This is a genomic window from Lactobacillus sp. ESL0261, assembly GCF_003693025.1.
In the GTDB taxonomy this organism is placed as follows: Bacteria; Bacillota; Bacilli; order Lactobacillales; family Lactobacillaceae; genus Lactobacillus; species Lactobacillus kullabergensis.
On record NZ_REHN01000002.1, the window covers coordinates 115,343 to 290,395 of the forward strand.

Consider the following 175,053-nt stretch of genomic DNA (forward strand, 5'->3'; position numbering starts at 1 on the left):
ATGCGCGTTGGACTGATAGAACTTTGTGCGACACTCATTATTGGCGGTTTGATGATAATCGCTGGCATTATTTTAGGGTTGGATTTAGCTTCCTTAATTATTAAGTTATTTAGCGGTTTAATAAAACCAAATGTGCCGAATTTTAACGTCATTAACAGTTTTCTGCGGATAAATTCAGGCATGCAAGTGGCTATGTTACTGGCGGTTCTAATAATTGTTGGTGGTATAATAGTAACTTATAATTTAACCAGAACAATTTTAAAAAGTGTAGCTGCAAAAGAAGTTGAACCTGCAATTTTTCAAAAACATTCAGGACTAAGAATAATTGAAATGATTTTAGGGTTGATACTAGTAGTATCCGGCTATTTCATATTGAACTTGCCCATCCAAAGTCTGTTTAATCCTTTATTACCGGCATTTGTCACAATCGTGGCGGGTACTTATTTAATTTGTTACTCGTTATTAAGCTTGCTGCCTGCAACTTGGTTTAACAAAATTAAGTTAACTAAAGGAAAAACGCTGTTGGGACTTCATCATTATGCTGGCGTTTTTACTATCATTTCCTTACTTTTTGCCTTAACTATGGGCGCTCTTGCTTTAGGTCATGACGTTAATGCTTTTCCCCAAGATATTAAAAGGGGAACTTATTATGATGGGGTAATTGTCAGCAACACCGCCAATATTAAAAACGATGTGGCGCAACTAAAAATTAAAAAGCAACAAACTTATCATTATAAAGAAACAAAAGGGCACTTTTATTTTGTTCGTAATGAATTGGCAAATAATCCAATTAAGTATGTCAAAAGCACCGGTAGACGCAACTTTCAAGTCAAATCAATCAAATTAGATCAATTGAATAAAAATTCTCTAGCAGATGACAGTTTTCGTGAACTCGTTCCCAATGGTTTTAAAAATAAAAAAATTGCACTTCGTTCAACTGCAGAATTAAATAAGATTAAAGGTAAAACTAAATATCTGACTGTGGTGCAGCTAAACAGTTTTGATAGGGATTGGCCATTTCTACTAAAAATTGAACATAAACGGGCTCAAAGTAGTGCCGTCTATAGTCGTCTCTATAGCAGCTCGAAGGCTGCTTCTTATCAGCTGGCACTGGGGATGAGTAAAGAAATGAAAATCTTGGGCTACTCACTGGCATTTGTATTTGGTGCAAGCCTGATTGCAATCTTGATAATAGCAGTCAAAGCTGCTAAACGAGATCAGAAATTTACGAATGAAAGACTGGCTCAAAGAACATGGCAGAGCAAAACAGGGCTTTTATTCTTTATTCCCGCAATATTTGGCGTCTTTGATGTTTTGTTTGGCTTGAGATTTTTTGATCAGGTTTTGCCAACAGCATATTATGAAGTTTGGCTGCCAATAGTGCTCATGATTATAAGTTATTTCGTTTTATACGTCATTGTTGCATTTTGGCGAAAAAAAGCTGTATTTTAAAAAAGTCTGGTAAGTAAAACGCACGCTTTAACAGCGTGCGTTTGTTTTCACAGGCAAAGCAACAAAATTAATAAAAAATACTGAGAACTTAGATAAAAAAATTGCAAAATTTTCTTGACATGCTAATGTTCTTTTTTTATAATTCTAAGTATTAAATTAAATTTTGGGAGGCGATTTTAATGAAAGCTAAATATTTAAGTAAACGAACTAACATTAAAAATATTATTGCCCAGAGTTTAATTGCCTTGTTGTTGTCGTCTAGGACTTAGCATGATTAAATTACTTTTAGTGATTTTACATGAAAAGCCCTTGTTTGCGTCTTAATGAATGGGGCTTATCTAATAACTGATCTAAGCCTCATTCATTAAATGAATGAGGTTTTTAGTTACCAGACTATTGAAAAGGAGAAAATGATGGGTAAATTTTCAAAAAGATTGTTGCGTGTTCTGACAGTGGGAATGGCTGGCTTGGCACTAGCTGGCTGCTCAGTTGCAAAAAGTGGGGGGAGCAAGGGTACACACCAAGATAAAGATGTTGTCAAGGTTGGTATTAACATTGAGCTGTCTGGTACTGCTGCTGGATATGGCAGTGCTGAAAAGCAAGGTATAGTATTAGCAGCTTCTGAAATTAATAAAGCCGGTGGAATTAACGTCAACGGGCATAAAAAGAAGCTTAAATTGCTTATCCGTGATAATAAATCCGCAATAGCTACTTCGGCTTCGGTTGCTGCACAACTGGCAACTAAGGATAAAGTGGCAGCAGTTATAGGGCCAGCTACTACTAATTGTGGTACTGCTGAAATTCCTAATATTACCAAGGCTTCTGTTCCCGGCATTAGTCCATCTGCAACAGATCCAAACTATACCAGACAGAAAAATGGCAAGGTTCAGCCTTACGTCTTTAGAGCTTGTTTCCAGGATACTTTCCAAGGAAAGAGCGCTGCTAAATTTGTCACCGACAAATTGAAAGCCAAACGAGTAGCAGTTTATGCTGATAACTCCAGTGACTATGGTACTGGTTTAGCAAAAGCCTTTAAAGATACTTATAAAGGCAAGATAGTTGATAGTCAAACCTATTCTGCAGGTGATAAAGATTTCAATGCTGTTTTAACTTCATTTAAATCTAAGAAAATCGATGCTATTTATGTACCGGGCTACTACACAGAGTTGGGTTTGATCATCAAACAAGCACGGCAAATGGGTATTAAAGCTCCAATCGTTGGTGGTGACGGTATGTGTGACCCTAAACTTGTTCAAATATCAGGTGCTAAAAATGCAACCAATATTTACTACACTACACCATTTTCAACTAATGTAGCTGCCAAGAATCCAGATTCAAAAGCTGCTAAGTTTATCAAAGCATATAAAGCTCGCTACCATGCAGATGCACCTACATTTTCAGCATTAGCATACGATGCAGTTTACTTAGTAAAAACTGCTATTGAAGAACAAAAATCAGATGATTCGGTTAAAATTACTGAAGGTCTAGCTAAGATTAAAGACTTTGACGGTGTTACTGGCAGAATTACCATGGACAAATTCCACAATCCAGAAATGCCAATTGCTATTGAAAAATTGACTAACGGTAAAGTAAGCGACTCATTCCGTGTTGAGTAAATAAGAAAATGAAAGGAGTGCTTAAATTTGCAAACAGTTTTACAGCAAATCATTAACGCCTTGTCACTGGGTTCGATTTATGCCTTGTTGGCTTTAGGCTACAGCATGGTTTATGGCATTATTAATTTAATTAACTTTGCTCACGGCGATATTTATATGCTAGGTGCATTCTTTGCCTACTATGTGATTAATGCTTGGCATTTTAACTTTATTACAGCACTGCTTTCTGCAATGATTATTGGTGCAGTTTCAGGCGTAGTGATTGAGTATTTTGCTTACCGGCCACTACGTAAGTCGCCTCGTATAGCTGTACTGATTACGGCTATCGGCGTATCGTTTTTACTGGAAAATGGCATGTCATACTTTGTAGGATCAAATGCTCGCAGCTTCCCCCAAGTAATTGAACAGGTTAATTACAATATCGGTGGAGTGCAAATTTCAAATGTTCAGATTTTGATTTTGGCCACTGCTTTAATCTTGATGGTTTCATTGCAGGTCATTATTCAAAAGACCAAAATGGGTCGGGCAATGCGTGCAGTATCCGTAGATCCTGCTGCCGCTGAATTAGTTGGTGTTAATGTTAATCATACGATTTCATTTACCTTTGCTTTAGGTTCGGCTTTAGCCGGTGCCGCAGGTATATTAATTGGAATGTACTACAACCAAATCGATCCTTTAATGGGGATGACACCAGGAATTAAAGCCTTTGTGGCTGCTGTGCTTGGTGGAATCGGCTCAGTGCCAGGAGCTTCTATTGGTGGCTTCTTAATCGGTATCTTGGAAACATTTTTCCAGTCTATCGGTTTGTCGGCATATAAAGACTCAGTTGTTTATCTAGTATTAATAGTCATTTTGCTTTTCTTACCTGCTGGTATTTTTGGCAAAAATGCTAAAGAGAAGGTGTAGGTGGCAAAATGAAATCTAATTGGAAATACATTTTGTCGTGGCTGTTATTAATGGTAGGCGGCTTTTACTTAATCAATGCGTTGATTATGGTTGGCGTGATAGATGATTTTATTGAAAATATGCTGGTCACGATTGGAATAAATATTATCTTAGCTACCGGCTTAAACCTGATTATCGGTTTTAGTGGTCAATTTTCTCTGGGTCATGCCGGTTTCATGGCCATTGGAGCATACGCTACGGCGATTATTACTCAACGCATGAGTAGCGAAGCTGGCTTTTTAATCTCAATGCTTGTAGGAGTGCTGATAGCTGTTGTGATTGCTGCAGTTATTGGTACGGCAACTTTCATTCGCTTAAAGGGTGACTATTTAGCAATCGCAACTCTAGGAGCAGCTGAAATTATCCGCAATGTCATTAATAATTTGAAAATTACTGGTGGAGCGGCAGGGTTATACAATATTCCTCAGTTATGCTCATGGCCAACTGTTTATATCTTGGTTTGTGTGACCACAATCATTTTGACTAACTTCATTCGTTCAAAAAATGGTCGGGCAATTAAAGCCGTTCGTGAAGACGAAATTGCTGCTGAAGCAATGGGAATTAATACTACTAAATGGAAGCTGGCAGCTTTCGTTCTAGGTGGCGCAACTGCTGCAATAGCTGGCAGTCTTCATGCCTCATTCTTGCAGACAATATCACCTTCAAACTTTGGTATCATGGAATCTATCTCTATCTTAGTTATTGTTGTTTTGGGTGGTGTTGGCAGTATGACTGGCACGTTTGTTGCGGCGATTGTTTTAGGCGTTTTAGATACCGTTTTACAAAGTTTCGGTGCGTTAAGAATGGTGATCTATGCTATAGTCCTGATACTAATCATGATTTTCAAACCATCAGGACTTTTAGGTAACTGGGAATTCTCACTTAAAAATTTGACACGCCATTTCGGCAAAAAGGAAAGGAGCTAGTATATGCCACACTTATTAGATGTTGACCACGTAGTGCGCAAGTTTGGTGGGTTAACTGCAGTTAATGATGTCTCACTTCATCTGGATAAGCACGAACTAGTTGCCTTGATTGGTCCTAATGGTGCAGGTAAAACCACTTTGTTCAACTTGCTAACTGGAATGGTCCAAGTCACTAGTGGAAAGATCAACTTGCAAGTTGATAATCAAAATTATGATTTAACGCATAAAAGTGCTGTGCAAATTGCAGACTTAGGTTTATCCCGTACATTTCAAAATATTCGCTTATTTAAAGACTTAACTGTTATGGATAATGTCCTAACTGCAATGACAAATGAATATAAAGAAAACTTTTTAACAACAGTTTTTCGTTTACCCAGTTTTTATAAAACGGAAAAGGAAATGAAGGAAGCTGCGCAAAAGCTATTAGCAATCTTTGATTTAACGGATAATGAACAAACTTTGGCTAAGAACTTGCCCTACGGAACACAAAGACGCTTGGAAATAGTACGTGCTTTGGCTACTCACCCGCAGATTCTTTTCCTTGATGAACCTGCTGCTGGTATGAACCCAGAAGAAACAGCGGATTTGACTAATCTTATTAAGTATATTCAGAAGGAATTTCAGATCACAGTTTTGTTAATTGAGCATGACATGTCTTTAGTTATGAACCTGGCTGAAAGAATTTATGTACTTGATCAAGGCGAGATATTGGCTACCGGGTCTCCTGAAGAAATTAAGGCAAATCCTAAAGTTGTTGAAGCATATCTAGGAGAGGGTGATGACTAGATGGCAATGTTAGAAGTTCGTGACCTGTCTGTAAATTATGGTGTTATTCAAGCTGTTAAGAATGTCAGTTTTGAAATTAACCAAGGTGAAATCGTAACGCTAATCGGAGCTAATGGAGCTGGTAAGTCAACTATTGTCAAGACAATTTCTGGCTTGTTGAAACCCAAAAGTGGTCAAATTTTCTACCTTGGTGAAGAAATAGATCACAAAAGTGCTCCGCAAATTGTCAGCGCGGGTATCTCCCAAGTAGCAGAAGGTCGGCATATTTTTGCCGGAATGACCGTAATGGAGAATCTGCAGATGGGTGCGTTTTTGCAAAAGAATCATGATGAAGTTTCAAAAACCTACAAAGATATTTTTGAACGCTTTCCAATTTTGCAAAAAAGACGTAATCAGGATGCAGCTACCTTGTCAGGTGGTGAGCAGCAAATGTTGGCCATGGGTCGTGCCTTAATGGCAAAGCCAAAATTATTGCTGCTTGATGAACCATCAATGGGTTTGTCTCCCTTGTATATTCAAGAAATATTTAAAATTATTAAAGAACTAAACGAAAAAGGTACAACTATTTTGTTGATAGAACAAAATGCTAAACAAGCTCTATCTATTGCCGATCGTGGTTATGTATTGGCAACAGGAGTAGTGCAATTAAGTGGTACTGGTCAAGAATTGTTGGCTAACCCAGAAGTACAGAAAGTGTATTTTGGTGGTTAGTGGTGATCAAGTTGTTGTAATGACAATGATGTTAATTCATTGTTAAGTCAGATAGTGAAAACTATAGGGTTTACATAAAATTCTGAGGAGGTAATTACGATGGAAACGAAATATGTTAATCAAAAAAATAATATGAATATTTTTCAAACTCAGGATTTAGTTGCCTTGTTGTTGGAGCGCAGGACTTAACATACATGAATTACGTGATGTAATTTAAAGTAGTTAAGCCCTAGTTTGCGTGCCAATGATTGGGGTTTAACTAATTGATAATTTAAGCCTCATTCATTGATTTGAATGAGGCTTTTTTGTGGTCAATTTTAGTTAAAGAATAGAAAGAATAGTTAGAAGGAACAAGATGATGGATAATATTAGCGGTATTAAAAAGGTAATGAATGTTGTAATCACTGGCATGGCAGCTTTTATGCTGGCAGGCTGTACTGTTGCTAAAAGCAGTAGTGGGGATGGAACTAAGCAAGATAAAGATTCAGTCAAAATTGGCGTCAACATGGAGTTGTCTGGAGCTGCAGCTGGTTATGGCAACGCTCAAAAGCAAGGTATTCAATTAGCAGTTAGTGAAATTAATAAAAAAGGCGGCATTGATGTTAATGGTCGTAAGAAAAAAATCAAACTGATCATGCGTGATAATAAAACTGCTATTTCTACTTCTGCTTCAGTTGCCGCCCAATTAGCTACAAAAGAAAAGGTAGCAGCAATTGTAGGACCAGCAACTACTAATGCCGGCACAGCTGAAATTCCTAATATTACTAAAGCTAAGGTACCAAGTGTCAGCCCTTCAGCGACAGATCCAAATTACACTTTACAAAAGAATGGTAAAGTTCAGCCATTTGTTTTTAGAGCATGTTACCAAAATAATTTTCAGGGCGGTAGTGCAGCCAAGTTCGTAATGAATAACATTAAGGCAAAGAGAGTGGCTGTCTATACTGACAATTCAAGTGACTATGGTAACGGTCTTGCTAAAGCATTTAAGAAAACTTATAAAGGCAAGATAGTTGATAGTCAAACATTTTCAGAGGGTGACAAAGATTTTAACGCTGTATTAACTTCGTTTAAAGCTAAGAAAGTCGATGCTATTTACGTTCCTGGCTACTACACGGAAGTTGGCTTAATAATTAAGCAAGCGCGTCAAATTGGAATTAAGGCACCAATTGTCGGTAGTGATGGTATGGCTGATCCGAAGCTAGTACAGATTGCTGGTGCTAAAAATGCAAGTAAAATCTACTATACCACGCCCTTTTCAACACAGGTAGCTGCCAAGGATCCAACTGCTTCTAAATTTATGCGTGATTTCAAGAACCGCTACCATGAAGAAGCACCAACTTTTTCTGCTTTAGCGTATGATGCGGTATATATGATTAAAGAAGCAATTGAAAATGAAAAATCTGATGATTCTGCAAAAATCACGAAGGGTCTGGAACAAATTAAAGATTTTACTGGCGTAACTGGAAAAATCACTGTAGATAAAGATCATAATCCTGAAAAACCAATTGCTGTAGAAGAATTAATTAATGGTAAAGTGGGTAAAACTTTTAAAATTGAATAAGACTTATTTTTAGGTAATAAAAAGGTTAGCTTTTCTAGCAAAGCTAACCTTTTTGATTGTATTAATACTGATTTTACAATTTTTGTGCAACTACTGAAAAAGTCAATGGAATCTGTGGTGAATCAGCTGGAAGTACCCAACCTTCTTGGCTTTTATCATAGATTAGTGATGGCAAGGACTTCCAATCACTAATTTTATGCTCCCCTATGTTTTTAATGGTTAAACCAGCAGCAATTAATGAATTAATAATTTCTGCAAAATCATGAGCCCAATTATGGTTTGTCTGATGCTTTATTTTGCCATTAGAATTTGGTGTATATGAAGCATCTGATTCATAAGTGATTTCAGTGCCGCTAAAGTAATCCAACTTAATTTCTAACCCGGCATTATCGAGTGCAAACAACAAAGGGTGATTGTCACGAATCATGAATATTCCACCAGGAGCCAGGAGTTGAGCAATCGATTCTGCCCATGATTTTAATTCTGGCAGCCAAGTAATTGTACCTGCACTAGTCACAATTATGTCAAATTGTCCTAATTTTTCCGGGATAGCTTCTGCGGCATAGCGAGCATCACCTTCAACGTAGGTAATTGATGTATTAGCTTCTTGAGCCAACTTGCGTGCATACTTTAAGGCAGCAGGTGAAAAGTCCAGACCGTAAACGTCTTTAGCTCCTAAGCGCGCCCAACTGAGCGTATCATCTCCAATATGGCATTGCAAATGAAGTAGTCGCTTATTTTCAACTGAATTATGAGTCAAAAATGGTCTGAGTACGTCCAAATCACGTTTAACAGTTGTAGTGATAGCATTTTTGTCTTTAGCAAACTGAGTAAGATCGCCATAACCACCATTTGCATGTACATCAGCGCGATCATTCCAGTTATTCAAGTTGTCAGCAACATCAGACATATCATTTTTTGATTTCATAAAATATTCTCCTGTTAATTGAGGCATCAGAGCTTTAATTTGTCATATGAAACAACTTTTTTCTCTTGCTCTGTCATATTCATCACTGTAATTGAAGCATTACGAGGTCGCTCTTTAATATCAAAATCGCTGTAACGATCGGCAATACTATGGATGGTAAAACCATGAGTTACGAGCAAAATATTTTCAGCCCCATCTAATTGACCGATTAATTTAAATCCCTTATTTATTCTATCCCAATACTCTTTTGCATTTTCTGCGTCATGAAAAGGATCAGCTTCTTTAATCCAGTCTTTCACTGTGTCTAATGATTCATTTTTGAGCATTTCAGCATGGCTTTTATAACCGTGAGGACCACTGATCATTTGCCAAGCAGCATCTGAATCCATACCCTCAAAATAGCCGTAAAAATGTTCACGGAAAAAAGGAGTTGCGATATGTTGAATTTCATCACGGTTAACATTGTGTTTAATGATGATGTCACAAGTGTCGCTGGCTCTTTTCATATCACTTGATAATGCAATATCAAAAGGCACATTTTTTAAAGCTTCACCAACTTGGTCAGCACCTGCTATTCCTTTTTCTGTTAGTGGCGTATCACACCAGCCTTGCATCTTGTTATAGCGGTTAATAAAGGTTTCACCGTGACGCACTATATATATTCTTTTCATTTTACTCCTCACAAATCTAATATTTTATTCTTTGTATAATTTTTGAACATTTTCAACGTCGACAGGCTCAATTGGATATAAAGAACCGGTAGGGTACATTACAGACACTCCATTATTATGTTTTAAACCGATTGCATGTCCCAATTCATGTTCGACAGTATTTAAAATACGTTGGTAAGTATAACTATACGGTGAAAAATTCTGTAAGTAATAAATATTTAACCTGGTAACTGCGGAATACATGATTCCGGTTTTCACGTAATAATGAAAAGTAGTATAACCCGCATAATTGGTATTGGGGCTGTAAACCTGTTCAATCACGATATTAGCTTTTTTCTTGTTTTTGGTTTCAGTAAAAGTAAAGGCTTTGGTATCATTCCATGCATCAATTGCATCTTTAGTAGCTGAAATTAATTCTTCATTATCATTAAGATCAATGTAAACAGTGGCTTTAGGCTTTTTCCAGTGCCAAGAAGAAGCTATAGCAGCTGTATTCTTTTTCTTGGTCTTTTTAGTTTTCTTTGTTTTCTTTTTAGCTTTTTTTGCCTTTTTAGCAGTTTTCTTGGCATAAACAGTCTGAGAAGGCCAACTGAATACAGAATTATCAGCAATCGGAGCAATTGTACTTTCAATTGTAAAAGTTACAACCAGCGCACATGCTAATTTTGATAAAAAATGACAAAATCTTTTCATACCTTAATCAACTCCATTACCTTACATTATATAGGAAAAGTAGAAAAAGTTTCATAATTTACTGACTTTAACACATAAAATTATAATCGTTATCTGGAAATTTTGACATATTTCACTGTTTAGCAAAAAACGAATCCAAGGTTTTAATATAAACCGATTTCATGGTAAAATAGAATGCAAGTTTTGGAAAATTAGGTGAGTTTATGACAAAAGCGATGGATGATAGAGAATTTGAGCAAAAGCATCTTGATAAGATTTTAAAAATGATACGGGCTAAAAAAGCCGAGTTGTCCTCGTCAATTAAGTCCGCTGAAGGCGAGGCCCAAGATCTTAATTCACACTTTTTTGATGATGTAAAATTAGATTATGACGGCTATTCAACATCTATGGAGACTGCGTTGTCTATTCACCAGCAACAGCAACTGCTTGATGAACGTCAAAATGCTTGGCAGCATGCCGCAAAGCAACTAAGCACTGTTCAAAAATTAGAGCAAAAGCCATATTTTGCCAGAGTAGATTTTAAAGAAACCAATGAAAAACCAGAAACTATATATATTGGTCTGGGTTCTTTTGCGGACAAAAATAATCACTTTTTGATTTATGATTGGCGTGCACCAATTTCATCAATTTATTATGATGGTAAGATTGGTAAGGTTTCTTATATGTCGCCTGAAGGTGAAATTACCGTTGATATGACCAAAAAGCGGCAGTTCATGATTGAAAACGGCAAGATTATTAACATGTTTGACACCAATGAGTCTATTGGTGATCAGATGCTGCTGGAAGTTTTAGGTGAAAAATCCGGCACGCAAATGAAATCAATTGTGACAACGATTCAGCGTGAGCAGAACAAAATCATTAGGAACACCAGTGCAGAATTATTGTTTGTTCAAGGAGCGGCAGGCTCTGGTAAAACTTCTGCAATATTACAGAGGATTGCCTATCTGCTGTATCGCTATCGCGGCAACCTTACCAGTAGTGACGTCATCATGTTTAGTCCTAATCAATTGTTTAATGATTATATCAAAAATGTTTTGCCCGAGATGGGTGAACAAAATATGGTACAAATGACATACTGGCAGTTTGTAGCTAGAAGACTACCGGGAATGACAGTTGAAAATTTATTTGACCAATTTGAAGACAGCAAAGCTGATTCTGCAATTAGTCAATTTAAAGATTCTACAAATTTCTTTAATTTGCTGCACCATTATGCTAAACACCTCAATAATCGAGGTGTAATTTTTAAGAATATTTACTTCCGTAATAAAAAGAAACCATTTTTTACGAAAGAAAAAATCAGTGAACTCTATTATTCATTTAATTCCAATTATAATTTGAGCAATAGAATTGATGCTACGCGAGAAGGATTAATAAAATCACTCAATCGCAAGATTAACAGCGAAACTAAAAAGGCCTGGGTGTCTGATGCCATCCAAAATCTTAGTCAAGAGCAGCTGAATGCTTTATATGATCGTCCAGACCAGGAGTTTGAATCAGAGGAAAAAGAAGAAAAATTCCTCAGCCGTAAAATTGTCGTGAAGGCACTTGATAAAGTTTTCCAGCAAATTAGACGGAATAATTTTATTAATATGCGTGCACAATATTTGAACTTTTTACGTGCTGTTCCTAAAATGACTGACCTAAGTAAATGGCGAATTGAAGAAGCAGATTGGCAAAAACATATCGAAGAAGTTAAGCAAAGTTTTATGAAGCATTATATTCATATGAATGATGTTTCAGCCTACTTGTATCTTTATGATCTAATCACAGGCCGTCATGTAGATTATGAAATGCGTTACGCTTTTATCGATGAGATTCAGGATTATACGCCGTTTCAGCTGTGCTATCTGAAATATAATTTTCCTCGCGCTAAATTCACGATGTTGGGCGATTTAAATCAGGCTATTTTCACTAAAGATGAAAGTAGAAGTCTACTTAAACAGATCAGTGGCTTATTTGATCCTGAAAAAACTGATGTGGTCCAGCTAACTAAATCGTATCGTTCAACAAAACAGTTGACTGAATTTACCAAACAAATCCTGCGACAAGGTGAAAAAATTGAGGCATTTAACCGTCAAGGGCCAAAGCCAGCTCTGTGGCAACGTTCTGATGATACTGCTACAATCAAGGTTTTGGAACAAATATTAAATGAAAATACTCAGGCTAACATGACAACTGCAATTATTACCAAGGACTTGGCTAGTGCCAAAATTGTGGCAGAAAAGCTCAAAGAAGACAAAGTGAAAGCAACGTTAATTGCTACTGCCAATCAGCGCTTAGTTGATGGCACGTTGGTCATTCCATCTTATTTAGCTAAGGGCTTGGAGTTTGATGCCGTCATTATGTGGGCTGCCTCAAAAGAAAATTATCATCGCATTGATGAAACGCAACTTGTGTATACAATAACTTCGCGGGCGATGTACAAGCTTGATATTGTTTATACTAACGAAAAGAGTCCACTTCTGGAAGTAGACCCGAAAACTTATATAGAAAAGTAGGAAGATTTTATGACTGACAGTGAAAAATTTACTTTCAAACGGGTTGCGCAAATGACAGGACGCGAAATGTTTTGTGTAGCTCGTTTACGAATAGATACGTTTGTAACCGAGCAGGAAATAACAGTACCAGAGCTTGACGATCAAGATTTAGACTCAATTCAGGTCTATTTGCTCAATGCAGAAAAAACAAATGCATTGGCCGTTTGTCGTATTTTTCAAGAAAATGGTAAGTGGATGTTAGGCAGAGTAGCAGTAGCTGCAGCAGCCCGCGGGCAAAAGCTGGGAACCAAAATGATGAAACAGGTTCATGAATTCCTGCATGATCAGGGTGCCGACCGGCTTTATTGTCATGCCCAATGGCAGGCAAAGCCATTCTATGATTTTTTAGGCTATCACACTGAAGGCGAGCCATTTGTAGAGGCTGACATTAAGCATGTTATGATGTATAAAGATTTATAAAAATGATAACTTGCACTATATTTGTGCAAGTTTTTCTTTAATTGCCGTCACTACCAGATTTATTAAAATTTGATTTCCGATAGTAGTGAGATGCTGTCCATCTTCTTGATAATACGAAGATAAATTTTTCAACGGACAAAAGTTGGCGATTAAGTTAATAAAGGGGATATTATACTTGCGAGCACAATCTGCAGCAATTTGATTGTATACTTTCATATCTTCAAGATTATAGTATTGCATGATGTACTTGTTATTAGGATCTTCATAAGATGGACCTGCAATAATCATTTTAGCGCTACCGATATTTTCAACCATGTAATTCAGGTTCTTAGCATAATCAATGCTGCTAATGCCCCAATCACTTGACATGTCGTTTGTACCGTATTCGAGTACCACTATGTCGGCATCTTGCGGAATTAAATTTAGACGCTTCTTGCCTTCAGCAGTAGTGGCGCCACTTAAAGATAAGTTTATGATTTGCACATTTGCGCCTAATTCTTTTTGCACGCCTGCAGTTATGACATTAGTATCACGGCCAGCATGGTAGCCATTAAATAAAGAATCGCCAAATAAAATTATCTTTTTCATAGTTTTGCCTTTCTTTTTGATTAGAAGAATTAATTAGGAGACTTTATACTTTTATTTTACTATATTAAAGAACATAGAAATTTAAGGATATTAGAATGAAAAATTATTTACAATTTAACAGGGAAAAATGGCAGTCTTTTTCTGCCACTGAATCAGTTAAGATTACTAAAGAAGAACTGGCAAAGATAAAATCTTTAGGAGATATTATTAATTTAACTGATGTTCAAGAAGTTTACAGCAGTTTAATTAAGTATCTTTATTTAGTTTATCAGGGGAAACGGTCATTGCAGCAAAAGCAAAGCGAGTTTTTGCAGCAGAAAGTTGCCAGCGCGCCTTTTATTATTGGTATTTCCGGTTCAGTAGCAGTGGGTAAATCTACCACAGCCAGACTTTTACAATTATTGCTTAGCCGGACATATCCTGATTTGAAAGTACACCTGATGACCACAGACGGTTTTATTTATTCTAATCAGGAATTGGAAAGACGTAATCTGACTGACCGTAAGGGCTTTCCTGAAAGTTATAATATGAAATTGCTTACCGACTTTCTGCAAGATGTATTGAGTGGCAAAAAAGATATTGTTTACCCACTTTATTCTCAGGAATTAAGTGACATTGTGCCTGGGGAATATGGCCATGTTTGTGAACCCGATATTTTAATTATTGAGGGCATTAATACGTTGCAGTTGCCAACCAATGGTCAAATTGTGACAAGTGACTTTTTTGATTTTTCAATTTATATTGATGCTCCTGAGGATCTGATTGAAAAGTGGTTTATGCAGCGTTTCGTCAGGGTAATGGAACTAAATAAAAATAATCCGCATAATTTTTATTATGAGATGGCTAATGGTCCTAGGGATGAAGCCTTAAAGTTTGCAGAGGAAACTTGGCAAATGGTGAACTTGGTCAACTTACGTGAATATATTGCTCCAACAAAGCAACGCGCCAATTTAATTTTGCATAAAACTGCAGGTCATGTTATCGATCAGATTTATCTTAAACAAATCTAATGTGTACCTTTACAAAGAGTAACTTATAATGGGCTTTGAAAATGTGAAGTTAAAAGTAAATACAGGAGGAACAAATGTTACTGTTAAACAGAAGTGATATTGAAAAATGTTATTCCTTAAAAGACTGCATTGATGCAGTGGCCGATGCTTTTAAATATTTTTCTGCCGGTAAAGTAGACGTGCCGTTAAGAACTCAGATTCTTAAGCAAAATGGTAAAGATACCTTTTTGTGTATGCCGGCTTTTTGTGAAGAGTATGATGCGGCATGTGTGAAAGTGTTGAACATGTTTCCTGAAAATATTAATCAAGGCTTGCCTTCAATTAATGCTCAGGTGTTAAATATTGATACCAAAACTGGAGTAGTTAATGCTATTTTGGATGGTAATTATGTTACCCAATTGCGCACAGGTTCTGCTTCTGGCGTGGCGCTGAAATATTTGGCAAAAAAGAAATGCAGAAAAGGTGCATTAATTGGTACGGGAGGTCAAGCTGCTACACAGCTTGAAGCAATGCTGATCGTACGTGACTTAGATGAAGTAGCTGTCAGTGACCTTGATTTTGACCGAGCTCAAAAGTTTGCTGGGAAAATGCAAGAACAATTAGCGCAATACCATACCAAAATTACTGCAGTTAAGACAGGAAATGAAGCCGTGAAGGATGCAGATGTGATTATTACTGTTACGCCGTCAACTAAACCGGTTTATGATGCTCAATTTATTAAAAAAGGAGCAACTATCTGCGGCGTTGGTGCTTATCAGCCACAAATGGAAGAAACCCCAGCTGAATTAGTCGCTAAAGCAAATAAAATTTACTTTGACTCTAAAGATGCCGTTTTAGCAGAATCTGGCGACATAATTATTCCGTTAAATAAGGGCATGGTTTCAAATACTAGCTTTACTGGTGAGATCGGTCAAGTGATTAGTGGTGACTTAATTGGGCGTGAAAACGATAACGAAATAATTTTCTTTGAAACTGTTGGCATTGCTGCTCAAGACCTGATGGCAACGAAGTCTATTTATGATAAAGCCGCAAAGCAAAAAGTAGGCACACAAGTTAATATGTAATTTTACCATCAAACAACCCTGTGGTTTATATTAAAATCATAAATCACCGATTTAGTGGTGTTGATAAAGTCCAAACTTTGTTATACTAATCATTATGAATGAGATTTTTTTACTATTAATTAAAAAATTTGCTTTACCTCCAGCGTGGTTTTCTTAAAATCAGTAATTAATTCAGAAAAAGATTTAAAGGAGTAAAAAATGGTACAAGCAATTAACTTAAAAAAAGGTATGGTCTTTAGTCAAGATGGCAAACTAATTCGTGTTTTAAAGGCTAACCATCATAAGCCCGGAAAGGGCAACACTGTTATGCAGATGGATTTGCGTAATGTTGAAAGTGGTGCTGTGGTTCATAAAACTATGCGTCCAACCGAGAAAGTAGATTTAGTCGAAATCACCAAAAAAAATGCGCAGTATCTTTATAATGAAGGTGATATTTATACTTTTATGGATACTGAAACTTATGAACAATATGAGGTTTCAGCAGAACAATTAGGTGATGATAAACTTTACCTGATGCCTAATATTGAGGTGCAGTTGGAGTTTGCTAATGACAGCAAGCTGCTTGGTGTAGAATTACCATCAACTGTCACAATGAAAGTAGCTCATACTGAACCGGGCATTAAAGGCGCTACTGTTACCGGTTCCGGCAAACCAGCTACTATGGAAACAGGTTTGGTAGTCCAAGTTCCCGACTTCATTAAGGAAGGTGAAGAACTGGTTATCAATACTGCAGAGGGTGCCTACAAGTCAAGAGCCGAAGGTGGCAAGTAATTTTTAAAATATAATATAAGCTAACAAAGCACTTCACAAAATTAATAGTGGAGTGCTTATTTTTTTGTTTAAGTTAAAAATTAGTAATACTTTTTTCTGAACTGCCCAGGTGACATTCCTGTTGCTTCCCTTATTTTCTTATATAAATGGGATGCATCTGTGAAGCCACAAGATATTGCTATTTTTTCCAAAGGAATAGTTGTATCTTTCACAAGTAAACTTTCAGCCTGCTTTATGCGTATTTTTAATAAATAACTATGAATACTCAAACCGGTATATTTTTTAAAGTCACGTGCTAATTGTGAGGGACTCATTGAACACTTTAAAGCAATGTCGTTGACAGTGATTTTCTTATAATAATTCTGATCCATATATTTAATAGCAATTTTAATATAATTAGGAGCAGAATGAAATTCACTGGAATGATTAGTAAGTTCGTGCTCTTGAGTAGCAAATAGGTCACAAACTAAACTGTAGGTTAGATTGGATAAAAAGGGATCATTTGTACCATCATAGTTTGTGGAAATTAGCCGAAAAATGCGACTAAATAAGTTTTCAGTATTTTTGTAGGGTGTAAAGACCGGAAGAGTGTTTTCAATAACTTCATTGAAAATCTTTTGCATAAAAGGACTGTTAAAGTGTAGAAAATAAAAATCACTGTCCGTTACAGCCTTATAATAATTGAATTCTTTACAATCTAACAAAACTATTTGCTGTTTCGCAATAAACACCTGGTTACGAAAAAAAATTCCATTTCTCCTTTTTTGATATATATTATTAAAAAAGAATCCATAAAATCTCTTTTTACTTTATAGGGGTAAGTCACTAGATATTCTGCCCCAAACATAGGGTAAAAGAATATTTCATGTGCTAAATCGCTGGGATTATTAAAATAAATTCCCTTTTCAATAGTAACGCCACACTCATTTTGGGGAATAAAATCCGAGTATTTATTCATTTTGTTCCCTCTTATTTATCTGAACTTTGATTTACATGACGATTCTGAAAACAAGATTGAAGCTCTTCAAGAGATTTTCCTCTTGTTTCAGGGATAAATTTAATCGCATAAAATAGCGAAAAGATGTTTAGTACAGTAAATACAATAAAGGTATTACTAAAGCCAATATTAGTCAATAATATTGGGAATATATAACCTACTAAAAAATTTGATAGCCATAAAAAGAAAGTCGCAATGCCCATAGCCATTCCGCGAATACTTTGAGGGAAAATTTCTGACAGAAGGACCCAAACAATGGGCGAAACTCCTCCTTGGAAAAACATCAGAAAAATAGCCATCAGTAAAAGCATAACATATGGGAAAATTGGACTTTTAATTAATACCACCGAAAGTATGCTGATTGCCAACATCGTTATAGTAGTTCCACAAATAGCAGTTATTACCATTTTCCGTCTATCTATTTTGCCCATTAAATGAATGCTGGCAATGGTTGCAAGAGTTGAAATGATACCATTGCTAATATTTGCAATTAAAGCAGCAGAATGGCTAAACCCGGCATTGCTTAAAACAGTTGTGCCATAAAACATAATTATGTTTATACCAATAGCCTGTTGCATTACCCCCAATCCGATACCAATCAATATTAGACGACGAATCCAAGGAATTTTTAAATCCTTAAAGGTTGCCTTTTTCTGTTTGCTGCTTAAAGCTAAAGATTGCTTAATTCTGACAATTTCGGCTTTAGCATCTTCTTTACTGTTACGAATTTTCTCTAAGACTGAAAGTGCCTGATTGTTTTGGTGTTTAGTTACTAACCACCTTGGCGATTCAGGTACTTTATGTATGCCAAATAAAAGCAAAATTTCCGGTATAAGACCCACAGCCAGCATGTATCTCCAAATGCCGCGATAACTTCCCAGCATTACACCGAATAATGCATTAATTACATATGAAAGTAATTGTCCACTTACTATCATCAATTCATGATGATTGACAAATTTGCCTCTTATTTCTGGTGTGGACAATTCTGCTAGAAAAACAGGACTAATAACAGACTCTGCGCCAACAGCCAGGCCTAATATAAAACGACATAAAATCATTACCAGAGCATTAGGAGCAAAAGTGCAGCCTAGGGTGCCTAGAATAAAGACCCAGGCAGAATACATTAATACACGTTTTCTGCCAAAATAATCTGAAAGCTTACCTCCGATGATTGCACCAAAAGCAGCGCCTAAAGTGATACCGCTGGTTACCAAACCTTCATCTGAAGCGTTTAAATTAAGCTGATCAGGTTTACTCATGAAAGAGAGAGACCCATTCGTAGCTCCAGTATCTATACCAAAAAGCAAGCCACCTAGTGTAATTATCCAACCATAAAGTTGTAACCTTTTCTGCTTATTTTTATTTATATGTACATCAGCTTGATTAGGGGATGTATCTTGTTCATTGTTCATTGAATCACCATATTCCTAATTTTAAAAAATCAAGTTATAAGTGATGCAATAACCAAAAATAGGCTCGTGAGTAATTTTTATCATTTTTTACAGGCTATTTCAAGGGTATTCATTTTTTAAAAGAATAATAAATGTAATAAAAACCGCCACATATAAGAGATAAAAGAAGTTTTTTTGTTTTCAAAATATTTGTTAATGAAAGAGCAAACTTGATTAAAATATATTTTTCAGCCTCATAAAAAGATTAAAAATACATTTTTTAAGCATAAAAGTACATTCTTTTAACTTGAAATTACTTTTCTAGAAGTATAAAAAAGGCTTTTTTAAAAATATTTTATATGTATTTTATTTATTAATATTAACAATAAATGAGTAACAAAGGCATTTATATGTACTTTTAAAAATGTCACTTTTATAAATTATGTTTATTAATAAATAAAAGCGTTTGCAAAATAAATAACGAACTTTACAGTAGGTTCCAGTGATTGCAATCACTGAAAATAGAAAAATATCTCTATATTTCTTAGATTTTTATTATTTGCTCGTAATAAGAAATAGTCATATTAAAGTTTTAATGTGCTTTAGTTGTTAAAGCATGTCACATAAAAAATGGAGATTGTAAATGCAAGAAGATAGTTATGAAAATAATCATCATGGTTATTTAGTTTTAGTTGCATGGATTGCATGTATGGGTTCCCTATGCTTTGGCTTTGATACTGGAGTTGTAAATGGCTCTTTGGATTTCTTAGCTAAACCAAGTCAGTTAAACTTGTCATCCTTTGAACAAGGTGTCGTTTCCAGTGGATTAACCTTTGGTGCCGCTTTTGGTGCTGTTTTCGGTAGCCCGTTAAGCGACAAAATGGGTCGTAAGAAATTAATGATCTGGTTAGGCGTGTTGTTTACGCTTACAGGTTTAGGTTGTGGTTTTGCACCTAATACTGGTATCTTGTTGATTTTAAGAATAATCATGGGCTTAGCAGTTGGTGCAACTTCTGCTTTAGTTCCAGTTTATCTGGCAGAAATTTCACCTGCTAAAGAGCGTGGTAAGTTTGTTAGCATGAATCAGCTGCTAATTGTTGGCGGTCAAGGCTTATCTTTTCTTATAAATGCCATTTTGGGTAATACGATTGGTATTTATAATGCTGGTGTTTGGAGATTGATGTTGGGAATTACAGCAATTCCAGGTATTTTACTTTGGTTTGGGATGTACTTAGTGCCTGAAAGTCCGCAATGGTATGCCAATAAGGGAATGTTTGGCAAAGCCCTACAGGCTTTGTATCGTGTTAGAACCAAGGCTCAAGCTGAGGCAGAGATTGATGAACTAAAAGAAAATGCTGCTGAACTAGAGCGGGAAAATGCTGAAAAAGCATCGTTTAAGGATTTTAAAAAATCGTGGATTTTTCAAATTGTTATTACTGGTTCCTTATTGGGAATTTTTCAACAATTCGCCGGTATTAACTCTGTAATGTATTACGGCACAAAGATTCTAACCTCTGCAGGTTTTGGTAGTAATACCTCGCTATATATGAATATTGCTAACGGCGTATTTTCAGTCATTGGTGCCATAGTTGGCATGTATACAGTTGATAGGTTGGGCAGAAAGCCATTATTGTTAATTGGTTATACTTTCTGTGCCCTTGCCTTGATAGTTGTAGCGCTGATTGGCAGCTTCGCACTCCATACTTCTTGGGCTCCTTATGCAGTTCTAATTATTTTACTGGTTTATATAGTTATTGACCAGGGTACTCTTGGTCCTGTTACTTGGCTACTTAACTCTGAAATTTTCCCAGCCCGTTATCGCGGATTAGGAACAGGAATTACCATCTTTGTTTTGTGGATGGCTAATTTCATCGTAGGTTTGTTATTCCCAGTCATTCTGTCGGCTTTGGGAATTTCATCATTCTACATTTTTGCTGCATTTTGTTTGCTTGGTGCATGGTTTGTCAAAGTCAGAGTACCTGAAACAAAAGGGGCCTCTTTAGATAGTATAGAGAAGTTCTTCCATAGCAGATATGACAAATAGGAAATTGTGATTAATAAAGAAATATGAAGGAGAAAAATTATGTCTGAATATGATGTAAATAAAAATATAAAGTTAGGCATTTGTCCTATTGGCTGGCGTAATGATGATATTCCATCAATTGGTGCAGAAAATACTTTTCCCCAACTTTTAAGTGATGCCGCTTTGGCTGGCTTTAAAGGAGTAGAGATGGGAGGATTTTTCCCAGGACCAGATGAAATTAATTATGAGCGTAAATTACGCCACATTGAAATTGCTGGTCAATGGTTTAGTAGCTTTATCATTAGAGACGGACTTGAAAAAGCAACAGCGGACTTTGAAGAACACTGTAAAAAACTGCAGGCTCTTGGTGCACATATTGCAACTGTTTCAGAGCAAACTTATTCCATTCAACAAACCGGTAAGAACATTTTTGAAGATAAACCATATTTCACAGATGAAGAATGGGAAAAAGTATGTGCTGGTTTGAATAAGTATGGTGAAATTGCTAAAAAGTATGATGTTAAAGTCGCATATCACCACCATTTAGGAACAGGTATTCAAACTTTGGCTGAGACTAAGAGATTGATGGATAATACTGATCCTGATAAGGTCGGCCTGGTTTTTGACACAGGTCATGCCTATGTTTCAGAAGGAGAGGTCATGCCTATGCTCAATGAATTTGTCGATCGCGTTGTTCATGTTCACTTTAAAGATGTCCGTAAAAATAAAGAAGATGATTCAAGAAAGAAAGGTTTGTCCTTCCAAGATTCTTTCATGAATGACATGTTTACCATTCCTGGTGATGGCAGCATTGACTTTAGGCCGGTATTTAAAACTTTAGCAGACCATAAGTATACTGGTTGGATTATGGTTGAGGCTGAGCAAGACCCTAAGAAGCATAATCCATTTGAAATGGCGTTAAAAGCTCATAAATATATGGAAGATGAGTTATTTGCGCCATACCAAAAGTAAAAGAAAAATATAGATGAATTAAAAGGCATGCTTATATTACTTGTACACTTAATTAATAACAGAGCACACTTGTTTAATTTAATTTTATTAAGTTAGTTTTCGCCTAAATTGCCTTTTTATAAAAAATAGTGAGGTTTTTAATATATATGATTATTGATAAGTCCATTAAATGGGATAAAGTCTACGATGTAGTAGTTTTAGGATTCGGTGGCGCAGGTGCCAGTGCAGCTAGGTTTGCTGCTGATAATGGGGCAAAAGTCCTCCTTGTTGACAAAGCACCTGAAGGCCATGAGGGAGGCAATACTAGGTATTCGGGTCAAAATGTTGGTTATACACCAGACCCGCAAAAATTCAGAACCTATTATAAAGCCTTGGCCCAGGGCTTTCACATTGATGAAGATGTGGAAGATACTGTCATTAATGGTTTGGCCAATATGAAAGAGTATTTTTCTAAATACTTGGAAGTTGAGCCTTTTGTGTTTGGTGAGCATCCGGATGACAACCCGTTGTCTCATACTGCAGATAACCAAACCACTGCCACTCACCCAGAATTTCCTGATTCTTCGGCTTCAGAGTTAATGACAGTTCATAATGGCATGTTTGATTCCGCTTTATGGACTGTACTTAGAGAAAGAGTTTTGGACAGGATGGATGATATTGATGTTTGGTACGATTCACCAGCAGTTCATATTATTCAAACGCTGGATAAGACAGTAGTTGGTGTCCAAATTAAAAGAAAAGACAAAGTTAGAAATATCGGTGCCCGTAATGGTGTGGTTTTGTCAACTGGTGGCTTTTCAAACAGTAAGATTAAGATTCAAGACTTTATTGGTGAACATCATTTGGCTCCTGTTGGTACGCTCTATAATACTGGTGATGGCATTGATCTTGCGCTTGAAGCTGGTGCCAGATTATGGCATATGACAACTTATAATTCCGCTGGCATTGTGGGAGATTTAACTTTGCCGGTTAAAGAAGGAGAACGCAGTGTTTTCCAGCCAGCAGATATTGATGCTAAGGAAATGTACACTGGCAGTATTTTTGCAGTTGGTGATGATGGTACAAGATATTGTCGTGAAGATATTTTCAGTATTGAAGGCTGGTTTTATAATCATGGTCAATGGCGTACACCTCAGGCACCGATCAAGCCATATGTTGTCTTTGACCAAAAACAATACGAAAGATTAGCAAAGATTGATCATGTTCCATATCAGCGTGCGCTAAAGAACTTCTTAATTAGTGCAAATAGTGTTGCGGAACTGGCTGCAAAAATTGATGTCAAACCAGAAACGTTAACTTCAACAATTGATACTTTCAATTCTTATGCAGAATCTGGAAACGACTTAGACTTTCACAGAGCAGCTGCGACTTTGGAAAGATTTGATACATCTGATACCATTTATGCTTTGCCAATGGTTCAATCTGTTGCTCAAACTCATGGTGGTCCTAAGAGAAATGGCAAAGCTGAGATCATGGATCCGTTTAACAATGCCATACCGCATTTATACGGAGCAGGAGAATTAGGTAGCAATATTGTCAGAATTTATCAAGGTGGAGAAAACCTGGCTGACTGCTTGATATTCGGTAAAGTCGCTGGTGAAAATGCAGCTAAGGCTAAGCACGATAAAGATGCTCTGTTTGAAAACGGCAACGATGCTGCTACAGGTGCTTCTGTTAAAGCAGATCCTGATTTAGCAAGTGATTTAAAGAAGAAATACACTTTTGAACTTGGCAAGAATCAGTATCTTGGCGTAAGTTCTGCCGGCATGGGTAATGATATTGTGGTTCGCGTTACTGTAGATGACAATCAAAACCTTAAAAATATTGAAGTTTTACAAGAAAGCGAAAGTGAAGACTACGGTAAGAGAGCAATCAAAGCTTTACCAAAAATTATGGTAGAGAAAAATACTTATGATGTTGATGCTATTTCCGGTGCCTCATCATCCAGCAGAGCTATGAAAGAGGCTGTTAAACAGGCTTTAGACTCGGCTAAAGAAAAAAATAAATAAAATACAGTCTTATTGCAAAATGTAATTTATAGAACTCGCAGTTGACTTTTCGGAATGATCAAATATACATTCAGAAATTAACCTCTGCGAGTTTTTTTAATAATTGGAGAAAAATAATGTTAAAAGGAATAATACCTGTAACTATCTCTGCCAACTTAATTAAAAACTTGGAAAGTGACCAACCGCTTTTTGTCAGTGGTAGATTGCTAGCCATAATGACTTTAGGAAAAGATAATGAAGGTTTGATCACAAGGCGTGAGTATTTGCAATATTTTAGTACGCTTAGTATAGAAACAGAAGCAACCTTAATTGCTGATGGCCAGTCCGGTTTTGGCAATGAACTTAGTGCCTGGACTACCGCAAAGGAATTGGGAAATGCAGGGGCACGCTATTTAGTTCTTAATGATCAAAAGTGGCCAGCCACCTCTACTGAAATAGCAGGTACATTAGCTAAAAAGATTTTTATGAATATGGTTAAAGCAGCAGTAGCAGGGGGTAAGGACTACGATTTACAAATTATTCCAAAATTAGAAGGAATAACAAAATATGGTTATGCAGAATTAATAAGCAGAATCGAATTACTTTTAAAGATGGGGATTAAGCAAATTATTGTTGATAGATTAACCCGAAAAGAATTGGTGCAATTAAAAGCTGAAAAATTTTTCTCAAAAATTGGAATTGAATTGGACAATACGGACTTAGATCTAAAAGAGGTCCAAAAATTTAAGCCGACATTTATAGTGCCTGTAGAATCTGTTATCGCAAATACTTTAAGCTCAGAACAACAGCTGTACGAATTTTATAGTAAGGAGAAGAATTATGAAGAATAAAGGCAAAACGATGCGCTTAATGTTTAAAAAGCTTGTTCATAACAGAACGGAAATCCTTAAAATGCCTGTAGTTGGGGACGGCTTATCAGCTAAAATAAGTGCAAAAGCAGGCTTTAAAGCAATCAATGTAACCGGATCTGCTACTAATTTCGCATATGGTAAACCTGATATGGGTTTTGCTGATTTTTATATATTATTCGATCAGGCCCGCAAAATTATTGAAAATGTTTCTATTCCAGTTTTATGTGATGTTGGCACTGGCCATGGTGCAAAGGAAAATATAGCACGAACAGCTCGTAGCTATGAAGCGATTAACGCGGCTGGAATTTACCTTGATGATGGTGTCTGGCCTAAGAGTTGTGGTCAAATGTCTGTGACACAAATAGCGTCAGTTTCCGAAATGGATAAAAGAATACATGATGCAGTTGAAGCTCGAAAAGACCCTGACTTTATCATTATGGCTCATTCTTCGTCTAGAGCAGTTTGTGATATTAATGAAACTATTGCTAAACTGCGTTCTTATTGCATTGCAGGCGCTGACATGTTATACGTCGACAGCGTTTCATCAGAAAAGGAATTACTGCAAATAACAAAAGAATTTTCAAAAATACCACTATTAATCAATTCTGCCAATTTAGCAAAAACTTTTAGCTGGAATGATTTGCTTAAAATGGGTTATAGCATGGCAACTTTCAAAGAAGAAGCAATTTATGCGAGAGTAAGTGGTGAGCAAGAAGTTTTAAAACAAGAAGAAAGTAATACCGCTACTGTTTCACTAAAAAAGAAAATTATTAGTGCACCGGCATTCGCAGAATTAGTTGATACTGAGCAGATGAACAGGCTTGAAAAAGAATTAATTTTATAAACTGGGATAGTAATATGAAAAATAAACATCAGATAATCAAGTTTATCATTATTATTATTCTGTTTTGGTTTGCACAATATGTTTATGTACCTTACCAAACACCATTTCTAGCTGCTATTAATGTTGCTTCCAGCTTTATCGGAATTGTGGTTGGGGCCTATGGCTTCTCGCAAATGCTATTGAGAATTCCTTTGGGAATGCTGGCAGATTGGCATTTAAACCATAAGTTGCTAATTACGTTAGGAACGTTATTAGCTGGACTGGCTTCAATTATGAGGGTACTTTTTCCTAGCGGTATTGGTTTTTTATTAGGTAACATCTTTTCAGGAATAGCTAGTTCAACCTGGCTCTCTTTTATGGTTTACTTTTTAAAACTACGTTCAGATGTGAGCAAAGTAGAAAACATGGGTATTCTGGTAATGGCCAATAATTTAGGAATGCTGCTCGGCTTTGTGGTTTCTAGTTTATTTTATGAAAAAATAGCCATGAAAGGCCTATGTATTTTAGGCGTACTAGCCGGTATATTAGCCTGCATTATGACCATAACGTTACCAACTTTTCAGTTCAGCTATAGTTCTGGAAAGAATTCTTTTATCAACTTAATCAATGTCTTTAAAAATAAAACTTTGCTAATCTGTGGCGTATTAGCTTTTATTCAACAAGGAATACAGATGGCTACTACCATGTCCTTTACCAGCCAGGTGATTAAAGAAATCAATGCACCGTCTTATGCTGAAGGATTATCCTCGATCATTTATATGTGTTCGGCTGTTTTATTTGCCCGCATAACGTCTTCAAAGTATATTGCCAAATTTAGTGACCGAAGTATTTTAATAGTTAGTTATATTTTACTGGCGCTTTACTGCTTTGCTATTCCTTTGGCTAGGCAAATCTATTTAATATATTTGTTACAGGTTATACCTGGAGTTGGCACGGGAATATTGTTTGCCATTCTTAATGCAGCAGCGATTTCTAACGTGCCACAGAAGGCACTTTCGACAGCAACAGGTGTTTTTCAGTCTATCTATGCTTTGGGAATGACACTCTTTCCCATTTTTGCGGGACAATTACGTGCACAATATTCAATGACTATTTCTTTTATAGTTATGGGTATTTTGGCTTTAATGGGTAACTGCATTGTGATCATTTTTTGGCAAAAAAAAAGTAATAATAATTAGCTGTTTTTTACATTTTATGAATATTTATATACATTGAGGCTCCAACTGAAAGCTCTATAATGAAATTTGTAACAAGTGAGCGAAAGCGCTTACTAATACTAAAATATATAGGAGGAATATTATGACACTTAGAATTGGTATTATTGGCTGTGGTTATAAAGGCTCAGACCATATTGACCGTGTCGCTAATAGAATTAATGGCGCCACTCTAGCAGGTGTTGCTGATATTAAACAAGAACTTGCTGAAAAATATGCTCAAAAATATAACTGCAAGCATTTTGAAACGGGTGAGGAATTAATCGAGTCACCTGATATTGACGCTATCATGGTAGTTACTCGTCCACACGATACTCATGTACCCTTTGTCTTGAAAGCTCTTGAAGAAGGAAAGTATGTCTTTAGTGAAAAGCCACTTTCAACTTCAGCAGATGATTGTAAACGCGTTGTTGAAGCAGAAACCAAAATTGGTAAAAGATTGGTTCAAGTAGGCTTCATGCGTCGTTATGACAATGGTTATCGTCAAATTAAGAAAGCTATTGACGAAGGCACTTATGGCAAGCCTTTACTCCTGCACATGACTCACAGAAATGAAACAACTGTTTCTGATTACTACGATAATGATGCCATTGTTGAAACTGCTATTCACGAATGTGACATTATGCACTGGTTAGTTGGTAGTGACTATGACAAAGTTTCATGCTTTATTCCTGGAGCACAAACCAAATACACTCACGAAGGTTTGCATGATCCCCAAGTGATGACATTTGATACTAAGAATGGTATCCATGCTGATCTAGAAGTATTTGTTAATAACCATAATAGTTACGATATTAATTGTGAAGTTGTCTGTGAAGAAGGAACTATTGCATTAACCAGCCCAATTTTCACTCAAGTAAAAACTCAAGAAAGAGCACAAACTGCAATTCCACAAAATGATAGTTTCCGTTTCCGTCAAGCCTTTGATTCAGAAATCCAAGATTGGGTAAATGGTGTACTAGCTGATCACCTTAACCCGACAGCTCCAACAACTTGGGATGGTTTAATGGCATGTGTAGCTGCCGATGCTTTAGAGAAATCACGTGACAATGGTTTTGTCAAAGAACCAGTAGTTTTGCCTGAAAGACCAGATCTTTACAAGAATTAATAATTAAAAAGGAAAAAGAGATTTTTATGAAATTAGCATATGATGCTTCAATGTTTCGCGATAGTACGCCACTTCACGAAACGATTGACAAAGTAGCAGAGCTAGGATACAAATATTTGGAATTAGCTCCTAGAACTGATTTCTTCTGGTTTTATCAATATCCTAAAGCAAATTCCGCTATGATTACAAATGTTCGCAAATGGTGTAAGGATGCTGGAGTTGAAATTTCATCTTTGGTTCCTGTCCAGCAATGGTCCTCACCTAACGAACAAGAAAGACAAGCAGCTGTACGCAATATGAAGAGGACAATTTGGCTTGCCTCTGAACTTGGGGTTAATACCATTAATACTGAATTTTCTGGGGATAAATATAATTCTGTTGCTTCAGAAGGTCAGTGGTATAAATCCATGGAGGAATTGCTTCCTATTTTTGAAAAGGAAGGAATTAGACTTGAAATTCAAGCCCACCCAAATGACTTTATTGAATCCAGTTATGCTGCTGCACAGCTTATTCGCTCACTCAACTCTGATAATGTTGGCCAAGTATTGTGTTCGGCACATGCCTTTTATTCTGATGGTGGTAAAGGTGATGTCAGAAAGCAAATTTTAGATTCAAAAGATGTACTGAGCCACGTCCTAATTGCAGATACGTTTAATTTTGCTGGTTCTTATGGATTGAGATATACTATCAACCCGCCTGGTGCTCCTGTAACTATTCATCAACACTTAAATCCTGGTGAAGGCGAAGTTGATATGGATGCCTTTTATTCTACGCTTCGTGAAATTAACTTTGATGGAATTGTGACCAATAATGTGTTTATGTGGCCTGATCGCATAGAATGGTCAAATGAAAAAACTTTGAAGTCTATTAAAGATGGACTCCACATTTAATGAAAGGAGGAATACCTGGATGCTTACATACAATGACTTTTGTATCAATAGAAAATCTGCCCCTGGATTAGACTTAATAGATTTTATTAACATGGTGGCTGATCTGAACATAAAATATATTGAGTTGCGTAATGATATAACAGGTGAAGTCGATAATTCTACCATTTTAGATGGTTATCAACCTGAAGAAATTAAGCAGTTGCTTGATGAAAAAAATATTCAAGTAGTAGATATTAATGCTCAGGGAAATATGGATCTGGTAGAGAGCTTAGAAGAAAACCTGAAAAGTCTTAACGAAATGATTGATATTGGCAAAGTTTTGCACGTGAAAAATATTCTGTTCTGTCCAGTTAGAGATGCAAATGACAAGAGAACGAGTGCAGAATGTCGTCAAGGCGCTATTAATAATATGAAGGCTTATTCTAAACTCTTAAAAGAAAATGGCATGAGTGGTTTGCTCGAGCCTTTGGGATTCATGGATTCATCCTTAAGAACACCATGGCTTGCACAAGATATTATTAAAGCTGCCAAAGTCGATAACTTCAAGTTAGTAGCTGATAATTTCCACTATTATTTAGCCGAGGTTACTAAAGAAGACTTTGAGACTAAAGTAGATCCTAAAATGGTTGGTTTAGTTCATTTAAGCTCAGTTGTTAATCAAAAGCCACGTGAAGAATTAGGTGATGCTGACCGAATCTTGGTAACTAAGAATGACATTATGAATGCCTTAAATCACGTAAAAATGTTTGAAGAAAGTACTTATAATGGCTTATATTCTTTTGAACCATTTTCTCCAGACTTGTATAAATGGGATGCAGAAAAAGCCAAGAAAGAAATTGTTCGTAGCATAGATTTAATTAATGCCCAGTAATAAAATTAATATATATCTCTCAAACAAATTCAATTCGTTTATCTAAAAATAACTTTCAAAAAGAATATTGAACATTTAAAAATAGATGTTCAATATTTTTATTTTTGACTAATTTGCTTTTTAGAAGAGCATGGCGCAAGCAGTTTGGTGGACCGTTTCAAGTAATGAAAGTATAACCAGTGATTACGTATATTATAAAAAGTCTGGATACCTAGACCTATTTGGAATAGTAATTTTAAAATCTAATATGTCTTTAGTATATAAAAAACTGTTGACAGCTTCTTAAGCGAATCTTTCAACAGTTTTTAGGATTTAAGCGATTTTAGATCTGGTTTTCTAACCGGCAATTATTTTTTCAATACTGTCTGCAATTTGTTGTTTGCATTTATCATAACTCCAATTATTAATTTCAGGTGCACAAGGCTCAAATGAATAAAGACCGAAATAGTTGCTCTCCTTAAACCAATTTGCTTGTTCAATAGATTTCATCACGTCTTCTTCATTAGCAGAGATAAAGTAACGATCGGCATCATCAGCTTCTTCTGGAGATTTTGCAGAAGTAATAGAACTTAAATGAATTAAGCCAACACGGCTGACATCGACCTTTTCGTCAAAATCATCTTTAGTAACCTCGGCTTTATAATAATGGAAGGTATCTGCAATTAACTTAAAGTTTTTAGCATCCGCCTCTTGTAAAACCTTTTGTGCAACCCACGGGAAACGCAATGATGAGTCACCAAATCCTAAAGGTTCTACCAAGCCATTAACGCCCACAGTTCCAAGAATATCTGAATAAATTCTAATATTATGAACTAGATCATCAAATTTTTGTTCATCAGTACGGATATCATCTGCATTCCTGATAGGAGTAAACAAAATATGATCAGCACCAATTTTTTGTGCAATTTCAGCTAATTCGGAAACTCCCTTTAATTTTGTATTCAAGTCACTGCGATCATCAAGATTAAATTCGGCTGAAATATTTGCTACATGAACATCATAATTGCGCTGCAAATTATTAAACTCTGCAATGCTCAAATCATCCAAAAAATTGCTCCCGTGGTGTATGTCTGTTCTTAATTCTATATTATGAACTCCGACATCATTAGCTAATTTTACAAAGTCGGGCAGAGATAAGCCTCCTGCACAGCAGCGATTAATACAAAAGTCATTTAGTTCCAACATAATAAATCCTCCTAAATATTTTTAATCAGGTTAATGCTCTTGATAAGATTTTTCTTTGCAGTTTCATAATCCCACTTGCAAAGTTCGTCTGAGAATGGCTCAAATGAAAATAGACCATCAAATTTGCTATTTGAAAACCAATTAATAGTGTCAAATGCATTGATATTATCATGATTTGGATCACTTAAAAGCACACGATTTTGATCAGTCAATTTAGATTTTGGCATCTGAGTTTCAATTGTACTCATATGGATGAGACCAACTTTATTAACATCAAGCTTATTATCTAAATCATCACGTGTGACACCGCCCATAAACCAGTGAAATAAATCGGCTACTACTTTAAAATTGGTTGCACCAGCTTCTTCGATAATATCAATGGCTCTAAATGGGGTTCTGATTGAACTTTCAAGGAAACCTAATGTTTCAAATAAACCAGACATTCCTTTATCTTGAAGTCTTTTTGCAAATTCTTTAATGGTTTTAACACCTTCATTAAATTTTTGGCTGTCACTTCTATCGTCGTGCTTGTCCATTACCGGACAGAAAAGAATTTTTTGGGTCCCAATTCCCTGAGCGATTGTAATCATCTCATCGAGATCATTTAAATTGCTGTCTTTCTGGCTCAATAAATCCGTATTACCAAGTGAATTTATATCTTCAACCTGAACGTCGTATTTTTGTAATAGATCATTAAAATCTGAAATACTCATTCCATCCAAAATATTTTTGTTGTCAGGTTCTTTACCTAGATCATTTCGCAATTCCACATGTTTGATTCCTAATTCACTTGCTAGTTTAATAAAATCAGCAAGTGGTAAACCAGGTGCTGATTTACGATTAAGACATAAATTTGAATTATTAATCATATTAAATACCTCCATTTATAAAAGCGTTTTCCATCTTTAATGGTAGATAATAAAAAATAGAAGGTAAATGTAAAAAAGACGCAGGTATGTGTACGAATCTAAAAGGAAAGATAAGAGGTCTAGAAAAATTTTGATGGAAGAATTTAGTTTTTACTAGCTACACTTTTATTTAATCTGAGCAAATGAAGACAAACTTTACTGGCACAAAAATCAAGCAAACATACGAACTCAATAAAACTTTGTCTAATTTTTATTTGAAAGAGTTTACAAGAAATGATATACTTATATCCATTAAGGACGTTACTTTTTACAAGGCGTTACTTACAGTTTTTTTGATGAGCTGTGGGTAACGCTTTTTTTATAACGTTTTTTGGAAAAGAGGTGGAAAAATTGTGGATTTTGAAGAATAACTTGAACAATAACGCTATTTTAGTTGAAGATCAGTCAAAAAATGAACGAATAATTTTAGGTAAAGCAATTGGCTATGGCAAAAAAATTGGTTGTGTTATCGACCTTGAAAAAGCTCAAATAGAAAAGAATTACGTTATATTTGACCATGATTCCGTTAAGGCCTTTCAAGAATTAATAAAAAGGATTGACGATGCCAGTATTGAATATGCACGTCAAATTATTCAAAAAGGTGAACAAGAGCTAAATCTTAAGTTTAATGACATGCTACTATTGACTCTTTCTGATCATATTAGTTTTATGCTAAAAAGGGTCAAGCAAAATTTGAATTTTAAAGCTCCATTAGAATGGGATGTTAAAGTTATTTATCCTGAAATTTTTAAATTTTCTGAAAATGCTGTTGAATTTTTACGCGAACAGACAAAACTTGAGATTCCACACTCAGAGGCAACTTATATAGCTTTGCATTTGATTAATGCCAATTTTTCGATTAATGACATGGATACAACTATTTCCAGTACTAAAATTATTGATCAGGTTTTGGCAATCGTTTCTGATTATTACCAGAAGGACTTGAAAGAAGATTCATATAGTTATAAGCGCTTTATCAATCACTTAAGATATTTTATTTTGCGTGAACTAAATCATGAAACGTCCAATTCAAAAAATTCAATTTTAAAAGTTATAGAGGCCAAATATGCCCGTGATTTTCAGTGTGCAGAAAAAATTAAAGCTTTTTTGCATGACAAATATAACTGGCAGATTGGGGAGGATGAAATGCTTTATCTAACCTTACATCTTAACCAATTAACACTTGTTGATAATAAAAAATAATATGGAGTAAAAATGAAAAAAATAGATAAAGAAGCAAAAACGATCTTGAAATATGTCGGTGGCTCGGAAAATGTTAATAGTTTGGTCCATTGTGCTACAAGACTTCGTTTTGTACTAAAAGATAACAGTAAAATTAAGAAAGAAGATTTAAATAAATTACCGAGTGTTTTAAGCGTTGTTTTGAGTGGTGGACAATGCCAGGTCGTAATTGGTCCCAATGTAACTGAGTTTTATGATGTTATCAAAAAAATGATTGGTTCAGAAAATAATTCTGAAACAGAAGATAATAAGAATGAAAAGTTTTCACTAACAAAAGTTATTTCTGGTGCATTTTTGCCTTTAATATCCATTATGGCAGGGGCAGGAATGGTCAAAGCTTTATTAACAGTGCTAACGACAGTTCACTGGCTATCACCTACTAGTACACTATATTTAGTTTGTTCAGCTGCGGGTAATTCTATTTTTTATTTTTTACCGATATTTCTAGGTATTACACTGTCTAAGCAATTTAAGGCTGATCCCTTCGTAGGTGGTGCATTAGGCGCAGCGTTACTCGAGCCAAATTTTACAGGACTAATAGGAAAACATGGACTGCATTTATTTGGATTAGGCTTAGATCCAATTGATTATTCAATGACAGTTTTTCCGATTTTTGTAATTATTGCTGTCTATGCTTTACTTAATAAATTACTGAAAAAATACATCCCACAACAATTACAATTATTTTTAAACCCAATGATTTGTTTGCTTTTATTGGTTCCGGCAACTGTTTTAGTGTTTGGACCATTTGGGACCAATGTAGGTAATTGGATTTCAGCAGCAATTATGTGGTTATTTGGTAAAAGTAGGTTAATGGCCGGATTAGTATTAGGCGCTTCTTATCCATTCTTAACTGTTTTAGGACTACATTGGGGTTTTACGCCAATTACTCTGCAAAATTTAAAAGCCGTTGGTGGAGATGTAGTAGAAGGAGTTAATGTTTGTGCTGTCTGGGGACAAATAGGAATAGCTCTGGGTACTTTTCTTTATAGTGTTTATAAGCAAAAAAACACGAAACTGCGTGGCGTCTCAGGTTCGACGGCTATTACAGGAATTTTTGCTGGTGTCACTGAACCAATTTTATATGGTTTGATTATGCAGTCAAAGCGTTTAATGATAATTACTGCCATAGCTGGTGGCGTTGGTGGAGCAGTCAGTGCATTATTTCATGTTATGATGACCTCCTATGTCTTTCATAATATCTTTTCTATATTTATGCTGTCATATAAACCAATTGGCTTTATGGTTTTAGGTTCAGGTGTTTCACTTGTATTGGGTGTTCTTTTAACCTTCTTTTGGGGATTTAAAGACCAAAATACGGATTCAGATGAAATGGCAGCTGACCTCACTCAAGCAGTAAATAAAGATCAAACAGCAGAAAAAAATGATCATCAGGCTTTAGTAATCACTTCTCCTTTTACGGGTAAAGTGCTTAATCTTGCTGATGTTCAAGATGAAGTTTTTGCAAATGAGAGTATAGGCAAGGGAATAGCTGTTATTCCTAATTCGAATAAAGTAATAGCACCATTTAATGGTCAGGTAATTACTGTTATGCCTACTAAGCATGCCATTGGCTTACGCAGTGATACAGGCGTTGAGCTTCTTATTCATATTGGACTTGATACTGTTAATTTAAATGGTAAATATTTTAACGCTTTAGTAAAAAATGGCGATAGAGTCGAACAGGGACAGGAAATTTTAGAAGCAGATATGGAAATGATAAAAAAAGCTGGTTATACGCTCGAATCACCAATTATTATTACAAATCCTGAAAAATACCAAATTGATGTTAGCGTTAAGGAAGATGATATTATTCATACTCAGGATCAAATTATGTTTGTACAGTAGGAGATAAACTGCGAATGGAAAATAATTTTTTATGGGGCGGAGCTCTATCTGCTAATCAAGTTGAGGGCGCATATCTAGAAGACGGAAAAGGATTGGATATTTCAGATTTACTAACTGCAGGAACTGCAACAACTAAGCGGGAAATTACAACATCTATTAACAAGAAAGAGTATTATCCTAATCATAAGGCCATAGATTTCTATCATAGCTATAAAAGTGATATTAAATTAATGGCGAAAATGGGCTTTAAGTGCTTGCGTGTCAGCATTAATTGGTCAAGAATCTTTCCACATGGCGATGAAAATGAGCCTAATGAGCAAGGATTAAAATTTTACCATAACTTGTTTGAGACGATGAAGCAATATAACATTAAGCCCATCATAACATTGTCACACTTTGAAATGCCTTATTATCTGGTAGAAAAATTTGGCGGGTGGCGTAATCGCAAGTGCATCGCATATTTTGTAAAATTTGCTAAAGTTTGTTTAGATAATTTTATGCAATACACAAATTATTGGCTGACGTTTAATGAAATAAATAATCAATATTTAGTAGAAAATCCTCTTTTTCCATACACCAATTCCGGCTTAATTTTTAATGCAAATGATGATAAGCGTGAAATCATGTTCCAAGCCGTTCATAATGAGTTTGTTGCGGGAAGTCAGGTTGTGAAATATGCTCATTCTTTAAATGCCAACCTTAAGGTAGGCTGCATGGTGGCTGCTTCACCCTATTATCCCAACACTCCCAACCCAAAAGATATTCTGAAAGCGCAAAAGTTAAACCAATATCAAATGTTCTTCTCTGATGTACAAGTGCGAGGCAAATATCCTAATTTTATTTTAAAAGAATGGCAGGAAAAGGGTTATCATATTGAAATCACTGATAAGGATTTAGACGATTTAAACCATGGATGTGTCGATTACATAGGTTTCAGTTATTATTTATCAAGTACTGTGAGTGCAGACCCGAATAGAAAAATAATTGGTTCTGGCAATGCTGCCAGTGAAGATACAGTTGTCAATCCGTATTTACAAAAAAACAAGTGGGGCTGGACTGTTGATCCAATTGGGCTACGTATATGGCTAAATCAAGTTTATGACCGATACCAATTACCGTTATTTTTAGTTGAAAATGGTTTAGGTGCCGAGGATAAACTAACGTCAGATTATAAAATACATGATCCATACCGTATAAATTATTTAAAAGATCATATTATAGAAATGAAAAAAGCAATCGAACTTGATGGAGTCCCAGTAATTGGGTACTTGGTTTGGGGATGTATTGATTGTATTTCATTTACAACAGGCCAAATGTCTAAGCGATATGGATTAATCTATGTTGATTTAGATGATAGAGGCAAGGGTACACTGAAGCGTTATAAAAAGGATTCATTTGATTGGTTTAAAACCGTTATTAAAACAAACGGCAAGAAGCTTTAAAATTTTTGCTAAATCGTAAGAATTAAATGGAATATTATTTTTAAAAACATAATTCTGATTTGTAATCTGAATTATGTTTTTTTTATACAGATTAGAGTATATGAAAGTGTATCATTTTTCAGTTTTAAATGTGCAACAAGTTTCATTGCACCCCATTTATTATTTATTTGAGAGTTAGAAAGCAGGTGAAATATATCTTGTTGTATCACGAATACTTGTTACTAAAAATGTTAACAAATTCGAACTCTTTATTAAGTATTAGCCAAATAACTAATAAACTTCAAATAACTAAGAGAACTGCCTATTCAGCTATTAACGGGTTAAACGAATGGCTTGAGCTGCATGACTTGAATAAGATTATGACAGTTAGAAATCATGGCTATTTTGTTCAACCATACGAAATTTCTGAGATTGAGAAGAACCTTAAACATGATTTGCAGCAAGGAAAAGTTAAGCTGCCGCAATCGGTTAGAGTAATAGCAATTGAGTTTGCTATTCTTTGCAGAAAAAATAGGGTTACTATTGAATATTTAAACTCTCTAAACGGAGTAACGAGAAGAACCACTCAGAGTGACTTGGCGAAAGTAAAAAAAGACACTGAAAGCAGAAACTTGAAGTTAGAGTTAGAAGAAAGTGGCTATTTAATCACAGGTTTAGAGGAGGAAATTCGCAAATTTGCTTTACAAAAACTAGCTAATATTCAAGGAACAATGATTTTTGATAAGATTGCTCCATTTTTGAGTTTAGAAACTAAGGAAAAAGTAGAAATTGAGCAAGTACTTTTAACAGTTGAACAAAATATTGGTTGCTTATTAACAGATGAGTCAGTTTTTCAAGTTAAAGAGTACATCTGTTTTTCAGTTATAAGATACAGAAATGGACATTTTTTAAAAAATAACAGGAATAAAAAAATTAAAGGTAGCGGTAAGTTCGATCCTTTAATTCGTAATTTGCTGAGTTATTTGGGAATTTCTGCAGAACATTTAAACGCTGAAAGTCAGCTTCTCTGTAAAATAATTGATTCAAGACAAATAAGCAAAATAAGCAAAAATTTTGAATCACAAGAAATGTCTAATATTGCGGCACAAATTATCAAACGCTTTTCTGTAATTTCTGGAATTGATTTGGTAAACAATAAGAGCTTGCAAAATGCACTGACAACACATTTGGTAGCTGCTCAAAGAAGAGTTTTATACAATGTTCAGTTCTTAAATTCAAGCTTGTTAAGTATCAGAAAAAAGTATCCAGAAATTTATCTTTTAACTAAAGAAGCCATTCAGCCCTTTGAACAATATCTGAAAAAGTCTTTAACTGCTGATGAAATAGAACTGATTGCAGTGTACTTTGGCGGAGAAATTGAACTGCTCAAAAATGCAAAAAGTCAAAGTCTTAAAGAAAAAATTACTTTGGTATGCGGCAGTGGAATTGGGACGTCCCGTCTTTTAAAAATTCAACTCGAAAAAATGTTTCCTGATCAGTTAAAGATAAAGGTTATTACAAAGCAAGATTATGAAAAGCAAGCCAAAGTTCATGCAGATTTGGTCATAGCCACTTTACCAGTAACAAATAAAGGTGCTCCAATTGTAAATATCAATCACATTTTAACTGACTATGATTTACAAACAATCAGACAGCATTTGGCTTCTAAAGTTCAAACTTCATCTTCTGTTCATAATTCTCCGGCTGTTAAAACAACGCAAATTTTAGACATAGTTAGTGAATATGCTCATGTTAAGGACTTTACAGGTTTGACAGCCGCTCTGCAGAGTTATTTTTCTCAAAAAAATGTTCCTTTTAAAAAAGAGCAGAGCCATTTACCTTGCTTAAGCGAAATCTTGCCAGAAAGAAGAATTGCTTTTGAAAATGGCACTTATTCCTGGCAGGAGTCAGTAAAAGTTACTGGAAAGCTACTTGAAAAGGATCATATTGCTGATGAGAAATACACTTGCAAAATGTGTATGCAAATAGAAAAATACGGACCATACATGAAAATTATGGATAATGTCATGCTGCTTCACGCAAAGCCGGATAACCCCACAAAGTATTCTGTGCCTGGTATGAGCCTGGTTTGTTTTACCCCGCCTGTTAAATTTAGCAACAATATCAAAGCAAAATATGTTTTTAGCCTTTATGCACCAAATTCTAATTCTCAATTAAAGGCGCTAACACAATTAACTGAAATTTTTTCCAATAGAAGTCTATTAGAAAAATTTGAACATGCTGAAAACGCACCTACTTTTATTAAACTCTTTGATTCCGTAGAGAAAGGAGATGAAAAATTAAGTGACACCACTAATAGATCCGAAATTGATTCAATTGAATGTTAGCGCAAAAAATTGGCGTGATGCCATTTTAAAAGCAGGTCATCCCCTTGTTAAAAATAGTTTAGTGACAGATAACTATTTGAAAAGCGTCATTAAAATAGCAGAAGAAATGGGACCTTATATCGTATTTATGCCTCATGTTGCTTTATCGCACGCCAAGATAGAAGACGGGGCATTAAAAGATGGGATAGGATTGACTGTTTTAAAAAATCCGGTCCCTTTTCATAACAAAGATAACGATCCGGTTAAATATATTTTTACCTTAAGTTCTACAAAAGCAAACGGGCATCTGGATCAAATGGCACAGCTGGTTAACTTACTTTCAAAAAATGACTTTTTCGAAATAGTTAGTCATGCAAATAATGTGCAGGAAATAATTAATTATATAAATGAATTTGAAGGAGAAGAAAAATGAAGAAAGCAATAATTACATGTCGGGCTGGTATGGGTACTAGCACAATGCTAACGGTGCAAGTTAGAAATGTTGCTAAAAAGAAGAAATGGGACCTTGATGTTAGTCATACCAGTATAGACGGAATAGGCAGCTTTAATGGTGACTTTATCATTGCTTTGAGTGATGTAGCTGATGATTTAAGAGCCAAAGAGAAAAAAATTCCCATAGTAGGTATTAAAAATATGATGGATCAAAATGAAATTGAAGCTAAATTAGCTCCTCTTATGAATGAATAAAGCAGGTGAATGAAATGTTAAATTTTATTATTAGTTTTCTAAGTCAACCTGCAGTGCTGCTTGGTTTTGTGGCATTTATAGGATTGGTTGCTCAAAAAGATAAAGATTGGACAGATGTCACAAAAGGTACAGCAAAAACTGTTATCGGTTTTTTAATATTCGGTATTGGTTCAAGTACTTTAACTGGGGTTTTACAAAACTTCAATGTTTTATTTCAATCAGCCTTTCATATTCACGGCTTGATCGCTTCTCCTGAAGCGGCCACAGCTGCTGCCCAAACAAAGTATGGCTTCGTTGTTGCTCTGATTTTAATTCTGGGCTTTGTAATGAACATCGTTTTTGCCCGAATTACACCGTTTAAAAATATCTTCTTTACAGGTCAACACAGTCTCTATTTTGCCTGTGTTTTAGGCCTAGTTCTTAAATTTAGCGGACTAAGCAATTTATGGTCCATTATTATTGGAGGAGTTATTTTAGGTCTCTGTGCCAGTGCTTTACCTGAACTTTGTCAGCCATTTATGCGTCGAATTACCGGTAACGATAATCAGGCGATTGGTCACTATAACATGTTTGGTTATGCATTGTCTGGTGCGATCGGCCTGCTGTTTAAGAAACACAAAGATGAAACCACAGAAAACTTTAACTTGCCGAAATCACTTTCGATTTTCAAAGACTTCTTGATGGGTCTTGCAATTATCATGTTGATTTTATTCTATGTGTCAGCGCTGGTTGCAGGTCCGGTAGTAACTGGTAAACTTTCTGGCTCAGTCAATTGGTTAGTTTATCCGTTTATTCAGGCTATGACATTTACTGCTGGAATGGGTGTTTTGATGTATGGTGTTGGAATGTTCCTAGAAGAGATTACTAATGCCTTTGTTGCAATTTCAACCAAGTTTATCCCAGGCTCACGCCCAGCTTTAGATGTTCCAACAGTCTTTCCTTTTGCACCGACTGCAGTCTTGGTAGGTTTTGTTAGTTCTTACACAGCAGGACTTGTAGCCATCGGAATAATGATTTTATTCCACAGTCCAATTGTGATTATTCCAGCAGCTCATATTTGCTTTTTCTCAGGCGGAACTGCTGCAATTTTTGGCAACTCAACAGGAGGCTGGCGTGGAGCTATTGCAGGTTCTTTTGTCGTGGGACTGTTGTTAGCCTTCTTACCACTAATCTTAGTACCCGTCTTCCAACAAATGGGTATCAATAGTTCAACTTTCCCGAACATTGATTACAACATTGTTGGTTCATTGCTTCATGGCGTTTTGCAACTGTTTCATTAGGAGTAATTAAATGTTACAAAAAAATTTTTATGTAAGACAAATTAGTGATTTAAACATATTGACAGTGGTGCGAGATACGCCTGCAGAAACTTTGCGTATTGCAAAAGCCTGCTTTAAAGGCGGCGTTAAAGCGATTGAAATAAGTTTTACCGTTCCTACAGCCTTAGAGGCTATGAAGCTGGTTAAAAAAGAAATACCTGAAATGGTAATATGTGCTGGCACTGTTTTAGATACTGCTACTGCCAGACTAGCCATAATGGGTGGTGCTGAACTGATACTTTCTCCTGCTTTTGATTTGGAAGTAGCCCAAATTTGTAATTTGTATCAAGTGCCTTATGCACCAGGTTGCAATAGCGTATCTGAAATAACTACTGCTTTAAAAAATGGTGCTTCTTTTATTAAAGTATTTCCAGGATCCAGTATGGGTGGAGTAAAAGAAATTAAAACAATAAGCACGCCTATACCTTATATGCCAATTTTGATTTCTGGCGGTGCTTCTGTAAAAAATTACCGTGACTTTCTCTTTGCTGGTGCTGATTGTGTCTGTTTTGGGTCAGCACTAACTGGTGATTCTGAAAAAATAACTGATAATGCTGTTCAGTTAACTAAAACTTTAGCTGATTTTCGGTCAGAGAAGAGGTAGTAATATGGATATTATTTCAAATATACAAGATGTCATTGAAAAAGAAATTTCGGCAATTGAACAGGTAGAAAAAGATCTACCTCTTAATGATCAAGATTACGAAAAAGTAGTTAATAAAATTATTTCTTTAAAAGAAAATGGCAGATTAATTTTCACTGGAGTAGGTAAGTCAGGCCATATAGGTAAAAAACTTGCTGCTACATTTGCAAGTACTGGTACACCTTCATTTTTTGTGCATGCTACAGAAGCTATGCATGGTGACCTAGGGATGATCACTGCTTCTGATTTGGTTATTGATATATCAAATTCCGGAGAAACTAAAGAAGCTGTCGCGGTAGTTGCACCAATTCAACGATTAGGTGCAAAAGTAGTCGCATTAACTGGCAATCAGGACTCAACTTTGGCCAAAGACTGTGATTACTTATTATTAGTCCATGTAGATGGTGAAGCAGACGAACACAACTTGGCTCCCACTAATAGTTCAACTTCCGCGTTAGTAGTCGGAGATGCAATTGCATTGACAGTCTCCAAAGCTAAGGGATTTTCTGAAAAAGACTTTGGCAAATTTCATCCGGGAGGAGCACTAGGCAAGAGGCTCGTTAAAGAAGGAGTTATTAAATAAAAAAAGAAGGAGTTATTAAATAAAAACATTTATGAAGGAGATGGCAAAATGTTCAATGGTATTATTACTCCGATTGTGACGCCTTTTAATCGTGACAAAGCACAATCGATTAATTACCAGGCAGCTCATGTGTTAATTGACAAATTAATTAGTGCTGGTGTAAGTGGTATTTTTGCTCTTGGGAGTAATGGTGAATTTCACGTATTAACTCACGCTGAAAAAATTGCTTTTGTGAAAGCCGTGGTTCAGTACGTTGATCATCGCGTGCCGGTTTTTGCAGGAGCTGGGGCTTGCTCAACGAGTGAAACTATTGCTTTATCCCATGAGATGGAGGCTGCAGGAGCTGATGCCTTGTCAATAATAAATCCATATTTTATTAGACCACAAGATGATGAGCTATTTGACTTTTATCGTGATGTGGCAGCAAGTGTTGATTTGCCAGTAATTATGTACAATATTCCTAAAAATACCGGTTATAATATTCCGGTTAATGTTGTACGTAAACTTGCTGAAATTGATAACATTGTCGGGATTAAAGACAGTAGTGGTGATGTGGATTTAATTCGTAAATATCAAGAAGTTGCCACTGACAATAAGTTTCAAGTACTAATTGGTTCAGACTCAAAGATTTCTGTCGCTTATAAAATGGGTGTAAAAGCTGCTATTGCTGGAACAAGCAATCTAATTCCAAATGTTTTAGTTAACCTTAATCGTGCTCTAAAAGATGGCAATGATCAAGAAGCAGAAAAGTTACAAAAAAGCATAGATGTTTTACGTTCAGCCCTAAAGTTAGGGACGGTACCTGCAGTTTTAAAGCGATCTGTAGAATTAGCCAATATTGCAAATGTAGGCCCAGCACGTAAACCTGTGAGAGAAACCACGACTCAGGTTGACCAGGAAATTATTAAGATGCTCAAGTATTATGATCTGCATTCATAGTTAAAGCTAACTGATTAATTTGAAGCCACTATTTCATGATTATTCACTGCAATAGAAGAGACAGCATCTCCTGGTGAAAAGCAATGATAAAAATGACGCATTGATTGTGGCAATAGTGGATTTAGAAACTTTAATATTAAAAAAAGACTGATAAATTTCGTTTGTGAAACGTTGATTTATCAGTCTTTTTTGTATAACAATTTTAGCTAATGTGTAGACACTATTTTTCTAGTCTTTTTTATTCACTTCAGAGACACTGCTGTTAACTTTTTTGGGATTTACTGGCTCTCCAAATACTTATTTATTTTTTCTAGAACTGTTATGAATAAATAATTTACGAGTATCAAAGGTAGTCTTATGGTAAATTGTATTATATATCTTTCTTTTTGGATGGGCCCAACCCATACCACGTTTACCATAGTTGGGAATAATAGCTCTTTTTATAGCTCTTGTTGCTCTTCCCTTTGTTCTGGCAGAGATGGACTTTCTTAAACTAGGCTTTCTAAAACCGATTTTAATCATTACTTATTCTTCTCCTTAATCTTCCCATTTACATAAGGTGTAGCCTTGGTTACTAGCCCTTTTTAATGATATTTTGGTTATATTTCCATGTGCTCTTCGAAGACCACGGCAATTCGGATTAAAATGGTATCTTCTCCCCGAATTAGGAGCTATGTAGACTTTACGTACATTACGTTTGGCGATAGCTTTCCGCTTTTTTTGCTTTCTTTTACGAGTAGCTTTTCTTCTTTTGACAGTTACTTTTTTCGCATTACTTTTTACTACTTTTGTTGATTTTGCAATAACCGTTTGTTGTACACCTTGTATACCTGTATTGCCAGAAACAAAAGTAGTGAAAAAAGTTATAAAGACCACTACAAAATAAAACCAAATCTTTTTATAAAAAGGTTTTTTATACTGCATATTTTACCTCTCAAATAAACTAATTAGTTCTTTAATATAATCATATCGCATATAGAGATAAAATGTGTAAGATTTTATATAAATGTATATAATATAAATCACATATCTTAAGTTAAAAACTTGCTTGGAAATAAAATTCTGATTTACATTTAAGCAATACTTATATAATATTGGCTGAGGCGAGATTATGAGTATAGGACCTTTATCAGAGTGGGTTACTGCGGCCGCTGAAATTGCTGCTGTATGTGTTGCTTTATTTTTACCTGTTTACGATAAAAAACAGGAAAAATGTAAAAAGACACGTAATATGAAGGCAATTTTTAGATTTTTAATGAGAAAAGCACTGGACGAAAAAGATACGTCAAATTTAGAATCTTACTTTAAAATAAGTTATCTGGTGATTGATAGTAATGACGATAAGCAGATTTATTCAATAGTGCAACGTGCAATTGAAATTTTAAATGATAAAGATATTACGCAGGATAAAAAAGAAACAGATATTGAGCAACTGCTGGAATATCTCAAATAAGCAAATTTTATTTCTGAACGAATTAAAGCAGGGGTGAAAAGTAATAAAGTTTTCGCCCCTGCTTTTTTGCTTATAACTGTATTTGAATAACTTGCACACCAGCTTTTATAAGCCCTTCAACCGTATCTCTTGGCGTAAAAGAATCCGTAATCAGTAAGTCTATATCACTGGCCTGACCGATTACAAAATTAGAAAATTGGTTAAATTTGCTGTAATCAGCAACCACTATTAATTTACGAGATTGTTTAATAATAGCTTTGTTAACCTTCGCCTCTTCCATAAAGGGAGTTGAAATACCCCGTTCAAGACTTAAACCAGCACAACCAATAATTGCCCAGTCGGCAAAGATTTTTAAAAAGGGTTCAACTGCTAAGTCACCACTCATAATCATTTTTCGGGTAACGGTACCTCCACTTAAAATAATTTGACTGTTGCTGGCACGTATATCTATATTCCCAGCATAGCCATTGTTGGTTAAAATGTTGACATCTTTTTTTAATAAGTAAGGAATTGCTTCAAAAGCAGTAGTGCTTGAATTGATAAAGACCCAGTTATGTTTCTCAATATGAGTAGCGGCTTCTTCACCCAGCCTTTGCTTAATGTAGCTGACGGAATCAGTAAAAGGAACTTCCTCAGGCTTGACCAAAGAAATTACGCCTTTTTCTTGTAATATTTTACCTTGATTAGCCAGATTACTGCAGTCTCTACGAACAGTCATAATTGAAACATTCAGCTTTTGACTCAATTCATCCAAGCTGATGTTTTTTTGATGATTAAGCAAATTAATAATTTTTTGACGTCTATTCTTGATTTCCTGATATGAATTTTTCATTTTTAAGTCCACCGTTTAACATAATACATTTTTCTTATCCAAAAAATTAACATAAAATATGATATTTATCAATAAAATAACTTATTATTTGTAAAAATATCATAAAAATAAAATATTATCATTAAATATGGTTGAAAGCGATATCACACTACAATATAATTTAACATGAAAACAAGATAAAATTTTGTAGGAGGAAAAGATGACAAAACCAACAAATATTAATGATGTTACACCAGCAGTTTTTGCAGAAAATAATTTCCCAGAATGGGGAACCTTTTTGAATGAACAAATTGCTACGAAAAAAGTACCAGAAAAATCGTTTGCAATCTGGTGGTTAGGCTGTATGGGTACCTGGCTCAAAACACATGAGGGTACAAATATTGCAATTGACATGTGGAACGGTACTGGTAAACATACCCATGGCGATGGGAAGATGCGTCAAGGACACCAAATGATGAGAATGACTGGTGGAGAAGCTTTACAACCTAATTTACGTAATAAACCTTACGTAATTGATCCATTTGCCATTAAAGATTTAGATGCTCTGTGTGTTACTCATACTCACCACGACCATTTGGACATTTATACAGCAGCTTGTGTTAATAAGTTTTGCCCTAATGCAAAATTTATCGGGCCTCAAGGCGTAGCTGATGAATGGGAAGAATGGGGCGTTCCCGCAGAAAAAATCACTGTAGTTAAACCAGGAGATGAAGTAAAGGTTGGTTCAGTAACAATCAAGGCTTTAGAAGCTTTTGATCGGACTGAACTTGTTACAGAAGATGATCCGAACATTAAATTGGCTGGTACTAAGCCGATAGAAATGGCCAAAGTAGCAGTTAACTATCTCGTTGAAACTTCAGGTGGAAACTTATACCATTCAGGCGATTCACACTATTCTAACACTTTTGTGAAACATGGTAACGAAAATGAAGTTGATGTAGCCCTTTGTGCATATGGTGAAAATCCACGTGGAATTACGGATAAACTTGATGATTCACAAGTTTTACGCATGGCAGAAGCTTTAAAGACAAAAGTTATTATCCCAATGCATTATGACATTTGGACTAACTTCTACAGCGATCCTAAAGATATCTTGGCCCTGTGGAACAGAAAAAAGAATCGCTTACAATATCAGTTTAAACCATACATTTGGCAAGTCGGTGGAGAATTTAACTTCCCTCAAGATAAAGATAAATTTGAATATATGTACGATCGCGGCTTTCATGATGCATTTAAAAATGATCCTGACTTACCATTCCCAGAATTACTATAATTCTCTTTTTCATTAAAAATTTGGTAGGAGGAAATCATGCTCAGATATTTTTTAGAAAATCACTTGATTAATATCAGTCAGAAACACCCAAAAGATTGGCAGGAAGCCATCAGGATATCGGGTGAAATAATGAAGAAAAATAATCTTGTCACGGATAAATATATTGATCAGGTAATTGCAGACGTCAAACAATATGGACCGTATATTGTGATTGTTCCCGGTGTGGCAATGCCCCATTCGCAAGCAAATAGTTCGGAGGTTTTAGGCACTGGTATTGGTCTGACAATATTCCCAAAGGCAGTTTCCTTTGACCCAAATGATCCAGAAAAAGATGCGCAACTATTCTTTATGCTGGCTGCTAAAGATAACCCTACTCATATGAAAAATATTGCTAACCTCTCCAACTTGCTGATGGAAGATGGCATGATTGAAGACCTACGTAAAGTGAAGAATTTACAAGATTACCAAAAAGTCATGCAAAAACATGATAAGAGTAAAGAAAAAAGCAGGTAAGAAAAATGCAAAATATTTTAAATGCTTTATTAGCTATTTGGAGCTACTTTGCCACTAATGTTTTGAATCAACCAGCATTTATGATTGGTTTTATCGTTCTCATTGGCTATATATTGGAACATAAAAAGTGGTATGAAGTTCTGTCAGGTTTTTTAAAGGCTACAGTTGGTTACTTTATATTAGCTGCCGGTTCCGGTGGTTTGGTTAACACATTTAGGCCAATTCTGGTAGGTTTAAAAGATCGTTTTCATCTTAGTGCGATGATTATTGACCCGTACTTTGGTCAAAATGCGGTTAATGCAGGCATTATGCAACGGTTTGGTCGTTCCTTTGCAGATACAATGCTTTTATTGCTATTCGCTTATATTATCAACATTTTATTGGTCAGATTTTCAAAATATACTAAACTGCGGGCTGTTTTTACAACTGGCAATGTGCAAGTACAACAGGCTGCAACTGCCTTTTGGTTAATATTGTTCTGTTTTCCTAAATTAAATCGCTTTTCAATTTTAGCAATCATGAGTTTGATTTTGGGGCTTTACTGGGCTGTAGGTTCAAACCTAACAGTTGGCATTACTCAAGAATTAACTGATGGTGCAGGTTTTGCTGTTGCTCACCAGCAGATGTTTGGTATTTACTTTTTTGCCAAACTTTCTGAAATGATCGAAAAACATTCGGTGAAAAAGAGCAAAGGTAAAAACAAACGACTTGAAGACATTAAACTGCCAAGTTTTATGTCAATCTTTAATGACAATATGGTATCGACTTCAATCTTAATGTTGATTTTCATAGGTGCAATTTTAGTAGTTCTGGGGCCAGATTACTTAATCAAGGCTCACTTTATGCAAAAAGGACAAAGTTTTATTTTCTACATTTTGCAGACTGCCCTGCAATTTTCAGTTTACCTGGCAATTCTTCAGCTTGGGGTAAGAACTTTCGTTAATGAATTAACTGAATCATTTACGGGAATTTCAGATCGCTGGCTGCCAGGAGCTGTACCGGGGATTGACGTTGCTGCCACCTTAGGTTTTGGTTCACAAAATGCACAAACTATTGGTTTTATGTTTGGTGCATTAGGCCAATTTACCATGATTATCTTGTTGCTTGTTTTCCACTCACCAACTTTAGTCATAGCCGGATTTATTCCGCTGTTCTTTGACAATGCCGCTATAGGCCTGTATTCAAATGACCGTGGAGGCTATAAGTGTGCGATGATTATGCCGTTCATTTCCGGCTTAATCCAAGTTGCAGGTTCAGCTTTAATCGCTACCTGGGTAGGTATGGCAAGATACGGTGGCTACCTCGGCATGTTTGACTGGGCTACTGTTTGGCCATTCTTCACGGTAGTCATGAAATATCTCGGCTATATCGGTGTAGCAGTAATCATTATTATGCTTTTAGCTATTCCACAATTACAGTACCGTGCCGATCCTGAAGGTTACTTCATGATCACTGAAGATTACCCAGCATGGAAGAAATTAAATAATAAAGAAGAATAACTAGAGAAAGGACGATTCTATATGAAGATTTTGACTGCGTGTGCTAATGGTTCTGGAACAAGCCTGATGTTGCTGCGGACCGTCAAGAAGACATTGGAAAAGATGGGCTACCAAGTAACTCAAGCTGATCATACTTCTATTTCAGAAGCAAAAGGCATTGCGCGTAACTATGACGTAGTTTTTACCTCAATTCCATTTATCAGTATGTTTGATGAAGTTAAAAAGCGTGGCGGTGAGGTCATTGGCATAAAAAATGTTATTTCAGCTAAAGAAGTTGAAGACAAAGTAAATGATTCTGACATTCCCACAAAGTTTAAAAAGTAATAGGAGAAAATAATGGATTTACCAAAATTACAAGTAGCTTTAGACAGTGATAATACAGCGCAGGCAATAGAAGTTTTACGTAAAGTTGAAGACGTAATTGATGTTGTTGAAGCAGGAACTATTCTGGTTTATAGAGACGGCTTAAGTGCGGTAAGAAATTTGCGTGCAATGGCACCAGATAAAATCTTGCTGGCTGATATTAAATGTGCTGATGCTGGTACTAAGTGTGGTCAATCATGCAAAGCTGCCGGTGCTGATTGGATGACATGTATTAATGCAGCTACCGTTCCTACTATGAGCAATGCTCAAAAGGAAATTGAAGTTCAAGTTGAACTTTATGAAGGCTGGGATAATAAAGAAAGAATGCAGGAATGGCTTGATCACGGCATTCATCAGGTAGTTTACCATCAAAGTCGTGACGCAAAGTTTGCTGGCCAAAAATGGTCGGAGCAGGACGTTGAAAATGTCAGAAATCTGATCAATATGGGCTTTGAGGTTTCAGTTACCGGTGGCGTTCATCCTGAAATTTTAAAGCTGTTTAAGGGAGTTCCAGTTTATACCTTTATCGCTGGTCGTGCTATCAGAGAAGCAGATGACCCACACGCTGTTGCCAAACAGTTTAAAGACGAAATCAACAGAATTTGGGGTTAATTAAATACTAAAAAAGGGGATAAGTGAGCAATCGTTCATTTTCCCTTTTTTAATAAATATGAGGAGAGAATAATGACAGTTAATGCTTTAGGAATCTATGAAAAAGCTTTGCCCCAGAACTTGTCGTGGCGGGAAACTTTTGAATTAACACATGACTTGGGCTTTAATTTTTTAGAATTTTCCGTTGACGAAAGCGATGAACGTTTAGCGCGCTTAGATTGGACACGAGACCAGAGAAGTGAAATCCGTAATCTAATGTGGGAGACAAATACCAGGATAAATAACCTAATGCTATCGGGTCACCGACGCTTTCCCTTAGGTTCAGCTGATCCGGCAATTCGCGAGAAATCCTTGGTAATGATGCAAAAAGCAATTGATCTCTGTGTCGATTTGGGCATCCACAATATTCAAATGGCCGGCTATGATGTTTTTTATGAAAAAAAGACTATGACTTCCAGAGAATATTACGTTGAAAATCTGATTAAATGCGTCCATATGGCAGCCAGAAAAAATATTATGCTGTCAATTGAAACGATGGATGATCTCTTTATTAACAGCCTGCCTAAGATTGCCCATTATCATGATTTAGCTAAAAGCCCGTGGCTGCAAGCATATCCTGACTTAGGCAATTTGAGTGCATGGCCGGAAAACGATGTGCCAGCGCAACTTGAAAAATATATTGATACTATCTGTGCAATTCATTTAAAAGACAGTAAAAAAGTTACCCCAACTTTTAAGGGTCAGTTTAAAAACGTACCTTTTGGTCAGGGTTGCGTTGATTTTACCGGCTTGCTCCGTACTTTAGTCAGATTAGATTACAATGGCAGTTTTACTATTGAAATGTGGTCTGGAGATAACGGTGATGAAAATGCACTTGATGAGGTAAAAAGTGCCAAGGTATTTTTTGATGATATTTTTAAACAGGTAGGCATTACTCAAGAAAAGGTAAATTAAAGGAGAATAAGATGCTGGAAAAATTGAAAGAAGAAGTATATGAGGCTAACATGTCACTACCCAAGTTAAATTTGGTGACCTTTACTTGGGGCAATGTTTCAGGAATAGATAGAGAGCAAGGTTTATTTGTAATTAAACCCTCTGGGATCCCTTATGAGGAGCTGAAGCCAGAAGATCTGGTGGTTATTAATTTAAAAGGAGAGGTAGTTGAAGGAGACAAAAATCCGTCATCAGACACACCAACCCATACTTATTTGTATAATCATTTTCCTAAAGTTGGTGGGATTGTGCACACCCATTCACCATGGGCAGTTTCATTTGCGGCTGCTAAAATGGATATTCCTGCACTAAACACAACTCATGCAGATACCTTTTATACTGCTGTGCCGGCTGCTGATGCCTTGACTAAGGCAGAGATAGAAGAAGATTATGAAGGCAATACCGGTAAGACAATTGTGCGTACCTTTAAAGAGCGTAATCTTGATTACGAAGCTACACCAGCAGCTTTAGTCAGTCAACACGGCCCGTTTGCTTGGGGTGAAAATGCGGCTAAGGCAGTTTATAATGCCAAAGTATTGGAAGTAGTGGCGGAAGAAGACTTTCATACTTTAGAGTTAACCCATCAGAATTCCGAATTACCGCAGTATTTGCTGGATAAACATTACTACCGTAAACATGGTCCGAATGCTTATTATGGTCAACGGTAAAAATTAAAAACTGAATCATTAAAAAACTGATAAATCTTTGTTTCATGATATAACCTGAATTTTTATTCAAGTGACATAAATTTAACAAGATTTATCAGTTTTTAAGTTGAAATTGTTATTGAGTGCTAATATTTAGTTTCTTTAATATCGTCTTCTGGCCGGTGCTCTTGAATCCGAATTAGCTGCCAGGTAAAATCACTTGCAGGCACATCCTTTAAGCTGATGCTCAATTCGTCATCAGTAAAAGTGAAATCCAGCTCAGTCCTATTCTCAATCATTTCGATACGATTAGGATTGTCGGACAGACCCAGAATTTTTAGCGTTTCTGGCAGTGGCTGCTTGATAAAAATATATTTTTGATAAGGCATGTGCCTATTCTGGAGTACGAAACCGTTATTGTCTTCTACATTGCTAATTTTAAGCGCGCAGGGTTCGCTTTCATTAAAAGCATGGCCAAAAAGATGCATCCAGTTGTTGATTTGCTTAAGCATTTCTTCAGTTTCAGAAGGCAACTTACCATTATCTGTGACCGGAATATTAATTATCGTATTTTGCCCATCTTTACGATTGGCTACAAGCTTTGCAATTGGATCTGCTGGGACTAAATCACAACTTTCTTGGATAGTTTCTGCATCGACCAAAGCAATAGTATATTTTGCACAAGCTTTTTCAAAGTCTGTTTGATGAGCGTCAACGCTGACAGCCCGGGCTCCAATATTGCGAGCAGTTTTAACTAAAAAATCAGCGTCTACATCTTTTGCGCTTTTTAGTTTAAAATTTAATACGATGGCAAAATCAGGATTCATTGATTTCTCTCCTTCAGTAAATATTATTAATAAGTTTAACCCAAAAGGTGGTAAAGATGAAAATTATTATTTCACCGGCAATGAAAATGACAGTTGATAATGACTCTTTTTCTGCAAGGACACACCCACAATTTTTAGCTCAAGCTCAAGAATTAGCCACTTTTCTAAAAAAATGCAGTTTTAACGAATTACAAAAAATTTGGCAATCTAGTGAGCGTACAACTAAAGAAGGTCAAAGACAAATTCAAACTCTAAACTTGAGTCAAAAAGATGGCTTAACTCCTGCGATTATTTCCTATTTTGGCATTCAGTATCAATATATGGCTCCCGACCTGTTCACTAAGCCCGCCTTGTCTTATTTGCAAGAGAATGTCCGTATATTATCAGGTCTGTACGGTGTTTTACGACCTTTTGATGGTGTATGGCCATACAGATTGGAAATGAAAAACAAGGTAAAGGGGTTTAAACAGCCCAATTTATACCGATTTTGGGGCACGACAATTGCAGACAATCTTTTTGATGAAGATCAGATACTCATTAATTTGGCTTCTAAAGAATATTCGCGCAATGTTACTCCATACGTTAAGAATGGCAGGCAGATGATTACTGTTGATTTTCAAGAAAGGAAAAATGGTCAGTGGAAAACAGTTGGGGTGCATGCCAAGATGGCTCGCGGAGAAATGGTGCGCTATATTGCTGAAAACCAATTAACTGAACCTGAGCAACTACAGGACTTTCATGATTTTGGTTTTGTGTTTGAGCCGAAAGTTAGTACTGATGACACTTATGTTTTCAGGACAAAGTTCGATTTTAAACGGCGCTAAAAATTAAGATATAGAAATGTGAGGTTATTATGGAAATTGTTTTTGTTCGCCACGGTCAGACGGATTTAAATAAAACTGGTCGTATTCAAGGCTCGGTTTTTGATCATGATTTAGATAAGACTGGTCGTGCATGTGCTGAAAGAGCTGCTGCGAATTTTGATCCTGCGGGATTTGATGTGGTTTTTTCAAGTCCTTTAAAGAGATCTTTGACAACCGCTGAAATTTTTACTAAAGGACAAAAAGAAATAAAAATTGATCAAAGGCTAACGGAAATTAATTTTGGCGAATGGGACGGTCATTTTCTTTCAGAGCTGGGGCAAAAATATCCTGATGCCATTGATCCGTGGGGCAAGGCTGCAGCTGACTATATTAAATATGCTCCAAGTGGCGAATCTTTTGCAGCATTGGATCAAAGGTGTGGCAGTTTTTTAGATGATATGAAAAAGAATTATTTGACTAAAAAAGTGCTTGTATTTTGCCATGGTACTTTAATTAGAATGATGTTTGCCCACTATTTTACGCATGGTGACATGAAGTATTTTGAAACCATGGATAATTGTGCTTTAGCAAAAGTTTCTTATCTTAATGGTATTCCCCGGGTAAATTATTATAACCGTATTTTAACTTTTGAATAGCGTACTAAGCCTCATTGAGAGGCTTTTTTTATAAAAAATTATGCGAGCATTATAATTGACCACTAAAAATAAATGAACTATTATTTTTACAAAGTGACACTGTGTCACTTACGAAAAAAGGAGATGATTTGGAAAATGGCTAAGTCAACTTTTATTAACTTGCCTGCTGGTAAAAAGAAAAAAATTGAAAGTGCGTTGTTAAAAGAATTCAGCAGCTATCCTTTGGCAAAAGCACAAGTAGCGCGAATAGTGAAAGAAACAGGCATCGCACGCGGGACTTTTTACAAATATTTTATTGATTTAGAAGATGCATACCATTATATGTATGAATTAGCTCTAAAAAGTATTCATTTACCCATAAAAATAAAAGCGCAGTTTGATGCACAACAATATTATGTCAATGTTGTGCATTTTATTGAAGAAATGCAGACAAGTACATATGCGGGATTAATAAAAATGCATATCTTGTATAACGAAAGTTCACCTGGTCATCCTTTTACACCAAAAATACTAGCTGGATTAGATCCGCAGAATTGGAGTGCAATGGTGCTCAGTCATGCCACCATTCGTTTAGTATTAGCAAATCCAATTCAAAAAAAGGCAATTATGACTCGTTTTAAGGCGAGCTTGGAACTGTTAAACAAAGGAAAGAACTAATGTTTTTAGCAATTAAAGAAATAAAAAGAGAGAAACTACGTTATGGGTTAATAATCTTAATGATTTTTTTGATTAGTTATCTGATATTTGTCTTATCAGCACTGGCAACTGGCTTGGCCAGTGAAAATACGCAGGCACTTGAATCTTGGGATGCTCAAAAAGTAGTCTTAAATAAAAATGCTAACGTAAGCATGAGTCAGTCATTTCTAACAAAAACTGATTTAAAAAAAGCAACACTATCTAAAGATGAAGCTTTATTGGGCCAAATTCCAGTGGTAGTTAAGAAAGCCGGACGTCCCCAAATTTCAGCACAATTTATTGGAGTTAAAAAGAAGCAGTTTATTTATCATGATGAGGAACTTATTGCGGGTAGAAAAGCAAAAAAGAATTATGAGGTGGCTGTTGACCAGGCGTTTGAAACCAAAGGGTACAAATTGGGCGACAAGCTTGCACTTAACGGCTCAAGCAGAAAGTACAAGATTGTGGGTTTTGTTAAAAATGCGAAAATTAATATTGCTCCAATTATTTACGGGACATTGGAGTCTTGGAAAAAATTGCGGCAAGGGATGCCAACTTTAGAGGCTTCAGCTCTAATTTCTCGTAATCATAACTACAAGTATAATTATAAAGATAGCAAAACTTATCCCATTGACCAATTTATTAAAAAACTTCCAGGATATACAGCGCAAAATATGACTTTTGAATTGATGATTGGATTTTTATACATTATTTCGTTAATTATAATCGCAGTTTTCCTATACATTTTAACAATGCAAAAAATGCATAACTATGCGGTCATGCGTGCTCAGGGGATTCCCAGCAGCACTTTAGTAAAAGCAACCGTTACCCAGGCAATTATATTGGTCCTTGCTGGATTAGTCATTGGCTTGGCAGCAATGTTTGTGACGGTTAAGGTTTTACCGGCCGCAGTTCCCATCAGCTTCACGCCAAGAATCATTCTGACCGGTACAGTAGGTTTGCTGTTAACGGCAATTATCGGCAGTTTAATTCCAATCAGATCAATTTTAAAAGTAGATCCGGCACAGGCAATAGGTGAATAATATGGCAATTATTGAATTAAAAAATGTTCAAAAAGTATATGGTACGGGAGCTGCACAAGTTGTTGCCCTTAAAAATATTAATTTTAAAGCCAATCTAGGTGAAGTGGTTTTGATTATGGGGCCTTCAGGAGCTGGTAAAAGCACCTTTTTAACAATAGCTGGTTCTCTGCAAAAGCCAACTGCCGGAGAAGTAATTGTTGACGGTCAGAATATTGCACACATTTCCGCAAGAGCAAGTGATCATTTGCGGTTAACGCAGCTGGGCTTTGTACTGCAGGCTTATAACTTAGTGCCATTTTTAAAAATTAAGGAGCAATTTGAACTGGTTAGCAAGGTAAAGAAAGCGGGAAATATCAGTCAAGAAAAATTGCAGGAATTATTAAAGCAGCTTGGTATCAATTCTTTACTTGATAAATATCCGAGTGAATTATCAGGCGGTCAGCAGCAACGGGCAGCAATTGCTCGTGCTCTTTACGCTAATCCGCAAATTTTGCTGGCTGATGAGCCTACTGCTTCACTTGATAGTGAAAATGTGGCAGAAGTAGGGCAATTGTTTAAAAACCTGGCGAAAAATTATAATAAGTCAGTTTTGTTGGTAACGCATGATCCAAGATTAAAGCAATATGCAGATCATATTTATGAGATGATGGATGGCAATATAAAGCAAGAAATTTAGTTATTAAATTTAATAAATAAAAATAACAATATAAAAAATAACCATGAAAATCATTTTGATTAAAAGCTAGAAATCAACTAATCTTTTTTTGTTGTTAGTAATTTTATTATTTGTAATAATTTTAGTTTAACATTAATAGTGTTATTAATTGAAAGCATTTTTTAGCTGGTTAAATTTTACAGAAAAAACCTTAATTCTTTTGTGTTAGAAAAAAGTACTTTGCCCTTGACAAAGTACTTTTAAATTTACTATTCTTATTAGTGAAAGATAATGTTATTTTTTGAGGTAAAATAACTATTGTGATTAAAAAATAGAATTATTAATGTGTTTTTTAACTGCTTGAGTAAATTACTAAGAAATAATGATTTCTTTGCTAAAATAACAAAAAAGTTTTTTTGAGTATATGTTTTAATTTGGTATAATTTTTATTTTATTTATTAGCGATACGAGTATAATATATTATTAAGTAAAGCTATTCATGTAGAGGTACAGTAATGAATGATATCCCTGAAGATAAATCGATTGAGTTATCAACCGATTATCAAAACCATAGTATTAATATGACATTTTCAGACAATCTAACAGATGATTCTGAACGAGGCTATATTCTTTCCGCTGCTTTCTTCTCCTATTGTGCTGCACAAGGTCTAAGCAAAGAAGAAGTAAGTGATATGGTTTCAACTTATTATGATGAGTTTTTAAATAATGAGGAATAAATAATTGACTCATTTCAATTAGTTGTCTAAATGAAGTTTCGATAGTAGTAATACTGTCTCTGTAAAACTGGTTTATAAAATAGTACGTTTAAAGTTAATCAAGGAAAACCAAAATGGCTAGAAAAAAAGAAATAGGAAGAAATAAGATTTTAAGTATTGCCTACAAAATGGTTGTTAAAGATGGTATTGAGAGTTTGACTGCTCGCAATATTGCCAAAGCTGGTCATTTTTCCACTCAACCTTTGTATCTTGAGTTTAATAGTATGGAAGACTTACGCAAAGAAGTTTTGCGTAAAATTGCCGACAACTTAAAGAATAATATTTTGCAAAAAAATTATACTGGTAAGCCATTGATTGATATGGACTTATCATACATTGATTTTGCCAGGGAACAAGAAAATCTTTTTAGAGCGATGTTTGTTGACGGTAAATTTGGCAGTAAAATTATCGCCGATACATTAATTGATTTTGGTATTGAAAAATTTAGGGAGCAGTATCCGGATAGTAATTATTCCGAAGATAAAATTAGAAGTGTTGTCATTGCTAACTGGATTACTACCAGTGGTATTGCTTCATTACTAGTTAATAAAATTGCGACTTTTTCACAAACACAAATTATAAATGTTTTAACGGCACAGATTAATGATGCAATCTTAAATGACTGGCTAAGCAAGACAAATAATGTTTCATTATTTGATACTAATGAAGGCAAGAACAAAAAATAAACCTTAATGCATTATTAGTAAAGGATTTATTGGTTCGAAGCGGGTATTAAATTATTAAAACCATCTGAAAGCAGAAACATGTTAAAAAGGTACAGATATGCTATAATTAGTACAGAAATTAGTTTCCTGAAAGGTGGTTTTTATGAAAATCCTTGCATTATCTGGCTCAAATGCCAATAATTCATTTAATGAGGCATTGCTTAAATTTATTTCTAAGCATTTTGCCGACAAGTATGATTTTAAGTTTGCAACTGTTAAAGGGTTGCCAATGTTCAAAGAGGGTGAAGATGCTCCTGAAGCAATCCAAACCTTGAGTAAACAAATTGAAGACGCTGATTTGGTTTTAATCGGCTCTCCTGAGCAACAACACTCTGTTACTAGTGCCTTGAGTAGTGCACTTGAGTGGTTATCCTGTGTAACTCACCCATTTAAGGGCAAGCCTGTTGCTATTGTTTCAACTTCACCAATGCCACAAGGTGGTTCTCGTTCACAAAGTCGTTTGAAGAGTTTGTTGACTGCACCAGGCTTTGGCGCTAAGGTCTTTAACGGTGATGAATTCATGATGGGTGTTGCACCAACACAGTTTGATGATAATGGTGACTTGAAAGATGAGTCAACCGTTAAATTCTTAGGTCAATTTTTCGATGAAGTTGATAGTTGGTACGCACAAGTAACTAAGTAGGAGGGCCGAGAATGAAAATATTAGCAATTGTTGGTACAAATGCATCTTTTTCATATAATCGTTTTTTAGCACAATTTATTGCTAAGCGTTATAGTGATAAAGCAGATATTGAAGTAAAAGAAGTTGATAAATTGACTCCTTTCTGCAGAACAGAAATGGCTGATGACTCTATTAAGGCCTGGATTGAAGACATTAAGAGTGCTGATGGCATAGTAATCACTACCCCTGAATATGATCATACTATTCCTGCTGCTTTAAAGAGCAGTCTTGAATGGTTAGGCTCACATGCAGGTCCTAATGTTATGAAGATGAAGCCAGTTGCTGTTGCCGGTGCATCTTATGGTTCACAAGGTACTGGTCGTGCTCAAGAAGATATGCGTGAAATTTTGCTTTCACCTGATATGAGTGCAAATGTTTTGCCAGGAAACGAAGTTTTGATTGGTCAAGCTCCAGATAAGTTTAACAAAGAAACTGGTGAATTGACTGATGAAGCAACTATTAAGCAGTTAGATGGCATGATGGATAACTTCTTCAAGTTTGTTGAGCAAGCACATAAATAAACTTTTGCCAGTTTAACTGGCAGAGAGTAAAATAACCGGATAGGAGCATCCTATCCGGTTATTTTTGATGTGAAAGGAAGTTGGCATGACTGAACCTGTCGTTTTACCTGTAAAATCTGTGCGAAATCCCCGAGACCTAGGTGGCTATATTGGCTTTGGTGGCCACAAAATTAAAAGTCATCGCTTATTGCGTACAGGCAACATTAGTAAAATAATTCCAAAAGATGAAAAATTTTTGCTTGATTATGGCCTGACTAAAATTATCGATTTACGTTCCCCGGCTGAGTGCAAGGCTAATCCCGACCAAAATATACCAGGTGTTGATCATTATGAATTTCCATTGTCAGTCGATGATAATACTGGTGGCAATGGTCTGGATATGAGTATAGAATTTGAGCAATATCGCCATAATCAATATGCTGGTTTCTATACGATGTGTCAGAGATATCATGATCATGTAAGCAATAAATTTGCTCAGAATAGTATTCACCAAATTGTCAGTTTAATTGCTAAAACGACTCACGGCTCAGTTTTATACCATTGTTCGGAAGGTAAAGACAGAACAGGATTAGTAACTGTAATATTGCTTTACATTTTAGGAGTAGATTTAGAGACGATTCGACAGGATTATCTTTATTCGAATTTGATGCTCAACGATTACCGCAAGGTTCGTGATGAACAATTTAAAAGAGCCGGAGAAAATGATAAGTTTCGTGCTAACATGCGTATTTTAGGTTCAGTAGCAAATGCGTATATTGATACGAGCTTGATTACAATCAATGAAAACTATGGCGATATTGATTCTTATATTGATAAACAATTAGGAATTGATGAACAGATGCAGGAAAAAATAAGAGAAAACTATTTGGAGAAGTAGGGATAAAATCAATGATAAAAAATTTAGCTTTAGAACAACAAGTGGGACAACATCATGCTTTAGGCACATCAATAACTTTACAAATCTTTGGAGCACTGGATAAAAGCGTCATTAATGATTCTTTTACTTTGATTGATCATTATGAAGATCTGTTGACAGTTAATCGTGATGAATCTGAAGTTATGGATGTAAACCATGCGGCTGGTAAACATCCCGTGCAAGTTTCCAGTGGTACCTATGATTTGATCAAATTGGCAGTAGAAGAGAGCCGAAAAAATTTTGGCTTTAATGCTTTAATTGGTCCAGTCGTTAAACTATGGGCGATTGGTTTTAAAGATGCCCATGTTCCAACTGATGATCAGATTAAAGAAAGGATGAAACTGATTGACCCGTTTAGCGTTGACTTAAATGATGTTGATCAAACCGTCTTTTTGAAAAAGTCAGGAATGGAATTAGATCTTGGCGGTATTGCTAAAGGTTGGATTGCTGATCGCATTAAGGATTACTGGATGGCTTATGGCGTTCATGCTGGAATTATTAATCTTGGCGGCAATATTTTACTTGTTGGTGATTCTCCTAAACGGACTAGTGGTCAGTGGTCAGTGGGAGTGCAGGATCCTAAAGAGCCTCGTGGCAATAATATAGCTTCGGTAATGGTGCCACAATGTTCAGCCGTTACCAGTGGTACTTATGAACGGTACCTGGAAGTTGACGGGCATAAATATCACCATTTAATTGACCCTCGGACTGGCTATCCGGTTGAAACAAATTTAGCTGGAGTCACTACCTTTACTAAGTATTCAGTTGAAGCAGAAATTGAATGCAAGAGGCTGTTTTTTGCAGGTAAGCCGGTAGCTGGTTGGCATGATAATCCTGATCGCATCGGAGCTGTTTTTGTTTATAATGATGAGCACGTTGAGTATGACAATTTTCAAAAATAATAAATTAAAAAGTGCCTCGGAAGGCACTTTTTTGTTACAGTAAGTTTTTATCTTAAAAGGGAAATGAAAAAGGCGTCATTTTTATTTTTTAAAATAAAAACGGAGTTCTAATTTTAATTATTTTAAGCAGCTGTTCGACTAATGCTAAAAATGCTGTTAAACAGACCATTGGATAAACCTGGCGTACTGTAAATAATGAAACGGATAAATGATGAATCAAGAGTTTGCTGGATAAACCACGGATTTTGTAAAGCATTTAGCATAGACAAAATAATATAAACAAAAAAATAACTGGCAAAAAAAGACGCAACAGCACCTAATACGCTATCTAGTAAATTGCCAAAATTAGTTGCATGAGGATTTTTATTTGGCACCCATCCTTTAAAAATCTTAACCACCATTTTGCCGATAAAGACAATAACGAAAAAGGCTAAAAAACGGAAAAGCATCAAATTGGTTCCGGGAGTTAATGTGGTTTGAATATTTTGTCCCGTGATCTGACTATAAAGCCAATTGCCGACAGGATTTTGAAAAAGTATTGCTGCAATGAAGACAATGGCAGAAAATACCAAATTGATTATTAGTCTGGTAAAGCCTGTTTGAAATCCTTTATAAGTTTTTAGTGCCAAATAAGCCAGAACAATTAAAGTAACAATCATATTAATCTCCTTTGACGATATTATAGCTTAATTTATGCGTTTAGACTTTGACGATAGTCAAAAAATATTCCATAATTAAAGGGATGCATTGACTTTACAATAAGCCATTTTTAGCGTTAAATTTAAAGGGTGTGAAACAAGGTTTCACGGGTGAAAAATGAATCCTGAACAGTTTGTCCAAGAATTATCAAAACGTAATTTTAAATTAAATGAAAATCAAATCAACCAATTTAACCAATACTTTACCAGTCTGATTGAGACTAATAAAAAAGTTAATCTAACACGAATAACAGAAAAAGATGATGTTTACTTAAAACATTTTTTTGACAGTATTACTCCTCTTTTTGCGTTTGGCGAAATATTTACGAAATCTCAGACTTTATGTGATGTCGGTGCAGGAGCAGGCTTTCCTTCAATTCCTTTAAAAATTATGGTGCCTGAATTACGAGTAACAATAGTTGATTCTCTGGGCAAAAGACTGAACTTTTTGCAGGAATTAGTCACTCAACTGGACTTGAAGAATGTTGCTTTAGTTCATGGGCGTGCAGAAGATGTTGGACAGAATAAGCAGTATCGTGAGCAGTTTGATATTGTAACTGCCCGTGCTGTTGCTAATATGGCTGTGTTGAGTGAATATTGTTTGCCACTAGTTAAGAAAAATGGCAATTTTATCGCTCTCAAAGGACCAAAAGCCGAAGATGAATTAAATTCCAGTCAAAAAGCCTTAAAAACTTTAGGTGGCAAGACAACTGCTGTAAAAGAATTGCAATTGCCTCATAGCAGTGAAGACCGCACGCTGATTTTGGTGAAAAAAGTGCAGGCCACACCTAAAAAGTACCCGCGGCAGGCGGGCACACCACACCGTAAACCAATTCAATAAACAGGGGGACTCAAAATGTCATTATTTTCTTCTTTGCGTCATCATGAAGAAATACCTAAAAATAAACAAGTTCAAGATATTGAACTAAGTAAAATTAAACCTAATTCATATCAGCCACGGCATGAGTTTTCTGAAGAATCAATTCGTGAATTAGCAACGACTTTAGATAAAGATGGCTTGCTTCAGCCTATTATTGTGCGTGAAAAGGGCGATGAATATGAAATTGTTGCTGGTGAACGCAGATTGCGGGCCGCAAAACATCTAGCTTGGGAAAAAATTCCGGCTATCGTAAACAATATGGATGATAGTCAAGCTGCTTCATTAGCTTTAATAGAAAACCTGCAAAGAGAAGATTTAAATCCGATTGATGAAGCACAAGCCTATAATAACCTCATGAAGTTAAATAATTTAACACAAACAACTTTGGCTCAAAATATTGGCAAGTCACAATCTTATGTAGCGAACAAGTTGCGCCTTTTAAAGTTAACGCCTAAGGTGCAGAGCTATTTAGCCAGTGGAGAAATTTCTCCTCGTCATGGACGCTGTCTAGTTGGACTTAGTGAAAAAGATCAAAGCCGCGTTCTCGATGAAATTTTGGCTCATAACCTTAATGTGAGCGACACCGAAAAAATAGTTAAAAATGTAGAACAATATTTTGCCGGTAAAAATGCTAAGGATAAAGAAAAAGAACAGGCTGAAAGAACAAGACGAGCAGCCAATCGAATTCCCAAAGACCTAAAAGTGCAGATTAATACGATTAAAAAGGCAATAAAGCTTGCACAGCAGTCAGGTATTAAGGTTAAGTTTAAGGAAAATAACGATCCTGATGATTATATGATTACTATAGAATTAAAAAGAAAGTAGGAAGGCATGGAAAATATGGTGAGTGTAATTTCGGTTGCTAACCAAAAAGGTGGCGTTGGCAAGACGACCACAACTATTAATTTAGCGGCTTCGATTGCGGAACGCGGATATCAAGTCTTAATTGTGGACATTGATCCGCAAGGTAATGCAACCTCTGGCTTGGGAATAGAAAAATCCGAGATTGATCAAGATATTTATAGTGTTTTGATTAATGATGTTCCGCTTAAAGATACGATTTTCCATACCTCAACTAATCGCTTGGATTTAGTTCCGGCAACTATTAATTTATCAGGTGCTGAAACAGAATTGATTAGTATGATGGCACGTGAAACTCGCTTAAAATCTGCTTTAGATTCAATTAGTGGCAATTATGATTTTATCTTTATTGATTGTCCACCTTCTTTAGGGCAATTGTCGATAAATGCATTTACAGCATCGGATTCAATTTTAATTCCGGTTCAAAGTGAGTATTATGCTATGGAAGGTCTGAGTCAGTTGCTTAATACGATTCGTTTAGTACAAAAACACTTTAACAAAGACCTTGGAGTTGAGGGAGTTTTACTGACAATGCTGGATGCCCGGACTAATCTGGGCGCTGAAGTTGTTAAAGAAGTACGTTCCTATTTTTCTGATAAAGTTTATAAAACTATTATCCCGAGAATTACCAAACTAGCGGAGGCACCTAGTTATGGGGAAGCAATTACTGAATATGCGCCAAATTCTCGTGGTGCCGAAGTTTATGATGATTTAGCTAAGGAGGTGTTGAAGAATCATGGCAAGAAACTCAAGAAGTAAAGATACAAAAAAACATGGTGGCCTGGGTCGCGGAATTGAAGCCTTGTTTGAAGATGAGCCACAGATTGAAGACAATGAGGAAGAAATTCAGGATCTTAATTTAAGCGATATCAGACCGAACCCCTACCAACCACGCAAAAATTTTGATGATAAGTCTCTTAAAGAGCTGGCTGATTCAATTAAAGAAAACGGGGTTTTTCAACCGATAATCGTCCGTCAGTCAGTTAAGGGCTATGAAATCATCGCTGGTGAACGTCGCTTTCGTGCCTCAAAACTAGCCAAAAAGACTACAATACCTGCCATTGTGCGTGACTTTAGTGAAAGCCAAATGATGGAAGTTGCGGTTCTGGAAAACTTGCAGCGTGAGGATTTAACACCGCTTGAAGAAGCCCAGGCATATGAAATGCTGCAAAAAAACTTAGGCTTAACTCAAGAAGAAGTTTCAAAAAGAATGGGCAAATCCCGTCCTTATATTGCAAATTACTTGCGTTTGCTTACTTTACCGAACAAGACAAAGCATTTGCTTCAGCATGGTGATCTTTCAATGGGTCAGGCCAGAACGCTTTTAGGTTTAAAAAACAAAGACAAGATTGATGAAGTAGCAAAACAAGTGGTTAAAGAAGGAATGCCAGTGCGCAAAGTTGAGGCACTGGTCGCCAATCTTAATGCTAAAAAGCCACGCAAAAAGACAGTGCAGAAGTCACCTTTTATCCGTGCTACTGAACATCAGCTGGCTAATAGATTGGGTTCAACTGTCAATATTTCTGAAAGTAAAAAAGGCAGTGGGCATTTATCTATTGGCTTTTCTTCAACTGCTGAATTAAATAGAATACTTGATGTACTAGGAGTCGATCTTGATGAATAAAGAAATTTCCTATAGTTTAGCGGACACGGTACTGATGAAAAAGCCTCACGCCTGTAAAACTAATGACTGGGAAATTCTACGCTTAGGAGCAGATATCAGGTTAAAATGTATGGGCTGCGGCCACATCGTAATGATGCCGCGTTCAAAATTTACACATAACTTTAAAAAAGTTTTAACTAAGGCGAATGATCCGGTCAACACCAAAAATGAGCTTTATGTGCCTAAAAATGAAATAGCACAACCACACTTTAATCAAGATAATAACTGATTTTGTTTTAGAAAGAGGATAAAAAATGTCACTAACTGCTGGGATTGTTGGGCTGCCTAATGTTGGTAAGTCGACCTTGTTTAACGCAATTACTAAAGCGGGGGCGGAAATGGCCAACTATCCGTTTGCTACGATTGAACCGAATGTTGGTATGGTTGAAGTTCCAGACAAGAGACTTGCTAGAATTCAGGAATTGATTCCTGCTAAAAAAATAGTTCATACTACTTTTGAATTTACTGATATTGCCGGCTTAGTTAAGGGAGCTTCAAAAGGAGAAGGTTTGGGTAATAAATTTCTGGAAAATATTCGCCAAACTGATGCCATTATTCATGTTGTCCGTGCTTTTGAAGATGACAATATCACTTCAGTTACTGGCAAAGTAGATCCGGAAGAAGATATCAATACTATTAATCTGGAATTAGCAATTGCTGATTTAGATGCCGTTAATCGTCGGATTAGCAAGGTGAAAAAGATTGCCCAGCAAAATGACAAGGAAGCTAAAGCTGAATATAACGTTTTGCAAAAGATTAAACCGGTTTTGGAAGAGGGTCGCGCCGTTCGCTCTATCAAGTTCAATGAAGATGAACAAAAAATTGTTAAGGGCTTGTTCTTGCTAACTGATAAACCAGTTATTTATGTTGCTAATATTGCTGAAAATTCAATGGCCGATCCCGAAAAAGATCAATATTATCAAATTGTTAAAAAGCACGCTGAAAGTGAAAATGCTGAATGTCTAGGAATTTCTGCAGCTACTGAAGAAGAGATTGCTGGTTTGGATGATGATGAAAAAGCCGAGTTTTTAGAAGCTGAAGGGGTAACTGAGTCGGGTCTTGACCGTTTAATCCGGGCAGCCTACCATATTTTGGGACTAAGAACTTTCTTTACAGCTGGTGGTCCTGAGACTCGTGCCTGGACTTTCCATAAGGGGATGAAAGCACCACAAGTGGCTGGAGTTATTCACTCTGATTTTGAACGCGGATTTATTCGCGCGGAAGTAGTTTCATACACGGATTTAGACAAATATGAAACCATGCAGAAAGTTAAAGAAGCTGGTAGGTTGCGTCTTGAAGGGAAAGATTATGAAGTTCAAGATGGCGACATTATTGAATTTAGATTTAACGTTTAGGAAATAATAATGGCAGAAAAGAAAACTGAAGCACAAGCTAAAATAGATACTAACAAGCAGGAAAAACTAAAGGAAAAAGTAATCAATCAAAATATAGATGATGAGGTCAAACAAATGCAGCCTGCCGAGTTGCGTAAACAACTTAGCAATAAAAATTCTGACTATGTTTTTCGCTTGCAGAAAGAACTTGAAACACAAGGCAAGATGAGTCATGAAGAGGCTCAAAAAAGAGTAGATGCGCTCTTGAATGATTTAATAATTGCACAGCGTCATGGTCAACCTGCCAGTACATATTACGGCATGTCACCTAAATTAAAAGCTGCTGACATGTTAAAGCCCAAAAAGAAGAAAGCTTCAGATATTCCGTTTTGGCAATATGCCACGGATAATGCACTGTTTTATGTAGCTTTGCTATTTGGTCTTTTTGGCTTAATTGGTTTATTCCAAAAGAACAACAAATATAATTCAGAGATGGGTGCCTTAACTTTGTTGATTGTTGGTGCTGCACTGGGCGTTTTTATGACGAAGTATAATGAATGGGTCTTACCTAATGGCAGTAAAAATCGCAAGATCCCCTGGTCAAAATTAATTTGGGGTTTTATTTCAATGATGGCATTGCTCTTTATCTGCTTTGGCGTTTTATCTCTGAGAGCATTACAAATTATAAATCCTGTTTTGCCTGGAATATATAATTTAATAATTGCTGCAGTGGTATTTGGTATTCGCTGGCTTTTCCGTCGTCATTATCAAATTATCGGCTCTGCTTTTTCACCAGCTGATAGGAGCAAATAGGTGCTTTTTGTCAAGAAAAGGGCTATACTTAGATAACTATATGTTTTAAAGGATAAATAGATTTATCATGAATCTATTTATCCTTTTTAAACTGAATACACGTTTAAAAATAACGCATTAATAAATTAGAAAGAGGTATTTAATGATTAACACGCTGAGTAAGTCAATCAGGCAGTATAAAAAACTGTCTTTGCTGTCACCACTCTTTGTCACTGGTGAAGTTATCATTGAAATGTTAATACCATATTTGGTTGGTATTTTAATTGATAATGGCATTATGAAAGGGAACATGCCCTACATTACTAAAAGCGGTATTGTTTTATTGGTGTTTACGGTTCTTTCACTTGTTTTAGGTGCTGGTGCCAGTTATGCCTCTGCTCATGCTGCAGCTGGGTTTGCAGCCAATTTGCGTAAAGACATGTTTTATCATGTGCAAGATTATTCTTTTGAAAATATTGACAATTTTTCTAGTGCCAGTTTGGTGACGAGAATGACGACTGACGTTAATAACGTTCAGATGTCTTATCAAATATTAATTAGAATTGCTGTCAGAGCGCCAATGATGTTATTGGTGTCAATAATCATGTCTGTTATTGTCAGTCCCCAATTATCACTGGTATTTGTAGTGATTGCACCAGTTTTTGTCATTCTGCTCGGTATCATTATTAAAAGTGCCAGCAAGTATTTTCCTAAGATTTTTAGGGGCTATGACCGCATGAACCAAGTAGTGCGGGAAAACATTCGCGGCATTCGTGAAGTTAAAACCTATGTTCAAGAAGAAGCACAAACAGTTAAATTTAAAAAATCTGCCGGCTTTATCTACAGACTATTTGCAACTGCACAAAAAATCATGTCGCTGAACTCACTTGTTGTTATGGCAGTGTTAAATATTTCTAACTTGGCTATTTGCTGGTTTGGAGCCAAAGAAATTGTTGGTGGCAGTTTACAAACCGGTCAGCTTATCTCAATGTTTTCATATTCAAACTCTGTCTTAGGCAGTTTGAATATGTTGGCTATGATCTTTACACAGCTGGTTGTCTCTGCTGCTAGTGGTCACAGAATTGCTGACGTTATCAATGAAAAGCCATCAATTGAAAATCCACGCAAACCTTTAAAGCATGTAAACAATGGTGAAGTAATTTTTGATCACGTTAATTTTAAATATGATCCAGATGATAAGAACCTAGCTTTAAACAATATCAATCTAACCATTAAACCGGGTGAGACAATTGGTATTATTGGGAAAACCGGGTCATCTAAATCAACCTTAGTATCCATGATTCCACGGCTTTATGATACAGACTCAGGAGCCGTTCGGGTATCTGGACACAATGTAAAATCATATGATTTAAAAACACTGCGCGACAACGTGGCAATGGTTTTGCAAAATAATGTTCTGTTTTCAGGAACCATTAAGGAGAACCTGAAATGGGGTAACGAAAATGCCACTGATGAAGAAATTGTTGCTGCTGCCAAAATTGCTCATGCAGATGATTTTATTCGTGAAATGCCTGACCAATATGAAACTATGGTTGAACAAGGGGGGACTAACGTTTCCGGTGGCCAAAAGCAAAGAATTACAATTGCGCGGGCATTGCTGAAGAGGCCTAAGATTTTAATTTTGGATGATTCTACTTCAGCGGTTGATACACAAACTGAGCGTCAAATCCGCGAAGCACTGGTAGAAAATATGCCAGATACCACTAAAATAATTATTTCGCAGAGAATCGTATCCATTAAGGATGCAGACAGAATAATTGTCATGGATGATGGTAAAATTCAAGATATTGGTACACATGAAGAGTTAATGAAACGCAATGATCTGTACAGCTCAATTGCCAAGTTTCAAGAAGAACAAAAGAAGTAGGTGATTAATTTGAATAAAGCAGTGGAAAAACAAAATAGCCAAATCTCTGGTAAACGTTCTGCAATACTGTGGCGTCTGCTTAAATTAGTTGCTAGTACCAGTCCTTGGATGCTTATCAGTTCTACGGTTGCCATAATTCTCACGGCTGCTGCGAATGTTTTAGGATCCTTGTTTATCGAGCGCTTGATAAATACTTACATTATTCCGCTAACTAAAGAGGCCAGACCAGACTTCGGTCCACTTTTGCACGCAATTGCAGTAATGTTTGGCTGTTACGCTATTGGATTCATTTCTAATTATCTTTTTGCAATGTTAATGGCAGTTTTGGCTCAAAAAGTCCAATTCAGAGTGCGGATGGAAATGTTTGAGCACATGGAAAAATTGCCAATTTCTTATTTCGATGAGAATGATTATGGCGACATCATGAGCTGTTATACAAACGACATTGATACTTTGCAACAAATGATTTCACAATCGATTCCACAGTTTATGAACTCAACTTTAAACCTTATTTTCGTTTTAGGTGCGATGTTGGTTTTAAGCTGGCAGCTAACTATTTTTACTTTAATAGTCTTTGCTCTTTCTATTATCGTTGTACGCTTTTTAACGATACGTTCAGCTCATTACTTTAAGCTGCAGCAAAAAGAATTAGGACAAGTTAACGGTTATAATGAAGAAATGCTTAATGGCCTTAAGGTAATTAAAGTCTTTAGCCATGAGCCTGAAGTTGAGCAAGATTTTAATGCTTATAACGATTCATTGCAGGTAGCATCTGGCAAGGCTCATACTTATGCCACGATTTTATTCCCAATTATGGGTAACTTGGGCAACTTGCTTTATGTGTTAATTGCTGTTTTAGGTGGTGCGGTGGCCATCAATCATATTGCACCTCTTTCATTAGGTGTTATTGGTGCCTTTCTGCAGTTATCAAAACAATTTGCAATGCCGATAGCTCAGATTTCGCAACAGTTAAATTCTATCGTAATGGCATTAGCCGGTGCGGAAAGAATTTTTAAATTAGAAGATCAGATAGTTGAAGTTGATGATGGTGATGTAACCATCACTAAAGACGAAGATGTAAAGGGTGCATGGCACTGGAATGTACCGCAAAAAGATGGGTCAGTGAAGAAAGTTACTGTCAATGGTCATATTGTTTTTGATCATGTTAACTTTGGTTATTCGCCAAATAAACAAATTTTGTATGATATTTCGATTGATGCCAAACCTGGTATGAAAGTAGCGCTGGTTGGTGAAACTGGAGCGGGCAAAACCACTATTTCTAATATGATTAATCGTTTCTACGAAATTAATTCTGGTACTATAACTTATGACGGTATTCCGATTAATAGAATTAAAAAAGATGATTTAAGGCGGTCGTTATCAATAGTATTGCAGGACACACACATGTTTACCGGTACAGTTATGGATAATATCCGTTTTGGTAATGCTGAAGCAAGTGATGATGATGTGTACCAGGCAGCGCACTTATCGCATGCCGATGAATTCATTCATCACTTGGACGAAGGCTATAAAACTATTATTGATGGTAATGGCGGAGACCTGTCTCAGGGTCAAATGCAGCTGCTCAGTATTGCGCGGGCGATGATTGCGGATGAGCCAGTCATGATTTTAGATGAGGCAACTTCCAGCATTGATACGCAAACAGAAAAGCTTGTCCAGTCTGGTATGGATAATCTGCTTGCAGGACGTACTAGCTTTGTCATAGCGCACCGCTTATCTACAATTGTTAACTCGGACTTGATTTTAGTACTTGATCATGGTCATATTATTGAAGCCGGTAACCATGAGCAGCTTCTAAAGCAAAAGGGTTACTACTACGAGTTATATACTGGTAAAAAAGAAATACAGTAATTTTTGATAAAATTTTCTCAGCATTATGGTGCTGGGAATTTTTTTGCTTAAAAAGACTTGCAAGCAATAATTGCTTGCAGAACTCAGGTTTGTGTTATGGTAAGGTTTAAGAAATTAGCTAGGTCTAAAGCTATTAGCATAGTGCTTTATGTAATTTAGGATAATTAAAAAATTGGCCTAGACAAAAGGAATTAAACGATGAATCAAATTTTCCAAATCTTAAGTGAGCGCAGGGGCGATTTGGGCGTAGCCCTATTGCAGCACCTGCAAATCTCATTAGTTTCGCTACTAATTGCAATGGTAATTGCAATGCCTCTGGCTTTTTGGGCAGTAAAACACACAAGGGCTGCGGAATTTTTATTACAAATTGCCAGTATATTGCAGACAATCCCTTCATTGGCACTGTTGGGTTTGCTAATTCCACTTGTAGGAATAGGAACAGTACCTGCTGTGATTGCCTTAGTTGTATACGCCTTATTACCAATTTTTCAGAATACTTATCTGGGTTTAACTGAAATTGACCCTGCTCTTGAAGAAGCTGCAGACGCATTTGGCATGTCTCGTTTGCAAAAGTTGCTTAAAGTAGAATTGCCTTTAGCTATGCCAACAATTATTTCCGGTATTAGGACAGCACTGGTTTTAATTATTGGAACTGCCACTATGGCGGCTTTAATTGGTGCTGGTGGTCTTGGTAGTTTTATTCTATTGGGAATTGACCGTAATAATACCGCATTAATTGTTATAGGAGCAGTATGTTCAGGTATTTTAGCAATCACGTTAAGTGCTTTGATTAAGTGGCTGGAGCATGCGTCGGTTAAAACTGCTTTAGGAATTTTAAGTGTCAGCATTATATTTTTGGCTGGAAGCGGCATTTACCAAGCAGTTACCAGTCAAAAGGAGACTATTATTATTGCCGGCAAGTTGGGTTCTGAACCAGAGATTTTGATCAATATGTATAAAGATTTAATCGAGCAAGACGATTCACATGTGCAGGTGACTCTGAAACCCAATTTTGGTAAAACGACCTTTTTATACAGTGCTTTGAAAAATGGCAAGATTGATATTTACCCTGAATTTACAGGGACCGTTTTGGAAACTTTTGCCAAATCTCCAGTAAAAACAGCAGGACTAAGCGAAAAAGAGACTTATGAAAAAGCTAAAAAATTAATGTATGAGCAAGATAAACTAACTTTGCTTAAACCCATGGCGTATGATAATACTTATGCTTTGGCTGTCAAAACCTCTTTTAAAAATAAAAATCATTTAAAGAAAATCAGTGATTTGGCTAATATTACTAATCAGTTAAAGGGCGGCATGACTTTAGAGTTCATTGACCGTGGGGATGGTTTTAAAGGGATCAAGAAACTATACAAAATCGATTTTCCTGTTAAATCAATGGAGCCGGCTCTGCGCTACCAAGCAATAAACCAGAATAAAGTTAACATCGTTGATGCCTATTCAACTGACAGTGAGTTGCGTCAGTATCATTTAAGTATTTTAAAAGATGATAAACATAACTTCCCTATTTATCAGGGTGCTCCTTTAATGAGTAATGACTTTGCAAATAAGCATCCCCATATTGTGCATAGTTTGAATAAATTAGCAGGCAGAATTACTGAAAAGCAAATGCAGGAAATGAACTATGAAGTAAACGTTAAAAATATGGATCCGGGACAAGTTGCACATAATTTTTTAGTAAAACAGCATTTGCTTAAGGAGAAGTAAGATGACTTCAGCGATAAAATTTGATCACGTAAAAAAATCGTTTGCTGATAAAGTAGTAGTAAATAACCTTAATCTCGATGTTCAGCAAGGTGAATTATTTGTTTTAGTTGGCAACTCCGGTAGTGGGAAAACAACATCTGTTAAAATGATTAATCGTTTGGAAGACCCAAATTCTGGCCTGGTTTTAGTTAATGAACGGCCCACTACAGAATACAATGTGCAAAAATTGCGCTGGCAAATTGGCTATGTTTTGCAGCAAATTGCACTTTTTCCCAACATGACAGTTGCTCAAAACATTACTCTGATTCCGGCGATCCAGGGTAAGAGCAAGAACCTTGATGAAATAGCTGCACGATTATTAGAAAAAGTGGGGTTAAATCCGCAAGAATATGCCTCAAGATATCCGCATGAATTATCTGGTGGGGAGCAACAGAGGATTGGAATACTACGGGCAATTGCTTCTAAGCCGCCTATTGTCTTAATGGATGAACCGTTTAGTGCCCTTGATCCACTCTCACGGGCAAATTTGCAAAAACTGGTTGTTGACTTGCATCAACAGCTTCATAACACCATTATATTTGTCACTCATGATATGAATGAGGCGCTGCTTTTGGCGGACAGAATTGGTATTATGAAAGATGGGCAATTATTGCAGGTGGACAAACCGGAAGAAGTTTTAAGACACCCGGCAAATGACTTTGTGAGAGACTTTTTTAAAGGCAGTTGGGGCAATAACTTATACGAAACGCCTTTGAGGCAGGCGGCTTTATTTAATAAATATAAAAAAGATGCTTTAAGGTCACTGCCTGATATGATGGTAATTGGTGAAGAAGAAACTATCGCCAGGCTGCTGCAACTGTTGTGCGATCATGAAGCAGTGGCAGTGCAAAACCAAAATAAGGAACTTTTAGGATATATTGATCGACAGTGGATAGTGGAATATTTAAATGGTATTAGTAATTTAAACTAAGAAAGCAAGCTGGAAAAACCCAGCTTTTTTAATAAAATAATAAAGTTATGCTTGAATATTAGTAGTTTGTTACAAAATTGTCTAAAATATTAGACATAGATTCTGCTACACTATATTTAGTAGAATATAAAAATAAAACGAATATAATCAATAAGTAAAAAGAAGGGAAATTAGCCCTATGAAAATTTTAGTTGTTGACGACGATAAAGAAATCGTCGAATTGTTAAGTATTTATCTTAAAAATGAAGGGTATACCCCAGTTGTTGCCTACAGCGGCAAAGAAGCAATTACGAAATTAACTACCACGCCTGATATTGCATTAATGATTTTGGACGTCATGATGCCTAACATGAGTGGAATTGATGTTATTAAGGAAGTTCGTAAGGATTCAGACATTCCTATTATTATTGTGTCTGCCAAAACTGGTGATATGGATAAAATTCAGGGATTAATCACTGGTGCAGATGATTATGTTTCTAAGCCGTTTAATCCCCTAGAGGTAATGGCGCGGGTTCGTTCACTTTTGCGTCGCAGTCAAAAGCAGGTCAAAGATGATGAACCTGACATTCTTGAGGTTGGACCGCTGATTATTAACCGTGATTCACATGAAGTGAAAACGATTGATGGCAAAGATATTCAACTGACTGCATTGGAATTTGGTATTCTGTATCTTCTTGCCAGTCACCCTAACCGCGTGTTCTCTGCTGATGAAATTTTTGAACGGGTTTGGCAACAAGAATCGATAGTTTCTGCCAAAACAGTCATGGTGCATGTTTCCCACTTGCGCGACAAGATCCAAACAGCCACAGGCGGCGAAGATGTTATTCAAACAGTTTGGGGTGTAGGCTATAAAGTTGAGGCTTAGCTAGATGAAAAAAGAAAGAGTCAAGCTGACAGCTGCTGAAAAAAGCGAGTTGTTTGCTGAAGGCGTTATAACGGTGATCTTGCTGTTATTGTTAAACCTATCGGTGATTATTTTAATCAACTTGACAATTTTACAAAATAAAAACCTGGTTAATGGTATTTATTTTTTAAAAAGGACCATTACTTTTGCTGGTGGACGCCATTTATGGTCTTGGCAAAATACCTTTATCATTTTTATGGGTGTTGGTGATTTGATCGTGCTCTATTGGCGCTTAATTCGGCGTTATCATCAAATGCAGTTAAGGCACGTTATTTCTGAATTGCATTATATTGCCAAAGGACATTTTGATCACACAATTTCTTTTAAAGTTAAAACAGACTTGCAGAAAGTAATTGATTCGATTAACTCATTAGTGGATAGTACAGTCAACGCCATTAATGAAGAAAAGGCGATTGAAAAGTCTAAAGATGAACTAATCAGTAATGTTTCTCACGATATCAGAACGCCTTTAACTTCTATAATCGGTTATTTAGGTTTGCTTAAATCGGGGGTGTCGGATCCAGCAGATCAGCAAAAATATCTTAATATCGCATATATGAAGGCAGAACAAATGAAGTCATTGGCTCATGATCTGCTTGAGTATACAACGTTAAAATCAACCAGTACCAAACTAAACTTGTCCTCTTTACATATTTTTTCTATGTTAGAGCAGGTGGCAGCAGGTTTTGAATTTGAGGGTCAAGAAAAAGGGATAGTATTTAACATAGAAGCAAGACCCAAGAATTTAACGATTGAAGCCGATGCGGAAAAGTTAGTACGTGTTTACAATAATCTCATCACTAACGCTTTGAAATATGGTACAGGGGCAACCCAAATTAATTTGATTGCTAATTTGGTCAACAACAATGAAGTGGAATTACGGGTAGAAAACAATGGTGCCCAAATTCCTGAAGAGTCGTTAAAAAAAATATTTGAACGGTTCTATAGAGTAGAAGGATCTCGGAATACTAAAACAGGTGGTACAGGCCTGGGTCTATCAATTACCAAAAGCATTGTTGATCTTCATCACGGCAAAATTCGTTGTGAATCTGATAAAGATTGGACACGTTTCATTATTTGTCTGCCTTTGAACCTAAAGAGTGAAAAAACTCCAGCATAGCTGTGGTATAATTTTGACTGAGATATTAAATAGAGGAGTATAGCATGAGTATTTCTTTAAATACCTGTATTTTAATTTTAAAAGAGCACCATCTGCTTAAATCAAGTGCTGTTCAGGACACCGTCCCATCTAAAATGGAATATGTGTCATATGATTCACGGGATGTTCAAACCAATACACTGTTCTTTTGTAAAGGTGCTGGTTTTCGTCCTACATTTTTGTCAATGGCAAAAGCAAATGGTGCCAACTGTTATGTAGCAGAGCAGCCATATCCAGAAGGCAAGGGAATGCATGCACTGGTTGTGCGCAATGTTTCTAAGGCAATGGCTCTATTGTCTGCAGCCTTTTTCCGCTTTCCTCAAGATGATTTATATTTAATTGCTATTACTGGTACTAAAGGTAAAACCACTTCTGCTTATTTTCTAAAAGGAATGCTGGATCAAGTCAATGGTGGCAAAACAGCACTGATTTCTTCGGTCAACACAGTTGTAGGTCAGGGAAAAGATGATACTTTTAAATCCAGCTTAACCACTCCTGAATCACTTGATTTGTTCCGTGATATGCGAACGGCTGTGGACAATGGTATGACGCATATGGTTATGGAAGTTTCAAGTCAGGCATATAAGAAAAACAGGGTGTTTGGACTAACTTATGACTTAGGCTTTTTCTTAAACATTTCACCCGATCATATTGGACCTAATGAGCATCCTAACTTTGCTGATTATTTACACTGCAAACTGCAGTTATTGGTTAATGCGCGCAAGTGTATTATTAACGCTCAGACTGACCATTTTGACGAAGTTTATGCTGCTGCCACGACTACTACTGATCCAGACAGTATCTACTTGTTTGCTGACGAAAAATTTAGCAATCCGAACCTAAAACAGACAATTGATTTTCGGTTTGCAACCGAAAAACTTGATATGGCTCAGACTAAATTTCAGGTATTATGTGTCAGTGACAAAGCAAAGCAGCTTAAAATAGCTGGTGATTACCAGTTAAAGATGCTGGGTGACTTTAATGAATCAAACGGTACGGCTGCAGTAATTGGAGCCGGACTGGCCGGAATGGATCATGACGATGCTGCTAAAGGAATTAGTCAAGTAACAGTTCCTGGACGGATGCAGACAGAAGTGACCAAAGACCATGGTGTAGTGGTTGTAGATTATGCACATAACGAAGCTTCCATGATGGCACTTATGGGCTTTATGCAACGTGAATTTAATAATCCAAAAATCATTGTTGTTGTAGGTGCGCCTGGTGATAAAGGAGTGTCCCGTCGACCTGGCTTTAGTCACAGTTTAAATGTATATGCGGATAAAGCTTTTTTAACTACTGATGACCCTGGATTTGAAGATCCAAAAGAAATTGCACAGGAAATTGATGCCGGCATTGATCATTCTAAAGTTGATGTGACAATAGAACTTGACCGTAAAAAGGCCATATATGATGCTATCAGTATGTCAAATAAAGGAGATATTGTTCTAATCTGTGGTAAAGGTGAGGACGGTTTTCAAAAAGTGCGCGGTGTGGATACTCCTTATCCCTCTGATATTACAGTTGCACAAGAAGCAATTGATGAACTTGAAGGACAAAAAGAGCACTTTAGAAGTTAGAAAAGCAGGTATAATGAAACATTTTTTTAGTATTATTGGCGGTATGGGTACGATCGCAACGGAGAGCTTTGTTCGCATGATTAATCACCGCATCAAAATTACTAATGATCAGGACTATTTAAATTATATTTTGGTTAACGATGCCCAAGTTCCTGATCGCACGGCTTATATCAAAGATCACAACCAACCCAATTTTTTCACTGCTTTGCGTGAGGATGTGCTCCAGCAAGCACAACTAAAGCCTGATTTTTTTGTAATGCCATGTAACACAGCTCATTATTGTTATGATGACTTGGCCAAACTGACAGACATACCTTTTTTGCATATGATGCGCATTGCTGTTCATAAGTTTATAACCGATTATCCACGAGAGAAAAAAATTGGTTTAATTGCCACCGAAGGATCAATTTACGATCATTTGTATGAAGATGAGATTAAAGAAGTAGGGCGTGAGGTTGAAATTGGAGGATCTGAGATCCAGCCAATGGTTACTGAACTGATTTATTCAAATATCAAGGAAAAAGGTGTGGTTAATGGCGAACTTTACCACCACATATTGCAAACAATGCATGATCAATATGGGTGCAATGTGATTTTACTTGGCTGTACTGAATTGTCGCTGGCTCAGGAAAAAGCTCCAGATCATCCTTATAATGTTATCGATCCACAGGTAATCTTGGCTGACGTAGCAATTGAACTGGAACTGAAAATACGTGCGGGAATGGATCCAAGAACAGCTATAGAGAAATATATGTATTAATAAAACGTAAGTTTTACATATTAAATTAAAATAGACTAGTAATCAATTTGATTGTTAGTCTATTTATTTTGCCAAAAAAAGTTGACAATGTTATCACTAAGTAGTAGTGTATTATAAAAGTAATACAGTTAAAAATAGGAGGGCTAAGATGCTATATCTTTTGTATATATTTATTAGCATACTGATAATTGTCACTACTAATTTAGCAGTGACAACAATTTTGAGTATCAGAGACGCTTATTGCAATCATCTTAAAGATCATTCGTCATTTGGCACTGCCTTTAAAAAATATTTTGGTAAAAACAATAATATTCCTCTCCATTTGTCTGATTGGAAGTTTTAAGGAATAATTTATTTAAGTTTGAGCTTATCATGTATTTAATTATATAAAACAATAAATTGCTATTGCCGATAGGGCATAACTATATTATACTAAAAACAGTTGAATACGGTTTCTTCGGGGCAGGGTGTAATTCCTTACCGACGGTGACAATTAATGATTGAAGTCCGTGACCCGCGTTTTGCGGTGGAACTAGTGCAAGTCTAGTACCGACAGTTAAAGTCTGGATGGGAGAAGAACAAACAAGATTAAGCAGAAAACTCGCGTCGTTATTAAACTTCGCTGAAATCTTATTTGATGAATAAAAAAATAAGCCTCGTTGATTTTATCAACGAGGTTTTTTAATGCTTAGGAAGTGAAATAGTGCAGGATAGAGATTATATGCAAATGGCAGTCCAAGAAGCTTTAAAAGCCCAGGGAATGACTTGGACAAACCCATTAGTTGGTGCAGTTTTGGTTAAAGATGATCAGGTTTTAGCAACTGGCTACCACCATCAATTTGGTAAAGAACATGCGGAAGTAAATACACTGTCGCACTTAGCCGATCCTAAACAAGCGCAAGGAGCAACTCTATATGTTACCTTGGAGCCTTGCAGTCATTATGGTAAACAACCACCTTGTTGCAAAAAAGTAGCCGAAGCCGGAATCAAAAAAGTGGTTATCGGTCAGGTTGATCCTCATCAAATTGTAGCAGGCAAAGGCATTAAATATCTTAAAAATCATGGGGTGCAGACTGAGGTTATTGGTGGCACTGAAAGTTTAAATGTTGCGTATAACTTTTTTTATCAGCAAAAAAGACCGTTTGTAACGCTTAAATATGCAATGTCCATTGATGGCAAAATTAATGCTGCAGACAAAAGAAGAACAATGTTGACTGGGGATGCGGCTCAAGTAGATGTACAAAAATTGCGGTTGCAAAATCAAGCTATTTTAATTGGCGCAAACACATTACGCATCGACAATCCGCTGTTAACTGTCAGAATAAAAAACTTACCACATCCTCCTATTAGGATTGTGTTAACTAAGGATGCCAATCAGCTGGATTTTACTAGCCAATTATTTAAAGCTCGCGGTCAAATTTGGCTACTGAGTGAAACAAACTTAACTCAAAATGTTGGAGAAAATGTGTGCTGTTATACTGCTAGCAAATGGACACCCCAAAAGGTAATCCGGCTTTTGGCTGAACATGAAATTCAATCGTTGTTAGTTGAAGGTGGAAGCAATGTACAGGCTCAATTTGTGGCAGCAGGTTTGGCGGACGAGATAGTAACGTACGTAGCCCCAATAGTTTTAGGCGGCACCGGTTTACCAGCTGTGTTTGGTCAGCCTGCAGCAACCAAAAGTGACTATCAACTTTTGGATGTTAAGAGATTCAATCAAGATATCAGAATACGCGTGAGGAGAAAAGAATGTTTACAGGAATAATTCAGGCAACAGGCACCATTACTCGTTTAGAAATTAACGCGCAACATGCCAGATTGGGCATCTGTGCTTCTGCATTAACGCCAGCAGATTTGCCATTAGGAGCAAGTATTGCCGTGAACGGCATTTGTTTAACCATTACTGACTGGAGCGAAGAAGACTTTGCAGTTGATGTAATGCCAGAAACAATGAGAAGAACTAATCTAGGCAAGTTGCAAAAAGGAAGCTTGGTAAATTTGGAGCCCTCACTAGAGCTAAACGGCAAACTTGATGGACATATTGTTGCAGGACACATTGATACAACAGCCGAGCTGGTAAAACGAGTTGAAAACGAAAATTCTATTGAATTGGAATTTCAAGTACCACATAATTATGATCCCTTTATTGTTGAAAAAGGATCAATTGCTATTGATGGTATTAGTCTAACAGTCACGATGGCAGAGAATAATCATTTTGGAGTAAGTTTAATTCCTTATACTATCCAAAATACTACGCTTGCACATTATCAGGTCGGTGATAAAGCAAATATTGAAGTGGATATGATTGGTCGCTACGCAGTTAAGCAGATTCAGGCTTGGGAAAAAGAATTTTGATGGAGAAAAAAATGACAGAACAATTGAATGAAAAAATGCAAAAAGTATTACAGCATATGTTAAAAGGTGGATTAGTTATTGTCGCTGATTCGCCTCAACGTGAGTCTGAAGGGGATATGATTGGCTTAGCAGAGAAGGTTACACCGCAAGCGGTTAATATGATGATTACTAAGGCTCGTGGATTATTATGCGTACCAATGAGCAAAGCGTATGCCGACCGTCTGCAATTGAAACCAATTGAAACTGGCTCGAACGATACTTTTGGCACGGCTTTTACTCTTAGTGTTGACTCCACTGAAACTACTACGGGAATTTCAGCTTTTGACCGTGCGAAAACAATTAAAAAGTTAGCTGATCCTAATAGTCAATGGGCCGATTTTTATCATCCTGGACATGTTTTTCCGCTGGTAGCTAAAGAAGGTGGCGTGCTGGAGAGGACTGGTCATACGGAAGCAGCCTTAGATTTGGCAAGACTAGCTGGCGTTGCTCCTGTTGGCTTTATCTGCGAATGCATTAAAAAAGACGGAACGATGGCTAGACGTAAAGACTTGAAAGCTTTAGCGGAAGGACTAGGCATTCCTTATTTGACCATTGAAGAGTTAATTGAATACCGTAAAAACCAGGAAAGCAAAGATTTGGGGATTGAATCTTTTACTAAGGTTGATTTTCCTACCAAGTACGGTCACTTCCAGCTTGAAGGGTTTAGAGATACCAAGCACCCTGAAAAGCAACCGACTTTGTTAATCAGTAAGGGTGAAGTTAAAAAAGGTGAGCCGCTTTTGTTGCGGCTTCACAGTGAATGTTTGACTGGGGATGTTTTTGGCTCTAAACGCTGTGATTGCGGCGCTCAATTGGCTGAAGCATTAACTAAAATTGAAGAAAATGGTTCAGGAGCGGTTTTATACTTGCGTCAAGAAGGTCGGGGAATTGGCCTTGAGAATAAATTACGTGCTTATAAGCTGCAAGATGAGGGTATGAATACAGTAGAAGCTAATCAACATCTTGGCTTGCCGGTTGATGCTCGCCGCTACAATGTTGCTGCTGAAATTTTAAGACAAAAAGGCGTTAGTGAGGTTAATTTGATGACCAATAATCCTGACAAAGTGGCACAATTAGAAAACTATGGTATTAAAGTTGCGAAACGAATACCAGTTGAAGTGGGCATGACTGAAGAAAATAAAAAATATTTAGCGACTAAAAAACATGAAATGAATCATATTTTAAATGAGGTGGATTAATTATGAAAGAAATTAACGGAAACATTGCTCAAGGACAAAATAAAAAGATTGGGATTGTTGTTGCTCAGTTTAATGGTGTGGTAACCGATCGACTCCTTTCTGGAGCTGTATCACAATTAAAAAAATCGGGCGTGAAAGATGAAAATATTGTGATTGTGAGAGTACCTGGAGCATTCGAAATTGCCCGCACAGTCAACTGCTTGGCAAAGAGTGGCAAAGTCGATGGCATCATTGCATTAGGAGCAGTAATTCGTGGCGAAACAGCTCACTTTACCTACGTTTGTGAAGGCACTACCTCACAGTTAGCAGCAGCATCAGCAAATGGCACAGTGCCAGTGATGTTTGGCGTGCTAATGACTGATACGGTTGCACAAGCAACTGATCGTGCCGGTGGTAAATCGGGCAATAAAGGTGCAGAATGCGCCACGGATGTGCTAGAGGTTTTAAATATAGAAGAGCAAATTAAACAATTATAATTGCTACATTTAACCACTGTTCATAATGACTAGAAAACAAGTCGCTTCTACTATCAGAAACGACTTGTTTTATTTTTTAATTAATGATTATGTTATTATCAATTATATATTATATAAAAACTATTAATGTTATTTTATATCTTGAATTTTATTGCGATATTTTAATTTATTTATCATTATTTTAGTAAAAATAATTTAAAATAATCTTGCTTTGTTATTATTTAATATATATAATAAAGATGTAATAATATACATACTTTTTTCGGATAGACAAAATAGTTGAATTTATGTTAGGAGGTAAGAATGAATAAAGGATTAGATCACAATAAGCGGACTGGAGCACTGCTTTTTAGCAGTTTAACGGCAGCTGCACTAGGTTTGATGAGTTTGAATACTAATGTGGTAAAGGCTGATAGCAATTCAGGAACACAAGACACTGCACAAAGCTTTAATAAGAATGATAATGATAGTCGTGTTGAAACTCGAGTAGCAAACAATACTGTATCTCAAGCAAATAATCAGGTCGTTACTACTAATAATGCGAATACCACAGCACCAGAAGGAAATGCTAATGGTACTACAGATGATGCAGATGAAAATCAAAATGGAACTGTAAACTCACCGCAAGGTACAAATACAGAATCAGATTCTCAAACTTCTGCTGGTAATGATCAACCAGAAACAGACATTACTAAGAATGAAAATAAAATTAGTACAAAAACTACAAAAGAAGGTAAGTGGGGTAATGCTAAGTTAAGTTACGATAGTGATACTAACGTATTAACTGTGAGTGGTAGTACAGATAAGGAAAACCCAACCATTATAGATAAAAATGCTGGTATGTTAGCTCTATTTTTCAGTCCAACTGGACGAGGCCCTGAGGTGGCGAAGGTTAAAAAGGTAATCTTTGTCGGTCATTTTAAAATTGTTGGCGAGGTCAGGTCAATTTTTATGAGGCTTAGTGGCCTAACTGCTATTGAAGGCTTACAAAACGTTGATACTTCGGAAGCGACCACCATGTATTGCTGGTTTTACCAATGTAATAGTCTTGAAAGCGTAGATCTATCTCAGTTTGATACTTCGCAAGTTACAAGCATGGAATCTATGTTTGATGGCTGTAAAAATCTTAAAGAATTAGATTTGCAGAATTTTAATACTGCGAAAGTTACAAATATGACATGTATGTTTGCAGGGTGTGAGAGTCTTAAAAAATTAAATGTTACCAAGTTTGACACCTCTAATGTCACAGATATGTCATATATGTTTAATCACTGTGCAAGTTTGACTACCATTGATGTACATAATTTTGACACTAAAAATGTTGAAAATATGAAAGCAATGTTTAGTATGTATTATTATGGCGCCAGTGATACGAGTATAGTATTCGGTTGGGATTCCAGCCTTGTCTCACTTGATCTTTCTAACTTTAATACTAGTAAAGTTACGGATATGTCATTTATGTTCATGAAATGTACAAAGCTAAAAGATTTAAACATTTCTAGCTTTGACACCTCTCAAGTTACAACTATGAATAGTATGTTTCAAGGATGTAATAAGTTAACATCTTTAGATCTTAGCAACTTTAAAACCGCAAATGTTACGGACATGTACGGCATGTTTCGAGATACGAATAGTTTAATCAGTTTGAACGTGTCAAGTTTTGATACAACAAATGTAACTAACATGGGGGAAATGTTCTATCTCTACGCTGATACTTACCATGGCGAGAAGTATCCTGAACTTTCGAACTTACGGACTCTAGATATCAGCAATTTTAGAATTAGCGAAAAAACTAAATGTGGCTATATGTTAAATGGTCAAGTAGGATTGCTAGTTTTGAAATTAGGAGACAATGTCAAAAACTTTTCACAAATGGGTCTTAATACGCCAGGAATTTGGCTAAATGTCGGTCCTGGAAGAGAAATACAGCATCCTGAGGGCAAAGATCAATGGCCATCAGATGAATTGATGAAAAATTGGAATGGTAAAAAAGAAACATATGTGCGCCAAGCTACAATAACAGCACACTATCAAGATGAAGAGGGCAAGACGCTTGCGCCTGATGAGTCTTTCACTGGTACATATGGCACTAATTACGATTTTAAAAAAGATATTCCAGGATATACTTTAATAGCCACGCGGGGAAAGGTGTCAGGAACCATTGGAAAAGAACTGGATGACGTTATATTTGTCTACAAAAAGAAGGATTCAGACAATTCAGGCTCAAACGGTCATGGAACAAACTCAGGGATAAATGATAATAATACTATAGCAAGGGTTGAAGTTCATTATGAAGATGAAAACGGTAATCAAATCGCTCCTAATGTTATTTTAAGCGGTAATGTTGGTGACGGCTATCAAACTGAAACAAAAGCTATTTCCGGTTATACGTTAAAGACTAGACCTAATAACGCCACAGGTTTCTTTACCAGCCAGCCTCAGGACGTGGTTTACGTTTACACGAAGAATGATCAAAGTGCTAAGGAACCAGGAAAAGAACCAGGACAGGAACCAAGCGACAATGACAATAGTCATAATTCTAGCGGTAATGCAAAGCCGAATAAGAATAAGAAGGGAACACATAAGACTAATAAAAAGGCAACTAAAGAAAAGAAGTCTACCAGTAAACCAAATGAAGGTCGTAGACAACCAGGTAAGTCCACTGGAGCAAGTAAAAAGACCAGAACTCTGGCTCAGACAGGTTCAGATTGGAAATCTCAAGTAGGTATGCTTCTCTCAGGTGCTTCAGCATTAGTTTTGAGTCTTTTAGGTGTGGGGATTAAACGCAAAAGAAAAGAATAATAACTTTTTAAAGCATACTAATTTAAAAAGTTAACTTAAATCAATCACTTCTATTATGAGAAATGGTTGATTTTTTTGACCAATTTTTAATTGATCATTTCTAAGCGGTATCGTTGCACATTATTGCCTAAAAGGCTAAAAACCAGTAAAAGGGAAATTCCAGCAGCAAGTAAAGTAAGAGCTGGCTGGTGGCAAGCATTGGCAATTGCGGATACTGCGACAGTAAAAAAGATATTCAATAGAGCACTCCCCAACTGCAAGAAACTTGATTGGGAAGACTGGACCTCTTTACCGGTTCTTTTAATTCTGGTTTTATTGCACCAATTAGCGATTGGTAAAGTTTCGCCATATATCAGTACAGTAATAACGCTCATAGTAACGATTGTTTGCTTTAAAAAGAAAATTCCTAAAGCCAGCGTGGTAATAAATACTAAAGTACTGAGCAGCCAAAATGTATTATCAAAGCGAATAAGAATAGCACCTAAGAAAAGACCGCTGACTACTGCAACTAGTAGCCAGTAAACGTGACTGTAGTTAGGATCAATTGCTTTCCAGAAATAGATCATCAACCCGTTAAATACTGATTGGAGGGCACTGGTAAAGATGGCAACAATAATTGAGGCGCGTAAGCCTTTGCTAGCAGTTATGTTGTGCCAAACTGTCATGAGGTGGGTTAAGGTTTTAAAACTATTTTGGTTTTTAGTAAAGTGACTTTGGCGTAAAGCAATAGAGAGAAAGATATTTATAAAAAAACCGTAGCTTGCTACTAAGAGAAAATACAAATAGTTGCGGGTAGTAAAAATTAAAACTGCCATCGCTGCCACACTGGCAATATTACCAATAAGTCCGGCAATGGAATTAAGGTTAATAGTTGACTCCAGTGCATTATCAGTCAGAAGTGACTTTAAATTCCCAGTGAAAGATAACCCTTCTACTAAGCTAAACATTGTTATACAAAGGTCAACCAGAATGTATAAGGGTACAAAGTATTTTTGCGGGAAAGTAAAAGGGAGTAATAAAAATAAACTCAGTAAAATATACATCCAGATAAGCATGCGTCGCTTATCAGTGTTGTCAAGCTTGGAACCAATAAATAAAACGCTCAAAATAAGTGCTAACGAACTGATACTCGAAATTAAGCCGTTAATAACGATATTATCTGAATATTCACGGATAATTAGTGAACCACCAATTCCAACTAAGATGCTGCTAAAATTAGTCAAAAAATTGATTAGTGGTAATAATATTTGGTTACGGCTGAGAAAGTTATTATTGTCCAATTTTGCCACGCTTTCGTTTTGTATAATGAGAAGCGTAACATATAGGAACTTAGCTGACAGCAAAAGTAACATAAAAGGCCGTTTCTTTTACTTGAAACGGCCTTTTTCAATATGCAAAATTAAATTGTATTTAAAATTGACTTTCAAAAGGGATAAAAAGACCATTTCCGTTAAGGAAATGGCTTTTTTATATATTTTTTAATGTTTGAATTTGTTTTTTAAAATCTCCTTTAAAAATGTAAGAACCTGAAACTGCAATATCAAGTCCTGCTTTTTTTAGTTCGTTAATATTTTGCCTGCTAATGCTGCCATCAGCTTCAATTTGATAATGATAATGATTAATTTGTCTCAAATCATCCAATTCTTTAACCTTGTTAACAGTGTTGGGAATAAATTTAGCACCACTTGTTCCAGGATCAACTGACATGACCATCACTTGATCAACAAAATCGAGAACAGGAGTTATGGCATTGACAGGGGTACCAGGATTAATAATAACTTCGCTTTTTTTGCCTGCATGTTTAATTAATGATAGAGCACGATGAATATGCTGTGTTGATTCTACATGTATGCCAATTACTTTTGTAGTTTTACAACAATAGTGGTTAATTAATTTCTCTGGGTTATTTACCATCATATGAATATCGAGTGGGACTGAAGAGTAATCACTTATTTCCTTAACCAGATTTTCGCCAAAATCAATTTCAGAAACAAAAGTACCATCCATTACATCAATATGAAAATAATCAGCTCCTCCTTTTTCTAATAAAGTTAATGTTTTTGCTAAATTGATTTTTGGGCCACTATGTAAAGATACGGCTATTTCGACCATTTTATCTCCTCCTTAATATAATTTATAACTAGCGTTTTCTTTTATTGCAAAATGGTTTTTGCCCAGTGAGAGTGAAAGTTATGCTTTTTTATTTTCACCTTAAGGTGCAAAATTGCTTTTTCCTTTCTTAAATAAAGCGCTTAATATTGTGACGTAAAGAAAGGCGGATGAAGGAATGTTCTTCGATAAAAGAATAATCAAGCTAGATGTTGATGCACGTGATAGCACAGAAATAATTACCAAAATGGCTAAGGCACTGAGAGAAAGGGATGTAATTAAAGATAGTTATTTGGAACATGTTTTAAAACGGGAAACCGACTTTCCAACTGGGTTAGAACTTGAAGAGGGATTTGGAGTGGCAATTCCGCACACGGATTCGGCATATGTCAATACTTCACAGATAGCTCTAGCAACTTTAAAAACCCCCGTTCAATTTAAAAGCATGGTAAATAAATCTGTCAATGTCAAAGTAAACATTGTCTTTATGATTGCAATGAGCAAGCCGCATGAACAGGCACAGTTATTAAGCAATTTAATGACTTTTTGCCAAAATAAAACGGCTATTAAAGAGCTAATGTCAGCATCTGATATTGATCAAGCAGATCAAATATTGAAGAAATACGGATTGAATTAAAGGAGTGGTAAAAATGTTTGTACAAGCCATACATTGGTTCTTAGACTTAGGCTCAACAGTTGGTATACCAATTATTATCATTATTTTGGGTCTCATTGTGGGTTTAAAACCATCTAAAGCACTGATATCTGGGTTGACCTTAAGTGCTGGTTTTATTGGAATGAATATGGTAGTCAACATGATGGCTACTAACTTGCAGCCTGCAATTAAATTGATGGTTGCAAGATATCATTTATCATTAAGTATTATGGATGTTGGTTGTGGAGTTGGAGGACCACTTGCCTTTTCCAGTTCCTTAGGTGTTTTAGCAATTCCGCTAACTATTTTAATAAATCTGGTTTTAGTATGGATTGGTTTAACGAGAACACTGAATGTTGATATTTGGAATTTGTGGCAACCAACATTTATTGGTTTGCTGGTATGGGCAGTTTCAGGTAATTATATATATGGCATAATTGCTTTAGCTGGTGGTTTTCTACTGGAACTATTGTTAGCAGACTTGATGCAGCCAATTACGGAAAAGTTTTTCAACTTGCCTGGTATTGCTGTAACTCATACAATGGCTCTTTCAGCCACGATTTTAGCTGTACCATTAAACTGGTTATTTGATAAAATTCCAGGATTTAATAAGTTAGACGCAAGTCCAGAAAGAATTCAAAAACGATTTGGTGTTTTAGGTGATCCATTAGTTATTGGCTTTATTGTAGGAGTTGGTATCGGTTTACTAGCAGGCTTTGATGTTTCAGGTATTTTGCAACTTGGAGTTGAAATGGGTGCAACATTGAAGATCATGCCAAAGATGATTTCAATGTTTATGGAAAGCTTAACCCCAATTTCTTCAGCAACCCAAGAGTTTACTAAGAAGCATTTACACGGCAAAAAAGTAAACATTGGTATGGATGCGGCTTTAACTGTTGGTCATCCAGCTGTGATTGCTACTAGTGTTTTAATGATTCCAATCTCACTGTTCTTAGCGACAATTTTACCTGGTAATAAAGTTTTGCCTCTAGGAGATTTAACACTTTATGTTTATGTATTTACTCTATTAGTTGGTGCTTTTAAAGGCAATATTATCAGAAGTTTGATAGGAGCAGTTATCTATTCGGTACCAATGCTGTATTTGTCTACTTGGCTTTCACCATTAGTAATGAAGAGTTTCAAGTTGGCCAATTACAGTATTAATACGAAAGGAGCGTTTTCATTTGAACTGTCTGGATTATGGACAAATTCAATTTTCGTTTGGATGACGCAAAACTTCGGTGTTATCGGTTTGGGTGTTTTGATAGTTGTTTTACTTGGTCTTCTATACTATTTAAATGTAATTAAGAAATTTAATGCTGGTCCAAGTGCAGAGAAAGGTGAATAATCATGAAAAAAATGCTAATTATGTGTGGTGCTGGACATGCTACTTCAACCATTGTCCACGCAAAAGTTAATGACTGGCTAAAAGAGAACGGCTTCGAAAATGACGTTGAAATTAAGCAATCTGCTGTCAGTCAAGAAGTTGAGAACATTCAAAATGGCAATTATGATATTGTTATTTCAACTACAATAGTTCCTGATGAAATTAAGGACAAGGTAATTAATGGCGTAGCGCTTTTGACAGGCGTTGGTACAGATCAAGTATGGGACAAAGTAAAGGCAGCTATTGAATCATGAGTTTCTATTTTGATGAATTAGAGCTAGAAACAGTTCAAGGCAGACCGTCTTATCATATGATTACGGAGCAAGTAAAAGAAGCTGTTAACAAAAGTAATATTGCTAATGGTATTTGCTTAGTACAAACAACGCATACAACATGTTCTGTCTATTTTGACGAGTATATGCATGACAAAAATTACTATGATGATGATTTCCTGCAAGTTGATCTAACTAATGTGTTGGACAAGATAATTCCTCGTCAGCAGTCAGAGAATTATCCCTATCTTAGTCCTGGTCCTGAACATATTGCCTATGGCATGAAAAAGACTGATCCTAATTATCCTGCGGTTAAATGGACAATGTTAAATACAGATGGCCATTTGAGATCAGATTTCCTTGGGTCAAGCGTTACCTTGGGAGTTAAGCAGCATAAACTACTTTTAGGTTCAGTTGGTCAGATCTTTTTTGCTGATTTTGATCAAACTAGAGCAAGAAAAAGGAAAGTTGAAATCATAATTCTAGGTGAAACAGATGAATAATTATTCCGCACTTTTCCAAGCTGAGGGCGAAGAAATTATTAAGCTTGGCCAAAGCATTACTGAAGAGGATTTTACTCATTTACTAAAAACCATAGAAAAAAATACTAATAATGTTTTTCTCACTGGTTGTGGTACTTCAGCAATGGCAGCTCGCAAAGTAACCCACACATTAAATGTTGTAGGCATCTCAGCTTTTTATCTTAATCCGTCAGACGCTGTTCATGGCGGTTTAGGACAAGTGAAAAAAGGCGATACTGTTATCTTCATATCAAAAGGTGGTTCTACTAAAGAATTAACCAGCTTTGACCAAAATGTTAAAGAGAAACAAGCAAAAATTGTCGCTATAACTGAAAATGTTGATTCTGTTTTGGCCAAAAATGCAGATTTGGTTGTAAAAGTTAAAGTTGAAAAAGAACTGGATGAGTTTAATATGTTGGCTACCACCAGTACATTGGCAGTAATTTCTCTATTTGATGTTATAGCTACAATACTAATGAAAGATGAAAATTTTACCAAAAAGGCCTTTTTATTAAATCATCCTTCTGGTAAAGTGGGGCAGCGACTAGCAAAGGATGTCAGAAATGATTGACGAATTTGATCAAATTATTAATGAACTTGGCAATATACATTGTGATCTCACAAATGAAAAAGCTGACCAAATTTTAAGAATGTTTTTGAATGCCAAAAGTATTTTTCTTTCGGGTGAAGGCAGAAGTGGCTTAATGATAAATGCTCTTGCAAATCGGTTAACGCAGTTTGGCCTTAGAGTGCATTTAGTCACTGAGATAACAGCACCAGCAATTGGTAAAGACGATTTATTAATTTTTAATTCTGCAAGTGGTAAATCATCAACTCTTATTTCGCAAGAGGAAAGTGCTAAAAGAGCAAAAGCAAAAATTATAGTTTTTACAGCCAATAAAAAGGCACCGCTTAATCAAAAATGTGATGTTGCTGTATTAATTGAAGCTCAAGACAAGGATACAACTGGTTCTTCAATTCAGCCTATGGGAAGTTTGTATGAACAATCTTCTTTACTATTGTTTGACAGCTTGGTATTAAGAGCTCTTCATACTAATTTGATTACAGTAAGTCAATTACGTTCAGTACACTCTAATCTTGAATAGGTGAGGAGATATATGATGGGTGGCAACAGAGATTTATTAGATTTTTTACGACAAAATAATGAATCTTGGATCACTGCGAAAACTCTTGCAATGAAACTGGCAATATCAGAAAGAACGGTGAAAAATAGAATAGCTCAGTTACGCCAAAACAATATTGAAATTGAAAGTGGACCAAAAGGTTATAAATTTAAAGGTAGCAATGAAATCCAGATAAAGAATAGCAACTTACCTATGACCGTCAATCAAAGAAGCTCGTGGCTAATAAGAAAATTGATTATGGCGGAAGAACCAATCAATATTTATGATTTATCTGGTCAACTTTACATTAATGATGTGGAGCTAAGAAAAGAAATAAAAAATTTAAGCAATGAGTTTTCCAACTTTGATCTGAAATTAGTTCGTTCTGGTGATTTTTATCATGTTGAAGGAAAAGAAGAAAATAAAAGGAAAATATTGTCGTCAATCATATACCATGAATTGAATGGAACGCTGTTGAATGAAAAAGCAATTAAAGAATATTTTCCTGATGTCAAAGTTCATACAATCAGTAAAGTTTTAAGTCAAAGCATTACTGAAACTAAGACAAAATTAGATTCTTTTAATTTTAGCAACTTCTTATTACACCTGGTAATTATGATTGATCGTTCTGATAAAACAATTGAAAAGCCCGATGTTAATAGAATTGATAATGTTTTAGTACATCGGCTTGTAGAAGAGATTAATAATAAAACTAATTATTGTTTGTCCGAAGATGATGTTAAGCAATTGGTAAATATGTCGGAACTATTAATAGGCAATCATAAGATTGAAGTACCCGAAAAGTCACAAATTAATAAGTTATTTAAGAGAATTGTTTTGTTTGTGAGAAAGACGTATGACTTAGATCTTGACGAAGAATTATTTAAAAAAAGATTTTTGCCACATTTATTACGTTTAATAGATCGTTTTAAGAATAATAATATAATTCATAATCCTTTAGCAAAAAATATTAAAAATTCTTCACCTACAATATATGAATGTGCTACTTTAATAGCATATGAAATAAATAATGTGTTAGGTATTTCAGTTAGTGAAGAAGAAATTGCTTTTATTGCTTTGCATGTAGGTAATATCGTTACCGAGCAAATCAGAAATGAAAATAAAGTTATCGGTCAATTGTTCATGCCAGAATATCATGGTAATGCTAAAGACACTGTAGACATTATTGATCAAAAATTTAATAATGATATGGCTTTACTTAATACTATTACCGATGAATCTGATATTTTGGATGAAACGCAACTGGTAATTGTGGCAGATTCGAAACAAATTATAAAAAATCATAATTTTGTGCAAATTTCTAGTTTTTTGTTACCTAACGACATTAATAAAATTCAAAAAGCAATTAAGCAGATTAAGGATGCAAATTTATCTCAAGGATTAAAACGTGGTCTGGCAAAATTTACATCTAAAAATAATTTTGTTAGAGAAAGTGGCAGTAGGAGCGCTTCAGAAATCATTCACTATATATCTAGGCAATTTATTAAAGAAAAAATTGTTGGTCAGGACTTTGAAAAAAAGATCTTAGAAAGAGAAAAGCTTTCTAGTACAGCTTTTGGATCAGTTGCAATTCCGCACCCTATTGATTATGATGCCGAGAAGAGTCAGTGGTTTATTTATATTAACCCTAAGGGAATAAAATGGGGAAATCAGTTAGTTTATTTAATTATTACGTTGGCTTCGAGCAAGAAGGATGAGAAGAGATTCCGTAAAGTTTTTGATGAACTATCTGAGGTTATCATTAATGATAATAAAGTTTCCAAGTTAACTGCCAGTAAAACGTATGATGAATTTGTGAATGAAATTGTGAAAGTTGAATAATTAATCAGTAATATAAAAATGTATTGTTATTTCGGATAGCAGTACATTTTTTTGTTGACAATTTTAAAAATTTACTTTCGCACTGTATAACTAAACCTTTATAATTAAGATACTACTTTTTTAATCAATCTAATAAGTTGGGAGAACCTATGACTACAATTAGTAGCTTGCATGGCGTACCCGTAATTTCTAAAGTTTGTGACTCGCTAGTAGCAGCTACGGGATTAGTAATGGGACAACGGGGTGTCAATATGCCTCTAGCCTGCATTCGCGGTCTTGAATATGAAAAAGTTAGGCTTTTGGTATTGTCGATACCGTGAATTAGAATCAATCCGATTTTTCCAACTAGAAAGCTAAGATTACCAATTTTTTAAGAAAAGAATAGGAGAGATAAAAAGTGAAAATTATTTGTTATGGTGTAATTAAAATGGAAGAAAAAATTATTGAAAACTGGGCTCAAAAAAACCAAGTTGAAATAAAAATCGTCCACGATGACTTGTCTGCAGATAATGCTGATTTAGCACAAGGTTTTGACGGAGTGAGTTCTGAAGGAAATCTTCCAGTCGGTGCCAGTGTCTACGAAAAATTTAAGCAATATGGTATTAAGCAATTATCCGTGCGGCAGGTTGGAGTTGATAACCAAGATTTAGCAGCCGCAAAAAAGAATGGTATTAAAATTACAAACGTTGCAGCTTATTCACCAAGAGCCATTGCCGAACTCGGTGTAACCGATGCAATGTATTTACTGCGTAAAATTGGGATTTACCAAGACAGAATGGCTCATGGGGATTTTACTTATGATAAAAGTACAATTAGTACTGAAATTTTTAATTGCACTGTCGGTATAATTGGTGCCGGTCATATTGGTGGAGCTAGTGCACACCTATACAGCGCACTAGGGGCTAAAGTTTTGGCTTATGACCCTGTTTATGACGCGTCTCTAGAACCCTACCTCACTTATACTGACTTTGACACGATTCTTGCTAAATCCGATATTATTTCTTTGCATACGCCATTACTAGCAAGTACCGAAAACATGATTGACAAAACTGCTTTTGATAAAATGAAGAAAAAGCCCATTTTGATTAACGTAGCTCGTGGGGGCTTAGTTGACACACAAGCTTTAATTGCGGCCCTTAAAAATGGGCAAATTTCTGCTGCCGCCTTGGATACTTTAGCTGATGAAACAGATTTTTATGATAAAAAGAATATGCTGAATTCACTACCGGAAGATTATAAAGAACTACAAGCAATGCCTCAGGTATTAATTACTCCGCATATTGCTTTCTTCACAAAACTAGCTGTTAAAAACAGTATTGAAATTGCTTTGAACGATGCTAAAACAATTATTTCCGGAGGAGAAGTAAATAGCGTAGTTAACTTGTAAATAGATAGTGAAAATATTTTGGCCGCAAATGGTCGTTATAACAATAAAATGAAACAGCATCTTTAAACAAAAATAGCTAAGTTTTTACTTAGCTATTTTGTGGTTTCTCTGATTATTAATTTAGTTGGAATTAGAAATTGACTTCCTTTTTCATTTTGCTTATTGATGGCATGCATCATGCTGGTAACAGCTGTTTGTGCAATTTCTCTGGTATTTTGCTGAATGGTTGTTAACTTTGGTGTAACTATGTTAGCTGCAGGTACATCGTCGAAACCAATTACTTGAATTTGTTGAGGAACTTGATAACCAAGATTTTTAAGATATTTGAGTAATTCCATTGCAATCCCGTCATCGACCGCAAATAAACTGTCAGTTTTGGGATTTTTTTGCAAAAATTTGGCGAATGAAGATTGACTTTGCAACTTCAGTTCGTGGCGTGACTTAACGAATTTAAGAGAATGATTTTTCAAACTTTCTTTAAAACCATCAATTCTAGATTTAACTGAGCTACTAACCTTTTTGACTACGACCACAGGAGATTCTGCTCCTTTTTGAAATAAATAATTAGTTGCATCCAGGGCGCCCTGATAGTGATTAGAGGAAATAAAAACTGTATTATGAAAATTTTCTGGTTCGCGGTCAATACAAATGTAGGGAATTTCTTTTAGAGAACTTTGAAATTTAAAACCGTGTTGATAAGATCCGGAAATTACAATAATGCCATCAACCTTTTTGTTTTCAAGCATACGTAAGTATGCTTTTTCTTTTTGTTCATTTTTATCAGTATTACAAATAATGGTGGAATAGTTTTTGTTAAACAGCAACTCTTCAATTTTTTGAACCAAATCGGCAAAGAATGGATTTTTAATGTCTGGAACAAGGATTCCAATGGTGAATGTAATATTCGTACGCAAACTACGGGCATTGTTATCGATTTTATAGCCAGTTTGCTTAATAACGTCTAAAACCCTTTGCCTGGTTTTTTCAGAAAACCTGCCATTATTATTAATTACCCGTGAAACTGTTGCAGTTGAAACATTACATAATTTTGCAATGTCTTTAATTGAATATTGCTTCATTACCTACTCCTTCATTTATTGCCTAATTATATCATTAAAATAAAAATTTAAGTTCTTTTATAGTTAAACGATTGCTCTATTTATCATGTACTATTTAGAAAAACGTTTACAAAATAAAAATTAAGTGTAATAATATCAGTGTGTTGTGTGAGTAAACGATTACTCAAAAAGGAGGAGAAAATGTCTTTAATACTAAGTCCGTCAATGATGTGCGCAGATTTTAGTAATTTAAAACAAGAAGTTGAAAAGCTGAATAACGCTGGAGTCGATATGTATCACATGGATGTAATGGATGGTAGATATGTTCCGAATTTTGCATTAGGACCAGAAGATTATCAAACAATCCGTTCCTTGACGAAAAAACCTATGGATGCTCATTTGATGATTGAAAATCCCCGTTCTTACATTAAATTCTTTAGTGATTTGGGAGCAGACATTATTTATTTTTGTCCAGATGCTGAAAAACAACCTGCGAGGACGATTGATGATATTCACGCTTTGGGTAAAAAAGCTGGAATTGCAGTAAATACGGGAACGTCTTTCACTACAGTTCAAGAACTTTTACCTAACGCAGACTATGTTTTAGTAATGACTGTTCATCCAGGATTTGCTGGACAGCCATTTCAAGATTTTGTAATGCCAAAGCTGCAGCAGTTTGTCGCGGCAAAAGAAAAGTATAAATATGTTTTAGGAATTGACGGAGCAGTTTCACGAGAAAAAATTAATCAACTGCATAGAAAAGGCGTTGATAATTTTATTCTCGGAACTTCAGCACTATTTAACAAGTCAGTTTCTTATCAGGAAACAATTGCTCAAATCAGAAAGGAAAATCAGTAAAAATGGTTGCAAAGAAAATAAAAATAGCTTTTGGATCAGATCATGTCGGCTTGGAACTGAAACCGACAATTATGGAATATGTTAAAAGTTTAGGTTATGAAGTTTATGATTTTGGGACAAAGAGTAATGAGCGAACTGATTACCCTATTTACGGTCAAAAGGTTGGTAAAGCCGTTGCTAATGGGGATTATGATCTGGGAATCGTAATTTGTGGCACTGGTGTAGGCATTTCATTAGCAGCAAACAAGGTAAAAGGTATTCGTGCCTGCGTATGCAGTGACTGCTATTCAGCTAAGCTCTCGCGAATGCATAACAATACAAATGTATTAGCTTTCGGCTCTCGCGTAGTTGGTCCAGAGTTAGCCAAGATGATCGTCAAAAATTGGTTAGAAGCCAAATATATTGGCGGTCGTCATGAAAGAAGGGTAGAAGAATTAGCAGCAATTGAAAGTGATAATGAACAAAAGTTTGATGAATTGGAGCACTCTAAAGAATTTGATGGCAAAGAACAATTTGAGGACCAATCATTGTAAGGGATAGGTGAAAAAAATGTCCGAAAATCTTGGCAAAAAAATCTTATCGTTAGTTGGGGGACAGGATAATATTACAAATATTACCCACTGTGCTACACGACTTAGGATGCGCTTAGCAAATAGTGAAATAGCTCATAAAAATAAAGCAAAAATTGAATCTTTAGATGGAGTCATTAGCGTTGTAGAAAAAGCTGGCCAGTTTCAAGTTGTTATTGGGCCAGCGGTACCTCAGATTTATGATCAGTTAATTGAAAACACGGATTTAACAAGCAGCGAAAATGAGCATACAGCTAAAGAAGAGAATACCAACTGGTTTCTAAAATTAATGGATGTTATTGGAGGGATTTTTACCCCATTGCTACCGTTATTTGCTGGGTCAGGTGTTTTTAGAGGGTTAGTTTTACTTGCAACACAATTAAACTGGTTATCTACATCTTCTTCTACTTATCATATTTTGACAGTGGCTTCAACGGCTGTCTTTTATTTCTTACCGATAATGCTTGCAGTTACCGCTGCTGAAAAGTTTAAGTGTGATAAATTTGTGGCTGCAGCCATTATGGGTGCTTTAATAATGCCTGAGTTTATGAAACTAATGGGTAGTACAGGCAATGGTACAGTTGTCCATTTCTTTGGTATACCTTTAGTGTTAATGACCTATACTTCAACAGTTGTGCCAGCTATCTTGGCAACTTGGTGTCTATCATACTTGGAAAAATGGCTAAGAAGTTGGATACCAACTAATTTACAGTTATTATTTGTTCCACTAATATCTTTATTTGTTATGGTGCCGTTAACTGCAGGAGTTTTTGGACCGTTTGGCGTATACGTAGGAGAAGGGATTTCAAATGTTATTAATTGGTTAATGAACCTTAACGGTTGGGTTGCAGGAGCCATGATAGGTGGCGTGTGGAATATTTTTGTTATATTCGGCTTACAGTGGGCAGTTAACCCAGTAATGATTAATAATATTAGCAGCTTAGGTTATGACTATATTGTGCCATTAACATGTGCGGCCAACTTTGGTATGGCAGGAGCAACACTTGGTACTTTTGTCAGAACAAAAGACAAAAAAATGAAGGCTTATTCTATCTCAGCGCTTTTATCAATTTTCTTTGCCGGCATTACAGAACCAGCGATATACGGTATTGGAATCCGTTATAAAAAGCCTTTAGTTGGAGCTGTTGCAGGAGGAGCAGTTGGCGGTGCGATTATTGGTGGAATGAAAGCTAAAGCATTTGCGTTTGTGTTTGGTGGTTTAACAACCTTACCAGCTTTCGTAGGTAAAACTTTTATTCCTTATTGTGTAGGATTACTAGCCTGCTTTGTTGTCGGCTGTGTTGTCACAATGGTTTTAGGTATTGACGAGAATAATACCGAACAAGCAGCAGATAAATCTGATTCAGTACAACCTGTTTCAGATGAAAGTATTTTGAGTCCAATTTCGGGAGAGATTGAGGACTTAACTCAAGCTCATGATCCAGCATTTGCTGATGGTTCAATGGGTGACGGCTTTGTTATTGAGCCTAGTTCAGGAGATGTTTATGCACCATTTGATGGTGAAGTTACTATGCTATTTAATACTAAACATGCAATTGGCTTAACTTCAGACAATGGCGTACAAGTAATGATCCATATTGGAATTGATACAGTTAAACTAAATGGCGAATATTTTGAAAGTTTTGTCAAACAAGGAGATAAGATTAAGCAAGGTCAAAAGCTATTACATTTTGACTTAAATGAAATTAAAAAAGCAGGTTATGATTGCTCTACTGTTGTCATCGTTATGAATACTAAAGATTATCAAAGCGTTGAACTACTGAATGCAGGGAAAAATGATCATGGCAGTGCCACTTTGAAAGTTCAAGTTTAGCTTTTATAATTTCTATTATAAGAAAAATATTAATTAATAGACTAATAAATTACAGTTTTGTTAACTTAATTTATTAGTCTTTTTTCTGAAATAAAAAGTTTTTTCACAAAGTAAATTATTTTGATAGAATGTAAAATAAAAATAACCATTTTTATTTTATGTCACTGCTCTATATGAAATGTTTTTGCTAAATGCTAGTATATTATTAAAGTAACAAACATAGTATTTACTTAAGCAAATCTTGGAGGATATCATGATTATCAGAAATTCAGCATACGGTGAAGAATGGGGGTTATTAGACCCTAAAGTCTTGGAAAGAACTAAAAATAAGCCTCTTCTTTCTGACGAAGAAGCCATGGCTCCTATAGATTTAAGCACTATTGATTTCCAAAATGCGAGAGATGGCATGGGTTCGCCAAATAAAGATTTAACTAGTTCATCAATTATTGATAAAAGTATTTTAGTTCAATGTGAAAATAGATATATACCTGCTATAGTTTGCAGGCCTGCTAGTAAAATTCCCACACGCAATGCCTGTCTATATTTGCATGGTGGTGGCTTTATCGGTGGTAATAGTTCAACTTTGCTAAATCAATGCCGTTTAATTGCGGAGAAAGCAAATTGCACTGTTATTTCTCTTGATTATCGTTTAGCTCCAGAAACTCCCTTTCCAGGGGCTTTGCATGATTCTTATGAAACAGTGCAATGGATTTGTTAATCATCAAAAATATTTAGGTTTAAAAATTGACAATGTAAAGTAAATAATAAGAACTAAGCCTTTAAAAAGCAGGTCATTGACCTTACAAAAAAAGAAGATGAATCATAAAAATGTGATTCATCTTCTTTTTTCTTTGCTAAGTTGACGGATAGAATAAACCAGATGTTTTTGCAAAATAGTAAAGTCTAAAATGAAAACCTAAGATTTTTTAAACTATGGCATAACTTTGGCACATAATGATTGGTTTCTGATCGATTTGAGTTAGTTAATACTATCAAGACTGAGGAAAAATGTATGTATAAAGGACACTGACCGATAACCTCAGTGCACTTTTGTTGATCTGTTAAAAGATCTTTTTCAGAATTATTTATTTAGGTTTTTAACATTTAATTCTACCAGCTAAAATTTAGCAGGAACAATAAGGGGTTCATAATTTTTGCTATTATCTTCTCCACTTAAACTCTTAAGTAAAATTTCTGCAGCACTTGCTCCCATTAGATATGGGTTTTGGGAAATTAATCTTGCTTCGGGTAAAATGGTTTGTACTAATTTGGTATCTGAAAATCCAGTGATCAAGACTTGGTCGCTATTTAAAAAGCCATCGGCAAAAAGCATAGGTAAAAATGCAAGTAGCCAACGTTCTTTGAAACTAAAAATCAAAGTTTTTTTATTTCGAACTTTTTGTTTTAACAGGAAAGATTCAATCTTATTTTTAATCGTCACATAATTATACGACTCTTCGTCAAGCTCAATTAAATGAATTTGATCAGGATTTGCAATAGCACAAACACCACTGTATCTGTCTCTTCTTGTGGAAGCAATTTTGACTTCAGAAGATAAAATTAAGATGTCATCGCAACCTTGTTTTAAAAAATATTTCGTGGCATCCTTTGAAGCCGTAACATTATTGGAAATAACCTGAGGCCAGCGTTTGGTGGCTAGCCGTCTGTCTAAGATTACTGTGGGAATGTTATGGATAAATTCAGATTGAATGGTTTTTATATTACTACCCAAGGGTTGAAACAGTAGTCCATCAAAGAAACTGCTGCTGACGGTTTTAATTAATTCTCGTTCTCGTTGCTGTTCTGCATTGGTATCTAACAAAAAAGCCTCATAACCTTTAACTCTGAGGATGTTAGATGCTCCTTTAAACAATTCAGTTGAAAAATAATCGTCTATATTGGAAACAACTACCGCAATAGTCTTGCTTTGATTAGTAGCCATTTGACGAGCTGCAAGATTAGGAATGTAATTTAAGTCTTTAATTGCTTGTTCTATTGCCTTAGCTTTTTCTTCGGAAAGTCTACCTTTAGCCTTATTATTTAAATACCTTGATACAGACGCAACGGAAACATGTGCTAATTCAGCTACGTTACGGATTGTTGCTTTTTTCATAATCACTATTCTTTTTGTTAAATGTTTTTAAAACTAGTATATCATTTTAATGCTCTTAAAATGATATATTGCAAAAATCAGTATTAATTTGAAAAGCGCTTGCAAAGACAAACTAAATGTTTTATATTAAGAAGGTAACCGGTTACCTTAAAAAGAAATATGCTGATATTCATTAGATGAAATAATGAGTTAGTAAAGAGGTAAGTGTAATGAGTTCTACAATAATAGCAATTTTGCTATTAATAACTTTTGCTTTATTTATATGGTACATTTTAAAAGGTGGAAACTTGATGATTGGCTTCTTCGTGATGGCAATCTTATGGTGCGTCATTGGTTTAGTACCATTTAATGAAGCAATTAATAAAGTTTTTGCGCAGCCAGCGCTCAGCTATGGTCCAACTATTATTTATATTGTATTTGGTTCATGGTTTGGTCGAGTACTGGTAGATAGTGGGATTGCACCTGCAATATCAGAAGCTACTAAGTCAATTGGTAAAAAGAAGCCACTATTAGCAGCAATTTTAGTTGTTTTAGTTACAGCTTTTATTTTTGTAAGTGCATACGGTGTTGGTTCAGTAATAGCAATTGGAGTTATTTTATTACCAATTCTATTATCATTGGGATTGCCTCGAGATGTTGCTTTGGCAGCATTTTCTATGGCTATTGGTGCCCCAATGTATATTAACGTTGTGCTTTATAACCAGATGAAGGCCTTTGTGCCAAAAGCTGCTTATGACAGTAAGTACCTTACTTTTGGTATATGTGCTGCAATAGTACAGCTGCTGGCAATTATTATCTTTTTATTCTTTAATCGTAAAAAGATTGATCCGGCGATGGCAGATAATAATCTTAAATTAATTGGAGCCGAAAATAATGAAAATAGTGTTACTAAAGTTCCTAAAATAGCGTACATTGTTCCTGTTATTCCAGTTGCAATGAATATGGCATTTAAATGGGATGCGGTACCTGCATTAACTTTAGCAAGTATTATTGCTATTTTCTTAACTGGTCAATTTAAAGATTACAAGAAGGGACTTAAGTTTTTAAATGATTCAATTTCTCATGCAATCAGTGATATTGCAGGATTGATCATGTTTTTAATGGCTCTGGAAAGTTTTACTGGCGCTGCAACTATTAATGCTGAAAGATTTCGTCCGATATTGGCAGCTGTTTTGCCTCATGAACACTTAATCCTTTGTCTTGCTTTGGGTATTTTGGCTCCACTCGCTTTATTCCGTGGTCCTTTACACGTTTGGGGTGCCGGAGCAGCCACCGCTGCAGTTTTGTATAGTACTGGATTATTCAGTGATGCCTTCTTATTACCACTCTTATATGTTCCAACTTTGATGGCTGTATCTGTAGATATTACCCAATCTTGGAATGTCTGGGGTTTAGACTATATGAAGGTAAAGTCAAAGGACTTCTTAAAATATGGTGTACCTGTAATGTGGGTAGTTTCAATTATAAATGAAATACTTGTTTATCACTTTTTTGAGTGAGTATGAAAGACAAAGAGAGGAAAGATTATGTCTGAAGTAATTACTATTGGTGAACCACTTGTTATATTGTGTTCAAAAGATCCAGATGTTTCTTTAGTAGACGCTGAAGAATTTCACAAGGTGATGGGTGGTGCTGAACTAAATGTTGCTATTGGCGTGAGAAGGCTGGGACACTCTGTTGAGTATGTTACACGAGTTGGCGAAGATCCTTTTGGCAAGTATGTTCAAAAAACTATTGCTTCTCACAATGTAGGTACTAAGTATGTTAGTTATGATGATAAGTATTTTACAGGTCATCAATTAAAGCAGTTAGTAACACATGGTGATCCTGCGACTTTTAACTACCGGCGTGATTCTGCTGCTTGTCACCTAGAAGCCAGTCAGATTGATAATATTGATTTAAGCGATGTTAAAATTGCCCATATGTCTGGAATTTTTCCTGCAATTTCTGATACTGCAGAAAAAACTTTCCGTGCTTTTTACAAAAAGCTAATTGCTGCAAAAAAACTAATCACGTTTGATCCTAATTTGCGGCCACCTTTATGGAAGAGTAAAGATTATATGATTAAGACAATCAATGAACTGGCGGGCATGGCTGATATTGTCTTGCCGGGTATCAGTGAAGGCAAGACATTAATGGGTTCGGAAGATCCAGAAGAAATAGCTGACTTTTACTTGAAAGGTGAAAGAACTACAACAGTAATGGTTAAACTAGGAGATAAAGGAGTTTTCGTCAAAAATGCTAAAGGTGAAGAATACACTGTTCCTAGTTTTAAACCAGATAAGGTTCTTGATACTGTCGGTGCTGGAGATGGATTTGCTTTAGGTCTGATTACTGCTTTGCTTGAAGGAAAAAGTTTGAAGGCCGGAGCTATTCGCGGTAATGCTGTAGGTTGTCTGCAGGTGCAAACCTTAGGTGATAATGACGGGTATCCTACAAAAGAAGAATTAAAAGAATTTTATCAAAAACAGGGTGTTTCTGAAGATGAAGCTGCAAGTCGCAATTGATCGGGTCTCTTTAGCCGATGCAGTTCAACTGGCACGAAAACTTGATGGTATTGCTGATATTGTAGAATTTGGTACTTCAATAATAAAAGATTATGGCTTTTATGAAATTCAAGCTGCAAATGTCAATTTAAAACACAGTTTGCTTTTATTGGATACTAAAACTAATGATGAGGGCCAATACGAATTTGAACAAGGATTTAAAACCGGTGCAGATATTCTAACAGTAATGGGAACGGCTGGTCAGGAAACTCTTGCCGGCGTTTATCAAATTGCAGAGCAAAAAAACAAGAAAGTACTTATTGACTTAATGGGAATGAGCAATAAAGCCATTTTAGAGATTGCCAAATTTCCGAATGCAATTTATAACTTGCATAATTCTCATGATGCTGGCAAAAACACGGATTTGACTAATCTAGTCTCTGATTTCAGGAAGAATTTTCCCGCAATTAAAAATATAGCAGTTGCTGGTAGTATTGATTTAGAGCAGGCAAAAAAATTAGCTGTGCAAAACGAGGTACAAGAGGTTATTGTAGGAAGTAAAATTGTTCATTCTAATGACCCTGTTAATGAGGCCAGCAAGTTTAAGGAGATTATTAATTTATGTTAGATTCTAAACATTTAATTAAACCTGTTTTAGCAGAAATAAATACAGTTTTAGATAAAGTAAGCGAAGCAGAAATTGATCAGGCTGCAACGTTAATTACTAAGGATAAAAGGATATTTGTTTTAGGCTCAGGCCGCTCTGGGTTTATGGCTAAAAGTTTTGCTATGAGGTTAATGCATATTGGCTACCAGGTTTATGTTATTGGAGAGACAATTACACCTTCAATTCAGCCAAACGATGTTTTAGTTTCTGTGTCAGGTTCTGGTAAAACCAGCAGTGTGCTGGAATTGACAGAAAAAGCTGCTGAATCTGGAGTTGAAGTAATTGCAGTATCGAGCAACTCCAATTCACCTTTGGTCAAATTGGCGGACCGCGTGATAATAGTACCTGGGGCAACGAAAAATGGGGATGGAGTTAAATCTATTCAACTTTTAAGTTCTCTGTTTGATCAAAGTGTGCACATTGTGCTAGATATTCTTTGTCTCAAGTTGAGCATCAGGGATGAAGTTTCTAATGGTGCTGCTAAAAAGCAGCACAGTAATATGGAATGATAGGAGAGTTAATATGCTTTTAAAATATGAATCGATAAAGAGAATTCAGAAAGCTGGAGTTGTAGCAGTAGTTAGAGGGAATAATGAAGAAAATTCCTACCAAACTGCCAAAGCATGTATAAAAGGACATGTCACTGCTATCGAATTAGCATTTACTTCACCCAGTGCAGATATAACTATCAAAAGATTAACAGAAGAATACGGCAGTGACAAAGATGTGATTATTGGTGCAGGTACGGTGCTGGATCCAGCAACAGCAAGGCTGGCTATTATAGCGGGAGCTAAATTTGTAGTTAGTCCATCTTTTAATAAAGATACGGCCAAGCTTTGTAATTTATACCAGATTCCTTATATTCCAGGGTGTTTTACTTCGACTGAAATTCAAGATGCGCTAACGTATGGTGCCGATGTAATTAAAGTTTTCCCTGGTTCAGTTGCTGGCAAAACAATGATCAATGAAATTCATGGACCGTTTCCAAACGTAAATGTTATGCCAACAGGTGGTGTTTCATTAGAAAACATGAACGAATGGTTTGAAAATGGAGCTTTCGTTATTGGAGTAGGCGGTAGTTTAGTCGGACCGGGTAAAAAGAATGATTACGAAGCTGTTACTGAAAATGCTAGAAAATTTAATGAGAAATATATCAATTTTAGAACAAATAGGAGCAAATCATGACTTTAATAATAAATACATTGGTTTATGAAAAAGAAATTCAAAGTGGTATTAGCCAACTGGATTTAGTGGATAGAATTGCTGATTTAGCTGCAGATGGAATTGAAATTAGACGTGAGTATTTCAAAGATGTAGATGCAGAAATCAAAGAGCTGGCACCAGCTGTTAGAGAAAAGGGTTTATTGCTAAACTATAGTGTGCCTGATAATATTTTTGATGAAAACGGTAATTTTAATCAGAATTTAAATAAGTATTATAAAGAAGCCCAAGAGCTTGGTGCACAGAAAATCAAGTTTAGTACCGGTAATTTCTATAAATACCATGGTGATTTAGCAGAAGATCTTTCAAATTTACCTTTAGCAACTATTCAAACAACTATTGAGAACGATCAAACTCCAATAAGTGGTAACCCAGATACAGTATTTGATTTTCTGACTGCCGTCAGAAAAGCTGGGTTCAATTCAATTTTTGCTACATTTGACTTAGGAAATCTTGCTTTTACAGGTTTTGATCCAAATTTAGCCGCAAAGAAGCTTGCACCTTTTGTAGCGTACATTCACTTGAAGAATCCTATGCTTAATGCAAAGGGCAAAATGCAAAACACTGAGTCATTAGACCTTGGGATGTTCAATTGGAAAGCAGTAGTAAGATACCTGCCTAAAGATGCACAATTTGCATTTGAATTTGCAATGCCAGATGATGAAGTTATTGGCAAGGAAATGGAAAAGTTTCATGACTATTTCAATGGTAAAAGATAACTTTTAAGAATTTTGGATATTAATTTAGCTGATTTCCTCACAAAAAACTTATACAGACTTTAAGCGCTTAAATAATCGTTAGTTAGAAACTTGAAAAAAACAAAAAAATTTAATTGGTAAATCGTCGTTTTAATGTGAAACAAGATTTACCCTTTTTATTTGGCTAATAAAAAAAGGTAAATTAGTTTTATATGCATCTTTACAGGTTTAAATAAAAAACCTAATAATCTTTATATTTTTAATGATGCTCAAAGAATAAAATTCTATGAGCATTTTTGTTGTTCAATTCTTTGCACCAACAGTGTTGAATTAATTTGGAGTTCTTTTTATAATACCGCTTTCATATAATTTAAATATAGAAAGGAGCAAGCAAAATGACTCTAATTTCTAGGCAAATTAACATTGCAACAAACTTATTAAATAACCCGCAGACTTATAAAGTTAAGGATTTATCTGCTAGATATAAAGTTTCAATTAGAACTTTAAGAAGTGATCTCAAAAAAATAGCAGAATGGATAAATAAGCAACCTGGTTGTAAGTATAATTCAAAGCCTGGTATGGGAATATGGATAAGTTTTGCTAGTGATTTTGATCGAAAAAATGCAATTAACTCATTACAATCTTTTTCAAGCGAAGAAGTAATTTCGCAGTATTTAAGTCCAACTCAAAGAAAATGGAAAATTTTGACCAGTTTGATTTTTGCTGATGGATTTATAACCGGCAAAAAAATGACTAAAATGCTTGACGTTTCTGCAAATACTTTTTTAGCAGACATAAATAATGCCAAGTCAGAAGCTAAAAGATTCAATTTGCTTTTAGAAGGGAAAAATTATTATGGCTACTACTTAACTGGAGATGAAATTAATATTCGTGCGCTAATGGAATATATCTTGCAAAAGCAAATAGATAGATATTCATTTGGTGCCAACAATTTGATTGATTTGATTTCTAAAATAAGTACAAGTTCAGCTGGTAACACGAATTTACCTAAAAACATAAATAAGTTAATCAATTATGTTTCTTTAATATTATGTGACATTTTAAATCTAAAAAAGGCCTTTAATACTGGCATGGATTTGAGCATTGCTAAGTCAATGATTAATCGGTTAACGATAATTATTTTAGAAAATCATCGTCATCGATTTTTAAATCTTTCTGGTTATGGTAAAAGACTTAATCAGACTCAAAAGCATTATGCCCAGATCTACAAATTTGTAAGTGAAATTTTTGATATTAGACCAACAAAAGATGAAGAAAAGTACTTTATTTTTGGAGTAAAAGTGTTGGAAAAAGATGTGGAAACTAATAAGGCTGTCAAGGAGATTATTTCCTATGTTTCACAAAAAATGGTTTTGCCTTTGGAGAATGATTTACAGTTACAAGACTCATTAACTCAGCATTTGATAAGTGAATTGAATAGTAATTTTCAGCATTTTAATGACTATACTCCTTTTACAGCAGAGGTTAAAAGTCGGTTTGGCACTTTGTTTGAAACTGTTAAAGCTGCATTGGACAAATATATTTCTAAAAGCCCACTCATTAACAGTGATACTTTTGTGACTTTAGTTTCTCTTCATTTCTTGGTTTCAATTAGTGATTTGCAAAAAGTACCACAAGTCAGTGCACTTTACGTTTGTTCAACCGGTTTAGGTGCAACGAAACTTTTAAAAAAAGTAATTCAAAGCAGAATTCCGTACATTACAAGTGCCGGCTTTGCTTCAGCGATTAATTACCGCACAAAAATATATGAAACAAAGCCTGATCTCGTAATTAGTATTTTCCCTTTGAAAAAAATAGCGTCAACTAAAATCATACAGGTTAATCCGATCCCTAATGAGCAGGATATGTTGAAAGTTGAACGGGAAGTTTCTTTCTTACTCAAACAAAATGCTGTTAAAAATGACAATGATTTGAGGAATGTTATTAAGGAAGAACAAAGTATTAATAATGTAGAGAAAATACTTTCTTTAAGTATAGAAGCCTATATCAATGTCAGTGAATATTTAGGAGATCGCATCAGTAAAAAATATGAAAAAGCATTTATGATTCATGTGCAATTAGCAACGGAGCGAATCTACTTTGATAAGCAATATGACTCTAAGCCAACTGATAAACAATTAAATAAATTTTCCAAAACTGACATCAGTCGACTGCGCACAATTTACTTAGATTTGGGCTTACACATTAATATTAATGAAATAATAGCAATTTTACGTTATACGTTGTTGAGATAAAGAAACGGTAATTTAGATGAAAGTAGAGTTATATAAAGAATTCCAAAAATATATTGCAAAAAGTAATTATAAAGATGAATTAAGGCGGGTAATGGTATATGTAGTTTCTTTAATACATCAAAATAAGCTGCATCCGAGCGACATAGAAACTCAAATTTTAGGTAATCATTTATTTGAAATGGTTAATAGAGCAAAGAATGGAAAAAAATTAGAAAAAGTAGATCAGAAAATTTTTGCTAAGGTTTCACAGCAATCGTTAGAAATGTCTCAGCAAGTTGTGGATTTTATTGATAATAACATCGGCAAAATAGCTGAATCAGAAAAGTATGTTTTGTCAATTCATTTTGAAAATATGAAGTTAGATTAAAGGAGAAATTAATATGTTGAAAATTGTAGTTGCTGACCGAATGGGAAAAGGAAGTAATGTTGCTAAAGGTATTGAAAAAGCGGGCGCCAAGGCTATTTTAATTCCTGGGATTGGTGCAGACATGAAATTAGGGGATGTAATGAATAAAGAAAAAGCTGATTTCGGTATTTCTTTTTGTGGTAGTGGTGGAGCTGGCGCTTTGATTGCCAATAATAAATACGGCTATCCAGAAAGACATGGCATGAGATCAATTACTCAAGGGGTTACTGCTATTAATGATGGTAAAAAAGTTCTGGGTTTTGGCTTTATGGATAAAGAAGAGTTAGGAGAAAAACTTGTTGAAGCAATCAATAAAAAGTATCCCAACAAGTTTTAGGTGTTCAGATGAAAAATGTAATTCAAGCAGAAGATAGAAACATTGTAGTGAAAGGAAAAGCAAAGAATAAGAAAGAGGCATTTGCCAATGCAATAAACCAAGTAGCAAGAAATTTAGGCGCAAAAGAAGATAATTTGATTTTTAAGATAGAACCAAAATCTTTTGAAGTGGAAGAACTTAAGGAAATAGATGAAAAAGAACATTTTTTATTTTTCTTTTTCCCAAGAATACGCAAGTCTTATGAGGTTCAACTTAGAGTTTTGGTTCATGTAGAGTACGTTTGCGTTAATGAAATAGATTGTCAGAAACTAGCAACTACTGACAACCCACTTTTTAACAGAGCAACTAAAGGAGTATAAAAATGCATATTTTGATAATTTTAATTGAATCCTTAATTATTGGTACTCTTGTTGGTTTAGCGGTTGGAATAGGAGCAGCCAGAATGTTTAATGCTCCAACTGTCCAGGCTTTAGGAGCATTCAGAACATTAGGCGAAATGAATGCAAGTGAAGGAGATCCTGCATCACACTTTTCGTTTGGATTGGGTTTCTTCTTTAATGCCTGGGCTTCCACTGTGGCAGCAGGATCTTTTACACAGGATGTTACTCACAGGGTAATACCAAATTGGGCCGCTGCACTTTTAATGTTGAAAAACCACGATGAAAAACAGATGCATGATGCCAAAAAAATGGGTATAGCCGGTGCAATAGTGGGAGCTTTAATTGTTGCTTTTCTTAACTTAACGAGTTCAGCTTTGCCCCAATCACTTCAAATTACGGCGGTAAAAGTCCTCGTTCCAGCTGCAACATTATTAATTAATACTGTTATGCCTGTTATCTTTTGGCTGGCAGCAATTGATGGCGGAAAAAGATCTGGAATTTTCGGAACGGTCTTTGGTGGCATTGCTCAGCTGATTATGGGCAATGCTGTTCCAGGAGTAGTTTTGGGAATTTTAGTCGGTAAAGGAGTAGATGAAAGTGGTTGGAATAAGATTACTAAAATTATTCTAATTACTACAATTGTCTTATTTATTTTGAGTGCATTTTTCAGAGGAATAGATCTGACACTGATTAAGCAACTGAATATGGGAGTTCCTGCTTGGTTAAAACAAATTCACTCAGTTTTTGGTGGCTAAAACCTAGTTGAAAAGAGGCAAAGACATGGATAAAAGTGATGAAACTTTAGAAGAAAAAGAATTAGATTTAAAGAATACTAAAAGTTTTTGGTATGCCGATTGGAGTTTCCCAATTATTGTTGGCTTGATGTCGGCTGGGGTATTTGCTGGAACTTCAATGTATTTTAACTATGGTACTGGTGCATTTAATGAAGTTGCATTTGTTGCCATGTTGAAGGCAGGTATGACTGGTGGCTCGTATGGTGCTTGTGCAGCGTTTGGAGCTAGCTTTCTTTTTGCCAGAGTTTTAGAAGGATCGTTAGATGGAATCTTAGATTTAGGTGGCTCAATTTTAACTGGTGTTGGTTTAGGTATTCCTGCTATATTACTCAGCATGAACATTAAAGAACCAATTAAGAGCTTTCCGCTGGCTCTATTGACCGGTGCTATCATCGGAATTTTGATCGGTCTTGTTATTTATGCTATTAGACATTTTACTTTAAAACAATCTAACTCAACTTTTGGTGCTGATATTATGATGGGCGCAGGTAACGATACAGGCAGATTTTTAGGCCCATTAATCATAATTTCTGCCTGTCAAGCATCAATTCCTATTGGCTTAGGTGCAATTATTGGTGCGGTAATATTTTATGCTTGGAAGAAACCGATCACTGGTGGCGCAATTATTGGAGCTATGATTGCTGGTTTGTTCTTCCCTGTGAAAGTTTAGTTGAGGTAAAAGATGATAGATTTATATTTGAAAAATGGTAAAAGGGTTACAGACGGTTCTCCAATCGAAATTGGCGTTTTAGGTAAAAAAATTGTTGCTGTCGGTCATTGTCTGGATGGAATCGAAGCTGGTAAAGTAATTGATCTTCAAGGAAAGTATGTTTCGGCTGGATGGATTGATGATCATGTTCATTGTTACGAAAAATTGACCCTTTATTATGATGATCCTGATGAAGACGGTTATAAATCTGGTGTCACTACCGTAATTGATGCCGGTTCTACCGGAGCAGAGAACATTGGTGATTTTTATGATATAACCAGAAATAAAATTACCAATGTTTATGCAATGATTAACGTTGGTCAAACGGGCATACTGGCACAAAATGAGTTGGGCGACATTAATACTGTTCAAAAAGATCCTCTGATGGAATCTATTCAAAAATATCGTGATTTCATTGTCGGTATCAAAGTTAGAGAAAGTCATTCTGTAGTTATCGATAATGGTGTAGTGCCTTTGCAGAAAGCTAAAGCATTTCAAAAAAGCTTAGGTGGCAATTTTCCGATTATGGTACATGTTGGCGCAAACCCACCACAATTAAAAGATGTTTTAGACTTAATGGATGATAACGATATTTTGACTCATGGCTATAACGGTAAACCAAATGGCATGCTTGATGAATCAGACAACATTTGTCAATTTCTCTGGGAAGCCTATCGCAGAGGTGTAACTTTTGATGTTGGACATGGTACAGACAGCTTTAACTTCCATACTTTTGATATTGCAAATGCTGCCGGTTTAATTCCATATTCTATTAGTACTGATATATATAACCGCAATCGTGTAAATGGTCCTGTGTATAACATGGCTACAACTTTGGACAAGTTTTTAATGTATGGCTATTCGCTTAGCGATGTGATTAGTAAGGTAACTGCAGCTCCGGCAGATAATTTTAACTTGATTAACAAAGGTCATTTGAAGCCGGGATATGACGCTGATCTGACTATTTTTGAATTAGAAGAAAATAAAGAGGTTACACTTACAGATTCAAATCATAATCAGCGTCAATTTAATGAACATATTTGTCCTAAAATGGTTGTCGTTATGGGTAAAGCTTATCAGATTGGAGAATAAAATGGATTATTATCAGAAATTGAACTTAAAGCATGTAATAAATGCCAGCGGTAAGATGACAATTTTGGGTGTTTCAAAAACAAGTAATGCAGGAATTGAAGCCCAAGAATTTGGCGACAAACATTTTTTTGAAATGTCAGATTTAGTCAAAAAAAGCGGGAAGTATGTGGCTGAATTAATAGGAGCTGAAGATGCAGTCATTGTGAACTCAGCGTCTGCCGGGATTGCTTTAGCAGTTGCAGGAGTTATTGGTCAGGGAAGCCAGTACCATGTTTATCATCCGTATTCAACTAGGTTTAAAGCCAGGAATATTGTCATACCCAAAGGACAAAATGTAGATTATGGTGCTCCAGAAGAAGAAATGATTACTTTGGGTGGAGGTAATGTAGTTGAAGCAGGCTATGCTAATATGTGCTCACCAGAACATGTGGAAATGATGATTGATGAAGATACTGCAGCTGTTTTCTACGTTAAAAGTCACCATGCAGTACAAAAAAGCATGCTTACAGTTAAACAGGCAGTTGAAATTGCTCATAAACATAACTTGCCTTTAATTTTAGACGCTGCAGCAGAAGAAGATCTAAAAAAATATCTGGCTTTAAACGTAGATATTATTCTTTTTAGTGGTGCAAAAGCAATTGAAGGTCCAGCTTCAGGCTTGGTATTTGGTAAAGCAAAATACATCGATTGGATTCGTATGCAAAGTTCAGGAATCGGTAGAGCGATGAAAATTGGTAAAGATAATCTTTTGGGTTTGGTAGGAGCAATTGAAGAATATGTCAGCGCAGGTCCAGAGGATGGCACACACATGCGTAAGCGACTCGCACCATTTTTACAAAATCTGAACACAATTCCTGGGCTTACAGTCAAAGAAGCACAAGATCAAGCAGGACGAGAAATCTATCGTGCCGATATTAAAATGAATGCTGATGCATCGAAGAGTGCATTTCAAGTAATTAAGGAATTAAAAAACAATGATCCGGCTATCTATACTCGAGAATATCGTGCTAATGAAGGAATAATTGAGTTTGATATCAGAGCACTCGATGCAGAAGAAATGAATTTAATAGTTGAAAGATTAAAGGAGATTATGAAATAAATGGAATTAGTACCAAATTATTATAAGGCTAGAGTAGCGTTAAATGTTTTAGCCGGAAGTGTTGCCAATGCTAAGGAGATATATGAAGCTGCTGATGGTCATGTTGTTTGCGGCGTCTTAACTAAAAACTATCCTGATAATGACAGCTGTATTGCTGATTTGAAAAAGTATCAAAGTGCCGTCAATAATGCTATTTCGGTTGGATTAGGTGCAGGCGATCCTAATCAAAGTAAGATGGTTAGTGAAGTATCGCAAGTAATCCAACCGCAACATGTCAATCAAGTTTTTACAGGGGTTGGCTATTCTCGGGCCTTATTAGGACAAGACCAAACTATTATTAATGGTTTAGTTTCACCAACAGGTAAGGTTGGTTATGTCAATATTGCAACAGGTCCTCTAAGCTCTAAAGAAATGGCAACAGAAGTTCCTGTTACTACTGCTATTGCATTACTGAAGGATATGGGTGGCAGTTCATTTAAGTTCTTTCCAATGAAAGGTTTAGCACACAAGGCGGAATACAAATATATTGCTAAAGCTTGTGCTGCAAATGATTTTAGCCTTGAGCCAACAGGTGGCATAGATTTGGAAAACTTTGAGGCTATTTTAGATATTGCTTTAGAAGCCGGAGTAACTAGAATATTGCCACATGTATACTCATCAATTATTGACAAAGATACCGGACTTACCAAGCCAGATGATGTAGCAAAATTGTTTGAAATTGTTAAAAGAAAACTTGCATAAAAGTAGGCACTAAGATGAAGCGAAAACTAGGAATATCGATATACCCAGATCATAGCGATTTCGCCAGTGATAAGGCCTATATCAAAAAAGCAAGTGAATTTGGATTTTCCAGAATTTTTATGAGTTTGCTTGAAATTACCGGCGAGAAGAAAGAAGTAATTGCTAAATATCAAAAGTTAACTAAGTTGGCAAAGGAACTTAATTATGAAGTGATTTTGGATGTTTCGCCAACAATATTTAACCTTTTGGGAATCTCATATGATGACCTTTCATTTTTTGCTGAACTTGGTGTAGATGGTTTACGTCTAGATGACGGATTTGATGGCAAAAAAGAGGCATTACTTAGTTATAATCCGCAAGGTTTAATCATTGAATTAAACATGAGTAATGATGTTGCTTATGTGGATAATATTCTGACTTATCAAGCTAATAAACCTTTTATTTATGGCTGTCACAATTTTTATCCTCAAAAAGGAACAGGTCTACCTTATGATTTCTTTGTGAAATGTAGTCAGCGTTTTAAAAGAAATAATCTGCATACAGCTGCTTTTATCAGTTCTCAATCAGGAAAAATTGGCCCCTGGAGCGTAAATGATGGTTTGCCAACTTTGGAAGAAGATCGTAATTTGCCTGTTGAAGTGCAAGCTAAAAAAATGTTTGCGACTGGGCTCATCGATGATGTAATTATCGGTAATTCCTATGCTAGTGATGGAGAATTAAAAAGACTTAGTTTAATTGATCGTTATCAAACTGAGTTAAAAATTGATTTCGTTTCAGATATAAATGAAGTTGAACATGACATTGCTCTTAATAATCAACATGTTAGACGGGGAGATATAAATGAGCAGGTAATCAGATCAACAGAAGTTAGAAAAAAGTATCATAGTTTTTCCAATTCGCCACATGACAATGAAATAGAGTTTCAAAAAGGGGATGTAGTCATAGGCAATAATGGGTTTGGAAAGTATAAGAATGAGCTACAGATTGTATTAAAGCCACATAAAGATAATCGTAAAAATCTCGTTGGACATATCAATACCGATGAACTTTTACTATTACCATTTATTAAGTCTTGGTCAAAATTTAAGTTTGTCTGTTAAAAATTCTATAACTAAAAAATAAATATGAGGTGAAAATAAATGAATAATTTTGTCAATTTTTTGGAAGCAAAAATTCTACCTGTAGCTAATAAAATGGGTCAGCAAAGACATATGACAGCTATTCGTAAAGGTATTATTGCTACCTTACCACTAACTATTGTTGGCTCTTTCTTTACCATTCTGAGTAATATGCCCATACCAGCAGTCGCTATTTTCTTAGCACCTTATCAGGCAATTCTAGATATTCCTTTTCGCTTTACGGTAGGAATTCTGTCGTTATATGCAACATTTGGTATTGCTTCTGCTCTTGCTGAAAGCTATAAGATGGATACTTTGTCTAGTGGCATATTAGCTGTGCTTGCCTTTTTAGTGGCGACAGTGCAGCCGGTTAAAGTGAATGCAGATGTTAAAAACGTGATTACGGCAGGACGCTACATTAATATAGCCAATTTAAGTGCATCTTCGTTATTTGCAGCGATTGCAACTGCTTTGATCTCTGTCGAAATTTATCACTTTTTAGAAAAGAAAAACATCACAATTAAAATGCCCGAAGGTGTTCCTCCTGAGGTTTCCAATTCTTTTGTAGCTCTTTTTCCAGCAGCGATTATTTTAATATTATTTTGGGTTGTAAGAGATATATTTAATTTCAATATCGCTACTTTTATTTCCAATATTTTAATGCCGTTAAAAGGATTTTTAGTTGGCAACAGCTTGGCCGGTGGCCTGACTACTGTATTCTTTATATGTGGCTTCTGGACACTTGGTATTCATGGCGCTGCTATTATGGATCCAATTGTCAGACCATTTTGGGAAATGTCAATTGCTACTAATATGAATCAATTTCATGCTGGTGTAGCAGCAACTCACTTATCCACAATTTTTACTGAGCAATTTTTGCAATGGTTTGTTTGGATTGGTGGAGCTGGTGGGACACTTGCCTTAGTAGTACTTTTTATGTTTTCTAAATCGAAGTACTTAAAAGATTTAGGTAAGTTATCTATTTTACCTGGTTTATTCAATATTAACGAGCCAATTATATTTGGTGCCCCAATTGTGTTAAATCCGATTCTTGGTATTCCATTTATTTTGGCTCCACTCGTAACAACTACCATTTCTTATTTTGCAACTACTTCTCACTTGGTACCAATGATGATGGTCAGATTACCATTTACTATTCCCGCACCAATTGCAGCAATCATGAGTACAAATTGGAGTTGGAATGCTTTGATACTGTCAGTGGTTAACTTTATTATCTACATCATCATCTACTATCCATTTTTCAAAGTGTTTGAAAAACAGCAATTGGAAAAAGAGAATGATGCTTTGCAAAGCTAATTAACTAAGGTTAAGTGAAATAATAATGATATATATAATTTTATTAGCTGTATATTTTATAGCTTGTCAGGTAGTAGTTTTTAAGGTTGATCGCGTCAGAAAATTCATTAACGAATATAGCGCAGGAAAGATAGTTTTATATGGCATAATTGCTATCGGCCTGGGGACAATTTTATGCATGACTTTAAAAGTAAGCTGGATATTAATTGCTTTAATTACTGTTTTTGAATGTTCAATTATTTCAGAAAAATATCGACTTGTTTTCAAAGACATGGAAAAGGGGAGAAAAATATAGAATAATAAAACTATACATTATATCAAAATAAATAATTTAAGGACTAATATCTAATGCTTTAGATAATTAGTCCTTTTTATTAAATTAATAATGTTACCTTATGTTAATAAAGTAGCGACATTTAAGGTTATAAATTACAGCTTCTTACAAAAATTTTGTCACAGTCAGTTTTTTCCCAACATTTCAATATAAATTGTTGGTTGTTTATCTTTTCTACATCAATATAATTAAAACAACTTAAATTGAAAGAAGAGAAATTCATGACTGGAAAAAAAGCCAATTTAATTTTTGGAACTCTTTTGACTGGAACAATTGTTACATCGTTTCTTCAAACTTCTTTAACAACGGCCTTACCACAAATTATGCATGAGTTATCATTGACCGCACTAACTGCCCAGTGGTTAACCAGCGCTTTTAGTTTAGCTATGGCAGTAATGATTCCTATATCAGCATATTTGATTAAACGCTTTACTACTAGGCAAATATTTTTATCGTCAATGCTATTATTTGCTTTCGGCACATTGCTTTGTTGTTGGGGAAGCAATTTTCTAATTATACTAATAGGTCGTATATTTCAAGCCTTTGGTAGCGGCATTATTTTACCATTAACTCAAGTAGTAATTATGATTCTTTATCCGGTTAACAAGCAGGGAACAGTCATGGGGATATTGGGATTGGCATCAGGAGCAGCACCTGTGATAGCACCAACTTTAACAGGCTTCCTTATTGAAATATGGGGTTGGCGTAGTGTTTTCTTTATTTCAGCAGCTATATCACTTTTTATTATAATTTTAGCAATCTTTAGCGTTGAAAATGTTTCACCAGTTGCAAAAAATCAGCTAGATTACTTTTCTCTATTATTAAGTACTGGTGGCTTGAGCAGTATGTTGATAGGACTAAGCAATATTACTACTAGATTATTTACAAGCTTAATCTTGATGGTTATTGGAACAGTATTAATAATTATTTTTTGTAAAAGACAGTTACAAGATGATGAACCATTACTAAATATAAGAATTTTTAAGAATTCAAAATTTCGTTTGGCTGTATTAATCAGTATGCTTCTTTATGCAATAATGATGGGTAGTTCAACTATTTATCCTATTTTAATTCAAACTGTAATGAAAAAATCAGCCCTTATTTCAGCATTTATAATGTTGCCCGGATCATTAGCTATGGCTCTAATTAATCCTTTTACCGGAATGTTTTATGATAGATTTGGAATAACTAAATTGGCAATTTCAGGAAGCTTGTTATTAGTAATTAGTTGTTTGGGAGTAACATTTATTAGTTCTCCAAAAGAAATAATTTTGTTAGGAGTTTTTTATCTTCTCCGTTTATTAGGGGTTGGCTGTTTGATGATGCCAATTGTAACTTGGGGAATGCAAAGTTTGCCTAAAAATGAAGCAGCAAATGGTACAGCTCTTCTAACTTGTTTAAGAACATTAAGCGGTGCTATAGGAACTTCTTTATTTATGGAAGCCATGACTAGCGCAACCCACTTTATTGATACCAAAGTGACGGCAAATTATATAGGAATTCAATTCACATTCGGTATGATGTCATTTTTGGCTTTAGTTCAATTATTTATTAGCATATATAAATTCAAAAAGCTTTAACAAAAAGATTTTTATATGTCATAATCATTTCTATGAATAAAAAAAGAAATCGCACTGTATCACGTAAAAAAATTCAAAATGCCGTCGTAGAACTTTTAAAGAATAGTAACTTAGAAAATTTAAAAGTCACTGAAATTTGTCAAAAGGCACATATTAACAGGTCAACTTTTTATGCTAATTACACAGATATTTATGATATGGCAGACAAATTAAGAAAATATCTTGTTGATGAATACGCACTAACACAAAAGAATTTAAAAAATCCAAGTTTTTCAAAATTATTGCAACATGTTAAAGACAACCAAGATTTGTATCGTTTATTTTTTAAACTTAATTTACAAAATGGTGTTGCTGAAAAGTTTATAGATAATCATGAAGAAAAAGATCATTATGATGAGGTGTTTTTTCGCAATGGCATAGTAGCTATAATTACCGAGTGGCTAAAAAATAATTGTTCTGAGTCAATAGATAACATTGTCAAAGTAATTGATGCTCATCAAAATTGTTTGAAGAATAAAAAAACAATCTGAAATTCAGATTGTTTTTCTGTTTTAAGCCAGTAAAATAGCATCGTCTTCAAGCCTCGAACCAACGTGCTTTTGGAATAGTTCCATCAGTTTAGGCACCGTCAAGTTTTGTTTATCTTCACCGGCCAAATCAATTGCCACACGACCTTGATGCAACATAATCAATCGATTACCGTATCGTATAGCATCTTCCATGTTGTGGGTAACCATAAAAGCCGTTAAATGCTGTTCGGATATTAACTTTTCAGTTAATTGCATGACTGTAATCGAGGTTTGCGGATCAAGAGCAGCAGTATGCTCATCCAGTAAAATCAAATCTGGTCTTTGCAAAGTAGCCATTAAGAGTGTAATTGCTTGTCTTTGACCTCCGGAAAGAAGTCCAATTTCAGTTTCCAAACGGTTTTCCAAATTTAAGTTAAGTTGTGCCAGCTGCTTTTTGAAAAATTTTCTATCCTGTTTTTTAACGCCGGGACGAAAACCGCGTCGTTGGCCTCGTTTCATCGCTAAAGCCAAATTTTCTTCAACTGTTAATCTGACCGCTGTTCCCATTTTAGGATCTTGAAATACGCGACTAATATTTTTTGCTCGTTTAGTAACAGGCATTTTTGTAATATCGGTACCTTTTAAAATAATTTGACCCTCTTGAATAGGCAGCGTACCAGCAATACTATTGAGCAGGGTAGACTTACCGGCTCCGTTACTACCAATGATAGTCACAAAATCCCCGGCTTCTAAATTAAGGTCAATTCCGCGTAAAACCCGGTTTTCATTGACAGTTCCTTGTTCAAAAGTTTGATGTAAATTTTTAATCTTTAGTACTTCTGGCATTTTGCTTTCCTCCTTTAAGATTGCGTGGCAAGTGGAAATTCGGCAAAGTTAAGCACACAACTAAAACTAAAGCTGAAGCTAATTTTGCATCAGATGGTTCTACATTCATCTGGAAAACCAGAGCTAAAATCAGCCTATAAATGATGGCACCTACGACTAAAGTAAGTAAACGACCACCAATTGACAGATTCCTGATAAGTACTTCTGCAATAATAATTGAAGCTAATCCAATAACCAGAGTACCAACACCAGAGTTAAGATCGGCAAAGCCGTTATTTTGTGCTAAAAGTCCACCTGACAGGGCAATGCATCCGTTAGAAATCATATAGCCTAAAATTTTCATTCCTTGAGTTTTGATACCATTTGCGGCACTCATTTGAGGATTGTCGCCTGTAGCTCTCATAGCTAGGCCAATTTCAGTTTTGAAAAAAACAACTAATAATAGTATAACCAAAAGTGCAATTATCAATCCCATCGCAATTACTGCATTGTTACGACTTAATCCCCAATTTTGCGCAATTGTAAAAACTGTATCTTTGCCCAACAATGAAACATTAGCAGCGTTTTGCATTACTCTGGAAGTAATGGAGTACAGTCCAGTCATTGTAATAATTCCTGCTAGTAAGGAAGGAATACGCAATTTGGTGTTCAAAATACCAGTAACTAAGCCAGCAATCAAACCGCCAACAAATGCGGCAATAGTTGCTAAAACAGGATTAATTCCCTTAATAATACACATCGTTGCAACGGCTCCCCCTAACGGAAAGCTGCCTTCAGCTGTCATGTCGGCTAGATCTAATATCCGAAAAGTTAAGTAAACACCAATTGCCATTAATGACCAAAGTAATCCTTGAGAAGTAGATGAAAGTAATAACTCCCAAAATGTATTCAACATAACTATTGATTCACGCTGCCTTTCTTTAATTTACTTAGGTGCTTTAATTGAAGCAGGATCAATTCCAAGTGCCTTTGCCATTTTCTTGTTAACCACCAATTTCAAATCAGTTGCCCTTTCAACAGGCATGTCTTTAGGTTTAGCTTTACCATCTAAAATCTTAGCGGCCATTTTACCGGTTTGTTTACCAAGTGCCTCATAATCTATTCCAATAGAAGCCAAGCCGCCAGTTTTAACTTGGTCAGTTGAACCAGCTACTAGTGGGATCTTCTTTTCCTTAACAACCTTACCAATAATTGAAGAAGCAGAAGCAAATGTATTGTCTGTTGGTACGTAAATTCCTTGTACTTTACCAGCTAAGGTTTCTGTTACTTGTTGAACGTCGTTAGTGGTATTAGCTGTTTTAACTAAAACTTTAACGCCAGCTTTTTTCAATGCCTTGATGGCTAGATCAGCTTGAATTTTAGAATTGGCTTCGCCCGCATTGTACATAATGCCAATTGTTTTAGCCTTAGGCACTATTGATAATAACAATTTTATTTGTTTATCAATTGAAACCATGTCAGTAGTTCCAGTAACATTTCTGCCAGGTTTTGCATCTGAATTTACTAATTTAGCAGCTTTTAGATCAGTCACTGCAGTTACTACAATAGGAATATCTTGGGTTGCATTAGCTACGCTTTGCGCTGCCGGTGTGGCAATTCCTAAAATTAAATCTGATTTTTCATTGACTAGTTTTTCACTCATACTTTTCAGATTGTCTTGGCTATTTTGGGCATTTTGATAATCAATTTTTAGATTCTTGCCTTCAACGTAGCCATTCTCTTTCAAGCCTTCTTTGAAACCTTTGTTAGCCTCATCTAATGAGGGATGCTGTACTACCTGCAGTATACCCACATGTTTGACAGTTGCTGTACTGCCTGATTTCTTGTTACTGCAGCCACTAAGCAGCAACAGACTAGTTAAAGCCATTCCCATAATAATTTTCTTGATTCGCATTTTCGTTCCTCCGTAATACTGCTGACCGTAAAAAAATATCCACTTATTTCTAAGTGGATATACAAGAATTATTAGTAATAATCATTTGTGATTAGCCACTTAGAAAGTTATGTGGCTAACCGCAATTAAAGGACTTTAGCCATCATAGATAAATTCAAAACTTGAGTCTGGTTTGAATTCATCTAGATGAACCCAAACCTTATCTAAAATAGCTAAAGTAATAACGGTTATTCAGTTGTGAGACTCGTATTAAATTATATTTCATAAAACTTTACCTCCAACCTTAATGAGAAGATTATAAAAAATAAAGAAGAAAAAGTCAAGAAATAATAAATTTAGCTTGTAAAAATAATAATAATTATGATCACTTAAAGCAAAGGCTAAATAAAAAGGTCACCCATTTGAAATAAGCAACAAAGCTTTTCACTTTTGCTTTTTATTTCACTGTTCAGTGGCCTTTTTATATCAATTTAAAATTATTTGGGTGCTTTAATTGATTTAGGATCAATTCCCAGTGCTTTAGCCATACTCTTGTTAACAACTAATTTCATATCATGTGCTCTTTCAACCGGCATGTTAGCTGGCTTGGCTTTACCAGATAAAATCTTGGCCGCCATTTTACCAGTTTGTTCTCCTAATAATTCGTAATCAATTCCGATTGAGGCCAAACCACCTGTTCTAACTTGATCAACGGAACTTGCTACCAGGGGAACTTTCTTTTCTTTGACTACTTTTCCAACTACAGAAGCAGCTGAATCGAAAGTATTGTCAGTAGGAACGAATATACCGTCAACTTTAGAGGCAAGCGTTTCAGTTACTTGCTGAACATCATTAGTTGTGTTTGCAGTTTTAATCAAAACTTTCACTCCTGCTTTTTTCAGTGCCGCCGTAGCTAAATCGGCCTGTATTTTAGAGTTTGACTCACCGGCATTGTACATAATGCCTACAGTTTTTGCCTTGGGTACGATTGATAGCAATAATTTAATTTGTCTTTTAATTGAAACCATGTCTGTTGTTCCCGTAATGTTTCTGCCAGGTTTAGCATCTGAATCAACTAACTTGGCTGCTTTCAAGTCAGTTACAGCAGTAACAACAGTTGGTATTTTTTGGGTCGCATTAGCAACGCTCTGTGCAGCTGGAGTGGCAATGCCCAAAATCAAATCTGATTTTTCATTAACCAGTTTTTCACTCATACTTTTCAGATTGTCTTGATTGTTTTGCGCATTCTGGTAGTCAATTTTAAGATTTTTACCTTCAACAAAACCACTTTCTTTTAGTCCCTTTTTAAAACCTTTGTATGCCTTATCTAAAGAGGGGTGCTGCACTACTTGTAAGACACCAACATGTTTAACATCAGGCGCCTTGCTGGCTTTTTTGCTGCTGCACCCTCCCAGTGCCATTAATCCGACAATACTAATTCCTGTGATCAATTTCTTGAAATGCATTTTCTGCCTCCATAAAAAATACCCACTTATTTCTAAGCGGGTACACAAAAATTTTTATTGCCAAAAACGATTGAATGTGGTCAGCCACTTAGAAAGCTATGTGGCTAACCAAACTAAAAGAGTCTTAGCCATCATAGATAAATTCAAACTTGTGTTTAGTTTGAATCCACCTAGATGAACCCAAACTCTTATCTATAGTAGCTAAGATAATAACGATTATTTAGTTGATTTTCTTTTTGACTAAATTGAATCATTACCCTTACCTCTAACTTCAATAACCGAATTATAAAAAAATAAGAAATTAAAGTCAAGGCTTAATTTAATTTTATTGTTAATGTTAAAAATGGATGGCTAAAGATAAACTCTTTAAAATCTAATTTATATGGTAGTGATGATAAATAGAAAGCGCTCTGATTAATGGTTATAATACAGATAATGAAAGTAGGGGTAGTTAAAAGAAATGAGTATAGCTAAAGAGCGTGTATTAAAAGAAATTGAATTATTACCAGATGGTACAACAATTGACACGAAGGGTCTCGCCCAAAGGTTAAGTTTATCTAGATCAGTAGTTAGTCATTATCTTAACCAATTAGTTAAAGACAAGAAAATACAAAAAATTGCTGAACGACCGGTTAAGTGGTCTAAAGTTGAGGCTAAAAATCCAATTAAACATGCGTCTTTTGAGAGTGTAATTGGTAGTGACGGTTCACTGAAAAAAGCAATTGAACAGTTAAGTGCTGCAGCAGCTTATCCTCCTGATGGATTAAATGTTTTAATTACAGGCAAGTCAGGAGTAGGAAAAAGCTTTTTAGCTCGTAAATTATATTCTTATTCTAAAGAAATTGGTGTTATTGCTACTAAAGCACCTTATATAGTTTTAAATTGTGCTAATTATGCCAACAATCCTGAACTTATTTCCAGTATGCTTTTTGGCTATGTTCAAGGTGCATTTACTGGCGCCGATACTGCTAAAGATGGTTTGCTGAAAGAGGCAAATGGCGGTTATTTATTTTTGGATGAAGTGCATCGTCTCAGTAGTGAAAATCAGGAAAAGCTTTTTAGTTTTATTGACTCCGGGCAATTTTATAAAATGGGAGATAATGTACATCCGCAAAAGTCAAAAGTCAGACTGATTATGGCAACGACCGAAATGCCTGAAAATGTTCTTTTAACAACCTTTTTACGACGGATTCCCGTCAGAATAAATTTACCTGATTATATTGATCGACCCGTTGACGAACGATTGGAGCTAATTGATACATTATTTATGAGTGAAGCTCATAAAATTAATAAAAAAATTTTTGTAGATAAAGATGTGGTATCAACACTTTTACAACTAAATCATACTGGAAATATTGGGTATCTTAAAAATACCATTAAAGTTTCATGTGCTGCAGCCTATCATGATTGTTATAACAGCACTACCATTACTCTTAAATTAAAAAATCTAGAACTGGAAACTTTACCTGAATTTAAAGATTATGGAGAAATAATTGTTGATCCAGATAAAAAGAAATCTTTTATACCCCAGATTAGTTTGGAACAAAAATTAACTGATATTACTGATTCTCTAAAAATTCTTGAAGATAATTATACTGATGAAAACTTGAATACATGTCGGTTAAGAGTGCAGGCAGTTAATAAATTTATTAATAAAGAGTCATTAAAATCTGGTTTACATGTTCAACATCAATACCTTTTTAAAAATATCATTGTCAAACAATATGGTTTAAATAAAACTGATTATTTAGAACCGATTATTTATTTGTTATATGTGCGTCACTTTAAACCCAATTGTGATATCTCTAAGCTGAAAGAAGTAATAACGAATTATTTGCCTCGTTCATTTCATGTAGCCAGCAAATTTTATGAAAAATTACCTGTTTTAGATTCTGAAAGTCATAAAAGCATAGCTTTAATCCTGGCATTGTTGTTAAGTGACCATGTGGATGAAAATATTCAGTTACGTGGTTTAATGGTAGCTCATGGTGAAAATACAGCCACCAGTATTCAGGCAGTTATTAATTATCTTTGTGGCAACTATATTTTTGATGCAATCGATATGCCAATTGATGCTGATATAACTACTGTTATCAAGGAAGCTAACAAGTTAATTAGTAGCTTTAACACCACCAATGGTTTCATTTTGATGATAGATATGGGTTCATTGAGCCAGCTTTATGGCCAAATTAGTGCCCAATTGGATGGCGATTTGTTGGTAGTTAATAATTTAACAACTTTAACTGCCTTAGATTTAGCACTTCAAATGAAACAAAATTTGCCTTTCAAGCAAATAGCGGAAAAAGCAGAAAAAGATTACGGCATTGATGTTAAGTATTATGAGGGCTTTTCCCAGTCAATGAATATTTTGGTTTCATGTATTTCTGGATTAGGAATAGCTGAAAAAATCAGTGATATCATGCGACAATATTTACCTGTAGGGATAAAGGTAATACCAATAGGTTATAATTCTTTAAAAGAAAAAATTGCTGGTAAGAAATGGTCGTATTTCAAGCAAACGCTTTTTGTATTAACTACAATTGATATCACAGAAAAAGTTGAGTTTAACCATATGAATCTATATGACATATTAGATTCCCGTGGTGAAAATAAACTTAAGAAGTGGCTCTCTCCTTATCTAACTCCAGGACAATTGGAAAGCTTCAATAATCAATTGTTGCGTTTCTTTTCAAAGGAAGGAATTTCAGAAAGGCTTAGTTTTTTAAATCCAGATGTAGTACTTGGAGAAGTGGAAACTATTAATAGGAAATACGAAGACTATTATAATTTAAAATTAGATGGTAAAGTCAAATTGAATCTGTACATGCACATAGCGCTTATGATTGAACGCACAATGATGCGTAACACTTCAGAAGTTCCTGTTAAACCAAAGTCAGAAAAAGAAAGGAACTTTTACAAAATTACCAAAAGTATATTTCAACCTATTGAAATCAAATATAATATTAAAGTTTCTACATACGAGATGTCCCTTTTATATGAATTGTTTAAACAGTTTATTTAAAAGAGTTTAAAATTTTACTAAGAAGTGTTTACTGGCTTAAACACTTCTTTTTTTATGCTTTTAAACAGCACTTGGCATTATATTTGCTAAACATTAGTGAAATGGTAAATAACTAAAGGAGTGACAAGATGACAGATATATTGATTGCAAGTCATGGGCATTTTGCCAGTGGCTTAAACAGCTCTATCGAAATCTTAACGGGTATGAGCAAGAAAATTAAAGTTATCGATGCCTATGTTGATAAATCAGACTATATAAAACAAATAGATGATTTTATTGCAAAGTCTAAACGACCAGCTGTGATTTTTACAGATTTAAAAGGGGGCAGTGTAAATCAAAATGTAGTCTTAAGAGTTGCTAAGGAAAAAGATATATTTGTAGTTACTCAAACTAATCTTGCAGTTGTATTAGCAGTGCTTTTAGATACCGAAAAGCTAACTAAACAACATCTACAGGATTTGATAAATCAGAGTCAAGTAGAATTGTTCCAAATTGATGATGATAATAATAGTTTGTCAAATCAAGAAGAAGAATTTTTTAAATAAGGAGAAAAAAGATGATTGCGGCATTAAGAGTAGATGAAAGACTGATTCACGGCCAGATTTCAATGTCATGGAGTAAAGCTTTAAAACTGCAGGGGATTGTGGTAGCTAACGATAAAGCGGCATCAGATGATATGCAAAAAATGATGCTCAAAATGGCAGCACCGTCAGATATTAAGACGATCATTTCATCAGTAGACAATGCAATTAAGTTGCTTAATGATGAGCGTTCTCATAACATGCGTTTACTGGTCATTACTACCACTGTCAAGGATGCCCTTACTATTGCAGACAATGTCAATGAAAAGCCGGAGCAGGTCAACATTGGTAATGCCGGTAAGATGGATGCAAAGGGTGATGAAGTCACTCTCACAAAGGAAGTACGGCTGTCACCAGAAGAGATTGAATATTTAAAGAAATTAGTAGCAGAATATCCTGATACTTATTTCCAAGGTACACCAAATATGGAAAAACATATGGGTAAAGATCTTTTAAAGAAACTTGAAAAATAGGAGGTAAAAAATGTTTTATGATGCTTTAATGACTGCTATTGCGGTTTTTGTAGGCACTGCAGGACATGAATTTTTTGGAAATGCCATGCTTAGCAGACCCATTGTAGTAGCGCCTTTACTGGGATTTTTATTAGGTGATATACACACAGGACTACTAGTAGGAGCTTCAGTTGAAACTATTTTTATGGGTGTCGTCAATATTGGTATTTCAAGCACCGCAGAGCCGGCATTAGCTGCGGCTTTGGCTACAGTGTTTACAATTCAGTCTGGAAATATGGGCGCTAATATTACACTGGCATTTCCATTAGCAGTGTTAGGCTTACAGTTTTTAAACATGATTCTTTCGTTTGTAATCGGGCCTTTTGCTCCTTTATTCGCTAAATTTGCAAGAAAAGGCGAAGATAAAAAAATGGTAGCACTACACTATGGCTTATGGTTCTTACACTATGGTTTATATTCGCTGATCCCGTTTTTTGCTGTTCTTTTTGGTTCAAAGGCAGTGCAATTTGCTCTGCAGGCAATTCCAAAGTCAATTATGAATGGCCTAACAGTTGCAGGTAATTTATTACCAGCAGTCGGAATGGCAATGTTACTACTACTGTTATGGGACAACAAGCTGGCACAATATTACTTTTTAGGAGTTGTATTAATGGCTTACTTAAAATTGCCATTAATGGCTATTGCGGTCATTGCAGCTATTGTAGCTGTAGCTATTGCTGAACGTGATATGAGTGAAATAAAACTTTCTAAAAATAAGGGAGTTACTAGTTCTGTATCTGATTCAGATCAAAAGGATGAGAAAAAATCATTTAGTCAAGAAGAGGAGGACTTTTTCGCATGAAATTAACACAAGGTTTGTCTAAAGATGAAAAGAAAATGATTCGCAGTATGTTCTGGCGGTCCTCAACCATGTACATATCTGTTAACCCAGTTTTGATGGGTGGTGGCGGTTTCTGCTACTCACTAATGCCTTTCATTAATAAATATTATAAAAATGATGAAGCTGGTAGACGTAAAGCTTTGGAACGTGAAACTTCTTACTTTAGTACTACTGTACCAATGTCTACTTTTGTTATGGGTATTGCCGCTTCAATGGAAAAGGAAAACAGTAAAGAACCTGATTTCAATGCTGATTCAATTAATGCTGTTAAGACCAGCTTGATGGGGCCTTTAGCTGGTATTGGCGACTCTTTATTTTGGGGAGTTTGGCGTGCAGTTTGTGCAGCTTTGGCTATTAATTTTGCTAAAAATGGCAATTTTCTCGCACCAATTATATTTTTAGTCATGTTTAATATACCTAACTACATTATTCGTTATTATGGCGGTTTCTTGGGCTATTCTTTAGGTTCAAGTTATGTTAAAAAACTTTATGAAAATGGATTAATGAATGTATTGACCAAGGCTGCAAGCATTCTAGGACTTGTAATGGTCGGTGCTATGACTGTGCAAATGGTAATTTTTAAAACTACGATTAAATGGACAATGGGTGGCAAAACGATAATGGATGTCCAATCGGTCCTTGATCAAATATTTAAAGGTTTGTTACCTGTGGCAATTACTTTAGTATGTTACAAACTTTTAAAAGACAAGAAAATCGGTGTGATCAGCCTAATTTTTGCAATTGTTGTGCTATCGATTTTGGCGTCATTAATCGGAATAGTCTAATATGAATCCTTTAATTAAAAAAATTGTCGAAGAAGCTTGGCAAACACCAGAAAACAATTTTTATAACATTACTTCCTTGAAAAACAAAGAAGCAAGCACTAATAAAGAAAGTTATTATGAACATTTACTTCCTGACAAGGACTTTTCAATTGATATTAGTAATCAAAAAATGCTTGCTAGCTTAGATGAAAAAGGCACTATAAAAAGTATCAGCTTTTTTAGAGACTCGTATTATACTGAAGATAAACCTGGCACTTGGGTCTCTAATGGCTTTGTTCAAGAAGAGAATATTACTTCTGAAATTGAATTTAATAACCAAAGATTTTCTTTGGCAGAGGGAACTCACACAATAAGATATGATCTTATGTATAATTTGTTTCCTAGGTATATTCATAATTTTGGCAGTTTTAAAGTTTTACAACTATTTTTACCAATCTATTTAGAGTCAGGTGCTTCTGTTAGTGGACTAATTGAAGTTTGTGCTTTGACAGGTAATGATAAAGCACATTTAATTTTCCCCAGATGTTTTAATCAAAAATTTTCCGATCGTCATAATGTAGAATTTAATTACTGTGCAGGGAAACGTACCATGCATCAAGGTATTGGTTGGGTATTTATAACTGATCCCAATGTCACATTTAATGTATCTAAAAAAGCAATGGAAAATACTATTGTTACTTCCTACGATCATATTGCGCAAAAGTATGGGCAATTGGAAATACCTGAAAAGCCACAATTGGCAGCACTAATTATTAGAAAAGCAGATAGTGCCTTAAATAGTATTTCTTGCGCTACTGATAATAAAGTTGTTGGTGCAAATTGGGGCTCAAGTCCAGTAATTAATCGTACCTGGTTGCGGGATATGTATTATGCCAGCTTGCCAGCCATTTATTTTGATCACGGATTGGTTAAAAGAATTATTTTGTGGTTTTCACAATATGAAATCAAACCACAAGGCGACAAATTTGTTGGAGGGATTGAGCATTCAGTGGTAAATTCATTGAATTGTGCAAATTTGTTGTCATTTTATTTGGCACAAACAAATGATTTTGAATTTATTAGAAATAATCCTCAAGTGTGGCAACATGTTTTATATGTCGTTAACTACTTAATTGCTCGTTTAGATCAAAAATACGGATTGATAAAATCACAATGGATTTCTGATGGTCTGGCTTTAGGAGAATTTCATACTGGAACTCAAATAACTCTATGGTCGGCTATAAATAGTATCAGTAATATTTATAATAAAATTTTGGACCAACCAAAAGAGGCAAAGTATTATAAAGAAGTTGCTGATAAATTGAAGAAGAATATTGATGAATATTGCTTAGTTGAAAATAAACAAGGTAGAAAAAAATATCTTGAAGGTATAAATCCAAGCAATCACAAACTAAGTGTAGATTCCAAGCAATATGAAACAGGACTGTTAAAGCAGGGACTTGACTTTCTAACCAGAGTAAATCACCACGGGCAAATTACTTTAGAATTCCATGATGGTGAAGAATCCGATACAACACTTGCACCATTTTATGGATTTTGTAACGTAATTAATGAAAACTATCTTTCTACTATGAAATTTGCTGGAAGTAAGCAAAATCCTAGTTATAGTTCATTAAGCAAAGGAATTTCATGGGGAAACCAATCAGAAGCAACTTTTCCCGGATACATTACTTTGCTAATGGGTACAGTTGATAATAGTAATGAATTTGATAAGAGACTAACTTTGCTTAATAAGCTTGCAGATTTAGATGGCAGCTGGTGGTGGTGGCCATACGAGGTTGGTCAAGATCAGGAAGAGGTTAGTCGCTTTAATCATTGTGGTAAATGTGGTTGGAGCGATGGAACTTTTAGTGCTTTAATGATAAAAAATATATTGGGTATTCAGTTTGATGCACCAGAAAATAAATTATGGTTAAGACCACTGAAAATTACTCCTGATTTTACTTGGCAGCAATTTCCATTAGCTCAAGGATTGAAAGTAAACCTAAATTATCAAAAAAACGAAATGGAGAAAAAAATCACAGTATCTTTAACTGGATCTCTAAAGAAAGAAATAGAGGTTATTTTTCAGCCACAGAATTGTGACCATTTAATAAAGAAGAGTTTAAACACTAATAATAGTGTTCAACTTGAAGAAAGGAACGTTTAAATGTTTAGCAGTTTGACAGAGTATAATTCCTTTGCTACCAGAGCCATAACACCAGAGAATCCAACAGGAGCCAAAGGAAAAGCAGCTATGACGGCAAGCGAGCTGGGACCAAGTCGTAAGGGCAAAGCCAGCATTACTTTACCTATAAATGAAGAAATAACCATTGCCGATATTAATGGTTCTGGTGAAATAAAACATATGTGGTTTACTATTCGTGATCATACTGAACAAGGCAGTTTTATTATGCGTAATACAATTTTACGAATCTATTGGGATAATGAAACAGTTCCAGCTGTGAATTGCCCTTTGGGAGACTTCTTTTGCAATGGATTTGGGGAACGCTATGATGTTAATTCTGCACCAATTGTTGTTGCTCCCACTGGAGGTATGAACTCATATTTTGAAATGCCTTTTAAAAAAAATGCACGCATAACTATCACAAACTTGTTCAGACAGGATATTAGATCATTTTTCTATACTATTAATTATGAACTGCATGATCAAGTTGATGAAGCTCATAAATTATATTTTCATGCATACTGGAATAGGGAGAGACAAACCCAAATTCAACAAGACTATACATTGTTGCCTGAGATCTCTGATCATGGCTACTATGTTGGAACTTTCATTGCATTAACTGCTTTGGAACGATACTGGTGGGGTGAAGGAGAATTTAAATTTTATCTTGATGGAGACCATAAATACCCTACAATTACTTCTACAGGGATGGAAGATTACTTTGGTGGAGCATGGGCTTTTCACAAGTATAATGAAGATGGCACAACATATCCTGCTACTTTTTGTACACCGTACCTTGGATTCCCTTACCATAGTAATGTAGACCATTCACGAGAACACTTCAGTACTGGTAAACCGAATTCGCCTCATGCATTTGGTAATGATGGTTTGCCGCAGAATGCTTTATACCGCTGGCATTTAGTAGATCCTATTTCTTTTGATGGCGATATTCATGTTACTCTGCAACAAATTGGTAACGATGATGTGGGATTATTTGAAAGAAGTGATGACTTATCTTCAGTAGCTTATTGGTATGGTGCTAATCCAAATGGAATAACAAATAGTCTACCTGCAAGAGAAAATTTACGTCCACGATAGAAAGTTTTTTTCCTATAATATAATTTGGTATAATTGTATTTAAGTAAGAGGAGGAAAAGCTGATGACACGATTGCAAAAAATGGTATTAAAGCCAAAAGAGCAGTTAGTGACACGGCTTTTTTTGTCACCAAAATTAAAGCAGAATTTAACCGTTCTTTCCTACAGTACTCATGACTTAATAAATGCCATGAGGGAAATGAGTGCTAGTAATCCCTTTGTGACTTTGAAAGAACCTAAAGGCGAGATGCAGAATTTGGAATGGCTGCGCTCGCCTGAAACAGAGAATTTAATAGATCATTTATTGATGCAAGTGGATTTAAGCGACTGGCACAGTTGGGAAAAAAGTGCAGTCAAAGCTTTGATTTACCATCTTGATGAAGATGGCTACTTGAGAATTGATTTAGCGAAAATTGCTGAACAAACTGAGTTTACGCTTGCAAAATTATTAAGGGCAAAAAGCCTGCTTCAAAGTCTTGATCCATGTGGAATCGGGGGTGCAAATCTGGCTGAATGTTTAGCACTTCAGGCAAAACAAAAAGACAACTTTAATCCTGTAGCACTTGAAATTTTGCTTGATAATCAGTTGGAAATGCTGGCCGATCCTAAAAAATGGTCTAACTCTAGGTTTTCAATATCGGAATTAAATGATGCATTGGCCAGCATACAAACATTGAACCCGACTCCAGCCAGCGATTATATAGTTGACAGTAATGTTCAATATTTGTTACCCGATTTGATTTACAAGGTAACAGATGGACGTATAACGGTAGAAAACTTTCAAGCGCAAATACCAGAGATGGTTTTTGATGAAAAATCATATCGTGAATTAAAAGATCAATCTAATGAAAGTAAGTATTTTTCGGAGCAAAAGCAGCGTTTTCTTGAAATGAAAAATGCGATTGCAGAGCGTCAGAAAACTATCATGAGATTGGGTAAATATGTGGGCCAGTTTCAACATAGTTTTTTAACTACAATGCAAAAGCAGAAATTAAAGCCACTTGGTTTAAAAGAAACCGCTCAAGCCTTGGGTCTGGCACCAAGTACAATTAGCAGGGCGATTAAAGATAAATACGTCCAGTGTCAGAATAAGGTTTTCAGTTTGAAAATTCTTTTTCCGCGTAAAGTAACTACTGATTTATCTCAAGCACGCATAGAATACGACCTGCAAAAGATCATAAAAAAAGAAGATGTCCGTGCTCCCTTAAGTGATCAGCAATTAGTAGAAATTTTTGCAGCGCATGATGTGACTTTAAGTCGACGAGTGATTGCTAAATACCGTAAAAAACTCAATATACCTAATAGTTACAGTAGAAAATCCAAGTCAATTGATTAATATTGGCAAAAAAATCCTAACGTAAAATTGCGTTAGGATTTTTGTGTTATCAGCTAATTTTAAGGCAAATCATTACCAGCAGCTAGATAAATGTCATACCATTCCTGAGCAGTAAGTGAAATATCTGCTCCCTTGGCACTGTCGATGATATGAGCTGGTGTCATCGTACCGATAATAACTTGTGTATTTGCAGGATGCCTTAAAATCCATGCAGCAGCAACAGCATTTTTAGAAACACCCTTTTGATCAGCTACTTTTTGCAAGGCATCATTAATCTCCGGAAACTTAGAATTACCAATGAAATTGCCTTCAATTTGACCGTATTGGAAAGGCGACCATGCCTGAACGGTCATGTTGTGCAAGCGTGAGTAATCCAAAACGCCACGGTCATGATCAATACTCCGCTCATCAGTCATATTAGTGTGAATATTGAAATCAATTGGACCAGTGTGCATGACACTTAATTGCAGTTGATTAATTAACAGTCTTTGACTAACTCCACTCTGCAGTAAATCGACTTGCATCGGGTTGAAGTTGGAAACGCCAAAATGACGCACTTTACCGTCTCTTTGTAACTCATCAAAGGCAGCAGCGATTTCTGCAGGATCCATCAGAGCGTCTGGTCTGTGCAGCAGCAAACTGTCTAAATAATCAATTCTCATGCGAGAAAGAATGCCATCTACAGCATTAATCAGATATTTCTTAGAAAAATCATACCTGGTAGTCTTGTAATCTAATTCAGGATTTTCATAAATCCCAGTCTTAGATTGAATATAAAAATCGTCGCGTTTTAAAGATGATTTTTGTAATGCTTCTCCGAAAATTTCTTCAGATTTACCGTGACCATAAACATCAGCTGAATCAATATAGTTAATACCAGTTTCATGGGCAGTTTCTAATACCTTGACAGCTTCATCAACAGTCAGTTTATTCATGCGCATAATTCCGAGTGCAATGGCTGAACCAGAAAAGTTGGTATTGCCAATTTTAATTTGTCTCATAATGTACCTCCTCTCTTTAGTATACGCTTTCTTGGAAGAGAAATTTAAAAAATGAGTGAGTTTTAATTTATATTTAGCAATAATAGCAAAAAGCCTAATATTTTTTTAAAAATAATTTTATTTTTGTCATTATTTTGTATATAATAGAAATTACATAATTTTGAAAAACAAGTAGGAGGGAAAATTATGAGTAATAAAATAGGAGTTATCGGTGACGGTCACGTTGGCAGTACGGTAGCGCAACAGTTAATATTAACAGGTTTAGTAGATGACCTCGTTATGATTGATGTTAATGAAGCAAAGGTTAGAGCAGATCAGCTTGATTTTCAAGACGCGATGGCAAATTTGAAGCATCACACTACTATTACAATCAATGATTATTCCGCCCTCAAGGATGCAGACATTGTCATTAGTGCTTTTGGAAATATTGAGTTGGAAGCAGGCGGCGAGCGTTTCGCAGAATTGAACTATAATCGTGAGCGAATTGGAGACATTGCGGAGTCAATCAAGAAGAGCGGCTTCAATGGTATTTTGGTTGCTATTACCAATCCAGTTGACGCAATTACTAATATGTATCAAGAACTAACTGGTTTACCGCGCAAACATGTCATTGGTACCGGTACCCTTTTAGATACGGCTCGTATGAAGCGTGCTGTTGGTGAACGGATGAATGTTGATCCTCGTTCAGTTGAAGGTTTTAACTTGGGTGAACACGGTAATTCACAATTTACTGCTTGGTCAACCGTTAAAGTTTTGGAAAAACCAATTACTGAAGTAGCTGAAGCAAAACACCTTAAGCTTGAAGACTTAAACGATGAAATTAAGTTTGGTGGTCAAACAGTTTATAAGGGTAAGCAATATACTAACTACGGTATTTCAGCTGCTGTGACTCGTTTGGTAGAAACCATTCAAAGCGATGCTCACACTGAAATGCCAGTTTCAAATTACCAAGAAAAATATGGTACCTACTTATCTTACCCGGCAATTGTTGGTCGTGATGGTATTGTTCAAACCGTTGAATTGACACTGACAGATGAAGAAGAAAAGAAATTACAGGCATCTGCAGAAACAATTAAAGAAAAAGCAAACAAATAGTTCTAATTTGTTTAATATAAATGATGGTCACAAAGATCATCATTTTTTTATTATATGAAAAAGATAGTGAATTATTTTCTTATAAAGGGTATTCTTATAGTAATGAAAGCGTATAAAGGAGAAAAAAGATGAAAAGAGTTAATGAAGATTATATTTTAGGTCTCGATATCGGAACCAACTCTTGCGGTTGGGCCGTAACCGATAAAAAAAATAATTTATTAAAACTAAGAGGAAAAACAGCAATTGGCTCACATTTATTTGAAGAAGGGAGAACCGCTGCAAAGCGACGAAGTTTTAGGACTACTAGAAGGCGCCTTAAGCGCAGAAAGTGGCGTTTACGGCTATTAGAGGAATTTTTTGCGGAACCAATGGCCGAAGTAGATCCAGCATTTTTTGTGCGTTTACATCAATCTTGGGTGTCACCACTAGATAAGGACAGGAAAAAATACCACGCTATTGTCTTTCCGACAGCTAAGGAAGATCATGAATTTTATCATGATTATCCAACTATTTATCATTTGCGTGACGCACTGATGACTCAAGACCGTCAATTTGATTTGCGGGAAATATTTTTAGCTATCCACCACATTGTTAAATATCGTGGTAATTTTTTACAGGATACGCCTGTCAAAGACTTTGAAGCTTCTAAAATTGATGTAAATTCAATTTTAACGAGCATTAATAACGCTTTTGCGGAAAAGATAGTTGAGGAGCAAAATCCTATTGAATTAAATGTCGCAAACGCTGCCGAGATTGAGGCTGTTATTCGTGGCAATGATGCCGAAAAAACCGTTTATAAGATGGACAAGGTTAAGAAAATTGCCAAGTTATTAACGGATTCAACTGCTAAGGAAGAAAAAAATGTAGCCAAGCAGATTGCTAATGCCATCATGGGTTACAAAACGCAATTTGAAACTATCTTAGGCAAAGAGATCGATAAAAGCGATAAGGCACAATGGGAATTCAAGCTAAAAGATAAAGATGCTGAAGATAAGCTGGATGCCTTATTGCCAGACCTTGATGAAAGTGATCAAACTATTATTGCTGATATTGAAAAGCTTTTTAGTGCGATTTCATTGAGTTTTATAGTTGATGAAGGTAAGAGTTTATCTGCATCAATGGTGGGAAAATATAAAAAGCATAAAAAAGACTATAAAAAATTAAAGAAATATATAAAAACTTCACAAGATTGGTCCAAAGCTAAAAAGTTGCTTTTAGCCTATGATTTATACGTTAATAATCGTCATGGTCGTTTACTGGAAGCAAAAAAAACATTTGGAGATAAAAAAAAGAAAAAAGCTTTAACCAAAGATGAATTTTATAAAATAGTTAAGGATAATCTTGACGATTCCGATCTTGCTCATGAAATACGGCAAGAAATAGCCACGGATAACTTTATGCCTAAACAGCGGACGAATAGTAATGGTGTAATTCCGTTTCAGCTGCATCAAATCGAACTGGATAAGATTATAGCTAATCAAAGTAAGTATTACCCCTTCTTAGCTGCAGAAAATCCGGTAGAAGATCACCGTAAACAAGTACCGTACAAATTAGATGAACTGGTCAGATTCAGAGTGCCTTATTATGTGGGCCCAATGATTACAGCTGATGAACAGGAAAAAACTTCCGGTAAGAATTTTGCCTGGATGGTCAGAAAAGAAGATGGCCAAATCACGCCGTGGAATTTTGAACAAAAAGTAGACCGGCAAGAATCCGCCAACAAGTTTATTAAACGCATGACTATTAAGGATACTTATCTTTTAGGTGAAGATGTTTTGCCTGCTAATAGTTTGCTTTATCAAAGATTTGAAGTTTTAAATGAGCTTAATAATATTAGAATCAATGGTAGCAGGATCAGTGTTGACCTCAAGCAACAAATTTTCAATGAACTTTTTGAAGAAAAGAAAACTGTCACGGAAAAATCCTTGACAAGTTATTTGAAGCAAAACCTACATTTGCCAACTGTAGAAATTAAGGGACTGGCTGATCCAACTAAATTTAATTCAAGTCTGGCGAGCTATTATCACCTAAAAAGCTTACACGTATTTGATAAGGAATTAGCAGATCCACAATATCAAAAAGACTTTGAAAAAATAATTGAGTATTCGTCTATTTTTGAAGATAAAAAGATATACCAAGATAAGTTACATGCTGAATTTAAGTGGCTAACGCCTGAACAATTTAAGGCAATTTCGACTTGGCGCCTGCAAGGTTGGGGCAGATTATCACGTAGACTCCTAGTTGAATTACATGATACAAATGGCCAAAACATTATGGAGCAACTGTGGGATAGCCAAAAGAACTTTATGCAAATTGTGACTGAACCAGATTTTAAAGATGCAATTGCTAAGGAAAACCAAAATGTTACTCAAGTAAATGGTGTTGAGGAGATTCTGGCTGATGCTTATACCTCTCCTGCTAACAAAAAAGCTATTAGGCAGGTTGTCAAAGTAGTAGCTGACGTTGTAAAAGCAGCTGGTGGTAAGAAACCCGCACAATTTGCGATTGAATTTACACGTGATCCTGATAAAAATCCCCAGTTGTCGCATATTCGTGGTACTAAATTGCTGAAGGCATATCAAGAAACTGCTGGCGAATTGGTAGATCAGAAACTGACTGATAGCTTAAAGGAAGCAATGACCAGTCGTAAATTGCTTAAAGATAAGTACTTCTTGTACTTTATGCAGACAGGTCGTGATGCATACACTGGTAAGAAAATCAATATTGATGAAGTATCAACAAATTATCAGATCGATCATATTTTGCCTCAGTCATTTATTAAAGATGATTCCTTTGATAACAGAGTATTAACTGCTACTCCATTAAATGCAGAAAAATCGGATGATGTACCTTATAAGCGCTTTGCCAATAATTACGTTTCAGACTTGAAGATGACGGTAGGTGAAATGTGGAAGCACTGGCAAAAGGCTGGCATCATTAATAAACATAAGTTAGGTAATTTGCTACTTGATCCAGACAGATTAAATAAATTTCAAAAATCTGGTTTTATTAACAGACAATTGGTAGAAACGAGTCAAATAGTTAAATTAGTCTCAGTTATTTTGCAAAATAAATACCCAGATGCAGAAATTATTACTGTTAAAGCTGGAGATAACTCGGCTTTGCGTCAACGTCTAGATTTATATAAGAGTCGTGACGTAAATGACTATCACCATGCCATTGATGCCTACCTTTCAATTATTTGTGGCAACTTTTTGTACCAGGTTTATCCTAAGTATCGGCCATACTTTGTTTATGGCAAGTATAAAAAGTTCAGTCTAGACCCGGACTTGCAGAAGGATTTGATTAAACACTTCAAGGGCTTTACATTTATGTGGCCTTTATTGCAAAAGGATAATTCTGAGCGTAAAGCTCCGGAAGAAATTAAAGAAAATAATAGTGATCGAATTGTCTTTTACAAGCATCCTGATATTTTTGATAAATTACGTAAAGCATACAATTATAAGTATATGCTGGTTTCAAGAGAAACGACTACTGAAAATAGTGGCCTTTTTGATGTAACTATTTATCCACGCAGTGAACGTGACCTTGCGAAAACTAGAAAGCTGATTCCTAAAGGTAATGGACTCGATCCGAAAATTTACGGTGGCTATAGCGGTAACAGTGGTGCATATATGGTAATTGTCAAAATTGAGCAAGCAAAAAAATCTATTTATAAAGTTATTGGTATTCCGATGCGCACTCTTGTAAGATTAAATCAAGCTAAAAAACAAAGAAACTATCAAGGAGAACTCCACAAAGTACTTGAGCCGCAGATTATGTTTGATAACAAAGGGAAGCCTAAACGCTTTAGAGTAATAAAAGATCATGTACCTTTTAAGCAAGTTGTCTTAGACGGTGACAAAAAGTTTATGTTAAATTCTTCAACTTATGAAATTAATGCTAAACAATTAACACTTACCCCGGAAACTATGCGAATAGTGACAGACAACTTGAAAAAGGGCGAAGATCAAGATCAATTATTGGTAAAAGCATATGATGAGATTCTGCAAAAAGTTGATAAGTATTTACCATTATTTGATGTGAATAAGTTTAGAAATAGTTTGCATCTAGGTAGAGCAAAGTTCCTTGATTTGGCGGTTAATGATAAGAAAATTACTTTAACCAATATTTTGAATGGCTTACATGATAATCTAGTAACTCCAGATCTAAAAAATATTGGAATTAAAACTCAACTTGGTAAGCTTCAAGTTCCTTCAGGAATTGTTTTATCATCAGAAGCAATACTAATCTTTCAGTCACCAACAGGACTTTTTGAAAAAAGGGTTAGGATAGCCGATTTGTAAACTAAAATAGGGAAGCGCAATAATCCGATTCCCTATTTTTATGCATATTTATGCATAAAAAAACCTCCGCTATAGAGCTGAGGCAGGACGGTAATAACCGCGTTAAAACTTAGTATCTTAAAGATACATTGTTTGATTTTAAATCTGGTTGTTAGATCAATAATGATTAGATCGTTGGTAGCTAACCAACAACTATAGTATAACATTTATTTTTAAAAATACAAGGAGGAAAATATGGGATGGAGATCGGTAATCATCACGCAGCATGCTAAATTGACTTATTCAATGCAAATGATGATTGTACAAACTCGTGATGGCATAAACCAAATACCAATTGAGGATATTAATTTATTGCTCGTTTCAACCACGCAGGCAGTGATCACTAGTGCACTTATTAGTAAATTGGCGCAGAATCAAACCAAAGTTATATTTGTTGATGAAAAAGGAAATCCTATCGTTGAAACAGCTGTTTATTATCCGGGAACAAGGAATATGGCTAAATTAACGCAACAATTTAATTGGGATGATCATTTAAAAGAATTACTGTGGACAAGAATTGTTAGTCAAAAGATCAAAAATCAGATTGCGGTTTTAGATAATTATCATTTGAATAAGGACGAGGTTCAGAGTGAACTTGATCAGTTAGAAATTAATGATGAAAGCAATCGAGAGGCAATTGCAGCCCGTAAATACTTTATGCTTTTATTCGATAAGGACTTTGTCAGACGTGATACCAGTGCCATTAATGCAGCATTGGATTATGGCTATGCCATTTTGCTTTCTAGTTTTAACCGTGAAATTGCAATGAATGGCTATCTGACCTATTTTGGCATTCACCACTGTTCACAGGAAAATCAGTTTAATTTAGCTTCGGATCTAATGGAACCATTTCGTCCGTTTGTAGATTATTGGGTTAAGGCCCACGAAAAGATTAAGGAATTAACGCCTGATATTAAGTATGGCTTAGTTGAACTTTTAAGTTTAGAAATAAAGTTTAATGGTAAAAAGACGCTTTTGACAAATGCTATTACAGTTTATGTACGAGAATGTCTAAAATTTCTAAGTGGGGATAGTAAGAAATTGCCAGAAATGGAGATGAGTTTGACCAATGAGGTACCGAATAATGCGCTTAATGATAATGTTTGATTTACCAACAGAAACAGCTGAAGAACGAAAAGAATATCGCCAATTTCATAAAAAGTTGATTAATGAAGGTTTTCTGATGGTCCAATTTTCAGTATATGTGAGGGTCTGTGTTACGAGACAAACCGCTAAGTTTTTGGAAAATCGTATTAGAAAGTTTTTACCTCGTGGAGGCCTAGTACAGTCATTAATGGTTACTGAAAAGCAATATAATGACATGCATTTTTTAGTCGGTAAGCCAATTGACGATGTGCGTAATACATCAGATAGGACGGTAATTTTATGATTTTAACTTATGCGACTCATAAAAAATGGGTATTTAAGGATCCTGGAATAAAAGTAATTGGTTTACAAAGTTCAATTGCTTACCGTGATATAATTCAAGGCTTTCAAGGAAAAAGCAAGCTGTTAATTTGTTCAGAGGATGATTATAGTCCCCTTGATTTAAGTAAAACTTTTGATTTTATTGGCGATCCAATGCTTAGTGGGGATATTACTAAAAAGTATATGCCTCACATTGTAAGTAGTTATCTAAAAAGTTTAGACGAAGAAAATCGTAATAAAGTGATTAAGTCTTTTTATAATTTAGAGTCAACCTTGCAGGATTCACTTTTACTTGAAGACTTACCTTTAGCAATTAATTTTGATGAAGACTTAAAAAAATTACTTAAATTTACAGAAATTCATTTAGATAAATCAATGTTGCTCAGTCCATATGGTATAATAGAAGCAGTTTTAAAAATTCACCAAACGTGTAATTTAAAATCAGTTCCTGTTATTTGTAATGTAGCTCATTACTTGGAAGAACGGGAGTGGCAAGAGTTAGCTAGTCTTGTCACAGAAATGAATTTAATTTTGGTTGTAATTGAATTCACCACAAAAGAAAATTTGGCAATTTCTAAAGACATACCTTTTTACTATATTGATAAGGATCTAATCGATTGGTACTAGCAACAATATTAAAATCAGATTATAAAACATCGGTTTTAGATGATTGTTAGATCAATGATGATTAGAACAGTTAGGCTGGTTAACTGATAAAGATTACAGTTTTAGATGATTGTTAGATCAATGATGATTAGAACTCATGGATGGCGAGCAGAAGTTCTATATCGGTTTTAGATGATTGTTAGATCAATGATGATTAGAACTGGAATATCGTGCTGATGGAGCTTTTGCTAGTTTTAGATGATTGTTAGATCAATGATGATTAGAACCTAAGCCTTCTTTACCACTTGCAATTGCGGGTTTTAGATGATTGTTAGATCAATGATGATTAGAACTGGAATATCGTGCTGATGGAGCTTTTGCTAGTTTTAGATGATTGTTAGATCAATGATGATTAGAACCTAAGCCTTCTTTACCACTTGCAATTGCGGGTTTTAGATGATTGTTAGATCAATGATGATTAGAACTGGAATATCGTGCTGATGGAGCTTTTGCTAGTTTTAGATGATTGTTAGATCAATGATGATTAGAACCTAAGCCTTCTTTACCACTTGCAATTGCGGGTTTTAGATGATTGTTAGATCAATGATGATTAGAACCAAGACAGTAATGATGATTAACCATCGCATGTTTTAGATGATTGTTAGATCAATGATGATTAGAACAAAAAATCAAATGGACCGTTTATCAGATTTGTTTTAGATGATTGTTAGATCAATGATGATTAGAACAGAATTGGCATGGAAAGACCTCACGTTTAGGTTTTAGATGATTGTTAGATCAATGATGATTAGAACTAAATTATTACGACACTGTCAAGTCAATGCGTTTTAGATGATTGTTAGATCAATGATGATTAGAACAACAAGAACGGGATAATCTTGCTGAAGATTGTTTTAGATGATTGTTAGATCAATGATGATTAGAACCAATGAATACCAAAATGGGTACAATTGGCAGTTTTAGATGATTGTTAGATCAATGATGATTAGAACTGCATTCTGGTTAATCCTTACTTGTTGCCTGTTTTAGATGATTGTTAGATCAATGATGATTAGAACAGGTCAAACCGAAACATTTCATATTCTTAAGTTTTAGATGATTGTTAGATCAATGATGATTAGAACCAAACCTTGCCAAACAGGAAAGTGCTAATAGTTTTAGATGATTGTTAGATCAATGATGATTAGAACGACTGGGTAACCATGACAGCCAATAAGCGAGTTTTAGATGATTGTTAGATCAATGATGATTAGAACATGGTAACGTGCTGTAAAAACTGTCACTACGTTTTAGATGATTGTTAGATCAATGATGATTAGAACGGTGGGCAATGGGATTGCTACAAGATTATTGTTTTAGATGATTGTTAGATCAATGATGATTAGAACTGTAAAGAGAATATTAAGTTGCCTTTGAATGTTTTAGATGATTGTTAGATCAATGATGATTAGAACCACACGTTGACGATTGGCACAATAGCGAACGTTTTAGATGATTGTTAGATCAATGATGATTAGAACCAAACCAGAAGCTATGAAAACAAAAGTGGCGTTTTAGATGATTGTTAGATCAATGATGATTAGAACAGCGAACTTGATCTCAGCTTACATTGCTTAGTTTTAGATGATTGTTAGATCAATGATGATTAGAACTGACCGATGGTGACGGGTTGTTGACCGGTCGTTTTAGATGATTGTTAGATCAATGATGATTAGAACTCTTAGCTTTAGCTTAGACTTAATATACCCGTTTTAGATGATTGTTAGATCAATGATGATTAGAACAAAGATAATGCTAATAGATTACACCCAACAGTTTTAGATGATTGTTAGATCAATGATGATTAGAACTTTTGCAAAAAGAGTTGCAGCAGAAACAACGTTTTAGATGATTGTTAGATCAATGATGATTAGAACAAGGTATGAATTGCACCAGACGCATGGTAAGTTTTAGATGATTGTTAGATCAATGATGATTAGAACAAAGCTTGAAAAGCTATCTGTTGACGATCTGTTTTAGATGATTGTTAGATCAATGATGATTAGAACTAAAAGAGCTCGTCGATGGTCCTACTGACAGTTTTAGATGATTGTTAGATCAATGATGATTAGAACCAGACAGCTTGTTTTCATCAATTCAAATACGTTTTAGATGATTGTTAGATCAATGATGATTAGAACAAGCAATATCCAATGTTCCTGAACTATGCGGTTTTAGATGATTGTTAGATCAATGATGATTAGAACCGACAATTGAACCCTTAGGTTATGATCCTGGTTTTAGATGATTGTTAGATCGATGATGATTAGAACGCAGTAAAAATCATTGCTTATTCCTTTCAGGTTTTAGATGATTGTTAGATCAATGTTAGATCAATGATGATTAGAACAGTTTCAAAGAAAACATCTTTATTAATGTAGTTTTAGATGATTGTTAGATCAATGATGATTAGAACTGCACATGAACATTACATAAGTGCCCTTGCGTTTTAGATGATTGTTAGATCAATGATGATTAGAACAACTTTGGAAAAAATATTCTGGGTATAAGAGTTTTAGATGATTGTTGGATCAACGATAATTAAAGCATAATTAATTGGGCTAAAGAAAGCGCAATTTAAAATGAAAAAAATCAGTCAAATTAAAGAAATGGGGCAACTCTAGGGCTGCTATTTGTTCACATGAAAAACATACTAAAAAGTAACAACAACAAACTATACCTTTTGTCAGTGATCACCGATAACTTGGGCAGCTCTTTAATGTCATTTGCATTGCCGTTGATGGTTCTTGATATTACTAAAAATGGTATTCACTTATCAATAATTTCTATTATTGAAACATTGCCTATTTTGGTTTTAGGTCTTCCGGCAGGTGCTTTAACGGATAAATTAGATGTTAAAAAGATTCTCATTTTTAGTGATTTGATTAGATTAATCAGCTACTTGATCCTTTCCGCAACATTTGCATTCCAGCTAACAGTGAATTGCATGATTTTAATTATTTATGCGGTATCACTTGTCGTCAGCGTGACAAACACAATTAATACGGTGTCAGAAATTACTTTTGTTTCTTTTTTAGTAGAAAAGAAAGATTTTTCAGAATTAAACAGTCTGATTTATGGCATACAATATGCAGCTAATTTTGCATTGCCTATTATAGGCGGAATATTATATCAATATATTTCACATAGCCTTTTAATTTTTATCTGTGCAGTTTTCTACCTTACTAGCCTTTTACTGGAAAAACAGATCAGCTTGAAAACTAAATCTACCGCTTTTACCGGCTTTACAGCTCTTAAATCTGCACTTAAAACGGTAAAAACAGATATAAAGGAAGGTCTGCAATATACCCTTAATCTTCGTTCTGTTTTGTATCCGTTAATATTAGCTGCACTAGTTAATATTGTGTCAGCTAATTTTGATAATGACAGCCTCATAATATTACGTACGCAATTAAAACTTTCCTCTCAAAATATTGGAATAATTTCAGCGATTGCAGCTGTCAGTGCCTTAATTGGTACTTTGGTGGTCAATTGGTTGAATAGGCACATTAAGTTTAATCTATTGTTTGTATTGCTAATTTTTGCAGGTGCTCTTTTTCGTGCCCTTTTTGCGCTGGACAAAAATGTACCAGCAATGGTTCTGGCCATTGCGTTTGTTTCTATAATTGAATCAATTATTAATATTAGTATCATCACGAATAGGCAACAGCAAGTTGAACAAAAATACCTGGGGCGGGTTACGAGTATCTATAAAACAGTGCTAATTGGAGTAAACTCTTTGGGCTATCTTTTAGGCGGTCTTGTTGCTAAAAAAATAGGCTCAAGATCAGGCATTGGAGTTTCAGCCATTGAACTTTTGCTAGTTACAGTAATTAGCATTTTTTTACTGGCACCTGAAATCAAGCATGATGACAAGCCTTAGCATCAAAAGCTTGAGCAAAAATAGTAAAAAACAAGAATTTATAGGCAGGTTGGGAAACTATAAATTCTTTTTTGTTTATATATGCAGGTCATTTGTTTAAAGTCGCAGATAGATTAATAATGATTATAGTCTGTGACTTAATAAATTAATGAGGAGATATATAAATGACTACAGTGCACAATAATAGTCGTGAAGTTAAACCAGATTGGTCTTCAGTGATTGTGGAGGAAAAGCAAATGCCCTGGTCCCAAAAGGGTGCCAAGACCATCTGTGCAAGGTATAAGGATCCAGTTCTTAGAGGCTATTCTGCTGTAATTGTAAAAGATTCAATTAACAGAGAGTTTTCTGAGAATGAAAACTTAATTACACCAGACAGAGTCACAACTATGGTTGTCAGGTTTCCCAGATTTATTCTTCCTGAGTGGAATACTCACCGGGTTTTCAGCAGAAACAGTGCCTCTTCCAGAGCCAGAAGCATAAAGACCACCGTCAAGCCAGTCATGGAGCAACCTGTGATTCCACTATGGACTATTAATCACAAGGGCATGACAGGTCCATTTGCTGATTCGGAAAGGGCGAAGAGATCTACTGCAAATTGGCTGCACTCCCGAGATGAAGCCGTTCTGGGTATGTTTTGACAGCTAATGAATGAAGAAGAAGTCCCTTACGATGCTGAAGCTAGTGACTGGGAAAAATTTGCTGACAAGTATGATGAAGCATATAAAAATGATGCTCATAAACAAGACTGCAACAGATTGATTGAACCATGGATGTGGCATGAAACTCTGGTAACATCAACTTACTGGCAAAATTTTCTGGATTTGCGAATCGCTGCTGGCGTCCAGCCGGAAATGGAAACTATTGCAATTTTGATTAAAGCGGTTCTTGAAGCAAGTCCCAAGTATGGAACATTGAAAAAGAGAATATTGCATGTTCCCTTTATCGAGGTTGAGGGGAATGATCTGTTATCGTGGGAAAAACTTGAGCCAGTGCTTCTGCAATCGGCTTCAGAATGTGCCAGAATTTCTTATCATGACCGCTCTAAAATGAAAAACAGAATTGGCTCAAATTTGGGTAAAAGATTGCTTGCTGAAAAGCATATGAGTCCGTTTGAACATATAGCATGGTCAGCTAAAAGCAGTGACTGGAAAAAATTTCCAGCATTAAAAGAAAAGATGACATATTTACTTAAAAAACATCCTGATTGTCCTCCAGATAAGGCATCTGGTTCTCTGACTTCAAACCTTAGTGAGAGCTGGCTGCAATTTAGAAGAATCATTGAGAATAGAGAACAGTAAGACAATTAACTGGATATAATTATATAAAATTTGCAGAAAGCAAAAGACTAATAAACTGTGTTGTCAATACACAAATTTGTTAGTCTTTTTGAATGTAAGAATTTTAAAAATAGAAGCTAATTCAGTTTTCTGCCATGTTAAGTATGAGAAGTTTTTGACCAGGACTGATTGCCAACTAAAATTCGACCCAAAGCTTTATAAGGAACTATGGCTAACGACCATCTGTAAAAATCAATCAAAAACAATATTTTTAGCAAATAAGAAATTTTCAAAGGTTCATCAAGCTTAGCTTCGCGCCATTGCTTTAGTATTAACAATGTATTTGCCAAATATTCTACTATTAGCAAACTTGCAATAATTGAAAAACTAATCAAGGCATTCGTTTTGACATACAGAAGTAAAACTATAAATGAAATTGCAGAAGCTGGTGTTGTGATCATTGAAAATACTGGAATAAGCAGGAAGAGCAGTACAAAAGTTTTAACCATTGAAGGAATAGATTTAGACTTAACAATCTTTTTGCTATATTTGCCTAAACATTGAAAACCGCCTTGGCACCAGCGAGTACGTTGCTTGATCAGCTTTTTATATTTTGTGACTCCCTCTTGTCCAATGCTGACGGTATTTAAGAAAGTACCTCGGTAACCCTTTAATAAGCCTTTTAAGGAGAATTCGCAATCTTCCAATAATGATGATGACCAGCCAACGTGATTGGTCATTTTTAAGGTCATGAATTGACCATTGCCGGAAGCTAAAGATGAACCCCAATCAGTTCTTGCCATTTGTAGAAGAGAATTATAAATAGTGAATTCAAAATTTTGCATTGCTGCGATATTATGCTTCAGATTATAAATATTTACTCTTGTTTGAAGCAAATCACAATTAGAATGGTTAAAAGCATATACGACTTGCTGTAAGTAATTTGCATCAAAGTGGCTATCAGCATCTATGACGCCAATAATAGTTTTATCTTCAGAATAGTTCATTTTGGCAATGCGTTCAGCTGCTTCTTGTAATGCTGGCCCCTTACCTTGTTGAGCATTAGGCTTTACGCGATGTACAACTATGACATTAGGATGATAAGCATATTTTTGTAATAAAGTGGTTGTTCCATCACTAGAATCATCATCGATAAAGACCAGCTTGAGTTTGATAAAACTATCACATTGTTTTTGCAACTCCATCAAATAAGGTATGTTTTTTCGTAAGGATTGAAATTCATTCATTGCTGGGATTAACAAGAACATAGTATCGAAGTCTCGACAGCGGTCACCATAATGATCTTGCTTAACATTATTGCTAAATGTCAGATAAAGAGTCCAAACTAAATCAAAAATGTATGAACAGCCACCCAAAATTAATATTATGGCTATTAATAACTTCATTTATTATCACCTAGTTATTTTTTCCTAATCTAAATATACTTTAGTTTTATAATAACACGAATTGGTCTAGACAAAAAATATATTCTTTGTAAATTTATAAGTTTAAACTTTAATAAAAAATATATACCCTTATAGGCATTGCTTTAATCACTTAAAACTAAAAATTAAATATGTAAAAAGTATACTATATTATTTTTCATATAGTTTTTTATTGTTGCCAATTCATGAGTGAAGAAAAATATTTTATTGTTATTTTTTAAAAAAGGCATATTATTGTAAACTGTTATTTTATACAGTCTCAAAATATAGTGAAAATGTCATTATGCTTACAAAAAGTAATTAGCAGGTAAGCTTTTTTTAAGTGAACAAAAAAACAAGCAGTTACCTGCTTGTTTTTCAGATGCTTTTACTTGCATAAAAATAATTGGACTTGTTATTCTCCTTTAAAAGTCCCTGCTTCAACTTGACGGATAAAGTCTGCTAAATGCTTGTAATAAACATCAGGGTTATCGACCATATGATGATGGCCACCATCAGGAGTTGTAACTAAGCGGGAATTCGGAATTTCTTTTTGCATAATTTTAGCCGTAGCGATTGGCATTGTTTCATTTTCACCAAAGGTTAACAAAGTTGGTACTTTAATATTTTTAAGTTGGTCTCTAAAGTGCCAGTCTTTTAGTTTGCCAGTAATCACAAATTCATTGTCACCCTGAAAGGCTTCGTATACAGCAGAACCACCAATATCCTTTAGATGATATAACTTAGACGGCTGTTTGCGGTCAACAAAGTTAATGTTGAGAATGTTGACATCTTCTTGATAGCGGTCATTGCCATAATCGTTATTGTCTTCGCATTCATGCATGAAGTCAATTTCAGTTTGGGGTAAAACTTCTTGGCGACGACGGTTCACGGCTTTAACATAATCATCAATATCGTCCACCATTGAGGAAATAATTGCTCCTTTCAGGTGCTGACCATATTTAACGGCATATTCTTGTACTAGAAGACCGCCCCAGCTTTGACCAATCAAATAAAAATTGTCTAAACCCAGTTTTTCACGTACCTCGTCAACTTCATCCAGGAAGTATTCATATGTTAGATACTTTTTAGCAATTTCCGGATCAGAATAATCGGGTTGATCGGAATAAAGGGAACCAAGCTGATCATACATCGTTACTTGCACATCCAAGCCCTGCTTTTTTAATTGATCGGCAGTATCTTCCCAGTATTCATGGTTTCCTCCGGGGCCTCCATGTAGAGCCAGTAAATGAATTTTGCCTTGACCCTGAGTGTTTGTCCATAAATGATAGCCATTATCCAGCGTAATAATTTTGGTACCTGTTTTCATATTTTTCTCCTTTAATTGTTATCAACTAGTTTCTATTTTAGCTCATTATAATAGAAAGAAAAACCAATCCCAAAAACGAGAGATAATTTAAAATAAGGCTTAAGTTAAGGGCTTGCACGTTACAATTAATTTGTTACTTAAGATAAAGATTAAGGAGAACAAAATGGCTGAACCCAAATGGTTAAAAGACATGGATGCTAGCGAGTATTTAAAAGAAGATGCTGAAACAGAAACTGAGTCTGATGCAGCAACAGGTGCTTCTCAAAACTAGAAATAAATTGAATATTAATAAGCAGTAGTTAGACAGGTTCTAACTACTTTTTTGTTATACTGATAATAGGTGAGCTTATAAACACAGTTGAAGTAAGCTTATGGGAGGAATTAAATGTTTTAGCTATATTTGGTAATAATTAAGGTAGTTAATATGAAATTTCTTAAAAAGTATTGACTACAGTAAAATAGAATAAATTGTTTTTTATAGAGGTAATTATGTCATGACTTTTTACACACTTAAATATATTGAGCAAAATCAAAATACAAGTAAAACCATTCTCTATGTACTGATTGCGGTTGCAGCTTTAACGATGATCGCTTTCACTGTTCTTTATCTGCGCCATAGATTTGATACGCGCTACCGCGATTTGGGTATTATTGCACTTTTGTTTTTGCTTTTATTTATGGGAACGCAATACGAAAAATACGTGCAAACCAATGTAGTAAAATCCCAATCCGAGCAGATTGCGCCTTTTATTAAATCAGTTGCTAAAGATCATAAGGTTCCGGTTTCGGACGTCATGGTCAGTTCTACAACTTTGCAAAACGGTCTAATTGTCAGAGTTGATTCCAAAGATATTGACTATCAACTGGAACTAAATGATGATAACAATTCATATTCTTTAAAGCAGGCTCACGTGATTAACCACACGGTCGACGTAAAGAATTAGGAGGAAAATAATAATGAATTATACGCAGCTTTTTATTAAATTCGTATTAGGTGTGTTAACTTTAATTTTTCAAATAAATGTGTTTGGCAAGAGCAATATTGCTCCCACAACGGCTCTGGATCAACTGCAAAATTATGTTTTGGGTGGTATTATAGGAGGCGTTATTTATAATGCCAATATTTCCGTATTACAGTTTCTGCTGGTTTTGATTGTCTGGACTTTAGTTGTCTTTATCTTGAAATTTGCCAGGGAGCACAGCAACTTTATTCGCAGTTTGATTGATGGCAAACCAATTCAAATAATTAAAAATGGTCAAGTTTTGCCTCGAAATTGTTTATCTGCTGGGCTTTCAGCTAATGAATTAATGTTTAAATTGCGCAGTCAAGGAATTTATTCTGTTGATAAAGTGAAAAACTGTATTTTTGAAAAGAACGGTCAATTAACGGTAATTAAAAAAGATGAAAAGAATGTGCGTTTTCCGTTAATTAATGATGGTCAAATCAACCAAGATGTGCTTGAATCTATTAATAAGGATGAAGATTGGCTAAAAGAGCAGGTCAAACAAGCTGGTTATGATGATACTAGTGACATTTTCTTAGGAGAATTTGAAGATGGCCAAGTTTCATTTACTGGTTACAATCAAAAATAGAAAAGGTAATTAAATGGAAAATTTGAATAAGGCACGACAGTTAGTGCAAAAGGCTGACACTGTGATAGTGGTAGCCGGTAATGGCTTAGCCAAAACAGAAGGACTTGACCTTTTGGGTCAGGAAGATTTTGAGCGTGATTTTCCCACTATTGTTCAAAAATATGATGTTCACTCAGTAGGATATGCTCTTGATGAGCATAAGCTTTCATGGGCTGAAAAATGGCAGTTATGGTCAAACCTTATTCAAAGGTATTCACTTGATTATCATCCTAGTAAAACATTGCAAAAACTGAAGCAGTTAATTGATAACAAGCAGTATTTTATTGCTACCTCAGCATTTGGTCACTTTTTTGAAACTGCCGGCTTTAATGAAAAACGCATTTTTAATGTGTTTGGCGACTGGACCAAAGCACAGTGTTCCAGCGGCATCAATCATGGGCTTAAGGATTGTCAGTCTGTCGTTCAAAAGATTGCTGGGAAAAAGCCCGATACCAACATAGAAGAATTGGTACCAAAATGTGATGTATGTGGTCAGCCACTGGAAATACATATGCCACTTAATGAGCATTTTTATCCAGATACTGAAGCTAACACTCGTTTCCGCTGGTTTTTAACCGGTAATGAAGATAAAAACACTGTTTTTTTGGAATTAGGAGTTGACGAAACGAGCCCGCAATTACGGGAACCAATTGAACATTTGGTAGCAGAATTTCCGCAATGGTCCTATGTGGCTGCTGACTTCAAGCAGGAAAATTTATTACCGGAAATTCAGGAACGCAGCGCCGGTACAAATGCAGATGCAGCAAGTTTAATCAATAATTTGGTGATGGAGTAGCTGATTTCAATGAGTATTTACGTAAAAAATGGCGTACTGCATGTTTCTGGCGTTCAAGATAAGATCCGGGGCAAGGGTCAGGAATGGCCTGACTTCATTTCCGACTACACTATGCTCGATATTGAAACTACGGGCTTAAACCCATATCGTGATCATGTAACTGAACTTGGTGCAGTTAAAGTGCGTGCTAACAAAGTGGTAGATGAGTTTAGTCAACTGGTTGTTTATCCACGGTCAAATCATGTGCCTAGTTTTATCACTAAGTTAAATGGTATTACTGAAGAACTGCTTCTTAAAGAAGGAAAACCGGTAAAAGAGGCAATGACGGCTTTTCGCAAGTTTATTGGTGACGATATTATCATTGGCTATAACGTCAATTTCGATCTCAATTTTTTGTATGATTTAGCACGAAAATTTCATTTGCCGGAGCTAAGTAACAATTATGTTGATGTGTTGCGTTTAGCTCGAGTATATTATCCGCAGCAGCACAATCGCTTGCTTGACTGCATTCAGCGCGCAGGCATTGCACAAGTAGAACAGCATCATGGTCTGGAAGATTCCCTTGATACTAAAAAAGTTTATGATGATTTTCGCCGGCATTTTACCCCTGAACTATTGCAAGAAGCACAAGGCAAACTGAAAAACATTGATTTGCTGCAGGAAGAACTGGAAGCCTGGGAATTAGGATTTCGTAATCCGGTTAATAATAAAAAGATTGCTTTTGCTCCTGAGGTGGAAATAAACGGCACTGAAGCCGCTCAAATGGTTAATAATATGAATGGCATAGCCCAAACTGGTGTCAAAGCTGATACAGATTATTTAATTATGAGTGATGATGGTTTTTTCAGTAAAAATAATCCGGAAACATTAAAGGCAAGAGAATTTAATCATGCAGGCAGCAAGATTAAGCGCTTGTCTGAAAGCTATTTTTTGAATATGCTGGATGAATGGGCCAGAAGTTAAAATTAGAGGCAAGGGATCATTGACCTTGCTTTTTTATTGTTCCTGTTGCAAACAACAGTTCGATTAGCTATACTTAATTATTATTAAAAAGGAGCAATGTGAATGGCACGCAGGAGGAGCAGACGAAAAACTAAAACAACTAATGGAGATTTTTGGGCAATAGTCATTATTATCTTGTTCTTGTTGTGGTTTGTTTCTACTAAAGGTGGCTCAGACCCAAGCGGACACCAGACAATGAACAGGATTACGCGCAGTGACCGCCAGAAAAGCAATCAAATTGATAAGGCCAAACCTGCTGCTAAAGTATACGGTGGCTTGTCGCATGAAGACTACCAAAAACTGGCTAATTTAAACTTTAAAAGTGGAAGTTCTTCTTATATTACTGTTAATAATGACCATTCCACGTTAATCAAAAATGCCTGGCGCGTTAATCGAGTTATTTATTCTGATTTGGATAGTTTAAATCGTACATCTCATTCGAATACAGCCTTTTTACAAAAGCGCAATGTTGCTAACGATAGTTTGAGGGTTCGCCAATTCGTTGAACCAACTGGTTGGCATTATAACCGGCGCAATGGCACACAAATTTATAATCGTGGACACCTCATTGCGTATTCAGTTTCTGCCGGTATTGACTTTGAAGGCAACTTCAATCCCGGTAACCATTCAGGTGATCAAAATAACCCTAAAAATTTGTTCACACAGTCTGCTTTTTCCAATCAAAGAATTCAAACAATGTTTGAAAGCCGTATCCGTGTTGCTTTAAGGCAAAATAAAAAAGTGATTTATCAAGCTACGCCGATTTTTCGAGGAGAGGAATTAATGGCACGTGGTATTAACTTGCAGGCAGTCTCAACTGACGGAGAACTTGATTTTAATGTTTATCTGTTTAACGTTCAACCGGGTTATTCCTTTAACTATAATAACGGACGAGCTAAAGTGAATCATGAGATTTTTGTGAAAGATAATTATTAACCAGTAGTTGCAGACAAAAATTAGCTTAAAAAAATAGTCAAATGTTCGGATAAAATAGTAGTTAATATATACAGAGATTAATAAGAGCGACAGTAAGATTTACTGCCGTTTTTTGCTTAAGGCAAAACTTTAAAAAGAGAACAATAAAAGTGATTTCTGGATAATAATTAGCAATTTACACAATAAATACGAATAATTAACTTAAAAGCTTGATTATGATAAGATAATTACGAATTTTAATTAAGCAAATTAGGTTGTGTTCTGACTTTTTTTATCATAAAATTAAGAGAGTAAAAATGAAAAATAAAAATTATAGTGGTGCGATTTAATGGATAACAATAAATTTGTTGAAGTGAAAAACCTGCGAAAAGTTTATGACAATGGTCATGAAGCTATAAAAAACGTCAGCTTTTCTGTTAAAAAAGGAGATTTGGTGTGTTTATTAGGGCCATCCGGCTGTGGAAAGACAACTATTTTAAATATACTGGCTGGTCTGCTTAATCCCACAGAAGGAGACATCTTATTTAATGGCAAGTCGGTGGTAAAAGTTGCACCTAAGGATCGCCATATTGGCTATGTTTTTCAAAACTATGCATTATATCCTCATATGACTGTTTTGCAAAACGTAATGTTTCCGCTGATTGTAGGGGCTAACAAAAAACCTAAAGCAGAAGCCAAAAAGATTGCCACCAAATACATGGAATTAACGCAGATTACTGAACTGGCTGATCAAAAGCCGGGCAATTTATCCGGTGGTCAGCAACAAAGGGTGGCAATTGCTCGTGCTTTGGTACAAGAACCTCAAATTCTGCTCATGGATGAACCTTTGAGCAATTTGGATGCCAGATTGCGTTTAAAGATTCGTGAGGAAATTCGTTCATTAGTCAAATCTGTTGGCATTACCACGCTTTTTGTCACTCATGATCAGGAAGAAGCATTGTCTATTGGTGATAAAATCATCCTCTTTAATGATGGTGTTATACAACAAGATGATTTAGGCCAAAACTTTTATTTAGAACCTAATAATTATTTTGTAGCCAATTTCGTCGGCAATCCAGTAATTGATAATTTTAAAATAACTAAAACTGCAAATGAATTAAAGTCAAGTCAATTTACGATAGATCTTGCTGATCTGGAGCAGTCTCGTTTTAAACGGGAATTACCAGACGGTGAGTATATCTTGTCTATTCGACCCGAAAATATTGTTCCTGATCCTGAGGGTCTTTTTGAGACCACGGTGGATGATATTGAATTAATTGGACGTGAACGTATTCTGAAATTTACATTTGATAATGAGCAGGTTCGTTCACTAATTAACCTTGAAACTCCAATTAAGAGAGGCGATCAAGTTAAACTTAAAATGCGATTTAATCGGGTATTTCTTTTTACACCTGAAGGAGAGCGAGTTTACTAATGAAGACAAATCAAAAGAAGGCTTGGCTTTTTTTAGCACCAACTATTATTTTTGTCACTCTGTTTAGTATTTATCCTATTTTGCGTGCATTTGGCATGAGCTTTCAGGGTGGGTCCTTAATTGACTTACACTGGAATGGTTTAAGCAATTATCAGTATATTTTCAATGATCCGGAATTTTGGCTGGCTATCAAGAATACGGTTCTCTATGCAATTATTTCAGTACCAATCGGCTTAATTATTTCAATTATGCTGGCGTGGATAATTTTTGACAAGGTTAAGCATAAGTCCTTCTTTGAAACCACGTTTTTTATGCCATATGTCACTTCAACAATTGCCATAGGGATTGTTTTCCGTTATATCTTTAATGGTGATTACGGAATGTTGAACTTTTTGCTTAGATGTTTGCATCTGCCTGCTCCTGACTGGATTGATGATCCAGCAATGTCTTTAACTACCATTATTATCTTTGGTATTTGGTCGTCACTGGCTTTTAACATTGTCATATTAATGGGGGCACTGCGTAATATTGACCCGAATTTTTATACAATTGCTGACATGTACGGTGCTAGCGGGCGCGATAAGTTTTGGCGCATTACTATGCCAGAGCTGGTTCCTACTATTGCTTTCTTATTAACAATGAACGTGATTGGGGCCTTTAAAATCTATACTTCTGTTTACGCACTCTTTAACGGGCAAGCTGGAGTGGGCAATTCAGGAACAACCGCAGTGTTCTACATTTACAATAAGTTTCAAATCGTCGGTACTCCCGGAGTTGCGATGGCGGCAACGGTAATTTTGTTCCTGATTATTCTGTTTGCAACCTTCTTGCAACGGAAAATGATGAAGAAGATAGGAGAGAATTAAATGAAACGAATTCGGCTAGGAGTTTTATTCAGTTACATTATTTTATTTATCTTTGCCATCATTACTGTTTTCCCATTCATTTACATGATTTTAGGCGGTTTGATGAGCTTTCAGGAAACAACTTCTATTCCGCCGACACTAATTCCCCACCATTTTGAGTGGTCTAACTACGCCAAAGTATTCGCTCGTGCGCCTTTTGGCCGCTACTTCTTCAATACGGTTTTAACAGCTAGCGTCACCACGATTGTCAGTCTGTTTAACTCATTACTCGGCGCTTTTGCCATGGTTAACTTGCGCTTTAAGGGCAAGGGCTTAATTCAAATGGTGCTTTTGTCATTATTAATGGTACCTGGTGAAGCAATTATTTTTACTAACTACAACACAATTGCTCATATGGGTTTACTTAACACTTATGTAGGACTGGTTTTGCCATTCTTGACTTCGATTTTCTACATGTATTATTTACAAAGCTATTTTGGTTCAATCTCAGATACGATTTATAAAGCAGCTATGATTGATGGCGCCAGCGATTGGGACTATATTTGGAAAATTCTAGTACCGATGTCAAAAGGTGGCTTGTTTACAGTTGGTCTTTTAAGTTTCATCTCTGGCTGGAATTCATTTCTCTGGCCATTACTGGTTACAAATGAAGATACCATGCGCCTGCTGAATAATGGTTTGTCGGCCTTTGCATCCGATGCCGGTAGTGAAACGCAATTGCAACTGGCTGCTGCTACCCTGACTGTTTTACCAATTTTAGTCTTGTACCTAATCTTTAGAAAACAGATTATTAAGGGGGTGGTTCGTAATGACCTTAAAGGATAGAACCACCATTACGTTTTACAATGGTTTAAATACTATTGGCGGCCCAATGATGGAAGTAGCTTACCGTAAATCGCACATTTTGTTTGATTTGGGTGAAGTTTACCGACCTGAGCTTAATCTGCCTGACGAGAAATATCAGACTTTAGTGCAAAATGAACTGATTGGTGATGTACCAAACTTTTATGATCCCGAATTAACTGGTAAAGCAATTGATCATGGACATTGGAAATATGCGGCAGCTTATATGTCCCACCTGCACCTTGATCACAGCAAGGCCATGAATTTCTTGGCTCCAGAAATACCTTTGTATGCAGGGCCAATAACAGCTAAGATGTTGCCTGCTTTAAATGAAAAAGGAGACTTTCTGCTGTCGGCTGCAGATCATGAAGCAAGTTATACACGCCCAATTATCGCAGCAGAGTATCAAAAGCCAATAGAAGTGGGCGATATAACGATGACGGTGTGGCCAAGTGATCATGATGCGTATGGCGCTACTGGTCTGATCGTTAAAACACCGGATTTGGCAATTGCCTATACTGGTGATATTCGTCTGCATGGGTATCATTCTGACTGGGTTAAAAAATTTTTGGCAGCAGCCAAAGACTGTGATGTTTTAATTACTGAAGCAACCGGCTTTTCTTGGCCGGAAGAAAAGCATGAGGAAAATAGCGCAGAATTTACCGGTCCAAAAAATGAAAATGAATTGACTGCTAAATTTGTGCAACTGCAAGAGCAAAATCCTAAGCGGCAAATCACTTTTAACACATATCCGACCAATGTTGAGCGGCTATTGCGTGTTATTTCTGATTCGCCACGCTGTGTGATTTTGCATGCTGCAAGAGCTCACTTGCTCAAAGAAAGCATTAATCAGGATTTTCCTTATTATTACTTGCCAGGGGAGCAAAAATTCGCTGATCTAAAGCCAGAACTGGCAGTTTCTTATGAAGAGCTGTTAAATGATGATCACGAATTCCTTTGGCAGGCAGTTGCTGATTTCGACCACTTGCAAAAAGGTGGTTTGTATCTTCACTCTAATGCAGAGCCATTAGGAGATTTTGACCCAGCATACAAGCCTTTTATGCAAAGGCTTGCTGAGCAAAATATTGAAGTTCAGGCGTTGCGTTGTTCTGGTCACGCTGACGAGCAAGAACTAAAACAAATTATTGCTTGGGTTCAACCACCAACACTAATTCCCGTGCACACATTGCATCCGGAGCTGGTGGAAAACCCTTATGGAAACAGGATTTTACCAAAGCGCAATCAAACAATTGCGTTTTGATTAATCAAAAAATGTTGTTTAGTTTTTATATTTGGGAGGTTTTAACCAAATGAAGTTTAGTAAAAAGTTGGCCGCTGCGTTTGCTATTGGCTTAACTCTTGTTGGTACTGCAGCTTGTTCAAATGGCGGAAGCAATTCTAATTCTTCCTCATCTTCAAGTTCAGAGAAAATTGCTAAAGTCAAGAAGACAACCAATATTGTCTTTTGGCATGGTATGCCAGGTGTGCAACAAGCTACATTAAAGAAGTTGACACGTGAATTTGAAAGCAAATATCCTAAGATCAAAGTTAAATTGGAAAGTCAGGGAGCTTATAACGACTTACAAGCTAAAATCAATTCAACTTTGCAGTCACCTAACAACTTGCCCACCATTACTCAGGCCTATCCTGACTGGCTCTTTAATGCTGCCAACAAAAACATGCTGGTTGATTTAACGCCATACATTAATAGTAAAGAAGTTGGCTGGGGCAGCAGCAAGGCCTCAGATATTAAATCTACACTTCTTGATGGTGCTAAGATTAATGGTAAACAATATGGTATTCCTTTCAACAAATCAATCGAAGTTTTGACCTATAATGCAGATTTATTAAAGAAATACGGTATTAAAAAAGCACCTGCAACAATGGATGAACTGAAGAAAGATTCACAAATCATTTATAAAAAGAGTAATCATAAAGTTGTAGGTGCTGGTTTTGACTCATTATCAAACTACTATACTTTAGGCATGAAGAACGAAGGCGTTGACTTCTCAAGTAAAATTGACTTTGCCGGCGACACTTCAAAGAAGGTTATTAATTTTTACGCAGATGGAATCAAAGATGGTTACTTCAGAGTAGCTGGTTCAGAACACTATCTGTCTGGTCCATTTGCTAACCAAAAGGTAGCAATGTACATTGGTACTTCTGCTGGTGAAGGCTTTGTTAAACAAGGTGTAGGCAATAAGTTTACTTATGATGTTGCTCCTCGTCCTGGTAAATACACCATGTCACAAGGTACTGACATTTACATGTTTAAGCATGCTTCAGCTGATCAAAAATCCGCTGCATTTACTTACATCAAGTTCTTAACTTCAAAAGCTAGTCAACTTACATGGGCAAATGCCACCGGTTATGTTCCAGTCAATCAAGCAGCTGCTGATTCAGCTGAGTACAAGGATACCAAGAAGCTGAAATTGCCAGCTAAACTTGAAGATGCAATGGCAAACCTTTACAGTGTCCCAATTATTAAGGATGCCGGTGCAGCTTACGGTAGCTTAAATCCAATTATGCAAAACATTTTAGCTGCTGCACAAAAGAAGCAAAATGTTGACAATGCAATTAAAACAGGTAAAACAAAATTTGATGCTGCTTGGAAACAATAAAAACTAAATAGCAATTTTTATCATAGAGCTTGTCTTAGTAGGCAAGCTCTTTTTATATTTAAAATGGAACAAAATAAAGACTTTCTGAAAAATGTTCGGAATAAAGCGAACTATAAAATCAAATAAAGTAAAATATACAAATAAAGCCGAATTTTTGTATCTAAATTTGTTGTAATCTTACATTATTTGCTATACAATAAATGAGTATTAATGCTCAAACTATCACTATTGAGCACTTAAAAAATTTTGGAGGAAAAACAATATTATGAATTTCGGTAAAAAGCTGGCAGCTGTTGCGGCAGCCGGCTTGGCATTAATTGGAACTGCAGCTTGTTCAAAAAGTGGCAGTTCATCATCCTCAAGTTCTAAAATACCAAAGGTAACTCAAAAAACTACCGTCGTTTTTTGGCATGGCATGCAGGGCTCTCAGGAAAAAACACTGAAAAGTTTAGCGCAGGATTTTGAAAATAAAAATCCTAAAATAAAAATCAAACTTGAACAACAAGGTGATTACGATAACTTGCAGTCAAAAATCACATCGACTCTGCAGTCACCTAAAAATTTACCGACAATCACTCAGGCCTACCCGGGTTGGCTTGAAAGTGCTGCTAAAAATAAGATGTTGGTTGACCTTAAACCATACATTAATGATAAAAATGTAGGTTGGGGCAGTGTTGCAGCATCTGGTATTAAGGAAGACATGCTAAATGGTGCGCAAATTAAGGGCACCCAATACGGTATTCCTTTTAACAAGTCAATTGAAGTTTTAATTTATAACCCAAAGATGTTTAAGGAATATGGCATTACCAAAGTTCCTGCAACAATGGCTGAGGTTAAGAAGGCTGCACAGACTATTTACCAAAAGAGTAACCATCAAGTAGTTGGTGCAGGCTTTGATGATCTTGATAACTACTACGTTTTGGGTATGAAGAACCAGGGTGAAAACTTCTCCAGTAAAATTGACTTTACTGGTGCTAAATCCAGAAAGTTGCTCAATTACTTTATCAACGGGGAAAAAGCGGGTTACTTTAGAATGCCAGGTTCTGATAAATACTTGTACATTCCGTTTACTAACAAAAAATTGGCAATGTTTGTTACATCTTCATCAACTGAAACATGGATCAAACAGGCAGCCAAGAAAGGCTTCAATTATGAAGTTGCAGCTCGGCCAAGCAAATACACTATGTCGCAAGGTACCGACATTTATATGTTCAGCCATGCCAGTGCGATGCAGAAAGCTGCTGCTTTCAAATTTATGAAATATCTTTCTTCTAAAGATAGTCAAATTAAGTGGGCTAAAGAAACCGGCTATATCCCGGTTAGTGAAAGTGCCACAAAGTCTGACGAATATAAGTCGAATAAAGACTTTAAGCTACCAGCAAAATTAGAAGACATACTTAATGCCAACTCACTTTACAGTGTTCCTGTCATCAAGGACTCTAGTGCTACATTTAGTCAATTAACCCCAATTATGCAATCAATCTTATCAGCTGCACAAAAGAACCGGAATGTTGAAAAAGCAATTACTACTGGTAAAAATAAATTTGATGCAGCTTGGAAACAATAGAAAAGTGATAAAAAATTTAAAAAACAGGCTTAGGCCTGTTTTTTTATTTGTCGTTTTTCTCTTCAATGTTAAGATAATAATGGCATAACAAAGCTGGTGGCAGCACTAGCTAAATATAGTGGCCAGGGGTGAAAACGTGATCAAAGAACAAAAGTTTCCAGTAGAAACTAATTATAAATGGTATGATATCAGCAATTTGAGTGAAGAAGACAGTAATAAGCTGCAAATAGATTTTCATTTTACTCCTGACATGATTACCTATATTTCAGACCGACATGAACGACCCCACTATGATTATGATACGCATACACATATCAACTTGCTAGTTTATGATGTGCCTATTTGGCCTACTAAAACTATCAAACATTTTACGGCTCACCCAGTAACTTTTTTAATATCGGGGGAAAACATCTTTACTTTTCATACTCAATCGACCAGCTATGTGTTTGATGAGTTTAATGACACGGCTACAAGACGAGAACTATCCCTGGCGCAAGATGTTACTGAATTATTAATGAAATTTTTACTGTATTCTTCACAGTATTTTCAACGAGCTGTTACTCAGCTTGATGCAGAACGCAATAGTTTAGACCAAAAGCTTTCCGGTGACATTAATAACAAGGACTTAGTTGAACTGTCAAATATTGAAAAAAGTCTAGTATATTTGTCTAGCTCAATTCAAACTAACCTAATGATGCTGCACAGTTTAAAAATGTCTCAGTTGAACTTTACCAAGCCGGGGCGTGAACGTCTTGATGATGTCTTAATTGAGTCAAACCAATCGGCAGAAATGGTGAAAATTTCACAGCAGGTTACGCAAACATTGTCAGCAACTTCAAATAATATGATGAACAACAATTTGAACGATACGATGAAGTTTTTAACTGTCTGGTCTTTGGTTTTAACTATTCCTACTATTCTAACCGGTTTTTACGGTATGAACGTCAGTCTTCCGGTTGGCCACAGCTCGTCTGACTGGATTGCTATCATAGTGGTGACAGTCTTTTTAATGGTTTGGTTGATTGTTTTAATGAAACGACATCATTTCTTTTAAACTGAGGCAAGTAAATGAAAAATAAAGTTTTGATAGGCTCACTAATCACGGCACTTATTGCTTTTATGCTTTATTCTGTCAATCTTAAAAAAGTAGAAAACAGCAGCCTGAAAATTGTCGGTCAAGGACAGGAACAGATTGTCAAAAATAAAAAGGAAAAAAATTCTGTCCGTGAACCAAAAGTTGCGACCGTGGAATATCCCAATCACATTAAAATTGCTTCCGGCAGTGAGCAAAAATGGGCAGAAAAAATTGTACAGGTGATGGGGAAGGATCAGAGCTATCAAGTTTGTGTTCAAGACCTGAATAACAATAAATATGCGCGTGTTTCTAATACCAGTCAACGACACGGAGTAAATACTAGTAGTCGTTTATTTCTACTTATTGCTTTAACTTACCAAGAACAACATGGGAAGTCTGTTTCCAAAAAGGCAATCAAGATCAAAAAAGCAGATCACGTTAAAGGTGAAAAGGTGCTTCAAAAAGGAATTGCGTATAATGCAGCTTATTTGAAGCAGCTGATGATGCAAGGTGACAAGACTGCGGCCAATGCTCTGCTGCGCACAGTTAAGCCAGCTACCGTTAACTCTATTATTAAGAAAATCGGTGTCCATGATACTACAATTAAAGGTAAGTTTTCAGCAAAACCAGCAGCTTTAACCACAGCAAATGATTTGAACAAAATTATGGTGAGTCTATACCATGACCAGATTTTAAGCAGACAATATTCCAATCAAGTTTTAGGAGCACTGAATGCTAACAAAACTAAGCCCAGGATTATCCGTAATAGCAAGGGTTTAATTTATGCTATTGGGGATAGTAAAGCCAATGTTGCACTTGTCCAGTCTAATGGTAATGCCTATTGCGTCAGCGTCTGGGGTAATAATGACCATGATTTTGTTAAACTAGGTAAGGCAGTCAACAGCTTTTTTAAATAACATTTTTGACGTATACTTTAACAAATCTTAAATTTTAAGCCCTAATAAAAAGTCACTTTGAGGGCTTTTTTATTAATTTAAAATAATTTACAGCATGTAGATTGTATTCTTCATATTGTAATGATATATTATTCAGTATGCTGTCAAAAGGAGGGGTGAAATTGGTTAAAAGAAGAAGCCTTGATTTAGATAAGGTGATTGCGAAGGCGACGGAGCTGATTGGACGAAAGGGACTTTCCGCGACCACTCTGCCGAACCTAGCCAAAGAGTTAGGCGTTCGTTCACAGTCACTTTACCATTATGTTTCAGGTCGAAAGCAACTGCTGTCGCTTGTCGGTGCAAGCAGAATTAAAATTTTAGGTAAAAAATTAGTTGATAATTTGATCGGAATTTCAGGTGAAGAGGCTTTACTTAAGTTTGCGGATATCGTGCGTAATTTTATTTTGGACGATCCTGCATTAATTAGTATTCTCTATCACTTGAATGAATACCAAAAAGACGATGCTATTACTCAAGAAATTTTAAAGATAATAGCTTTGGCTGACAAACTAAATTTGAAAAGTGACAGCACGGTTTCGCTCCATTCCTTAATTGGGGCAGTACTAGGATACGTTTTTTTAGATGTGTCTGATTCTTTTACAGAAGAAACTAGTGAAGAGGCTGACCAAGGCTATCATGAATTAATTATTCAATTGGTTCAGCCTAAGAAATTATTGCCAAAAAAGAGAAAGGAAAATAAGAGTGCATAAACTAGTAAAAAATCGTATTTTCTCGTTAATTGCATGGATTTTAATATTAATCATTTCAGTTGTGGCTTTGCCGGACGTTACAGGGTTAACCCGTGAGCACTCAAATATTTCCTTACCGTCGGATGTTCAAAGTGAAGTCGCAAAGTCAATTCAAAATGATTGGGGTCCTAAGCAAAAGGATACCTATCAGATTGCGGTGGTCTTTAACAAGCAAAAGGGCAAATTGACATCTGATGATAAAAATGCCATTAATGAAACCATTGACAGACTTAAAGACAAGCAAGATCAGTATGGGATCAAGATGGTCTTGGGTCCAGATGATAATATTGCTACCAAGAAAAAGCTGCAATCAAAAGATAATACTACTTGGATAATGCAGTTGAATGTGGCTAAAAAGCACGGACCGATTAATGATGTTGAGTCTGAGCTGAATAAAGCTGTCAAAACGGCCGGCATCAGGACTTACGTTACAGGTGCAGACGTTTTGCAAAATGCCTTCTCGAATGCTATTCAAGAGGGAATTAAGAAAACAGAAGTAATTACCGTTATCTTCATATTTATTGTGTTAGTGATTGTCTTCAGGTCGCCAATAGTGCCCCTAATTTCATTACTAACGGTTGGTGTTTCCTTTATCACATCATTTGCGATTGTGACTAATCTGGTTAAATACCAGAACTTTCCGTTTTCTAACTTTACACAAGTCTTTATGATTATTGTGCTGTTCGGAATTGGTACGGACTATAACATCCTTTTGTATGACAAATTCAAAGAAGACCTCGGTAAAGGGATGGATCGCTATGAGGCGATGAATAGTGCCTTAAAAGTTGCTGGTAAAACCATCCTTTATTCCGGTTCTTCCATCTTAATTGGATTTTCAGCGTTAAGTCTGGCTAACTTTTCCATTTATCAATCAGCAGTTGGTGTGGCAGTCGGCGTTGCTGTTTTGTTAATAGTGCTGCTGACACTCAATCCATTCTTCATGGCTGTTTTGGGAGAAAAAATGTTCTGGCCAGTGAAGAAGTTTACCGGTGAGCATGAAGATAAATTATGGCATGGTATTTCCAAAGCGACACTTGCTCACCCAATTATTTACTTAATTGTATTGGCTGTGGTTGTGCTTCCTTTTGGTCTGATGTATACTGGTCACTTGAATTATGATGACACTGATGAGATTGATAATAGTACCCCAGCTAAAGCAGGGATGCTAGTTGTCGAAGATCACTTTTCAAAGGGGATGGCCGAGCCATCGACTCTTTATATTAAGAGTAACCATAAACTTGATAATGAAGCAGATTTGCGGTTAATTGATCAATTAACCAGACAACTCCAGGCATCTGAAGATGTGGCTTTTGTCACTTCTGTAACTCAGCCATATGGTGAAAGCATTGATCAGCTCTACGTTAAGAATCAGCTTAACACTGTTAACCAAGGTGTTGACCAGGCACGCGCCGGTTTGGGCAAATTGAGCAAGGCAAGCAAGAAAGTTACTGCTGGCGCAAGTCAGTTGGCTGATGGAACAAGCCAGTTGCAAAATGGTACTAGTCAACTCCAAGATGGCGCCAGCAAATTACAGGCTGGTACTGGTAAACTGCAAAATGGTGCCAGCCGTTTGCAAAATGGTACTGGTCAACTGCAAGGTGGTGCAAGCCGTCTGCAGAGCGGAACCCAGCAAATGACCAGTGGCCTTAACCAGTTGAATTCTCAATTGGCAAGTGGCAGTGCTGGTATCGCAAATGCGCAGAAAAATACTAAGGCTGCTTTAGAAAAGAGCTATAAAGCTAACTTAGCAAAGAGTATTAACAGTATACCCGGTTTAACTCAACAACAGAAGATGGCTGCCATGCAAGCTGCTGGTGCTGCTTTAGAAAAATCATGGGCAGAAGCTTCTGCTTCAATGCCAGATGTATCTGGCCAAATGGGTCAGCTGCAATCTGGTGTCGGCAGACTGGCTACTGCTTCTGGTCAATTAAATAGTGGTGCTTCTACTCTAAATGGCGGTATTGGTCAACTTAATTCCAGTGCAGGTCAATTAAGCTCAGGTATTGGTCAAGTTAATTCCAGTACTGGTCAATTAAGCTCAGGCATTGGCCAATTGAATTCCAGTGTTGGTCAACTAAATACTGGTGCAGGGAAATTGGCTTCAAGTACACCAAAGATTACCAATGGGGTAGATGAAGTTAATAGTGGACTTGGTCAAGGTGCAGCTTATCTTAATGGTTTAGCTAGTTCCTCAGCCGCAGATACTTTCTATATCCCAAAGGAATTTATTAAAAACGATACTTTCCAAACCTCAATTAAAAATTATCTGAGTCCTGATAAGAAATCTGCAATGCTTATGATTGTCTTTAAGTCAAATCCAAGTAGTCTTAAAGCAACCAAGAAGGCGCAGGATCTGAGTTTGATGGCTAAGAAGTCCTTAGCAGGAACCAGGCTCAAAAAGGCTACAGTAGCAATGGGCGGAGAGAGTTCCAACATTGCTGACATCAAAGATATTGCCAACAGAGACTTTATTAGAACTGCTGCCATAATGTTGATTGGTATTGGAATTGCCCTCATTTTTGTAACTCGTTCACTTTTGCAACCAGTTTATATCTTGGGTACTCTTTTGATTGCCTACTTCTGTTCATTATCAATTACGGAATGGGTAGTTAAAGCTGCATTAGGCAAATCCATGCTGACCTGGAACACACCGTTCTTTGGTTTCATCATGTTAATTGCTCTGGGCGTTGACTACAGTATCTTCTTAATGACCCGCTATCGTGAACTTGAAGACGGTAAGCCAAGTCAAAGAATGCTAAAGGCTTGTGGTATTATCGGCACAGTTGTAGTTTCAGCTGCTATCATTTTAGGTGGTACTTTTGCTGCGCTAATCCCTTCAGGGATTCCAACTCTGATTGAAGTGGCCTTGGCAGTGATTATTGGACTGATAATCTTAGTCTTTATTATGCCGATCACTTTGTCTGCTGCTGTCAAGTTGACCTATGAAGGTGTCCATTGGCATAAGAATAAGCGTGCTAAAAATTAATTGAACTTAATTAAAAGGTTGAAATTCTCATTTAGAGAGTTTCAGCTTTTTTTGTTAGTGAAATATGTTTTCTGACAGGTTTACAAAAGTTGATTTATTATAGTATAATGTTTTTAATTAAATTTTAAGCGGAAAGTAAGGAATACTGGAATGTCAAGACAAGTAAATAATCAGTAAGCTCTCGTTAAAGTTTTAAATAATTAATCACTTTTTAATTTTGAACCTAACGTAGAGCGAATCACTTTTGCAGATAGAGTAATTTTTGCAATTCAATGAACTGCAGCTTATTTAGTGTATTATGTGTACACGTTGAGGTTTTATAAGTGGAATTAATTAAAATAGATTATTTACAAATTGGCGTGGCAGCTTCTAAACTGCTGACTGTCTCAAATTTGAGCATCAATTCTGTGCAAAAAATTGGCTTAATTGGTAACAATGGTGCCGGTAAAACAACTTTAATGCGAATACTTGCTCAAGAAAAATTAACAGATTCATTTACTGTTAAAGGCACGGTTGCCAGCAATTGTAATTTTGCTTATGTTTCACAATTGCTTGATGCTGGGGATAAGAGCGGTGGACAAAGGGAAAAATTGGCTCTCAATAAGGCCGTCACCCAATTAAAAAATATGCCTAACGGTTTGCTGCTTTTGGACGAACCCACTTCTAATTTGGATATTACCCAGCAACAATGGTTAATAAAATTAATAAATAAAAGCAAAATTGCCTGTTTAATTATCAGTCATGACCAGAATTTTTTGAACAAAGTTTGTGATTCAATCTGGTATATTCAAAATAAAGAAGTACACAATTTCTCAGGGACTTATGAAGAGTTTCGCAGCTTTAACGAAGATCAGCGAAAACGGGCAGAAACGACTTATGAGCAAAAGAAAAAGCACCTTGAGCAGTTAAAGAGAAGTTATAATCTGCATTTTAATAAGGCCAGAACTTTCTCTCACAACAAAAAGGGACTTTCCTCATCTGATTGGCGGTCAAAGTCCATGGGAAAACAAAAAACAGCAAATAATGTTATCAGAGCCAGTAAGAATCTTGCTAGCCGCATCAATAAGGAAAAAGCAGAAATAAAGAAGCCGCAAATGCATCATGCGATTACCTTAAAAAATGGCAACAATGCAATAACTGATTTATCGATTTCTCCTAAAAGCAAGGCATTACGGCTGGAGAAACAGCAGGTTAATGCATATGGTCAAGAGTTGTTTAGCATTACTCAGGAAGCAAATCTTACTTATAGTTCAAAAGTAGTTTTAACTGGGCAAAACGGTGTTGGCAAGACTGTTTTTCTGAAAAAAATCAAGAATAGACAGTTAACCGGTTTTTATAATTCTAAATTGAAAATAGGTTATTTTAACCAGAATATTATTACTAGCCAAACTGATAAAACCCTGCTAGATTCTCTTTTTGCTACCAGTATATTTGATGATAGTTTGACTATGCAGGTTTTAGGTGATCTACATTTACGTCAATACGGGCAGCATAAAATAAGTGATCTTAGTGGTGGGCAGCTCGTGTGTTTCAACTTAGCTAAGATACTTACAGGTCAATATAATTTATTGCTGCTGGACGAACCGACTAACTTTTTAGATATTGCATCGGTTAATGCACTGGCCGAATTTGTCACCGCTTATCCCTTTGCCATGATTCTCGTGTCACACGATCAGGCATTTATCAAGCAACTTAAAGTTCCTAAATGGCAAATTAAGAATAGTCAGTTAATCACATCAACTGCCCAAAAGAAGCAGTTCAAAAAAGGCAACAATAATGAATTAGAGTTACTTAAATTTAAGCTCGATCAATTAATGCTTGATTCGCGGGCTTCAATTTCTGAAATAAGGCAACTTAAGGCACAAATTCAAGAATTACAGTAAAAAGCTAGGTTAAAATAGTGATAAGAATTTTCCTTAGCGCTATTTTTGTTTTATGATTAAGCTATTAATAATTATTGTTTAAAGGAAGTTTCTTATGACTACTTGTCCAAATTGTGGTCGTCCTGTCTCTGACGAGGATGTTACCTGTCCCAATTGCCAGTTTGATTTACAAAAATACCGTGAGACTTTTTTCACGGATCAACACCAACAGGCTAACTTTGAAGATGAAGAGACCGGTAAAAAAATAGCCAGTCGCAAGGTATACCGGCAAGAATTTTATCCAGAAAAACAAAATTCGGTTATCGAGCGAATGTTGCAATGGATTCATGTTAACAGTATGATTGTTTTTCTATTGGGAATTGCTTTACTAATTCTCATGAGTTTTTCCCGCAGCTTTGGTTGGATTTGCTTTTTTGCATTGCTTGTCTGGCTTTACTTTGTTTGCAGTCGTCAAGAAAAAATTGATCGTTATACCGTGGATGAGCGCTTAACACAAAAAATCAATCAATTGGGTTCTAACATGTTCAATGATGTGGCTGAATCGAAAGAAAAAGTTAAATCGAAAAGCAGATTAGCCCAGAAGGGTATGAAATATAAAGAAAATGTTCAGGTAAAGAAGCACTTTACCTATGTACAGCTTCTGGTTGTTTTGGTGGCAGTAATAAACCTGATAGTTTTATTTACTGGATCTGGTGCATCTGTTTTAGACATGACTTACGGGCAAAAAATGTCAATTACCAGGGTTGTCTTCGGACTTGCTGGCAGACTTTTTTCTTCAAATGCCACACTGCTTTCAGGTGTCTTACTTTGTGTAATATGGTTAATAATTGTTTTGATTCCGCTATTTATCATTTATCACACGTTGAGAGATACTAAAAAGAGCAGGTTAATCGCATTTTTACTTTCTTTGATTGAAACTATTTTTCTAATTTACATCATTTATAGAATGTCTAATAGTACACTGTCTAATCATGGTATTTTACACAGCATTACCAGTCAACTGCTTTTATACGCAGTTTCAATTGGCGCTTCAACTTATTTCTTAATTTTAGCTAGCGTGATGACGACTGGACTGACAGGGTATAATTTATTTCGTCACCGTCAAAAGCAATAATAAAAAATAAAAAGCTGATAAATCAACGTTCTTATATAGTAACGCAGGTTATCAGCTTTTTAATTTATGTCTTAATGATGAGTTATTTGGTTGGCATTGATATTACTAAGTGCTGGTTTACGAATGCCATTAAACCTAAATCACTAAGCTCACGACCATAGCCTGATTTCTTTACACCACCGAATGGTAATTCAGCAGAACTGATCCATGTGCCGTTGATTACGCTCATACCAGTTTCAATTTGCGCAGCTACATTCTGAGCACGCTTGATGTTGGAACTGATAACAGAAGAACCTAGACCGTAACTGGAATCGTTAGCTAAAGCAATAGCAGCATCTTCATCTTCTACTTCGTAAACGATAGCAACTGGGCCAAAGAACTCTTGGTCAAATGCAGGATTGTCACGATCAACATTGGTCAGAATAGTTGGGCGGAAGAATGCACCATCTGAATCAATTTCAGGATATTGGTAGAACACTTTTGCCCCTGCTGCAATAGCGCCATTTACTTGCTTAGTCAGTTTATCCTTTGCACCTTGTGAGTTCATTGGTGGCAGGCTAGTACTTGGGTCAAGCGGATCTCCTGGCTTCAAACTAGAAAAGACCTTCTTTAATTCTTGCAGCGTTTCGTCATAACGGGACTTAACGACAATAATACGCTTAGAAGAAGTACATACTTGGCCGTCATTATAAGTTCTGGCTGAACTAAGCGCCTGCTTTAAAACTTCAGGATCAGCGTCGTCAAGGATAATGAAGGCATCATTACCACCAAGTTCCATGGTCGACTTCTTTAAGTTTTTACCAGCATTTTCAGCAACCGAAGAACCACCACGTTCTGAACCAGTCAATGCTACGCCCTGAATTCTAGGATCGGCGATCATTTGATCAAGTTGATCGTAGCTTGGATACATATTAATCAAGCTGCCCTCAGGGGCACCTGCCTGTTTAATAATTTTAGCAATCAATGCTGCAGAACCGGGAACATTGTGGGCGTGCTTCAGAATAATAGGATTACCAACAATAAAGTTTGGTGCAAATACTCTGATTACTTGATAAAGTGGGAAATTCCAAGGCTCACATGCCATTACAACGCCAGTAGCCTGCTTTAGGTAATATGCATCACCCAATTTGGAATCAATTGGCTCGGGTTTTAACAATTCAGGCCCTTTGTCGGCAAAGTAATCGCAAATAGAAGCACAAAGATCAACTTCACCTTCAGATTCACCAATCATTTTACCCATTTCACGGGTCATGATCTCTGCCATTTCTTTTTTATGCTCGCGCAAACCGTCTGCTACTTTGTGTAATGTTGCTGTTCGGGTCTCAGGGCCTTCATGGCGCCACTTTTTGTAAAGTGCATCGGTCAAGTTTAGAGCATCCTCAATTTGTTCAGCTGTAGGATTATCATAGCTGGCAAAAGTTTCATTAGTATATGGATTAATAGATTGATATTTAGCCATAATATTATCTCCTTAAATTTTAATCAGGATAGATTTTTCTCAAAATCAATATAAACCGTTTTCATAAATCATTATAGCACATATAGAATATTTTACTAATAATTAGTAAGTAAAAGTTAAGATTTATTTTACAGCATTTAAAAGGTATGCTAATGAATCCTCTAAATATTGATTAGCATAAGTCATTGCGTGGCGCTTACCTGCTATTAATTTAAGATCAACAGCATGGTTATTTTGTGCCAAAAAGTTAATAAAATTAAGTAAATATTTAATAGGAGACAATTCATCTGCAGAATTGATCATTAATAATTGCTGTAAATTGCTGTAATCATATGAATCAGCATCAATCTTTTTTAACACCTTTTCATCTTCAGAACCGGCATATGCTAAAGTAAAATATTTATAAAAAGCATCATTAATATCATGTAAATCAGATAAGTCCAGTTCATTGCGACCATCAACCGCAGGCGTGACGTTCTGGTGGTCTTTCATCCAGGCAGAATAACTGACAGGAGCAGACCATGTTACTGTTGGGAAACCATATTTACCCGCAATATTTAGTGCCATTGTGCCTCCACTGCTGGCACCAATTTGAGTAATGTGGGGCTTTTTATTAATTACAAACTCGCTGTGCATCAGCCATTTGACGAAGTTAATGCTATCTTGGTGTGCGGCTGGAAAAGTATGCTGTGGAGCAAGAGAATAGTTAGGTGCAAAAACAGTAAAACCTTTATCAGAAATTTTTTGACATAAGTCTCTAATACTGTTTTTATCTCCCCGAAACCAGCCACCACCATGCCAAAACAGCAATATTTTGTCACCAAAACCGACTTTGTCCGGCTTATAAATATCTACCTTAAGTTTTCTTTGTTCATCATAAGTGACATCATTGATAATTTCTGCCATCCGATTTTCCTCCCAAAAATTGTATTTTTAATATCTATTATAATGTAATTAAAGGTCGGTTTTTGCTAAAAACCCAATTTATTTTTACTTTAAGAAAAAATAATTAAAAAATTTTAATTATTATTATTTAATGACTTAAAAAGTAATCACTATGCTTATTTTTTGGTAAAATTAGGCTTAACATTGGAGGTAAGCTATGCATCTGTCTGCTAAAGCTAGTCGAAGACTGATTAATATCTTGACCGTTGTCAGCGGGATTATTATCATTTTGTTATGTATATATTGGTATAGATTGGGAATATTTACCAGTCAAGCCAAAATGAAAGCATATTTGGCTGACAAGAAAATAATCGGACCGATTATTTTTGTTTTGATTCAGATAATTCAGGTTGTTATACCTATTATTCCTGGTGGCGTTTCACTTTTGGGTGGAGTTATTTTCTTTGGACCTGTAGCTGGTTTTATTTATAACTACGTAGGAATTTGTGTTGGATCAATTATTGACTTCTTTTTAGCACGCTTTTACGGCAGACCTTTTATTCTTCATATTGTCTCTGAAAAAACTCTTGATAAATATATGAAGTGGACTAAAAACCAGCGGAAATTCAACTGGTTTTTTGCAATCTGCATTGTGGCTCCAATGGCACCCGATGATGTTTTATGCCTTTTGGCGGGTTTAACTGATATGAAGTTTTGGACCTATTTTTGGATTATCATATTGGGTAAACCCTGGACTATTGCAGCATACAGTTTTGCGCTGGAATTTGGCATGGACTGGCTGCTTAGATTGACTGGTCATTAATGGACAGCCGAATTTATTTTCGTCCTTTTAAACTATCGGATGCACCTACTTTGCTAAAATGGGGACAAGATCAATATTATCGGCGTTTAGCAGGTTTTGAACATTATCACAACCTGGCGGAAGCTGAGGTTGCTGCAGGAAAGTATGCCGCAAGAAAGTATAGTTATGCAATTTGTCTTAGAAATACCCGGCAATTAATTGGCTTAGCTGAATTATATAATAGAGGTACAAGCGAAGCAGAATTATTACATACCAAAGAAATTGGTTTTTTACTTGATAAAGATTTTTCTGGTCAAGGTTATATGACTGAAGCCTTAAAATTACTTTTGAATTATGCGTTTAAAAAGCTCAATCAATCTGAAATTTGGGCCGGCACTTTTAAAAATAATTTTCGCTCACAAAGTTTACTTACTCGACTCGGCTTTAAATATATTTATTCAGTTGATATGAGTATGGTAAGTACGCTATTTCAATATCAGGAAGATTATTTTTTGCTGAAAAAGGCAGACTGGCTTAAAAGAGAAAAGTGATTTAAACTTGGCACAATCTTTTTACAAAAATAATTATAAAAACATTAAATATTGTTTGCTAAAAAAAGCATAATAGCTTAAAATAATATCCAAACACGGAATCCTCAGACTGATTCAGAGAGTTCGCATCTTGGTGCAAGCGAATAGATGTCGTTTCCAGATTCCATTAATGTGGGTAATTAATAATTACACGGCACGCGGCATCGTTATCGCCGATTTAATGAAGTGCAGCTAAGTATTAGCTGAAACTGGGTGGTACCGCGAAGCCATGTATGAGCCAATTCGTCCCAATCTTGTGGGATGAGTTGGCTTTTTTTGTGGAGGTAAAAAGATGCTGGATATAAAGGTGATTCGCGAGAATCTTGACTGGGCCAAGGATAAGCTTGGCAGACGTGGCGTTAAGCCGGAAGAGCTTGATGAACTGGTTAAAATTGATGCCGATCGGCGTGAAGAATTGAACCGCAGTGAACAATTAAAAGCTGAACGCAATACAGTTTCAAAGAAAATTGCGGAAATTAAAAGAAACAAAGAAGATGCTTCTGCTGCAGTTAAAAAAATGCGTGAAGTAGGACAGGAAATTAAGGAACTTGATGATAAAGTTGCTGAATTGACTGAAAAGCAAGATTACATCTTGCTAAGACTGCCTAATTTCCCGGACGATTCTGATCCAATCGGACCTGATGAAAATTATAATGAAGAAGTTCGCAAGTGGCATGAGCCAACTAAATTAGCCTTTAAGCCTAAGGCACATTGGGATATTGGTACTGATCTCGATATTTTGGATTGGGACAGAGGAGCTAAAGTTTCTGGTGCTCGTTTTGTCTATTATAAAGGTGCAGGTGCTTTACTTGAGCGGGCTGTTTTTAACTTCTTCTTAGATGAAAACACTAAAGAAGGCTACACCGAAATAATTCCGCCATATTTGGTTAACGATGAATCAATGCAGGGCACTGGACAATTTCCTAAATTCCGTGAAGATGTGTACACCATTGTTGATAACGACAACCCTGACAAGCCACGTGATTTAACTTTGATTCCAACTGCTGAAGTTCCGCTTGTTAACTATTTCCGTGACGAAATTATTCATGGTGAGAAGCTGCCAATCAATGTAACTGCATTGTCTCCAGCATTTAGAAGTGAAGCTGGTTCAGCTGGACGTGATACTCGCGGGCTGATTAGAATGCATGAATTTAGAAAAGTTGAAATGGTTAAAATTTGCAAGCAGGAAGATTCTTGGGATGAATTAGAGAAACTAACTCATAATGCTGAGCACTTGTTGCAAAAACTTGACTTGCCATATCATGTGGTAGCTTTGTCTACTGGGGATGCCAGCTTTACCAGTGCTAAAACTTATGATTTGGAAGTTTGGATGCCGGCTCAAGATAAGTATCGTGAAATTTCCAGTTGCTCAAATTGTACTGACTTTCAAGCTCGTCGTGCGCAAATTCGCTATCGTGATGATGATGGCAAACTGCATTTGGCACATACTCTTAACGGCTCCGGATTAGCTGTTGGTAGAACTGTGGCTGCAATTTTAGAAAACTATCAAAATGAAGATGGAACAGTTACCGTACCAGAAGTTTTGGTTCCTTATATGAATGGAATGACAAAGATTACTAAGGAAGAAACTTTGATTTAATGAGTAGCACTTTGCTATGATTTCGCAGGTTGAATAAACTTGCGAAATTTTTTTGCCCAAATTTTTGTTAATAGAAGTGGCAAAAATGACTAAATTACGAATAATTGGTTAATTGGTCTAGTCTAAAAAGTAAAAAAACTGGTTTGACAGGTATTAGTGAAAACTAATTTGAAATCAATTTTACTTAAATAACGAACAAAATGATTAATTTGACGAATGAGTACAAAAAGAGTAAGGTATTACATGTGTCTGAGCGAGTTACGACAAATAACAAGTTCAACATAAATCGAGCAAAAGCAGTTGACAAAAGCGAGCTGCTTTAGTAAGATAATAAACGCTGTCGGGGAAGACGGCGAAAAGGACTCAGAAAAAAGTGCTTGACAAAAGCGGCTGAATCTGGGAAAATATAAAAGCTGTTTTAAAGAAGGCAGCAGGTAGTACCTTGAAAACTGAACAATGTTTTCGCAAAAATGTGCGGGTTTAACAGAACCCAAAACAAAAGAGCGAAGTCAATTTCGCAAGCAAATAAATCCGA

167 protein-coding genes, 1 CRISPR repeat array and 1 riboswitch (1 of these 169 running past the window's edge) are annotated in these 175,053 nt (G+C 35.7%); of the genes, 140 read left to right on the forward strand and 27 right to left on the reverse strand.

Going from position 1 to position 175,053, the window contains the following annotated elements; translation table 11 throughout:
• The 7 genes from F5ESL0261_RS00980 to F5ESL0261_RS01010 all read left to right on the forward strand — a co-directional run.
• Window positions 1–1,452, forward strand: the 3' portion of a protein-coding gene (locus F5ESL0261_RS00980) for a hypothetical protein (RefSeq protein ID WP_122051835.1). Its footprint begins 18 nt before the window's first position; only the last 1,452 of its 1,470 coding nucleotides appear in the window; its start codon lies off the left edge, out of view; its stop codon occupies window positions 1,450–1,452.
• 413 nt (window positions 1,453–1,865) lie between these two features.
• Window positions 1,866–3,068: an ABC transporter substrate-binding protein gene (locus tag F5ESL0261_RS00985; RefSeq protein ID WP_122051836.1), complete on the forward strand. Its 1,203-nt coding sequence runs from the start codon at window positions 1,866–1,868 to the stop codon at window positions 3,066–3,068.
• 27 nt (window positions 3,069–3,095) lie between these two features.
• Window positions 3,096–3,974: a branched-chain amino acid ABC transporter permease gene (locus F5ESL0261_RS00990; protein WP_034979008.1), complete on the forward strand. Its 879-nt coding sequence runs from the start codon at window positions 3,096–3,098 to the stop codon at window positions 3,972–3,974.
• Between the two features lie 8 nt (window positions 3,975–3,982).
• Window positions 3,983–4,939 carry a branched-chain amino acid ABC transporter permease gene (locus F5ESL0261_RS00995; RefSeq protein ID WP_122051837.1) on the forward strand — a complete coding sequence of 319 codons (957 nt, stop codon included), beginning with the start codon at window positions 3,983–3,985 and terminating at the stop codon, window positions 4,937–4,939.
• Between the two features lie 3 nt (window positions 4,940–4,942).
• On the forward strand, window positions 4,943–5,725 hold the full coding sequence (locus F5ESL0261_RS01000; protein ID WP_122051838.1) for an ABC transporter ATP-binding protein: 783 nt from the start codon (window positions 4,943–4,945) through the stop codon (window positions 5,723–5,725).
• Window positions 5,726–6,436, forward strand: coding sequence for an ABC transporter ATP-binding protein (locus F5ESL0261_RS01005; protein ID WP_034979002.1), 711 nt, complete (start codon window positions 5,726–5,728; stop codon window positions 6,434–6,436).
• Window positions 6,437–6,794: 358 nt separating this feature from the next.
• On the forward strand, window positions 6,795–7,997 hold the full coding sequence (locus F5ESL0261_RS01010) for an ABC transporter substrate-binding protein (RefSeq protein WP_370448879.1): 1,203 nt from the start codon (window positions 6,795–6,797) through the stop codon (window positions 7,995–7,997).
• 73 nt (window positions 7,998–8,070) lie between these two features.
• On the opposite strand, the gene F5ESL0261_RS01015 is transcribed toward F5ESL0261_RS01010, so the two are convergent.
• The 3 genes from F5ESL0261_RS01015 to F5ESL0261_RS01025 are packed head-to-tail and all read right to left on the reverse strand — an operon-like array spanning window position 8,071 to window position 10,289.
• Window positions 8,071–8,925: a bifunctional 2-polyprenyl-6-hydroxyphenol methylase/3-demethylubiquinol 3-O-methyltransferase UbiG gene (locus F5ESL0261_RS01015; protein ID WP_233560882.1), complete on the reverse strand. Its 855-nt coding sequence runs from the start codon at window positions 8,923–8,925 to the stop codon at window positions 8,071–8,073.
• Window positions 8,926–8,951: 26 nt separating this feature from the next.
• On the reverse strand, window positions 8,952–9,596 hold the full coding sequence (locus F5ESL0261_RS01020) for a histidine phosphatase family protein (protein WP_122051839.1): 645 nt from the start codon (window positions 9,594–9,596) through the stop codon (window positions 8,952–8,954).
• Between the two features lie 24 nt (window positions 9,597–9,620).
• Window positions 9,621–10,289 (reverse strand): M57 family metalloprotease, encoded by a 669-nt coding sequence (locus F5ESL0261_RS01025; protein ID WP_122051840.1) that lies wholly within the window; start codon window positions 10,287–10,289, stop codon window positions 9,621–9,623.
• A 203-nt stretch (window positions 10,290–10,492) separates the two neighbouring features.
• Between F5ESL0261_RS01025 and helD the strand changes: the two genes are divergently transcribed.
• Window positions 10,493–12,787, forward strand: coding sequence for an RNA polymerase recycling motor HelD (gene helD / locus F5ESL0261_RS01030; protein ID WP_122051841.1), 2,295 nt, complete (start codon window positions 10,493–10,495; stop codon window positions 12,785–12,787).
• A 9-nt stretch (window positions 12,788–12,796) separates the two neighbouring features.
• Window positions 12,797–13,246 (forward strand): GNAT family N-acetyltransferase, encoded by a 450-nt coding sequence (locus F5ESL0261_RS01035; RefSeq protein ID WP_122051842.1) that lies wholly within the window; start codon window positions 12,797–12,799, stop codon window positions 13,244–13,246.
• A 15-nt stretch (window positions 13,247–13,261) separates the two neighbouring features.
• On the opposite strand, the gene F5ESL0261_RS01040 is transcribed toward F5ESL0261_RS01035, so the two are convergent.
• Window positions 13,262–13,834, reverse strand: a complete 573-nt coding sequence (locus tag F5ESL0261_RS01040) for an SGNH/GDSL hydrolase family protein (protein WP_109585786.1) — start codon at window positions 13,832–13,834, stop codon at window positions 13,262–13,264.
• Window positions 13,835–13,929: 95 nt separating this feature from the next.
• Between F5ESL0261_RS01040 and coaA the strand changes: the two genes are divergently transcribed.
• The 3 genes from coaA to efp all read left to right on the forward strand — a co-directional run bounded on the left by coaA (window position 13,930) and on the right by efp (window position 16,679).
• A complete protein-coding gene (coaA, locus tag F5ESL0261_RS01045) occupies window positions 13,930–14,844 on the forward strand; it encodes a type I pantothenate kinase (protein WP_045927456.1) in 915 nt (304 codons plus the stop codon).
• A 74-nt stretch (window positions 14,845–14,918) separates the two neighbouring features.
• Window positions 14,919–15,908, forward strand: coding sequence for an ornithine cyclodeaminase family protein (locus F5ESL0261_RS01050; RefSeq protein ID WP_122051843.1), 990 nt, complete (start codon window positions 14,919–14,921; stop codon window positions 15,906–15,908).
• Between the two features lie 198 nt (window positions 15,909–16,106).
• Window positions 16,107–16,679, forward strand: a complete 573-nt coding sequence (efp, locus tag F5ESL0261_RS01055; RefSeq protein WP_034978986.1) for an elongation factor P — start codon at window positions 16,107–16,109, stop codon at window positions 16,677–16,679.
• 80 nt (window positions 16,680–16,759) lie between these two features.
• Here the strand turns inward: efp and F5ESL0261_RS01060 are convergent, their stop codons facing one another.
• From F5ESL0261_RS01060 to F5ESL0261_RS01070, 3 genes are all read right to left on the reverse strand, one after another.
• Window positions 16,760–17,302 carry a helix-turn-helix domain-containing protein gene (locus tag F5ESL0261_RS01060; protein WP_147446219.1) on the reverse strand — a complete coding sequence of 181 codons (543 nt, stop codon included), beginning with the start codon at window positions 17,300–17,302 and terminating at the stop codon, window positions 16,760–16,762.
• An 83-nt stretch (window positions 17,303–17,385) separates the two neighbouring features.
• A complete protein-coding gene (locus tag F5ESL0261_RS01065) occupies window positions 17,386–17,637 on the reverse strand; it encodes a hypothetical protein (protein ID WP_046331516.1) in 252 nt (83 codons plus the stop codon).
• An 11-nt stretch (window positions 17,638–17,648) separates the two neighbouring features.
• On the reverse strand, window positions 17,649–19,091 hold the full coding sequence (locus F5ESL0261_RS01070; protein ID WP_122051845.1) for a sugar porter family MFS transporter: 1,443 nt from the start codon (window positions 19,089–19,091) through the stop codon (window positions 17,649–17,651).
• Between the two features lie 622 nt (window positions 19,092–19,713).
• Here F5ESL0261_RS01070 and F5ESL0261_RS01075 point away from each other — a divergent pair.
• The 9 genes from F5ESL0261_RS01075 to F5ESL0261_RS01115 all read left to right on the forward strand — a co-directional run bounded on the left by F5ESL0261_RS01075 (window position 19,714) and on the right by F5ESL0261_RS01115 (window position 29,852).
• On the forward strand, window positions 19,714–21,114 hold the full coding sequence (locus F5ESL0261_RS01075) for a sugar porter family MFS transporter (protein WP_122051846.1): 1,401 nt from the start codon (window positions 19,714–19,716) through the stop codon (window positions 21,112–21,114).
• A 39-nt stretch (window positions 21,115–21,153) separates the two neighbouring features.
• Window positions 21,154–22,065 carry a myo-inosose-2 dehydratase gene (gene iolE / locus F5ESL0261_RS01080; RefSeq protein WP_122051847.1) on the forward strand — a complete coding sequence of 304 codons (912 nt, stop codon included), beginning with the start codon at window positions 21,154–21,156 and terminating at the stop codon, window positions 22,063–22,065.
• A gap of 146 nt (window positions 22,066–22,211) precedes the next feature.
• Window positions 22,212–24,074, forward strand: coding sequence for an FAD-dependent oxidoreductase (locus F5ESL0261_RS01085; protein WP_122051848.1), 1,863 nt, complete (start codon window positions 22,212–22,214; stop codon window positions 24,072–24,074).
• Window positions 24,075–24,190: 116 nt separating this feature from the next.
• Window positions 24,191–24,904 (forward strand): isocitrate lyase/phosphoenolpyruvate mutase family protein, encoded by a 714-nt coding sequence (locus F5ESL0261_RS01090; protein ID WP_122051849.1) that lies wholly within the window; start codon window positions 24,191–24,193, stop codon window positions 24,902–24,904.
• The gene (locus tag F5ESL0261_RS01095) at window positions 24,894–25,769 is read left to right on the forward strand and encodes an oxaloacetate decarboxylase (protein ID WP_122051850.1); all 876 of its coding nucleotides are present in this window, start codon (window positions 24,894–24,896) and stop codon (window positions 25,767–25,769) included. Before F5ESL0261_RS01090 ends, F5ESL0261_RS01095 begins: the two co-directional genes overlap by 11 nt.
• A 14-nt stretch (window positions 25,770–25,783) precedes the next feature.
• Window positions 25,784–26,947 (forward strand): MFS transporter, encoded by a 1,164-nt coding sequence (locus F5ESL0261_RS01100; protein WP_122051851.1) that lies wholly within the window; start codon window positions 25,784–25,786, stop codon window positions 26,945–26,947.
• Between the two features lie 121 nt (window positions 26,948–27,068).
• Window positions 27,069–28,091, forward strand: a complete 1,023-nt coding sequence (locus tag F5ESL0261_RS01105) for a Gfo/Idh/MocA family protein (RefSeq protein ID WP_122051852.1) — start codon at window positions 27,069–27,071, stop codon at window positions 28,089–28,091.
• A 26-nt stretch (window positions 28,092–28,117) separates the two neighbouring features.
• Entirely contained in the window at window positions 28,118–28,981 is an 864-nt protein-coding gene (locus tag F5ESL0261_RS01110; RefSeq protein WP_122051853.1) for a sugar phosphate isomerase/epimerase, read from the forward strand.
• A gap of 19 nt (window positions 28,982–29,000) precedes the next feature.
• On the forward strand, window positions 29,001–29,852 hold the full coding sequence (locus F5ESL0261_RS01115) for a TIM barrel protein (RefSeq protein WP_158595180.1): 852 nt from the start codon (window positions 29,001–29,003) through the stop codon (window positions 29,850–29,852).
• Window positions 29,853–30,188: 336 nt separating this feature from the next.
• On the opposite strand, the gene F5ESL0261_RS01120 is transcribed toward F5ESL0261_RS01115, so the two are convergent.
• The gene (locus F5ESL0261_RS01120) at window positions 30,189–31,037 is read right to left on the reverse strand and encodes a TIM barrel protein (RefSeq protein ID WP_122051855.1); all 849 of its coding nucleotides are present in this window, start codon (window positions 31,035–31,037) and stop codon (window positions 30,189–30,191) included.
• 11 nt (window positions 31,038–31,048) lie between these two features.
• Window positions 31,049–31,906, reverse strand: coding sequence for a TIM barrel protein (locus F5ESL0261_RS01125; protein ID WP_158595181.1), 858 nt, complete (start codon window positions 31,904–31,906; stop codon window positions 31,049–31,051).
• Between the two features lie 390 nt (window positions 31,907–32,296).
• Here F5ESL0261_RS01125 and F5ESL0261_RS01130 point away from each other — a divergent pair, with 390 nt between their 5' ends.
• The 10 genes from F5ESL0261_RS01130 (at window position 32,297) to F5ESL0261_RS01175 (ending at window position 42,975) form a co-directional block, all read left to right on the forward strand.
• Window positions 32,297–33,148 (forward strand): PRD domain-containing protein, encoded by an 852-nt coding sequence (locus F5ESL0261_RS01130; RefSeq protein WP_122051857.1) that lies wholly within the window; start codon window positions 32,297–32,299, stop codon window positions 33,146–33,148.
• Window positions 33,149–33,160: 12 nt separating this feature from the next.
• The gene (locus F5ESL0261_RS01135; RefSeq protein WP_122051858.1) at window positions 33,161–35,035 is read left to right on the forward strand and encodes a glucose PTS transporter subunit IIA; all 1,875 of its coding nucleotides are present in this window, start codon (window positions 33,161–33,163) and stop codon (window positions 35,033–35,035) included.
• A gap of 14 nt (window positions 35,036–35,049) precedes the next feature.
• Window positions 35,050–36,477: a 6-phospho-beta-glucosidase gene (locus tag F5ESL0261_RS01140; RefSeq protein WP_122051859.1), complete on the forward strand. Its 1,428-nt coding sequence runs from the start codon at window positions 35,050–35,052 to the stop codon at window positions 36,475–36,477.
• Window positions 36,478–36,674: 197 nt separating this feature from the next.
• Window positions 36,675–38,804 carry a BglG family transcription antiterminator gene (locus tag F5ESL0261_RS01145; RefSeq protein ID WP_158595182.1) on the forward strand — a complete coding sequence of 710 codons (2,130 nt, stop codon included), beginning with the start codon at window positions 36,675–36,677 and terminating at the stop codon, window positions 38,802–38,804.
• Window positions 38,761–39,216, forward strand: coding sequence for a PTS sugar transporter subunit IIA (locus F5ESL0261_RS01150; protein ID WP_122051861.1), 456 nt, complete (start codon window positions 38,761–38,763; stop codon window positions 39,214–39,216). The genes F5ESL0261_RS01145 and F5ESL0261_RS01150 overlap by 44 nt, the downstream gene beginning before the upstream one ends.
• Complete coding sequence (locus F5ESL0261_RS01155; RefSeq protein ID WP_122051862.1) at window positions 39,213–39,491, forward strand: PTS sugar transporter subunit IIB; 279 nt, start codon at window positions 39,213–39,215, stop codon at window positions 39,489–39,491. The genes F5ESL0261_RS01150 and F5ESL0261_RS01155 overlap by 4 nt, the downstream gene beginning before the upstream one ends.
• Window positions 39,492–39,505: 14 nt before the next feature.
• Entirely contained in the window at window positions 39,506–40,771 is a 1,266-nt protein-coding gene (locus tag F5ESL0261_RS01160; protein WP_122051863.1) for a PTS ascorbate transporter subunit IIC, read from the forward strand.
• Window positions 40,772–40,781: 10 nt separating this feature from the next.
• Window positions 40,782–41,414 carry a ketohydroxyglutarate aldolase gene (locus F5ESL0261_RS01165; protein ID WP_122051864.1) on the forward strand — a complete coding sequence of 211 codons (633 nt, stop codon included), beginning with the start codon at window positions 40,782–40,784 and terminating at the stop codon, window positions 41,412–41,414.
• A gap of 4 nt (window positions 41,415–41,418) precedes the next feature.
• Window positions 41,419–42,036, forward strand: a complete 618-nt coding sequence (locus F5ESL0261_RS01170; protein ID WP_034978942.1) for an SIS domain-containing protein — start codon at window positions 41,419–41,421, stop codon at window positions 42,034–42,036.
• Between the two features lie 48 nt (window positions 42,037–42,084).
• Window positions 42,085–42,975 (forward strand): dihydrodipicolinate synthase family protein, encoded by an 891-nt coding sequence (locus tag F5ESL0261_RS01175; RefSeq protein WP_122051865.1) that lies wholly within the window; start codon window positions 42,085–42,087, stop codon window positions 42,973–42,975.
• Window positions 42,976–43,272: 297 nt separating this feature from the next.
• On the opposite strand, the gene F5ESL0261_RS01180 is transcribed toward F5ESL0261_RS01175, so the two are convergent.
• Both F5ESL0261_RS01180 and F5ESL0261_RS01185 read right to left on the reverse strand, forming a co-directional pair.
• Window positions 43,273–43,494, reverse strand: a complete 222-nt coding sequence (locus F5ESL0261_RS01180; RefSeq protein ID WP_122051959.1) for a hypothetical protein — start codon at window positions 43,492–43,494, stop codon at window positions 43,273–43,275.
• 18 nt (window positions 43,495–43,512) lie between these two features.
• Window positions 43,513–43,899, reverse strand: coding sequence for a hypothetical protein (locus F5ESL0261_RS01185; protein WP_122051866.1), 387 nt, complete (start codon window positions 43,897–43,899; stop codon window positions 43,513–43,515).
• A gap of 187 nt (window positions 43,900–44,086) precedes the next feature.
• Between F5ESL0261_RS01185 and F5ESL0261_RS01190 the strand changes: the two genes are divergently transcribed.
• Window positions 44,087–44,428, forward strand: a complete 342-nt coding sequence (locus tag F5ESL0261_RS01190) for a hypothetical protein (RefSeq protein WP_122051867.1) — start codon at window positions 44,087–44,089, stop codon at window positions 44,426–44,428.
• A gap of 70 nt (window positions 44,429–44,498) precedes the next feature.
• Here the strand turns inward: F5ESL0261_RS01190 and F5ESL0261_RS01195 are convergent, their stop codons facing one another.
• On the reverse strand, window positions 44,499–45,260 hold the full coding sequence (locus F5ESL0261_RS01195; protein WP_122051868.1) for a DeoR/GlpR family DNA-binding transcription regulator: 762 nt from the start codon (window positions 45,258–45,260) through the stop codon (window positions 44,499–44,501).
• A 199-nt stretch (window positions 45,261–45,459) separates the two neighbouring features.
• Here F5ESL0261_RS01195 and ulaG point away from each other — a divergent pair, with 199 nt between their 5' ends.
• The 7 genes from ulaG (at window position 45,460) to F5ESL0261_RS01230 (ending at window position 51,181) form a co-directional block, all read left to right on the forward strand.
• Window positions 45,460–46,533: an L-ascorbate 6-phosphate lactonase gene (ulaG, locus tag F5ESL0261_RS01200; protein ID WP_122051869.1), complete on the forward strand. Its 1,074-nt coding sequence runs from the start codon at window positions 45,460–45,462 to the stop codon at window positions 46,531–46,533.
• Window positions 46,534–46,569: 36 nt separating this feature from the next.
• Window positions 46,570–47,046: a PTS sugar transporter subunit IIA gene (locus F5ESL0261_RS01205; protein ID WP_122051870.1), complete on the forward strand. Its 477-nt coding sequence runs from the start codon at window positions 46,570–46,572 to the stop codon at window positions 47,044–47,046.
• A 5-nt stretch (window positions 47,047–47,051) separates the two neighbouring features.
• A complete protein-coding gene (locus tag F5ESL0261_RS01210; RefSeq protein WP_122051871.1) occupies window positions 47,052–48,545 on the forward strand; it encodes a PTS ascorbate transporter subunit IIC in 1,494 nt (497 codons plus the stop codon).
• 21 nt (window positions 48,546–48,566) lie between these two features.
• Entirely contained in the window at window positions 48,567–48,869 is a 303-nt protein-coding gene (locus F5ESL0261_RS01215; protein WP_122051872.1) for a PTS sugar transporter subunit IIB, read from the forward strand.
• A gap of 12 nt (window positions 48,870–48,881) precedes the next feature.
• Entirely contained in the window at window positions 48,882–49,520 is a 639-nt protein-coding gene (locus F5ESL0261_RS01220; protein ID WP_122051873.1) for a 3-dehydro-L-gulonate-6-phosphate decarboxylase, read from the forward strand.
• Window positions 49,521–49,592: 72 nt separating this feature from the next.
• Window positions 49,593–50,474: an L-ribulose-5-phosphate 3-epimerase gene (locus F5ESL0261_RS01225; RefSeq protein ID WP_122051874.1), complete on the forward strand. Its 882-nt coding sequence runs from the start codon at window positions 49,593–49,595 to the stop codon at window positions 50,472–50,474.
• An 11-nt stretch (window positions 50,475–50,485) separates the two neighbouring features.
• Entirely contained in the window at window positions 50,486–51,181 is a 696-nt protein-coding gene (locus F5ESL0261_RS01230) for an L-ribulose-5-phosphate 4-epimerase (RefSeq protein ID WP_122051875.1), read from the forward strand.
• 125 nt (window positions 51,182–51,306) lie between these two features.
• On the opposite strand, the gene F5ESL0261_RS01235 is transcribed toward F5ESL0261_RS01230, so the two are convergent.
• Window positions 51,307–51,987 carry a hypothetical protein gene (locus tag F5ESL0261_RS01235; protein WP_122051876.1) on the reverse strand — a complete coding sequence of 227 codons (681 nt, stop codon included), beginning with the start codon at window positions 51,985–51,987 and terminating at the stop codon, window positions 51,307–51,309.
• Between the two features lie 56 nt (window positions 51,988–52,043).
• Between F5ESL0261_RS01235 and yaaA the strand changes: the two genes are divergently transcribed.
• From yaaA to F5ESL0261_RS01290, 11 genes are all read left to right on the forward strand, one after another.
• On the forward strand, window positions 52,044–52,811 hold the full coding sequence (gene yaaA, locus F5ESL0261_RS01240; protein WP_122051877.1) for a peroxide stress protein YaaA: 768 nt from the start codon (window positions 52,044–52,046) through the stop codon (window positions 52,809–52,811).
• Between the two features lie 29 nt (window positions 52,812–52,840).
• Window positions 52,841–53,446, forward strand: a complete 606-nt coding sequence (locus tag F5ESL0261_RS01245) for a histidine phosphatase family protein (protein WP_122051878.1) — start codon at window positions 52,841–52,843, stop codon at window positions 53,444–53,446.
• Between the two features lie 135 nt (window positions 53,447–53,581).
• Window positions 53,582–54,103 (forward strand): TetR/AcrR family transcriptional regulator, encoded by a 522-nt coding sequence (locus F5ESL0261_RS01250; protein ID WP_122051879.1) that lies wholly within the window; start codon window positions 53,582–53,584, stop codon window positions 54,101–54,103.
• Window positions 54,103–55,164: an ABC transporter permease gene (locus F5ESL0261_RS01255; RefSeq protein WP_122051880.1), complete on the forward strand. Its 1,062-nt coding sequence runs from the start codon at window positions 54,103–54,105 to the stop codon at window positions 55,162–55,164. Before F5ESL0261_RS01250 ends, F5ESL0261_RS01255 begins: the two co-directional genes overlap by 1 nt.
• A 1-nt stretch (window position 55,165) precedes the next feature.
• Entirely contained in the window at window positions 55,166–55,840 is a 675-nt protein-coding gene (locus F5ESL0261_RS01260) for an ABC transporter ATP-binding protein (protein ID WP_122051881.1), read from the forward strand.
• Between the two features lie 494 nt (window positions 55,841–56,334).
• On the forward strand, window positions 56,335–56,556 hold the full coding sequence (locus F5ESL0261_RS01265; RefSeq protein WP_046331549.1) for a hypothetical protein: 222 nt from the start codon (window positions 56,335–56,337) through the stop codon (window positions 56,554–56,556).
• 113 nt (window positions 56,557–56,669) lie between these two features.
• On the forward strand, window positions 56,670–57,281 hold the full coding sequence (locus tag F5ESL0261_RS01270; RefSeq protein ID WP_109585798.1) for a TetR/AcrR family transcriptional regulator: 612 nt from the start codon (window positions 56,670–56,672) through the stop codon (window positions 57,279–57,281).
• 142 nt (window positions 57,282–57,423) lie between these two features.
• A complete protein-coding gene (locus tag F5ESL0261_RS01275; RefSeq protein WP_045927471.1) occupies window positions 57,424–57,963 on the forward strand; it encodes an NADPH-dependent FMN reductase in 540 nt (179 codons plus the stop codon).
• 11 nt (window positions 57,964–57,974) lie between these two features.
• Entirely contained in the window at window positions 57,975–58,523 is a 549-nt protein-coding gene (locus tag F5ESL0261_RS01280) for an NADPH-dependent FMN reductase (protein ID WP_045927472.1), read from the forward strand.
• Between the two features lie 85 nt (window positions 58,524–58,608).
• On the forward strand, window positions 58,609–59,400 hold the full coding sequence (locus tag F5ESL0261_RS01285) for a tyrosine-protein phosphatase (RefSeq protein ID WP_122051882.1): 792 nt from the start codon (window positions 58,609–58,611) through the stop codon (window positions 59,398–59,400).
• Between the two features lie 11 nt (window positions 59,401–59,411).
• On the forward strand, window positions 59,412–60,341 hold the full coding sequence (locus F5ESL0261_RS01290; protein WP_109585800.1) for an FAD:protein FMN transferase: 930 nt from the start codon (window positions 59,412–59,414) through the stop codon (window positions 60,339–60,341).
• A gap of 122 nt (window positions 60,342–60,463) precedes the next feature.
• Here the strand turns inward: F5ESL0261_RS01290 and F5ESL0261_RS01295 are convergent, their stop codons facing one another.
• Window positions 60,464–61,000: a CvpA family protein gene (locus tag F5ESL0261_RS01295; RefSeq protein WP_122051883.1), complete on the reverse strand. Its 537-nt coding sequence runs from the start codon at window positions 60,998–61,000 to the stop codon at window positions 60,464–60,466.
• A gap of 157 nt (window positions 61,001–61,157) precedes the next feature.
• Between F5ESL0261_RS01295 and rsmG the strand changes: the two genes are divergently transcribed.
• The 21 genes from rsmG to F5ESL0261_RS01400 all read left to right on the forward strand — a co-directional run bounded on the left by rsmG (window position 61,158) and on the right by F5ESL0261_RS01400 (window position 84,295).
• Window positions 61,158–61,880, forward strand: a complete 723-nt coding sequence (gene rsmG / locus F5ESL0261_RS01300; RefSeq protein WP_122051884.1) for a 16S rRNA (guanine(527)-N(7))-methyltransferase RsmG — start codon at window positions 61,158–61,160, stop codon at window positions 61,878–61,880.
• A 15-nt stretch (window positions 61,881–61,895) separates the two neighbouring features.
• Window positions 61,896–62,744 carry a nucleoid occlusion protein gene (gene noc, locus F5ESL0261_RS01305; RefSeq protein WP_109585803.1) on the forward strand — a complete coding sequence of 283 codons (849 nt, stop codon included), beginning with the start codon at window positions 61,896–61,898 and terminating at the stop codon, window positions 62,742–62,744.
• A gap of 15 nt (window positions 62,745–62,759) precedes the next feature.
• Window positions 62,760–63,539 carry a ParA family protein gene (locus F5ESL0261_RS01310; protein ID WP_034979054.1) on the forward strand — a complete coding sequence of 260 codons (780 nt, stop codon included), beginning with the start codon at window positions 62,760–62,762 and terminating at the stop codon, window positions 63,537–63,539.
• Entirely contained in the window at window positions 63,517–64,404 is an 888-nt protein-coding gene (locus F5ESL0261_RS01315) for a ParB/RepB/Spo0J family partition protein (protein WP_122051885.1), read from the forward strand. Before F5ESL0261_RS01310 ends, F5ESL0261_RS01315 begins: the two co-directional genes overlap by 23 nt.
• Window positions 64,397–64,672 (forward strand): DUF951 domain-containing protein, encoded by a 276-nt coding sequence (locus F5ESL0261_RS01320; RefSeq protein ID WP_034978905.1) that lies wholly within the window; start codon window positions 64,397–64,399, stop codon window positions 64,670–64,672. Before F5ESL0261_RS01315 ends, F5ESL0261_RS01320 begins: the two co-directional genes overlap by 8 nt.
• Window positions 64,673–64,697: 25 nt before the next feature.
• Entirely contained in the window at window positions 64,698–65,798 is a 1,101-nt protein-coding gene (ychF, locus tag F5ESL0261_RS01325; protein ID WP_034978903.1) for a redox-regulated ATPase YchF, read from the forward strand.
• A gap of 9 nt (window positions 65,799–65,807) precedes the next feature.
• Window positions 65,808–66,590: a DUF1129 family protein gene (locus tag F5ESL0261_RS01330; RefSeq protein ID WP_122051886.1), complete on the forward strand. Its 783-nt coding sequence runs from the start codon at window positions 65,808–65,810 to the stop codon at window positions 66,588–66,590.
• A 142-nt stretch (window positions 66,591–66,732) separates the two neighbouring features.
• Window positions 66,733–68,457, forward strand: coding sequence for an ABC transporter ATP-binding protein (locus tag F5ESL0261_RS01335; RefSeq protein ID WP_045927482.1), 1,725 nt, complete (start codon window positions 66,733–66,735; stop codon window positions 68,455–68,457).
• A complete protein-coding gene (locus tag F5ESL0261_RS01340) occupies window positions 68,458–70,329 on the forward strand; it encodes an ABC transporter ATP-binding protein (protein WP_122051887.1) in 1,872 nt (623 codons plus the stop codon).
• Between the two features lie 198 nt (window positions 70,330–70,527).
• Window positions 70,528–72,054 (forward strand): ABC transporter permease/substrate-binding protein, encoded by a 1,527-nt coding sequence (locus F5ESL0261_RS01345; protein ID WP_122051888.1) that lies wholly within the window; start codon window positions 70,528–70,530, stop codon window positions 72,052–72,054.
• 1 nt (window position 72,055) lies between these two features.
• A complete protein-coding gene (locus F5ESL0261_RS01350) occupies window positions 72,056–73,024 on the forward strand; it encodes an ABC transporter ATP-binding protein (protein ID WP_122051889.1) in 969 nt (322 codons plus the stop codon).
• 178 nt (window positions 73,025–73,202) lie between these two features.
• Window positions 73,203–73,889, forward strand: coding sequence for a response regulator transcription factor (locus F5ESL0261_RS01355; protein ID WP_034978891.1), 687 nt, complete (start codon window positions 73,203–73,205; stop codon window positions 73,887–73,889).
• Window positions 73,890–73,893: 4 nt separating this feature from the next.
• Complete coding sequence (locus F5ESL0261_RS01360) at window positions 73,894–75,048, forward strand: cell wall metabolism sensor histidine kinase WalK (protein ID WP_122051890.1); 1,155 nt, start codon at window positions 73,894–73,896, stop codon at window positions 75,046–75,048.
• Window positions 75,049–75,092: 44 nt separating this feature from the next.
• Complete coding sequence (locus F5ESL0261_RS01365; protein ID WP_122051891.1) at window positions 75,093–76,664, forward strand: UDP-N-acetylmuramoyl-L-alanyl-D-glutamate--2,6-diaminopimelate ligase; 1,572 nt, start codon at window positions 75,093–75,095, stop codon at window positions 76,662–76,664.
• Between the two features lie 13 nt (window positions 76,665–76,677).
• Window positions 76,678–77,424, forward strand: coding sequence for an aspartate/glutamate racemase family protein (locus tag F5ESL0261_RS01370; RefSeq protein WP_122051960.1), 747 nt, complete (start codon window positions 76,678–76,680; stop codon window positions 77,422–77,424).
• A gap of 148 nt (window positions 77,425–77,572) precedes the next feature.
• A complete protein-coding gene (locus F5ESL0261_RS01375; RefSeq protein ID WP_045927486.1) occupies window positions 77,573–77,767 on the forward strand; it encodes a hypothetical protein in 195 nt (64 codons plus the stop codon).
• Between the two features lie 106 nt (window positions 77,768–77,873).
• A riboswitch (FMN riboswitch) is annotated at window positions 77,874–78,007 on the forward strand.
• A 120-nt stretch (window positions 78,008–78,127) separates the two neighbouring features.
• The gene (ribD, locus tag F5ESL0261_RS01380; RefSeq protein WP_199699935.1) at window positions 78,128–79,189 is read left to right on the forward strand and encodes a bifunctional diaminohydroxyphosphoribosylaminopyrimidine deaminase/5-amino-6-(5-phosphoribosylamino)uracil reductase RibD; all 1,062 of its coding nucleotides are present in this window, start codon (window positions 78,128–78,130) and stop codon (window positions 79,187–79,189) included.
• Window positions 79,174–79,779, forward strand: coding sequence for a riboflavin synthase (locus F5ESL0261_RS01385; RefSeq protein ID WP_122051892.1), 606 nt, complete (start codon window positions 79,174–79,176; stop codon window positions 79,777–79,779). The genes ribD and F5ESL0261_RS01385 overlap by 16 nt, the downstream gene beginning before the upstream one ends.
• An 11-nt stretch (window positions 79,780–79,790) precedes the next feature.
• Window positions 79,791–81,017: a GTP cyclohydrolase II gene (gene ribA, locus F5ESL0261_RS01390; RefSeq protein ID WP_122051962.1), complete on the forward strand. Its 1,227-nt coding sequence runs from the start codon at window positions 79,791–79,793 to the stop codon at window positions 81,015–81,017.
• Window positions 81,018–81,019: 2 nt separating this feature from the next.
• Complete coding sequence (gene ribH / locus F5ESL0261_RS01395; RefSeq protein ID WP_122051893.1) at window positions 81,020–81,493, forward strand: 6,7-dimethyl-8-ribityllumazine synthase; 474 nt, start codon at window positions 81,020–81,022, stop codon at window positions 81,491–81,493.
• Window positions 81,494–81,796: 303 nt separating this feature from the next.
• A complete protein-coding gene (locus F5ESL0261_RS01400) occupies window positions 81,797–84,295 on the forward strand; it encodes a BspA family leucine-rich repeat surface protein (protein ID WP_122051894.1) in 2,499 nt (832 codons plus the stop codon).
• A gap of 86 nt (window positions 84,296–84,381) precedes the next feature.
• On the opposite strand, the gene F5ESL0261_RS01405 is transcribed toward F5ESL0261_RS01400, so the two are convergent.
• Together F5ESL0261_RS01405 and rpe are read right to left on the reverse strand one after the other, a co-directional pair.
• Complete coding sequence (locus F5ESL0261_RS01405; RefSeq protein ID WP_158595183.1) at window positions 84,382–85,575, reverse strand: hypothetical protein; 1,194 nt, start codon at window positions 85,573–85,575, stop codon at window positions 84,382–84,384.
• Between the two features lie 187 nt (window positions 85,576–85,762).
• The gene (rpe, locus tag F5ESL0261_RS01410) at window positions 85,763–86,407 is read right to left on the reverse strand and encodes a ribulose-phosphate 3-epimerase (protein ID WP_122051896.1); all 645 of its coding nucleotides are present in this window, start codon (window positions 86,405–86,407) and stop codon (window positions 85,763–85,765) included.
• 175 nt (window positions 86,408–86,582) lie between these two features.
• Between rpe and F5ESL0261_RS01415 the strand changes: the two genes are divergently transcribed.
• The 9 genes from F5ESL0261_RS01415 to F5ESL0261_RS01450 all read left to right on the forward strand — a co-directional run bounded on the left by F5ESL0261_RS01415 (window position 86,583) and on the right by F5ESL0261_RS01450 (window position 93,592).
• Entirely contained in the window at window positions 86,583–87,041 is a 459-nt protein-coding gene (locus F5ESL0261_RS01415; protein ID WP_122051897.1) for a PTS sugar transporter subunit IIA, read from the forward strand.
• A 13-nt stretch (window positions 87,042–87,054) separates the two neighbouring features.
• A complete protein-coding gene (locus F5ESL0261_RS01420; RefSeq protein WP_122051898.1) occupies window positions 87,055–88,407 on the forward strand; it encodes a PTS galactitol transporter subunit IIC in 1,353 nt (450 codons plus the stop codon).
• Window positions 88,408–88,409: 2 nt separating this feature from the next.
• Window positions 88,410–88,700, forward strand: a complete 291-nt coding sequence (locus F5ESL0261_RS01425; protein WP_045927498.1) for a PTS sugar transporter subunit IIB — start codon at window positions 88,410–88,412, stop codon at window positions 88,698–88,700.
• A complete protein-coding gene (locus F5ESL0261_RS01430) occupies window positions 88,697–89,221 on the forward strand; it encodes a YjbQ family protein (protein WP_122051899.1) in 525 nt (174 codons plus the stop codon). The genes F5ESL0261_RS01425 and F5ESL0261_RS01430 overlap by 4 nt, the downstream gene beginning before the upstream one ends.
• Entirely contained in the window at window positions 89,214–89,810 is a 597-nt protein-coding gene (locus tag F5ESL0261_RS01435) for an SIS domain-containing protein (RefSeq protein ID WP_122051900.1), read from the forward strand. The genes F5ESL0261_RS01430 and F5ESL0261_RS01435 overlap by 8 nt, the downstream gene beginning before the upstream one ends.
• Window positions 89,803–90,345: a 6-phospho-3-hexuloisomerase gene (hxlB, locus tag F5ESL0261_RS01440; RefSeq protein ID WP_122051901.1), complete on the forward strand. Its 543-nt coding sequence runs from the start codon at window positions 89,803–89,805 to the stop codon at window positions 90,343–90,345. Before F5ESL0261_RS01435 ends, hxlB (F5ESL0261_RS01440) begins: the two co-directional genes overlap by 8 nt.
• A gap of 15 nt (window positions 90,346–90,360) precedes the next feature.
• Entirely contained in the window at window positions 90,361–92,205 is a 1,845-nt protein-coding gene (locus F5ESL0261_RS01445) for a transcription antiterminator (RefSeq protein WP_122051902.1), read from the forward strand.
• Between the two features lie 149 nt (window positions 92,206–92,354).
• Complete coding sequence (locus F5ESL0261_RS10110) at window positions 92,355–92,525, forward strand: hypothetical protein (RefSeq protein WP_158595184.1); 171 nt, start codon at window positions 92,355–92,357, stop codon at window positions 92,523–92,525.
• 77 nt (window positions 92,526–92,602) lie between these two features.
• Window positions 92,603–93,592 (forward strand): D-2-hydroxyacid dehydrogenase, encoded by a 990-nt coding sequence (locus F5ESL0261_RS01450; protein ID WP_233560884.1) that lies wholly within the window; start codon window positions 92,603–92,605, stop codon window positions 93,590–93,592.
• A gap of 92 nt (window positions 93,593–93,684) precedes the next feature.
• Here F5ESL0261_RS01450 and F5ESL0261_RS01455 read toward each other — a convergent pair whose 3' ends face one another.
• On the reverse strand, window positions 93,685–94,671 hold the full coding sequence (locus tag F5ESL0261_RS01455) for a LacI family DNA-binding transcriptional regulator (protein ID WP_122051903.1): 987 nt from the start codon (window positions 94,669–94,671) through the stop codon (window positions 93,685–93,687).
• Window positions 94,672–94,851: 180 nt separating this feature from the next.
• Between F5ESL0261_RS01455 and F5ESL0261_RS01460 the strand changes: the two genes are divergently transcribed.
• The 4 genes from F5ESL0261_RS01460 (at window position 94,852) to F5ESL0261_RS01475 (ending at window position 98,629) form a co-directional block, all read left to right on the forward strand.
• Complete coding sequence (locus F5ESL0261_RS01460; protein WP_034978860.1) at window positions 94,852–95,508, forward strand: ribulose-phosphate 3-epimerase; 657 nt, start codon at window positions 94,852–94,854, stop codon at window positions 95,506–95,508.
• A gap of 17 nt (window positions 95,509–95,525) precedes the next feature.
• On the forward strand, window positions 95,526–96,041 hold the full coding sequence (gene rpiB, locus F5ESL0261_RS01465) for a ribose 5-phosphate isomerase B (RefSeq protein WP_052060281.1): 516 nt from the start codon (window positions 95,526–95,528) through the stop codon (window positions 96,039–96,041).
• Window positions 96,042–96,057: 16 nt separating this feature from the next.
• Window positions 96,058–97,911 (forward strand): beta-glucoside-specific PTS transporter subunit IIABC, encoded by a 1,854-nt coding sequence (locus tag F5ESL0261_RS01470; RefSeq protein ID WP_122051904.1) that lies wholly within the window; start codon window positions 96,058–96,060, stop codon window positions 97,909–97,911.
• Between the two features lie 253 nt (window positions 97,912–98,164).
• A complete protein-coding gene (locus F5ESL0261_RS01475; RefSeq protein WP_122051905.1) occupies window positions 98,165–98,629 on the forward strand; it encodes an alpha/beta hydrolase fold domain-containing protein in 465 nt (154 codons plus the stop codon).
• 399 nt (window positions 98,630–99,028) lie between these two features.
• Here F5ESL0261_RS01475 and F5ESL0261_RS01480 read toward each other — a convergent pair whose 3' ends face one another.
• On the reverse strand, window positions 99,029–100,024 hold the full coding sequence (locus F5ESL0261_RS01480; protein ID WP_045927508.1) for a LacI family DNA-binding transcriptional regulator: 996 nt from the start codon (window positions 100,022–100,024) through the stop codon (window positions 99,029–99,031).
• Between the two features lie 209 nt (window positions 100,025–100,233).
• On the opposite strand from F5ESL0261_RS01480, the gene F5ESL0261_RS01485 reads away from it, so the two are divergent.
• The 20 genes from F5ESL0261_RS01485 to F5ESL0261_RS01580 all read left to right on the forward strand — a co-directional run bounded on the left by F5ESL0261_RS01485 (window position 100,234) and on the right by F5ESL0261_RS01580 (window position 117,788).
• The gene (locus F5ESL0261_RS01485; protein ID WP_122051906.1) at window positions 100,234–101,523 is read left to right on the forward strand and encodes a gluconate:proton symporter; all 1,290 of its coding nucleotides are present in this window, start codon (window positions 100,234–100,236) and stop codon (window positions 101,521–101,523) included.
• Window positions 101,524–101,550: 27 nt separating this feature from the next.
• Complete coding sequence (locus F5ESL0261_RS01490; protein ID WP_045927510.1) at window positions 101,551–102,531, forward strand: sugar kinase; 981 nt, start codon at window positions 101,551–101,553, stop codon at window positions 102,529–102,531.
• Window positions 102,509–103,138 (forward strand): orotidine 5'-phosphate decarboxylase / HUMPS family protein, encoded by a 630-nt coding sequence (locus F5ESL0261_RS01495; RefSeq protein WP_109585825.1) that lies wholly within the window; start codon window positions 102,509–102,511, stop codon window positions 103,136–103,138. The genes F5ESL0261_RS01490 and F5ESL0261_RS01495 overlap by 23 nt, the downstream gene beginning before the upstream one ends.
• Window positions 103,132–103,686, forward strand: coding sequence for a 6-phospho-3-hexuloisomerase (gene hxlB, locus F5ESL0261_RS01500; protein ID WP_045927512.1), 555 nt, complete (start codon window positions 103,132–103,134; stop codon window positions 103,684–103,686). Before F5ESL0261_RS01495 ends, hxlB (F5ESL0261_RS01500) begins: the two co-directional genes overlap by 7 nt.
• 13 nt (window positions 103,687–103,699) lie before the next feature.
• Window positions 103,700–104,362 (forward strand): bifunctional 2-keto-4-hydroxyglutarate aldolase/2-keto-3-deoxy-6-phosphogluconate aldolase, encoded by a 663-nt coding sequence (locus F5ESL0261_RS01505; RefSeq protein ID WP_122051907.1) that lies wholly within the window; start codon window positions 103,700–103,702, stop codon window positions 104,360–104,362.
• A complete protein-coding gene (locus F5ESL0261_RS01510) occupies window positions 104,359–105,117 on the forward strand; it encodes a sugar phosphate isomerase/epimerase (protein WP_109585828.1) in 759 nt (252 codons plus the stop codon). Before F5ESL0261_RS01505 ends, F5ESL0261_RS01510 begins: the two co-directional genes overlap by 4 nt.
• Before the next feature lie 374 nt (window positions 105,118–105,491).
• Window positions 105,492–107,351, forward strand: a complete 1,860-nt coding sequence (locus F5ESL0261_RS01515) for a helix-turn-helix domain-containing protein (protein WP_122051908.1) — start codon at window positions 105,492–105,494, stop codon at window positions 107,349–107,351.
• A 16-nt stretch (window positions 107,352–107,367) separates the two neighbouring features.
• Window positions 107,368–107,718 (forward strand): PRD domain-containing protein, encoded by a 351-nt coding sequence (locus tag F5ESL0261_RS01520; protein ID WP_122051909.1) that lies wholly within the window; start codon window positions 107,368–107,370, stop codon window positions 107,716–107,718.
• A 13-nt stretch (window positions 107,719–107,731) separates the two neighbouring features.
• Window positions 107,732–108,094: an SFCGS family glycine-rich protein gene (locus F5ESL0261_RS01525; protein WP_045927517.1), complete on the forward strand. Its 363-nt coding sequence runs from the start codon at window positions 107,732–107,734 to the stop codon at window positions 108,092–108,094.
• Between the two features lie 8 nt (window positions 108,095–108,102).
• On the forward strand, window positions 108,103–108,453 hold the full coding sequence (locus F5ESL0261_RS01530; RefSeq protein WP_122051910.1) for a DUF4312 family protein: 351 nt from the start codon (window positions 108,103–108,105) through the stop codon (window positions 108,451–108,453).
• Window positions 108,454–108,455: 2 nt separating this feature from the next.
• Complete coding sequence (locus tag F5ESL0261_RS01535; RefSeq protein ID WP_122051911.1) at window positions 108,456–109,229, forward strand: DUF4311 domain-containing protein; 774 nt, start codon at window positions 108,456–108,458, stop codon at window positions 109,227–109,229.
• A 25-nt stretch (window positions 109,230–109,254) separates the two neighbouring features.
• Window positions 109,255–109,938 carry a DUF4310 family protein gene (locus tag F5ESL0261_RS01540; RefSeq protein ID WP_045927520.1) on the forward strand — a complete coding sequence of 228 codons (684 nt, stop codon included), beginning with the start codon at window positions 109,255–109,257 and terminating at the stop codon, window positions 109,936–109,938.
• A gap of 12 nt (window positions 109,939–109,950) precedes the next feature.
• Entirely contained in the window at window positions 109,951–111,069 is a 1,119-nt protein-coding gene (locus F5ESL0261_RS01545) for an amidohydrolase/deacetylase family metallohydrolase (protein WP_122051912.1), read from the forward strand.
• A 1-nt stretch (window position 111,070) separates the two neighbouring features.
• The gene (locus F5ESL0261_RS01550) at window positions 111,071–112,168 is read left to right on the forward strand and encodes a DgaE family pyridoxal phosphate-dependent ammonia lyase (RefSeq protein WP_122051913.1); all 1,098 of its coding nucleotides are present in this window, start codon (window positions 111,071–111,073) and stop codon (window positions 112,166–112,168) included.
• Window positions 112,169–112,909 (forward strand): KDGP aldolase family protein, encoded by a 741-nt coding sequence (locus F5ESL0261_RS01555; RefSeq protein ID WP_045927523.1) that lies wholly within the window; start codon window positions 112,169–112,171, stop codon window positions 112,907–112,909.
• 14 nt (window positions 112,910–112,923) lie between these two features.
• A complete protein-coding gene (locus tag F5ESL0261_RS01560) occupies window positions 112,924–114,009 on the forward strand; it encodes a DUF871 domain-containing protein (protein WP_122051914.1) in 1,086 nt (361 codons plus the stop codon).
• A 39-nt stretch (window positions 114,010–114,048) separates the two neighbouring features.
• Window positions 114,049–115,344, forward strand: coding sequence for a PTS sugar transporter subunit IIC (locus F5ESL0261_RS01565; RefSeq protein WP_122051915.1), 1,296 nt, complete (start codon window positions 114,049–114,051; stop codon window positions 115,342–115,344).
• Between the two features lie 25 nt (window positions 115,345–115,369).
• Window positions 115,370–115,639, forward strand: a complete 270-nt coding sequence (locus F5ESL0261_RS01570; RefSeq protein ID WP_045927526.1) for a hypothetical protein — start codon at window positions 115,370–115,372, stop codon at window positions 115,637–115,639.
• A 260-nt stretch (window positions 115,640–115,899) separates the two neighbouring features.
• Window positions 115,900–117,258, forward strand: a complete 1,359-nt coding sequence (locus tag F5ESL0261_RS01575) for a DHA2 family efflux MFS transporter permease subunit (protein WP_122051916.1) — start codon at window positions 115,900–115,902, stop codon at window positions 117,256–117,258.
• Between the two features lie 32 nt (window positions 117,259–117,290).
• Window positions 117,291–117,788, forward strand: coding sequence for a TetR/AcrR family transcriptional regulator (locus F5ESL0261_RS01580; RefSeq protein ID WP_122051917.1), 498 nt, complete (start codon window positions 117,291–117,293; stop codon window positions 117,786–117,788).
• Window positions 117,789–117,809: 21 nt separating this feature from the next.
• Here F5ESL0261_RS01580 and F5ESL0261_RS01585 read toward each other — a convergent pair whose 3' ends face one another.
• From F5ESL0261_RS01585 to F5ESL0261_RS01600, 4 genes are all read right to left on the reverse strand, one after another.
• On the reverse strand, window positions 117,810–118,613 hold the full coding sequence (locus F5ESL0261_RS01585; protein WP_122051918.1) for an ABC transporter ATP-binding protein: 804 nt from the start codon (window positions 118,611–118,613) through the stop codon (window positions 117,810–117,812).
• Window positions 118,591–119,508, reverse strand: coding sequence for an ABC transporter permease (locus F5ESL0261_RS01590; protein ID WP_052697043.1), 918 nt, complete (start codon window positions 119,506–119,508; stop codon window positions 118,591–118,593). The genes F5ESL0261_RS01585 and F5ESL0261_RS01590 overlap by 23 nt, the downstream gene beginning before the upstream one ends.
• 30 nt (window positions 119,509–119,538) lie before the next feature.
• Window positions 119,539–120,507, reverse strand: coding sequence for an ABC transporter substrate-binding protein (locus F5ESL0261_RS01595; protein WP_122051919.1), 969 nt, complete (start codon window positions 120,505–120,507; stop codon window positions 119,539–119,541).
• Window positions 120,508–120,983: 476 nt separating this feature from the next.
• On the reverse strand, window positions 120,984–121,907 hold the full coding sequence (locus tag F5ESL0261_RS01600; RefSeq protein ID WP_370448880.1) for an ABC transporter substrate binding protein: 924 nt from the start codon (window positions 121,905–121,907) through the stop codon (window positions 120,984–120,986).
• A gap of 505 nt (window positions 121,908–122,412) precedes the next feature.
• On the opposite strand from F5ESL0261_RS01600, the gene F5ESL0261_RS01605 reads away from it, so the two are divergent.
• The 8 genes from F5ESL0261_RS01605 (at window position 122,413) to rpoN (ending at window position 132,292) form a co-directional block, all read left to right on the forward strand.
• Window positions 122,413–124,974, forward strand: a complete 2,562-nt coding sequence (locus F5ESL0261_RS01605; protein ID WP_122051921.1) for a sigma 54-interacting transcriptional regulator — start codon at window positions 122,413–122,415, stop codon at window positions 124,972–124,974.
• A 128-nt stretch (window positions 124,975–125,102) separates the two neighbouring features.
• Complete coding sequence (locus F5ESL0261_RS01610; protein ID WP_045927534.1) at window positions 125,103–125,519, forward strand: PTS sugar transporter subunit IIA; 417 nt, start codon at window positions 125,103–125,105, stop codon at window positions 125,517–125,519.
• Window positions 125,520–125,530: 11 nt separating this feature from the next.
• Entirely contained in the window at window positions 125,531–126,028 is a 498-nt protein-coding gene (locus tag F5ESL0261_RS01615) for a PTS sugar transporter subunit IIB (protein WP_034978837.1), read from the forward strand.
• A 10-nt stretch (window positions 126,029–126,038) separates the two neighbouring features.
• On the forward strand, window positions 126,039–126,869 hold the full coding sequence (locus F5ESL0261_RS01620) for a PTS sugar transporter subunit IIC (RefSeq protein WP_034978835.1): 831 nt from the start codon (window positions 126,039–126,041) through the stop codon (window positions 126,867–126,869).
• Window positions 126,866–127,693 carry a PTS system mannose/fructose/sorbose family transporter subunit IID gene (locus tag F5ESL0261_RS01625; RefSeq protein WP_034978833.1) on the forward strand — a complete coding sequence of 276 codons (828 nt, stop codon included), beginning with the start codon at window positions 126,866–126,868 and terminating at the stop codon, window positions 127,691–127,693. The genes F5ESL0261_RS01620 and F5ESL0261_RS01625 overlap by 4 nt, the downstream gene beginning before the upstream one ends.
• Before the next feature lies 1 nt (window position 127,694).
• On the forward strand, window positions 127,695–129,842 hold the full coding sequence (locus F5ESL0261_RS01630) for a hypothetical protein (protein WP_122051922.1): 2,148 nt from the start codon (window positions 127,695–127,697) through the stop codon (window positions 129,840–129,842).
• Entirely contained in the window at window positions 129,843–130,958 is a 1,116-nt protein-coding gene (locus F5ESL0261_RS01635; protein ID WP_122051923.1) for a glycoside hydrolase family 172 protein, read from the forward strand. It abuts the gene before it with no gap.
• Window positions 130,959–131,020: 62 nt separating this feature from the next.
• Entirely contained in the window at window positions 131,021–132,292 is a 1,272-nt protein-coding gene (gene rpoN / locus F5ESL0261_RS01640; RefSeq protein WP_122051924.1) for an RNA polymerase factor sigma-54, read from the forward strand.
• 59 nt (window positions 132,293–132,351) lie between these two features.
• On the opposite strand, the gene F5ESL0261_RS01645 is transcribed toward rpoN, so the two are convergent.
• Window positions 132,352–133,293, reverse strand: a complete 942-nt coding sequence (locus F5ESL0261_RS01645; RefSeq protein WP_122051925.1) for an aldo/keto reductase family oxidoreductase — start codon at window positions 133,291–133,293, stop codon at window positions 132,352–132,354.
• 186 nt (window positions 133,294–133,479) lie between these two features.
• On the opposite strand from F5ESL0261_RS01645, the gene F5ESL0261_RS01650 reads away from it, so the two are divergent.
• The 8 genes from F5ESL0261_RS01650 (at window position 133,480) to F5ESL0261_RS01685 (ending at window position 146,009) form a co-directional block, all read left to right on the forward strand.
• On the forward strand, window positions 133,480–134,388 hold the full coding sequence (locus F5ESL0261_RS01650) for an L-lactate dehydrogenase (RefSeq protein ID WP_045927542.1): 909 nt from the start codon (window positions 133,480–133,482) through the stop codon (window positions 134,386–134,388).
• A 128-nt stretch (window positions 134,389–134,516) separates the two neighbouring features.
• A complete protein-coding gene (gene cas9, locus F5ESL0261_RS01655) occupies window positions 134,517–138,695 on the forward strand; it encodes a type II CRISPR RNA-guided endonuclease Cas9 (RefSeq protein ID WP_122051926.1) in 4,179 nt (1,392 codons plus the stop codon).
• Window positions 138,696–138,929: 234 nt separating this feature from the next.
• Complete coding sequence (gene cas1, locus F5ESL0261_RS01660; protein ID WP_122051927.1) at window positions 138,930–139,841, forward strand: type II CRISPR-associated endonuclease Cas1; 912 nt, start codon at window positions 138,930–138,932, stop codon at window positions 139,839–139,841.
• The gene (gene cas2 / locus F5ESL0261_RS01665; protein ID WP_045927545.1) at window positions 139,819–140,124 is read left to right on the forward strand and encodes a CRISPR-associated endonuclease Cas2; all 306 of its coding nucleotides are present in this window, start codon (window positions 139,819–139,821) and stop codon (window positions 140,122–140,124) included. Before cas1 ends, cas2 begins: the two co-directional genes overlap by 23 nt.
• The gene (csn2, locus tag F5ESL0261_RS01670; protein ID WP_122051928.1) at window positions 140,121–140,789 is read left to right on the forward strand and encodes a type II-A CRISPR-associated protein Csn2; all 669 of its coding nucleotides are present in this window, start codon (window positions 140,121–140,123) and stop codon (window positions 140,787–140,789) included. Before cas2 ends, csn2 begins: the two co-directional genes overlap by 4 nt.
• A 32-nt stretch (window positions 140,790–140,821) precedes the next feature.
• Window positions 140,822–143,376: direct repeats of the CRISPR family, unit length 36 nt; unit sequence GTTTTAGATGATTGTTAGATCAATGATGATTAGAAC.
• Window positions 143,377–143,469: 93 nt separating this feature from the next.
• On the forward strand, window positions 143,470–144,711 hold the full coding sequence (locus F5ESL0261_RS01675) for an MFS transporter (RefSeq protein WP_122051929.1): 1,242 nt from the start codon (window positions 143,470–143,472) through the stop codon (window positions 144,709–144,711).
• A gap of 164 nt (window positions 144,712–144,875) precedes the next feature.
• Window positions 144,876–145,349, forward strand: a complete 474-nt coding sequence (locus F5ESL0261_RS01680; protein WP_122051930.1) for a hypothetical protein — start codon at window positions 144,876–144,878, stop codon at window positions 145,347–145,349.
• 6 nt (window positions 145,350–145,355) lie between these two features.
• Window positions 145,356–146,009, forward strand: a complete 654-nt coding sequence (locus tag F5ESL0261_RS01685) for a hypothetical protein (RefSeq protein ID WP_122051931.1) — start codon at window positions 145,356–145,358, stop codon at window positions 146,007–146,009.
• 137 nt (window positions 146,010–146,146) lie between these two features.
• On the opposite strand, the gene F5ESL0261_RS01690 is transcribed toward F5ESL0261_RS01685, so the two are convergent.
• Together F5ESL0261_RS01690 and F5ESL0261_RS01695 are read right to left on the reverse strand one after the other, a co-directional pair.
• Window positions 146,147–147,394, reverse strand: coding sequence for a glycosyltransferase family 2 protein (locus tag F5ESL0261_RS01690; RefSeq protein ID WP_122051932.1), 1,248 nt, complete (start codon window positions 147,392–147,394; stop codon window positions 146,147–146,149).
• A gap of 433 nt (window positions 147,395–147,827) precedes the next feature.
• Window positions 147,828–148,742: a proline-specific peptidase family protein gene (locus F5ESL0261_RS01695; RefSeq protein WP_122051933.1), complete on the reverse strand. Its 915-nt coding sequence runs from the start codon at window positions 148,740–148,742 to the stop codon at window positions 147,828–147,830.
• Between the two features lie 494 nt (window positions 148,743–149,236).
• Between F5ESL0261_RS01695 and F5ESL0261_RS01700 the strand changes: the two genes are divergently transcribed.
• The 17 genes from F5ESL0261_RS01700 (at window position 149,237) to F5ESL0261_RS01780 (ending at window position 169,182) form a co-directional block, all read left to right on the forward strand.
• Window positions 149,237–149,686, forward strand: coding sequence for a DUF3290 domain-containing protein (locus F5ESL0261_RS01700; RefSeq protein ID WP_045927550.1), 450 nt, complete (start codon window positions 149,237–149,239; stop codon window positions 149,684–149,686).
• Between the two features lie 13 nt (window positions 149,687–149,699).
• Window positions 149,700–150,335 carry a DUF421 domain-containing protein gene (locus F5ESL0261_RS01705; RefSeq protein ID WP_187160932.1) on the forward strand — a complete coding sequence of 212 codons (636 nt, stop codon included), beginning with the start codon at window positions 149,700–149,702 and terminating at the stop codon, window positions 150,333–150,335.
• Window positions 150,336–150,348: 13 nt separating this feature from the next.
• On the forward strand, window positions 150,349–151,170 hold the full coding sequence (locus tag F5ESL0261_RS01710; RefSeq protein WP_122051934.1) for a Sir2 family NAD-dependent protein deacetylase: 822 nt from the start codon (window positions 150,349–150,351) through the stop codon (window positions 151,168–151,170).
• 9 nt (window positions 151,171–151,179) lie between these two features.
• Window positions 151,180–152,133: an exonuclease domain-containing protein gene (locus F5ESL0261_RS01715; RefSeq protein WP_122051935.1), complete on the forward strand. Its 954-nt coding sequence runs from the start codon at window positions 151,180–151,182 to the stop codon at window positions 152,131–152,133.
• Window positions 152,134–152,235: 102 nt separating this feature from the next.
• Complete coding sequence (locus F5ESL0261_RS01720) at window positions 152,236–153,108, forward strand: DNA/RNA non-specific endonuclease (RefSeq protein WP_122051936.1); 873 nt, start codon at window positions 152,236–152,238, stop codon at window positions 153,106–153,108.
• Window positions 153,109–153,436: 328 nt separating this feature from the next.
• Window positions 153,437–154,522, forward strand: a complete 1,086-nt coding sequence (locus F5ESL0261_RS01725) for an ABC transporter ATP-binding protein (RefSeq protein ID WP_122051937.1) — start codon at window positions 153,437–153,439, stop codon at window positions 154,520–154,522.
• Complete coding sequence (locus tag F5ESL0261_RS01730) at window positions 154,522–155,388, forward strand: carbohydrate ABC transporter permease (protein WP_122051938.1); 867 nt, start codon at window positions 154,522–154,524, stop codon at window positions 155,386–155,388. Before F5ESL0261_RS01725 ends, F5ESL0261_RS01730 begins: the two co-directional genes overlap by 1 nt.
• The gene (locus F5ESL0261_RS01735; RefSeq protein ID WP_122051939.1) at window positions 155,389–156,213 is read left to right on the forward strand and encodes a carbohydrate ABC transporter permease; all 825 of its coding nucleotides are present in this window, start codon (window positions 155,389–155,391) and stop codon (window positions 156,211–156,213) included.
• Window positions 156,197–157,492: an MBL fold metallo-hydrolase gene (locus F5ESL0261_RS01740; RefSeq protein WP_122051940.1), complete on the forward strand. Its 1,296-nt coding sequence runs from the start codon at window positions 156,197–156,199 to the stop codon at window positions 157,490–157,492. Before F5ESL0261_RS01735 ends, F5ESL0261_RS01740 begins: the two co-directional genes overlap by 17 nt.
• Before the next feature lie 49 nt (window positions 157,493–157,541).
• Window positions 157,542–158,852 carry an extracellular solute-binding protein gene (locus F5ESL0261_RS01745; RefSeq protein ID WP_122051941.1) on the forward strand — a complete coding sequence of 437 codons (1,311 nt, stop codon included), beginning with the start codon at window positions 157,542–157,544 and terminating at the stop codon, window positions 158,850–158,852.
• Window positions 158,853–159,117: 265 nt separating this feature from the next.
• Entirely contained in the window at window positions 159,118–160,419 is a 1,302-nt protein-coding gene (locus F5ESL0261_RS01750; protein ID WP_122051942.1) for an extracellular solute-binding protein, read from the forward strand.
• 136 nt (window positions 160,420–160,555) lie between these two features.
• Window positions 160,556–161,473, forward strand: a complete 918-nt coding sequence (locus F5ESL0261_RS01755; protein WP_046331619.1) for a magnesium transporter CorA family protein — start codon at window positions 160,556–160,558, stop codon at window positions 161,471–161,473.
• Between the two features lie 14 nt (window positions 161,474–161,487).
• Window positions 161,488–162,411: a serine hydrolase gene (locus F5ESL0261_RS01760; protein ID WP_122051943.1), complete on the forward strand. Its 924-nt coding sequence runs from the start codon at window positions 161,488–161,490 to the stop codon at window positions 162,409–162,411.
• Between the two features lie 161 nt (window positions 162,412–162,572).
• Window positions 162,573–163,160: a TetR/AcrR family transcriptional regulator gene (locus F5ESL0261_RS01765; RefSeq protein ID WP_122051944.1), complete on the forward strand. Its 588-nt coding sequence runs from the start codon at window positions 162,573–162,575 to the stop codon at window positions 163,158–163,160.
• Entirely contained in the window at window positions 163,153–166,185 is a 3,033-nt protein-coding gene (locus tag F5ESL0261_RS01770) for an MMPL family transporter (protein WP_122051945.1), read from the forward strand. Before F5ESL0261_RS01765 ends, F5ESL0261_RS01770 begins: the two co-directional genes overlap by 8 nt.
• A gap of 323 nt (window positions 166,186–166,508) precedes the next feature.
• Window positions 166,509–168,068: an ATP-binding cassette domain-containing protein gene (locus F5ESL0261_RS01775; protein ID WP_122051946.1), complete on the forward strand. Its 1,560-nt coding sequence runs from the start codon at window positions 166,509–166,511 to the stop codon at window positions 168,066–168,068.
• 94 nt (window positions 168,069–168,162) lie between these two features.
• Window positions 168,163–169,182: a zinc ribbon domain-containing protein gene (locus F5ESL0261_RS01780; RefSeq protein WP_122051947.1), complete on the forward strand. Its 1,020-nt coding sequence runs from the start codon at window positions 168,163–168,165 to the stop codon at window positions 169,180–169,182.
• Between the two features lie 82 nt (window positions 169,183–169,264).
• On the opposite strand, the gene F5ESL0261_RS01785 is transcribed toward F5ESL0261_RS01780, so the two are convergent.
• Window positions 169,265–170,641: an NAD-dependent succinate-semialdehyde dehydrogenase gene (locus F5ESL0261_RS01785; RefSeq protein WP_122051948.1), complete on the reverse strand. Its 1,377-nt coding sequence runs from the start codon at window positions 170,639–170,641 to the stop codon at window positions 169,265–169,267.
• A gap of 123 nt (window positions 170,642–170,764) precedes the next feature.
• On the reverse strand, window positions 170,765–171,547 hold the full coding sequence (locus F5ESL0261_RS01790; RefSeq protein ID WP_122051949.1) for an alpha/beta hydrolase: 783 nt from the start codon (window positions 171,545–171,547) through the stop codon (window positions 170,765–170,767).
• A 196-nt stretch (window positions 171,548–171,743) separates the two neighbouring features.
• Between F5ESL0261_RS01790 and F5ESL0261_RS01795 the strand changes: the two genes are divergently transcribed.
• The 3 genes from F5ESL0261_RS01795 to serS all read left to right on the forward strand — a co-directional run bounded on the left by F5ESL0261_RS01795 (window position 171,744) and on the right by serS (window position 174,518).
• Window positions 171,744–172,349: a TVP38/TMEM64 family protein gene (locus F5ESL0261_RS01795; RefSeq protein WP_109585877.1), complete on the forward strand. Its 606-nt coding sequence runs from the start codon at window positions 171,744–171,746 to the stop codon at window positions 172,347–172,349.
• Complete coding sequence (locus F5ESL0261_RS01800) at window positions 172,349–172,879, forward strand: GNAT family N-acetyltransferase (RefSeq protein ID WP_122051950.1); 531 nt, start codon at window positions 172,349–172,351, stop codon at window positions 172,877–172,879. The genes F5ESL0261_RS01795 and F5ESL0261_RS01800 overlap by 1 nt, the downstream gene beginning before the upstream one ends.
• Before the next feature lie 331 nt (window positions 172,880–173,210).
• On the forward strand, window positions 173,211–174,518 hold the full coding sequence (gene serS / locus F5ESL0261_RS01805) for a serine--tRNA ligase (protein WP_122051951.1): 1,308 nt from the start codon (window positions 173,211–173,213) through the stop codon (window positions 174,516–174,518).
• Window positions 174,519–175,053 lie beyond the last annotated feature (535 nt).

Coding starts and splice junctions, on each gene's coding strand:
- F5ESL0261_RS00985 (WP_122051836.1), top strand. CDS start 1,866: ATGGGTAAATTTTCAAAAAGATTGTTGCGTGTTCTGACAGTGGGAATG.
- F5ESL0261_RS00995 (WP_122051837.1), top strand. CDS start 3,983: ATGAAATCTAATTGGAAATACATTTTGTCGTGGCTGTTATTAATGGTA.
- F5ESL0261_RS01000 (WP_122051838.1), top strand. CDS start 4,943: ATGCCACACTTATTAGATGTTGACCACGTAGTGCGCAAGTTTGGTGGG.
- F5ESL0261_RS01005 (WP_034979002.1), top strand. CDS start 5,726: ATGGCAATGTTAGAAGTTCGTGACCTGTCTGTAAATTATGGTGTTATT.
- F5ESL0261_RS01010 (WP_370448879.1), top strand. CDS start 6,795: ATGGATAATATTAGCGGTATTAAAAAGGTAATGAATGTTGTAATCACT.
- F5ESL0261_RS01015 (WP_233560882.1), bottom strand. CDS start 8,925: ATGAAATCAAAAAATGATATGTCTGATGTTGCTGACAACTTGAATAAC.
- F5ESL0261_RS01020 (WP_122051839.1), bottom strand. CDS start 9,596: ATGAAAAGAATATATATAGTGCGTCACGGTGAAACCTTTATTAACCGC.
- F5ESL0261_RS01025 (WP_122051840.1), bottom strand. CDS start 10,289: ATGAAAAGATTTTGTCATTTTTTATCAAAATTAGCATGTGCGCTGGTT.
- helD (WP_122051841.1), top strand. CDS start 10,493: ATGACAAAAGCGATGGATGATAGAGAATTTGAGCAAAAGCATCTTGAT.
- F5ESL0261_RS01035 (WP_122051842.1), top strand. CDS start 12,797: ATGACTGACAGTGAAAAATTTACTTTCAAACGGGTTGCGCAAATGACA.
- F5ESL0261_RS01040 (WP_109585786.1), bottom strand. CDS start 13,834: ATGAAAAAGATAATTTTATTTGGCGATTCTTTATTTAATGGCTACCAT.
- coaA (WP_045927456.1), top strand. CDS start 13,930: ATGAAAAATTATTTACAATTTAACAGGGAAAAATGGCAGTCTTTTTCT.
- F5ESL0261_RS01050 (WP_122051843.1), top strand. CDS start 14,919: ATGTTACTGTTAAACAGAAGTGATATTGAAAAATGTTATTCCTTAAAA.
- efp (WP_034978986.1), top strand. CDS start 16,107: ATGGTACAAGCAATTAACTTAAAAAAAGGTATGGTCTTTAGTCAAGAT.
- F5ESL0261_RS01060 (WP_147446219.1), bottom strand. CDS start 17,302: ATGCAAAAGATTTTCAATGAAGTTATTGAAAACACTCTTCCGGTCTTT.
- F5ESL0261_RS01065 (WP_046331516.1), bottom strand. CDS start 17,637: ATGAATAAATACTCGGATTTTATTCCCCAAAATGAGTGTGGCGTTACT.
- F5ESL0261_RS01070 (WP_122051845.1), bottom strand. CDS start 19,091: ATGAACAATGAACAAGATACATCCCCTAATCAAGCTGATGTACATATA.
- F5ESL0261_RS01075 (WP_122051846.1), top strand. CDS start 19,714: ATGCAAGAAGATAGTTATGAAAATAATCATCATGGTTATTTAGTTTTA.
- iolE (WP_122051847.1), top strand. CDS start 21,154: ATGTCTGAATATGATGTAAATAAAAATATAAAGTTAGGCATTTGTCCT.
- F5ESL0261_RS01085 (WP_122051848.1), top strand. CDS start 22,212: ATGATTATTGATAAGTCCATTAAATGGGATAAAGTCTACGATGTAGTA.
- F5ESL0261_RS01090 (WP_122051849.1), top strand. CDS start 24,191: ATGTTAAAAGGAATAATACCTGTAACTATCTCTGCCAACTTAATTAAA.
- F5ESL0261_RS01095 (WP_122051850.1), top strand. CDS start 24,894: ATGAAGAATAAAGGCAAAACGATGCGCTTAATGTTTAAAAAGCTTGTT.
- F5ESL0261_RS01100 (WP_122051851.1), top strand. CDS start 25,784: ATGAAAAATAAACATCAGATAATCAAGTTTATCATTATTATTATTCTG.
- F5ESL0261_RS01105 (WP_122051852.1), top strand. CDS start 27,069: ATGACACTTAGAATTGGTATTATTGGCTGTGGTTATAAAGGCTCAGAC.
- F5ESL0261_RS01110 (WP_122051853.1), top strand. CDS start 28,118: ATGAAATTAGCATATGATGCTTCAATGTTTCGCGATAGTACGCCACTT.
- F5ESL0261_RS01115 (WP_158595180.1), top strand. CDS start 29,001: ATGCTTACATACAATGACTTTTGTATCAATAGAAAATCTGCCCCTGGA.
- F5ESL0261_RS01120 (WP_122051855.1), bottom strand. CDS start 31,037: ATGTTGGAACTAAATGACTTTTGTATTAATCGCTGCTGTGCAGGAGGC.
- F5ESL0261_RS01125 (WP_158595181.1), bottom strand. CDS start 31,906: ATGATTAATAATTCAAATTTATGTCTTAATCGTAAATCAGCACCTGGT.
- F5ESL0261_RS01135 (WP_122051858.1), top strand. CDS start 33,161: ATGAAAAAAATAGATAAAGAAGCAAAAACGATCTTGAAATATGTCGGT.
- F5ESL0261_RS01140 (WP_122051859.1), top strand. CDS start 35,050: ATGGAAAATAATTTTTTATGGGGCGGAGCTCTATCTGCTAATCAAGTT.
- F5ESL0261_RS01155 (WP_122051862.1), top strand. CDS start 39,213: ATGAAGAAAGCAATAATTACATGTCGGGCTGGTATGGGTACTAGCACA.
- F5ESL0261_RS01160 (WP_122051863.1), top strand. CDS start 39,506: ATGTTAAATTTTATTATTAGTTTTCTAAGTCAACCTGCAGTGCTGCTT.
- F5ESL0261_RS01165 (WP_122051864.1), top strand. CDS start 40,782: ATGTTACAAAAAAATTTTTATGTAAGACAAATTAGTGATTTAAACATA.
- F5ESL0261_RS01170 (WP_034978942.1), top strand. CDS start 41,419: ATGGATATTATTTCAAATATACAAGATGTCATTGAAAAAGAAATTTCG.
- F5ESL0261_RS01175 (WP_122051865.1), top strand. CDS start 42,085: ATGTTCAATGGTATTATTACTCCGATTGTGACGCCTTTTAATCGTGAC.
- F5ESL0261_RS01185 (WP_122051866.1), bottom strand. CDS start 43,899: ATGCAGTATAAAAAACCTTTTTATAAAAAGATTTGGTTTTATTTTGTA.
- F5ESL0261_RS01190 (WP_122051867.1), top strand. CDS start 44,087: ATGAGTATAGGACCTTTATCAGAGTGGGTTACTGCGGCCGCTGAAATT.
- F5ESL0261_RS01195 (WP_122051868.1), bottom strand. CDS start 45,260: ATGAAAAATTCATATCAGGAAATCAAGAATAGACGTCAAAAAATTATT.
- ulaG (WP_122051869.1), top strand. CDS start 45,460: ATGACAAAACCAACAAATATTAATGATGTTACACCAGCAGTTTTTGCA.
- F5ESL0261_RS01205 (WP_122051870.1), top strand. CDS start 46,570: ATGCTCAGATATTTTTTAGAAAATCACTTGATTAATATCAGTCAGAAA.
- F5ESL0261_RS01210 (WP_122051871.1), top strand. CDS start 47,052: ATGCAAAATATTTTAAATGCTTTATTAGCTATTTGGAGCTACTTTGCC.
- F5ESL0261_RS01215 (WP_122051872.1), top strand. CDS start 48,567: ATGAAGATTTTGACTGCGTGTGCTAATGGTTCTGGAACAAGCCTGATG.
- F5ESL0261_RS01220 (WP_122051873.1), top strand. CDS start 48,882: ATGGATTTACCAAAATTACAAGTAGCTTTAGACAGTGATAATACAGCG.
- F5ESL0261_RS01225 (WP_122051874.1), top strand. CDS start 49,593: ATGACAGTTAATGCTTTAGGAATCTATGAAAAAGCTTTGCCCCAGAAC.
- F5ESL0261_RS01230 (WP_122051875.1), top strand. CDS start 50,486: ATGCTGGAAAAATTGAAAGAAGAAGTATATGAGGCTAACATGTCACTA.
- F5ESL0261_RS01235 (WP_122051876.1), bottom strand. CDS start 51,987: ATGAATCCTGATTTTGCCATCGTATTAAATTTTAAACTAAAAAGCGCA.
- yaaA (WP_122051877.1), top strand. CDS start 52,044: ATGAAAATTATTATTTCACCGGCAATGAAAATGACAGTTGATAATGAC.
- F5ESL0261_RS01245 (WP_122051878.1), top strand. CDS start 52,841: ATGGAAATTGTTTTTGTTCGCCACGGTCAGACGGATTTAAATAAAACT.
- F5ESL0261_RS01250 (WP_122051879.1), top strand. CDS start 53,582: ATGGCTAAGTCAACTTTTATTAACTTGCCTGCTGGTAAAAAGAAAAAA.
- F5ESL0261_RS01255 (WP_122051880.1), top strand. CDS start 54,103: ATGTTTTTAGCAATTAAAGAAATAAAAAGAGAGAAACTACGTTATGGG.
- F5ESL0261_RS01260 (WP_122051881.1), top strand. CDS start 55,166: ATGGCAATTATTGAATTAAAAAATGTTCAAAAAGTATATGGTACGGGA.
- F5ESL0261_RS01265 (WP_046331549.1), top strand. CDS start 56,335: ATGAATGATATCCCTGAAGATAAATCGATTGAGTTATCAACCGATTAT.
- F5ESL0261_RS01270 (WP_109585798.1), top strand. CDS start 56,670: ATGGCTAGAAAAAAAGAAATAGGAAGAAATAAGATTTTAAGTATTGCC.
- F5ESL0261_RS01275 (WP_045927471.1), top strand. CDS start 57,424: ATGAAAATCCTTGCATTATCTGGCTCAAATGCCAATAATTCATTTAAT.
- F5ESL0261_RS01280 (WP_045927472.1), top strand. CDS start 57,975: ATGAAAATATTAGCAATTGTTGGTACAAATGCATCTTTTTCATATAAT.
- F5ESL0261_RS01285 (WP_122051882.1), top strand. CDS start 58,609: ATGACTGAACCTGTCGTTTTACCTGTAAAATCTGTGCGAAATCCCCGA.
- F5ESL0261_RS01290 (WP_109585800.1), top strand. CDS start 59,412: ATGATAAAAAATTTAGCTTTAGAACAACAAGTGGGACAACATCATGCT.
- F5ESL0261_RS01295 (WP_122051883.1), bottom strand. CDS start 61,000: ATGATTGTTACTTTAATTGTTCTGGCTTATTTGGCACTAAAAACTTAT.
- rsmG (WP_122051884.1), top strand. CDS start 61,158: ATGAATCCTGAACAGTTTGTCCAAGAATTATCAAAACGTAATTTTAAA.
- noc (WP_109585803.1), top strand. CDS start 61,896: ATGTCATTATTTTCTTCTTTGCGTCATCATGAAGAAATACCTAAAAAT.
- F5ESL0261_RS01310 (WP_034979054.1), top strand. CDS start 62,760: ATGGTGAGTGTAATTTCGGTTGCTAACCAAAAAGGTGGCGTTGGCAAG.
- F5ESL0261_RS01315 (WP_122051885.1), top strand. CDS start 63,517: ATGGCAAGAAACTCAAGAAGTAAAGATACAAAAAAACATGGTGGCCTG.
- F5ESL0261_RS01320 (WP_034978905.1), top strand. CDS start 64,397: ATGAATAAAGAAATTTCCTATAGTTTAGCGGACACGGTACTGATGAAA.
- ychF (WP_034978903.1), top strand. CDS start 64,698: ATGTCACTAACTGCTGGGATTGTTGGGCTGCCTAATGTTGGTAAGTCG.
- F5ESL0261_RS01330 (WP_122051886.1), top strand. CDS start 65,808: ATGGCAGAAAAGAAAACTGAAGCACAAGCTAAAATAGATACTAACAAG.
- F5ESL0261_RS01335 (WP_045927482.1), top strand. CDS start 66,733: ATGATTAACACGCTGAGTAAGTCAATCAGGCAGTATAAAAAACTGTCT.
- F5ESL0261_RS01345 (WP_122051888.1), top strand. CDS start 70,528: ATGAATCAAATTTTCCAAATCTTAAGTGAGCGCAGGGGCGATTTGGGC.
- F5ESL0261_RS01350 (WP_122051889.1), top strand. CDS start 72,056: ATGACTTCAGCGATAAAATTTGATCACGTAAAAAAATCGTTTGCTGAT.
- F5ESL0261_RS01355 (WP_034978891.1), top strand. CDS start 73,203: ATGAAAATTTTAGTTGTTGACGACGATAAAGAAATCGTCGAATTGTTA.
- F5ESL0261_RS01360 (WP_122051890.1), top strand. CDS start 73,894: ATGAAAAAAGAAAGAGTCAAGCTGACAGCTGCTGAAAAAAGCGAGTTG.
- F5ESL0261_RS01365 (WP_122051891.1), top strand. CDS start 75,093: ATGAGTATTTCTTTAAATACCTGTATTTTAATTTTAAAAGAGCACCAT.
- F5ESL0261_RS01370 (WP_122051960.1), top strand. CDS start 76,678: ATGAAACATTTTTTTAGTATTATTGGCGGTATGGGTACGATCGCAACG.
- F5ESL0261_RS01375 (WP_045927486.1), top strand. CDS start 77,573: ATGCTATATCTTTTGTATATATTTATTAGCATACTGATAATTGTCACT.
- F5ESL0261_RS01385 (WP_122051892.1), top strand. CDS start 79,174: ATGTTTACAGGAATAATTCAGGCAACAGGCACCATTACTCGTTTAGAA.
- ribA (WP_122051962.1), top strand. CDS start 79,791: ATGACAGAACAATTGAATGAAAAAATGCAAAAAGTATTACAGCATATG.
- ribH (WP_122051893.1), top strand. CDS start 81,020: ATGAAAGAAATTAACGGAAACATTGCTCAAGGACAAAATAAAAAGATT.
- F5ESL0261_RS01400 (WP_122051894.1), top strand. CDS start 81,797: ATGAATAAAGGATTAGATCACAATAAGCGGACTGGAGCACTGCTTTTT.
- rpe (WP_122051896.1), bottom strand. CDS start 86,407: ATGGTCGAAATAGCCGTATCTTTACATAGTGGCCCAAAAATCAATTTA.
- F5ESL0261_RS01415 (WP_122051897.1), top strand. CDS start 86,583: ATGTTCTTCGATAAAAGAATAATCAAGCTAGATGTTGATGCACGTGAT.
- F5ESL0261_RS01420 (WP_122051898.1), top strand. CDS start 87,055: ATGTTTGTACAAGCCATACATTGGTTCTTAGACTTAGGCTCAACAGTT.
- F5ESL0261_RS01425 (WP_045927498.1), top strand. CDS start 88,410: ATGAAAAAAATGCTAATTATGTGTGGTGCTGGACATGCTACTTCAACC.
- F5ESL0261_RS01430 (WP_122051899.1), top strand. CDS start 88,697: ATGAGTTTCTATTTTGATGAATTAGAGCTAGAAACAGTTCAAGGCAGA.
- F5ESL0261_RS01435 (WP_122051900.1), top strand. CDS start 89,214: ATGAATAATTATTCCGCACTTTTCCAAGCTGAGGGCGAAGAAATTATT.
- hxlB (WP_122051901.1), top strand. CDS start 89,803: ATGATTGACGAATTTGATCAAATTATTAATGAACTTGGCAATATACAT.
- F5ESL0261_RS01445 (WP_122051902.1), top strand. CDS start 90,361: ATGGGTGGCAACAGAGATTTATTAGATTTTTTACGACAAAATAATGAA.
- F5ESL0261_RS10110 (WP_158595184.1), top strand. CDS start 92,355: ATGACTACAATTAGTAGCTTGCATGGCGTACCCGTAATTTCTAAAGTT.
- F5ESL0261_RS01455 (WP_122051903.1), bottom strand. CDS start 94,671: ATGAAGCAATATTCAATTAAAGACATTGCAAAATTATGTAATGTTTCA.
- F5ESL0261_RS01460 (WP_034978860.1), top strand. CDS start 94,852: ATGTCTTTAATACTAAGTCCGTCAATGATGTGCGCAGATTTTAGTAAT.
- F5ESL0261_RS01470 (WP_122051904.1), top strand. CDS start 96,058: ATGTCCGAAAATCTTGGCAAAAAAATCTTATCGTTAGTTGGGGGACAG.
- F5ESL0261_RS01475 (WP_122051905.1), top strand. CDS start 98,165: ATGATTATCAGAAATTCAGCATACGGTGAAGAATGGGGGTTATTAGAC.
- F5ESL0261_RS01480 (WP_045927508.1), bottom strand. CDS start 100,024: ATGAAAAAAGCAACAATCCGTAACGTAGCTGAATTAGCACATGTTTCC.
- F5ESL0261_RS01485 (WP_122051906.1), top strand. CDS start 100,234: ATGAGTTCTACAATAATAGCAATTTTGCTATTAATAACTTTTGCTTTA.
- F5ESL0261_RS01490 (WP_045927510.1), top strand. CDS start 101,551: ATGTCTGAAGTAATTACTATTGGTGAACCACTTGTTATATTGTGTTCA.
- F5ESL0261_RS01495 (WP_109585825.1), top strand. CDS start 102,509: ATGAAGCTGCAAGTCGCAATTGATCGGGTCTCTTTAGCCGATGCAGTT.
- hxlB (WP_045927512.1), top strand. CDS start 103,132: ATGTTAGATTCTAAACATTTAATTAAACCTGTTTTAGCAGAAATAAAT.
- F5ESL0261_RS01505 (WP_122051907.1), top strand. CDS start 103,700: ATGCTTTTAAAATATGAATCGATAAAGAGAATTCAGAAAGCTGGAGTT.
- F5ESL0261_RS01510 (WP_109585828.1), top strand. CDS start 104,359: ATGACTTTAATAATAAATACATTGGTTTATGAAAAAGAAATTCAAAGT.
- F5ESL0261_RS01515 (WP_122051908.1), top strand. CDS start 105,492: ATGACTCTAATTTCTAGGCAAATTAACATTGCAACAAACTTATTAAAT.
- F5ESL0261_RS01520 (WP_122051909.1), top strand. CDS start 107,368: ATGAAAGTAGAGTTATATAAAGAATTCCAAAAATATATTGCAAAAAGT.
- F5ESL0261_RS01525 (WP_045927517.1), top strand. CDS start 107,732: ATGTTGAAAATTGTAGTTGCTGACCGAATGGGAAAAGGAAGTAATGTT.
- F5ESL0261_RS01530 (WP_122051910.1), top strand. CDS start 108,103: ATGAAAAATGTAATTCAAGCAGAAGATAGAAACATTGTAGTGAAAGGA.
- F5ESL0261_RS01535 (WP_122051911.1), top strand. CDS start 108,456: ATGCATATTTTGATAATTTTAATTGAATCCTTAATTATTGGTACTCTT.
- F5ESL0261_RS01540 (WP_045927520.1), top strand. CDS start 109,255: ATGGATAAAAGTGATGAAACTTTAGAAGAAAAAGAATTAGATTTAAAG.
- F5ESL0261_RS01545 (WP_122051912.1), top strand. CDS start 109,951: ATGATAGATTTATATTTGAAAAATGGTAAAAGGGTTACAGACGGTTCT.
- F5ESL0261_RS01550 (WP_122051913.1), top strand. CDS start 111,071: ATGGATTATTATCAGAAATTGAACTTAAAGCATGTAATAAATGCCAGC.
- F5ESL0261_RS01555 (WP_045927523.1), top strand. CDS start 112,169: ATGGAATTAGTACCAAATTATTATAAGGCTAGAGTAGCGTTAAATGTT.
- F5ESL0261_RS01560 (WP_122051914.1), top strand. CDS start 112,924: ATGAAGCGAAAACTAGGAATATCGATATACCCAGATCATAGCGATTTC.
- F5ESL0261_RS01565 (WP_122051915.1), top strand. CDS start 114,049: ATGAATAATTTTGTCAATTTTTTGGAAGCAAAAATTCTACCTGTAGCT.
- F5ESL0261_RS01570 (WP_045927526.1), top strand. CDS start 115,370: ATGATATATATAATTTTATTAGCTGTATATTTTATAGCTTGTCAGGTA.
- F5ESL0261_RS01575 (WP_122051916.1), top strand. CDS start 115,900: ATGACTGGAAAAAAAGCCAATTTAATTTTTGGAACTCTTTTGACTGGA.
- F5ESL0261_RS01580 (WP_122051917.1), top strand. CDS start 117,291: ATGAATAAAAAAAGAAATCGCACTGTATCACGTAAAAAAATTCAAAAT.
- F5ESL0261_RS01585 (WP_122051918.1), bottom strand. CDS start 118,613: ATGCCAGAAGTACTAAAGATTAAAAATTTACATCAAACTTTTGAACAA.
- F5ESL0261_RS01590 (WP_052697043.1), bottom strand. CDS start 119,508: ATGTTGAATACATTTTGGGAGTTATTACTTTCATCTACTTCTCAAGGA.
- F5ESL0261_RS01595 (WP_122051919.1), bottom strand. CDS start 120,507: ATGCGAATCAAGAAAATTATTATGGGAATGGCTTTAACTAGTCTGTTG.
- F5ESL0261_RS01600 (WP_370448880.1), bottom strand. CDS start 121,907: ATGGCACTGGGAGGGTGCAGCAGCAAAAAAGCCAGCAAGGCGCCTGAT.
- F5ESL0261_RS01605 (WP_122051921.1), top strand. CDS start 122,413: ATGAGTATAGCTAAAGAGCGTGTATTAAAAGAAATTGAATTATTACCA.
- F5ESL0261_RS01610 (WP_045927534.1), top strand. CDS start 125,103: ATGACAGATATATTGATTGCAAGTCATGGGCATTTTGCCAGTGGCTTA.
- F5ESL0261_RS01615 (WP_034978837.1), top strand. CDS start 125,531: ATGATTGCGGCATTAAGAGTAGATGAAAGACTGATTCACGGCCAGATT.
- F5ESL0261_RS01620 (WP_034978835.1), top strand. CDS start 126,039: ATGTTTTATGATGCTTTAATGACTGCTATTGCGGTTTTTGTAGGCACT.
- F5ESL0261_RS01625 (WP_034978833.1), top strand. CDS start 126,866: ATGAAATTAACACAAGGTTTGTCTAAAGATGAAAAGAAAATGATTCGC.
- F5ESL0261_RS01630 (WP_122051922.1), top strand. CDS start 127,695: ATGAATCCTTTAATTAAAAAAATTGTCGAAGAAGCTTGGCAAACACCA.
- F5ESL0261_RS01635 (WP_122051923.1), top strand. CDS start 129,843: ATGTTTAGCAGTTTGACAGAGTATAATTCCTTTGCTACCAGAGCCATA.
- rpoN (WP_122051924.1), top strand. CDS start 131,021: ATGACACGATTGCAAAAAATGGTATTAAAGCCAAAAGAGCAGTTAGTG.
- F5ESL0261_RS01645 (WP_122051925.1), bottom strand. CDS start 133,293: ATGAGACAAATTAAAATTGGCAATACCAACTTTTCTGGTTCAGCCATT.
- F5ESL0261_RS01650 (WP_045927542.1), top strand. CDS start 133,480: ATGAGTAATAAAATAGGAGTTATCGGTGACGGTCACGTTGGCAGTACG.
- cas9 (WP_122051926.1), top strand. CDS start 134,517: ATGAAAAGAGTTAATGAAGATTATATTTTAGGTCTCGATATCGGAACC.
- cas1 (WP_122051927.1), top strand. CDS start 138,930: ATGGGATGGAGATCGGTAATCATCACGCAGCATGCTAAATTGACTTAT.
- cas2 (WP_045927545.1), top strand. CDS start 139,819: ATGCGCTTAATGATAATGTTTGATTTACCAACAGAAACAGCTGAAGAA.
- csn2 (WP_122051928.1), top strand. CDS start 140,121: ATGATTTTAACTTATGCGACTCATAAAAAATGGGTATTTAAGGATCCT.
- F5ESL0261_RS01675 (WP_122051929.1), top strand. CDS start 143,470: ATGAAAAACATACTAAAAAGTAACAACAACAAACTATACCTTTTGTCA.
- F5ESL0261_RS01680 (WP_122051930.1), top strand. CDS start 144,876: ATGACTACAGTGCACAATAATAGTCGTGAAGTTAAACCAGATTGGTCT.
- F5ESL0261_RS01685 (WP_122051931.1), top strand. CDS start 145,356: ATGAATGAAGAAGAAGTCCCTTACGATGCTGAAGCTAGTGACTGGGAA.
- F5ESL0261_RS01690 (WP_122051932.1), bottom strand. CDS start 147,394: ATGAAGTTATTAATAGCCATAATATTAATTTTGGGTGGCTGTTCATAC.
- F5ESL0261_RS01695 (WP_122051933.1), bottom strand. CDS start 148,742: ATGAAAACAGGTACCAAAATTATTACGCTGGATAATGGCTATCATTTA.
- F5ESL0261_RS01700 (WP_045927550.1), top strand. CDS start 149,237: ATGACTTTTTACACACTTAAATATATTGAGCAAAATCAAAATACAAGT.
- F5ESL0261_RS01705 (WP_187160932.1), top strand. CDS start 149,700: ATGAATTATACGCAGCTTTTTATTAAATTCGTATTAGGTGTGTTAACT.
- F5ESL0261_RS01710 (WP_122051934.1), top strand. CDS start 150,349: ATGGAAAATTTGAATAAGGCACGACAGTTAGTGCAAAAGGCTGACACT.
- F5ESL0261_RS01715 (WP_122051935.1), top strand. CDS start 151,180: ATGAGTATTTACGTAAAAAATGGCGTACTGCATGTTTCTGGCGTTCAA.
- F5ESL0261_RS01720 (WP_122051936.1), top strand. CDS start 152,236: ATGGCACGCAGGAGGAGCAGACGAAAAACTAAAACAACTAATGGAGAT.
- F5ESL0261_RS01725 (WP_122051937.1), top strand. CDS start 153,437: ATGGATAACAATAAATTTGTTGAAGTGAAAAACCTGCGAAAAGTTTAT.
- F5ESL0261_RS01730 (WP_122051938.1), top strand. CDS start 154,522: ATGAAGACAAATCAAAAGAAGGCTTGGCTTTTTTTAGCACCAACTATT.
- F5ESL0261_RS01735 (WP_122051939.1), top strand. CDS start 155,389: ATGAAACGAATTCGGCTAGGAGTTTTATTCAGTTACATTATTTTATTT.
- F5ESL0261_RS01740 (WP_122051940.1), top strand. CDS start 156,197: ATGACCTTAAAGGATAGAACCACCATTACGTTTTACAATGGTTTAAAT.
- F5ESL0261_RS01745 (WP_122051941.1), top strand. CDS start 157,542: ATGAAGTTTAGTAAAAAGTTGGCCGCTGCGTTTGCTATTGGCTTAACT.
- F5ESL0261_RS01750 (WP_122051942.1), top strand. CDS start 159,118: ATGAATTTCGGTAAAAAGCTGGCAGCTGTTGCGGCAGCCGGCTTGGCA.
- F5ESL0261_RS01760 (WP_122051943.1), top strand. CDS start 161,488: ATGAAAAATAAAGTTTTGATAGGCTCACTAATCACGGCACTTATTGCT.
- F5ESL0261_RS01780 (WP_122051947.1), top strand. CDS start 168,163: ATGACTACTTGTCCAAATTGTGGTCGTCCTGTCTCTGACGAGGATGTT.
- F5ESL0261_RS01785 (WP_122051948.1), bottom strand. CDS start 170,641: ATGGCTAAATATCAATCTATTAATCCATATACTAATGAAACTTTTGCC.
- F5ESL0261_RS01790 (WP_122051949.1), bottom strand. CDS start 171,547: ATGGCAGAAATTATCAATGATGTCACTTATGATGAACAAAGAAAACTT.
- F5ESL0261_RS01795 (WP_109585877.1), top strand. CDS start 171,744: ATGCATCTGTCTGCTAAAGCTAGTCGAAGACTGATTAATATCTTGACC.
- F5ESL0261_RS01800 (WP_122051950.1), top strand. CDS start 172,349: ATGGACAGCCGAATTTATTTTCGTCCTTTTAAACTATCGGATGCACCT.
- serS (WP_122051951.1), top strand. CDS start 173,211: ATGCTGGATATAAAGGTGATTCGCGAGAATCTTGACTGGGCCAAGGAT.